This is a genomic window from Aliivibrio salmonicida LFI1238 (assembly GCF_000196495.1).
GTDB classification, from domain to species: domain Bacteria; phylum Pseudomonadota; class Gammaproteobacteria; order Enterobacterales; family Vibrionaceae; genus Aliivibrio; species Aliivibrio salmonicida.
Genome location: NC_011312.1, coordinates 2,995,058 through 3,225,743, shown reverse-complemented (window position 1 = coordinate 3,225,743; position 230,686 = coordinate 2,995,058). Strand labels below are relative to the sequence as shown.

The window sequence follows — 230,686 nt, the reverse complement described above, 5'->3', positions numbered from 1 at the left end:
TCGAACTCCCAACACGCGGATTTGGAATCCGCTGCTCTGCCAGTTGGAGCTACACCCCTGTTATGCGTGCTATTGTAATGACTTAAACAATAAAATCTACCATTTCTGCGCTAAAAATATGAATCTAAATGAAAAACTCTACTTCTATCGCACTATTCCATCCCAAACGAACAGAAATTAGCCTTGTTTAACTTTCTCTACAAATTGATCCACTCGTTGCCAGTTCGTATATTCCACTTCTTTCGTTGGGTCAGTCTCTCCCCCCGTCATTCTCATGATTAATTGAATCATAAATCGATCAAAGAAGTTATAGCGCGGATAAAATAAAGCGCCAGCAAACGTGTCTTGCAAACAAGGGACCCAAGGAGATCTCATTAAAAACTTTTTAAAATACGCACTGGTTTCTGGCGTATCTTTCCCCTCTTTACGAGCCGTCAGATTTACAATGAAAAATGACGCTTTGGCTTGTTCTAATGAAATTTGGTGCTGTTCGATAAACTGATACAGCTTCTTATTTAAATGCCCATAACGAACAGATGCACCAATAACAACGCGGTCATAATCTGAAAATGCAACGCTCAATGGTTGATGCACATCCATTAAGTCACATTGACTATCTGAACCTAACTTCGTTGCTATGTAATTCAAAATTTTAATCGTTTGACCTTCACGGCTCGAATGAAGAAGTAATACTTTTTCCACAATAACCTCTTTTATTAATCTTGAGTGTTAACTACGCCAAAACGTCGGCGTAAATAAAATAAGGAGTGTAAACACTTCCAAACGACCAAATAACATCGAGATGATTAAAATCCATTTCGCTGAATCATTTATATCACCAAAGTGTACAGCAACCTCACCTAAACCAGGCCCTAAATTGTTTAATGTTGCCGCCACCGCTGAGAATGCGGTCAATTCATCAATGCCTGTCGCAATCAATGCCAACATACAAATGACGAACACTAATGTATAAGCAGAGAAAAATCCCCATACAGCATCAACCACTCGTTGTGGTAATGCCTTGCTGCCAATCTTAATCGTATAAATGGCTCTTGGGTGAATCAATCGTTTAAGCTCACGCATTCCTTGTAATGACAGTAACAAAATACGTATCACTTTCATTCCGCCGCCAGTAGACCCCGCACAACCACCAATAAATGAAGAAAACAGCAACAACACAGGTAAAAATAATGGCCACTCAGCAAAACTGGTGGTTGTAAAACCCGCCGTTGTTGAGATAGAAACGGTTTGAAATAACGCCTGATCAACCGCAGTACCAATCGAATCATAAGTACTGTGTTTTAATAACAACAAAAACGTAATTAAAAATAACAACACTTGAATGAAGATAAATGCTCTGAATTCTGGATCTTTCCAATAATACTTGGGATGCACACCACCAGACGCAAAAGCGGCAAAGTGTAGAGAGAAGTTACACGCTGAAATAAGTAAAAACACCACTGTAATGGCATTAATTACGGGGCTATTGAAATACCCCATACTGGCATCATGGGTAGAGAAACCACCAATAGCAATTGTTGAGAAACTATGAGTGATGGCGTCAAACCAATCCATCCCCGCCGCCCAAAATGCCAATGTACAAGCAATGGTTAATGTTAAGTAGATATACCAAAGCACCTTAGCCGTTTCAGCTATTCGCGGAGTCATCTTAGAATCTTTTACCGGCCCAGGGATTTCAGCACGATAAAGCTGCATCCCACCGATACCAAGAACAGGAAGAATCGCAACGGCGAGTACAATGATACCCATACCGCCAAACCACTGAAGCAGTTGTCGATAGAATAAAATCGCTTTTGGTAAGTGGTCTAATCCCGTAAGAACGGTAGCACCTGTTGTCGTCAAACCAGAAAAGGACTCAAAAAAGGCATTGGTTATCGAAATATCAGGTGAACCAGATAATAAAAACGGCAATGCACCCGCACTACCAATTACCATCCAAAATAAGACCACAATGAGAAACCCATCGCGAGATTTTAACTCTTGTTTATGCTGTCTATTGGGGAACCAAAGTAGCCCTCCACCGGCAAGTAACAAGAAAAAAGTAATAACAAAAGGCACACCAGCACCATCACGATAAATAAACGCGACAAGAGCGGGAGCTAACATGAAAAAACTGAACACCGCGAGTAAAATACCCACAATGCGGATTATTGATCGAAACTGCATGATTTATTAAACGCTTCGCGTCACTCACATCCTAATGGTTTATATGAATTGAATTTATTATTGTGTTGGAAATTCAATTTTGGCCCCGCTTTTATTAATCACCGCGGTTTTAAATTCGTTAATAACGCGTTTTTCTAATTCTAAGGTCATGACAACCCTATTACTATAGTCAGCGCTAATTTGTTGCCCTTCAAATTGATGTAGTAATGTTTCGACCAAGCTCACTAAGTTATAGTCACAATGTAAAACAACCGTCGCCGTAATTCGCTTTTCTTCTGTTTCAATCCGCTTTAATGCTTGTTGTACACCGCCGCCATACGCCCTTACTAACCCACCAGTACCAAGCTTGATACCACCTGAGTAACGCGTAACTACCGCGGTAATTTCACCAATACCACAACCACTTAATTGAGCCAGAATTGGTTTACCTGCAGTTCCTGAAGGTTCGCCATCATCACTAAATCCCCACTTCATTGAGTCTTCAGGTCGTCCAGCGACAAAGCCCCAGCAATGATGTCTTGCTCCGGTGTGTTTCGCTTTAATTTCGGCAACAAATTGTTTTGCTGCTTCAACAGAGGAAGTTCTCGCGAGGTAAGTAATAAATACGCTTTTTTTGATCTCTTCTTCAAACACCGCCATTGCTTTAGGTACTTGATATGGTTGATCACTCATAGACTACACTGATAGCAAAAATGGAACCTTAAAGTGTATCACTTCTGATGAAATTTATTCTTTTAAGCTGAGCTTTATTCTTTTCATCACAAAAACAAATTTGTGATCAACCAATACAAACGTAAATAAAATGTTAAATTTAGTTTGCCATCTGTTTAAATTAGCACCACTATTAACTGGTCAAACCAGGCTACTATAATAATGAATACTCAACTCTGGTTCTCATTTCATGGAGATAGAAAATGATTTATCAAGGTGAAAACCTCTCTGTAGATTACATCGAAAACGGCATTGCTCACTTAGTCTTTAATGCGGCTGGCAGTGTTAATAAACTCAATATTGCTACCCTACGCTCACTAGGTGAAGCCATTGATGTTCTCTATAAGCAAAAGGATTTACAAGCACTGTTACTTTCATCAGGTAAAAGTGCTTTCATTGTTGGTGCTGACATTACGGAGTTCTTAGGGTTGTTTGATACACCAGAAGAAGAACTCAGTGATTGGCTGCATCAAGCTAATGTGATTTTTAGCCGACTGGAAGATCTTCCTGTACCGACATTATCTGCAATTACTGGCTTTGCTCTGGGCGGTGGTTGTGAATGTGTACTTGCTACGGATTTTCGATTGGCGGATGACACCGCGTCGATTGGCCTACCAGAAACCCAACTAGGTATAATGCCTGGCTGGGGCGGTTCTGTTCGTTTACCTCGCTTAATTGGTGCCGATCCCGCAATGGAAGTCATCACAACAGGTAAACCAAAACGCGCTAAAGATGCATTAAAAATAGGAATGGTCGACGGTATTGTTTCACGTGAAACATTGATTGATGCCTCAGTATCTATGCTAAAACAAGCGATCGATGGTCAACTAAATTGGCAACAACGTCGTGAACAAAAGAAAGCCCCTATTCAGTTATCCCCTCTAGAAGCGGCTATGTCGTTCAATGTCGCCAAAGGCATGATAATGAAAATGGCTGGGAAACATTATCCTGCACCACTAACTGCCGTTAAATCTATCGAGCAAAGTGCAAACATGCATCGTGATGACGCTTTGGCGATTGAGAACAAACACTTCGTGGCTCTCACTCGTACTGACGTCGCGAAATCATTGGTTGGTATTTTCTTAAATGACCAATTAGTAAAAAGCAAAGCAAAGCAAGCCGTCAAAAACAGCGAGCCAGTTAAAAATGCCGCGGTACTCGGCGCAGGGATCATGGGCGGTGGTATAGCTTATCAATCGGCATCAAAAGGCGTGCCTGTCTTAATGAAAGACATTGCACAAGCGTCATTAGATTTAGGGATGAACGAAGCCTCGAAACTGCTTAATAAGCAATTAGAGCGCGGGCGATTATCTGGACTAAAAATGGCACAAGTACTTTCATCTATCACACCATCACTCAATTATGGTGGCATAGAGACAAAAGACGTTATCGTTGAAGCCGTCGTCGAAAACCCAACCATCAAAGCAGCGGTATTAGCTGAAGTAGAAAATGAAGTTAATGAACACGCCATCTTAGCGTCGAATACCTCAACTATTCCAATTTCACTGCTCGCTAAATCATTAAAACGTCCTGAAAACTTCTGTGGTATGCATTTCTTTAACCCTGTTCATAGAATGCCATTAGTGGAAGTTATTCGTGGCGAGAAAACCTCACAACAAACCATTGATCGCGTAGTGGCTTATGCTTCTCAAATGGGCAAAACACCCATCGTTGTGAATGATTGTCCAGGGTTCTTTGTGAACCGTGTTCTTTTTCCTTATTTTGCTGGCTTTAGTTTATTACTGCGTGATGGCGGGAATTACCAACAAATCGATAAAGTGATGGAAAAAGAATTTGGCTGGCCAATGGGCCCTGCTTATTTGCTAGATGTCGTGGGGATTGATACCGCCCATCATGCACAAGCGGTGATGGCGCAAGGTTTCCCTGAACGCATGGCGAAAAATGGCCGAGATGTTATCGATGCGATGTTTGAAGATGATCGCTATGGCCAAAAAAATGGAATTGGCTTCTATGCTTATGCCCTTGATAAAAAAGGCAAGCCGAAGAAAAACATTGATGAAAAAACCAATGCAATTATCGCAACAATAACCGATTCAACTCAACCTTACACCTCTGAGCAAATTAGCGCTCGTATGATGATCCCAATGATTAACGAAGTCATTCGTTGTTTAGATGAGGGTATTATCGCTTCTCCAGCAGAGGCTGACATGGCCTTAGTGTATGGGTTAGGTTTTCCTCCATTTAAAGGCGGCGTATTCCGCTACCTGGATTCTATCGGTCTAGACACGTATTTAGACATGGCCAAAGAGTTTGAGCAATTAAGTCCGGTTTACCAAGTGCCTGACAGCATCAAACAAAAAGCAGCGGCTGGAGAGTGTTATTACCCAGCCCCGAAATCATCTGTTTCATCACCATCGGTTTAAGGAAGAATTTATCATGAAAAATGTCGTTATTGTTGATTGCATTCGAACACCGATGGGACGCTCTAAAAATGGGGTATTTCGTCATACTCGTGCCGAAGATTTATCCGCGCACCTCATGAAAGGGTTATTAGAAAGAAACCCAAACGTTGACCCAAACCAAATTGAAGATATCTATTGGGGTTGTGTGCAGCAAACCTTAGAACAAGGCTTTAATATTGCTCGTAATGCATCGTTATTAGCAGGATTACCCAAATCCATTGCCGCAACAACAGTTAACCGCTTATGTGGTTCATCGATGCAGGCTCTACATGATGCCTCTCGTGCCATTATGGTTGGAGATGCCGACATCTGCATTATTGGTGGTGTCGAGCACATGGGTCACGTACCAATGAACCATGGTGTTGATTTCCACTCTGGCTTATCAAAAAACGTAGCTAAGGCTTCGGGTATGATGGGGTTAACGGCTGAAATGCTCGGTAAGATGCATGGTATCTCTCGTGAACAACAAGATGCCTTTGCTTTTGCTTCTCATCAAAAAGCACATAGAGCGACGATTGAAGGGCACTTCGATTCTGAGATTCTTCCGATGGAAGGTCACGATGAGAATGGGGCGCTAACGCTAGTGAAACACGATGAAGTCATTCGTCCAGAAACAACCCTTGAAGGTTTGGCTGCTCTGAGACCGGCTTTTGATCCCGCTAACGGTACCGTTACCGCAGGTAGTTCATCTGCATTATCGGATGGTGCTTCCGCCATGCTGATCATGAGCGAAGAAAAAGCAAATGAACTAGGATTAACCATTCGAGCGAAAATTCGTTCAATGGCGGTCTCTGGCTGCGATCCTGCCATTATGGGTTATGGACCTGTTCCTGCAACCAAAAAAGCATTAAAACGTGCCGGCCTATCCATTGATGATATTGACCTGTTTGAGCTGAACGAAGCTTTTGCCGCTCAATCACTGCCTTGCATTAAAGACTTAGGTTTATTTGATGTGATGGAAGAAAAGATAAACTTAAATGGAGGGGCAATTGCGTTAGGTCATCCATTGGGTTGCTCAGGTTCTCGTATTGCCACCACATTAATTAATAATATGGAGCGTACAGGTGCAAAACTGGGCGTAGCCACCATGTGTATTGGTTTAGGGCAAGGTATTGCAACGGTCTTTGAACGACCTTAGGAATAGATTGATACGCTAGAAACTAAAAAAGTCGCCTTCTGGGCGACTTTTTTCGAGTTGATACCTTATTCGGTATCGCTTGTTATCTTATTTTTTTAAGATAACTTTAGTATCACGCGCTTGGTGGAACCAAAAACGCTTTCTGCCTGTTGATTTAGACATGAGATATCCTTCTTAACTTTAGTATAAACATGCATCAATACGATGCGCTTGTTTAGCCTGAGAAGAGATATTTATCTTATGTAATTTATACATAGAGAAGTTGTACGTTCTTTACCTTTTCCATCTATTTACACTTTAAAAAGAGATTCTCTTTAAAAAATAAGTAGGTAGCCTAATAACGATATTAGGTATAAAGCCAACGCATTTCACAACTTCGATAGCACACGGTCATATTACATTATAAATAGATCCAGTTAGGCTTATTCGCTGCTAACGATCTGCTGAAATGTTCAATTATTAATAATTGGAAAAGTGAAATGAAACACGGAGATAATAGCTTTTTCGAAGATATTTTTCTGAGGGTTTGACTTGTACTTATTGCTTGTATTAATAACTCTATACATCAGAGCAAGGGTGCAAAATAACACGATCCAATAAAAAGTAAAGATCTTATTTGCTCTTTTCGAATTTTTTTTCATACAATGATCTATGCATAAAATGCATAGTCACCATGTTTAAGTATCATTTTTTTTCCTAAAAACACTCACCTATACTTAATCCATCAATCAAATGCAGAGTTTGATTCTCTATTTAATATCATTGGAGTTCGTTATGTTTAAAGCACTCATTTTGAATCAAGAAGAAAAAAACACTATTGCCGCAGTTACTGAAATCGATGAATCTCAACTGCCAGAAGGCAATGTGAAAATTGATGTTAGCTACTCTTCTCTTAACTATAAAGACGGTTTAGCGATTACAGGTAAAGGGCGTATTGTTCGTAACTTCCCGATGATCCCTGGTGTTGACTTAGCCGGTGTCGTTTCTCACTCTGATGATGCTCGCTACAAAGCAGGCGATGAAGTCGTTCTTACTGGTTGGGGGGTTGGCGAAGGTCACTGGGGCGGCATGGCTGAAAAAGCAAGCCTAAACGGTGATTGGTTAGTTCCTATGCCAAAAGGCCTAGACGCTAAAAAAGTCATGGCGATTGGTACTGCCGGCTTTACTGCAATGCTATGTGTACAAGCGATTGTTGATGCAGGCATTAACCCAGAAGACGGTGAAATTTTAGTGACAGGATCAAGCGGCGGTGTGGGTAGCCTGTCTATCACATTGTTAAACCAACTTGGTTATAAAGTAGCGGCAGTAACAGGCCGAGCTTCTGAAAATGGCGAGCTACTTAAATCACTAGGAGCAACTCGTATTGTTGAACGTAGTGAATTAGAAGAACCAGCAAAACCACTAGAAAAACAACTGTGGGCTGGCGCGATTGATACCGTTGGCAGTAAAGTACTTGCTAAAGTATTAGCTCAGATAAATTACAACGGTGCCGTAGCGGCGTGTGGCCTTGCGGGTGGATTCGATCTACCAACAACAGTCATGCCATTCATCCTACGTAACGTTCGTTTACAAGGTATCGATTCGGTTATGTGCCCTCGCGAAAAACGCATTAAAGCATGGGAACAACTATCTACGCTTCTTCCTGAGTCATTTTATGCTCAAGCAACAAAAGAAGTATCATTAGATGGTGCTATCCAAGCTGCTGAAGACATTACGAACGGTCAAATTACAGGTCGTGTCGTTATCAAAATCTAGGTTTATAATTAGATAAAAAATTTAACGCTGAGCCCTACCTAGCTTGGTGTTAATGTGAAAACATCAGTAAATTAAAGGCAGCTTAATCGCTGCCTTTTTATGCTTAGTCTCTGCAACACCAATCAAACAAAGCCAATATCTTCAATGCGTTTTTCAATTAACTTCCCACACTCTTCTTTTACAACTCTACGTAACCAACTTTGCGCGGGCGATGTATCACAACGAGAATGCCAAATTAATGAATAATCAAACGGTGTAAATTCAAAAGGTAATGGTTTAATCACTAAGTCATAACGTTCAGCAACTAAATAAGCTAAATCGGCTGGAACCGTAATAATTAATGGCATCCGGTCGACAATCGCTAAAGCCGCTTCTAAATGATAAGCCCTTAATACTTGTTTGCGATCTCGTTGGCCAATCAACGCGGTATCTAACAATGCTTTTACACCATCACTGATCGCAATCATCGCATGTGGATACGATAAATAATCGTCCAATGTCAGTAATGCATGAGACAACGGATGATGCTTTGATAAAAGACATAACACTCCAACCTGCCCTAATACTTCTTGTTTTAATGGAGATACGGACCCGATAGGACGACAAATTGCCATGTCGACTTTCTCTGTACTCAATTGTTTAAACAAGTTTTCATGATTAAGAGACGTAAACTCTAAAGATATATTTGGGGCTTGTTCGTAAATCTTAGGTAATGCATAAGGTAGAATTGTCTGCATTGCATAATCGGTCGTTGCGATCAAAAAATGTTGATCACAATGCATAGGGGTAAAATCGCTGGGCGTAAGCAACTGACGTAACGACTCTAAAGGTTGGTTTATTTGCGCACAAATTTCTAATGCTTTTTCTGTTGGAACCAGATGCTGCCCTTGTCGAGTAAATAAAGGATCGCCCAGTAAATCACGCAGCCGACCCAGCACCCGACTCATCGCTGATTGACTTAAATTCAGGCGAATCGCCGCTTGGCTAACGCTGTTTTCTTCTAACAGAACTTTTAACGCAACCAATAAATTTAAATCACGACGATAAACTTCTTCTAATTCCATAACCTAACCCATCAATAGAGAACGCCTTTATGGCATTACCGACATTTTAACGGTTTTATAGATAAAAAAAATCCCGCTTTTCACCTACCTCTTATTTAATATCAAGAATACGTGATAATACGGGAAACTGGAGTCGATATATTTCAGTTACATTCTGAGGTTAATGATCTTTATCTTCAATAGCCTCTGATTCACTCCATGTTTTTAGTTCAATCGTTAACGCTATCATAACCGAAGCTAAACTAATTAATGGAAAGAGGCTCATGGTGTTAGGTGTGCTGAAAACCAATGAACAGATAGTGACAAAACACAGCACGCAGTAAATAGTAAGGCGATCTATTTGAGTAAGCATAATGGCGATCCTTCTTTTATTACTTTTCTACAGGAGATTTTATAAACCATAGAAACAACAACTTAACTGTTCCATGTTAATTTATTGTTACTTTAAGGTAAGGAATTTGAATGTTGCTGAGTTAGCATTGGCCCGTCTAAAAAAGCCAATTTCACCATCGCTGTTTTTTTAAAAGGTATCGAAAATATAATTATCGGGGATTTTATAACTGTTTTAGCCCTATTTCATGAGTTTTAGATACACTTATCCTACAAACCTTATTATGCTGCCCTCAATTCTGACTGAACTATCGCATGGGTGACTAAATCATTGACCGAATTTCCGACTCGGAAATTCGTAAACACCAGACGACTTTCACATAAAATACATTCGTACGGATCTACTTTTACATATCCTTTTAACATTGCGGCATACCCTGGCATTTTCGGCTCAGCTTCTATTGTCATACCTAAAGCTGCATAAACTCTAGGCAGAGCTTCTCCACGACGACGCATTGATAAAAAACCGTAGTATCGGATCATCTTGAAATGTTTATCAGGATAGTGCTCTACTATCCGTCTTATCATCTCTTCTGGTGATAATGTTAGGCTGTCTGTTGTTCCTGTTCGATGGTCTAAATAATTAAACGTTATCATTCCGCCTTTGGCGTAATGACTTAAACGTGACGCTGAAATCGGGGGCCGTTTTAAATACCGACCAAGATAGTTCATCGTCGGTTTTACATTATTTGTCTTTTTAGCAAAATGAAGCTTCCAACGACGATTATATTGACTGCTTAAAAAGCGTGACCAATCCGTTTTATTACGGATATAGGGGCATTCTTCGCTTGATAAATCAAGCTCATCATAAGCCTTACCCAATAAACTGACGATAGCCGCTCTCCAACAAGGCTCTGTCGTTTTCATTTGGAAGTAAATGGGTTTCCATAAACCGGTACGTTCACAAATTCCCCCACGAGTGACCGATAAATGTAAGTGCGTATTCCAATTCAGTTTTCGACCGTAAGTATGAAGAGCACAAAAGATACCGACATCTATTCCTTTATCTTTTGCCCATCCCAGCAGAATGTTTGCAGCACATTTGAATAATTTATTTAACAGCCAACGGTTATGACGAAAGATAGGCCATAGCGTGTTTGGAAGGGTAAAGGTGATGTGTTGATATTCGCATTCAGGGAAGACATGTTGTTGCTTTTGTATCCATCGCTCTGTGGCTTTCATGCCACAGCTACTGCACGCTCGAGATTTACAGGTTTGGTGAATATATTTGATATGGGTACAGTCAGGGTTGCAACAATGATATTCGCGAGAGCCAAAAGCCGCTGTCCCACAGGACAGCATCTTTGTGACATTTTCAATCACGACCGCTCTTAGGTTAGCTTTGTTATTATGAAGAAATTTAAGCCAGTTATTTTGACTATTAAATAATTGTTTCAGGGGTTTATATGCGTGCATGGCGATAGGATAAACGATTTATTGGCAACAATGGAAGAGGTTGAGTCCTTTTGATTTGCGCCGTAGGCGCCTATTGTTCTCAGTTCTTTGCCAACGCGTATTGATTATTTTTTTTACAGCAGTATGATCTGGCTCGCCTTTAACTGTAAAGAGATATAAACATGACCATCAATTTTGATAATGCGACACTCATACTAGAAGCTGAAGGATTACGCTGTCCTGAACCTGTCATGATGGTTAGGAAAACGATTCGACAGATGGCCGATGGCGATACATTGCTGATTAAAGCCGATGACCCATCCACCACCCGAGATATTCCAAGCTTTTGTCGCTTTATGGATCACGAACTCATTGCAGAAGACACTGAAACACTCCCTTTTCGATTTCTTATCCGTAAAGGGCTTTCTGCGTAAAACAAAAAAGGCAGCCACGAGGCTGCCTTTTCTTAATCTGTTCGAGAATTAATGTCTCTTATTTCTCTTTGAAGTATGTCCATCTGATGTTGCAGATCACGCATTTCTGTTTTCATCGGTAATATATAACGAACTCGAACCCAAGCTTCAACGGATAGCCCCAAAGTAACAAGAGCACCTACAACCATAGGTAACCACATCTCGGTTAGCACCATAGCCAATAAATTCAAAGCAAATGCGGTCGAAAATAAGTAACACTGGCTTTGAGGAGAAATAGCTAAAAAACGTGTCATGATATGCTCCTTTCCTTAAGAAACGTCTACCAATACAACAAATCCTAACCGTAGATTACCACCTTATTTACTTAACCAACGTGGCGATTATCACACTCTACTCCGGTATTTTGTAAAACTTTAATGACAGTAAAAAAACTACTTTTTCTCACCGGTATACACCACCATGACACTGTCTGATTCATTCTTTCGAATAAACGCATAGTAAGGCTCACGCTTGATCACTTGATGCTCACCATTCGCAATTGATGAGTGATTATTTCTAAATTCGATGAGCTTTTTCCAATGAGACTGCAACGACCAACGTTGATCTTTTATCTCATTCCAATTCATCTTACTGTATATCCCTCCCATTTTGGCCGTTTCATCCCCATACCAAATAGAAACCGCATTAGGAGAAAGTAGTAACGCCGTTGCTGCATCACGGTAATCCGCGTAATTATCTGCGTTTACACTGCCCACTGAAGAATCAGATAACGATTTACCATCAAACCAAGTCAATCGAGTCATACTTGGTTTTTCAGCTTGGCTTTGAGTTACGTACTCAGCATTAAGCTTAGTGAGACAGTGCGGTTCATCATTGCTTTTTAAAGACAGCATTTGATCGCTAAAGTAATTCTGTTGCTGTAAATCAATCACACGAAAAGACGCATTTTCTAACGCTTTGTACGCGTTGTCTTTGTTCCACAGGGTAAAAGCGTCTTTCCCTTCTTGCTCGATCTTCTGAGTTAACTCTGGTGTTGAATTAGAAACAACAAAACCATCAATCCCAAACTCTGACACCCATGCACTCATCCATCCAGCTAGGTACTCATTTTTTGTCTTTTCACTGCTTTTTACTTTAGTTGACGGCTTATTCGCAAAAAACGCAGGCAACGTGATCGCGTTTTCATTATTTTCTTCCATCCATGCTTCTGACCACCAATCCGGTATCTCACCATTCTTATTTTTAAAAGCATCTAAATAATGTGTTAAGTTTTGACCTTCTTGTGGTTGCCATTCACTCCAATAGCTTGGTAACGCATCCGGATTATTCGGCTGAATTGAAAATTGCTGTAAATCCGATAAGGTTGGTGTTGGCGGTGCCGTATCCACACTCCACATCACTCGCATACCCAATTGGTGCGCTAGGTCGACAAACGTTCGCATTTCTTGCTCACTGCCCATGTTGGTATCCAGTTGCGTCCAATCGAGAGTCGCACCACCGGCATAAGGGTATTCAGGAGAATTGCCGCTCTTATTGGGTAACCACCCATGCACTTGCTCTAGAGGAGTGGAGATCCATACGACATCAACGCCTAATTCGGCTAAGTAATCGAGTTTTTTTGTTAAGCCAACAATATCTCCGCCCTGAAAACCCTCTTTTGTGCTTTGGCGTCCATAACTGTGATCATTCCAACTGTTCCCATTAAAGAATCTATCCGTTGCGATGTGGTAGAACGTCGCACCATCCCAAGAGAAGCGCGCTTTTTCTTCTTCTGATTCCAACAATAATACCCCACCACTGTGGCGACTTGGTGTTAGCGTTATCTCTCCATTAACCACCTGAGCAATATTCCCAGTATAAGCATCGGTGATCACATCACCATTTGCCCATAAATCAGACACAGAAACAGTCACTGGTTGAATGCCTAATACAGGACAAATAGCGGTGTTATTGTTTGAGCTTGTGGTTGATTCAATTTGATTTGATGAATCAGCTGTTGATATTGAATCAGAACTATCTGTCGAGGTTAATGACGTACTTTGACATCCTACCAATAGCGAAAGGGAGATAAACGTTGCACAAACAGATAATTTCATCGAAATCAGCAGCCTAAATAAAAGAGAAGAGTGCCAATTGTAGTCACTGTTATCGATATAATTAACCTCTAATTTTCGAAAACACGATATTTAGACAAAAAAATACCCCGCCATAGCGAGGTATTTCATCAGATATATGAATTTCTATTTTTGAAGAAGAGAAATATCAGCAATATCTAAGAATAAGTTACGTAGCTTATTCAGCAAAGTTAGACGATTCAGCTTAAGCGCCTCATCGTCAGCCATTACCATTACACCATCAAAGAACGCATCGACAGGCTCACGTAGCTCAGCTAGGCGGCTTAATGCTTCTTGATAATTACCAGCAATAAATACTGGCTCTAGTGCTTCTGCTAGAATTTCAACTTTCTCAGCCAATACTTTCTCAGCGTCTTCTTGAAGAAGAGCTAGATCGATTTCTTGAGCCAGTTCGCCATCGAATTTCGCCAGGATATTACCTACGCGCTTATTCGCTGCCGCTAGAGACTCAGCCGCGTCTAATTCACGGAAGTGAGATACCGCTTTCACACGTTGATCAAAATCAGCAGGCTTGGTTGGACGACGAGCAAGTACCGCTTGGATGATATCTACGCTGAAACCTTCATCTTGATACCATGCACGGAAACGGCCTAACATGAAATCAATCACATCAGTGTCTACGTTTGCATTCGTTAATTTATCGCCAAACAAAGATTGTGCTTTAGCAACAAGGTCAACTAAATCTAAGTTGTACCCTTTTTCAACGATGATACGTAAGATACCTAACGCAGCACGACGAAGTGCAAATGGATCAGACCCCTTAGGAGCTTGACCAATGCCGAAGATACCCACTAGCGTATCTAGCTTATCTGCCATTGCTACTGATGCAGAAACATCGGTACTTGGTAAGTCATCACCCGCGAAACGAGGCATGTATTGCTCGTAAAGCGCTAATGCGACTTGTGCATCTTCACCATCATGAGTTGCGTAGTGCATACCCATAACACCTTGAGTATCTGTAAATTCAAATACCATTGAGGTCATTAAGTCACACTTAGCTAAAAGACCTGCACGTTGCGATTTCTCAACGTCCGCACCAATTTGCTCAGCGATGTAGCCAGCAAGTTCAGTAATACGGTCTGTTTTGTCTTTGATTGTGCCCAATTGCTTCTGGAATATTGCTTGTTCTAGTTCTGGCAGACGATCGATAAGCGGGCGCTTACGGTCTGTATTGAAGAAGAATTCAGCATCAGCAAGACGTGGGCGAACCACTTTCTCATTACCTTCGATAATATGACGAGGTTCTTTAGATTCGATGTTAGTAACAAAGATGAAGTTAGGAAGTAGGTTCTTCTCTTGGTCGTACACAGGGAAGTACTTTTGATCGCCCTTCATTGTGTAAACCAACGCTTCAGAAGGAACATTCAAGAACTCTTGCTCAAACTTAGCGGTCAATACCACTGGCCATTCAACAAGAGACGTAACTTCTTCAACTAATTCGTCTTCTAGATCCGCAATACCGCCAACCGCTTCTGCTGCTTTTTTAGCACCAGCAAGGATGATGGCTTTACGCGCATCGTAGTCAGCCATTACTTTACCGCGTTCTTCTAAGATCGCAGGGTATTGGTCAGCAGAATCAATCGTAAACTCGCTTTCACCCATGAAACGGTGGCCACGGATAGTACGAGTAGAAGCAACACCTAAGATAGTGCCTTCAATCAGTTCGTCACCCAATAGGATTGTCAGTGTTTTCACTGGACGAATAAATTGAATGTCTGAGTTACCCCAACGCATTGCTTTAGGAATTGGTAAACCAGCCAGGGCTTTTGCTGCTAATTCAACAACAAGTCCTTTAACCGGTTGGCCTTTTACTTCTTCTTTATGAAGTAGCCATTCGCCTTTGTCTGTTTTTAGACGCTCAGCCTGCTCAACCGTAATACCGTTACCACGAGCCCAGCCTTGAGCTGCTTTAGTTGGATTACCGTCAGCATCAAATGCAGAAGCGATTGCAGGACCACGCTTTTCAACGATTTTGTCTGCTTGGCCTTCATCTAATTCAGCGATTTTAAGCGCTAAACGACGAGGCGTTGCATACCACTTAATGCCTTGATGAGCTAAACCAGCCGCTTTAAGGCCGGCTTCAAAATTTGCAGCAAACGCTTCAGCTAATGAACGAAGTGCTTTCGGTGGAAGCTCTTCTGTACCTAATTCGATTAGAAAATTCTTCGCCATGATTACTTCTCCTCTGTCGCTGTTGGTTTAGTAGAGCGACACATTGGGAAGCCTAGCGCTTCACGTGATGCGTAATAGGCTTCTGCCACCGATTTAGTTAGGTTGCGAATACGAAGAATGTAACGCTGACGCTCTGTTACAGAGATCGCTTTACGAGCATCTAGCAAGTTAAATGCATGACCGGCTTTTAGAATGCGCTCGTACGCTGGAAGAGGTAGCGGCTTTTCAAGTTCAAGCAATTCTTTACACTCTTTCTCGCACTGATCGAAGAATCCAAATAGGAAATCAACATCGGCGTGTTCAAAGTTGTAAGTCGATTGCTCTACTTCATTTTGGTGGAAAATATCACCATAAGTAACCACACCTTGAGGGCCATAGTTCCAAACAAGATCGTAAACCGAGCCTACTTCTTGAATATACATAGCAAGACGTTCGATACCGTAAGTGATTTCACCAGTTACTGGTTTACACTCAAGACCGCCAACTTGTTGGAAGTAAGTAAATTGCGTTACTTCCATGCCGTTTAGCCAGATTTCCCAGCCTAAACCCCAAGCACCCAATGTTGGGTTTTCCCAGTTGTCTTCTACGAAACGAATATCATGAACAAGAGGATCGATACCAAGCACTTCTAAAGAACCTAAGTACAGTTCTTGAATATTATCTGGAGAAGGCTTTAACGCTACCTGAAATTGATAGTAGTGCTGCAGACGGTTAGGGTTTTCACCATAACGGCCATCCGTAGGACGACGAGATGGTTGAACATAAGCGGTAGCCATTGGCTCTGGGCCAAGCGCTCGCAGACATGTCATTGGGTGAGATGTACCTGCGCCCACTTCCATATCTAATGGCTGTACAATCGTACAACCCTGTTGTGCCCAATAATCCTGCAGCGCGAGGATCATTCCCTGGAAGGTTTTGATATCGTATTTTTGCATAATTTAATTCGCGCGATCGTTGATAAATATAACCAAGAAGTATACCTCGCAGACCTCTTTGGGAGTAGTGAAAATAGACACTTTGTGTAAATTCACCTCACCTTTGTGGCTGAATATATAAAAACACGACTCATCTTGGTGCTTTATCTCTGTTTGGTGTTGAGGTATGTTGTTAAAACAATCAATACATCCACTCTCTAATTATCACGGTAGTCGTAATGAAGTTTACTCAATTTGGCGAAAAATTTACTCGTTACAGCGGGATCACCCAATTAATGGATGATTTAAATGATGGCTTGCGTACCCCTGGTGCAATCATGCTCGGTGGCGGTAACCCTGCGGGTATTCCTGCCATGCTCGACTACTTTAAAAGTGCCTCACAAAAGATGCTCGATTCAGGTGAGCTGATCGCTGCTATGGCAAATTATGACGGCCCACAAGGTAAGGACAGCTTTGTTAAGGCCCTAGCTAAGCTGCTTAAAGAAACCTATGGTTGGGACATCAGTTCTAAAAACATTAGCCTAACCAATGGTTCTCAAAGTGCGTTCTTTAGCTTATTCAATTTATTAGCGGGAACTTATGCTGATGGCTCTAAAAAGAAAATTTTATTGCCCCTCGCGCCTGAATACATTGGTTATGCCGATTCTGAATTAGAAGTTGATAGCTTTATTTCTTACCGTCCAGAAATTGAATTACTCGATAATGGTCAGTTCAAATACCACGTTGATTTTAGCCAATTAAAAGTAGATGACACCATAGGCGCTATTTGTATCTCTCGCCCAACAAACCCAACAGGCAACGTGATCACCGACGATGAAGTGATCAAGCTTGATAAGCTTGCGCGTGAAAATAACATTCCCTTAATTCTCGATAATGCTTATGGCACGCCTTTCCCTAATATTATTTTTGAAGAAGTGACGCCGTTTTGGAATGAAAACACCATTCTTTGCATGAGCCTTTCTAAATTAGGTTTACCAGGCTTACGCTGTGGCATTGTGATTGCCAGCGAAAAGATGACAGCAGCCATGACCAACCTAAATGGCATTATCAGTTTAGCGCCGGGAAGTATGGGACCTGCGATGGGTTTACACATGATTGAGTCTGGTGATTTATTACGTTTAAGTGAAGAGGTAATCCAACCTTTCTATCGCCATAAATCTCAAGCAGCGGTTAAGATGCTACAAACGGCGATTACCGATCCTCGTTTTCGCATTCATAAACCTGAAGGCGCGATTTTCTTGTGGCTATGGTTTGATGAACTGCCAATCACAACCATGGAACTGTACAAACGCTTGAAAGCACGCGGCGTGCTGATCGTCCCGGGCGAGTATTTCTTTATTGGTCAAGACGACAGCTGGGATCACGCTCACCAATGTTTGCGTATGAACTACGTACAAGATGAAGAAATGATGCAAAAAGGCATCGATATCATTGCAGAAGAAGTGCTAAAGGCCTATTCAAAGTAGATAAAAAGCGGTGAGTTGTGGTACTCATGACTCATGGCTTTGGAATCAGCAATTCTGTTTGTCATCATAAAATTAACGGCGCTTACAAATACCATCTATTGATGATGGAAAAGCAATAAGCCATTAATACGATGCTCTAATCAACTCAGATAATGACTTGTCGCTTTGGAATCAACAATTCTGTTTGTCATCGCTAAATTAACCACTCCTACCGATGCCATCTATTGGTGATGGAAAAGCGGTGAGTCATTAATTAATAATTCCATGAATAGCAGACACAAAAAAGGCACTATCACAGCTAATGCCGATCATTTAAGGTAAATATGATCGGTTGACCGATCCTTTTTAGATGTCAAAATCCAAGTGTATTTTATGCACTTGGATTTTTTTATGGATGTTTCTCAAGCTCTAAACATAATCAATGACTGGAAACCTAGCAACGTAGAGACTCTCGCTGATTTACTTCCAATCCATCTGATTGATGAGGCTTATTCTCTCACTGATACGGTGACGATGAGGAAGCGAAAGCTTACTCTTGAATCAATGGTATGGTTACTTGTTGGTATGGCTATCTATAACAATAAATCCATGAAGGATTTAGTTAATCAGCTTGATATTGTAGACCGTACAGGTAAAGCTTTTGTCGCTCCTAGTGCCCTTACTCAGCGCCGAAAAAATCTAGGTGAAGCAGCAATGAAAGCAGTCTTTGAGCGAATGACAAGTTCCTGGCTTAAGAGTGCTAATCTTCCTAAATGGAATGGACTAACTCTCTTAGGCGTTGATGGTGTTGTATGGAGAGCACCTGATAACCAGAAAAATGAAGAGGCTTTTTCTCGCCAAAAAGGAACTCAATATCCACAGGTAAGAATGGTTTGCCAAATGGAGCTAAGCAGTCATCTTATTACAGCGAGCGCTTTCGATAATTACAATACAAATGAAATGATATTGGCAGAGAAGTTAATAGATAGTACACCTGACCATAGCGTAACTATGTTCGATAAGGGGTTCTATTCATTAGGATTACTACATAAATGGCAGATGACAGGCTCAGAGCGTCACTGGCTTATTCCCCTTAAAAAAAATACTCAATATGAAATAATTCGATCGCTAGGTCGTAATGACAAACTTGTTATTCTTCGGAGTAACCCAAGAGCAAGAAAACTGTTTTCTAATTTACCTGAAACGATGACTGCTCGTCTCGTGACTCGAAAAATTAAAGGAAAAGATTATCAAGTTCTGACGTCAATGATTGACCCATTACGTTACCCATTGAAAGATATAGTCGGTCTTTATGAGCATCGTTGGGAAATAGAATTGGGTTACCGAGAGCAGAAACAATACATGTTAGGAAATCGCTTAACACTACGAAGCCGTCTGCCTGAATTAGTGAAACAAGAACTATGGGGTATCTTGTTGACTTATAATTTAATTCGCTACCAAATGGTAGAGCTTTGCTTTAATTTAAAAGGAAATTATCTCCCTTATCAATTGAGTTTTAATGGGACACTTGCTCATGTATCTGCATTATTAGTTGGTTTACCATACTCAACGCCAGGAGCGATCCCTCGACAATTAAAAGGCTTCCACCAGATGGCTGAAAGCTTAATACTTGATAGGCGAAGGGAAAGAACATTCCCTCGAATGGTAAAACCAAGACCTCAACGATATGCCAGAAACAAGAATGCCATTCACCCTTAAGTGAACGGCATTAACTATCACAGTGCCTTCATTTCAAATTCTTACCAAGCTACGATTAACTTTCCAGTAAATTACTGCCGTTAATGGCAATCTTACGTGGTTGCATCGCTTCTGGAATTTCACGCTCTAAATCAACATGAAGTAAACCATTCTCCATGGTTGCGCCCATCACTTTCACGTAATCCGCTAACTGGAATTTACGCTCAAAGTTACGCTCTGCAATACCTTGGTATAAGTAGGTTTTTGTTTCATCGGCGTCAGGACGTTCACCACGCACAATCAGCATATTTTCGTGTTGAGTCAAATCGATTTGTTCTTCAGCAAAACCCGCCACCGCCATGGTGATACGGTAGTTATGTTCTGATTTTTGCTCGATATTGTACGGAGGGTAACCGCCATTTGTTTTTGCCGTGTTATTTTCCATTAGATTGAAAAGACGATCAAAACCAATTGCTGAACGGTACAGTGGAGTGAAATCTACATTGCGCATAATACTATCCTTTACTTTAAGCAATAGTGAGTACAACTACCCCTAACATGGGTCCTTAGTTGACTCTATCAAATTATAAGACTTTCCATTTTGGACAAGTCATTTTCAAAGACCCTTTCGGCATCCTCTTCATAACTAGATATGCGGCTCAGTAATTTTATTTTCAAGAGAATAGCCAAAAATATTTTCCATTTCCGTTCAAAGCCAACACTAACGTAAGCGTGCGGGGAACTACACCTAACAAATAAAATTCATTATGCGTATCTTACGATCTTTCATTTAACGAGAACGTAATTATGCAAAAAGATAAAAAGAGAACACCAGAGCAATGGCACGCTCTATTTGAATCTCAGCAATCTAGCAAGCTTAGTGCCGCTGAATTTTGTCGTAACCATAATATTCTGCCAAAGACATTTAGTGCACGTAAAGCACGATGGAAACAAAAGATTAACGCTTCTACTTTCTTGAAAGTAGAAGCGTTAACATCAACTATCATCGCCACTCCACAATTACCAGATATTCAACTTTCTATCGGAAAATTGCGATTAACATTGCCAGCTAATACTGAACCTCACTGGATAGGACTCTTATTAAAAGGGTATCAATCATGAATGTATTTACTGATGTTTCCACCATTTATCTTCATCGTGATTTTGTCGATTTTCGCAAGGCCATTAATGGCCTTGTCGTGATTGTTGAGCAAGAAATGCAACTATCACCGTTTAGTGATGCTCTATTTATATTTTGCAATAAGCCTCGTGATAAACTCAAAATATTGTATTGGGATAAAACAGGATTCGCTTTATGGTACAAGCGATTAGATGAAGACCGCTTCAAATGGCCACGAAATATAAATAACGATACGTTAGCATTATCAGAGCAGCAACTGACACTGCTATTACAAGGTTTTGATATCTTAGGACATCAACCGGTACATTATCAAACAACCCTTTAAATAGTTGATTCTCAGTCAAGAATAGGAGGCAACCGATTGATTACCTGTATTATCGTTATATAGTCATCTACATGACTGATAAAATAAAACCACTTCCTGATACCATTGACGAGCTGAAAGCACTTGTGCTTCAGCTTGAAAATAAATATAACCGTCTTCTAGAGCAATTTCGGCTGGCTCAACATCAGCGCTTTGGTAAAAGCAGTGAATCTGACTCGACTCAATTTGATTTATTCAATGAAACAGAAGAAGAAATCATCATTGAAAATGATGACACACAAACGATTACCTACACTCGTCAAAAGCCAAAACGCCAACGCTTACCTGAAGACTTACCGCGTACTGTTATTATATCCACGACATAAAAGATAAAACTTGTAAGTGTTGCGGTCTAGAGATGCATGCGATGGGTAAAGACATCAGTGAAAAGTTGGAATTTGTACCAGCTAAAGTGGAAGTTATTCAACATGTTCGTCCTAAATATGCTTGCCGAAATTGTGAAAAAAACAATACTTCAGTAGACATTAAACAAGCCCCAATGCCAGCGTCACCAATCCCTAAAGGGATTGCGACCGCAAGTTTACTTGCTCAAATTATTACGGCTAAATTTCAATACAGTCTTCCACTTTATCGTCAAGAAACGTTATTTCAGCAATGGGGTATCATTATTGGACGGCGAACGATGGCGGATTGGTTAATAAAATGCTCGGTATTATTTACCCCTCTTAATAACGAGTTACATCGTATTTTGCTTGAACAACCCACTCTGCATTGTGATGAAACAACGGTAAATGTGTTGGATGTTGAAAAAGCAAAATGTTATATGTGGGTCTACTGCTCTGGCTATGATTCTCCAGGCTCTGGTGTTTTGCCTGGAATTGTACTTTATGATTATCAATCTAGTAGGCATGGCTACCATCCAGTTAACTTTTTAAAAGGTTATAACGGGTATTTACATACCGATGGTTACCAAGGTTATGAACAAACTGAAGCGATTTTAGTTGGCTGTTGGGCACACGCACGTCGACGATTTATTGAGGCTCAACGTGTTCAAGTAAAAGGGAAAACAGGGAGTGCAGATTGGGTATTGAGTAAAATCCAAAAGCTATACCGGATCGAATCGTTATTAAAAGAGGCTTCCCCTGAAGCCAAGTATGTTGCTAGGCAGACAGAAGCCCGCGATTTACTTAAAGAGCTCCGTGATTGGCTTGATAGCGCAGTTAGTCGAGTATCACCTAAAACAAAATTAGGTGAGGCGATTAGCTATACATTAAATCAATGGGATAAATTAGTTCGTTATATTGATGATGGATTGTTATCTATTGATAACAATCGAGCAGAGCGAGCGGTTAAACCGTTTGTTATCGGCCGGAAAAACTGGTTATTTTCGGGTTCAACGGCTGGTGCAGATTCAAGTGCAATGCTTTACAGCATTGTAGAAACAGCAAAGGCAAACGGATTAATCCCTTACGATTATATTAGGTATTGTCTAGATCGTTTATGTGTTGGATCGCCAGATATCGATTCACTTTTACCTTGGAATGTAAAAGACAAGGTGTAGTTCCCCGCACGCTTACGTTTGATTGCCTCAAAATAGACCGTTCTTTTGTTAAAGGGTTAAACACAGAAAATGCATCGACTTCCATTGCAAACGCGATTGTGAATATTGCGAAAGGGTTTAATGTGTCGATTGTAGCAGAGGGTATTGAAACGGAAGAACAAGCCTTAATTTTAAAAGAAATGGGGTGCGATACCGCCCAAGGGTTTTTATACAGCAAGCCACTACCACTTTCTTCATGGCCAAAAGACTTAACCGATTTTTAAATCACTCTCTCGTGATAATAAAAAAGACAACCACTTAAGTAAGTCATTGCCTTTATGTGAAAAGAAGATCGAATATTGTGCTTATTTAATTAGCTCAATCGCTTCTTTTGCAAGCGTGGTTATTTTTGACCAGTCTTTAGCGGCAATGACGTCTTTTGGTAGCATCCAAGAGCCACCGACCGTCGCCACACACTCTAACGCAGTGTAGTCATTTACATTCTGTGGATTAATCCCACCAGTAGGACAAAACTGCACTTGAGGTAATGGAGCCGCCATCGCTTTCAATACAGATGGTCCACCAAACGCACTTGCTGGAAAGAATTTAAGGTGCGTATAACCTAACTCAATGGCACGAATGACTTCTGACGGCGTAGCAACACCAGGGATCAAAGGAACATCTGCCGATTTTGCATGAGCTAATAAACTGGGAGTAAATCCAGGAGAGATAATAAACTTAGCGCCAGCCTCTACCGCTTGATCATATTGTTGAGTGCTGATCACTGTACCGGCACCAACAAGGGCTTGTGGCATTGCTTTTCGAATCGCCGTAATCGCCTCAAGAGCAACCGCCGTTCTCAATGTAACTTCAAATACATTAATACCGCCCGCCGCTAAAGCTTGAGCCATTGGTACCGCATCTTCTAGTTGTTCAATAACCATAACAGGAACAACGGGTGATGCGCTAAATACGTCTGAAGGCGAAAGATTCCAACTCATATTTTTCTTAGCTCTCTTTACTTATTAAAATAACCCTATTATTTTACGCTAATTTATTATCAATAGCTCTGATAAAGGTGAATTCCAATCTATTTTAGGTGTCCTATGGCATACTGGTTTTTATTCAACTTATCATCGATTTCTGGAGTTTATTATGAAGCTTTCACTACTGACTTTCACCGCTCTTCTGTTTTTATCAGGGTGTAGCCAGCAATCAGCAATAGACACATCCACAGATGATTTTGGTAACAGTCAATCCGCATCAGGGGCTCATACTTTTATACTGCGTGGTACTGTAGTCATTGGCCACGAATCACAAAGTATTCAACCTTGTGGCAGTGACCAACAATATTGGATAAACCTCACTTCAGAGCAATGGAAAGCAGGAACCGACATTCAATCAACACCTTACCAATCAATGTATGGTGAATTAATCGGTCATTTTGAAGCACCACCAAAGGGCGGATTTGCGAATGATTACCCTGCACGTTTTGTCGTTTCTCATATCAACAAATTAGTTGCAGGTGAAGGCGCACGCTGCCAACAACCCGCTCAACCAACAACCGCATCGGGTAATGAACCTTTTTGGAATGTTCAAGTAAATAAAGGGATATTTAGCGTATCGGAAATGGGTAAAAAGGCCCAACAGCAAGCTATTACGGATCAAGCATTATCCATCGAGCAACGCACCTATCAATCCGATGACATTTCTCTTGTGATGGACAGTGCTATCTGCAAAGACACCATGGTTGATACTGTTTATGGTTGGGCATCAGACGTCACGATAAATGATAAAAACTATCAAGGTTGTGCTTCAATCTCACCAAAAGATACCACGCTAAACTGGGTAAACACATACAAAGGAACCAGTACGGCAGGTAACTCAGGTTTAACCATTGGTCTAACCTTGCGTCCTGATCATTCCGCCGTCACTACGTATGATTATCAAAATGGCGAATCTCAGTTAGTTGAAACTGGCGTGTGGCAAGCCATTAATGAAAACCAAGTTCACGTATTAATGAGCCGTCACCAACGACAATACATGATTGCAGAACGAACCTTTACCCGTAAAGGCAATACCATCAACGCAGAGAAAGAAACGGTGAATGGCGTAGTCTTTCCCATCCAATCAGGGCTAACCTTATTCTCACCAGTACAACCGTTGGATAAATAATGTCTTGTTCAATTTGTGGATTTACCTATAACTGTATTTGCTCTCATCAGCCAAATTTAATCTCGCACATTGAATTTGCGCTGCTGTACCATGAGAACGAACAAAAAAAATTAACCAATACCGGTAAGTTGATAACAAACAGCTTACCGAACGCTCGGGCTTATTTATGGCAACGTAAAGAGCTGCCAACCGCACTACTAGAAAAAATAGCGCGAGATGATACTGAGACATGGTTACTTTTTCCAAGTACGGAAAACACACTCAGTACAGAATATGCCAATGCAAAGACCTCATCCAAAAAGCAGTTGTTTATTTTACTTGATGCGACCTGGCAAGAAGCGAAAAAAATGGTCAACAAAAGCCCTTGGTTACAAGAACTTCCTTGTTTGTATTTAGAGAGTGTCGATACCTCAAGCTATCATTTACGTCGAAATCAAAGCGAAGGCAATCTGTGCACTTGTGAAGCGGGAATGGAAATATTAAAGATGGTAAAAGAGCCTGAAAATGCACAGGCTCTTAATCTGTATTACGAGCGATTTTTAACCGTTTTTCAAGCAGAACGCAGTGGTCACCTTTACGTCGAATGACCCACGACATCGCTTATTTCAATGCTTTGGGCTCACCCAAAAAGTAGCCTTGTAAATAATCAACGCCCATTTGCTCCACAATCGAGCAGACTTCTTGATTGTGAACAAACTCAGCCACCACTTTTGCATCAAGCGCATGGCACAATTGCACCATTTGCTGAGAGATAAGCCGTTGACGCTTATCTTGATGAACATTTTTAATCAAAGAGCCATCCAGTTTAATCACCTGAGGCTCTAGTTTCATGACCTCATCAATATTCGAATAACCAGATCCAAAATCATCAATGATGATCCGCGCCCCTAATCGTCTAAAGTGATTACAAACTTCAATCATACGACCGTAATCTTGAATCTGCTCCGTCTCTAACACCTCAAAACCCACTCTAAATGGATTATCTAAACGAATAATAGAGGACTCTAATAAATCAAGGGTTCTGTCACTCATCAAATCTTGAGGCGAAAGATTAATGGAAAAATCCATATGATTCGATTGCATAATATCAAACGTACAAGAGATCATTTCTCGGCTTAATCGAGTATAAAGGTGAGTCCCCTCTACCGCTGGCAAAAATTGCCCAGGAGAAAACACTTGGTCACCTTCACGAATACGCATTAAACACTCTGTAGAGGCTTGCTCGTGGCTATTTGCTTTAAAGATTGGCTGACCATAGACCAACACACTTTTTTTAGAAATGGCGCGATTCACACACGTTAACCAATCCAACGTAAGCGTGCGGGGAACTACACCTTGTCTTTTACATTCCAAGGTAAAAGTGAATCGATATCTGGCGATCCAACACATAAACGATCTAGACAATACCTAATATAATCGTAAGGGATTAATCCGTTTGCCTTTGCTGTTTCTACAATGCTGTAAAGCATTGCACTTGAATCTGCACCAGCCGTTGAACCCGAAAATAACCAGTTTTTCCGGCCGATAACAAACGGTTTAACCGCTCGCTCTGCTCGATTGTTATCAATAGATAACAATCCATCATCAATATAACGAACTAATTTATCCCATTGATTTAATGTATAGCTAATCGCCTCACCTAATTTTGTTTTAGGTGATACTCGACTAACTGCGCTATCAAGCCAATCACGGAGCTCTTTAAGTAAATCGCGGGCTTCTGTCTGCCTAGCAACATACTTGGCTTCAGGGGAAGCCTCTTTTAATAACGATTCGATCCGGTATAGCTTTTGGATTTTACTCAATACCCAATCTGCACTCCCTGTTTTCCCTTTTACTTGAACACGTTGAGCCTCAATAAATCGTCGACGTGCGTGTGCCCAACAGCCAACTAAAATCGCTTCAGTTTGTTCATAACCTTGGTAACCATCGGTATGTAAATACCCGTTATAACCTTTTAAAAAGTTAACTGGATGGTAGCCATGCCTGCTAGATTGATAATCATAAAGTACAATTCCAGGCAAAACACCAGAGCCTGGAGAATCATAGCCAGAGCAGTAGACCCACATATAACATTTTGCTTTTTCAACATCCAACACATTTACCGTTGTTTCATCACAATGCAGAGTGGGTTGTTCAAGCAAAATACGATGTAACTCGTTATTAAGAGGGGTAAATAGTACCGAGCATTTTATTAACCAATCCGCCATCGTTCGCCGTCCAATAATGATACCCCATTGCTGAAATAACGTTTCTTGACGATAAAGTGGAAGACTGTATTGAAATTTAGCCGTAATAATTTGAGCAAGTAAACTTGCGGTCGCAATCCCTTTAGGGATTGGTGACGCTGGCATTGGGGCTTGTTTAATGTCTACTGAAGTATTGTTTTTTTCACAATTTCGGCAAGCATATTTAGGACGAACATGTTGAATAACTTCCACTTTAGCTGGTACAAATTCCAACTTTTCACTGATGTCTTTACCCATCGCATGCATCTCTAGACCGCAACACTTACAAGTTTTATCTTTTATGTCGTGGATAATAACAGTACGCGGTAAGTCTTCAGGTAAGCGTTGGCGTTTTGGCTTTTGACGAGTGTAGGTAATCGTTTGTGTGTCATCATTTTCAATGATGATTTCTTCTTCTGTTTCATTGAATAAATCAAATTGAGTCGAGTCAGATTCACTGCTTTTACCAAAGCGCTGATGTTGAGCCAGTCGAAATTGCTCTAGAAGACGGTTATATTTATTTTCAAGCTGAAGCACAAGTGCTTTCAGCTCGTCAATGGTATCAGGAAGTGGTTTTATTTTATCAGTCATGTAGATGACTATATAACGATAATACAGGTAATCAATCGGTTGCCTCCTATTCTTGACTGAGAATCAACTATTTAAAGGGTTGTTTGATAATGTACCGGTTGATGTCCTAAGATATCAAAACCTTGTAATAGCAGTGTCAGTTGCTGCTCTGATAATGCTAACGTATCGTTATTTATATTTCGTGGCCATTTGAAGCGGTCTTCATCTAATCGCTTGTACCATAAAGCGAATCCTGTTTTATCCCAATACAATATTTTGAGTTTATCACGAGGCTTATTGCAAAATATAAATAGAGCATCACTAAACGGTGATAGTTGCATTTCTTGCTCAACAATCACGACAAGGCCATTAATGGCCTTGCGAAAATCGACAAAATCACGATGAAGATAAATGGTGGAAATATCAGTAAATACATTCATGATTGATACCCTTTTAATAAGAGTCCTATCCAGTGAGGTTCAGTATTAGCTGGCAATGTTAATCGCAATTTTCCGATAGAAAGTTGAATATCTGGTAATTGTGGAGTGGCGATGATAGTTGATGTTAACGCTTCTACTTTCAAGAAAGTAGAAGCGTTAATCTTTTGTTTCCATCGTGCTTTACGTGCACTAAATGTCTTTGGCAGAATATTATGGTTACGACAAAATTCAGCGGCACTAAGCTTGCTAGATTGCTGAGATTCAAATAGAGCGTGCCATTGCTCTGGTGTTCTCTTTTTATCTTTTTGCATAATTACGTTCTCGTTAAATGAAAGATCGTAAGATACGCATAATGAATTTTATTTGTTAGGTGTAGTTCCCCGCACGCTTACAATCCAACTGGCTTTGGCGTAATCGCTCTTCTTTCAATAAATCACGTGCGTTACATAAGTGACGATTTCGACGCATCGCTACTCGACGGGCTTCTACGGTTTTTAAAATAAGTTCTTCGACTGCAATCTGAGGGAAATCACGACGGCTAATTAAACCACCAGAAATAGTCACACTGAGATAATCCACATCATTAAGGCCATAAGGTTCAAAACTTACGTGCTCAATGCCTTCAATAAAGTCCGTAATGTATTTACGTAAAACTTCACTGTTCTTATTGCTGTGAAAAACCACTCCCCATTCAGCAATACCGATACTGTAAAGCTCGACTGCCGCCCCAATCGCGCTAGCAAGTTGATCTTCTAAGTATTTACTGATGTCTTGAAGTAATTTATCCCCGACTTGATAACCATATTTTTCATTCACTTGGCTTAAATTGGTGAGCTTAAAAGACACTAAGTGATCGGTTTCTGCAATATGTTCAAGGCGCTCTTTCAGAACGATCCGATTAAGGAGACCAGTTCGTCGGTCAGTACGATACGTTTGGATAAGGCGCATCGATTGGTCGTGGATTTTCTTTTCCATCTCCGAGGTCATTTGATCAACATCTTGAATCGCATTTTTTATTAATGAAAACAAAGGCGTTAAATTATGCTCTCTTGGTGAGGGAGCAAATCCAGAATCAATCGTTTCTGCAACTGACTCTCTCAGAGCTAAGTAGGTTAAACTATGGTGCAAGATGAGTTGCTTATGAGAACGGAAAAACTCGCCCATTCCATAAATACCTTGGCACGAACCAATATCTGAGAAAGTTTGCAGCTCTGTCGATTCCGAACTGCTTTCAATTCGAGATTCACAATTATAAATAAAAATAGATTCAGGTTGTTTCTTTGCCAGTCTTATTGCGCCTTGATTCACTTGCTCTTGAGTCAATGAAGGATGGTAATAGCATAATCGAACTTCATCCCCCGTTGGGATCGGTGAAGCAAACTGAAGGTACCCTTCTTCTGTAATCGCCTCCACCCCATTGATGTAGCGCACGGTGTCTTCTTTCAACATTAAAGGAAATGCTTGAATTTGGCTTAATGCCGTCAATTTGTTATCAGCAAGGTACTTACAGTAAAAATCATACGTAAGAAGGTGATCTATCGTTTTTACAATATTACCTTCTGAAGAAGTAATTCGAAAACGCTTACCAATTGGGTTCCATTCCACAAACGCTTCTGACCACGCTTGCAGTTGTTCTCCATGCATCGCTACCGCAACAATTTGATCGTAATAAAATCGACCATTTAAAAATACCCATGTTCCTTTTCCGGTATCTGCGGCAACGCCTCCAGACACTGGTATTTGATTTTGGTGTTCTGAAAAGGCATCGAAAAGTTTATAATTACTCGCTGAACCATAACAACCAAAGGCAATGATCGCTTTTGTTGTTTGTCCAATAGAGAGTCGTCTTAATAGATGATGGCCAACGCGAGTTTCATCTTGAGAATGAAACACTGAAGCAGAAGTAAGTTGAGAAGAATCGAGAATAGAAATACTAATTACGGTTGAATCAGTAAAAATTGACGCATCAATACTGGAATGAATAACGCTAAGGCCAATCACTTCCGAGTTAGGGAAAAAATGCTGTAAAGAAGCATAATAATCATCAACAATCTCTGGTTGTTGAGAAGAAAATATTTGAATTAAACACGCGGTTCCAAGCTCTATAGATAGTGAATCACACTCCTCATGGAGTTGTGTAAGTCTCTGAACACTAAACGAGAGAGTTTGCATCGTTAATTAAGCCCTTATTATTTTAATATATTTAGCTCGTCACATATAAAACAGAGGCACCTATGCGCCCCTATTTTTAGAATAAACCAATAATGACTTAATGATTATTAGGTAATCCTATACGTTTATCCCTGCAACATAACCGCTCGACCATGCCCACTGAAAGTTATAGCCGCCAAGCCAACCACTTACATCCATTACTTCCCCGACAAAATACAGACCAGGTACTTTTTTCGATTCCATGGTTTTAGACGACAATTCATTGCTATCAACCCCTCCTAGCGTGACTTCCGCGGTACGATACCCTTCAGTGCCATTAGGAAGAACTTGCCATTTATGGAACAACGAACACAGCTGTTCTTGTTCTTTGTTATTGATTTGCTTAAGAGAACGATCATTAAAAATAGTATTCTTTAATAAGGTTTCAACCACTCTTTTAGGCAATAATTTAGCTAATGAATTTTTAACGCTTTGATTGGGATGATCGATACGCATAGTATCTAATTCTTCGGACAAATCGTCATTTGGTAACAAATCTATCATTACTTTTTGACCTGCGTTCCAATATGAAGAAATTTGTAGGATTGAGGGGCCAGATAAACCACGGTGGGTAAATAAGAGATTTTCTTTAAAGCTATCACCACTTTCTGATTCTACAACCACTGGAATCGCAATGCCTGACAGTTCAGAAAACGCGTCTTTATCTTCTTTATGCAACGTGAACGGAACAAGACCTGCCGTCGTTGGAACCATTGATAAACCAAACTGCTCAGCCAATTGATAACCAAACGGGGTTGCACCTAATTTCGGCATTGATAGTCCACCCGTCGCGATCACCAAAGATTCACATTCGATACGATCAGTATCAAGCATCAGAGAAAAACCGGATTCACTCTTTTTAACATCCTGAATCTCGCAGCGGTAGCGATAATTCACATTAGCCAGTTCACATTCTTTTAGCAGCATATCGACAATTTCTTTTGCCGAATCGACACAGAATAATTGGCCATGATCGCGCTCTTCAAATTCGATGCCGTATTTAGACACTAAAGAGATGAAATCCCAGTTAGTGTATTGAGACAATGCCGATTTCACAAAGTGAGCGTTGTTACAAACAAAGTGAGTTGCTGACACATCGTAATTCGTAAAATTACAACGACCACCACCAGAGATTAAAATTTTACGTCCCGGTTTTTTAGCGTGATCGACAACTAAAACACTGCGGCCTCGTTTGCCGGCTTCAGCTGCACACATTAATCCTGCAGCGCCTGCACCGATAACCACTACGTCTACTTTTTTCATGACACTCTCACCCAAATTCAATTGGGAGGGAGTTTACTATTTTCAGCTCTAGATGCCCAAACTAATTACCAAGAAAAACACCGCGACGGTAACGAAAAGCAAAGCACTCGATAACATGAAGAGATAACGCGCTTTCTCACACTTAAATACAAAAAGTGTATCGTGATGATTTAAATACTCTTCTTGCCATAAATAATGAAATAATTTGCTTTGTTTGCCGATATTGCCATGAGTGGTAAAAAAACCACGGCCATCAACTTGTTGGTACAACAGAGGATGCGCTTCACGCATAATAAAGAGAAGAGTTTTGAGTGTACTGAAATAACGGATCACATTCAGACTTGTAACCGAAAACAACGCCAATAAAATAAGATCGCCACTTACCATAATAACCTCCAGACATACTTGTCATAAGAGCTGGATAAGTGACGACCGGTCATCTACCTGTATTTATACAAATCGTCATAAATACATACTACATTGAGGGGTGCTTTTTCTTACCCAGCAGTGCTATCCATAATAGATGACGAACCAGATTTTGCTAATACAGCTAAATCTTTATCGATAAAGAATAACGCTTTACCGTCTTCACCTACTAGGTCAATTTTATCTAAAATGCCTTTGAATAATTTCTCTTCTTCATGCTGCTCTGCCACGTACCACTGAAGGAAATTAAACGTTGAGTAATCTTGAGAAGTAAAAGCAACATGAGCTAATTTATTGATCTCTTGCGTGATCATTTTCTCATGTTCTAATGTCGTACGGAACACATCGCCCAACCCTGAAAATTCAGATTGTGGTGCTTCAATCGCACCTAAGATAGGCATTGAACCTGTTTCACTCACGTAAGTGAATAAACGTTGCATATGTTCCATTTCTTCCGATGCGTGAGCACGGAAAAACGACGCTGCGCCATCAAACCCTTTATCTTCACACCAAGCACTCATTTGTAAGTATAGGTTAGATGAAAAAAATTCTAGGTTAATTTGCGCATTAAGATGATCGATCATGGTTTTCGCTAACATAGTTGAATTCCTTTATGGCTCATTTTCATTCGAAACTGAGTCTACTATACCATAGGTAATCTGTATTTTAATTAATCAGAAGACATGAGACAGAACGAGACCTAAACGACAAAAAAAGAGAAAGACTGGTGCTAATCTATAGATAATCCATCTTAAATATCGAATTCAAAAGGGATTTAACTTTTGGATTACCTAGGAGATAAATTATGAGCTATAAACATATTCTTGTTGCTGTCGATTTAACAGAAGAGAGTAAGTCACTGGTCACTAAAGCGGTTGGTTTAGCCAAGGCTCTTGATGCGAAAGTCTCTTTTATTCACATTGATGTTAGCTATGCAGAATTATATACCGGATTAATTGATATTAATCTGGCTGAAACACAACACCAAGCAATGGAAGCATCGCACGAAGCCATGAAGCATTTAGTGACCTTTGCAGATTATCCAATTCATAAAACATTGGTAAGTAGTGGGGATCTAAGCAGTGAGTTGTGCGAAGCAATTGAAAACTTAGATGTAAACCTTGTGGTTTGTGGTCATCACCAAGATTTCTGGAGTAAATTATTATCATCAACCAGACAAGTGATCAACACCTGTCCAATTGACGTTCTTGTTGTGCCATTTAAAGATTAAGACTTCATTCCAGCGTTAACATACACATCGAAACGATTCTTCTTCGTTTCAATCGCCATCGAAGGCTTTTGATTATCTAGCCATTCAGCATAATCAGGACGCTTCACAACAACACGTTTCGTGGCCATCAATAATGCCGGTGCTAACAATGCATCGGCATCATTATCTGCACCAACCAACGATTGGAACACTCGCATTTCTTTCTTAACGAGCGCACTTTTCTTTTTATTTTCAGGGTGTGGGTACATAGGATCAAGGTACACAACATCGGGCTGTACAAAATCATCTTGTGCCATTAATTGCTCTAACGCATCATGACTTGATGCATGCAACAGAGACATTCGTTGCGATACCCAGCCACCAATATCGGCATCGTGTTTCGCTCGCGATAAGCCATCATCAAGCAAGGCGGCCACCACTGGATGACGCTCTACCATTTGCACTTTGCATCCTAAAGAAGCCAAAACAAACGCATCTCGCCCTAGCCCTGCCGTTCCATCCAGAACCAATGGGGTTGCGCCTTTATTCAATCCAACCGCTTTCGCTATAGACTGGCCTTTACCACCACCAAACTTACGGCGATGCGCTACGGCACCAGAGACCAAATCAACAAAGATTGCCCCTAGCTTCGGTTCATCTCGTTTACGTAATTCAAGCTGTTGTGTTGTCAGTACCAACGCAAAGACATTATCTTCATCGTGCGTTAATCCCCAACGAGTGGCAATGGCCTCGAGTTCAGATTGACGATTTAGGTCTTCACACAATAACGCTATTTGCACGGGGTACTCCAACACACTTAATAATAAGAACAGTAAGGGGACTATGGTAATAGATATTCTTCAGAACGACTAGATAAAGTACTCGCTGAAAACCCTCCCTTAAGGTAGCTTAGTAAGAATATTGATATATAAATAACCCTGCTTAAGGCTGCCTCATGAACAACACCAGTAAAATCGATGATCTTGACCGAGATATTCTGCAAGCCTTGATGAATGATGCTCGAACCCCTTATGCAGAGCTTGCTAAACGTTTTAATGTTAGTCCTGCAACTATCCATGTTCGTATTGAAAAAATGAAAGCCGCAAAAATCATTGAAGGCACAGAGGTTATCGTTAACCCTAAAACGCTGGGCTACGATGTCTGCTGCTTTATCGGCATTAATTTATACGCGGCCCGTGACTACCACTCTGCCATCGCGAAACTCGACGCATTAGAAGAAGTCGTGGAAGCTTATTACACCACCGGTGCTTACAATATTTTTGTGAAACTGATGTGCAAAAGCATTCAAGAACTACAGCATGTATTGATTGATAAGCTACAAGCGATTGAGGAAGTTCAATCAACGGAAACGCTGATTTCGTTACAGAATCCAATCAGTAGGAATGTGAAGCCGTAAAGACTATACGCTGTGCTAACTAGAACGCTTCGCTCTAGAAGCTATAGAATCAAAAGTACTAACGATTTAATAGATACAATTCACGCCAATCATACTGACTCTTATAGTCCCTAGTTAGTAAGCGTGCGGGGAACTACACCTTGTCTTTTACATTCCAAGGTAAAAGTGAATCGATATCTGGCGATCCAACACATAAACGATCTAGACAATACCTAATATAATCGTAAGGGATTAATCCGTTTGCCTTTGCTGTTTCTACAATGCTGTAAAGCATTGCACTTGAATCTGCACCAGCCGTTGAACCCGAAAATAACCAGTTTTTCCGGCCGATAACAAACGGTTTAACCGCTCGCTCTGCTCGATTGTTATCAATAGATAACAATCCATCATCAATATAACGAACTAATTTATCCCATTGATTTAATGTATAGCTAATCGCCTCACCTAATTTTGTTTTAGGTGATACTCGACTAACTGCGCTATCAAGCCAATCACGGAGCTCTTTAAGTAAATCGCGGGCTTCTGTCTGCCTAGCAACATACTTGGCTTCAGGGGAAGCCTCTTTTAATAACGATTCGATCCGGTATAGCTTTTGGATTTTACTCAATACCCAATCTGCACTCCCTGTTTTCCCTTTTACTTGAACACGTTGAGCCTCAATAAATCGTCGACGTGCGTGTGCCCAACAGCCAACTAAAATCGCTTCAGTTTGTTCATAACCTTGGTAACCATCGGTATGTAAATACCCGTTATAACCTTTTAAAAAGTTAACTGGATGGTAGCCATGCCTGCTAGATTGATAATCATAAAGTACAATTCCAGGCAAAACACCAGAGCCTGGAGAATCATAGCCAGAGCAGTAGACCCACATATAACATTTTGCTTTTTCAACATCCAACACATTTACCGTTGTTTCATCACAATGCAGAGTGGGTTGTTCAAGCAAAATACGATGTAACTCGTTATTAAGAGGGGTAAATAGTACCGAGCATTTTATTAACCAATCCGCCATCGTTCGCCGTCCAATAATGATACCCCATTGCTGAAATAACGTTTCTTGACGATAAAGTGGAAGACTGTATTGAAATTTAGCCGTAATAATTTGAGCAAGTAAACTTGCGGTCGCAATCCCTTTAGGGATTGGTGACGCTGGCATTGGGGCTTGTTTAATGTCTACTGAAGTATTGTTTTTTTCACAATTTCGGCAAGCATATTTAGGACGAACATGTTGAATAACTTCCACTTTAGCTGGTACAAATTCCAACTTTTCACTGATGTCTTTACCCATCGCATGCATCTCTAGACCGCAACACTTACAAGTTTTATCTTTTATGTCGTGGATAATAACAGTACGCGGTAAGTCTTCAGGTAAGCGTTGGCGTTTTGGCTTTTGACGAGTGTAGGTAATCGTTTGTGTGTCATCATTTTCAATGATGATTTCTTCTTCTGTTTCATTGAATAAATCAAATTGAGTCGAGTCAGATTCACTGCTTTTACCAAAGCGCTGATGTTGAGCCAGCCGAAATTGCTCTAGAAGACGGTTATATTTATTTTCAAGCTGAAGCACAAGTGCTTTCAGCTCGTCAATGGTATCAGGAAGTGGTTTTATTTTATCAGTCATGTAGATGACTATATAACGATAATACAGGTAATCAATCGGTTGCCTCCTATTCTTGACTGAGAATCAACTATTTAAAGGGTTGTTTGATAATGTACCGGTTGATGTCCTAAGATATCAAAACCTTGTAATAGCAGTGTCAGTTGCTGCTCTGATAATGCTAACGTATCGTTATTTATATTTCGTGGCCATTTGAAGCGGTCTTCATCTAATCGCTTGTACCATAAAGCGAATCCTGTTTTATCCCAATACAATATTTTGAGTTTATCACGAGGCTTATTGCAAAATATAAATAGAGCATCACTAAACGGTGATAGTTGCATTTCTTGCTCAACAATCACGACAAGGCCATTAATGGCCTTGCGAAAATCGACAAAATCACGATGAAGATAAATGGTGGAAACATCAGTAAATACATTCATGATTGATACCCTTTTAATAAGAGTCCTATCCAGTGAGGTTCAGTATTAGCTGGCAATGTTAATCGCAATTTTCCGATAGAAAGTTGAATATCTGGTAATTGTGGAGTGGCGATGATAGTTGATGTTAACGCTTCTACTTTCAAGAAAGTAGAAGCGTTAATCTTTTGTTTCCATCGTGCTTTACGTGCACTAAATGTCTTTGGCAGAATATTATGGTTACGACAAAATTCAGCGGCACTAAGCTTGCTAGATTGCTGAGATTCAAATAGAGCGTGCCATTGCTCTGGTGTTCTCTTTTTATCTTTTTGCATAATTACGTTCTCGTTAAATGAAAGATCGTAAGATACGCATAATGAATTTTATTTGTTAGGTGTAGTTCCCCGCACGCTTACCTTGCTGGGGGAGTGTCACTGAAATGTCGGACACCCGATTTATCTTCCCATGTGTAAACGGTATTTGCGGTAGAAGGTAGGGAGAATAGGCTAAGAAATAAAAGTACGATGTAGGTATGAGGCATGGTTCCACCATTGATGATGGTTATTATTTGATTTCAATAAGCTACTTCAAAAGTGAAATCTCGTTTAGTTTATGCATAACAATACAATTCGTTAAATGGCGAGTGTTGTAGTGTGTGTAAGGAGTGTTGCGTGTAAATGAGGTTTTGCCAATATAAAAAAGGCTCGCTTGTGAAGCGAGCCTAAAAACATCAGATTGATTTCAATTTGTTACGTCAGAATTAAACTGAGTAATACATTTCAAATTCAAGAGGGTGAACAGCAGTGTTGATAGCGGCAACGTCTTGAGATTTTAGAGTGATGTAAGAATCAATGAAATCACTAGAGAATACGCCACCCGCCGTTAAGAATTCACGATCAGAATCCAGAGCTTGTAGTGCGATATCTAGAGATTCAGCTACTTTTGGAATTTCAGCTGCTTCTTCCGCAGGAAGGTCATACAGATCTTTATCCATTGCTTCACCTGGGTGGATCTTGTTCTTAATTCCGTCAAGACCAGCCATTAGCATTGCTGAGTAGCTTAAGTATGGGTTTGCTGCAGGGTCACCAAAACGAACTTCGATACGACGTGCTTTCGGGCTTGGTACCACTGGGATACGGATAGACGCTGAACGGTTACGAGCAGAATATGCAAGCATTACCGGAGCTTCAAAACCAGGGACAAGACGCTTGTATGAGTTAGTTGTTGGGTTAGCAAATGCGTTGATAGCACGAGCGTGTTTAATGATACCGCCAATAAAGAAGATAGCCATTTCTGATAGGCCGCCGTACTTATCGCCAGCAAATAAGTTTTGTCCATCTTTGTTCAATGACATATGTACGTGCATGCCCGAACCGTTGTCACCAACCAGTGGTTTTGGCATGAAAGTCGCTGTTTTACCGTAAGCGTGAGCTACGTTATGAACAACATACTTATAGATTTGAGTTTCATCTGCCTTGTTTGTTAGCGTATTGAAGCGAGTTGCGATCTCATTTTGACCCGCCGTTGCTACTTCGTGGTGATGTGCTTCAACAACAAGACCCATTTCTTCCATGATTAAACACATAGCAGAACGGATATCTTGAGATGAATCAACAGGAGCGACTGGGAAGTAACCCCCTTTAACGCCAGGACGGTGGCCTTTGTTGCCGCCTTCGTATTCAGTACCTGAGTTCCACGCGGCTTCGATATCATCAATCTTAAAGAAAGAACCTGACATATCAGTGCTAAAGCGAACGTCATCAAATAGGAAGAATTCTGGTTCTGGACCGACTAAAACTGTGTCAGCAAGACCTGTCGAGCGTAAGTAGTCTTCAGAGCGTTTTGCAATTGAGCGAGGGTCACGATCGTAACCTTGCATTGTTGTTGGTTCAAGGATATCACAACGAATATTTAAGGTTGCATCAGCAGTGAATGGGTCAAGTACCGCACTTGCTGCATCTGGCATCATAACCATGTCAGATTCGTTAATGCCTTTCCAGCCAGCAACTGAAGAACCATCAAACATTTTGCCGTCTTCGAAGAAGTCTGCATCAACTTGATGAGAAGGAATTGAGATATGTTGCTCTTTACCTTTTGTATCGGTAAAGCGTAAATCAATAAATTTTACTTCGTTTTCTTGAATTAGAGCGAATACGTTTTCTACTGACATGTAGGATAACCTCCGGTGTTATAATATAAATATTGGCCAGTTAGGCTGTTATTAACTATATAGCCAAAACTGTGCCAAAAGTAATAATCCTTTAATATTAGTGGTTTAGGTTTTTTTATCTTCATTTCAACTTGGGAGTTGCACCAAGTTGATCTTTGTTTGCACCCATTTGGTGCAAGTCGAGCGTCGGAAAATAAAAAATTAAATCATCACTAATTTACTTCTATCTGCTATTCAGCCGTGAAATGCCATATTTGTCAATATAATCCCTTGTTAAAATAATTGGAAAAAGCAAATTAATCGTTTAAGTTATTGATAATGTTTTGTTTTTGTTTTTTGTTGAAAAAAATAAAGTAAGAATATAAATTGATGGGGTTTCTTGCTTTTTGGTTGTTTTTTCATCACTTTTGTGGGCTTGATTAAATTAATTGAAAAAAAATTGTGTCTTCAATCACATATTTCGTGGGTTTTGCTCTAAAATCTGTTAAATTATTGACCGTTTTTAAACCAAAGTAGCGCCAATGGTGGCTCTACACGTTCTGAGTGAATTTGAATCCATGTCTACTCCACAGCTTGATAAACTAAGAAATATCGCAATTATTGCGCACGTCGACCACGGTAAAACAACTTTGGTTGATAAATTGCTCCAGCAATCAGGTACGCTTGAATCTCGTGGTGAAGCTGAAGAGCGCGTCATGGACTCGAACGATATCGAAAAAGAACGTGGTATCACGATCCTTGCTAAGAACACAGCGATTACTTGGAACGGTTACAACATCAACATCGTAGATACTCCAGGACACGCCGATTTCGGTGGTGAAGTTGAGCGTATTATGTCTATGGTTGATTCGGTTCTACTTATTGTAGATGCTGTTGACGGTCCAATGCCTCAAACGCGTTTCGTAACGCAAAAAGCATTTGCTCACGGTCTAAAACCAATCGTTGTAATCAACAAGGTTGACCGTCCAGGCGCTCGTCCTGAGTGGGTTATGGATCAAGTATTTGATTTATTCGATAACCTAGGCGCAACTGATGAGCAACTAGACTTTAAAGTTGTTTATGCTTCTGCACTAAATGGTTGGGCTAACGCTGAATCAGAAGAAGAAACTGAAAACATGGAATCTTTATTCCAAGCGATCGTTGACGGTGTTGATGCACCTGTTGCAGACCGTGACGGTGACTTCCAAATGCAAATTTCTCAACTTGATCACAACGCATACGTTGGTGTTATCGGTGTTGGTCGTATTACACGTGGTAGCGTTAAAGTTAACCAAGCGGTTACTGTTATCGGTGCTGACGGCAAAGAACGTAAAGGCAAAATTGGTCAAGTATTAGGTTACTTAGGTCTTGAGCGTCATGATGTTGAACTTGCAGAAGCGGGTAACATTGTTGCAATCAGTGGTTTAGGCGAGCTTAAAATTTCTGATACAGTTTGTGCGCAAAACAATGTTGAAGCATTGCCGCCACTAACAGTTGATGAACCAACGGTAACAATGACTTTCCAAGTAAACAACTCACCATTCTGTGGTAAAGAAGGTAAATTCGTTACTTCACGTAACATCCTTGAGCGTTTACAAAAAGAGCTAGTACACAACGTTGCACTTAAAGTTGAAGAAACGGGTGATCCGGATAAATTTAAAGTATCTGGTCGTGGTGAACTTCATCTAGGTATCTTAATCGAAAACATGCGTCGTGAAGGTTTCGAGCTAGCAGTATCTCGTCCTGAAGTTATCGAACGTATGGTAGATGGTCAACTAATGGAACCGTTTGAAACGGTAACAATCGATGTAGTTGAAGAGAACCAAGGCGCGGTAATGGAAAGTATCGGTACTCGTAAGGGTGAACTAACTGATATGGCTCCAGATGGTAAAGGCCGTGTACGTATGGACTTTATGATGCCTTCTCGTGGTCTTATCGGTTTCCAAACTGAATTCATGACAATGACTTCTGGTTCTGGTCTTATCTACCACTCGTTCGATCATTACGGCCCTCACAAAGGCGGCACAATTGGTCAACGTAAAAATGGTGTACTAATTTGTAACCAAGCTGGTAAAGCCGTTACTTACTCACTATTCTTCCTACAAGATCGTGGTCGTTTATTCTTAGGTCACGCTACAGAAGTATACGAAGGTCAAATCATCGGTATTCATAACCGTGCAAACGACCTTACCGTTAACTGTATCCGTGGTAAGCAACTGACTAACGTTCGTTCTTCTGGTACTGATGAAGCACAAACGCTTTCTCCTTTCATCGATTTGACTCTTGAGCAAGCTCTTGAATTCATCGACGTTGATGAGCTAGTAGAAGTAACACCACTAAGCATTCGTATCCGTAAGAAACTACTTACAGAGAACGATCGTAAACGTGCTGGTCGTACACCTAAGTAATTATTAATTTTTGATTTAGCGTTATCGTTAAATTGTAAATTGAATAAATATCAAATCCCTTTGTAGGCAACTACGAAGGGATTTTTTTTATCTGTTATGATAAATAAAGGCAATTTTAAAGAGTCAGATATTATGGAAGAGAAGTTTAAATATTCGCTAAGGATTAGCTGGTCATATTTTTTATTTTTAAAGCAACGCATTATTCATGACCGATTAACGGTCAGTGCGGGTTATATGGCCTATATTACGTTGTTATCATTGGTTCCTTTAGTCACTGTCTTACTTTCTGTGTTATCTCAGTTTCCTATTTTTTCAGGAGCTGGAGAGACAGTACAAGAGTTTGTTATTCAGAACTTTGTACCAGCCGCCAGTGATGCGGTTGAAGGAAGTCTGAAAGAATTTATTTCAAATACGGGCAAGATGACTGCCGTCGGGTCTGGGTTCTTATTTGTTGCCTCTGTGATGTTGATATCGGCAATTGACCGTAGCTTGAATTACATTTGGCGAGTGAAGAAAAAGCGTCGTCCAATGTATTCATTTTCATTGTATTGGATGATTTTAACCTTAGGTCCATTATTGGTTTGGGCTAGCTTAGCGGCGACATCGTATGTGACGTCATTAAACATTATGGATGATGAAATCGTCTCCAGTTTTTATCGAACGCTGCTGGGGTGGTTACCTATTATTTTGTCATTCTCAGCATTTTTAGGCTTGTATTTACTGGTTCCAAATAAAAAAATACGAGTAAGACACGCGCTTGTTGGTGCGATGTCAGCAGGGTGCTTGTTTGAAGTCAGCAAGGTGGGTTTTGCACAATACATTACGCAATTTCCATCTTATGAAGTTATTTATGGCGCTTTAGCGGCGGTACCGATTCTATTTGTATGGATTTATCTGTGTTGGATCATTGTGTTAATTGGTGCAGAAATCACTGCAAGTCTGGGTGAATCCGATCAGTGGTTGATAGATAAAATAAATACGCATGTATTTGATGCTGAGAATACGGTATTAACAGAATCAAAAGGATTAACAGAAAGTGATAGCACTGATCCAAAGAGTAAGTGAAGCCTCAGTACGTGTTGATGGCGAGATCACAGGTGAAATTAATCAAGGTTTATTAATATTACTTGGTGTTGAAAGAGAAGACGATGAAGCGAAAGCGAAGCGTTTAGTGGAAAGAGTTCTGACTTATCGTATCTTTGAAGACGATGAAGGGAAAATGAACTTAAATGTGCAACAAGTGAATGGTAGCGTATTGGTTGTTTCTCAGTTTACTTTACCTGCAGATACGAAAAAGGGAACGCGTCCAGGGTTTTCTAAAGGTGCGAACCCTATCGACGCTGAGCGCTTATATGATCACTTCTCTGATTTATGTGACGAAAAATTAACCACGCAAAGAGGCCGTTTTGCGGCTGATATGAAAGTATCGTTAGTGAATGATGGGCCTGTGACATTTTGGTTGCAGGTGTAGAGCAGGGGCGAGAATTAAAGACGCTTCGCTCGAGGGCAAGGAAAAGCCAAAGAGTAGAATTCAGAGGTGTTTACTTTTAGCTCCTTCCCCTTACTAAGGGGGAGGCTGGGAGGGGGTCAAGAACTAACAGCGTATAATCAAGGTAGATTGGTATTCAATTCTACCTGTATCGCAATAACCCCTCCCTAACCCTCCCCTTATTAAGGGGAGGGAACTGTATCTCTCTCGCTGAAATCACAACTATCCCCTTGAGCTCTAGCTCTTTCTCGAGGACGAAGTCCGTACTGGACCCTAGAAGCGTAGCGCCCTCGTCTCTAATCACAATAAAAGGATTTATATGTTTCGATTGATTACCCCAACCACAGAGGCCGAACTAAAAGCCTACTATCATTTTCGTTGGCAAGTACTGCGTGAACCTTGGCGTCAGCCTGAAGGCTCTGAGCGTGATGCGTATGACGACATGAGTCAGCATCGGATGATTGTTGATGGCAGAGGGAAGCCCGTGGCAGTCGGACGTTTATACCTTACTCCTGATAATGATGGCCAAATCCGCTATATGGCGGTTTCTCCACATTATCGCGGTAAAGGCATTGGTGCATTGATAATGGTCGCCCTAGAGTCTTACGCGCGCCAAGAAGGGGCTAAACGTCTTGTATGTAACGCCCGTGAAGAAGCCATTCCGTTTTATGTGCGTAATGGCTTTGCAAATCAAGGGGAACTGAGTGATGAACGTGGGCCTATTCGTCATCAACAAATGTTAAAACCGCTTGATCCATTGTCAGACGTTATTCGTAGGCCTGATTGGTGTGCTGAATTGCAAGATCGTTGGGATAAAGAAATTCCGATTAGCGATAAAATGGGCATTAAAATTACACAATATACTGGTTATCGCTTTGAAGTTAGCGCAGTACTAAATGCAAACCTTAATCCTCATAATACGATGTTTGCAGGCAGTATTTTTACCATGGGCACGTTAACCGCGTGGGGAATTGTGTGGTTGTTGCTTAAAGAACGAGGTTTGGATACCACCAGTATTATGCTCGTTGATAGTCATATTCGTTATCGTCAACCAATCACAGAAAACCCAAAGGGCATTACGTCACTCAATTGCTTGCAAGGGGATTTTGATCGTTTGAAATCAGGTAAACGAGCGCGTGTAAAAGTAACGGTTGCTTTGTGTAATGGTGATAAGTCTGCAGCCGAGTTTTCAGGGACGTTTATGTTGATGAGGGAGTAAGAGCAGGGCGCTTCGCTTCTTAAGGAGGGACTTCGTCCTTAAGGATTCAGGAAGAGAAAAAAGCAGAGGTGTTTGCTTTTAAGCTCCTCCCCCTTAGTAAGGGGGAGGCTGGGAGGGGGTCAAGAACTAACAGCGTGTAATCAAGGTAGATTGGTATTCAATTCTACCTGTATCGCAATAACCCCTCCCTAACCCTCCCCTTATTAAGGGGAGGGAACAGTACTGTGATCGCTGCGGTTACATCGACAAAGAATGGTTCTCCCCCTTTATATCTGCTGTTATGAGATCGATATAGTGAATACAAGGGGGGAGTTAGAGGGGGTTGGTTATGTTGTTTTTATTATGCAGATAAACGAAACTTCTTCATTTATAACCTCTCCTAACCTCCCCTTATTATTGACAATTACTACCAAGTAACATTGATGAAAAAGGGGGAGGAACAGTATTGTGAATGCTGTAATCACAACAATCCCCGTGAACCCTAAGTTTTTACTTTTACTTCGCCTGCATCGCTGCCCACCACGCCTCATCTGCAACAATCTGTCCCGTTCCATCTAATTGAGGGTAAGGCAGTTTCTTACGTTTTGCGACACGAGCAAGTACGGGGTGGCCACGTTCAAACGTAAGCGTGCGGGGAACTACACCTAACAAATAAAATTCATTATGCGTATCTTACGATCTTTCATTTAACGAGAACGTAATTATGCAAAAAGATAAAAAGAGAACACCAGAGCAATGGCACGCTCTATTTGAATCTCAGCAATCTAGCAAGCTTAGTGCCGCTGAATTTTGTCGTAACCATAATATTCTGCCAAAGACATTTAGTGCACGTAAAGCACGATGGAAACAAAAGATTAACGCTTCTACTTTCTTGAAAGTAGAAGCGTTAACATCAACTATCATCGCCACTCCACAATTACCAGATATTCAACTTTCTATCGGAAAATTGCGATTAACATTGCCAGCTAATACTGAACCTCACTGGATAGGACTCTTATTAAAAGGGTATCAATCATGAATGTATTTACTGATGTTTCCACCATTTATCTTCATCGTGATTTTGTCGATTTTCGCAAGGCCATTAATGGCCTTGTCGTGATTGTTGAGCAAGAAATGCAACTATCACCGTTTAGTGATGCTCTATTTATATTTTGCAATAAGCCTCGTGATAAACTCAAAATATTGTATTGGGATAAAACAGGATTCGCTTTATGGTACAAGCGATTAGATGAAGACCGCTTCAAATGGCCACGAAATATAAATAACGATACGTTAGCATTATCAGAGCAGCAACTGACACTGCTATTACAAGGTTTTGATATCTTAGGACATCAACCGGTACATTATCAAACAACCCTTTAAATAGTTGATTCTCAGTCAAGAATAGGAGGCAACCGATTGATTACCTGTATTATCGTTATATAGTCATCTACATGACTGATAAAATAAAACCACTTCCTGATACCATTGACGAGCTGAAAGCACTTGTGCTTCAGCTTGAAAATAAATATAACCGTCTTCTAGAGCAATTTCGGCTGGCTCAACATCAGCGCTTTGGTAAAAGCAGTGAATCTGACTCGACTCAATTTGATTTATTCAATGAAACAGAAGAAGAAATCATCATTGAAAATGATGACACACAAACGATTACCTACACTCGTCAAAAGCCAAAACGCCAACGCTTACCTGAAGACTTACCGCGTACTGTTATTATATCCACGACATAAAAGATAAAACTTGTAAGTGTTGCGGTCTAGAGATGCATGCGATGGGTAAAGACATCAGTGAAAAGTTGGAATTTGTACCAGCTAAAGTGGAAGTTATTCAACATGTTCGTCCTAAATATGCTTGCCGAAATTGTGAAAAAAACAATACTTCAGTAGACATTAAACAAGCCCCAATGCCAGCGTCACCAATCCCTAAAGGGATTGCGACCGCAAGTTTACTTGCTCAAATTATTACGGCTAAATTTCAATACAGTCTTCCACTTTATCGTCAAGAAACGTTATTTCAGCAATGGGGTATCATTATTGGACGGCGAACGATGGCGGATTGGTTAATAAAATGCTCGGTACTATTTACCCCTCTTAATAACGAGTTACATCGTATTTTGCTTGAACAACCCACTCTGCATTGTGATGAAACAACGGTAAATGTGTTGGATGTTGAAAAAGCAAAATGTTATATGTGGGTCTACTGCTCTGGCTATGATTCTCCAGGCTCTGGTGTTTTGCCTGGAATTGTACTTTATGATTATCAATCTAGCAGGCATGGCAACCATCCAGTTAACTTTTTAAAAGGTTATAACGGGTATTTACATACCGATGGTTACCAAGGTTATGAACAAACTGAAGCGATTTTAGTTGGCTGTTGGGCACACGCACGTCGACGATTTATTGAGGCTCAACGTGTTCAAGTAAAAGGGAAAACAGGGAGTGCAGATTGGGTATTGAGTAAAATCCAAAAGCTATACCGGATCGAATCGTTATTAAAAGAGGCTTCCCCTGAAGCCAAGTATGTTGCTAGGCAGACAGAAGCCCGCGATTTACTTAAAGAGCTCCGTGATTGGCTTGATAGCGCAGTTAGTCGAGTATCACCTAAAACAAAATTAGGTGAGGCGATTAGCTATACATTAAATCAATGGGATAAATTAGTTCGTTATATTGATGATGGATTGTTATCTATTGATAACAATCGAGCAGAGCGAGCGGTTAAACCGTTTGTTATCGGCCGGAAAAACTGGTTATTTTCGGGTTCAACGGCTGGTGCAGATTCAAGTGCAATGCTTTACAGCATTGTAGAAACAGCAAAGGCAAACGGATTAATCCCTTACGATTATATTAGGTATTGTCTAGATCGTTTATGTGTTGGATCGCCAGATATCGATTCACTTTTACCTTGGAATGTAAAAGACAAGGTGTAGTTCCCCGCACGCTTACTCTTAATATACTGTTTTTAAATGGTTAATCAGTAGTTGGCCTATGATAGGCCAACTACTTAAAATGCTATTTTAACAATAAATTTTCTAAGTAATGAGCAACGGCTTCGTCAGCGCAAGAACCAATGACTTCATTATTTGGTAAGGCTTTTTTTACTTTTTCATGCGATGTTCCCATCACAATTCCTTTGCCTGCCATGCTCAACATTTCGTAGTCATTCATGCCATCACCAAAGGCGATGCAGTTTTCGAGTGTTTTACCTAATAATTTAGCAACGGCATCGAGTGCTGCACCTTTAGATACTTCTGATGCCATCACTTCTAAGCACCAAGGTGTCGAGAATGCGACCATCAATTGATCACCAAATTTTTCTTTTAATTGGTTTTCATACTGAACTAAATATTCGTGTTCAGGCATGGTGACAAATATTTTAGCAATATTTTCAAGTGGTGGCTTTTCTACATCAAATAAGGTGTAAGTGAAGCCATTGTCATGAAATTCTTTTAATTCTTCGTCTTCTTTATTTAAAAACCATTGGTCATCTGAGTAGATATGTATAGACAACAGGTCATCATTTTTTAAAAGATCGATCACTTGAGGAATTAATGTTTGAGGAACATTTTTACTGTAAATCAGTTGGTCATTTTCATCATGCACACGAGCACCGTTTGAGGTGATCATATAAGCCGGAATACCCACTTCATTACGTAGATTACCAACATCAATGTGATGGCGGCCAGTCGCAAAAATAAAAGTGAGTTCTTGTTGATGAAGTTTATTGAGTGTTTTTTTCGTGAAGTCAGCAAGTTTGTGTTCTGGAGTAAGCAGTGTGCCGTCAAGATCAGACGCAACGATAGTAATCATAAAGCCTCATGGTGAAAATTGGAGTTCAAAGTTAACTGAGGCCAGTTTACGTCACTTTGTAATGAAAAAAGAGGGTAAAGATAGCAATTATGATCTTTCCCCTTTTAGCCTGTCGCGGAGGCATTATTTTTTTGAATGAGCCTCAAAGAAAGCGAATGTTTCCAGTAAGGCTTGATTTCTGCAGGCATCAGATTCAAATAATAATTCATGCTTTGCCTCTTTAATCGTGATGAGCTGGCAATTAGGGGCTTTTTTCTGAAATTTGAGGTGTGATTTGTTATCTACAATTTTATCTTTTTCACCCTGCATTAATAAGGTTGGTATTGTGCAAGCAGGTGCTTGAGCAATACACCGTTTTGCTCCTTTAATACCTTGATTAACCCAGTGATTACTTGGGCCACCAATTTGCAGTTCCGGGAAGGCTTGATATAAATCTCTAAACCATTGGTAACGAATTTCACTGGTGGTTAGTGGATTATCTAAAAACGGTTTTGCTTGATAAGGTGATTGACCTAACGCATAAGAAGGCAGGGCAGACCATTGACTTAAATAATGACTAACAGGGCTTGCGATAGGCTTTAACCACGGTTTCATGTAAATACCGTGCATTGGTGCGCTTAATACAAGGGCAGAGTATGGGTGAGAAAAACATTCAACGTATTGCGTTGCAATAGCACCTCCCATTGAGTGACCAAGAAGGTAGCAGTCTTCATAATTCTCGGGTGTAATCAATGATTGAGTCATGGTGTTGAGATCAAGAATGTAATCATTAAAATCTTCAATGTGGCCAATGTCGATATTGTCTGTTAAACGATCGGATAAGCCTTGCCCACGATGATCAAATGAATAAATGTCATAGCCTTGGCAAAATAAATCATAAAAGAGTTCTTGGTATTTATACACACTCTCAATACGACCATTAACCACCATGATCGCTTTCTTATGACTTGGACTTGTGAAACTTACCCAGTGTAGTTGAGTGGTTTTTTCACCTTGTAGAAATCCATGTTGACGCTTCTCCCAAAATGGAGCTACGTTGTATTTCATGGTATCATGGTATTGTGGTTCTTGAGTAAGTTCAGGTGCTGTCATAAAGGTCACTATTTTAAAATAACTACATCAATGAGGTATTATAAGGATAATTAAGAAAGGAATATCATATTTTAGTAAGTTCTTGTGTGGTTCTTAATCAAACTCATGTTTTTAGGCGACACATTATACTATGATGTGGCGTTTCCAATAGGACTAGGTTTCTTTTAGGTTTTTATCAAGTTTTTTGGTATTCTGCCGTTATAAATACTTAATCTTATTTTGTTTCTCACAGGATACCGCTTTCAAATTATGTATGCATACGTTGCTCGACAACCGATACTTAATCGAAAAAAACAAACGATAGGGTATGAACTCCTTTTTCGTGATGGTGAAAGCAACGCTTTTCCTGATGATATAGAAGCGAATCAAGCGACTTGCCGATTGTTGGTCGAGAACTTTATGTCGGTCGGCTGTAATCCTGCTTTAGAATCTCCTCGTAGTTTTATCAATTTCCCGCAAGAATCATTGATTTCTCTTATACCTACGTCATTTCCGAAACGGAAAATTGTAGTAGAAGTATTAGAGACGTGCATTCCTAATGATGAATTATTCAGTGCGATTAAACATTTACACCGCATGGGCTATATCATTGCATTAGATGATTTTAGTTTAGATGCGGTGTGGGATCGTTTTTTACCTTATGCACATATCGTGAAATTAGACATCATGCAATTGGGTATCAATGTTGCTTGTGACTATGTGAAGAAAAAGAAACGAGAAGGCTGTAAACGTCATTATTTAGCGGAGCGTGTTGAAACAAATGAAGAGTTTCAGCAAGCATTTGATGCCGGTTTTTATTTCTATCAAGGGTATTTCTTTAGTAAACCTGAAATCATAAAAAATCGAGTGGTTAAACCTGAAGAAGTATTAACGATGCAATTGTTTCAAGAAGTGTGTCGTGATGACGTTAATTTCAATCGTATTGAGCAGCTTATTGCTCAAGATGTGTCGTTGTCTTATCAGTTATTAAAATTCGTCAATACGTCAGCCGTTCGTTTAGAAAAACCGATTTCGTCTTTTAAACAAGCGTTAGTGTATTTGGGTGAAGAACAAATCAAAATGTTTGTCACTTTAGTCGCGACAGCTCACGCGGCAATCAATAAGCCCAAAGAATTGTATAAACAATCGCTGATTAAAGGGCGTTTTTGTGAATTAATGATTTGTAAGTGCCAGAATGGGACGCAGGGACAACAGGCGTTTATTGTGGGATTGTTTTCGTTATTAGACGCGTTGTTGGATCGTAATTTTGATGAATTACTGGTTCAATTGTCTTTATCTGAAGATATTGAGCAAGCCTTATTAACACAATCAGGTCTGCTTGGTTCTATGTTAAAGCTGTATGAAAATGTAGATAAAGGAGATTGGACTCATATTGATCAAGTCAGTCGCTCTTTGGGTTTCTCTGCAAAAACGGTTGAAAAAACTTACGAAGAAGCTGAAAAATGGTATCAAGACATCCTTTCTAAATGATCAAAAAGCTCTATTTCTTGAAAGGAATAGAGCTTAATATTGATGGCCTACCGCATTATCACTGACAATAATTGATTAAATCGACTTTATCAGAAAAGAGTCGCTGTACTATTTGATGGCATTCTTGTGTTAATGAGATGACCGTTTCTGCCTTTTCTGGGTTCACTAAATCATACTCCCCTTCCACATTATAATTAAATCCGTCACCGGTAATCATTATTGGATTAATTGAAATTCGGCCCCTGTTTGCCGAAATATGAATTGGCTCAATATTGATTGGGTAGATGGTTTTTTTATCCATTGTATGTTCTTTCTTGCGTTGTGTTTGAGCACTAACGTCTTTTTCTGATTGGCTTTCTTCTGGAATGAGCCCAAGTTTTAGTTGCCACAAATCTTTGGCCGTTTCTGTTGTTGTTGTTTCTCTTGGAATAACGTTTAAATCGCCATCAAAGCTGTAATTAAAACTGTCTTTATTTACCGCTAATCCATTACCTGAAAAAGTAAATTCAGCCATTCCTTCTAAAGGAATTGGGTTGGGAAGCCATTTCGCTAAATCCGAGAGAGGGATACCATCACCATAAGCCTCAAGTTGCCATGGCTGACTGTCTTGTTTGAGGTTAATACTGCCATTTAGTCCAATTAACCCTTCTGTTAATGGGAATAGAGCGCGCTCTATTGTCCACCGTCCATTATTCGTGTTTGTTTCGATCAATAGTTGTTGAGTGAGCAAATAATTTAAGCTGGCATTTGAAGCACTTATTGATAATTTTCCGTCCCATAAAGCCCATTGATAATAACGAAGTAAATCCAGATCATGACCTTCTACGTTTAAACCAGACAACTGGAATGGGTGGGCCGTTTCAAGTTGAATAATCTGAGAATTATTAATGTCTAAGTTGGCGATGTTCACTTGTTCTAATTGAGTGAGATAGTTGCTGATTGAATCGAGTTCTTGAGGACTGATTAACCATTTTATTTGGTTTAAAGTGAGAGACGATAAATTGATCGTGGTAGGCGAAAGCAGTCCTGAAAGTTGAATGTTGCCATTAAAAACATCCAGTGAAAGATTAGAAATAGTCGCTTTTTTATTTGTTAGCGTTAACTCTATTATCGGCTTATTAATAATGGTGTCTTTCCATACCAAGCTATCGGCACTAAAGGAAATATTCGCGTTATTTTGCTGCCAAATCTTATAAGGAAGAAGAATGTTTTCAGCAGAAAGACTGAGATCATTGACAGAGAATTGAGGTAATTCAATATTCACATCGAGTAGATCGATTCGTTCGAATTGATACGTGAAACCTTGTTCTGAAAGCCATTGCAGAGGCTTTCCAATAATGTCGGCATTATCCGATTCTAAATTAAATTTACGCAGTGTAAATTGAGGAATAACCCATAACTTATTTTCTTTTAATTCGGCTTGAGCTGTAATGGTGCTATTGCGCCAAGTTAATGAAATACCCTGTAATGCCGTATAGTTTTCAGTGTAATAACCATCTATTAAGACGTCATCTAGGGCTTCACCTTGCCAGTAAAGTTGTTGAGTAGATAATTGAAACCCCCCTTCAAAAGGCAGTCCTTTTTCATTATGCACATCATAGTTACTTAATTGGATTTGTGCTTCACGTACGACCAATCCATCATCTGCAAAATCTAAATTAGAAATACTGAGTTGAGAGATTGAAAACCAATTGAGTTTTTTAGTATTAGGCAGTCCGTTTTGTAGGCTAATTCCATCAATTTTCACACTATCAAAAGCGAGTTTATTATTTTGAATTGGATGCTTAGAAAGCCATAAATCAATTTGTTGAATGGGTAGCTCTGGCTCAGAATGAATCACGACATCAGAGATGGTGAGGTGCGAAGGATCGTGAATAGAATAGGAGATCCCACCAAAGGAGAGCGTTTGATGAGTCAACTTTTCAACGACTGGATTCAATAATGGCTGTGCGTAAGGCGTATGTAAAAGAGATAAGAATGCCGCCACAAGTAATAAACAAAGAGTGAGCAGCCAACCGAGGCTTTTCAACGTGGTGTACATTGATTAACTCCAATAAGAAAAATAGATGAACAGAAAGAGTGGAGTAAAAAACAGGTTCAATCAAGTTATTGTCGTTGTTTACTCAAGAGTAATCACGATTTCGAGGAAAATAGAATAAAGCTTTATTGTTATTGGCCTATTTATGGGTAAAAAAAGCCCTTCGAATGAAGGGCTTAAATAAAAACGATTTACATGTAAGGCGGATTAATCCAGCTGAGGACCTGCTTTTACAAGCGCTTTCCCTTCGTCATTATCTGTGTATTGAGCAAAGTTTTTGATGAAGCGTTGTGCTAAATCTTCCGCTTTACTGTCCCACTGTAATGGGTCTGTATATGTATCACGAGGGTCAAGAATTGAGGTATCAACACCTGGTAGTGATGTCGGTACTTCAAGGTTAAAGACTGGAATGTTTTTCGTTTCTACATTATCAATAGAACCATCTAAAATTGCATCAATGATGCCACGCGTATCTTGAATTGAGATACGTTTGCCTGTGCCGTTCCAACCTGTGTTTACGATGTAAGCTTCTGCACCAGCGGCTTCCATACGTTTCACCAATACTTCTGCGTATTGTGTTGGGTGTAGTGTTAAGAACGCAGCACCAAAAGCAGCAGAGAATGTTGGTGTTGGTTCTGTAATGCCACGTTCAGTACCGGCTAATTTAGCGGTAAAACCTGATAAGAAATGATATTTCGTTTGTTCTGGCGTTAATTTAGCAACAGGAGGTAGAACACCAAATGCATCAGCGGTTAAGAAAATAACTTTGTTTGCATGACCTGCTTTTGAAATCGGTTTAACGATATTATCAATGTGATAGATAGGGTAAGAAACACGAGTATTTTCTGTTTTAGAACCGTCATCAAAATCAATCGAACCATCATTGCGAACGGTTACGTTTTCTAATAGTGCATCACGACGAATGGCATTAAAAATATCCGGTTCAGCTTCTTTAGATAAACGAATGGTTTTCGCGTAACAGCCACCTTCAAAGTTAAAGATACCATCATCATCCCAACCGTGTTCATCATCCCCAATTAATTGACGTTTTGGATCCGTTGATAGGGTTGTTTTACCTGTACCTGATAAGCCGAAGAATACAGCAACATCGCCTTCTTTACCTACGTTAGCTGAACAGTGCATAGATGCAATGCCTTTTAACGGAAGTAAGTAATTCATCATTGCGAACATGCCTTTTTTCATCTCACCGCCGTACCAAGTACCACCGATGATTTGAACACGCTCTGTTAAGTTGAAGGCAACAAAGTTTTCAGAGTTTAACCCTTGTGCTTCGTAATTTGGATTGGTTGCTTTTGCGCCATTCATGACGACAAAATCAGGTTCAAAACTTTCTAATTCTTCGTCCGTTGGGCGAATAAACATATTTTTCACAAAGTGAGCCTGCCATGCGACTTCCGTGATAACTCGAACACTAAGGCGAGTATCAGGGTTTGCACCACAGAAGCCATCAATAACAAACAAACGTTTGCCTGATAGTTGTTCTGTAACAAGGGCTTTTAAATCATCCCAGACTGCAGGGGTAATGGCTTTGTTGTCATTTTTACCTTGATCAGACCACCACAAGGTATCTTTGGTTGTTTCATCTTTTACGATGTATTTATCTTTTGGCGAACGACCGGTAAAAATACCAGTATCTACCGCAACAGAGCCAAGTTCTGTCATTACACCACGTTCATAACCTTCTAAGTCAGGACGCGTTTCTTCTTCAAAAAGTACGTCATAGCTAGGGTTACGAAGAACTTCCGTCACGTTGCTTAAGCCGTGTTGAGAAAGATCAAGTTGTGCAGCCTTTTTGTGTTCCATTACAGTCATAGGTGCTCCTTAAAGGAATTTTGTAGGGATTTTAATATTCTAATTATTTTAATATTGTTTACTGCTACCCATGCTACCAACGCGGTAAATTGAAAACAGGGAGTCATATCATGAAATAACCATAAAGTGGTACGGGTTATTTAATCACCATCACAAAATAGCAATATGTCTATTCTACTCTTAATGAAATCGATTGCGCTAGATGCAATTGATTATTATTTAATCAAAATTAAGTGTGGATAAGTGGGAGTAAAAATGTGCTTTACATCAAAAAAATCCATAAAAAAAGCCAACCTAATGGCTGGCTTTAAAACAAAATAAAGAACTTATTCTGTATGAAGAATTAATTGTATGAAGAATTAATGAACCGTGTCATTACCTTTCGTGGCTTCTTCAAAAAGATGAGCAACATCAATGCTGTCAAAGTCGTAACTGGTACCACAGTAATCACAATGAAGAGACACTTTGCCTTCAGTTGCAATAATGTCATCCACTTCTGAACGTTCAATCGTAATGATGGCGCCGCCACTGCGTTCACGAGAACACCCACAGAAAAATTCAACGTTTTGAGGTTCAAACAACTGAACTTTATCTTGGTTATACAAACGGTAAAGTACATCTTCCGCTTCTAAGCTGAAGAGTTCTTCGTTTTTAACGGTATCCGTTAGTTGCTCTAAATGCTCAAAATCATCCGAAGAGCCAGTCCCATCAGGCATGACTTGAAGCAGCATACCCGCAGCGTGTGGTTTGCCTTCAAATTCACCAAGACGTAACCATAAACGAGTTTTTAATTGCTCAGAACGCTCAAAGTATCCTTCAAAACATTCGGCTAAATCTTTCCCTTCAAGAGCAACAACACCTTGGTAACGTTCGCCGTCTTTAGGCGAGATAGTAATAACTAAATAACCTTTACCCATTAGTTGATGTAATGTCGCGTCGTCAGCAATTTCGCCTTCAAAGCGAGCAACGCCACGAACTTTTTGATCGTTATCGCCGTTAATAACCACAAGAGAGACAGGACCATTACCTTGAAGTTGAAGCGTAATCGATCCTTCAAATTTCAACGTGGCGGTTAATAATGTGGTTGCAACTAATAGCTCACCCAATAAGTTTTGTACTGGCTTTGGGTATTCCTTGCTAGAAATAATTTGTTGGTAAGCATCATCTAATTGAACTAATTCACCACGAACGGATAAATCTTCAAACAGGTAACGATGCAATGTGTTATTTGCCATGAAATACTCCAGCAATTGTATTAGAGGTTACAGTTATCGCTATTATAGCCGCTATAACCTTGAGAAAAGGTAAATAAAGAAGAAAGTCAGTTATTGTTGCTTAAACTTCATGATATCACGTCGTTGTTTTTTATCTGGACGTTTATCAGGATGCGGGCTCCCAAGGGAGTTTAATTTGCGTAATTTCGCATTTTCTTCACGACGCTCAATACTGCTTTGTGTTTCTTTGTAAAGAGTTTGTGCAACGGGAGCACCACGGCGTTGATCGGAGATGATCTCGACGATCACGGTGATCTCTTCATTATTCCCTTGGCGAAGCTTTACTTCCGCACCAAGATCGATAATTTTACTTGGTTTTGCACGCTGGCCATTATAATGAACTTTACCGCCATCAACCATATTGCGTGCCACTGAGCGTGTTTTGTAAAAACGAGCTGCCCAGAGCCATTTATCAAGTCTTACACCTTCAATAGTGTTGGATTTTGAACTCATGATGGATACCTATGTCTTATCTCAGCTAACTAAGATGGTGGCTGTAAATTATTTTTCAATCTTTTGGCACGAATTAATCAAAATTCATAACCAATTAGAGTCATTAATGAGAAATGATGCTCTAATATGAAAAGTATTCCTTATATTTACGTGATATGGCTTTAAGTCTCTTAATAAAAAGGTAATGCCTACAGTAATTGTGGCTCTTTATTTTATAATTATAAAATGCATCAAATAATTAAAGAAGATCATTTAAGAAAAGGATAATCAAAAGCAGATGGTAACAAATATGAAAATCGATAAATTCCCTCAATATTGGTTAATCTATCAATCGACTATTTCAAAAGGATTAACGGTTATCTTAGTTGCCTGGTTTGCATGGATTTGTGGATCATTATTTTGGGCAATGTTGTCACCGCAGACGTCGGTTTCAAAATGGTCTCCTTCAACGGTTGCAGCGCATTCTTCAAAGCCGAAAACATCGACAGACTCATTATCTGAATTGCTTAATAGCCAAGTCTTTGGGCGTTATAGCGAAGAGGCTAAAAAGTCAGAACAACCTAAGATTACTGAGGTCAAAGATGCGCCTAAAACGCAGTTAAATTTGACGCTAGCAGGCATTGTGGCGAGCAGTAACCCTAAATTTAGTCTTGCTGTTATTGCTAATCGCGGACAGCAAAATACCTATGGAATTGAAGAAACAATTGATGGTACACGAGCAACGGTAAAGGCGATTAGCCCTGATCGTATCATTATTTCAAATAATGGTCGTGATGAAACGCTAATGCTTGAAGGGCTTGAGTACACCAAAATCTCGACAGAAAAAAATCACACCGGTAGCTCAGGCACTGTGATCGGAAATAACCGTCAAAATTCAAATCAAGATGAATTAGAACAAATTCGTAAGGAAATGGCTCAAAACCCACAATCAGTGCTGAAGTACATTCGTCTTTCTCAAGTGAGTAATGATGGAAAAATTGAAGGGTATCGAGTGAATCCAGGTAAAGACAGAAAACTGTTTGATTCTGTTGGTTTAAAGCCTGGAGACATTGCAACCAGTTTAAATGGGATTGATTTAACCGATCCTGCGGCAATGAGTTCATTGTGGAAAAACATGTCAGAAATGACGGAATTAAATTTAACGGTTCAGCGTGATGGACAGTTACATGACATCTTTATCGGTCTATAAAAACTGGTAATTAATGAATTAAGGGTATGTTGTGAAAAAGTGGATGGGCAAGGGAGCCTTATTACTGGCGAGTAGCATGGTGTGGACATCAGCTATCGCCAATGACTTTAGTGCCAGTTTTAAAGGGACGGATATTCAAGAGTTCATCAACATTGTTGGTCGAAATTTGGAAAAAACCATTATTGTTGATCCTTCAGTACGCGGAAAAGTGGATGTTCGTAGCTACGATTTATTGAATGAAGAACAATATTATCAATTCTTTTTAAGTGTCCTTGAAGTCTATGGCTACGCGGTCGTTGAAATGGATTCTGGTATTTTAAAAGTCATTAAAGATAAAGATGCGAAAACGTCGGCAGTTCCTGTTCTGGGAGCAAAAGATAACATAACGGGTGATGCGGTAATTACTCGTGTTATTGCGGTTCGTAATGTCTCTGTACGTGAGCTTTCACCTTTATTACGTCAGCTGAATGATAATGCGGGCGCGGGTAATGTGGTTCATTACGATCCGGCGAACATTATTATGATCACGGGTCGTGCGGCGGTGGTTAATCGCCTTGCTGAGATTATTGAACGAGTCGATCAGGCGGGTGATAAAGAAGTTGAAGTGGTTGAGCTTAAAAATGCATCGGCGGCCGAGATGGTTCGTATTGTTGATGCTTTGAATAAAACAACGGAAGCAAAAAACACTCCGGCTTTCTTACAACCAAAATTGGTTGCCGATGAGCGAACTAACTCAGTATTAATTTCTGGGGATCCTAAAGTTCGCCAACGATTGAAAAAATTAATTAAGCAACTTGATGTAGAAATGGCAACGAAAGGCAATAACCAAGTGGTTTACTTACGCTATGCCAAAGCAGAAGATTTAGTTGATGTGCTTAAAGGGGTTTCTGACAATCTAGAAGCCGGTAAAGGAAGTGGCAAGCAATCGGGTTCAAGTAATCGTGGTAATGTCATGATTTCAGCTCATGCGGATACTAATGCGATCATTATCACTGCACCGCCAGATATTATGCGTGCAGTGAAAGATGTGATTGCTCAATTAGATATCCGTCGTGCTCAAGTATTAATTGAAGCGCTGATAGTCGAAATGGCGGAAGGTGATGGCGTTAATCTTGGTGTGCAATGGGGTAATTTAAAAACCGGTGCAATGATCCAATACAGCAATACGGGGGCCTCAATTGGCGGCACCATGGTGGGCTTAGAAGAAGCTAAAGACAGCACCACGACAACCGCTGTTTATGATAGCGATGATAATTTCCAAAGAAATGAAACCACAACAGAAGAGGGTGATTACGGTGCACTTGCTTCTGCGCTTGGTGGTGTTCAAGGCGCGGCGGTTAGTATTATGATGGGGGATTGGACTGCGTTGATAACGGCGGTATCGACTGATTCGAATTCAAATATTCTGTCATCACCAAGTATTACTGTCATGGATAATGGTGAAGCGTCATTTATTGTCGGTGAAGAAGTTCCTGTATTAACAGGGTCTACCTCTGGTTCAAATAACGAGAACCCATTCCAAACCGTTGAACGTAAAGAAGTGGGTATTAAGCTTAAGGTGGTCCCTCAGATTAATGAAGGGAACTCGGTTCGTTTGGATATTGAACAAGAAGTGTCTAATGTATTGGGTGCGAATGGGGCGGTTGATGTTCGTTTTGCTAAGCGCCAGTTAAGTACGTCGGTCATGGTAGAAGATGGCAAAATGTTAGTACTGGGTGGTTTGATTGATGAACGAGCGATGGAAAGTGAATCAAAAGTTCCATTCCTTGGTGATATTCCGATTTTAGGCTATTTATTCAAATCAACCAGCACTCAAGTTGAAAAGAAAAATTTAATGATATTCATTAAACCAACCATTATTCGTGATGGCATGACATCGGATGGTATTACTCAGCGTAAATACAATTATATTCGTGCAGAGCAACTATATAATGCACAGAAAGGCTTGAAGTTTATGGATGATACGAATATTCCGGTGTTACCAACATTTGATGAAGGCATAAAACACCCCGCTGAAATTCAAGCGTTCTTTGAACAGTTTGATGATGAACATAAGGATAAGGGAAAATAATGGCGGACATGCTGTTTCCTCATTCTGTCGCGGTACTGCGTTTGCCTTTTTCATTTGCAAAAAGGCACTCAGTGGTTATTGAACTCAGACCTGAAGGTTGGGTGTTGTTCTATGTAACAACACCGTCACCGATGGTGTTGTGTGAAATTCGACGTGTATGTAAATCGGAATTTTCATTAAGCCAATTAGAAAAAGAAGAGTTCGATACGAAAGTGACTCAGGTATACCAACGTAATTCATCAGAAGCACAGCAATTGATGGAAGACATTGGGGCTGATAACGATGACTTCTTTTCGTTGGCTGAAGAACTGCCAGACAATGACGATTTATTAGAATCAGAAGATGATGCGCCCATTATTAAATTGATTAACGCCATGTTAGGTGAAGCAATCAAAGAAGGGGCGTCGGATATTCACATTGAAACGTTCGAAAAAGTATTGTCGATTCGTTTTCGTGTCGATGGTATTTTGCGTGATGTCATTAGCCCAAGTCGTAAACTAGCGCCGTTATTGGTCTCTCGTGTGAAAGTGATGTCCAAGTTGGATATCGCCGAAAAACGTGTCCCTCAAGATGGTCGTATTTCATTGCGTATCGGTGGACGAGCCGTCGATGTGCGTGTGTCTACCATGCCGTCGTCTCATGGTGAGCGTGTGGTAATGCGTTTATTGGATAAGAACGCCACTCGCCTTGATTTACACAGCTTAGGTATGACTGCGGATAATCATCAAAAATTCCAACATATCATTAAACGACCTCATGGCATTATTCTTGTTACTGGTCCAACTGGGTCTGGTAAATCGACGACGTTATATGCAGGGTTAGGTGAATTAGACAGCACTCAATCAAACATATTAACGGTTGAAGACCCGATTGAATTTGATATTGATGGCATTGGTCAAACGCAAGTAAACCCAAAGGTTGATATGACGTTTGCTCGTGGTTTACGAGCGATTCTTCGTCAAGATCCTGATGTGGTTATGATTGGTGAAATTCGAGATTTAGAAACCGCAGAAATTGCTGTTCAAGCGTCGTTAACGGGTCACTTGGTGATGTCTACATTGCACACTAACACCGCTGTTGGTGCGATTACTCGTCTTCGAGATATGGGCATTGAGCCTTTTCTTATCTCATCGTCTTTGCTTGGCGTTCTTGCTCAGCGCTTGGTTCGAACTCTATGTAAAGAGTGCAAGGCGCCTTATCAAGCGGATGATGAACAAAAGAAATTATTCTCTTTATTACCAGCGGATGACTTAGTGCTTTATAAGCCGAATGGTTGTGAGCATTGTAATGGCAAAGGGTATCGTGGGCGTACTGGTATTCATGAATTGCTTATTGTTAATGAGAAAGTTCAGGAACTGATTCATAAAGAAGCCGGCGAGCAAGAGATCGAAAAAGAAGTACGTAAAAATACTCGCGGTATTCAACAAGATGGTTTATTGAAAGTACAAAAAGGCATTACGACATTAGAAGAGGTGATGCGAGTCACTCGGGAAGGATAAATGGCAGCCTTTGAATACAAAGCCCTCGAAAAAAATGGCAAACAGAAAAAAGGCGTAATGGAGGGCGATAATGCTCGCCAAGTTCGCCAGCGTTTAAAAGAGCAAGGGTTAATTCCTGTTGAAGTCATTGAAACAAAATCAAAACAGCAAAAATCCGCTTCTCAAGGGTTGAGTTTTAAGCGCGGCATCAGTGTGAATGATCTGTCGTTAATTACTCGTCAACTGGCGACGTTAGTTCAGGCGGGTATGCCATTAGAAGAGTGTTTAAAAGCCGTTGCTGAGCAAGGTGAAAAACCGCATATTCGCAGTATGATGATGGGCGTAAGATCAAAAGTAATTGAAGGTTATCCATTAGCTGAAAGCTTTGGTGGATACCCTCATGTGTTTGATGATTTATTTTGTTCAATGGTGGCTGCGGGTGAAAAATCGGGTCACTTAGATACCGTATTAAATCGCTTAGCGGATTACGCTGAAAATCGTCAAAAAATGCGCAGTAAATTACAACAAGCGATGATTTATCCGATCATGCTAACGTTAATTGCTGTGGCTGTTATCTCATTCTTATTAGCGACCGTTGTGCCTAAAATTGTCGATCAATTTGTGCAAATGGGGCAAGGGCTTCCTGCCGTCACAGAGATACTTATCGCGGCCAGTAATTTTGTTGTTCACTGGGGTGTTGTTGTGGTGGTTGTCATTGTTGCGATTATTTTTGGGATCAAATGGCTATTAACGAAGCCTCATTTACGTTTGGCGTGGGATAAAAAGATCTTACGATTGCCTGTGGTTGGTAAGGTGGTTCGTGGTCTAAATACCTCTCGTTTTGCTCGTACTCTGTCTATTTGTACTTCCAGTGCGATCCCTTTATTAGATGGGATGAAAGTTGCGGCAGACGTAATGAGTAATAAATACTTTAAACAGCAAGTGCTTGAAGCTGCAGATAATGTACGTGAAGGGGCAAGTTTGCGTATTTCTTTAGAGCAAACCAAATTGTTCCCCCCAATGATGTTACATATGATAGCCAGTGGTGAGCAAAGTGGAGAGTTAGAGCAAATGCTAACGCGTTCTGCGGATAACCAAGACCGAGATTTTGAATCTTTAGTGAATATGGCTTTAGGTATTTTTGAGCCATTATTAATTGTCTTTATGGCAGGTATTGTACTTTTCATTGTTGTTGCGACACTTATGCCAATAATCGAATTAAACAATTTAGTTGGATAGTGAATAGACACTATCCTTTTCTTTTTTATTACTATGTTGAATTTTTAACGTCAGGAGTCATTCATGCAAGTCAATTCCGCTCAACGTAAACAAGGTGGCTTTACACTTTTAGAAGTGATGGTCGTTATCGTTATTCTTGGTGTGCTAGCTAGCTTAGTTGTCCCTAATTTATTGGGTAACAAAGAAAAAGCCGATCAACAAAAAGCGATCACAGATATCGTAGCGCTAGAAAACTCATTGGATATGTATAAGTTAGATAACAGTGTATACCCAACGACAGATCAAGGCTTAGAAGCATTGGTATCGAAACCATCAGCAAGTCCAGAGCCTCGTAATTATCGTGCTGACGGTTATATTCGTCGTTTGCCAAATGACCCATGGGGTTATGAATACCAATACCTAAGTCCTGGTGATAATGGCACGATTGATATCTTCTCTTTAGGTGCTGATGGTCAAGAAGGCGGTGAAGGAGCTAATGCAGATATTGGTAACTGGAACATGCAAGACTTTTAATAAGTCATAAGCTTATCGTTAAATAAGAGCGATGAAGATAAAACGTGAGGTTGGGTTTACCCTAATCGAAATAATGTTGGTATTGGTGCTGCTGTCGGTAAGTTCGATGGCGGTCATCATGAGCTTACCTGAAAGTCGAGATGATCATCTTGAAGAGCAGGCCTCACGTTTTTATCAGTTAGTTCAGCTTCTCAATGAAGATGCTTTACTCAACGGGATGGATTACGGCATCTATTTCAATCAAGAGCGACAAGAATATCGCTTTATGACATTGACATCAGATGGCTGGCAGCCTCTTGAGAAAAGTCGCTTTTTTACTGAAGTGAAAATAGAAAAAGACATCGAATTTGAGATGGAGTTAGGCGGTTCCGCATGGGCTGACGACGATCGCTTATTTGAACCGGGTTCTTTGTTTGATGAAGACATGTTCGCGGATGTCGAGAAAGATAAAAAACCGAAACCGCCGCAAGTAATGGTGTTATCAAGTGGTGAAGTGACCCCATTTTTATTTCGCCTTTTTCCTGCGAAGGTAAGTGGAAACCTTGATAATCAAACGTGGTTAATTAAAGCGGATGAATCTGGTGTGATCACGTTGGATAAGCCAGGGGAAGAAGACGATGAAAAGTAGTCATTATGTGCACTCTCGGCACAAAGGCATGACGTTACTTGAAGTCTTAGTTGCCCTTGCTATTTTTGCTACCGCCGCATTAAGTGTATTGAGATCCGTTACTCAACACATCAATACCTTAAGCTATTTAGAAGAGAAAACCTTTGCTTCGATGGTGCTAGATAATCAAATGGCATTAATGTTGTTAGATAAACCACCAACTTCGATTAAAAAAGGGAAAACAGAGCTTGCAGGTCAAACGTGGTATTGGACCATTGCCCCAGTAAAAACGACGTCTAATATTTTAAAATCAGTGGACGTATCTGTAGCAACAACCAAAGACCAAAAATCCCCACTATTAACGGTAAGAACGTATGTTGCGCCGTAGTCATATGAATAAACGATCTCGAGGTTTTACGCTGATCGAGGTGATGGTCGCTATCTCTGTATTTGCCACATTAAGTTTTTCGGCGTATCAAGTGGTGAATCAAGTACAGCGCAGTAATGCTCTCTCTTTGGAAAAAAGTGAACGAATTAAAGAATTACAGCGCAGTTTGGTTTTTCTTGATAATGACTTTCGCCAAATTGTGGCGCGTCAATTCAGAAGCAATGGAGAAAAAGCAGATGGAAAGTTAATTTCAGCCGATGACTATTTATTGGATTCAGAATCTCAAGGTATTTTGTTTGTTCGTTTAGGTTGGAAAAATCCACAGGAAGCCTTCCCGCGAGGTGAGATCACCAAAGTGGGCTATCGCGTCGTTGAAAATAAACTTGAACGTTTATGGTGGCGTTATCCTGATACCCCTGTTGGTCAAAAGCCAGTGGTTACGCCATTAATCGATGGCGTCGAAGAGATTAAATTTGAATTTTATGACGGTAAAACATGGCAAAAGAAATGGCAGAAAAAGAATGAGCTGCCATTTGCTATTAAGCTTCTTATCGTGTTTGAAGATTATGGGGATGTAGATCGAATTTATCTTACGTCAGGTTATCAATTGGATGAAAGCAACAAAAATGACGATGAGTCCAAGGGCGGTTAATGAATAGAGTATTAATGAACCGTTCTCATAAAAATCAAAGCGGAGTTGCGTTGATTGTTGTATTGCTTCTATTAGCGATAATGGTGACGATTGCCGCTCAAATGTCAGAGCGTTTGTTTATTCAGTTCCATCGTGCTGAAAATCAGTTGAATCATCAACAAGCGTATTGGTATTCCATTGGGGTTGAAGCACTAGCCAAGGCGGGTATTGAAGAAGCGTACAAAGACGGAGATACCATTAATTTAAGCCAGATGTGGGCGACAGAAGAAACAACGTACCCATTAGATTACGGCGAAGCGTTTGGTGGAGTGAAAGATAAGCAAGCTTGTTTTAATTTAAATGCATTAAGTAATATAGAACCAAGTGCCGATCCGTCTGTACGTCCATTTTTAGTGACCGTATGGATGAATTTATTGGAATCTGTTGAGGTAGAAAATTATTTAGCGGAAGTGATCGCGGATTCTAGCTGGGAATACATGGATGCTGATGATGTGGTTCGTTCGAGCTCTGGTGTTGAAGACAGTACGTATCAATCCTTTAAGCCTCCTTATTTAGCACCAAATGGATGGATTGCAGATGTGAGTGAGTTACGAGCGATTAATGGTGTCACCGCTGAGGTTTTTAAAGCGGTATCGCCATTAACGTGTGCTATTCCAACGGCGAACTGGTATTTGAATGTGAATACATTACAACCAGAGCAAGCAAACATTTTAGTGGCGTTATTTTCACCGAATTTAAGTGAAAGCGATGCTCAAGAGGTATTAGAAAACCGTCCGTTTGATGGCTGGGCAAGTGTTGAAGATTTTTTATCAGAGTCGGCCATTAATCGAGTGGATGAGAATATAAAAACAAAAGCCAAACCGTATTTATCAATAGATAGTCAGTTTTTTGAGTTAGATACTCAAGTATTAGTAGAAGAATCACGCGTACGTGTGCGTTCTTTATTGCACAGCAGTGATAAGAAAGTGGTGAACGTTATCCGTCGCCAATATGGAGGAATGAGTGAGCGAACATCTGATAATAAGGCTGAATAGTCAACCATCAGATCCCATTCAATGGATCGTCTGGTCACCAGAACAAAAAGAAATCATCGCTTCGGGCGAATTAGTTTCCTCTGAAACGTTATCCTCGTTAACTCAATACGCAGAACAACGCATTGTTTCTGTATTATTGCCGAGCAGTGATGTTTTATTAAGAGAAGTCGCGATTCCAGAAGGGGCGGCTCGACAGTTTTCATCCATGTTACCTTTTATTATTGAAGATGATTTGGCTCAGGATGTAGATGATTTACATATCGTCATAATAAAGAAAAATAATAAAACAGCGCAAATTGCTATTGTTGAACATGAAAAAATGGACACTTGGATTACTCAGTTAAAGGACGCTGAAATTCACGCTAAACAGTGGTTACCAGATGTACTCGCTTTGCCTTATCAAGAGGATGGCTTATCGCTCGTACAATTGAATGATCAATGGTTGATTCGTCATCAGGAGCATCAAGGTGCGGTAGCTGAATCGAGTTGGGTTTCTGTATTGTTAGATGGCATGGTCATCTTCGCGAATGCACAGAAGTTAGAAAGCCAGAGTGACGTCGATGAAGCGGAAAGTGAATCAACGCCTGTTGTTGTGATCCATGCTTATTCTCCTTGTGAAATAGAGATCGATAATGCCGAAGTACATATAGAATCCCCTGAATTGGTGATGCAGCTATTAGCTGAAGGTGCTATCCATTCCAAAGTGAATATATTAACGGGAAGGTATCGTCCTCAATCGTCTTGGCGCAAACACTGGCGGATATGGCAAAAAGTGATTCTGGCGTTTGGTTTAGTGATGGTTGCGTTTGTTGGACAGCATATTTCTGAAGTGCAAAAATTAGAACAACACAGTGTTGCTCTTCGAGCTGAAAGTGAACGTATTTTTCGTGAAATTTTTCCAGCGAAACGAAAAATACCAACCTCAAGTTATCTGAAGTCTCAAATTAAAAATGAAGAGATGCGCTTGCAAGGTGGAGCGGGAGGGAACGATCTTTTAGGCTGGATGGCCGAGCTTCAACCTTATTTAGCAAAGGTGCCTCAAGTTAAACTAAAAAGTTTAAAATTTGATGGAAAGCGTGATGAGTTACGCCTTCAAGCCAGTGCTGCTGATTTTCCTTATTTTGAGCAATTGACGTCAGAATTGGGCACTCAATTTGTGGTCGAACAAGGACAACTTAATAAAAACCAAGGCGAAGTTTTTGGTGCCATTGTCATTAGGAGAAAATAATGAAAGCATTAATGACATGGTGGCAAAGTATTTCACCACGTGAACGTATTTTGGTTGGTGGTGGTAGCATCGCTTTGTTGATCGCTTTGATTTATTGGGGAGGTATAAAACCCCTCAATGAAAGAGCGGAACTGGCTCAAAATCGTATTAACAGTGAACGTAATTTATTGGCTTGGGTACAAAAGAAAGCCGATAACATAACGACATTACGTGGTGGTACTTCTCATAATGCACAAACCAGCATTAAACCGATGAATCAAGTCATACCAAGTAGTACCAATCGTTTTAAGATTGAACTGATCAGAATGCAACCTCGCGGTGACGTTATGCAAGTGTGGGTGAAACCATTGCCATTTAATTCATTGATAAACTGGTTGGCTTATTTAAGAGACGCACAGGGCATTGATGTGCAGTTTTTAGATATTGATAAAGCCGAAGTGGAAGGTATGGTTGAAGTGAATCGTCTGCAGCTAAGTCGAGAGGCATCATGAAGTTTAAATTATTGATTGCGACGGTATTTTCGACGTTTTTTACTTTTAGTGCGTTATTGCATATGCCGATTCAATGGGTGATTGACCAAGCACCAAAAGTAAACGGTTTGGCATTAACTGGGTTATCGGGTACACCATGGAAAGGACAAGTGGATTCATTATCTTGGCAGCGTGTTAATTACGGCCAAGTTCAATGGGAAATTGACCCACTGGCTATCCTAAAGGGCCACGCTGAATTTGCGGTGCGTTTTGGCCGGGGCAGTGAGCTCGGTTTACGTGGTAAGGGAATGGTTGGTTATAGCGTATCAAAAGGCGCTTATGCTGAAAATGTGGTGGCGTCTTTTCCTGTTGCTAATATTTTGAATCGATTACCAATGGCGGTGCCTGTTTCACTGCAAGGGCAAGCGGAAATTACCGTTAAGTCGTTTCAACAAGGTCAACCTTGGTGCAAACACGCAGAGGGTGAGGTTGTTTGGTCTGGTGGTAAAATCGTTTCTCCATTGGGAAATATTGATCCGAAAACCGTGATTGCGGATACAACGTGTATTGAGAGCAAATTAACGGTTGTGAGTAAGCAAAACTCTTCGGATGTCAGTAGTGAATTTAATATTGTGTTGAATCCAAATCGTTCTTACCAAGTGAATGGATGGTTCAAACCAGAGTCGAGCTTCCCATCTAGCTTTAGAAGCCAGCTAAAATGGCTAGGCAAGCCTGATGCAAAAGGGCAATATAGAGTGACTTATTCCGGACGTCTTTAAGGGTATATGATGGCTAAAAAACAATTGCCGACCATCTTAGATAAACGAATTGAAGCGAAATCAAAACTGTTTTGTATTGAATCGGTTGATCTGCGTTTTTCAAATGGTGTGGAACGTACTTATGAACGAATGAAACCAAGTGGTCGTCATGCGGTTATGATGGTTCCTGTTACTGAGCAGGGTGATTTACTCTTAGTTCGTGAATATGCGGTTGGGACTGAACGCTATGAGCTTGGGTTCCCTAAAGGATTAATCGATGAAGGTGAAATGCCAATAGAAGCGGCAAACCGAGAATTGAAAGAAGAGATTGGCTTTGGTGCAGAGAAATTAACAGCATTAAAAGAATTGGTTTTAGCGCCGTCTTATTTCTCGAGTAAAATGACGCTTTTTGTTGCCCAAGGCTTGTACCCTGAGAGATTGGAAGGGGACGAACCTGAGCCATTGGACATTGTTCGCTGGCCATTAAGTCAAGCGTCTGAATTACTTCATCATCTCGATTTTTCAGAAGCAAGGTGCATTAGTGCATTATTGCTTGCTCAACAATTTTTAGAAAAGGAGTGATATTGATGGATTCTACGTTTTCACATCTTCTTCCTGACGTGATCAAAATTGCTCGCGCTTCAGGTCAATTGATTTTAGATATCTATGAAAAAGGCGATTTTGAAGCGTTTATTAAAGCGGATCAAACGCCAGTGACAAGTGCGGATTTAGCTGCTCATAAATTGATCATGGAAAAGCTGTCTCAACTGACGCCTGATATTCCAATTTTATCTGAAGAAGACGCGAATGTGTCTTTAGAACAACGTTCTCAGTGGGAGCGCTATTGGTTAGTTGATCCGCTTGATGGAACTCAAGAGTTTATTGCTCGTAGTGGTGATTTTGCTACCATTATTGCATTGGTTGAAAATAACCGTCCTATTATGGGGGTTGTTTATGCGCCGGTTTCTGGTGTCACTTATTATGCTTATGAAGGTAAAGGTGCATGGAAAATCCCTGATATGGATGAAAGTGTGCGAATTAGCACGCTTAAGCATGAAGAAGAGAAACAGCCAATTGCGGTTGCGATAAGTCGTCGCCAAAACATTAATAACATTACTCGCTGTATGAGTTCTGAATGGAATTATGATTTAGTGCCATTGGGATCCGCCGCCTTAAAAGCCTGTTTGGTTGCAGAAGGTGCTGTCGATTGTTATTTACGTTTGGGGCCAACAGGCGAGTGGGATACCGCAGCAACACAATGTATTGTTCAAGAAGCGGGTGGTCGTATATTATCAACCAAGCTTGAACCACTGTCGTACAATGAACGAGAGTCGTTAGAGAACCCTAATTTTATTGTATTAGGTGACGAGAATCTTCCATGGGATTCTATTTTAACTTGTGAATAATGAGCACCAATCTTGATAAATTGATTATTAAGATTGGTATAATTTCGGTTCGATACTCGAAATTCAGTGTTTTTCAGAGTACAATCCTTAATCATACTAATTTAGTCAGGTATTACTTGTGACTTCAATCAATATTACTGAAAGTGCTCAAGAGCACTTTGCAAAACTTCTGGCACAACAGCCAGAGGGGACAAACATTCGTGTATTCGTGGTTAATCCAGGAACTCAAAATGCAGAGTGTGGCGTATCATATTGCCCACCGGAAGCGATTGAAGCGAACGATACTGAACTGAAATTTGAAAACTTATCTGCGTATGTAGATGAGCTAAGTTTGCCTTTCTTAGAAGATGCAGATATCGATTACGTTACGGATAAAATGGGCTCTCAATTAACATTGAAAGCGCCTAACGCAAAAATGCGTAAAGTAAATGATGATGCACCTTTATTTGAACGTGTTGAATACGCGATTCAAACCCAAGTGAACCCTCAGCTTGCTGGCCATGGTGGTCACGTAAGTCTAATGGAAATCACCGAAGCCGGTATTGCGATTGTTCAATTTGGTGGTGGCTGTAATGGTTGCTCGATGGTTGACGTGACATTAAAAGAAGGCATTGAAAAAGAGCTTTTAGCTCAATTTGAAGGTGAATTAACGGCGGTTAAAGATCTGACAGAGCATGATCGTGGTGAGCACTCTTACTACTAATCAGAACGCTGATGTTGTAAAGGTGAGTATGTACTCACCTTTTTTGTGTCTATGGCATTATTATGAGATTAATTAAGCTTAAGCGTTTGAGTAAATATCTCGTTCGCCAAGCCAGCGCTGAATAATGGCTTTTGCATTACTTGGGTAACTGTCATGAATATAACGTGCAATGCGTTGGACTTCAGGGATTAAGTGTTGATCTCGAACTAAATCGGCAATTTTAAAATCCGCTAATCCTGTTTGTTTTGTTCCTAATAACTCACCGGGCCCACGAATTTCTAAATCTCGTTGTGCGATGACAAAGCCATCATTACTTTCGCGTAGCACACTTAATCGCTTTTGTGCCGTTTTAGATAATGGGGCGTGATAAAGCAGAACGCAGTGACTTGCTACTGTTCCTCGACCAACACGGCCTCGTAATTGATGTAATTGAGCAAGACCTAATCTTTCTGGGTTCTCTATGATCATTAAGCTTGAATTTGGTACATCGACACCGACTTCAATAACGGTAGTGGCTACTAACAAATGTAGCTTACCTTCTTTGAATTCTTGCATGATGCGCTGTTTTTCTTGCGATTTCATTCTGCCATGAACTAAACCAATATTAAGTTCTGGTAGTTGTAAGCGAAGTGATTCTGCTGTGTCTGATGCAGCTTGTGCCTCTAGTACTTCTGAATCATCGATTAACGTACATACCCAGTAGGCTTGACGTCCATCTTCAAGACAGGCTGTTTTTACTTTATCCACGATCTCGCTTCGGCGGGTATCAGGAACCGCGACCGTTTGAATTGGTGTTCTTCCCGGCGGTAATTCATCAATTACAGAGGTTTCAAGATCAGCATACGCTGTCATTGCCAAGGTTCGAGGTATTGGCGTTGCTGTCATGATTAATTGATGTGGATAAGCCCCATTTTTTAGCCCCTTTTCTCGTAGCTCTAGACGTTGGTCAACACCAAAACGATGTTGTTCATCGATAATCACCAACGCGAGATGGTGAAATTGAACATGTTGTTGGAAAAGTGCGTGAGTGCCCACTATCATTTTTGCTTCACCGCTAGCAATACGGGTTAATTCTTTTTCTTTCGCTTTTCCCGTTAGCTTTCCTGCTAGCCACCCAACAGGGATACCCATGCTCTCAAACCACTTGGTAAAGTTAATGGCGTGTTGTTCTGCTAACAGCTCTGTAGGGGCCATTAATGCAACCTGGTAACCATGTTCTATGGCTTGTACTGCGGCTAATGCAGAGACAAGGGTTTTACCTGAGCCAACATCCCCTTGAACTAAGCGCATCATTGGGTGTGGTTTTGCTAAATCGTGTTCTATTTCAGCCACGACTCGCTGTTGTGTATTTGTTGGGGTGAAGGGGAGCTGTGCTAATAATTTTTGCTTTAGATTACTTCTTGTTGTTAGTGGTAACGCATTTTCTTGCTGGCCTTTACTGCGTACCGATAGCATAGATAGGTTCTGTGCTAATAATTCTTCAATAATCAATCGTTGTTGTGCTGGATGCTTTCCTTGATCAAACGCTTCTAAGTTAATTGAAGGATCAGGGCGATGAATAATATGCAACGCTTGATTTAGCGTTATTTGATTATTGTATAACCCTTGTGGTAACAATTCGGTGACCGCGGCTTTGTCTAAGAGTACAAGTGCTTGATCGGTAAGGCTGCGGAGTGTGTTTTGGCGAAGACCATCAGTCGCAGGGTAAACGGGGGTTAATGTTGCTTCAATGTCTAAAGGTTTAGAGGGTGTATGAAATTGATAATCAGGATGAACAATTTCTAAACCTACACCACCTCGTTTTATCTCTCCGTAAGCATGGACTAATTTACCTTCACTAAAATGGTTTTTCATTCCCGCATTAAAATTGAAAAAGCGCAATGTAATCGTTCCGTTGCCATCACTGATTTTTACTAACAGCATTTTTCTTTTGCCAAATTGAAGATCACAAGACATGACATTGCCTTGTACTGCGGCAAATAAGCCGGCATGAACACGTGCTATTGGGTAGACTTTGGTTCGATCTTCATAGCGTAGAGGCAGGTGAAAAAGTAAATCTTGGATAGTAACCAAACCAATTTTAGCCAGCTTTTCGGCTACTTTCGCGCCGACACCAGCCAGAGAGGTTAATGGGGTGGCTGAAAGTAATTGGTTGGTCATATGTGTCCCTGAAATTAGTCTCGCTTTAACGCAAAGTGATGAAACTTACGTCCTTGATAAGTCATTATACCTTTATCGCCAGGGTTTAGAGCATTAAAAAAATGAATGCCTACTTCAAATTCTCTTTTGGGGCCAAAATTTCCTTTCTGTACATAAATCCAAAACTCTTGTCCTTCTTCTCCAGGTTGGGCATCGGTAATCTCAATGATCTGTTTATCAAGAATAGTCACTTCTGTTTTCATCTCAGGGGCATTTTCGCCAAGCATGTATTTACTTTGAAAGCGCTTAAATAATACCGCAGCGATGAGGATGAAAATAAATAGCGTAACGATATAAATAACTGGCATGGTTGTCCTTAAACTTACGAGTGATAAATACGCTTTATTCTACCGTTTCTATAAAGAGGAGATAATGACTATTTGTCGAGAGTGTGGGGGTTTTCTATTTATTTCTTCTATTATTTGTTTATTAATAATGTGACAAATTAGAATTTGAGATCTGACTCGAAGATTAAAAATAAGAAAAGCGTTTTTATAAGTATAAAAATAAAGGTTATCTGTGTGTTTGATTTTCAATTCGAGTACAGTAGAAAGAATAAAGTGAGTCGCTAGGAGAGTGAAATGTCGGATATTGATCTTGTGGTAAAACAAAGCAGGAAAATAGAATCGTTATTAAAAATGCATTATCACGCTGAAGGTAAAGGCTTACATCAACTGATCAGTAGTTGTGAAGAGCGGTTACCACACGATGTAATTAAAAAATTACGCTTTATAGCTACGATAAGAAATAAAGTGGTGCATGAAGATGGGTATAAATTAGAGGATAAAGCAGGTTTTAAGAGTGCTAGCCAAGAATCAATTGATATTTTGACACCTAGAGCGAGCCGCTTTCTTTGGAAACTAGTTTTCTTTATTGTGTTGTTTTCTACGTTAATTTCAGTTGGTATCTATTTGATTCACTGGGATAATATTAAGAATCTATTCTAATATCTTCTTTTCTGGTATAAAAAAACGGACGCAAATGCGTCCGTTTTTTTATATAAACTTATTTGAATGTATATTAGTACATCATTGGCAGAGTCATTAGTCCAACAACTACGGCTATCATCATAAGTCCTTGTTTTTGCGATGAAGTAATCATTATTATGCTCCTTTAATGTCTTCTATCATTGCTTGACAAATAGAATAGCATCATTTTCGTACTTTGATCAACCCCTGAGTGCTCTAAAGCTTGAAAAAATAACTTTTCTATGACAAAAGTGTGCTTTTATCACTGTTTTAAGGTTCTCTTTTGTCTGTTTATATATCGGTTTATTATGTTGTTTTTGTGTTAAGTTGATATAAGCTGCTGATAAATATAGACTAAATGCTATTTTTACTCGTTTGATAATTAATCACTTATTTAGCGTCTTGTTTTGGAGCTTAGCGTGCTCATTTATAGTGATAGTTATCTTTCTCTTTTTATTTTTCCAGTTTATTACTGTAAATCATTGATCATTTGCCTAGTTGCTTACTTCTAACACTAAAATCAGTCTAAAGATCTTGTTTTCATTAAGTGTATTTCGGGTTTTTTCTATACTTAAATTTAATTTTTTATTTTTAAGTTGTTGTTTTTTATTGGTTTAAATTCGTTTTCTTATGGTTTTGAATGTATTTTTATGTCTTGGGTGGGAATTTTTTTAGCATAATAAGGGCGTGCAGATAGGAAGCAGTAAATAATGCCTATTTTTACGTTTTCATTGAGTTTGCAATACTACTGATAGAGATTAAAAACGGTAAGTTTAGATCTACAACAAAAGTATAGACGATGATCTTTGTTATGCTGACGATAAGACCTTATATTTTATTAGGAAGCACAATGAAGCAAGATATCCATGGACACAGTGTATTAAACATTCTACTGAACTCTGAGGTTCCTTTACCTCGTGCTGAGTTAGAATTGATGGTTATTACTGAGTTCGGTTCTGACGTTTGTTTTCATACATGCAGTCAGCAAGAGTTGACGTTAAATGAATTACTGAATTTTTTATTATCTAAGAAGAAAGTGATAGAAACCAATGATGGCTTAATCGCAGACCCTGATCGCATGTGTAATCATTAAATACAAAAAAAGATCGCTAGTAAGCGACCTTTTTTATAATTGCACAAAACTACATGCCGATGGTTGTTGTTGCATATTTAAAGTAACTCATGATGCCATCTAGGAACATTTGAACTGAAATCATTAACAGTAACATACCCATTAAGCGCTCTATTGCAGCGAGTCCTTTTTCTCCTACAACTCGTTGGAATAAATCAGAGAACATTAAAATGACGGTGGTTGCAGCCCAAGCACCTAATAGTGCTAAACTCCAATCAGCCATGCGATTAGGTTCTTGGTGAGCCAATAATAATAATGTGGCCAAGATAGAAGGCCCTGCAATCATAGGTATTGCGAGAGGCACAATTAAAGGTTCGTCACCGGCCCCTAAACTCGCCCCTAATCCCCCTTCTGGTGGGAAAATCATTTTCAAACCGATTAAAAAGAGAATGATGGCGCCTGAAATAGACACGGCTTCTTTTTTAAACTTAAGAAGTTTAGTATTTGCTCTCCCATAAAAAGAAAATCCATCATAATAGACAGAGCAATCAGCAGTTCTCTAATTAAAATAATGCGTCTTCGCTTTTTCTCTACGTGTTTAAGGATAGAGGTAAATACAGGTAAATTACCCATTGGATCCATGATCAAAAAAAGCATGACTGCTGCGGAGAATGTGTCCATAAATGAGTACCGAAATTAGAAACGTAAGAATAAGATGAGATCATAACATACATAGCGAATTGAAAAGTGGCAGAACGAATGACTGATAGGCATAAAAAAAGGAACAATAAATGCTCCTTAATACTATCGTTTGATGAGGGTTATTTTTCCATCATGTGTTTTGTTCTTATATCGAGTAATGCAAAGACACCAAAAATCAGAATGGACCATTTTTCCCATCGGCTCATGGTGATCTTATCGCCGAATGCGCCAATAAAGATAAGCATCTGTAAGCCATGCATCATGAATAAGAAGGCGGTCATGATATAGAGGGCAATGGCTGCTTTTCCTGGGAAAGGCATAAAAATATTTAATAATAAAATTAGCCAAACAAACCCTATGGCTGCTTTGGCAAGAATGATCAGTCCTTTCATCTATTCCTCTCTTTCATATAGTTTAAATGTAACTTGTCCTGCGGTTTTATCTCTATGCAATCGCCAATGAGCAGGCGTTGGCAATGAGCTTAGTTCTTTTTCCGCTTCAATGTAAATCATTGCGTTTTTAGTAAGCCAACCATTTTGTTCTAATTTAGTTAATGTTTCTTCTAGTAGGTCTTTTCTAAAAGGAGGATCAATAAAGACCACATCAAATGGGAATGGCGTGGGAGTTTGGTTTAAATACGCTAATGCATCGATATGATGAAGTTCTATATTATCGGCTTTTAGGCTTTCTGCATTTTGTTTTAATTGGGTATGAGCTTGTTTGTTTAATTCAAGCATCACAACGTGTTCAGCTCCACGAGAGGCCGCTTCAAATCCTAAACCACCGCTACCAGAAAATAGATCCAAACAACGAGAACGAGGAATATCAAGGGCTAACCAATTAAATACGGTTTCTTTTATGCGATCAGTTGTGGGTCTTAATCCTTCTGCATCATGCACTGGAAGTTTACGTCCACGCCAGCGTCCGCTGATGATTCGGATACTTCCAGAGGCTCTATTTGTGTTAGAAGTGCGAGATGAATGTTGTTTACGTTTAAGCATAGATTTTTTGACCGCTAAGAAAGTGATAGTATACGAGAAAATGGTACCAATTTAATTCTAGGATTTCTCAATGACAGGCAAAAAGAAACGCGGATTATTGTCTTGGTTAGGTTTTGGTGATGAAGAAAAAGCCGAACAACCAACAGTAGAGCAACAATCAGTAGAAGAAAGCACTGATGAGAGTGTAATTGAAGATGTTCAAATTGAACAGCTCAAAGAGAATGAAGAGGTTACGACTTCCATTGAAGTGGATGAACCACAGCAATTGGAGGTAATTGACTCTACACTTGAAGAAAATAAAGAAGAAGAGCTGGTTGTTGAGGCTGTAGTCGTTGAAGAAATTGCGACGTCTAATATTGAAGAAGTACAAGAAAAGCCAACAGAAAGTTTTTTTGCTCGATTAAAGCGCAGTTTACAACGCACAAAAGAAAACATTGGTGCGGGATTTTTTGGTTTATTCAGCGGTAAAAAAATAGATGAAGATCTATTTGAAGAATTAGAAGAGCAATTATTGATTGCTGATGTGGGGATGGATACCACTGTTAAAATTATTAATAGCTTAACGGAAAAGGCAAGTAAACGTGATTTGAAAGATGGTGAAGCTTTATATGGCCTGCTAAAAGAAGAAATGGCTGAGATTTTAGTTAAAGTGGAGCAACCTTTAGTCATCGATGAAAAAAACAGCCCTCATGTAATCTTAATGGTTGGTGTTAATGGGGTAGGTAAAACGACGACAATTGGTAAGTTAGCTAAACAATTTCAAAATGATGGTAAGTCCGTCATTTTAGCGGCGGGCGATACATTCCGTGCAGCGGCGGTTGAACAACTTCAAGTATGGGGTCAACGTAATGATGTCCCTGTTATTGCGCAGCACACTGGTGCCGACAGCGCCTCGGTTATTTATGATGCTATTGAAGCCGCAAAAGCTCGAAAAGTAGACGTTGTGATTGCAGATACTGCAGGTCGTCTCCAAAATAAGAGTAACTTGATGGAAGAATTGCGTAAAATTGTACGTGTAATGCAGAAGATAGATCCATCAGCGCCTCATGAAGTGATGCTAACGCTTGATGCGGGTACTGGTCAAAACGCCATTAGCCAAGCCAAACTATTTAGCGATGTTGCACCGGTTACGGGAATTACATTAACAAAATTAGATGGTACTGCAAAAGGTGGCGTAATCTTCTCTATTGCCGATCAATTTCAAATCCCAATCCGTTATATTGGTGTTGGTGAAGGCATTGATGATTTACGTCCGTTTGTGGCGCAAGATTTCATTGATGCGCTATTTAGTCGTGAGGAATAACATGTGATTCGATTTCAGCAAGTTTCAAAAGCCTATCGAGGTGGTCGCCCAGCATTACAAAAAGTAAATTTTCACCTTAATAGAGGCGAAATGGCTTTTTTAAGTGGTCATTCCGGCGCAGGTAAAAGTACCTTGCTGAAATTGATCTGTGCGATTGAACGTCCAAGTGACGGTAAGATTTTATTTAATGGGCATGATATTACGAAGATCTCTAATCAAGACATTCCCTTTTTACGTCGTAATATTGGCATTGTATTTCAAGATCATAAATTATTAATGAATCGCACTGTTTTTGATAATGTTGCATTACCTATGCGTGTTGAATCAGTGAGAGAGAATGACATTAAACGTCGTGTATCTGCAGCATTAGACAAAACGGGCTTATTAGATAAAGCAAAGAGCTATCCGATGCAGTTATCAGGTGGTGAGCAACAACGAGTAGGTATCGCTCGGGCTGTCGTTAATAAGCCGATGTTGTTATTAGCGGATGAACCAACGGGTAACCTTGATCCTCAATTATCTCGCCAAGTGTTTAACTTATTTGCTGAGTTTAATCGTGTGGGTGTGAGTGTATTAATGGCATCGCATGATTTGTCATTAATTGGTGGTAATAAATACCGTCGTTTTGATCTTCACCAAGGGTGTCTACGTGAGGTAGCTGAACATGGCTAAGCGTAAAGCAAAAAATACTCAAGGCGCATCGAATGATGGATTTTGGGCTTCTCATAAAAAACAGGCAAGACTTTCTTTTCAAGAATTATTACGTCGCCCACTAGGTAACTTATTAACACTTGCTGTTATTGCTATGTCGCTAACTCTGCCTTCAACGATGTATTTGGTGGGTAAAAACTTAACGATTGTTGCTTCAAAATGGCAAGCACCTTCGCAAGTGAGCTTGTATTTACAACAAAACGTAGCTGAATCAAAAGTGTTAGAATTAAAAACAGAATTGGATGGGTGGGAAGAGGTTGAAGCGATTCAATACATTTCTCCACAAGAAGGGTTAAAAGAACTCAGTGAGCATTCTGGCTTTGAACAAGCCTTAACATTACTTGATAGTAATCCTTTGCCCGCAGTATTGATTGTTTCACCTAAAACGGAATGGCAAACGACAGAGAAAGTGAATCAGTTAGTGAGTCGTCTAAAACAGCAGTCTTATGTCAACGAAGTTCGCTTGGATGATGACTGGTTAATGCGTTTAGATGCCATTAAGCATGTTGCTGTCGTTGTAGCGACAACGTTAGCTGTTTTAATGTTTATTGCTGTCTTCCTTATTGTTGGTAATACATTGCGGTTTAATGTGTTGGAACAAAAAGATGAAATCCAGGTGATGAAGTTAGTGGGAGCAACAAATACCTTTATATTACGTCCTTATTTATACACTGGGATGTGGTTTGGTTTACTCGGTGGTTTTATTGCTTGGTTCTTAACGGCCATTATTACCGTGACTCTGAATGGTGCGGTCGATAATGTTGCTGTACTTTATGACAGCGTGTTCCGCTTGATCGGGTTAACATGGGATGAAAGTTTATTATTACTGATGCTGTCTTCCTTTTTAGGTTTATTGGCGGCAAGAATCTCGGTGTTACGTCATTTGAAAGAGATAGAGCCAGTATAAGGATTTAAGTACTGTTTTTATCTGTTGTGATCCATTTCTTAAAAAGCCGTTAATTATCTGAATTAGCGGATTTTTTCTTTTTTGTTTATGAAAAACTGAACTTAGTTAACAGAAATTAGTCCATAAAGTGTGGATAATTTTCCGCCTTTCCCTTGCAGTCTGTTTATTTTAAGTACATTATTGCAAGGTTAAGTTGAAGTTAAATCTAGATATAAATGGGGATTTGAATGTCGAAAGAGATGTATTCAATGGCTGTCGTTTCTCAAGATAGCATCGATAGCTATCTACGTTCTGTTAATCGTTACCCGATGTTAACGGTTGAGAAAGAACGCGATCTTGCTGAACGTCTACACTACAAAGAAGAAATAGAGGCGGCAAAAGAGCTGATTTTATCTCATCTACGCTTCGTTGTTCATGTCGCTCGTGGATATTCTGGTTATGGCTTACCTTTGGCGGATCTTATCCAAGAAGGTAATGTTGGTTTGATGAAAGCAGTAAAACGATTTAACCCTGAAGTGGGTGTTCGTTTGGTTTCATTTGCAGTGCATTGGATTAAAGCTGAAATTCATGAATACGTATTAAGAAACTGGCGTATCGTGAAAGTAGCAACAACCAAAGCGCAGCGTAAACTGTTCTTCAATCTTAGAAAGAATAAAAAACGTCTTGGTTGGTTTAATAATGGCGAAGTTGAAGCCGTTGCTAAAGACTTAGGTGTATCGCCTTCTGAAGTTAGAGAGATGGAATCCCGTCTTGCAGCTCAAGATTCAACGTTTGAAGCTCCAACCGAAGATGACGACCGTGATATGGCGTTTACCGCTCCTGTTTATTACTTAGAAGATAAGCAGTCAGATATTGCTCATTCATTAGAAGAAGATAATTGGGAAGATTACACCAATAATCGTTTGGCTAATGCGATAGCAACGTTAGATGACCGCAGTCAACATATTGTTCAATCTCGTTGGTTAACTGATGAGAAGACGACGTTGCAAGAGTTAGCTAACACTTACTCTGTGTCTGCTGAGCGAATTCGTCAGCTTGAAAAGAACGCGATGAAAAAATTAAAAGATGCTGTAGGAGATATATTCTAACTACCGCATTATCATTATACACAGAAGGCTGAATCCGAAAGGGTTCAGCCTTTTTTATTGGTTAAAATATTGTGATTAGGATCATAAGGTGTTTTTAAATCTTGTGTGTAACTAGAAGATTACCTGTGTAGATCTTAACAATTTATTGATGAAGCTAGATGAATCAGTCGGTAAGGAGGGTATTAACTTATCCACACTTTAAGAAGGATTTTTACTACATGTTGTGGATCAATTTTTACAAAACCACTTTATCAACGTAATTCACAGGTTTTTCCACAGGCGGTTAAAAAAAGAACAGTTATTTTTGGTGTGATAATCAATGTGGATAATAACTTTGTGTATAACTTTGCTTAACCCTTACTGTCTCTGTGTTTTTCTTGTGGTTAATCGAGAGTACAATAGTGCTAAATAAATAATAAAGGCTCAATATGGAACAGTTTCAACATATCTCAGTAACGGATGCACAAGAAAAGCTAAATCAAAAAGATCATAATGCAAGAATGGTTGATATTAGGGATCCACAATCTTTTGGGCGAGGCCATGTTGATGGTGCGTTTCATTTGACTAATGACACGATCGTGACGCTAATGAATGAAGTGGAATTTGAACAACCTGTTTTAGTGATGTGTTATCACGGACACAGCAGCCAAGGTGCGGCACAATATTTAATTAACCAAGGCTATGAAGAAGTTTATAGTGTTGATGGTGGTTTTGAAGGCTGGAATAAAGCAGGCTTGCCCGTAGAAAAGTAGAGAATTTATGCATCGATTGATCGCGTTATCAAATCCAAGAGCTGGTCAGGCCTTTATTGATTATATGGCTTCACGTCATATTGATCTTCGTATGATGCCAGAAGGGGAAGGCCAGTTTGCGTTATGGGTAGTGTCTGATGATACTTATCTATTGGAAGTTGAATCGGAACTACAAGCGTTTTTAAAAGATCCTAATGCGACAAAATATCAATCAGCATCATGGGATATGGCGGATACTCGTACTGCTAAATTTTCTTATTCTTCACCCAATATTATGAAGATGGTAAAAGCCAAAGCCGGTGTGTTTACGTTATTCATCATGGTGAGCTGTATTGTTATTTTTGCTTTGCAGCAATTTGGTTGGAATAATTCAGTCTTTCAATTATTGCACTTCCCTGAAAACCAAGGGCAAAGCATTGAGATATGGCGTTGGTTCTCTCATGCGTTACTTCACTTTTCAGCTACTCACATTATTTTTAATTTATTGTGGTGGTGGCAGCTTGGTGGAGACATTGAATTACGTTTAGGTCGAACAAAACTGGTTCAATTGTTCTTGTTTTCTGCTTTATTTTCAGGACTTGGACAGTTTTGGATAGATGGTGCTAACTTTGGTGGTCTATCTGGTGTTGTGTATGCGTTATTAGGCTATTCGTGGTTTATTGGTTGGTTGGCTCCTGAAAGAGGTATCTCAGTGTCTAAACCTATCGTAGGGTTTATGCTGATATGGATCATTCTTGGGTATGTTCAGCCTTTTATGGCGATTGCGAATACTGCACATTTAGTGGGATTGATAACCGGTTGTGCTTTTGCAGCAATTGACAGTCAATTCAAGTTTAAAAAAGCGTAATAAAACGAAATAAAAATAGAGCAAGAAGATTATCTCTTGCCCTATTTTTTTCTTTATTGGTAGATATATTTAGTAAACAATAAATCCACAGCTAATGTTTTTCCTGTCTCAGCAAGCAGCAGTTCATTAATTGCCGTTAAGCATTCTTTTCTGATTTCTTCACGACCAGCCAATGATTTAATTCGGTTCTCAGGTTGTTGTCCAAAGACTTCAACTAATACATTACGGATTTGTGGATTATGATGCTCTAGAAGTGGAACTTCACGATTATCGGCAACCATAATGTCGATGCGAACTTGTATGTATCCGAGCTTTTTCCCTGTAGTAACAAAATTAGTGGTTAGATCGGGTGCTAAGGTGAAGTAACCCATTTTAGGTGTCGTTTCGTCTGCTGCTAAAACAGCAGGAGCAAAAAGTTGGCTAATAATTAGCAGTAGTCCTGCAAATAATGATTTCTTTGTCATTTTCTAATCCATTCATCCGTCAATTTATTTTATTACTTGTTACAATAGTCGGCCGTTGTGAGAAAAAATTAACCGTAATCTCTCAATATTATTGATATATGTGAGAGATGTTATAGAGAATATGTCAGAGATCAATTCTTGGTGTGCTTCTGTGCTTAAAAAAGTGCAGTGGCAAGACGCCGATACGTTTGCGTGTAGCAATGAATGGCAACAGTATTGGCTGTTAGGCTTAGATTCGTTGTCACGCCGTTTAGAACAACATTGCCAAGTGTTGTCTGTATCGGTATTGGATAATACACATGTTGATTCCAGCGCTTTAAGAGCAGATGAAATTGCCCTTATTGGCGATGGAGTGTGCCTAAGACGTAAAGTTGTTTTACGAGGTGATGCTGTCGATTGGATTTACGGGAGAACATTAATACCGTTATCTTCTTTACAAGATCAGCCCCACGATTTAACGAAACAAGGTCATGTACCGTTAGGCATTACTGTTTTTAGTGCTCAAGACGTTTTTAGAGATCAATTACAAGTGGCAAAAATTTTAACCGAGAAGGGGGAGTTGTTTGCTCGTCGTTCTCGTTTGTGGATGAATGGAAAGCCAATGTTGGTGGCGGAATTATTTTTACCTAACGCATCTATTTATTCGGATAATTATTATTTAGAAAAAAACAATTCAAAGGGAAGTGAAGAATGACTCTGTCAAAAGCGAAGGCGTTTTGGCAATTAACGAGAATGAATCGTCCGATTGGCTCGTTGTTATTGTTATGGCCAACATTGTGGGCTTTATTTTTGGCGGCTGATGGAATTCCAGATTGGCACGTACTGATTGTATTTATACTCGGTGTTGTATTTATGCGTTCGGCAGGGTGTGTCATTAATGATTTTGCTGATCGTAAAGTGGATGGTCATGTAAAGCGGACGGCTAATCGCCCATTGCCTTCTGGATTAGTTTCTTCTAAAGAAGCACTTATTCTTTTTTCTGTATTGGTTACGTGTTCATTTATTCTGGTTCTAACCATGAATACATTAACGATTATGTTATCGAGTATTGGGGTTTTGTTAGCGATCGCTTACCCGTTTATGAAACGCATCACGTATTTACCGCAATTTGTACTGGGATTGGCGTTTAGTTGGGCAATCCCGATGGCTTATGCGGCAGAATCAAATCAAGTTCCGCCTGAGGCGTGGTTGTTGTTTGTGATTAATGCGGTATGGACAATTGCTTATGATACCCAATATGCAATGGTAGATAGAGATGATGACCTCAATATCGGTATCAAATCGACCGCGATTCTATTTGGACGTTTCGATAAGCTCATGATAGGCCTACTGCAACTGACCGTACTTACTTTATTGATAGCATTAGGTATACAGCTTTCGCTTCCAAGCCTATATAACTGGGGTGTCTTAGCCGCTGCAGGGTGTTTTGTGTATCAACAATGGTTAATTAAAGGACGTGAAAGAGAGGCTTGTTTCGAAGCGTTTTTAAATAATAACTATGTGGGTGGTTTTATTTTTGTCGCCATAAGTGCGAGCGTACTTATTTAATGACTTCAAAACTTTAAATTAGACGCATAAAAAAACCAGTACGTTTCGTGTACTGGTTTTTTATTATCTTAATATTAAGAGATAGCTGATTTAGTCTTCTTTTGTCATGACTGCTTGAATGGTGAGCTTGATCTCAGGATTAAGTAGTCGAGACATATCTCGAGAAAATGGCTCTACTTTACTTATAACAGCAACGCCATCACTGTTTAAATACCCTTCTGCTTTTAAAGTATTAAATAGAATACCAAACACACCTTTATCGAAAAATTCCGGGGCATTAATACCATGTAAACGACTTAAACGTTGCGCCATAATTTGACTTTGCTCTTCTAAATCATTTTTACCTAACTTAGGAGACGCTTGTAAGTGTGTTAATGCAATAGCGTAACGTTGCAGTGTTTCTGAAATCGTATGAGCAAGTAAATGCACTTTCAGAATATTGGTGGCATTGAGTTGTAAAACATCATTTTCTCTTTCGATCAGCTTTTGACGAACTAATTCGTCGATATGCTGACTCACCACATCGTTTAATTCACTCTCATCATAATGCAGAAATAATTCGGCTTTAAGGAAAGGATAAATCTGTTGAATTTGTGCCTGAACGTTATCGATAGAAATTGAACGGTATTGCACAACTAATTTTGCTATTAAAGACGGTAATGCAAAAAGATGAATAATGTTATTGCGGTAATAGGTCATTAATATTGATTGATTTCGGTCTAATGAAATAATCTCACCTAGCGTATCTTTTTCAATAACAAATTTGTCTAATGCAATCGCGTGCTCTAATAGCGCTTCGGCATCTTGAGTGGGTACTGTTGCCGTATTCGAATAAGGAATGTTTCGTAATAACTGCAGGTAGCAATCCAGTTGCTCAGTTAAATCTTCCTTACTAAGAGCGCGCTGACGAGCCGCAAGTAAAGCGGTCGCACATAGTGTTAATGCATTGGCTGCGACTGCGTCATTAATGTGTGTCATCATTTTATTTGCGATGCCATTAACTACAGGGGACATCCACTCTGGCTTTTGTGGTTCAATTGGGTTGATGGACTCAGACCAATTAGGTGCGTGTTCATTAAGGTAATGGTTTAAAGAAATCGGCTCGCCAAAGTTTACATAGCCTTGACCAAAGTTACGCAGTTTACGAAGCGTGCGTAGTACTTGTCCTGCGTTTTCTTTTTCTTTACGTTTGCCTTGTAACTCTTTTGCGTAAGTCGTTACTTCCATTACGTGTTCATAACCAATATACACAGGCACCAAGGTTACAGGGCGGTTTAAGCCTCGTAACATCGCTTGTACTGTCATGGCTAGCATGCCCGTTTTGGCCTGCAATAGGCGACCGGTACGAGAACGACCCCCTTCACTGAAATATTCGACGGAATAGCCTTTCGCAAACAACTCGGCTAAATATTCACGAAAAATAGTAGAGTAAAGTCGGTTACCTTTAAAGCTACGACGAATAAAGAAAGCACCGCCACGGCGGAATATAGGGCCTGCAGGGAAAAAGTTTAAGTTAATACCAGCAGCAATATGTGGTGGTACTAAGCCCTCATGGTAAAGAACATACGAAAGCAGTAGGTAATCCATGTGGCTGCGGTGACAAGGTACATAAACAATCTCATGGCCTTCTTGTGCTAATTTACGCACGGTCGCGGCGTTGTTGATGTTTAAGCCTTGGTATAGACGGTTCCATAGCCATTTAAGAATTCGATTGCCATTCTTGATCAGCGAATAAGAGAAGTTCGTTGCAATTTCTTCCATGATCCCCATGGCTTCTTTACGTACTTTCTCTACATCAACGTTACGGATCCTCGCTTCTTCTAAAATCACTTTCTCAATAGCTTGAGATTTTAATAACCGATTGAATAACGCTTGGCGATTCGGAAGGTTTGGTCCTGATGCCGCTAATTTCTGACGTGAGAAGTGGATCTTTGCTACACGAGCCAGTTTATGAGCTATTGCATCATCTGCACCGTGATTGTCTGCCATGTAGCGCAACGAAACGACAGGACTGATGCGTACCGTTGAATCACGACCAGCTTTAATTAGAGTCACAAACTTTTGTGGCCCATTTAATGGCATTAAATGAGGCCTACTTGTGCCTTCTTTTCCAGGTCTTCTTCCCCAAAGAATTGACGTCGGGATTAATTGAAAATCAGCATCAGGATTATCTGCATGGTGCTTGAGAACAATTTTAAATAAATCCAGAGACTCTTGTGGTAAATCATCATCAGTATCGAACATCTTTGGTCCGATCGAAGTGAATACATAACGAGGGTAAGACACACCATCAATTTCAATTGGAGAAAGAGGATCTGGTAGCCCTAACTCTTTAGCACTTTTTTGTAATGTGAGCAGATCGACATGAGATCGAAACGGCAGTGCATAAATAATTGGGCGCTCAATATCGATATTGAGATCTTCAATTGGATTCGATGGAATAGGAGTGCTCTTTACCATGACCGATAACGGCAACTTGAGTAAAGAGTGATAAATAGTTTGTCCTGTAGACATAATGACAATAACGCCTTAGTTATGTACCGAATGCTCGGTTATATATAGATGCTTACACTTTATTGGCAAGAATAGCAGAACTGGTCAAACCTTTTAATCAAAATGAACAGAATATCCGCAATAGTCAGACTTATATGACATATAAATGAATAAATTAGGCTTATTTTTAATCAATAGGCCTTTCAAAGCATAGCACAGCTGTATATACTCACAGTTCACTGTATAAACAGACAGGTGATTCATGAAGCCACTAACGGCAAGACAGCAAGAAGTCTTTGAGTTGATCAAAGCAAAAATTGAAGATACTGGAATGCCACCAACACGTGCAGAGATTGCTCGTGAATTAGGGTTTCGTTCTGCGAACGCGGCAGAAGAACACTTAAAAGCATTAGCTCGTAAGCAAGCGATCGAAATTATTCCAGGTGCTTCTCGTGGTATTCGTATCCTATTGCAAGATCCTGTAGAGCCTGAAGATTTAGGTCTTCCTCTTATCGGTCAAGTAGCGGCGGGTGAGCCTATCCTTGCTCAAGAGCACGTAGAAAGTCATTATCAAGTTGATCCTAGTATGTTTAAGCCACAAGCGGATTTTTTATTGCGCGTAAATGGCGAGAGCATGAAAAACATCGGAATTATGGATGGCGACTTATTAGCGGTACATAAAACGCAAGACGTTCATGATGGTCAAGTGGTTGTTGCTCGTGTTGATGATGATGTTACTGTTAAGCGTTTAGAGCGTAAAGGTTCAATGGTATTTCTTCATGCTGAAAACGAAGAGTTTGCTCCAATTCAAGTCGATCTTACGTCTCAACACCTTTCTATTGAAGGTATTGCTGTTGGGGTGATCCGTAGTACGACTTGGATGTAATTTATTTTCACTCTTAATTATCTTCTGTAAGGCAGTAAATAGTGCTTTACAATTGGTAATGATAGTCATTATCATCTCTGTTGTTTATCAATGGAGATGAAGATGAAGATGACAAATCTCGGCCACAAAATACCTTCCCATCTTTTACAGCCTATGTGGTTGAGAAGTAGAGAGAGCTTAATCGATAATGGTCTTATCTATGACCCTATCGCAGCGGCCGCATGTCAACATTGCCACCTTTCTTCTGAATGCCTTTCTGGCGACATTGATCAAAAACAGCTATTGCATGCCACATTGACCGTTCAATGCGATCAGCAAGTTGCTCAATTTTTAAAACGTCATCCTTCGGGGTGGGTTGTTAATGTTGGCGCAGGTTTAGATACCCGTTTTTATCGTTTAGATAATGGTCTTTGTCATTGGTTAGAGTTAGACATTAATGAAAACTTACTGTGGCGACAGAAGCTTTTTCATACTAATGAGCGCTATTATGTTCGTTGTGGTTCTGCGATTGAACATGCATGGATCCATGATTTGCCCGTACCGAGTAATGTGCCTGTCATGATTGTTTGTGAGCAAGCGTTGTTAGAGTGTGATGAACTTCAATTAGCTAAGTTTATTCAATTATTAGGCCGTCGATTTCAACATGCTGAAGCAACGATTGTTATTGCGGCAGATAGGTGTCATACCCGCATGGGGAAAAAACTAGGTTGTGGTGATTATCAACATGGTTTATATCAACCTAAGCTTCACTTTACTGGTTGGCTTCCTTGGATTGACACGATTTCAATTAAATCGCCTTTTGAACACAATTGTTCTCGCTGGAAATTATGGCAGCGCTGGTTAGCGAAATTTCCTCTGTTTAAGCACCGGGTGACTCCATTACTTGTGCATATGAATTGGTAAAACGAAGCTTAAATTTGAAAAATTTTTGTATTGAGTCGAAGTAAGTAATAATGCCGTCACTTTCTTTGTTGAGTACAAATCTATGTGGCAAGTCTTAAAAAACCTTACATTACACCGACGAGTATTAGCTCTGGCTATTCCAATGGTGTTGTCGAATATTACAACGCCACTACTTGGATTAGTTGATGCTGCTGTTATTGGGCATTTAGATCAGGCGTGGTATTTAGGTGGGGTTGCGGTTGGCGGCACGATGATCAGCGTGACTTTTTGGTTACTTGGTTTTTTGCGTATGGCAACCACAGGACTTTCTGCTCAGGCCTATGGTGCTGAAGATAAAAAATTATTAAGCCAAACCTTTTCTCAGGGTATTTTTCTAGCTTTATGTTTTTCATTCATTCTGCTTATTTTTCATCAGCCTCTCTCCTACGCTATTTTTTCTTTCAGCAATGCAACTCCAGAAGTGAAGATGTATGCAGAGCAATATTTCTCTATTCGAATCTGGAGTGCACCAGCGGCATTGAGTAATTTGGTCATCATGGGCTGGTTACTCGGGACTCAGAATGCTCGTTATCCAATGTGGTTAGTGATTATTACAAACAGCATCAATATCGTTCTCGATTTATTATTTGTTGTTGGGTTTAATTGGAAGGTTGAAGGGGCGGCATTTGCTTCTGTATTAGCCGACTATGCCGCTTTGTTACTTGGTTTATTTTTTGTCTTTAAACAAAAAGAAACATTGTATTTACCTCGTTTCTTGATGCCTCTGTCTGAATTGTTACTTGGGTTTAAACGCTTATTTAAATTAAATCGAGATATTTTCTTACGATCATTATGCCTTCAAGCGTGCTTTACTTTCATGACATTTAAGGGGGCGTCATTAGGTGTTGATATTGTGGCAGCAAATGCGGTATTGATGAGTTTTTTGATGATGATATCTTATGGCATGGATGGTTTTGCTTATGCTATGGAAGCCATGGTGGGAAAAGCGATTGGTGCAAAAAGCAAAACTCAGTTATCAGAATCATTGATTGGAATTACCTTTTGGAGCTTTGCCATTAGCTTATTATTAAGTGTGGCTTTTGGTGTGTTTGGTGCTGGTTTAATTGGGATGATTTCTTCAATCACAGAAGTGCAAAATACGGCGTTAATCTATTTACCTTGGCTTATTGCTATGCCGTTGATATCCATGTGGTGTTTTTTACTTGATGGTATTTTTGTTGGTGCGACCAAAGGGTCTGAGATGAGAAATTCCATGTTTATCGCGATGCTGACGTTTTTCGTTGTGTGGTGGCTAATGACGCCTTATGGTAACCATGCGTTATGGGCTGCAATTATCTCGTTTATGGGGATGCGAGGTATAAGTCTTGCGATTACTTTTTATGTTCAATGGAAAAAAGGAGTTTTCCTATCATAGGCCAAATACTCTATCATATTGATTAAAAATAATAAAAAAGGGTTAAGTAAACACTTAACCCTTTTTAGTATTTATTATATTTGAGTGTTTAAAAAAGTCGATTTAAGCCGTTAAGAGCTGCTACGCGATAGGCCTCAGCCATAGTTGGGTAGTTAAATGTAGTATTGACAAAATACTCAATAGTATTAGCGTTGCCTTTTTGTTCCATAATGGCTTGCCCGATATGAATGATTTCAGCCGCTCGCTCTCCAAAGCAGTGGATACCTAAAATTTCTTTTGTTTCTCGATGGAATAGAATTTTCAAACTACCAATATCCATTCCTGCAATCTGGGCTCTTGCTAAGTGTTTGAAAGAAGCTCGCCCTACTTCGTAAGGCACTTTCTCTGCTGTTAGCTCTTGTTCTGTTTTTCCTACTGAACTAATCTCAGGTATGGTGTAAATACCAGTAGGAATATGATCAATCAATTTGGCTTCTGATTTACCTTTTACGATGGCTTGAGCGGTAAATCGGCCTTGGTCATAAGCAGCACTAGCAAGGCTTGGGTAACCGATGACATCACCAACTGCATAAATATGATCGACATCTGTTTGGTAATTACCGTTTACTGTTAACTGTCCTCGAGAATCGGCTTCAAGTCCAACAGAAGAGAGGTTGAGTTTGTCTGTATTTCCTGTTCGACCATTGGCAAGTAAAACACAATCCGCTTTCATTTTTTTGCCAGATTCTAAATGCATAATAATGCCGTCATCAGTGGCTTCGATTTTTTTAAAGGTTTCATCATTGCGTATGACAATACCGCTATTCCAAAAATGATAAGAGAGAGCGTCGGACATTTCATTATCTAAAAATGACAGTAAACGATCTCGAGTGTTTATTAAATCAACCTTAACGCCTAATCCTCTAAATATAGACGCGTATTCACTGCCAATGACACCAGCACCATAAATAATGATATGGCGAGGGTCGTGTTTTAGTGAAAGAATGGAGTCACTATCATAAACACGGCTATGATTGAAATTAACACCGGCGGGGCGGTAAGGGCGAGATCCTGTGGCAATAATAAACTTATCAGCGGTATACGTTTCAATTGAGCCATCTTTTGCTGTCACTGCAATCGTATTTTTTTCTACAAAACTGGCTTCACCAAAGATAAGAGAGCATTGATTACGGTCGTAAAAGCCTTGTCTCATTCTTGTTTGTTTATCGATGACACTTTTTGCATGGCCTAAAATATCAGAAAAAGTAGAATGAAGACTGGTATTATTCTTACAATAAAGCGGATTTGAATTAAATTCTAGAATACGACTTACTGCATGACGAAGTGCTTTCGATGGGATAGTCCCCCAGTGTGTACAACCTCCACCGACACTTGGCTCTCTCTCAATAATTGCGACATTAAGGTTGGCTTTGGTTAGGCCCATTGCAGCACCTTCTCCTCCTGGGCCACTACCAATTACGATGGCATCAAAATGGGTTGAGCGTGTAGTGGTCGAGTTTGTCATCAGTAGCGCCTTATTATTATCAATCTCGCAACATTGCTAGCAAAGTATTTTAACCTTTTCATTCATTTGGTAAATCAAATGAGTGAGATAGAGTGGAGACGATCACGTTGTTTGCGGTAAATCATGTGATAATAGATTTCAGTATTTACAGTGGTAGCCAAAAATCGATAATGTGGACTAGCGAATAGTTTGTGATACCCACTCAATTAACTTATGCAATATATGGTAAATAATATGTATCCTGAATTTGAAGCTGATGATCTTAATGCAGTGTTAGAAGTAAAGCAGCCAGTAAGCACTAAAGGTGTAAGGGCTCAGCAAAAAGAAAGAACACGCAGAACCATTATAGATGCCGCGTTTTGCCTACTATGTGCCGAACGAGGTTTCATGAGCTTGAGTTTACGAGAAGTAACAAGAGAAGCTGGTATCGCGCCTACGTCGTTTTATCGTCATTTTAAAGATATGGATGAGCTAGGGCTGACTTTAGTTGATGAAGGTGGACTTATTTTACGTCAGTTAATGCGTCAAGCTCGTCAGCGTATTGTGGTAGAAGGGAGTGTTATCCGAACATCGGTTGAAACCTTCATGGAATTTATTGAAGGTAGTCCAAACGTATTTCGATTGTTATTACGTGAACGTTCAGGAACTTCATCTGCTTTTAGAGCAGCAGTGGCTCGTGAGATCCAACATTTTGTTGCGGAACTTACTGAATATTTGATTGCCACGACAGGTGTTGCTAGAGAAGAAGCGTCAGTTCAAGCTGAGGCGTCAGTTACCTTAGTATTCAGTTCTGGTGCGGAGGCGCTCGACCTAGATACGCCTCATAGAGATGAATTGTCAAAACGGTTAATTTTCCAATTACGTATGCTATCAAAAGGTGCTTATTGGTATCGAAAAGAAAATAAGATTTAGATGCATTGTTCACCGTGAATCAATGCCTACACGAGGTAAACAACATGACACATGAAAATAGTAGAAATGAACGTAAAACATTAGCGCTATCTGTGGTGACCGGTCTTTGTTTGAATGCCGTTTGGGTTGGATTTACGGTAACAGAAGTTACGTTCTCTATTTTTCCAATTATTGCGTTAATTTTAGCGGCTCAAGGTTTATATCAAGAATATCTACGTGAGCCTAAAGGCGATGATACATCGTTAATCGCTGTGGCTTGTTTCTTTGTCGGTCTGTTTGGTCATTCAGCTTTAGTGAAAGCTCAATACCCAGAAGTGGGTTCAAACTTTTTTTCAATCTTAGTTGCTTTGGCTCTATTACTTTGGATTGGAATTAAAGTTGGAGTATTAAAGAAAAAAGAGGCACCAACAGATTTGTAAATCTTAATTTAACGAAAATAAAAAAAAGGCTCATAATGTGATGAGCCTTTTTTAATTGATTAAATCGAGTGTTTATTTGCGCTCTAAGAATATGCCGGCTTCCATATGGTGGGTATATGGGAACTGATCAAATAAAGCAAAACGAGTAATGTTGTGTGTTTTACTTAAAATAGCAAGGTTCTCTTTTAGAGTGTCAGGATTACAAGAAATGTACATAATACGCTCATAGCCTTGTACCATCTTACAAGTGCCTTCGTCCATGCCAGAACGTGGTGGATCGACAAAGATGGTATTGCAGTTATAGCTTTTTAAATCTACATTTTGATCTTTCAAACGTCGGAATTCACGCTTTCCTTCCATTGCATCTGTAAAGTCTTCTGCCGACATACGAACAATTTGTACATTGTCTATATTATTGGCTGCAATATTATATTGAGCAGATTCTACGGATGGCTTTGCAAGTTCGGTTGCTAATACGCGATCAAAGTTTTTTGCTAATGCTAATGAAAAATTACCATTACCACAATAAAGTTCCAATAAGTCGCCTTGGCTGTCTTGCGTACAATCAACGGCCCATTCCAACATTTTTTGAGCTACAACACCGTTTGGTTGGGTAAAACTATTTTCTACTTGTTTATAAGTCAGGATGTCATCATTTACTTTTAGTTTTTCAATGACAAATTCTTGGTCTAAAACGATTTTCATTTTACGAGCACGGCCGATAAGATTTAGGTTAAAACCTTTCTCGTTTAATTGTTGTTTTAATACTGCGGCTTCTTCTTTCCAAGCATCGTCTAATTGACGGTGATAAAGCATCGAAACTAAGATTTCACCGCTTAATGTTGATAAAAAATCCACTTGGAACATCTTATAACGCAGTGTTTTACTTCCTTTTATTGCTTCTGCAAGTAGTGGCATCAAGTCGTTAATAAGACGAGTGGCGGGTAAGAAGTAATCTACACGGTACTTTTCTTTTGTTTTTTGATCGAACATGACGTAATACATATCGTCACCTTCGTGCCAAATTCGAAACTCTGCACGCATACGGTAGTTTTCAGCAGGAGAAGAAAAGACTTCCAGTTCTGGAACGTCAAATTCAGAAAACATAGCAGACAGTGCTTCTGTTTTCTCATCTAACTGTACTTGATAATTTTCTGGGTTCATGACGGGTTGTGTCATTGTCTTGCCTCACGCTGCTCAAAATAAGAGCGCCGATTTTATTCGATAGAGATCTGTTGTCCAGCATTTGTGTGTGATTGGCCGAAAGTAATTCGATCGACTATGTAACAATAAACACATAACCCTAGACAAATATAGCGTACGCCACTACTATTTCGGCCATGTTGGTGCGCTATTTTTAAATTTAATAATAGCCTGAAAAGGGAATCTGGTGTGAATCCAGAGCTGACGCGCAACGGTAAGAGAGAGCTAGGTAATAGGCATCATCCAAACGGTTGTTTTTCTGTATATAAGGATATAGGAAAAATAATGGGAAGTGACTCCCGCCTAAGTTCATTATTCTCAAGTCCGAAGACCTGCCAACAATAAGCAATACATGATGTATTGCTATATGGACTTAACGCGATGTTAGGAAAACACGGAAATGAAAAAAACTGCCCTTGCGACTGCAATAGTGTCGCTGCTTTCTCACGCCTATACCTCTCCTGCATTTGCAAAAGATTCAGTATCTGAAACAGACGAAGTGATGGTGGTTACTGCCAATCGATTTGAGCAGTCGGCTAAAGATGTGATTGCACCAATGAGTGTCGTTACAAAAGAAGATATTGTTCAGATTCAAGCTAAAACAATTACAGATATTCTCAGACTTCAACCAGGTATTGAGGTCGCGAGTAATGGTGGCATTGGTCAGAATGCATCTATATTCATGAGAGGGACTAACTCTGATCATGTTCTTGTTTTAATCGACGGTTTTAGAATGAACAGTTCCATTAAAAGTGGAATGAATATTAATAAAATACCGGTTAATCAAATTGAGCGAATAGAAATTATTCGAGGCTCAGGCGCTGTTATGTATGGTTCTGATGCGGTAGGTGGTGTAATTAATATTATTACTCGCACCGCTACGAATGATTTGTCAAAATCAGCAACGATTGGTGCAGGGAGTAATAAGTATAAAGAAGGAAACTTTGCGGCTAACACTAATGTTGGAGATAAAGGGCATTTAAAGATTGCTGCTGGCTTCACTCAAACGGAAGGGTATAACGTAAACCCGCAACCGGGATTGAATGATGGTGACAAACATGGTTTTGAAAATAACCAGTTTATGCTGAACTATGAACATCAATTTAGCTCAAACTTAAGTTTATTCACCGGTATTCGTTGGTTCAACAGCACTTCTGAATACAATCATTATACAAACACAAAATCTCAGTCTGAATCCGAATCTATGGCGTACTCAGCAAAAGTCTCTTATAAAAAAGATGCGTTGTTATCTGATTTAAGTTTCAGTTACCAAGATAATGAAACGTTAGAGTACCTTGAGAATGGGTCTTTAGATTCAGAACAAAAAATAGATCAACTTAATGCGCAATGGACAAACCAATATAAGTTAATGGATTCATGGTTTGTGAATGCAGGGATTGATTGGACAAATGAACAAGTAAAAGCTGATATTACTAACTTTTCGCATCAAGTCATTATCGATGAAGGTGAGAGTCGAATGTCGACGGGTGTGTATTTAGGGACCGAGTATCAGCTAGAGAAGTTAACCTTAGAAGCGAACACTCGATTTGATAAACATGATAAACATGATAAATACGATGAGTATGTAACTTGGGGAGTTGGTGCAAGCTATCAGATTAACGAAATTTATCGTATCAGTAGTGCGTATAATACGGCATTTAAAGCCCCATCGTTCTATGATTTATCAACGGCACCTGATTTAGAACCAGAAACATCAGATAATATTGATGTTGGGTTAGCGGCTGAATATGCATTGGTAAGTGTTAATTTGTCATTGTATAAAAACAAAGTAGATAATTTGATTATTTACTATGACGCACCAAACTACATGGGTTATAGCGCTAATGTAGATGCGGATATCAAAGGTGCAGAACTGGAATTGCTATTTGATACTGGTATTGTGTCTCATACCGTGATTGCTGAGTATAAAGATCACGAAGATACACAAGGACAACAGTTAGCACGAAGAGCGAAGCAAAACTATAAATGGATTAGTAACGTGAGTTTCGGTGATTTAGATATGAACTTGTCTTATATATACACGGGGAAACGTTCTGATCTTCCTTCTGCCCCTGGTGTAGCAACGAATTATTTAGATCCTTATTCTTTATGGACATTGGCGGGCGCTTATTGGGTAACTACCGAATTAGCAGTGCGTGGTCGAGTGGAAAATTTGCTTGATGAAGAATATGAAACCGCGGGAGGGTACAAACCTGCAGAGCGTTCTTACTATGTCAGCTTAGATTATCAATTTTAAGCATTATTATTAACCGCCTTTATTGGCGGTTTTTCTTTTCTGAGATTTATATGAAGAAGAAAGTTATTGTTAGTTGGTCATCAGGAAAAGATGCTACGTTAACGCTTATTCGATTATTGAAAAATCCTAACTTCGATGTGGTCGCACTTTATACAACATACGTAGATAATGAAGTTCCATTTCAAGTGACGCCACTATCGGTTGTTCAAATGCAGGCTGATTTAGTTAGATTACCGCTAATTTCAATTGAATTACCTACGGTGTTTCCTGCTAATAACGAATATCAACGTTTAGTGGTGGATGGATTAAAGCTGAGTGGGGTTGAATTTGATGCTGTCGCTTTTGGTGACATGTTTTGTAATGGTATTGTTGAATACCGTAAAAGCTATATAGAGAAAGCGGGATGGGAGTGTGTTTTCCCTCTTGTTGGTGAATCAAGCCGTAAATTAGCGCAAGAAATTATTGATTGTGGTATTGAGACGATTCTAGTCACCATTGACTCCTCTCAATTGAGTCATGAGTTTTGTGGGAGATTGTATGATCATCAATTATTGAATGAGCTTCCTAGAAGTGTTGATGTGTGCGGGGAAAATGGTGAGTTTCATTCCCTCGTTATTAAAGCACCATGTTTTGTGGGTTTTATTCAACTAACAGATAAACGAATAGAGGTAGGGGAGCGATTTACGCATCTACGTTATCAAGCTTCTATTTTACAACTGTAATCCAATCGGTATGATTGTATGTCTATCCCTTTTGTTATTTGAAGAGCTTGTGGTTCCAATATGCCAAAAAACATCTTAATTTTTGACTCAGGTATCGGTGGTTTATCCGTATTTAAAGATATTAGATATCAAATTCCTTTGGCAAAGTATATTTATGCTTTTGATAATGCAGGCTTTCCTTATGGAGAGTTAACAGAAGATATCTTAATAGAAAGAACATCTTATATTATTCAAAAGCTTTGTCATCGACATAAAATAGATATCGTTGTTATTGCCTGTAATACAGCAAGTACAGTGGTGTTACCTACATTAAGAACACTTCTCTCTATTCCAGTTGTTGGGGTTGTTCCTGCTATTAAACCAGCAGCGCTTGTTTCTCAAAAAATAGGATTACTTGCTACTCCTGCAACTATTAAACGAAGTTATACGTTTGACTTAATTAAATCATTTGCATCAATTTCAGATGTGAAGTTATTAGGGTCGACTCGATTAGTTGAAATGGCTGAAGAGAAAATGGTAGGCATACCTGTCAATTTAATTGAACTTGATGAGATTCTAAAGTCTTGGAAAGGTCAGGTTGATTGTATTGTACTTGGTTGTACGCATTTTCCTTTTCTACGTAAAGAAATCAAAGAAATTCTTGGCCGTAACGTATTACTGATAGATTCAGGAGAAGCAATAGCAAGAAGAGTGAAGCAATTATTAGGGAGTGTTGACGCTAATAAAGGAGATCATTTGTTTGGGGAAGTTTATTGTAGTGCCTCAACAAAAAATGAAGAGGCACTAAATAAGACTTTCAAAGAATTAGATTTTAATCCTCTTCAGACTCTAGGCTACCCGAAGTCTTTGGATCGTTAGCAATGCGAACTTTTAAAGTACGTTGATCAAATTCGTTATTGTTTAAGTTTTCAATAACATTATCAGCGTCCTTTGTTGCCACAACAACAAAACCAAATCCTCTACGTTTACCTGTACGTTTGTCTTTCATCAGACGAACAGCAAACACATCACCAAATTCAGAAAATAAATCTTTTACATCTGATTCATTCGCTCGATAAGGAAGGTTACCTACATAAAGGGTAGTACTCGCTTGATCTGAAGTATCAGCACTAGAAATAGTGTCTGTTACTGTTTTAGATTTAGACGGTGCTTTATTAATGAATAAAAGAGTAAAACCTGTAATTACTGCGCCGAAAGCAAAAGCAAATGCAGGAGATACCGATGGAAATACAGAGATTGCACCTGCACCAAGTACAGCAATAGCAATGATAATTATATTTGAGTTAGTAGATTTCATGATAAGTAATGTCTAGTTAAAATAAGTGAAAAAATGATGAATTAACAATAAAATCACATTGATACTACTTATATTATTTATCAATTGCCAACTAATTAAGCCAATGATCATTTGTTGTAGGGCTTTTGTTTGAAAAAAAGTGATCTGTGTAGAAAATAATCACTTAAAAGATAATCGTTAAAAAGTACTTGCCAATAAGTGTGAGGGACTTATAATGCGCCCCGTTCCCAAGGATAAAGCGAAAGCAAAATCTCATGAGAACGTTAAGTTTTTAAGCCTTTTAAATTACTTTTAATTAGGGCTTGACTTAAAATTAAGGCTCTGTATTATACGCAGCCTAAGCAACGAAATGGAAACGTTAAGTTGTTGAAATAAAACGCTCTTTAACAATTTAACCAAATCAATCTGTGTGGGCACTTGTGAGTTGATAATCACTAGTTTGCATTTACTTTTCGAAGTGAATACAAACAAAAATAATCAATGAACTGAGTGACTACACAAAATTACTTTTATGTAAGAAATCAGTATAAATCATTGAGCCGGTTTTGTTTCTGCTGAAACAAACCAAAAAACTTTAATTGAAGAGTTTGATCATGGCTCAGATTGAACGCTGGCGGCAGGCCTAACACATGCAAGTCGAGCGGTAACAGGAATTAGCTTGCTAATTCGCTGACGAGCGGCGGACGGGTGAGTAATGCCTGGGAATATGCCTTGATGTGGGGGATAACTATTGGAAACGATAGCTAATACCGCATAATGTCTTCGGACCAAAGAGGGGGATCTTCGGACCTCTCGCGTCAAGATTAGCCCAGGTGAGATTAGCTAGTTGGTGGGGTAAGAGCTCACCAAGGCGACGATCTCTAGCTGGTCTGAGAGGATGATCAGCCACACTGGAACTGAGACACGGTCCAGACTCCTACGGGAGGCAGCAGTGGGGAATATTGCACAATGGGCGAAAGCCTGATGCAGCCATGCCGCGTGTATGAAGAAGGCCTTCGGGTTGTAAAGTACTTTCAGTCGTGAGGAAGGGTGTGCAGTTAATAGCTGTACATCTTGACGTTAGCGACAGAAGAAGCACCGGCTAACTCCGTGCCAGCAGCCGCGGTAATACGGAGGGTGCGAGCGTTAATCGGAATTACTGGGCGTAAAGCGCATGCAGGTGGTTCATTAAGTCAGATGTGAAAGCCCGGGGCTCAACCTCGGAACCGCATTTGAAACTGGTGAACTAGAGTGCTGTAGAGGGGGGTAGAATTTCAGGTGTAGCGGTGAAATGCGTAGAGATCTGAAGGAATACCAGTGGCGAAGGCGGCCCCCTGGACAGACACTGACACTCAGATGCGAAAGCGTGGGGAGCAAACAGGATTAGATACCCTGGTAGTCCACGCCGTAAACGATGTCTACTTGGAGGTTGTGGCCTTGAGCCGTGGCTTTCGGAGCTAACGCGTTAAGTAGACCGCCTGGGGAGTACGGTCGCAAGATTAAAACTCAAATGAATTGACGGGGGCCCGCACAAGCGGTGGAGCATGTGGTTTAATTCGATGCAACGCGAAGAACCTTACCTACTCTTGACATCTACAGAATTCGCTAGAGATAGCTTAGTGCCTTCGGGAACTGTAAGACAGGTGCTGCATGGCTGTCGTCAGCTCGTGTTGTGAAATGTTGGGTTAAGTCCCGCAACGAGCGCAACCCTTATCCTTGTTTGCCAGCACGTAATGGTGGGAACTCCAGGGAGACTGCCGGTGATAAACCGGAGGAAGGTGGGGACGACGTCAAGTCATCATGGCCCTTACGAGTAGGGCTACACACGTGCTACAATGGCGCATACAGAGGGCTGCAAGCTAGCGATAGTGAGCGAATCCCAAAAAGTGCGTCGTAGTCCGGATCGGAGTCTGCAACTCGACTCCGTGAAGTCGGAATCGCTAGTAATCGTGAATCAGAATGTCACGGTGAATACGTTCCCGGGCCTTGTACACACCGCCCGTCACACCATGGGAGTGGGCTGCAAAAGAAGTGGGTAGTTTAACCTTTCGGGGAGGACGCTCACCACTTTGTGGTTCATGACTGGGGTGAAGTCGTAACAAGGTAGCCCTAGGGGAACCTGGGGCTGGATCACCTCCTTAACGATAGATTGCGATTTATGAGTGTTCACACAGATTGATTAGGTTTTAATAAGTTGAAGTGACAGAGCTTTAATTAATGATTTCGATTATTGATTAAAGCTTTTTGCTTTAAGCTCTTTAACAATTTGGAAAGCTGACTGATTTAACTAACTTACGAGTTAGATAAATCAAAATTTAAAAGTTCTTAATATCTTTTGTTTATCTTTAGATAAACAAATTAAAAACACATTCAAGTGTTCTTGTATTTTGAATCCGGCGAAAAACCAGAACTCTCAATGAAGAGTTCAACCTTGGTTGTTTATGCCATACGAAACCTCTTGGGGTTGTATGGTTAAGTGACTAAGCGTACACGGTGGATGCCTTGGCAGTCAGAGGCGATGAAAGACGTATTAACTTGCGATAAGCCCAGATTAGGTAGTAAAAACCTTTTGAGTCTGGGATTTCTGAATGGGGAAACCCACTAGCATAAGCTAGTATCGCTGCGTGAATACATAGCGCAGCGAAGCAAACCGGGAGAACTGAAACATCTAAGTACCCCGAGGAAGAGAAATCAACCGAGATCCCGAAAGTAGCGGCGAGCGAAATTGGGTTAGCCCTTAAGTTGTTAATGAGACAGGTGAAGCCTCTGGAAAGTGGCGCGATACAAGGTGATAGCCCTGTAACCGACATCTCATCATCAGTGAAAACGAGTAAGGCGGGACACGTGATATCCTGTCTGAATATGGGGGGACCATCCTCCAAGGCTAAATACTACTGACTGACCGATAGTGAACCAGTACCGTGAGGGAAAGGCGAAAAGAACCCCTGTGAGGGGAGTGAAATAGAACCTGAAACCGTGTACGTACAAGCAGTAGGAGCATACTTGTTATGTGACTGCGTACCTTTTGTATAATGGGTCAGCGACTTATATTCAGTGGCAAGGTTAACCGTTTAGGGGAGCCGTAGGGAAACCGAGTCTTAACTGGGCGTTCAGTCTCTGGATATAGACCCGAAACCAAGTGATCTAGCCATGGGCAGGTTGAAGGTTGAGTAACATCAACTGGAGGACCGAACCGACTAATGTTGAAAAATTAGCGGATGACTTGTGGCTAGGGGTGAAAGGCCAATCAAACTTGGAGATAGCTGGTTCTCCCCGAAATCTATTTAGGTAGAGCCTCGGACGAATACTACTGGGGGTAGAGCACTGTTAAGGCTAGGGGGTCATCCCGACTTACCAACCCTTTGCAAACTCCGAATACCAGTAAGTAATATCCGGGAGACACACGGCGGGTGCTAACGTCCGTCGTGGAGAGGGAAACAACCCAGACCGCCAGCTAAGGTCCCAAAGTTATAGCTAAGTGGGAAACGATGTGGGAAGGCTCAGACAGCCAGGATGTTGGCTTAGAAGCAGCCATCATTTAAAGAAAGCGTAATAGCTCACTGGTCGAGTCGGCCTGCGCGGAAGATGTAACGGGGCTAAGCTATACACCGAAGCTGCGGCAGTGCAATTTATTGTGCTGGGTAGGGGAGCGTTCTGTAAGCCGTTGAAGGTGTGCTGTAAGGCATGCTGGAGGTATCAGAAGTGCGAATGCTGACATGAGTAACGATAAAGGGGGTGAAAAACCCCCTCGCCGGAAGACCAAGGGTTCCTGTCCAACGTTAATCGGGGCAGGGTAAGTCGACCCCTAAGGCGAGGCCGAAAGGCGTAGTCGATGGGAAACGGGTTAATATTCCCGTACTTCTTATAATTGCGATGGGGGGACGGAGAAGGCTAGGTAGGCTTGGCGACGGTCGTCCAAGTTCAAGTGCGTAGGCTAAGAGTTTAGGTAAATCCGGACTCTTGTTAGGCTGAGACACGATGTCGAGCACCTACGGGTGTGAAGCTATTGATGCCATGCTTCCAGGAAAAGCCTCTAAGCTTCAGGTTATAAGAAATCGTACCCCAAACCGACACAGGTGGTCGAGTAGAGAATACTAAGGCGCTTGAGAGAACTCGGGTGAAGGAACTAGGCAAAATGGTACCGTAACTTCGGGAGAAGGTACGCTCCTAGCGGTGATGAGACTTGCTCTCTAAGCTGCCGGGAGTCGCAGATACCAGGTGGCTGCAACTGTTTATTAAAAACATAGCACTGTGCTAAATCGTAAGATGACGTATACGGTGTGACGCCTGCCCGGTGCTTGAAGGTTAATTGATGGGGTTAGACTTCGGTCGAAGCTCTTGATCGAAGCCCAAGTAAACGGCGGCCGTAACTATAACGGTCCTAAGGTAGCGAAATTCCTTGTCGGGTAAGTTCCGACCTGCACGAATGGCGTAATGATGGCCACGCTGTCTCCACCCGAGACTCAGTGAAATTGAAATCGCTGTGAAGATGCAGTGTACCCGCGGCTAGACGGAAAGACCCCGTGAACCTTTACTACAGCTTGGCACTGAACATTGACCCTACATGTGTAGGATAGGTGGGAGCCTTTGAAGCAAGTACGCTAGTATTTGTGGAGGCAATCTTGAAATACCACCCTTGTATGCTTGATGTTCTAACGTTGGCCCCTTATCGGGGTTGCGGACAGTGCCTGGTGGGTAGTTTGACTGGGGCGGTCTCCTCCCAAAGAGTAACGGAGGAGCACGAAGGTGGGCTAAACACGGTTGGACATCGTGTGGTTAGTGCAATGGCATAAGCCCGCTTGACTGCGAGAATGACAATTCGAGCAGGTGCGAAAGCAGGTCATAGTGATCCGGTGGTTCTGAATGGAAGGGCCATCGCTCAACGGATAAAAGGTACTCCGGGGATAACAGGCTGATACCGCCCAAGAGTTCATATCGACGGCGGTGTTTGGCACCTCGATGTCGGCTCATCACATCCTGGGGCTGAAGTCGGTCCCAAGGGTATGGCTGTTCGCCATTTAAAGTGGTACGCGAGCTGGGTTTAGAACGTCGTGAGACAGTTCGGTCCCTATCTGCCGTGGGCGTTGGATGATTGAAAGGGGCTGCTCCTAGTACGAGAGGACCGGAGTGGACGAACCTCTGGTGTTCGGGTTGTTACGCCAGTAGCATTGCCCGGTAGCTAAGTTCGGGATCGATAAACGCTGAAAGCATCTAAGCGTGAAGCGAGCCTTGAGATGAGTCATCCCTGATACTTTAAGTATCCTAAAGGGTTGTTGAAGACTACGACGTTGATAGGCAGGGTGTGTAAGTGCTGCGAGGCATTGAGCTAACCTGTACTAATTGCCCGTGAGGCTTAACCATACAACACCCAAGGGGTTTTGAACGGATTTAAGATAGCAAGAAACAGATTGAATGTGATTAAGAACACAATACAGCTTTCCGAATTAAAGAATTTGCTTGGCGACCATAGCGTTATGGACCCACCTGATCCCATGCCGAACTCAGAAGTGAAACGTAATAGCGCCGATGGTAGTGTGGGGTCTCCCCATGTGAGAGTAGGACATCGCCAGGCTTGAATTAAGTTTTTATCTTTTTTAGAAGATGAAGACAAAGAATAAAACGCTGACACGTTTTATTTAAGTAATAGCATAATGCTGAATAGACACTGCGGAGTGGTAGTTCAGTTGGTTAGAATACCGGCCTGTCACGCCGGGGGTCGCGGGTTCGAGTCCCGTCCACTCCGCCACTATTTAAAAAGCCCTAATCTTACGATTAGGGCTTTTTTTCGTCTATATAAAATAAATATTGATTAATCAGTGGGTAAGCGGTAAGCGTGCGGGGAACTACACCTTGTCTTTTACATTCCAAGGTAAAAGTGAATCGATATCTGGCGATCCAACACATAAACGATCTAGACAATACCTAATATAATCGTAAGGGATTAATCCGTTTGCCTTTGCTGTTTCTACAATGCTGTAAAGCATTGCACTTGAATCTGCACCAGCCGTTGAACCCGAAAATAACCAGTTTTTCCGGCCGATAACAAACGGTTTAACCGCTCGCTCTGCTCGATTGTTATCAATAGATAACAATCCATCATCAATATAACGAACTAATTTATCCCATTGATTTAATGTATAGCTAATCGCCTCACCTAATTTTGTTTTAGGTGATACTCGACTAACTGCGCTATCAAGCCAATCACGGAGCTCTTTAAGTAAATCGCGGGCTTCTGTCTGCCTAGCAACATACTTGGCTTCAGGGGAAGCCTCTTTTAATAACGATTCGATCCGGTATAGCTTTTGGATTTTACTCAATACCCAATCTGCACTCCCTGTTTTCCCTTTTACTTGAACACGTTGAGCCTCAATAAATCGTCGACGTGCGTGTGCCCAACAGCCAACTAAAATCGCTTCAGTTTGTTCATAACCTTGGTAACCATCGGTATGTAAATACCCGTTATAACCTTTTAAAAAGTTAACTGGATGGTAGCCATGCCTGCTAGATTGATAATCATAAAGTACAATTCCAGGCAAAACACCAGAGCCTGGAGAATCATAGCCAGAGCAGTAGACCCACATATAACATTTTGCTTTTTCAACATCCAACACATTTACCGTTGTTTCATCACAATGCAGAGTGGGTTGTTCAAGCAAAATACGATGTAACTCGTTATTAAGAGGGGTAAATAGTACCGAGCATTTTATTAACCAATCCGCCATCGTTCGCCGTCCAATAATGATACCCCATTGCTGAAATAACGTTTCTTGACGATAAAGTGGAAGACTGTATTGAAATTTAGCCGTAATAATTTGAGCAAGTAAACTTGCGGTCGCAATCCCTTTAGGGATTGGTGACGCTGGCATTGGGGCTTGTTTAATGTCTACTGAAGTATTGTGTTTTTCACAATTTCGGCAAGCATATTTAGGACGAACATGTTGAATAACTTCCACTTTAGCTGGTACAAATTCCAACTTTTCACTGATGTCTTTACCCATCGCATGCATCTCTAGACCGCAACACTTACAAGTTTTATCTTTTATGTCGTGGATAATAACAGTACGCGGTAAGTCTTCAGGTAAGCGTTGGCGTTTTGGCTTTTGACGAGTGTAGGTAATCGTTTGTGTGTCATCATTTTCAATGATGATTTCTTCTTCTGTTTCATTGAATAAATCAAATTGAGTCGAGTCAGATTCACTGCTTTTACCAAAGCGCTGATGTTGAGCCAGCCGAAATTGCTCTAGAAGACGGTTATATTTATTTTCAAGCTGAAGCACAAGTGCTTTCAGCTCGTCAATGGTATCAGGAAGTGGTTTTATTTTATCAGTCATGTAGATGACTATATAACGATAATACAGGTAATCAATCGGTTGCCTCCTATTCTTGACTGAGAATCAACTATTTAAAGGGTTGTTTGATAATGTACCGGTTGATGTCCTAAGATATCAAAACCTTGTAATAGCAGTGTCAGTTGCTGCTCTGATAATGCTAACGTATCGTTATTTATATTTCGTGGCCATTTGAAGCGGTCTTCATCTAATCGCTTGTACCATAAAGCGAATCCTGTTTTATCCCAATACAATATTTTGAGTTTATCACGAGGCTTATTGCAAAATATAAATAGAGCATCACTAAACGGTGATAGTTGCATTTCTTGCTCAACAATCACGACAAGGCCATTAATGGCCTTGCGAAAATCGACAAAATCACGATGAAGATAAATGGTGGAAACATCAGTAAATACATTCATGATTGATACCCTTTTAATAAGAGTCCTATCCAGTGAGGTTCAGTATTAGCTGGCAATGTTAATCGCAATTTTCCGATAGAAAGTTGAATATCTGGTAATTGTGGAGTGGCGATGATAGTTGATGTTAACGCTTCTACTTTCAAGAAAGTAGAAGCGTTAATCTTTTGTTTCCATCGTGCTTTACGTGCACTAAATGTCTTTGGCAGAATATTATGGTTACGACAAAATTCAGCGGCACTAAGCTTGCTAGATTGCTGAGATTCAAATAGAGCGTGCCATTGCTCTGGTGTTCTCTTTTTATCTTTTTGCATAATTACGTTCTCGTTAAATGAAAGATCGTAAGATACGCATAATGAATTTTATTTGTTAGGTGTAGTTCCCCGCACGCTTACATCAGTGGTGTTTTAGCTATGTTGATGACGTAGATTAATAATGTTTAGATAAAGAAAGAGGCCTTAATAAGCCTCTTTTAATTATAAAATTTGATTTAGTATGTGGTCGGCTTTTATTCGTTTAATGCGTTTTATTAAACGCTTTACAGGGATGGGATAAGATTCTAGTTTATCGACTTGTTTGTAAGAACCGACTAATTGAGTATGTTGAAGTATTACCTTTAGTTCGGATTCTTTTTCGGTGATTAGCAATTTTTCTGGATCTTGTAATAACAACCCATTTTCTAGGTCTAATTTCCAAGCTCTTGGGTTTAAATTACTACCAGTGATTAGGGTGAATTCATTATCAACCCACAAACCTTTTAAGTGAAAACTATTATTCTCATGTTTCCATAAATGGATTGATAGCTGTCGACTTGCAATAGATGTCTCATTTGATTTTGCAAAGTGTCGAAGGTTCATCTCATATAAATAGGGAAGTCCTGCTATCGTTCTAAAATCCTCTTCTGGAGCGATATAGAAGTCGTTAGCTGTTTTGTCACCAACGATAATAGTCACTTTCACTCCTCGACGGAGTGCTTTTTTTAGTTCTTTCGCAATCTGTTTTGGAAAGTTGAAATAAGGAGTACATATTGTTATTTCACTTACCGCAGATGCAAGCAATAATTGTATGTATTTGTTTAAGCGGTTACCTTTGCGACCTAAACCAATTAAAGGTGTAACACCAACTTCACCTACTTTTCTTGTTTGAGGTATAAATTGGTAATTTACAATGCTTAATTGTTGCCTTAGCTCTTTGATTGCAGGCTTTAATGATTTTGTATCTGGTCGATTGGCCTGTGATAAGCAATTTACAGCGTCACTAGCTACAAGTGTTTTGGAGATAAGTGACACCATAGAATTGGCTAAGAATGTATTGTTCAGTATATGGTATCGATCAAAGCGATATTTATCTTTATGAGCAAGATATACATCATTTAAGCTTGCGCCACTATAAACGACGGTATCATCAAAAATAAAGCCTTTAAGGTGTAGGACACCGAAAACTTCTTTATTCCTTACAGGTACACCTAATACATTTATTGGGTACTTGTAAGTTTCGGAAAATTCACGATAGAGAGCAGCATTACCATCGCTTTTTTCGGCACCAATTAAGCCTCTTTGTGCTCTGTGCCAATCAACTAGAACATTCACATCTAATGATGGTTGTTTTTGTTTTGCTTCATATAATGCGGTGAAAATTTCTCTACCTGCATCATCATTTTCAAGATATAGAGCCACAATGTAGATGCGTTTTGTAGCTTTTTTTATTTGGTTTAATAGTTCATACCGAAAATCTTCAGCTGTATGAAGGGTCTTTATATTCTCAGGATGTTGAGACAACATAGGGAGTTTACGTAGCTGCTCTTTACTTTCATGAGTTGTTGAGTTCATAACTAGTCATTAAATTATCAATATAATATTCGATATTTTAGCAAATTTAAGTCAAAATGCCGAGATTAATGTCGAATACTTAATCTTTTTTATATCGTAGAAGATGAAGTTTTTTTCCTGAATTTGAGTATCGTTCAAATTTGGACCTAATAACATTTGGAGTGAACTTTGACTCTGCGATGATAAAGTGGTTTTGAGTATAAAAAGATAAAAGAGAGGGTTCACAAAAACAATAGCAATTTTGAATATTATCTATACGAGTCATGATTTCTTTTAAGAAATAGTTACCTAGTTTTTTTCTTCTTCTATTCTCAATTATCATCATACCGGTTAAGAAATTACAATCTTGATAAGTCTTTATACGGACAGAACCTATGATTTTCTTGTCGTCTTCAAGTATTAATATTTCTTCTTTCCCTTTAGGTTTGCCTGATGGGTAATTCTCTTTATAAATCTTATGAAGAAGAGGTAAGCGCATTTTGTTTAAGTGAGAAACAGTAAGATTCATTCGTTGGATTCTATGTAGATTGTATTCATTGCGTTAGAATGTACTTAATCTAACCTATGAAATAAAGTGATATGAATATTTTATTAAATAAAAATCTTCGCCCTTTTAATAGTTTTTCTATTGACGTTAATGCGGATGTTATTATCGAAGCAAATTCAATAAATGATTTTATTGATATATGGTCAAATGACGATTATCGCTCATCGATTAAGTTACCATTAGGGCGAGGCAGTAACACTTTATTTTGTAATGATTTTTCTGGTGTTATTGTACTTAACCGAATTTTGGGTAAAGAAGTAACGGAAACAGAAACTGATTATTTATTATCTGTTTCAAGCGGCGAAGATTGGCCTAGTTTTGTTAAGTGGTGTGTAGAGCATAATTACAATGGTATTGAAAATCTTGCAATGATCCCTGGTTGTGTAGGATCTGCTCCTATTCAAAATATTGGTGCATACGGTTTAGAGTTTAAAGATGTTTGTGATTATGTTGAGTATTTAGATTTAGAATCATTGAACATTAAACGTTTATCAAAAAGTGAATGTGATTTTGGTTATAGAGATTCAATTTTCAAGAAATCATTAAAAGATAAAGTAATCATTACATCTGTCGGTTTTAAATTATCAAAATCGTGGGCCCCACTTTTGACGTATGGGCCGCTTGCTGATTTAAGTAGTGTGGTAGGAGTAACCGCTGAATCTGTATTTAAAGCTATTTGTGATATTCGCTCTCTTAAATTACCCAATCCTGAAGTGCTTGGGAATGCCGGTAGTTTTTTTAAAAATCCTATCGTATCAGATGAATGTTATTTAAAACTATCGAAAAATTTTCCTACTCTGCCTGCATATACCGTCTCTGATGGAAAGAAAATATCTGCAGGTTGGTTGATAGATCACGCGGGACTTAAAGGTTTCTCGATTAACGATGCCCAAGTGCATAAAGAACAAGCTCTTGTACTAATCAACAATGGAAATGCAACATCGAAAGATATTTTAGAGTTAGCTCGCCATGTTCAAAAAACAATTTTTGATATTTATCATATAGAGTTGGAACATGAAGTTCGATTTTATTTTTCGGGCAAAGAAACGTCACTCTCGGAGTTGTTTGAATGAAGGAACACTTGAAAAAGCTAGAAATATTGAAGGCGCTCAGTGATGGTTCTTTTCATTCAGGTGAGGACTTAGGTGATGACATTGGCGTATCCAGAGCTGCCATAAGCAAGCATATCAAGGGGATTCAGGAGTGGGGATTATCAATATATAGAATTCAGGGTAAAGGTTATGCTTTATCTTCTCCTTTAGAATTACTCTCAGTAGATCAGGTAATATGTAAGGATCTGCCACAAACTTCAATTCTTGGTGTTGTTGATTCTACAAATCAGTTCTTATTGGACCAAATGACTGTGCTTAAAAAAGGGCAATCTTGCTTTGCTGAATATCAAGTGGCAGGGCGAGGAAGGAGAGGTCGAACATGGGTATCTCCATTCGGTAGTAATATCTACTGTTCTATATTCTGGAGATTTGATAATGGACTTGCCGCAACCATGGGATTAAGTTTAGCAATTGGAATTGCTGTTGTTGACGCCCTAGAAGTTATTGGTTGTAAAGGCTTAAAGCTGAAATGGCCGAATGATATTTATTGGAATGAATTAAAGTTAGCAGGTGTTCTTATTGAGCTTTCCGGTCAATCAGGAGGAAGTGCAGATGTGGTTATTGGAATTGGCATCAATATAGAGTTGAATGAAAAATCTGCTTTAGTGATTGATCAACCTTGGGTTGATTTGATGACTATATTAGGTGAAAGGAACATCAGGAATAAGCTTGCGAGTGAATTATTAGTATCCTTAAATAAAACATTACTTGAGTTTGAGCATTCGGGGCTACAGTCTTTCATCAACCGATGGAAAGAACTTGATAATTTTATAGATGAAAGCATCACGCTTACCATGGGTAGCCAATCTATTCATGGTGTTTGTCGAGGTATAAATTCGCAAGGTGCGATATTGCTTGAACGTAACTGTATCGTCGAATCTTATTTCGGTGGTGAGATTTCAGTTAGAAAAGCGTGATTATTTTTTTATCGATACGTATTCAATAGAATGATGTTCACCTTTCGTTAGAATTAAACTGGCTCTTTCTTTGGTAGGTAATATATTTTCAGTTAAATTTAATCCATTGATGGTATTCCAAATATGCTCTGCTTTTTCAATGGATTTTTCAATGGATAATCCTGTGTAGTGTGAGAAGTAAGAATTATCTTTTTTGAATGTACTGATTCTTAATTTAAGAAAACGATCTACATACCACTGTTTTAGTAATATGGGTGCCGCATCGACATAAATCGAAAAATCAAGAAAATCAGAAACGAAAGTATTATGGTTATCGTGAGGGTAATCACTGCCATTTTGAAGTACATTTAAGCCTTCAATTATTAGTATGTCAGGTTTATTAATTACTTTTTTTTCATTTGTCACATCGTAGGTCAAATGCGAATATACTGGTGCTTTTACGTTTGCCTTACCTGATTTTATATCTGAAACAAAGGAAACTAAGGTTTGAATATCATAAGATTCAGGAAATCCCTTCTTATGCATAATATTATGTTCATTTAAATATTTGTTGGGATATAAAAATCCATCAGTGGTTACTAGCTGAGTGCTCAATTCTGGAAGCAATTGAGTTAATAGCGTTTGTAAAATACGAGCTGTCGTACTTTTACCAACAGCAACGCTTCCCGCGATACCAATAATGAATGGAGATTGGAAGCCTTTGTTTAAAAGGAAGTTATCGAGGATAATATTTTTTTGTTGATAGCTTTCTATATGTAATTGGATCAAACGTATCAACGGCAAATATATTTCTGAGACTTCATTTATATTTATATTTTCATTAATCCCTCGTAATGCCATTAATTCGATTTCTGTGAGCGTTAAAGGTATTGAATTACGTAATTCTGCCCAGCTCTTTCGAGTGAAATTTAGGTATGGATTCACAATACTTACCAGATGATTAAATGAATTTGAACAATACAGTAAGGCATAAGAATAAAAAAGTAGCCTAGGTTTGTTTTTAAGAAAGTTTGAGTGAAAAAAGCTTATTTAACCTGAATTCTGGATAAAACATGCTTTAAGCGAGGATTAGTTCAAATTCACATTCTGATAGCTTAATTCGTGGCTTTTGTTTTTTTAAACAATAAGCCACAACGCCTGAAATTACATTTAGCATGAAACCAGTCACGCTACGATGACGGCTATGTTCAATTTGAGAGATATTCTTCAATTGGTCATTTATCGTTTCGATAATGTATCTCTTTGATAACATAGCCTTATCAAAAGCACTTATCTCTTTTGCTTTCATGTTTTTTCGCGAGGTAGTCACTAAATCGACATCAGAGTTCTTTAAGCTCTCACTCAACTTTTTACCTATGTACCCTTTATCAGCGTACAATTTCCCCGAGAGTTCTTTGCATAAATCAGGTACAGGAGTCCTATCATTTACATTGCCAGCTGTGATTTTCAGCGAAATAATTTCTCCAAGATGGTTAATCAATAAATGAAGTTTGAAGCCGAAAAACCATCCCATGGTACCTTTTCCTCTTTTCGCAACACCATCAAAGACTTTATGGCGAGGAATTCGAATGTTATGGCATACTTTAAGACTCGTGGAGTCAACAAAAGCAATGCCAGTCGGCTTACCTTTGATAGATTGAAAATAGGCACACATTGGGGCGATTAGGCTAGGCATTTTGCTCACAAATCGAGTGTAGCTAAGTAAATTTGGAAAGTATCCTTTCCAATATTGATGAACTAACCCGATATAGAAGTTCTTGAAATCTCTATGATTTGATTGATGAAAAGCGATGACAATAGTCATACATTCACTAGTAGACATTACTGACTGACGTTTTCTTTTTCTCTCACTAGCCTCAACAAGGTATTTTTCCCATTGAGATAAGAATTGATAACAAAAATCATCGACATCACAAAATATATCAACTAATTTATTCATCTTGCCCACCTTTTAAAATACGTTCAAATAATTCTTGGTCGAAAGATCTGATCGTTAGGTGGGCAATTAGTTCAGCCTTATCCAGAATTCAGGTTATTTATTCTAGTTAATGTAAAAAAGAACAGATTATTGAAATTTTCGGTTGCATGATATTTCCATATTAACTAGAATGCGCACCAATTGTGCCGACTTAGCTCAGTAGGTAGAGCAACTGACTTGTAATCAGTAGGTCACCAGTTCGACTCCGGTAGTCGGCACCATTTCTTTTTATGTTTAATATAAAGAAATAAAAATGTGGAGGGGTTCCCGAGTGGCCAAAGGGAGCAGACTGTAAATCTGCCGCGAAAGCTTCGATGGTTCGAATCCGTCCCCCTCCACCATATTCAAGGTTAAATAGTTCTGTCGAATGACATGCGTGCATCGTATAATGGCTATTACCTCAGCCTTCCAAGCTGATGATGCGGGTTCGATTCCCGCTGCACGCTCCATCTTCTCTATTTATCCTTTATAACTTCAAATATATTTTTATTGGTTACGTGGCCATATAAAGCCACCAATAGCCGTACCTAGAGGGACTATCCATGTCTAAAGAAAAATTTGAACGTACGAAACCGCACGTAAACGTTGGTACAATCGGCCACGTTGACCACGGTAAAACAACTCTAACTGCTGCTATCTGTACTACACTTGCAAAAATTTACGGTGGCGTAGCTAAAGATTTCGCATCAATCGATAACGCTCCTGAAGAGCGCGAGCGTGGTATCACAATCTCAACTTCTCACGTTGAGTACGATACTCCTGCACGTCACTATGCACACGTTGACTGTCCTGGACACGCCGATTATGTTAAAAACATGATCACTGGTGCTGCTCAAATGGATGGTGGTATCCTAGTTGTTGCTGCAACTGATGGCCCTATGCCACAAACACGTGAGCACATCCTACTTGGTCGTCAAGTTGGTATTCCTTTCATCGTTGTGTTCATGAACAAATGTGACATGGTTGATGATGAAGAACTTCTTGAGCTAGTAGAAATGGAAGTTCGTGAACTTCTTTCTGAATACGATTACCCAGGTGATGATTTACCAGTAATCCAAGGTTCAGCTCTTGGCGCTCTAAACGGCGAAAAACAATGGGAAGATAAAATCATTGAGCTTGCAGAAGCTCTAGATACATATATTCCTCTTCCTGAACGTGCTGTTGACATGCCTTTCCTACTTCCTATTGAAGATGTATTCTCAATTCAAGGTCGTGGTACAGTTGTTACTGGTCGTATCGAACGTGGTATTCTACGTGTAGGCGACGAAGTAGAAATCATTGGTATCAAAGAAACTACAGTTTCTACATGTACTGGTGTTGAAATGTTCCGTAAACTGCTTGACGAAGGTCGTGCTGGTGAGAACGTTGGTGCACTTCTACGTGGTACTAAGCGTGATGACGTTGAACGTGGCCAAGTACTTGCTGCTAAAGGTTCAATCAACCCACACACTAAATTTGAGTCAGAAGTATACGTTCTTTCTAAAGATGAAGGCGGCCGTCATACTCCTTTCTTCAAAGGCTACCGTCCACAGTTCTACTTCCGTACAACGGATGTAACTGGTGATATCACACTTCCTGAAGGTGTTGAAATGGTAATGCCTGGTGATAACGTTCAAATGACGGTTGAGCTAATTGCTCCAATCGCAATGGACGAAGGTCTACGCTTCGCAATCCGTGAAGGTGGCCGTACAGTTGGTGCTGGTGTTGTTGCTAAAATCTTCGCTTAAGATTTGACTAAGTACTAGCAAAAAGGGCATCATTTGATGCCCTTTTTCTGCGTTGTATTGTGTGTTGTTTTATCTGCACCTTGATTTTTTAAGAAAATGCAGAGTACAGCGCAGATAAATTAGCAAATCGCTGGTTTATAGGATGAAGAGAGTAGGGTATATTTACTCTTGTTTTTGAATTTCTGTCTAATGATGGAAAATGATTTTAGTTATGTCACAGGTTGGTTTTATGAAAACAAATACTGAGACGACAGAAACTTCAGGCGCAGTTGATACAATAAAGTGGTTACTAGTTTTAGTTCTACTTTCTGCTGCGGTAATTGGTAATTATTTACTAGCTGATTTGTCTGTTGTTATTCGAGCTGCCGGCGTAGTTGCATTAATTGCTGCTGCTGGTGGTATTGCTGCCTTCACAGCAAAAGGTCAAACTGCAATTGAATTTGCTCGCGAATCAAGAATGGAAGTACGTAAGGTTGTTTGGCCTACACGGCAAGAAACAACACAAACAACTTTCATTGTTCTTGCTGTATGTATCGTAATGGCTCTTATTTTATGGGGTATTGATGGTATTATGGTAAGACTAATTGGCTTAATCACAGGTGTTTGAGGATAAGTGATCATGAGTGAAGCTCCAAAGAAACGTTGGTATGTAGTTCAAGCCTTTTCAGGGTTTGAAGGTCGTGTATCTCAATCGTTACGCGAATATATTAAAATGCATAACATGGAAGAGTTATTTGGCGAAGTACTTGTACCAACTGAAGAAGTGGTAGAAATGCGTGCCGGTCAGCGTCGTAAAAGCGAACGTAAATTTTTCCCTGGTTACGTGTTAGTGCAAATGATCATGAATGATGAATCATGGTACTTGGTACGTAGTATTCCACGTGTTATGGGATTCATTGGTGGTACTTCAGATCGCCCTGCACCAATTACTGATAAAGAAGCTGATGCAATTTTAAATCGTCTTCAACAAGCGAGTGAAGCACCTCGCCCTAAAACGTTATTTGAAGCTGGTGAAGTGGTTCGTGTTACTGAAGGACCATTTGCTGACTTTAACGGTACTGTTGAAAATGTTGATTACGAAAAAAGTCGCATCAAAGTGTCAGTTTCTATCTTTGGCCGTGCAACTCCAGTTGAACTAGAGTTTAGCCAAGTAGAAAAAAACTGATCGAAAAATCAGCAAAGCTATTGTAAAAGGCGCGAATTATTATTATAATCTCGCGCGTTTTTGTTAACGGGGAGCTGCTCCTATTGGACAGCGTATGAACCCAAAAATTAGGAAATATCATGGCTAAGAAAGTTGAAGCTTATATCAAACTGCAAGTTGCAGCAGGTATGGCGAACCCAAGTCCACCAGTTGGTCCTGCTCTAGGTCAACACGGTGTAAATATCATGGAATTCTGTAAAGCGTTTAACGCAAGAACAGAATCTGTTGAGAAAGGTCTACCTACTCCAGTAGTTATCTCTGTATACAGCGACCGTTCTTTTACGTTCATTACTAAGACTCCACCAGCAGCAGTTCTTCTTAAGAAAGCTGCAGGCGTTAAGTCTGGTTCTGGCCGTCCAAACAGTGACAAAGTTGGTACTGTTACAGACTCTCAAATACAAGAGATCGCAGAAACTAAAGCTGCGGACATGACTGGTGCTGACATTGAAGCTATGAAGCGTTCAATTGCTGGTACTGCTCGTTCTATGGGCCTAGTGGTAGAGGGTTAAGATTATGACTAAACTTACTAAGCGTATGCGTAATATCCGCGAAAAAGTGGAAGTTACTAAAGACTACGAAATCAACGAAGCAATTGCTCTTCTTAAAGAATTAGCAACAGCTAACTTTAATGAAAGCGTTGACGTTGCTGTTAACCTTGGCATTGATGCACGTAAATCAGACCAAAACGTACGTGGTGCAACTGTACTACCACACGGTACTGGTCGTAATGTTCGTGTTGCTGTGTTCACTCAAGGTGCAAACGCAGAAGCTGCTAAAGAAGCAGGCGCTGATCTAGTAGGCATGGAAGATCTTGCTGAGCTAGTTAAGAAAGGCGAAATGAACTTTGACGTTGTTGTTGCTTCTCCAGATGCAATGCGCGTTGTTGGTCAACTAGGTACAATCCTAGGTCCTCGCGGTCTTATGCCAAACCCTAAAGTTGGTACTGTAACTCCTAACGTTGCTCAAGCAGTTAAAAATGCTAAAGCTGGTCAGGTTCGTTACCGTAACGACAAAAACGGCATCATCCACACTACTATCGGTAAAGTGGACTTTGATGGCGCTCAACTTAAAGAGAACTTAGAATCTCTTCTAGTTGCACTGAAAAAAGCAAAACCTACTTCAGCTAAAGGTGTTTTCCTGAAGAAGGTAAGCATCTCAACTACAATGGGTGCTGGTGTTTCTCTAGATCAATCTACTTTAGAGACAACAACAAAGTAATTTGCAAAGCCGCAAAATTTGTGTATAATTTTGCGCCTATCAAATTTATGGTTGGGGCTGTTTGATTTTTGATTAAATAGTCTCCGTCCAAGACCGTAGGCGCTCGAAAGGGCTTAATAAAACCTGCGTAGACGGTGCCGAACTAAAGGCTAATTTTTCGAAATTAGTTTTCTGTGAATGCATCGTAATTACTCTCCTACAGTTTTTGTAGTGAGTGGTGTAATCACAACCAGAGGTTAATCCAAATGGCTTTAAATCTTCAAGACAAAAAAGCAATTGTTGCTGAAGTCAACGAAGCAGCCAGTGGTGCACTTTCTGCAGTTGTAGCTGACTCTCGTGGCGTTACTGTTGGCGCAATGACTTCTCTACGTAAACAAGCGCGTGAAGCGGGTGTTTACATGAGAGTTGTTCGTAACACACTAGCACGTCGTGCAGTAGAAGGTACTCAGTATGAGTGTCTACAAGACACATTTACTGGCCCATCTCTACTTGCATTCTCTAACGAGCACCCAGGTGCCGCAGCACGTCTTTTTAAAGACTTTGCTAAAGAGAATAAAAACTTCGAGATTAAAGCTGCTGCATTTGAAGGCGCAGTTACTGATGCTGATGTACTAGCGACACTACCAACTTACGACGAAGCAATTGCACGCTTAATGATGTGCATGAAAGAAGCTTCTGCTGGTAAATTGGTACGTACTATCGCTGCTGTTCGTGATCAAAAAGAAGAAGCTGAGGCATAAGCCCTGCTTTATTTGATTACAAAATAAATTATTGTTGACTTAAAAGAGAATTGTTATGTCTATTACTAACGAGCAAATCCTAGACGCAGTTGCAGAAATGTCTGTAATGCAAGTTGTTGAGCTTATCGAAGCTATGGAAGAAAAATTCGGTGTTACTGCTGCTGCTGCAGTAGTTGCTGGTGGCGCTGCTGCTGAAGCTGCTGAAGAGCAAACTGAATTTGATGTTATCCTAACTGCCATTGGCGGAAACAAAGTTTCTGTAATCAAAGCAGTACGTGGCGCTACAGGTCTTGGCCTGAAAGAAGCGAAGGGTCTAGTTGATTCTGCTCCTGCTGCACTTAAAGAAGGCGTTGACAAAGCTGAAGCTGAAGGCCTTAAAGCACAGCTTGAAGAAGCTGGTGCAACTGTTGAAATCAAGTAATTATTACTTAGTTTCATAGCCTAGCGGCTAATGGCTGGTGGTTTATTAACCACTGGCCTTTTTGCGCTGTAGGGTATAGGGTAATTTCACACTGTTTAAAGTCCCTATATTCGAGCAAAAAACATAGTCTCAATCAGAGATTATGTCCTACATTAAACAGTGCTATTAGTGCTGTCCAAACCTTTCGAAGGCGGACGGTTCGGGTCACTTATCAGCGAGCTGAGGAACCCCATGGTTTACTCTTATACAGAGAAAAAGCGCATCCGTAAGGATTTTGGTAAGCGTCCACAAGTGTTGGACATACCATACTTACTATCGATCCAGCTTGATTCTTTTACTAAATTTATCGAGCAAGATCCTGAAGGGCAATACGGTCTTGAGGCTGCTTTCCGTTCTGTTTTTCCAATTCAGAGCTACAATGGCAACTCTAAGCTAGAATACGTTAGCTATAATCTCCGTGAGCCAGAATTTGATGTTAAAGAATGTCAAATCCGCGGTGTTACCTATTCTGCACCTTTACGCGTTAAATTACGTTTAGTTGTGTACGATAAAGATGCACCTGCAGGCACGGTAAAAGACATTAAAGAACAAGAAGTCTACATGGGCGAAATTCCGCTTATGACTGACAACGGTACTTTTGTAATCAATGGTACTGAAAGGGTTATCGTATCCCAGCTGCACCGCAGCCCAGGTGTCTTCTTCGACAGCGATAAGGGTAAAACCCATTCATCTGGTAAAGTTCTTTATAACGCGCGTGTAATTCCTTACCGTGGTTCATGGTTAGATTTCGAATTTGATCCTAAGGATAACTTATTCGTACGTATCGACCGTCGTCGTAAATTACCAGCAACGATCATCTTACGTGCACTTCGTAAAACAACAGAAGAAATCTTAGATCTATTCTTCGATAAAGTTGTATTTGAAGTGAAAGACCAAACGTTAATGATGGAATTACTTCCTGAACGTTTACGTGGTGAGACTGCAACATTTGATATTGAATCGAACGGCAAAGTTTATGTTGAAGCCGGTCGTCGTATTACTGCGCGTCATATTCGTCAATTGACGAAAGACGAAGTAAATAATATCGAAGTACCAGTAGATTATATCGTAGGTAAAGTGGCTTCTCACGATTATGTGAATGAAGACACTGGTGAGATCATTATCGCGGCTAACCAAGAGTTTAGCTTAGAAGATCTTGCTAATTTATCTCAAGCTGGCCACAAAAAGATTGAAGTGTTATTTACGAATGACCTTGATCATGGTGCATACATCTCTGACACATTACGTGCAGATTCAACTGTTGACCGTTTATCGGCACTTGTTGAAGTTTATCGTATGATGCGCCCAGGCGAGCCACCAACAAAAGAAGCTGCTGAATCATTATTTGAAAGCCTATTCTTCTCTGAAGATCGTTATGACTTATCGACTGTTGGTCGTATGAAGTTCAATAGCTCAATTGGTCGTGATAATGGTGAAGGCGCAGGCATCCTTGATGAAACAGACATCATCGAAGTTATGCGTAAACTGATCGATATTCGTAACGGTAAAGGCGAGGTTGATGATATCGATCACCTTGGTAACCGTCGTATTCGTTCTGTTGGCGAAATGGCAGAAAACCAATTCCGTGTTGGTTTAGTTCGTGTAGAACGTGCTGTTCGTGAACGTCTAAGTCTTGGTGATCTTGATGCAATTATGCCTCAAGATCTTATCAACGCTAAGCCGATTTCAGCTGCAGTTAAAGAATTCTTTGGCTCTTCACAGCTGTCTCAGTTTATGGATCAGAATAACCCATTGTCAGAAGTTACGCACAAACGTCGTATTTCTGCTTTAGGGCCTGGCGGTCTAACTCGTGAGCGTGCTGGTTTCGAAGTTCGTGATGTACACGCGACTCACTACGGTCGCCTATGTCCAATCGAAACTCCTGAAGGACCAAACATCGGTCTAATTAACTCATTATCAGCGTATGCTCGATGTAATGAATATGGTTTCCTAGAGACTCCATATCGTCGTGTTGTTGATAATATCGTGACTGAAGATGTAGATTACCTATCTGCGATTGAAGAAGGTACATTTGTTATTGCACAGGCGAATGCCGTGTTAACAGAAGAAGGTACTTTCGCTGATGAATTAATCATCGCTCGTCAGAAAGGTGAATCAGGCCTACATCCACGTGAACACATCCAATATATGGATGTCGCGACAAACCAAGTTGTATCTGTAGCTGCATCGCTTATCCCGTTCCTAGAACACGATGATGCGAACCGTGCCCTAATGGGTGCGAACATGCAGCGTCAAGCTGTACCTACATTAAGAGCTGATAAGCCTTTAGTTGGTACTGGTATTGAGCGTTGTGTAGCAATCGATTCAGGTGTAACCGCTGTTGCTAAACGTGGCGGTATGGTTCAGTCAGTAGATGCTTCTCGTATCGTTATCAAAGTGAACGAAGAAGAATTGGTACCTGGCGAAGCTGGTATCGATATCTACAACTTAACTAAATACACTCGTTCTAACCAAAATACGTGTATCAACCAACGTCCAACAGTGCTTCCTGGTGAACCTGTTACTCGTGGTGATGTTCTTGCTGATGGTCCGTCAACGGATCTTGGTGAGCTTGCACTTGGTCAGAACATGCGTATCGCATTTATGCCTTGGAATGGTTATAACTTCGAGGATTCAATCCTTGTATCTGAGCGTGTAGTTCAGGAAGACCGTTTCACGACGATTCACATTCAAGAACTATCTTGTGTGGCTCGTGATACTAAACTTGGCTCTGAAGAGATCACTGCAGATATCCCTAACGTAGGCGAAGCTGCTCTGTCTAAACTTGATGAATCAGGTATTGTTTATATCGGTGCTGAAGTTAAGGGTGGAGACATCTTAGTTGGTAAAGTAACACCTAAAGGTGAAACTCAACTGACTCCAGAAGAGAAGCTACTACGAGCTATCTTTGGTGAAAAAGCATCAGATGTTAAAGATTCTTCTCTACGTGTACCAAACTCTGTTTCAGGTACTATCATTGACGTACAAGTATTTACGCGTGATGGTGTTGAAAAAGATAAACGTGCTCTAGAAATCGAACAAATGCAGCTTAAAGAAGCTAAGAAAGACATCACTGAAGAATTCCAGATTCTTGAAGGTGGCTTATTAGCACGTGTTCGCACACTTCTAACGCTTGCAGGTACTTCTGAAGTTAAACTTGATGCGATGGATCGTAAGCAGTGGTTAGAAATCACGCTTGATGATGAATCACAACAAAATCAACTTGAGCAGCTTGCTGAGCAATATGATGAACTTAAAGCTGAGTTCGATAAGAAATTCGAAACTAAACGTCGTAAGATCACTCAAGGTGATGATCTTGCACCAGGCGTACTGAAAATCGTTAAAGTTTACCTAGCGGTAAAACGTCGTATTCAGCCTGGTGATAAGATGGCGGGTCGTCATGGTAACAAGGGTGTAATCTCTAAGATTAACCCTGTTGAAGACATGCCTTATGATGAAAAAGGTCAGCCAGTAGATATCGTTCTGAACCCACTGGGTGTACCTTCTCGTATGAACATCGGTCAAATTCTTGAAGTTCATATGGGTCTTGCTGCGAAAGGTGTTGGTGATAAACTTAACCAAATGCTTAAAGAGCAACAAGAACTGCATAAGTTCCGTAACTTCTTACAAAAAGTATACGATCTTGGTGAAACTCGCCAAGAAGTAGACATCGCTGCACTGTCTGATGACGAAGTTCGTACATTAGTTAAGAACTTACGCGGTGGTTTACCAATCGCAACACCAATCTTTGATGGTGCTCCAGAATCATCAATTAAAGAACTATTAAAACTTGTTGATCTGCCAGAATCTGGTCAGTTGAAATTGTTTGATGGTCGTACTGGTGATGCGTTTGAGCGTCCTGTAACTGTTGGTTACATGTATATGCTAAAACTAAACCACTTAGTCGATGACAAGATGCACGCACGTTCTACCGGCTCTTACAGCCTTGTAACTCAGCAGCCACTTGGTGGTAAAGCTCAGTTCGGTGGTCAGCGTTTCGGTGAGATGGAAGTATGGGCACTTGAAGCATATGGTGCTGCATATACTCTACAAGAAATGCTAACAGTTAAGTCGGATGACGTGAACGGTCGTACTAAGATGTATAAAAACATCGTAGATGGCGATCATCGTATGGAACCAGGTATGCCAGAATCATTCAACGTATTGTTGAAAGAGATCCGCTCACTTGGTATCAACATCGAGTTAGAAGACGAAGAATAATCTCATTGAGATTGTCCGGTAGAATATAAGGCGCTCGCCGAGCGCCTTTTTTCTCCTTACAGGAGCCGAATGTGAAAGACTTATTAAAGTTTCTGAAAGCACAACATAAGACCGAAGAATTTGATGCAATCAAAATCGGTCTTGCTTCACCTGACCAAATTCGTTCATGGTCTTTTGGTGAAGTTAAAAAGCCAGAAACAATCAACTATCGTACCTTTAAGCCAGAACGTGACGGTCTTTTCTGTGCACGTATCTTTGGCCCAGTGAAAGACTACGAGTGCTTATGTGGTAAATATAAGCGCCTGAAGCACCGTGGTGTTATCTGTGAAAAATGTGGCGTAGAAGTAACGCAAACTAAAGTTCGTCGTGACCGTATGGGTCATATTGAACTTGCGTCTCCTGTTGCACACATCTGGTTCCTTAAGTCACTTCCGTCTCGTATTGGTTTGTTAATGGACATCCCTCTGCGTGATATCGAACGTGTACTTTATTTTGAATCATATGTGGTTACAGAGCCAGGTATGACTGACTTAGAGCGCAGCCAACTTCTTTCAGAAGAAGAATATCTTGATAAGCTTGAAGAGTTCGGTGACGAATTCACAGCTAAGATGGGTGCGGAAGCGATTAAAGACTTGCTTGGTTCTATGGACATGCAAGCTGAAATCGAGAACATGCGTGAAGAGTTAGAAACAACTAACTCAGAAACAAAACGTAAGAAGCTGACTAAGCGTTTAAAACTTGTAGAAGCATTTGTTCAATCTGGTAACAACCCAGAATGGATGATCTTAACTGTTCTACCTGTTCTTCCGCCAGATCTTCGTCCTCTAGTTCCACTAGATGGCGGTCGTTTTGCTACGTCTGATCTAAATGATTTATACCGTCGTGTGATTAACCGTAACAACCGTTTGAAGCGTCTTTTAGACTTAGCTGCACCAGACATCATCGTACGTAATGAAAAACGTATGCTGCAAGAGTCTGTTGATGCGCTGCTTGATAACGGTCGTCGTGGTCGTGCGATTACAGGTTCTAACAAGCGTCCTTTGAAATCTCTTGCTGATATGATCAAGGGTAAACAAGGTCGTTTCCGTCAGAACTTGCTTGGTAAACGTGTAGACTACTCTGGTCGTTCTGTTATTACAGTAGGTCCATACCTTCGTCTACATCAGTGTGGTCTTCCTAAGAAGATGGCACTTGAATTATTTAAACCATTTATTTATAGCAAATTAGAAGGTCGTGGTTTTGCTACGACAATCAAAGCTGCTAAGAAAATGGTAGAGCGTGAAGAAGCGATCGTTTGGGATATCCTAGATGACGTTATTCGTGAACACCCAGTACTGCTTAACCGTGCACCAACACTTCACCGTCTTGGTATTCAAGCGTTTGAACCAGTACTAATCGAAGGTAAAGCGATTCAGCTGCACCCATTAGTGTGTGCGGCATATAATGCCGATTTCGATGGTGACCAGATGGCGGTACACGTACCACTAACTCTGGAAGCTCAGCTAGAAGCTCGTACCCTAATGATGTCGACGAATAATATTCTGTCGCCAGCATCAGGTGATCCAATCATCGTTCCTTCTCAGGATGTTGTATTAGGTCTGTACTACATGACGCGTGACAGAATTAACGCGAAAGGCGAAGGCATGTACCTAGAAGGTTTTGCTGAAGCTGAAAAAGCATACCGTACAGGTAATGCTGAGCTACATGCTCGCGTTAAAGTTCGTATCACAGAAGTTCTTCGTGATGAGAACGGTATTGAAACTCGTGAAACTAAACTGGTTGATACGACTGTTGGTCGTGCAATGCTATGGCAGATCGTTCCTGAAGGTCTTCCTTACAGCATCATTAACCAGAAGTTAGGTAAGAAGCAAATCTCTAACCTATTAAACGAGGCATATCGTACTCTTGGTTCTAAAGATACAGTAATCTTTGCAGACCAAATCATGTACACCGGTTTCGCATACGCGGCATTGTCTGGTGCGTCTGTTGGTATCGATGACATGGTTATCCCTGATGCTAAGTATACGAAAGTTGCTGAAGCAGAAGAAGAAGTTAAGCAAATTCAAGAACAATATCAATCTGGTCTTGTAACTGCTGGCGAACGTTACAACAAAGTTATCGATATCTGGGCAGCAACGAATGAACAAGTTGCTAAAGAGATGATGGATAACTTGTCTTCAGAAACTGTGCTTAACCGCGATGGTGAAGAAGAGCAACAAGAATCGTTTAACAGCGTTTACATGATGGCCGATTCAGGTGCTCGTGGTTCTGCAGCTCAGATTCGTCAGCTTGCAGGTATGCGTGGTCTGATGGCGAAACCAGATGGTTCAATCATCGAAACACCGATCACGGCGAACTTCCGTGAAGGTCTAAACGTAAACCAATATTTCATCTCAACGCATGGTGCGCGTAAAGGTCTTGCCGATACTGCACTTAAAACAGCGAACTCAGGTTACCTGACTCGTCGTTTAGTAGACGTTGCTCAAGATGTAGTCGTTCATTTAGATGACTGTGGAACACTTGAAGGTGTTACCATGATGCCTCTAATTGAAGGTGGTGATGTTAAAGAACCTCTACATGAACGTGTTCTAGGTCGTGTCGTTGCTGAAGATGTATTGAAACCAGGTACTGATGAGATCCTTCTTCCACGTAACACGCTTCTTGATGAGAAGCAGTGTCAAATCGTTGAAGAAAACTCAGTTGACCAAATCAAAGTACGTTCAGTTGTAAGTTGTGAAGCTGACTTCGGTTGTTGTGCAAACTGTTATGGCCGTGACCTTGCTCGTGGACACATGGTAAACCAAGGTGAGGCAGTCGGTGTTATTGCGGCTCAGTCTATTGGTGAACCTGGTACACAGCTTACGATGCGTACGTTCCATATCGGTGGTGCGGCATCTACAGCAGCAGCAGACAACAGCATTCAAGTTAAGACGACAGGTTCGATTAAACTTCATAATGCTAAGCACGTAACGAATAACGAAGGCAACCTAGTTATTACTTCTCGTGCATCTCAACTGACGGTTATTGATGGGCATGGTCGTACGAAAGAAAGCTACAAGCTATCTTACGGTACTATTCTTTCTAAGAAAGATGGTGATGTTGTGACTCAAGGCGATAAGATCGCAGCTTGGGACCCGCATACAATGCCAATCATCACAGAAGTAAAAGGTCAAGTTCAATTCGTTGATATGATTGATGGTGTGACTATTACAACTCAAACTGATGAGTTAACTGGTCTATCGTCAATTGTTATCCTTGATACGGCTGAGCGTGCTTCTGCTGGTAAAGACATGCGTCCAACAGTGAAACTTGTTGATGCGAATGGTCGTGACATCATGATCCCTGGCACTGAAATGCCAGCTCAATACTTCCTACCAGGTAAAGCAATTGTTAACTTGGCTGATGGTGGCGATGTAGGTATCGGTGAAACACTGGCTCGTATTCCTCAAGCTTCAAGTGGTACTAAAGATATTACCGGTGGTCTTCCACGCGTTGCGGATTTATTTGAAGCTCGTAAACCTAAAGAGCCAGCAATTCTTGCTGAGCACGCAGGTATCGTTGCTTTTGGTAAAGAAACGAAAGGTAAAGTACGCTTATTGATCACTCGTGATGATACTGGTGAAGTTTATGAAGAAATGATTCATAAACATCGTCAACTTAACATTTTTGATGGTGATAAAGTTGAACGCGGTGACGTTATTTCTGATGGTCCAGAAACACCACATGATATTCTACGTTTACGTGGTATTCATGCCGTTACTGAATACATCACAAACGAAGTTCAAGAAGTTTACCGTTTACAAGGCGTTAAGATTAACGATAAGCACATTGAGACTATCGTTCGTCAAATGCTACGTAAGTGTACTATCACACATTCTGGTGACTCTACTTTCCTTGAAGGTGAGCAACTAGAATTTGCAAACGTAACTATTGCAAACCGTCAGCTTGAAGCTGAAGGAAAGCAACCAGCTCGTTTTGGTCGTGATTTACTAGGTATTACTAAAGCGTCTCTTGCTACTGAGTCGTTCATCTCTGCTGCATCGTTCCAAGAAACGACGCGCGTACTTACTGAGGCTGCGGTTTCTGGTAAGCGTGATGAACTACGTGGTCTGAAAGAAAACGTAATCGTTGGTCGTCTAATTCCAGCGGGTACAGGTTTCTCATACCACCAAGCACGTCAAAAGCAAAAAGCAGCAGCGAAAGTTGCGCCTTCTGCTGAAGAAGCAACAGATAACTTAGCGGCACTATTGAATGCGGGTTTCTCTTCTGAAGAGTAATTAGTTTTAATATTCGCTAAATAAAAAGCCCTACAGAAATGCAGGGCTTTTTTTATATTTAAACGTATGTGTGATTATAACTGTGTGATTAAAACAACGTTATTACTACTATTGTCAGCCATAACAGTCGCTGAATCATTATTAGTTTGATTAATCATCATCCAGTTATTATTTGATCCATTTTCCAAAGTAAGAGTGGCATCAGAATCACTACCCCATTGAGAGACAGTAAGGTAGTTATCATTACTTGCGTCAATTGTTACATCTGCTTCATTAAAGCTACCACCAACAACAACGGCATAAACCGTGTTATCTAGTGAATCATTTTTCATACGTATGTTCGTATCATTGTCTGATGCACCGGCATAGAATGCAGTATAAGTTGTATTGTCATTACCATTAATTTTTGTTAATGCATCATTACCTGAACCACCATAAACATGAATTGTAGAATCGTTATCACGTCCTTTTTGGTGAATTTTAAGAGTTCCATTGTTTGAACCGCCCATAATACTTATATCACCTTCGTTTCGACGGCCTCTTTGTACAATTTTATTATTTGCATTATTGTCTGCATTATCAAAGTTGATATTAGCTTTATTGCTTCGTCCACGTTGATCTATTAATCCATTGTTATCATCACTTCCATAAGCAATAACTTTACCTAGATTATTACGACCATCTTGTTCAATAGAAAAATCATTATCGTCACTACCAAAACGAGCTTTTAATACAGCTCTATTATGACGGCCATCTTGCTCTATCATTAGGTCATTATCATCACTACCATTACGAGCTCGTACTACTGCTTCGTTGTGGCGTCCCATTTGATAGATATCAACGTCATTATCATCCGAATTTCTAATTAACACATCTGCGTCATTACCAACAGCGGGAGATAATTGGAAAATATTAACGTCATTATCATCTGCATTAAACAACTCTACGTCTGCTGTATTTCCTGCATAAACTGTACTAGACAGTAAGATGGTTGAGATTGCGATTGCTAGCTTTTTCATAATAAACTTCCTTGAAATGATTTTAATTTATGATGGATATGAATCTATCCATTCCATTGACTAAGATAATTCCTTGATTGCCAGTCTGACTAATGGAAAAACCTGCACCATTATTTTTATTCACTGCTGCTGCAATATTTGAATCACCCGTTTGATTTACTGCGTTTTGTTTCCCATTACCCGCCTGTCTTAAATAGGCAATATTGTCATTACCATCCTGTAAAATAGACGCTTCATGGTTCACACCCCATTGCTCTAGAGAGGCTGAATTATTTGTGCCATTTTGAACGATTAGCCCTGTGTTATTGCTTCCAAGCTGCAATACTGTCGCTGTATTGTTATAGCCAGCTTGTCTTACTTTTGCTTTATTATTTCCTGCTCCACTTACATTATGCTGCACGATAGTTATTCGAGAATTTGTCGAAGTAGTAAGATCTACTATGGCATTATTATTAAGTAACCTGAATTCTGGATAAGGCTGAACTAATTGCCCACCTAACGATCAGATCTTTCGACCAAGAATTATTTGAACGTATTTTAAAAGGTGGGCAAGATGAATAAATTAGTTGATATATTTTGTGATGTCGATGATTTTTGTTATCAATTCTTATCTCAATGGGAAAAATACCTTGTTGAGGCTAGTGAGAGAAAAAGAAAACGTCAGTCAGTAATGTCTACTAGTGAATGTATGACTATTGTCATCGCTTTTCATCAATCAAATCATAGAGATTTCAAGAACTTCTATATCGGGTTAGTTCATCAATATTGGAAAGGATACTTTCCAAATTTACTTAGCTACACTCGATTTGTGAGCAAAATGCCTAGCCTAATCGCCCCAATGTGTGCCTATTTTCAATCTATCAAAGGTAAGCCGACTGGCATTGCTTTTGTTGACTCCACGAGTCTTAAAGTATGCCATAACATTCGAATTCCTCGCCATAAAGTCTTTGATGGTGTTGCGAAAAGAGGAAAAGGTACCATGGGATGGTTTTTCGGCTTCAAACTTCATTTATTGATTAACCATCTTGGAGAAATTATTTCGCTGAAAATCACAGCTGGCAATGTAAATGATAGGACTCCTGTACCTGATTTATGCAAAGAACTCTCGGGGAAATTGTACGCTGATAAAGGGTACATAGGTAAAAAGTTGAGTGAGAGCTTAAAGAACTCTGATGTCGATTTAGTGACTACCTCGCGAAAAAACATGAAAGCAAAAGAGATAAGTGCTTTTGATAAGGCTATGTTATCAAAGAGATACATTATCGAAACGATAAATGACCAATTGAAGAATATCTCTCAAATTGAACATAGCCGTCATCGTAGCGTGACTGGTTTCATGCTAAATGTAATTTCAGGCGTTGTGGCTTATTGTTTAAAAAAACAAAAGCCACGAATTAAGCTATCAGAATGTGAATTTGAACTAATCCTCGCTTAAAGCATGTTTTATCCAGAATTCAGGTTAGCTACACTCGATTTGTGAGCAAAATGCCTAGCCTAATCGCCCCAATGTGTGCCTATTTTCAATCTATCAAAGGTAAGCCGACTGGCATTGCTTTTGTTGACTCCACGAGTCTTAAAGTATGCCATAACATTCGAATTCCTCGCCATAAAGTCTTTGATGGTGTTGCGAAAAGAGGAAAAGGTACCATGGGATGGTTTTTCGGCTTCAAACTTCATTTATTGATTAACCATCTTGGAGAAATTATTTCGCTGAAAATCACAGCTGGCAATGTAAATGATAGGACTCCTGTACCTGATTTATGCAAAGAACTCTCGGGGAAATTGTACGCTGATAAAGGGTACATAGGTAAAAAGTTGAGTGAGAGCTTAAAGAACTCTGATGTCGATTTAGTGACTACCTCGCGAAAAAACATGAAAGCAAAAGAGATAAGTGCTTTTGATAAGGCTATGTTATCAAAGAGATACATTATCGAAACGATAAATGACCAATTGAAGAATATCTCTCAAATTGAACATAGCCGTCATCGTAGCGTGACTGGTTTCATGCTAAATGTAATTTCAGGCGTTGTGGCTTATTGTTTAAAAAAACAAAAGCCACGAATTAAGCTATCAGAATGTGAATTTGAACTAATCCTCGCTTAAAGCATGTTTTATCCAGAATTCAGGTTAAGTAGTTAATGATAAGTTTTCGAGAATGAAGATTTCGCCTTTACCATATATCCATATATCCATATGGTATTAAAATGAGTATTTTAACGTCAGTGTCTATATCATAATGAAAGCAGTTAATCCTTTAACAGACAATGAAAAAATAACCCTAAAAGAAGCGATCGCTAATCATCCAAAAAATAGAGTAAGAATACGAGCACATGCGATTATTCTCAGTGATAAAGGCTACTCTATTTTAGCGTTAACTGATATTTTAGACGCTAAATTTGAGACCATATCGTCATGGATAGACCATTGGGAAGCCTGTGGAATGCTCGGATTGTATGACGCTGTTCGTATAGGTAGAAAACCTATTTACACAGAAGCAGAAGTATATCGTTTGAAGTCATTGGTTGATGAAGAGCCACATCAACTTAAACGAGCACAAGCAATACTTGAAGAAGAAACAGGTAAAAAATCCAGCTTAGACACTATTAAACGAAATATAAAAAAAGTGATTACAGTTACAAAAGAGCCCGACACTCATTAAAGTTAAAGCGTGACGATATGAAATTCAATAATTTCAGTAATATATTGAATTCATTGATTGAAATGGAACGTACGAATAAATGTGAACTCTTTTATTTTGATGAGTCAGGCTTTAGTCAGAAATCTAATCTTCCTTATTGTTGGGGACCTATCGGTGTTCAATCGCTAAGGCCTGCTCATTCACACAGCAAACGGCTCAATGTTCTTGGCTTCTTAAGTAGACAAGGTAAATTGAGTTTTCAAACAACGGAAGGAAGAGTAACTACCGATACAGTAATTGATGCATTTGAGCACTTTATCAACGCACGAAAAAACGATAAGCCATGCTTTATTATCTTAGATAATGCCTCTTTTCATAGGTCAGCAAAATTTAAACAAAAATTGCATGAGTGGTTGATGAATGATGTATTAGTTTGTTATCTACCACCGTACTCTCCAGAGCTCAATATCATTGAGATATTGTGGAAGAAAGTAAAATATGAATGGTTACCATGTGAAGCGTTCAAAACGTTTGAAGACCTCAGTATTAACATCAAAAACATATTAAATTATTACGGCGAAAAATTCACAATAACTTTTGCGTGACTACTTATGACCCGTATTAAGCTCTGATAATTCAGTTAGCTCACTAGGTGCATTAAACTCGTTGATGCCTAAATCTAAATCTGCGTATGTATAACTACTCACAGCCATTAATAAATAGAGATAATTTACTGATAGTTTTTTCATATCAGTATCCCTCTTTTCAATAGCAAGTTTGCTACATCAAAAGTATGGGATTTACACAGAGAACAACCATGAACTTAATTATGATATTTTTAATTTAAAAAAATAAACTAAAGTATTAGGGGTTTTGTTTTTGTTACTATTATTATATTCTCAATTTTGATACTGGCCTTATATATCTACGGAATACTTAGTTATTTAGTGGATATATAGTCCGTTTGAACTAGTTTTAAATAACAATATTAGTGGAGGTCAGGGATGAACATTTATTATTTATCATCAAGTCCAACCTTGTATTCATCTTTACTCATTGATTTATTAGAAAAATCTTCTGGTAGAAAGATAATGACACTTGATTGTGATGAGTTAGGTATGAAAGGAGAAAAAGAAGATGAAGACATTTTAGTTATTTTGGATTTTAAAAACCAAACAGATAAGAAATATAAACAGTATCTCTCTGTTATAACGAAATATAAATTGAAGGTAAAAGAAATACTCTTTAACGTAACTAATGAAAATATAACAAAAAATATAATGAGATACCCCAGTGTTGTTGGCGTTTTTTATGAAAAAGATAATGTCGACGTAATATCTGAAGGGGTAAAGAAAATAATTGATGGTGAGATGTGGCTTAGCCGGAAAATAACAAATGATCTTATTTCTATTTATCGTTCAAAACAAAATGGAATATTAACATCATCGGTTTCTTTAACGACAAGAGAAAAAGAAATATTAAAGCTTCTTTCTTTAGGGGCATCAAATATAGATATCGCAAATACACTTTTTGTTAGTGAAAATACGGTTAAAACACATTTGCATAATGTATTTAAAAAATTGAATGTAAAGAATCGCTTGCAAGCAATGATATGGACAAAGGGGTATGACTTTGAAGGGATAAGTGAATGAATAAATATATTTTATTTAAAGTACTTATGGCGTTACTTTTTTCTTCTCTATCGAATGCTTCTGAAAGCAAAGCAGCATTAGAAAATTCGACACCATTAGAAAAAGACAAGGTAAATGAGGTTGATGACCTTGTTGAGATTGATGGGTTAATTATTGATCGTACTTTAACTCGATTAGGAAAAGATTTTTATTTTTCTTTTTCCATAAAAATGAACAGTAAATACGATGATCTAGGCGTGAACTTAACTGTAAAAGAGAGACCAACAGCATTATCTGGCAGCATTATCGGGGTTTACCATTTTGATAAGGTGATTTATCGAGGCGCTCTTTCTCCAGGTCAAAGACAAGCAGAAGAGAAAGCAGAGCAAGCAGTAGAAGCGGTTAATCAATATATCGTGAAATGGCAAACAGAAAAATTATTTAAAGATACATATGATCTCGATTTTCCGGAGATCTAAGGATGTAGCATGAACATAAGGATCATACTCTTTATTCTGATCAATATGGTAGCAAGCGTAGGTCAAGCAAGTGAGCTTGTTTATATTCCAGTAAATCCAAATTTTGGGGGAAACCCGCTTAACACAAGCCATTTATTTGCTGGAGCGAATGCCATTAATGATTATAAAGGGCCGCAAGATGACTCATTATTTGAGCAAGAATCGGCGTTAGATCGCTTAACCTCAAGTTTAGAATCTCGTTTGATTAGCCAGCTATTGGCGGATGTGGGCAACGGTAATACAGGCCAATTAGTTACTGATGATTTTATACTTAATATTGTTGATGATTCTGGAGCGTTACTGATTCAAATTGTTGATAAAGAAACAGGTGAAACCTCTGAAATACAAGTCAGTGGTCTTACTCCAGATTAATTTCTAAGCTAAGGAATCAGCAATGAAATATTCAATGTTATTTTTATTACTTTTTATGATATCAGGTTGCTCTAAATCAATTGGAGTTCCTGATGCTTCTGAATCTCCGACATTAATGCAGCGTGGTGCCACGTATTTAGATTTGATCTCTTTGCCTAAACCTCAAGGTAAAATTTATGTTTCTGTTTATGATTTCAGAGATCAGACCGGGCAGTATAAGCCTCAGCCTAATAGTAACTTCTCAACGGCAGTCCCTCAGGGCGGTACGGCTTTACTCACAATGGCATTGTTGGATTCTGAATGGTTTTATCCGTTAGAGCGTCAAGGGCTTCAAAACCTGTTAACGGAAAGAAAGATAATTAGAGCGGCACAAAAAAACAAGAGTCAATCAGTAACCATGGTTCAACATTGCCTTCGCTTTTGTCAGCGAATGTCATGATTGAAGGGGGGATTGTCGCTTATGATTCAAATATTAAAACAGGAGGGGCTGGTGCTCGATATCTAGGTATTGGTGGTTCAGGGCAATATAGAGCAGATCAGGTAACGGTTAACATCAGAGCCGTCGATGTTCGAAGTGGGAAAATTTTAACGAGTGTAACAACAAGTAAAACAATCTTATCCTATGAATTATCAGCAGGGGCATTTCGATTTGTTGATTATAAAGAGTTATTAGAGGTGGAGTTAGGTTACACCAATAATGAGCCCGTAAATATTGCGTTAATGTCAGCAATTGACTCAGCGGTGATTCATCTCATTGTTAAAGGGATTGAAGAGGGCTTATGGCGTCCAGAGAATCCAAATGGCAAAGAAAACCCAATATTCCGCAAGTATTCCTCAGAAACGAATCAAGTTTTATAACGGAAAAAGAGCGTTTAAAATACATAAACGCTCTTTTTTGTTAAGCCCCTGGTGGGTGATTTAAACTAGTCGCAATTTGCTCAATTAGCCCATCTTCCAGTTCAAAACGTTCGCCAATGGTCTCACCTAAGATTGAAAAATCTTTATCAAAGTCAGAGAGCAGTAAGTCTTCATTTTCTTGTGAGTATTTATCGGTAAAATTCAACATTGGATCGGTTGTTTTTGTGATTTTGGCATATAGCTGACTCATCTCTTCTGTTGGAGAAAAACCAGTTGAATCCCACTTCGCCATTACCATGTTATAAATTTTGAAATGTCCTTCAGAAATATAATCAATTAAATGCTGTGTAAACAATTGAATTGATGAGAAAGACGGCAGAGAGGAGTTTGATGAATCAAAAGGAGGTAGGCCTGCCAATTTACAGTATTCAACTAGCAAGTCTTGACGAGTTGATAACCAATGATCAATAACCTCGCTATTCCCACCCCATTCTTCTTGAAATTGATTTAGTTTAGTTAGCATAACGATATCCTTGTAGTTGCAAGTCATAAACCAAAGTTTTATAGCTATACCTAAGTTACACCCAAATACGGTTTCAGCGGAAATGGGTTAGGTATACACTCATTACTATATTGATTAAGATTGCCAGTAAATATTGATGGCTGCAAGAGGGTTGTGAGAAAGATGTTAAACCAACATACAAAAGCGTATTGGTGTGTCGTGAATGATTCCGCAATTTGGTTAGAAGCAGAATCTCTCCCTTATGGTAGCGCCATTGATATGAACTTACCTTTTGAAAGCGCCGTGCGCATTGGAGAATACGAGAACAGACCAGTATTATGGTTGAATGATGAGCATGTAGAACAGACGTTGATTTATACTAATTTAAGGTCACTTTTATTAGTGAAAGAATCACTTTTTTTTATGATCAGTAAATCAATTCAATATGGCTTTATGGCGAGAGAGTTTCGATTTTGTCCTCAGTGTGGTGGACGTAATCAACTCAATATAAGGTAAGGAATTTGAATGTTGCTGAGTTAGCATTGGCCCGTCTAAAAAAGCCAATTTCACCATCGCTGTTTTTTTAAAAGGTATCGAAAATATAATTATCGGGGATTTTATAACTGTTTTAGCCCTATTTCATGAGTTTTAGATACACTTATCCTACAAACCTTATTATGCTGCCCTCAATTCTGACTGAACTATCGCATGGGTGACTAAATCATTGACCGAATTTCCGACTCGGAAATTCGTAAACACCAGACGACTTTCACATAAAATACATTCGTACGGATCTACTTTTACATATCCTTTTAACATTGCGGCATACCCTGGCATTTTCGGCTCAGCTTCTATTGTCATACCTAAAGCTGCATAAACTCTAGGCAGAGCTTCTCCACGACGACGCATTGATAAAAAACCGTAGTATCGGATCATCTTGAAATGTTTATCAGGATAGTGCTCTACTATCCGTCTTATCATCTCTTCTGGTGATAATGTTAGGCTGTCTGTTGTTCCTGTTCGATGGTCTAAATAATTAAACGTTATCATTCCGCCTTTGGCGTAATGACTTAAACGTGACGCTGAAATCGGGGGCCGTTTTAAATACCGACCAAGATAGTTCATCGTCGGTTTTACATTATTTGTCTTTTTAGCAAAATGAAGCTTCCAACGACGATTATATTGACTGCTTAAAAAGCGTGACCAATCCGTTTTATTACGGATATAGGGGCATTCTTCGCTTGATAAATCAAGCTCATCATAAGCCTTACCCAATAAACTGACGATAGCCGCTCTCCAACAAGGCTCTGTCGTTTTCATTTGGAAGTAAATGGGTTTCCATAAACCGGTACGTTCACAAATTCCCCCACGAGTGACCGATAAATGTAAGTGCGTATTCCAATTCAGTTTTCGACCGTAAGTATGAAGAGCACAAAAGATACCGACATCTATTCCTTTATCTTTTGCCCATCCCAGCAGAATGTTTGCAGCACATTTGAATAATTTATTTAACAGCCAACGGTTATGACGAAAGATAGGCCATAGCGTGTTTGGAAGGGTAAAGGTGATGTGTTGATATTCGCATTCAGGGAAGACATGTTGTTGCTTTTGTATCCATCGCTCTGTGGCTTTCATGCCACAGCTACTGCACGCTCGAGATTTACAGGTTTGGTGAATATATTTGATATGGGTACAGTCAGGGTTGCAACAATGATATTCGCGAGAGCCAAAAGCCGCTGTCCCACAGGACAGCATCTTTGTGACATTTTCAATCACGACCGCTCTTAGGTTAGCTTTGTTATTATGAAGAAATTTAAGCCCGTTATTTTGACTATTAAATAATTGTTTCAGGGGTTTATATGCGTGCATGGCGATAGGATAAACGATTTATTGGCAACAATGGAAGAGGTTGAGTCCTTTTGATTTGCGCCGTAGGCGCCTATTGTTCTAATCAAATCGCGATGCAATGTAATGAATGTCGTAAATTACATTACCCTAGAATATTCCCTTCTATCATTGTCGCTGTTCGTCGTGGTGAGCAGATCTTACTTGCACAACATCAAAGGCATAAAGGGGGATTATTTACCGTTTTAGCTGGTTTTGTGGAAGTCGGTGAGACGCTTGAGATGGCCGTTGAGCGTGAAGTGTTTGAAGAAACGGGCATTAAGATAAAAAATATTCGTTATATAGGGAGTCAGCCTTGGGCGTTCCCTTCAAGTTTAATGATGGGGTATATGGCGGATTATGATTCTGGCGACATTCGTATTGATAAAAATGAGTTAATTAAAGCGGATTGGTATTGTGAGGATGATTTGCCCGAATTGGCACCAAAAGGCACGATAGCGAGAACATTAATTGAGACCACATTAGAGAAAATAAAAGCCTAAAATAAGAATAAAATAGTGAATGAAAAAGGGTAACGTTTTAATTTATAATTCTATTATAAATAGGATATCTCACTTCATTTATAAGACAAATTTTTAATTTGTGGTCATTTGGTTTTAAGAGAACATTAAGTAAATATGATCTCGCTAGCAAAGGTAAGCTTCTGTTCAATGAATTGGATGTTACAATAGCGGGATCTAAGTATGGGGAAAGATCATGACAGAATTAAAAAACGACCGTTACCTACGTGCGTTATTAAAACAACCAGTAGATTACACACCAGTTTGGATGATGCGCCAAGCAGGCCGTTACCTACCAGAATATAAAGCCACGCGTGCAGAAGCGGGCGATTTTATGTCTTTGTGTAAGAATGCAGGACTTGCTTCTGAAGTTACGCTTCAGCCTTTGCGCCGTTTCCCTCTAGATGCTGCGATTTTATTTTCAGATATCCTGACGATTCCAGATGCAATGGGTCTAGGTCTGTACTTTGAAGCTGGCGAAGGTCCTAAATTTGAACGTCCAATTACGTGTAAAGCCGACGTCGATAAAATTGGCATTCCTGATCCTGAAGGTGAATTACAATACGTAATGAATGCCGTACGTCAGATCCGTAAAGATCTTAAAGGTGAAGTTCCATTGATTGGCTTCTCTGGTAGCCCGTGGACATTGGCGACTTACATGGTTGAAGGCGGAAGCTCTAAAGCTTTTACTAAAATCAAAAAAATGATGTATGCAGAGCCTGCAATATTACATCTATTACTCGATAAATTGGCAGATACTGTTATTGAGTACCTTAATGCTCAAATTAAAGCCGGTGCACAATCGGTCATGGTATTTGATACATGGGGCGGTGTATTAACCCCTCGTGACTATAACGAGTTCTCATTACGTTATATGCATAAAATTGTCGATGCATTGATTCGTGAAAATGAAGGTCGTCGTGTTCCTGTGACTCTATTCACAAAGAATGGTGGAATGTGGTTAGAGCAAATTGCAGCAACAGGTTGTGATGCCATTGGTCTGGATTGGACAATCAATATTGCTGATGCGAAGAAACGTATTGGTGATAAAGTTGCTCTGCAAGGTAACATGGATCCATCAATCCTTTATGCACAACCTGAGCGTATTCGCCAAGAAGTTAGCACTATTCTTGAAGGGTTTGGTAATGAAGGAACAGGCCACGTATTCAATCTAGGTCATGGTATTCATCTTGATGTACCGCCTGAAAATGCGGGTGTATTTGTTGATGCGGTTCATGAGTTATCAAAACCATATCATAAATAGTAGATAGAATAAGAAAATCAAAGGGGCCTATTAGTAGAGCCTCTTTTTTTATGCTTGATAGTAAGCAGAGGTCAAAAGGAACACGTGAAGATAAGTGTTGTCGTATACTTATTGGCATTCAAAGAATCATTGAGTATTCTTAATTAGTACCTGAATACATTCCATAATATATAGAGATTAAAGTAAGAGGCATAACATGTTTAAACAATTACAGACATTATTCCGTAAAATTATGCATGAAGGCGGTGAGGGTGGTGCGATTGATACCGCGGGTATGAATTTAGCAATGGCATCATTATTGTGTGAAGTTTCTAATGCTGATCATCAAGTGAATGCAAAAGAAGAAGTGGCAAAAATACAATTATTAATTAAGCTGCTTGATCTTAATGAAGAAAGTGCTCAAGAGTTACTTGTTCAAGCTAAAATAAAAAGCAAAGCATCCGTTTCTTTGTATGAATTTACGACTAAATTACGCAGTTTACTGCCAGAAGAGCGCTTTCAATTAATCGAAGGCATGTGGGAAATTGCATACGCGGATGGGATTATTGAACCAATGGAAGAGGCCGTAATACGACAAGTATCAGACCTTATTTATATTGAACATTCAGCATTTATCCGAGCAAAACTAGCAGCCAAAAAAGCGAGTGAATAATATTCGCATAACGATATGTGAATAGAATGAAAGCTTGAGATTAATAGCCTTTATCAAAATCAATTTGATTAAGTAATGAAAAACCATCATGCCAACGTAAATAGTTTTCTGAGAATTGCTGAAATACTTGCTCAGGAAAACTAAGTGCAGCGATATGAGGGGTAATCGTAATGTTTGGGTGGTGCCAATACGGGCACTCCTGTGATAAAGGCTCATTATTAAACACATCAAGAAAAGCATGGGATAACGATCCAGCAGTGAGAGCATTCAACAATCCATAGTTATCCAACACTTCTCCACGACCAACGTTAAATAATATGGCCTGATTGCAATTTTCTAATGTATCTATGTTGAGTAAGTCTATTGTTTGTTCCGTTTTAGGAAGAGTACTTACAATGACATCGGCCGTTTTAAGCGCATTTTTTATTTCTGAGATATGAAATACTTGATTAAATGGCGAGTTTTTCGGTGGGATACCTGAGCGATTAATGCCAGAAACACTAAAACCGAGTGCTTTTGCTGTCTTTGCTAAATAACAACCTATCGATCCCGTACCTAAAATCACCATGCTTTTTTCCGATAAACTAGAATAAGAATGAACTAACCATTCTTTGTTATTTTGTTGTTTAGCATAGTGTTGGAAGTGTTGGAAATACTGAATAGAATAACCTAAAACATACTCTGAAATTTGTTGGCCGAAGATCCCTTTTACATTAGTAAGATCGTAGTCTTGTCTTAAATGTGGTTGTATTAACGTATCAATCCCTGCGAAGGTTGATTGGATCCATTTGACTGATTTAAGTTGACTAAGAAGGTCTTTAATCAATGGTGGATCGGCAAGAATAATGTCAGCTTTTTTCAGATCATGACAAATTTCAAGATCAGGAAGATCTGATTGCTCAAAAAGAGAGATATATTTCTCTTTTTCTTGTGAAATGATAAGTAATTTATTCATAACCTTCCTTTTGTCATTCGTGGTTATCAAGTACACTTAAAGCGTCATTTTTTTATAGTGTAGAATCGTATATGTTACGCAATCCTATCCAAGTTCGTTTAGAAAAATTTGAACCATGGCAACAAATAACTTTTATGGCTTCTTTATGTGAACGTATGTATCCAAACTACGCGCATTATTGTAAGGCGACAGGCTTTGCTGAGCCTCAAACTTATCGAGTTATTCTAGATAGCATTTGGGAGCTATTGACCGTTAAAAATGCCAAAATTAATTTTGAACGTCAATTAGAAAAACTAGAAGAAATGATCCCAGAGGTAAATGATGATTCAATTTATCTAACTTATCCAGCGATTGATGCATGTGTTGCTCTATCTACTTTTTTACATGGGATCTTAGATCGTGATGTTTTAGAGGATGCAATGTTTAAGGTTAGCCAATTATCAGTAACAACAGTTGCTCAGTTGGTTGAAGCTCAAACAGGTGAAGAAGTCACTGATGAAAATCAAAAAGAAATTGAAGTGATTTGTGAAGAGTGGGACGTTCAATGGGCTATCTTTAGACCACTACGTGAAGCTGAAGAGCGTGATATTGATTTGATTAAAGATTTACGCCAAGAATTAAGAGATGAAAATGTAAGTAATATAGGCTTAGAGCTGCAATATTAATTTTTTCTCATATAAAAAAACCGATGATTATTCATCGGTTTTTTTATTTTTATCTAAAGGGGCTTGCTAACACCTTTATACTACGCACTAATCATATTAGTGTTCTTCTGCATCTGTATTATCGATCACGCCATGTTTATTTTTCCAATTAATCCAACGTTGTTGAGCTAATTGTTGCATATCTGTCGTTTTGTCTGCTTCATCAATGATCTCTTCACCAACCATATACTCAAAGATATCTTCTAGAGTCAATAAGCCTTGAACGGTACCGTATTCATCAATAACAAGAGCAAGCTGTGCTCTGTGCTTCATTAGATGCTCAAAAGCTTTTGGCAATGTTGAAGTACTAATGACCACTTGAATTGGACGCATCACAGAGCCTAAAGTTCGTCTGCCTTGACCTTTACGTACTGCAGAGAATAATTCTAATCGATGTGTGAAACCAATGATGTTATCACTGTCTTCGCTGTAAACTAAAGGGCGAGAAAATGGAGTGTCTGCATAATCTTGTAAGAAATCGTCAATACTCATTTCTGAATTTACACGAAACAGTACCGTTCTCGGAGTCATCACTTGAGTCACTGAAATATCTTTAATATTTAAAATATTGGTTAAGATTTTTGATTCACCTTCCGCAAATTCCCCATTTTCTTTTGCAAGCGTAGCCATTGCTGCAATTTCGTCTCTTAATTTAGGAGGCTGATGCCCACGAGCTAAGCGTTTTGTTAATTGCTCTGAAGCCCATACAACAGGCGTTAGTAATAAAACCATCCAATAAAGCATTTTTCCCGCAAGTGGTGCGAGTTGACGCCAATAGGTTGCCCCGATAGTTTTAGGGACGATTTCAGAGAACAGTAAAATAGCGAATGTTAAGAACGCAGAGAATACGCCTAGCCATTCACTGCCAAATACGATGGAAGCTTGAGCACCAGATGCTGCAGCACCTGCGGTATGGGCAATAGTGTTTAGTGTCAAAATGGAAGCTAAAGGGCGATCTACATTGTTTTTTAGTTGCGTTAATCTTTCTGCGGAAGGATGTTTTTCCTGTCGCATTTGGGCTAGATAGCTAGGACTGATACTGAGTAAAATGGCCTCAAGAACAGAACATATAAAAGATACGCTGATAGAAATAGCGATATAGATGGATAAAATTAACATTAGTAATCTCAAAAAAAGTAAGCAAGCCCTTATAAAATGGGTATTGAATGAGCAAATTACAATGACTCATAATTGAAAATTAGTAACAAATTGTGAGACGTTACTCAGTTTATGCCTAAAGAACGCGCATTCTGCAGCAAGAATAGCGACAAACCTTTGCCAGGTAGGGGCTTTATGCATTAGAGTGAAGGTGATTTTAAAAAAAATAGAAGGGAAACCCTAATGAATAAAACCCAGTTAATTGATGCTATTGCTGAAAAAGCAGACCTATCAAAAGCACAAGCAAAAGCAGCTCTTGAAGCGACTCTAGAAGGCGTAACTGGCGCATTGAAAGATGGCGATCAGGTTCAACTTATTGGCTTTGGTACATTTAAAGTTAATCACCGCGCAGCTCGTACTGGTCGCAACCCTAAGACTGGTGAAGAGATTCAAATTAAAGCGGCTAATGTTCCAGCATTTGTTGCCGGTAAAGCACTGAAAGAATCAGTAAACTAAGATATACTTTGCCGAGTTATTCCTTAACTCGGCATTTTTATGAAGCGCATTCTATCCACCTTACTTCTCTCCGCATTTCTTTTTGGCTGTTCATCTAATCCATTAGACGAACAACGCATAAAACCAACGGTCTTGACTGGTGGTCAAATCCAAGGTGACGCAACGAGTTACTATTGGTATACACGTCGTTTACAACAACCTGTTATTGCTTCTGATTACGTCACAATGGGTGATTATGGTTGGTATAAAACAACATATCGTTGGGAAAAAAGCACACTGGTTGAAGCCGTTCGTGAAGGCGAGATGCTTGATGGTAGTGATGGACTCATTCCTTACATGATGCATGTTCGCTATAACAGCAATGGTGAAGCGGTATATCAGCGTTATCGTAAAGATGGAAAAATATTCCCGTTAATGCCAAATCAATTAACTCAGTTTCAAGATCAATCCAAATACTTAATTGCGAAAGTGGAAGAGTTAAATAAGAATGATAACTCGTTATTCCAAGGTGAGTGGGATGGTGAAACATTTTACTCGTGTGATGGTAAGCAATACGATCAATTAGAGTTTAATCAAATATTGCCTAACTTTGTGGTGGCTCGACTTTCAGGGCTAGACAGTTTTATTTCGTTTTTAGGCACCACTGAAAATAAAGATAAAGCAGTATTAAAAATGTCCGAATTATTACTATTAACAGACGACAGTTCTACCTGTATAGAACGCCCTGAACTGATTCAAGAGTAATCTGTTATTAGAAAAAAAGGCGCTATCACAGCTAATGCCGTTCACTTAAGGGTGAATGGCATTCTTGTTTCTGGCATATCGTTGAGGTCTTGGTTTTACCATTCGAGGGAATGTTCTTTCCCTTCGCCTATCAAGTATTAAGCTTTCAGCCATCTGGTGGAAGCCTTTTAATTGTCGAGGGATCGCTCCTGGCGTTGAGTATGGTAAACCAACTAATAATGCAGATACATGAGCAAGTGTCCCATTAAAACTCAATTGATAAGGGAGATAATTTCCTTTTAAATTAAAGCAAAGCTCTACCATTTGGTAGCGAATTAAATTATAAGTCAACAAGATACCCCATAGTTCTTGTTTCACTAATTCAGGCAGACGGCTTCGTAGTGTTAAGCGATTTCCTAACATGTATTGTTTCTGCTCTCGGTAACCCAATTCTATTTCCCAACGATGCTCATAAAGACCGACTATATCTTTCAATGGGTAACGTAATGGGTCAATCATTGACGTCAGAACTTGATAATCTTTTCCTTTAATTTTTCGAGTCACGAGACGAGCAGTCATCGTTTCAGGTAAATTAGAAAACAGTTTTCTTGCTCTTGGGTTACTCCGAAGAATAACAAGTTTGTCATTACGACCTAGCGATCGAATTATTTCATATTGAGTATTTTTTTTAAGGGGAATAAGCCAGTGACGCTCTGAGCCTGTCATCTGCCATTTATGTAGTAATCCTAATGAATAGAACCCCTTATCGAACATAGTTACGCTATGGTCAGGTGTACTATCTATTAACTTCTCTGCCAATATCATTTCATTTGTATTGTAATTATCGAAAGCGCTCGCTGTAATAAGATGACTGCTTAGCTCCATTTGGCAAACCATTCTTACCTGTGGATATTGAGTTCCTTTTTGGCGAGAAAAAGCCTCTTCATTTTTCTGGTTATCAGGTGCTCTCCATACAACACCATCAACGCCTAAGAGAGTTAGTCCATTCCATTTAGGAAGATTAGCACTCTTAAGCCAGGAACTTGTCATTCGCTCAAAGACTGCTTTCATTGCTGCTTCACCTAGATTTTTTCGGCGCTGAGTAAGGGCACTAGGAGCGACAAAAGCTTTACCTGTACGGTCTACAATATCAAGCTGATTAACTAAATCCTTCATGGATTTATTGTTATAGATAGCCATACCAACAAGTAACCATACCATTGATTCAAGAGTAAGCTTTCGCTTCCTCATCGTCACCGTATCAGTGAGAGAATAAGCCTCATCAATCAGATGGATTGGAAGTAAATCAGCGAGAGTCTCTACGTTGCTAGGTTTCCAGTCATTGATTATGTTTAGAGCTTGAGAAACATCCATAAAAAAATCCAAGTGCATAAAATACACTTGGATTTTGACATCTAAAAAGGATCGGTCAACCGATCATATTTACCTTAAATGATCGGCATTAGCTATCACAGCGCCTTTTTTGTTATTTGTAGAAAAGTAATGTTTACTTGCTTTCTAATTCGCGAGCAATGGCGCGGTAACCGATGTCATTGCGATGGAACATTCCATTCCAACTTACTTGTTTAGTTAGCTCATACGCGCGCTCTTGAGCTTCTGAGACGGTATTACCGAGTGCGGTCGCACAAAGTACACGTCCACCATTTGTTGTCACATCACCAGCGGCGTTGTTGGTTGTTCCTGCGTGGAATATTTTCTGACCTTCAAGTTCTGTTGCAGGAAGAGAAATAACATCACCTTTTGCATAATCGGCAGGGTAACCGCCGGCAGCTAGAACAACACCAATAGCAGCACGAGGATCCCATTTAGATTCTGCTTCATCCAGTTTTTCATCGATAGCCATTAAACACAGTTCTACAAGATCTGATTCCATGCGCATCATAATTGGTTGTGTTTCTGGATCACCAAAGCGGCAGTTATATTCGATTACCTTTGGTGTACCATCAGCATCAATCATCAAACCTGCATATAGGAAGCCAGTGTAAGGTGCGCCTTCTGCATCCATGCCGCGAACGGTAGGGTAGATAACTTCTTCTAGAATACGGTTATGGATTTCAGGTGTGACAACAGGCGCTGGAGAATATGCACCCATGCCACCCGTGTTAGGGCCTGTATCTTTATCACCAACACGTTTATGATCTTGGCTTGTTGCCATTGGTAAGACGCTAGCGCCATCAACCATCACGATGAAGCTTGCTTCTTCACCTTCTAAGAACTCTTCTATAACGACACGGCTACCGGCTTCACCAAAAACATTGTCAGAAAGCATGTCTTTGATAGCATCTTCAGCTTCTTTCAGAGTCATCGCAACGATAACGCCTTTACCCGCAGCAAGACCATCGGCTTTAACAACGATAGGTGCGCCTTGCTCACGTACATACGCTAATGCAGGCTCTATCTCTGTGAAGTTAGAGTAGTAGCCTGTCGGAATATCATGACGAGCTAAAAAGTCTTTAGTAAACGCTTTAGATCCTTCTAGTTGTGCTGCCGCTTTCGTTGGACCAAAGATAGGTAATCCTGCTTCACGGAATGCATCAACCACACCAATCACTAATGGGCCTTCTGGACCAACGATAGTCAGTTCAATGGCTTTTTCTTTAGCAAATGCAACAAGGCTAGCGATGTCTTCAACATTAATCGCTACGTTTTCTAATTTTGGTTCAAGCGCTGTACCTGCATTACCTGGAGCGATAAATACCGTTTCAACGTTTGGGTTTTGTGCTGCTTTCCAGCCAAGCGCGTGCTCACGACCGCCGGCACCGATGATTAAAACTCGCATTGTTAAATCCTTACTCTCAAATATCTAAATATTCAAAAAACAAAATGATTAATTTTTTATTCAAAATAGTTGGTGCTGTAACTAGGCAACAATTGAGCCCATCCCGGGAGCATAGCGTGCTATGTGACTGGGGTGGGCGGAAGTAGTTAACGACGCTACAGTATTAAATATGAAGAATAAATTAGTGGCGGAAGTGGCGCATACCAGTAAAGATCATCGCCATACCATGCTCGTCTGCTGCTGCGATAACTTCATCATCACGCATTGAACCACCCGGTTGGATAACACATTTAATGCCAGCTTCTGCCGCTGCATCAATGCCATCACGGAATGGGAAGAACGCATCGGATGCCATTGCGCAACCTTCGACCACTAAACCTTCGTCCGCGGCTTTAATACCTGCAATTTTTGCAGAATACACGCGGCTCATTTGGCCAGCGCCGACACCGATAGTCATGTCACCTTTAGAGTAAACAATGGCGTTAGATTTCACGTATTTCGCTACTTTCCAACAGAACAGTGCGTCTTTTAATTCTTCAGCCGTTGGTTGGCGCTTAGAAACCACTTCAAGCTCATCTTCCGATACCATGCCTTGGTCACGGTCTTGAACCAATAGGCCGCCGTTAACACGCTTAATATCAAATTCCGTGGTTTTTGTTGACCATTCGCCACACTCAAGTAAGCGAAGGTTTTTCTTAGCCGCTATGATTTCAATTGCTTCAGCAGAAACAGAAGGGGCAATAATCACTTCAACAAATTGACGTTCAGTAATCGCTGTTGCAGTCGCAGCATCTAATTCACGGTTGAAAGCAATGATGCCGCCAAATGCTGAGGTAGGATCTGTTTGGTAAGCACGGTGATAAGCTTCAAGAACGTCTTTACCTAATGCAACACCACAAGGGTTTGCGTGCTTAACGATAACACATGCTGGTTCGTTGAACTCTTTCACACACTCAAGAGCGGCGTCAGTATCAGCAATGTTGTTATAAGAAAGGGCTTTACCTTGGATTTGACGAGCCGTTGATACTGACGCTTCTTCAGGATTAGCTTCAACATAGAATGCAGCCGCTTGATGACTGTTCTCACCGTAGCGCATGTCTTGTTTTTTCTCGAACTGTTGGTTGAAGGTACGAGGGAATTTAGATTCGTTATCGCCTTCTTTGTTCTCACCATAGCTAGGAACCATAGTGCCGAAGTAATTAGCGATCATGCCATCGTAAGAAGCGGTGTGCTCAAATGCTGCAATCGCTAAATCAAAACGCGTTGCTTGAGTCAGTGATTTGTCGTTAGTGTCCATTTCAGCAATGACGCGATCGTAATCGTGAGCATTAACGACAATAGTAACGTCTTTGTGGTTTTTAGCCGCAGAGCGAACCATTGTTGGACCACCGATATCGATGTTCTCAACAGCATCAGCTAGCGTACAGCCTTCTTTTGCTACGGTTTCAGCGAATGGATAAAGGTTAACAACAACAATATCGATTGGGTTGATGCCGTGTTGCTCCATGATGCCATCATCTTGACCGCGACGACCAAGAACACCACCATGTACTTTAGGATGAAGAGTTTTAACGCGGCCATCCATCATTTCTGGGAAGCCAGTGTAATCAGATACTTCTGTTACAGGGATATTTTTTTCCGCAAGCAGGCGAGCAGTGCCGCCAGTAGATAGAATATCTACACCACGTTCAGTCAGTGCTTGAGCAAATTCTACAATACCAGTTTTATCAGATACGCTAATTAGCGCACGACGGATCGGACGTGGGTTATTCATTGCTACTTTCTTCCTTTAGAATTAAGTTAGGATTTTTGCCAAAAATGAACTTGTTCTGTTTATCATTCTTAGTAATAAAGAAGGCAAACAGTAATTGGCCAGTTTTGGAAAATACCCTAATAAAGAGTTAAGCACGAAACATCACATCAACGTAATGGCGCATATTCTAACTAAAGTTAAACAAAAAAGCTTCCGCAATCGATTGTATTCTCAAAAAAAGATGCCATTTTTATTAAAAAAGAATGAAAATGGGAGCAGAAAAAGAGGGATTAGAGTTAATGAAAATGTATTTAATTGGTGAATTGGCAAAACACTGTAATGTAACCAGTGATACATTACGTTTTTATGAAAAGAATGGATTACTCATTCCGTCAGGAAGAAGCAATAGTGGCTATCGTCTTTACAATGAAGAAAATCTAGCACAAATCCGTTTTATTTTAAAAGCAAAGCAATTAGGTCTAACTCTTGATGAGATTAAAGAGTTGCTTGCGATTCGCTTGGAGGCAACCAAGCATAGCTGTGCAGAAGTTAAATCGATCACTCAAACCAAGTTAACGATTATAGATGAAAAAATTGCACAGCTAACCGACATTCGTATTGCATTGAAAAGTATTAATGATGCGTGTTGCGGTCATATTGATGATGATGCTTCGCATTGTTCAATACTTTCGGCATTGGCTGATTTAGAAGAGAAGAAAGCGTAATTTATTGTGACTGTTTATTAAAGATTTTGATAAAATGGTCGATAAGTAATGTATAGAAGTTTGAGCGAAAATTTAGGTGAGAGCCCATTAATGGAAAAACAATACGTAATCAAATTGCTTTCTGCTCTGAAAGTTATCGATAGAAAGATCAGTGAGCAAGGCAAAGCGGTAATGGAGCTAGATGCTCGCATTAAGCGTATTGAAGCCCAGAACGCAAAAATCGCTCAAATGGTGGATGCGGGATCTAAAGGCTCTAGTACAGCCGGAGCATCTGCAGATTTAAGTGAGTTAGATGAGCGTTTAAAAGGCATTGAAGAGAAAACAGCAAAAGCTGTCGAACTTCTTCGTTCAGGGGCTGGGACTGGTGGTGCTAAAAAGCGCGCTTGGCCGTAGTCGAGTAAATCAAATAAAAAAGCCGATATTACAGTGATGTAGTATCGGCTTTTTTATATCTAGTAATATGAAGATTATTAGATATAAAAAAAGCAGTGTTAATTGCTTAATACTGCTTTGAATTTTTCATAAGGCGTGATTAGTTCATGCCGTATTTTTTAAGTTTCTTGCGAAGAGTACCACGGTTGATACCCATCATATTTGCTGCTTTTGTTTGGTTGCCGCGAGTATGCTGCATGATCATGTCTAGTAGAGGTTGCTCTACTTCAGCTAATACTAATTCATATAAGTCGTTAACTTCTTGACCGTTTAATTGGCCTAAGTAGTTTTTCAGCGAAGCCTTAACAGAGTCACGTAGTGGCTTCTGAGTAATCTGGTCTTGTGCTGTAACTGTTGTAACTGTTAATGCTTCTGAAGTCATAGATTGATCGAACATATTCTGTTTAGCTCTTCTGTTATTATGATGCAACGTGGTCGAAATAGCTTTCAAGCTGTTGAAGTTGCTGATGGGCATCTTCAATAGCATTAAAGCCGCGGCGGAATTCATTTGCTTGTTCGTGCTCTTTTAAATACCAACCCACATGCTTACGAGCAATGCGAGGGCCTAAAAACTCACCATAAAATAGGTGAAGCGCTTGAACATGACCCAATAAAGTGGCCTTCACTTCTTCAATTGGAAGAGGTGGCATGAATTCGCCCGTTTCTAAATAATGTTGGATTTCTTGAAAAATCCATGGCCTACCTTGTGCAGGTCGGCCGATCATTAAAGCGTCTGCGCCGGTGTAATCAAGCACAAAACGAGCCTTTTCCGGTGAGTCAATATCACCGTTTGCTATAACCGGAATCGAAATCGCTTCTTTTACCGCTTTAATGTTGTCGTACTCAGCATCACCTTTGTACATACAAGCTCTGGTACGCCCATGGAGCGCTAAAGCTTGAATGCCGCATTGTTCTGCCATTTTTGCAACCTGAACACAGTTTCTATTGTCCGGATCCCAGCCTGTACGCGTTTTCAGAGTGACAGGAACATCAACCGCTTTCACAACTGCCAGTAAGATCTCTTCAATCAAATCTGGGCGTTGTAGGAGCGCTGAGCCTGCAAGCTTCTTATTCACTTTCTTAGCAGGGCATCCCATATTGATATCGATGATTTGCGCACCAGTCTCAACACAGTATCGCGCTGCTTCCGCCATTAACTTAGGATCTGCCCCTGCAATTTGTACCGAGCGAATACCAGATTCACCTTCATGTACCATGCGATTTTGGGACTTAGATGTTTTCCACAGTTTTGGATTAGAAGACATCATCTCGCTCACAGCCATGCCTGCGCCGTAACGCATACATAACTCACGAAAAGGTTTATCAGTCACACCAGCCATAGGAGCAACGATAAGATTGTTCTTTAATGTATATTTACCTATCTGCAAAACATCCACGCACGTTTGTGTCAGCAAGGGCGCGCATTTTACGCATTTTTTCCTCGCCTGAAAAGACCAAATTTTGAGCATTTACAAATTGTTTGTGTAATTTGTTTATATTTCAGTCAATTAGATGGTTTTATGCCTCAAATTTAGTATTGAGGCATTGAAGTTTTTTCTAGGAAGAGTAGGTCTTAGAGGCCGTTACTTCTTAATTCCTGAGATTCTGCACCATTCTTGTTGCTCTGCAATCGCATCAAGAGTGAAGTTGTCTGAGTAGTATGAAGCGACATTATTTGCTTGAGTATCGAGTACACCAGACATAGCTAGTGCGCCTCCAGGCTTCACATGAGCGGTAATTATACTTGAAAGTTCACGTAAAGGGGCTGCAAGAATATTAGCAACAACAACGTCAGCGACAAGGTTTTCTGGTTGGTCTTGAGGAAGGAAAAGCGTTAGTTGTTCAGCAACACCATTGCGAGTTGCATTGTCTTTTGATGCTGTGATCGCTTGAGGATCTATATCGATCCCAACCACTTTCGCTGCGCCTAGTTTGATAGCGGCGATCGCTAAGATGCCAGAACCACAACCGAAGTCGATAACTGTTTTACCAGTAAGATCGATGCTTTCTAGCCATTCAAGACAAAGTGCGGTTGTTGCATGCGTTCCTGTGCCAAATGCAAGGCCAGGATCAAGCATGACGTTAATCGCGTCTGGCTCTGGAATTTCACGCCAGCTTGGGCAAATCCACAAGCGCTCACCAAATTTCATTGGGTGGAAGTTATCCATCCATTCGCGTTCCCAGTCTTTATCTTCAAGTTGCTCTATTTTGTAGGCAAAGTTGTCATCAAGTACGGCGCTTGCTTTCAATTGTGTAATGACTAAATCCATGTCGGTTTCTGCATCATAAAGAGCAACAATGTCCGTTTCACCCCATAAGCGAGTCTCTCCAGGAAGAGGTTCAAAGATCGGGGTATCTTTAGCATCTAAAAATGTAACAGAAAGAGCACCGGTCTCTTCTACTAGCATGTCACTGATTAGTTCAGCATTTTCAGATGTTGCATTTAGTTTTACTTGAATCCAAGGCATGGGGATCACTTTATTTAGTTGAAAATATCGGCGAATTTTATCATAGAAAAAGGCCATGAGTATAATCACTCATGGCCTTTATTTATGTCTTTAACTTAAAGAATGAAATTGGTGTCTTATTGAAGACCCAGTTTTTTCTCAAGATAGTGGATATTAGCACCACCATGTTGGAAGTTTTCATCATTCATAATATCTAAGTGTAGAGTGATATTTGTATTGATGCCTTCAATGATCATTTCACTTAATGCATTTTTCATACGTGCGATAGCTACGTCACGGTTTTCACCGTAAGTAATTAGCTTACCAATCATTGAATCGTAGTGTGGCGGTACTGTGTAGCCAGTGTAAATGTGAGATTCCCAACGAACTCCCATACCACCTGGTGCATGGAAACGTTCAATCTTACCTGGAGAAGGTAGGAAACGAACAGGATCTTCAGCATTAATACGACACTCAATTGAGTGACCACGCAATTTGATATCATCTTGAGTGAATGAAAGAGGTTGGCCTGCAGCAATGCGCAGTTGCTCTTTGATTAAGTCGATACCCGTTACCATTTCGGTAATTGTGTGTTCAACTTGAATACGAGTATTCATCTCAATGAAGTAGAATTCACCATTTTCATATAGGAATTCAAACGTACCGGCACCACGATAAGCGATATCAACACAAGCACGCGTACAACGCTCACCAATGTATTTACGCATTTCTTCGGTGATACCAGGAGCTGGAGCTTCTTCAACCACTTTTTGATGACGACGTTGCATAGAACAATCACGTTCGCCAAGATGAATCGCGTTACCTTGACCATCTGCAATGATTTGTACTTCAATGTGACGAGGGTTTTCAAGGAATTTTTCCATGTAAACCGTACCATCACCAAAACACGCTGTTGCTTCTGCACGTGTCATTGCAATCGCTTCAATAAGGTCTTTTTCTGCACGAACAACACGCATACCACGACCACCGCCACCGCTAGAGGCTTTGATGATAATTGGGTAGCCGATACGCTTAGCAAATGATTTGTTTTTTGCTTCATCGTTATCTAACGGGCCGTCAGAACCCGGAACACAAGGTACACCGGCTTTTTTCATTGAACTGATCGCAGACACTTTGTCACCCATCATGCGAATAGTTTCCGCTTTAGGACCAACAAAAATAAAGCCTGAACGTTCAACTTGCTCTGCAAAGTCTGCATTTTCAGCTAAGAAACCGTAACCAGGGTGAACAGCAACTGCACCTGTTACTTCCGCCGCACTAATAATACGTGGGATGTTTAAGTAGCTGTCACTACTGCGAGCAGGACCGATACAAATGGTTTCATCAGCAAGTAATACGTGTTTTAAATCACGGTCAGCAGTAGAGTGCACAGCAACCGTTTTGATGCCAAGCTCTTTACATGCTCGCAAGATACGCAGTGCAATTTCACCACGGTTTGCGATAACTAATTTATCTAACATAGTGACCTCTATTTATTCGATCACAACAAGTGGCTGGTCGAATTCAACCGGTTGGCCGTCTTCAGCTAGGATAGCAGTAACTACACCAGACTTATCTGCTTCGATTTGGTTCATCATTTTCATAGCTTCAACGATACATAATGTATCGCCAGCAGTAACTTGTTGGCCAACTTTAACAAATGGTTTTGCATCAGGGCTTGAAGCACCGTAGAAAGTGCCAACCATTGGAGAACACACTTTATGACCTGCGGCTACGGCTACTGGAGCTTCAACTGCAGCTACCGGAGCGGCTACTGGTGCAGCCATAGGAGCAACTGGCGCTGGGTATGGTTGCATTGGTGTTAGTTGAGCCATAGGAGCTACAGCGCGACTGATACGTACAGATTCTTCACCTTCAGAAATCTCAAGTTCAGCAATGCCAGACTCTTCAACTAGTTCAATCAGTTTCTTAATTTTACGGATATCCATTGTGTAATCTCTTCTGTTTATATTCAGTGATCAATTTGAACGCAGACGTTTTACTGCCGCCTTCAAAGCAAATTCGTAGCCATCTGCGCCTAAACCGCAAATCACACCAACGGCCTTATCTGAAAGATAAGAGTGGTGGCGGAAAGGTTCGCGTGCATGGACATTAGATAAATGTACTTCAATAAAAGGAATATCAACCCCAAGCAGAGCATCACGTAAAGCGACACTGGTATGTGTAAACGCTGCTGGATTGATAATAATGAAATCAATACGTTGATAAGCATTATGGATCGCTTCAATCAACTCATATTCACGGTTAGATTGTAAATGCTCAAGTTCGACATTCAATGCAGTTGCTTGAATGGTCAGAGCGTTAACGATCTGTTCTAAATTTTGACTGCCGTAATGTGCCGGCTCTCGAAGTCCTAATAAATTAAGATTAGGGCCATTTAGTATTAAAATTCGCGATTGAGTAGACATTGTGATGCTAAATTCCTTGTTTTTACGGTTAAAGTAAAAAAAGCACACCTTTTATATTCGATTTGATGAGCTTTTGCAATTTTTGCCTTGCGAATGCTCATAAAAAGCAATTATAGACAATATCACAGCAAATCGCAGCAAAATACTGGTCTTATCAGCTCTAAGTTCTTATTTTATGTATCGAGGCTTGGGTGAATGTCATCTCTATTTATGAGATTAGAGCTTAGGTTAATGAGCTGGTTCAACCATTTTATGATTAGTTAACAAATACTTTCAATGTGTTGAACAATTATACAGTTTTGTATTTTGTTTATTTTGTTGAGCTAAATATCTCTCGTTATCAATATGTAAATTTGAGCTTGAAATCACAAGAAAAAAGTCGCTATTACGAATAATAGCGACTTTTTCATTCGGTTTGAGTTTTTGCTCTAGCCCGTTATGTTGTTAAATCTATTCAGTTAAGCAATTTTTCTTTGTTCTTCAATTAGTTTATTAACCACGCTAGGGTCGGCAAGTGTGGATGTATCGCCTAGATTTGAAGTATCTCCCGTCGCAATTTTACGAAGAATTCGACGCATTATTTTCCCTGAACGTGTTTTTGGTAATGAGTCGGTCCAATGCAAGAAATCAGGTGTTGCGATAGGGCCTATTTCTTTTCTTACCCAATCTTTGACTTCTTTATGGAGCTCAGCACTTGGGTATTCGCCCGAATTTAAGGTGATGTATGCGTAAATCGCTTGGCCTTTAATATCATGAGGAACACCGACAATGGCAGCCTCTGCAATTTTACTGAAAGAAACTAAGGCGGATTCAACTTCAGCGGTACCCATTCGGTGACCAGACACATTGAGCACATCATCAACACGACCTGTTATCCAGTAATAACCATCTTCATCACGTCGAGCACCATCACTGGTAAAATACATGCCTTTAAACGTTGAAAAATAAGTTTGTTCGAAACGGTCGTGATCGCCATAAATGGTGCGCATTTGACCCGGCCATGAATCGGTAATCACGAGGTTTCCATCGGCAGCACCTTCAATAAGGTTACCCATGTTATCAACCAAAGCTGGTTGAACACCAAAGAAAGGACGTGTTGCCGAGCCCGGTTTTAAAGCCGTTGCACCAGGAAGAGGAGAGATTAAAATCCCGCCCGTTTCGGTTTGCCACCACGTATCAACGATTGGGCAGCGAGCGTCACCAATGGTGTTGTAATACCACTCCCATGCTTCAGGGTTGATCGGTTCGCCGACGGATCCCATCACGCGTAATGAGGATCTTGAGGTCCCTTCTACAGCGTCATTACCGTGAGCCATGAGTGCTCGAATGGCTGTTGGCGCAGTATAAAGAATATTTACGTTGTGCTTATCGACCACTTCACTCATGCGGCTAGTGCTTGGGTAGTTTGGTACCCCTTCAAACAGAATGGTTTTTGCGCCATTAGCGAGAGGTCCGTAGATTAAATAAGTATGGCCAGTGATCCAACCTACATCAGCGGTACACCAGAACACCTCACCTTCTTGGTAATCAAAGATGTATTTGAAGGTCATTGCTGCATAAACAAGGTAGCCGCCAGTGGTGTGTAATACGCCTTTTGGTTTACCTGTTGAGCCTGAGGTATAAAGAATGAAAAGAGGATCTTCCGCATTCATGGCTTCTGGTTCACAATGCGCAGAAGCTACAGCGGTTGCTTCATGCCACCATACATCGCGTTCTTCATTCCAATCAATATCATTACCGGTGCGTTGGAATACAACGACTTTTTCAATGGTTGTTACTTCAGGGTTATTTAATGCATCGTCGACGTTTTTCTTTAGAGGTACGGTACGACCGCCACGAACGCCTTCATCGGCGGTAATCACGACTTTCGCATCTGAATCAACGATTCGACCCGCCAATGCTTCTGGTGAGAACCCACCAAAAACAACGGTATGAACCGCACCAATGCGAGTACAAGCAAGCATTGCAATGGCTGCTTCTGCAACCATTGGCATGTAAATACACACAACATCGCCTTTGCGAACGCCTTGACTCTTAAGTGCGTTTGAGAATTTACACACTTGTTCGTGCAGCTCATTGAAGGTAATTGATGCATCATCTTGTGGATCGTCACCTTCCCAGATGATCGCGACTTCATCACCGCGAGCAGCAAGATGGCGATCGATACAGTTTGCAGAGACATTCAATTCACCATCTTCAAACCATTTGATGTCTACGTGACCAGTATCGAACGAGGTGTTTTTCACTTTAGTATAAGGAGTCATCCAGTCGACTATTTGTCCGTGCTCACGCCAAAACCCTTCGGGATTGATGACGGATTGCTGATACATTTCACGGTATTTATCTTCATCGGCATGTGCATTTTTTGCGATGTCTTGATTGACTGGGTATACGTGAATGTCACTCATGTTGATTCTCCTTGTGAATACAGCAAATATCCAATTTATGACTGGATTTTATGGCAGCCCCTTCATTGGTTCTGCGCTTCGTTGATATTACTTTCTGCTAGAAATCGATTTTCAACAATTAGACTTTAGTCAGAGAAAGAGGAAATGACTGAATTTGAGAGGAAAAGAGAAGAGCGTTTTGAGACACAGATCAGTAAGTTGTGAATTAAAGCGCTCTTGGGGTAGGCAGTTCAGGGAAATCACCATAATGAAGACGAACATAAATCAATGCTGCGGCAATGGCATCTTGCAAAGCATCATGACGTTCGGCTTGTGGTAGATCTAAATGGGTAGAGATGGCCTCAATGCTTAAATCGTAATACGCATTAGGTAATAGGCACTCTAATTTATGGTGATAAATATGGCAGACTTCGATTAGCCTATTAGGAAAAGGGTGACCACAGTGACGTAAGCAACTGCGGTCTAAAATCTTTTTGTCGTAGTGAATGTGGTAGCCGACAATCGGTCGATTACCAATAAATTGAAGTAATTGAATGATAGCGTCTTTTTCGGACAGTCCATGAGAGAGATCGTGATGCCTTAGTTGATGTATTTTGACTGATTCTGACGTTAGGTTGTGTGGTGGTCTTAATTTGAGATGAATCGTTTGGCTTGTTAATACTCTGTTCTGTTTTATTTTTATGGCCGCGATCGACACTAATTCCGCATGATTAGGGTCAAGACTTGTTGTTTCGCAATCAATAGAAACCAATTCTTCGCCGTTGTAGCGTTCAAAAAGAAAGTGATTCGAGTGGTTTCGTAGTTTATAGCGCCACCATAGGCGTTGAAGTTGATTCATGTTAATCCCTAATTTGGTAATGATAACCAAGCCATTCTTTGAATTTTTTAACGATGTGTAAACTGTGGCGAAGTAAATCACGTTCACTTCTATCTAATCGTTGAATGTGAATTTGATTACTGGGCATTGGGTTTACTTCTTCTAACTGGTGGCGTAAGCGTAATTTAAAAAATAGCTTTAGAGCTTCACTCAAATTTTCTGCTGTTGTGGATTCAAGGATGTTCTGTTGGCAAAGAAGTTCAATACGAGTAAATGTGTTTGTGTCGGTAATACCATGTTCTAAGCTGAGAGTTCGAATTCCGTGAACGATAGGGAAAATGCCACCTTGTTTAATATCAATGCCTTCTTTTTTGTTTTTTACTTTTCCGAATAGAGTTAATGGCACAATAAATTGCAATGCAGGGCTGGCAAAGATACTGAGTGCGAGCTCATTTTCTTGCATCTTCTGAGTTAATAAATGTTTTAGAGGAGAAAGTAATTGGTGATTTCCCGCAACGGCATGAGCATCCGATAAAATAGCAAGGTGCATCATGTTTTCACCGTTATATTCGGTGCTTAATTTGGTGATGTAATGTTGCCATTCACGTTCAGTTTTTACCCAATGCGCATTGCTGACCATGATATTCCCTTTGCATAATGGATAGCCTAGCTGCAGCAGGGTGTGAGTGAACTTCTTCATCAGTTCATGGCATTGATGCCACTTTAATCCTTCTTTAATGATTAAGGCATTGTCTTGATCGGTTTTAAGAATTTGTTCGCCTCTTCCTTCTGATCCCATCACGATCAAGCAGCAATGATCATGCAGAGCTTTAGGCACGGTGAGATTAAATGCTTTTTCTATAATTTGTTCATTAATGGTAGAAATCAATTCCATAATAAAACGGGTACGAATTCCATTGTTAAGAAGCGTTTCAACTAACTGTGCTTGGCTGTTGGCCGCCAAAGCGAGTTCATCAATGGTTTGTGCTCGAGCAATTCTCAATGTGAGTACATGGTAGTGGGTGGAAAATAAGCTCAATATTTGAGTCATATCTAACATACCGATCAATTTATTTTCTTCAATAACCGCCACTCGTTTCACGTGGTGGCGGGTCATTAGTGTCATGGCATTGAACAAATAATCGTATTTTTTGATACTTACTATCGGGTAAGTGGTTATTGGACCTACCGGATGATTAGGAGAATAGCCTTCGAGCATAAGAGCGTGCAGTAAATCTGTTCGAGTAATTATCCCAATCGGTAAATGCGCAGTATTCGATTTATGGCGAGTATCGTATTGGTTTAGTTCAACAAATAATGCATCCACTGCCTTGTCTTTTAATAATTGAGTGACTTGTTGTAATGAGGTATTCCAATCAACAACTAAACTGGGTTGAATGGTTTCGTTATCTATTTTGGTGAGAATAAACTCCGCTAAGTTTTGCTGTTGATGAGCTTGTGTCATTAACGCTTTTCGTGTGGCCAAACTGCTATTGAAATAAGCGGCGAACTCTGTGTTTTCATGATAAAGAGTAAGGAAAATGGCGGTAGGCAGCAGGTGGCACAAGGTATCTTCAATGGCTTGATAAGTATGTTTTACGGGTTGTTCGAGTTGAGATCGTACGTCAAAAATATCGTCATTCGTATAATGAGCGTAAATTTCTCCATTACTGCTGGATCGTTCTTCAACAATGCCCTTAATGATAATGAAAAGATGTTCAGAAGGCTGACCTTGATAAAGTAACGTGTCGCCATGCCGAAAATACGCAATATCAAGATGATTAATTAACGTCTTTTTCTGTCTGTCGTTTAATTTATTGAAGGGTGCAATGGTGAGATCAATATTGTTTGGCATAACCCATCCTCTGTGCGTTCCTTTTTACTATTTTGGCTAAAAAAAGGCACAGTATGAAGACGACTTTAGTCTACCCATAAAGTTCTAAAATCTCGGGTTTATCACATTTTAAAAGGTGCATTTTTCTTCTGTTCTGTTTTCCCTTTTTATAAATCAATAGGATGCTATAATGACGGCCTCTTTTTTATTCCCTTTGGACATTGTCATGGTACGCGTTTCTCCCTTTGCTTGGATCTCTCAATATTTTGGAGGGTTCTTTTTTGCCTATGGTGTGTATTTGCCTTTTTGGGCGCTGTGGTTTGCCGACCAAGGGGTATCAGCAGGAGATATTGGTGTTTTAATTGGTTTGGGATTTGCGACGCGTTGTGTGGCGAACTTAGTGATCACTCCTCGCTTACATAAAGTTGAATATTTAATTCCGGCCCTGCGTGCATTAACGTTTGCCTCCTTGATTGCACTTGGGTTGTTTCTTATTAATGGCGGCAACTTCTGGTGGATGGCATTTGTCACCGTGTTGTTTAATTTGTCCTGTGGTCCGGCGATTCCTCTCTCCGATGCAATGACGAATTATTATGCGAAAAATAAATTATTAGATTATGGTCGAACTCGTTTATGGGGTTCAGTCAGCTTTATTGCCGGCTCAACGGTCGTGGGTTACCTAGTGTCAGGCTTTGGCACCGACATGATTGTGTACACTGCGATTGCTGGTATTTTAGCGGCATTATTCTTAGTGATGCGTAATCCAAATCCAATGCCAGTGTCAGTCTCGGAAGAAGACCAAACTCACCCTAAACTATTGGCCTTACTTCGTGAAGCTCCGGTATTAAAATTTATTATTTTGGTGTCGTTAATTCAAGGTAGCCATGCCGCGTATTACAGTTTCAGCTCTATTTATTGGAAAGCGTCAGGCTATGAAGAAAGTACCATTGGTTATTTGTGGAGCTTAGGTGTCGTCGCTGAAGTGTTGGTGTTTGCTTTTAGTAGACAATTGTTCGCGGGATGGAAAGTCTCGACTTTATTTAAAGTGGCAGCCGTTGGTGTCATGATCCGCTGGGGATTAACGGCGGCAACGACAGAGTTATCGGCATTAATATTAGTTCAAGCACTGCATGGTGTGACCTTTGCGATGGCACATTTGGCCGCCATTCAATACATTCAAAAATTCCCTCAAAACAAAATGATCCCACTACAAGCCTTATATAATGCGATTCCGCTTGGTGCCTTTATTGCCTTAATGACAACATTAAGTGGTTGGGGTTATGAAGTGTGGGGAGCGCATATTTTCTGGGGTATGGCAGTGATGGGTGCCTTTGCCTTAATGATTAAGCTGGATAAAGTAAAAGATAAATAGGTCCTAATCACATTTGTTGGCTTGGATAAAAGCGAAGTAATAATAAAACGTTAGACTGGTGCGACAGAATATTCGTACCACTCTGGCGTTTTTTATGCTCAGAACTGAGAGTGGTATCACCAAGGATGAGTGATGACACAAGGATGGATCGTCGTGCCAGTTTCGCTGGCTTATTTAGGATTGCTATTTTTAATTGCCTGGTATGGTGATCGTCAAAAAGGGTGGTTATCGCGTTATCGCCCGTGGATTTACAGTCTTTCTATTGCGGTTTACTGCACCTCTTGGACCTTTTATGGCACGGTAGGCCAAGCCACTAGCAACCCGTGGTCTTTTCTTCCTATTTATCTTGCCCCCATTCTTGTGTTTGTTTTTGCATGGCGTTTTTTAGCCCGAATTATTCTGATTGCAAAGCGAGAGCACATTACGTCCATTGCTGATTTTATTGCGGCTCGTTACGGTAAATCTCAAGGTTTAGCCGGTGTGATTACGGTCATTGCGGTGATTGGTATTCTTCCTTATATTGCGTTGCAATTACGAGGGATCACCATGGGGCTCGATCTTGTTGCTCCTAATTTAGCTCAGGATTTAGGTTATCAAGATGGCCACATTTCTTGGTTTGTCAGTGGTGCATTAGCGATTTTTACTATTCTATTTGGTACTCGACATATAGATACCACTGAACATCATCGTGGATTGATGATGGCAGTGGCCTTTGAATCCATTGTTAAGCTTGTTGCCTTTCTTTCGGTTGGTGGGTTCATTTTATATTTGGCGTATTCAGAGCCAACGGTCGATCTGATTACCGTAGCAAAAGACACCTATCAATCGCCTAATCTAATTACCTTATTGTTTCATACGTTATTAACGATGGCGGCGATAATTTGTTTGCCTCGTCAGTTCCACACAACAGTGGTGGAGAATGAACAAGCGCAAGACTTAAGAACTGCACGCTGGGTCTTTCCTCTTTATTTATTATTGATGGGATTATTTGTCTTACCTATCTCATGGGCAGGACAGGGATTGCTCTCTGGTGGCGTTAGTGACTCTTTTGTCATTAGCGTGCCATTGTCTATTGGCGCTGAACACATGGCATTACTTGCTTTTGTTGGAGGGACTTCAGCGGCGAGTGGGATGGTGATCGTCTCGACCATTGCACTTGCGATTATGGTTTCGAATGATTTAGTCTTGCCTTTACTCTTACGTAGAGTAAGAACCACGTCTCGAACCTTTGGGCATTTTTCTAAATTATTAGTGACGATTCGTCGGTTATTGATAGTTCTATTATTAGTTGGCGCATGGGGTTTTTATCAAGCGTTGGATTCAATCGATTCTCTTTCTGTTATTGGGTTATTGGCGTTTGCTGCAATCGCGCAATTTGCACCAGCACTTATTGGTGGTTTGTATTGGCGACAAGGAAATAAAAAAGGAGTCTATGCGGGTTTGGCGATTGGCTTTGTGCTGTGGTTAATCACGCTGATGAGTCAGACGCAAATGTTAGCGGGCAGTGCTGAGAATAATTTTTTATTGTGGATCATTACTCCGCCTAATTGGCTGCAAAATCTGGAAGTTAAAACGTCCGATTGGGGAATGATGTTGAGCTTAAGTTTGAATGCCATGTTGTTCATTTTTGTTTCTTCTGTTACTCGAGCGTCGTTAAGTGAGCGTTTACAAGCCGCGGCTTTTGTTGGTGCTCCCTTGCCTGAAAGTGAGGATGTAAGCGTATACCAAACTCGCGTGACAGTGGCTGAACTTGAAATGTTAGCGTCCCGTTTTGTCGGGCGAAAAAGAGCAAGAAAAGCATTTCGTCAGTTTGCTCAGCAGCATGGTGATGCGTTACTTCCACAGCAACAAGCCAGCTCTCAATTGATTCGTCATACAGAGAGAGTGCTCGCCGGAGTATTTGGTGCCTCTTCTTCTCGCTTGGTACTGACGTCTGCTTTGCAGGGACGAAATATGCAACTTGAAGAGGTCGCAACCATTGTTGATGAGGCTTCTGAACTTTATGATTTTAGTCGTGGGTTATTGCAAGGAGCGATCGAACACATAAGCCAAGGCATTGCTGTGGTTGATAAGCAGATGAAGCTAGTGGCATGGAATCAACGCTATTTAGAGTTATTTACGTTTCCAGCAGGACTTATTCAAGTCGGGCGTCCGATAGCGGATGTTATCCGACATAATGCAGAACAAGGGCTTTGTGGGCCGGGTGATCCTGAAGTGCATGTTAAGCGACGAGTTGAGCATTTAGAGCGAGGCACTCGACACGTTTCTTCTCGAATTCGAGCAGATGGACAGGTTATTGAAGTGCAAGGTAACCCGATGCCAAACGGTGGTTTTGTGATGAGCTTTACCGACATCACGGTATTTAGACAGGCAGAAAAAGCCCTAAAAGAAACCAATGAAAGCCTAGAATTTCGAGTGCATGAACGAACCAAAGAATTAGAAAAATTGAATCAGAGATTGGTGGGCGCTACCCAAAGTGCAGAAAAAGCCTCGCACTCAAAAACACGATTATTAGCGGCGGTGAGTCATGATTTAATGCAGCCCTTGAATGCCGCTCGCTTGTTTGCGTCTTCATTAAGCGAAGTCGCTAAAGACGGTGAGACAAAGAAAATATCAGGGCATATTGAAAGTGCATTAGGGGCGGCAGAAGAGTTAATCGGCGATTTATTGGATATTTCTCGTTTAGAAGCGGGTAAGTTAGAAACCAATGTTCACGGTTTTTCACTCCACCATATGCTCTCTAATTTAGAAGCCGAATTTGGTGCGTTAGCAAAACAACAAGGCATCGATTTTTCAGTGATTCATTCTGATGTGGTGGTGGAATCCGATCCGAAATTATTACGTCGAGTATTACAGAACTTCTTAACCAACGCCTTTCGATATAACCCCGAAGGCAAAGTGGTACTGGGTGCGAGAAGAATCGAAGGTAAAATTCGTCTGGATGTATGGGACAGTGGTATTGGTATTCCAGAAGAAAAACAACAAGCCATTTTTGAAGAGTTTACTCGTGTCGATCAAAGCAGAGCTGATCAAGGATTAGGATTAGGGTTAGCGATTGCGAGAGGGATCTCTCATGTGCTCGGGCATACTATTTCTCTGCGTTCATGGGTGAATAACGGCTCTGTATTTTCTGTCACATTGGATCGTGGTGTGGTGCTTGAAAGCGATGCGCCTACCATAACCCAAAAGCCTGAATTGCCATTAAGTTCGGTTCGTGTGTTGTGTGTGGATAATGAACCCGATATTTTGATTGGTATGGAATCGCTACTTGAACGTTGGGGTTGTGAAGTCAAAACGGCGACGGATTTGATGGGCAGTTTACGTTGCTTAGAAGAGGGTTGGGTACCCGATGTCATCTTCTCAGATTACCGATTGGATAACGACCGAACCGGCTTAGAAGTATTACAACAATGCCGCTTACGTTTAGGAAATAACTTTGAAGGGGTAATGATCAGTGCAGATAAAACTGAGGATTTACTAGAAAGTATTAAAAGTAATGGTTTTGGTTTTATTGCAAAGCCAGTCAAACCGTTAAAATTAAGGTCTGTGTTAAATCGCCATACTACCTCAGCGGTTTAGGACTAATCATAAAAGAAGGGAGCTAGCATAACTAACTCCCTTTTCATATCAGCCAAATTATTTTTCTGACGTTATTAAACTGAACATTATCAGATTAATGATCCTGAGCTTCACCGGCACCTTTAGGATAACGAATCGACTCAACCAGATCTTGAACATCTTGTGGTACTTCAGCGGTGACTTTATTCACAGCAATCGAAACAATAAAGTTTAGACACATACCTAGCGTACCGATCCCTTCAGGGCTGATACCAAACCACCAGTTGTCTGGTGTGCTTGCTGCTGGATTAATGAATTTAAAGTAAACGATATAAGCTGTAGTGAACACCACACCAGAAACCATGCCTGCAATGGCGCCTTCCTTATTCATCTTCTTATAGAAAATACCTAAGATAATGGCAGGGAAGAAAGAAGCTGCTGCTAAACCGAAGGAGAAGGCGACCACCTGTGCGACAAAGCCCGGCGGGTTTATCCCTAAGTAACCAGCACCAATGATGGCAACGATGGCAGCAAGGCGGGCTGCGAGTAGCTCTTGCTTATCGGTCATGTCTGGCTTAAAGCCTTTTTTCAATAAATCATGAGAGATAGAGGTTGAGATAACCAGTAGCAGACCTGCCGCCGTAGATAATGCCGCCGCTAAACCACCGGCTGCTAGCAATGCAACAACCCAGTTTGGTAAGTTTGCCAGTTCAGGAGATGCTAGAACAATAATATCTCGGTTGATGTCCATTTCATTACGCTCATCACCAGAATAGAACATCTTGCCATCGCCATTTTTATCTTCCCAAGCAACTAGACCTGTGTCTTCCCAGTTTTTATACCAACTCGGTGCATCCGCAGCGGCAACCCCTTGGTTGTCGGTTCCATTAATGGTTTCAATCATATTTACACGAGCAAACGCGGCAACCGCAGGTGCAGTGGTGTATAAGAATGAAATAAACAGTAAAGCCCAACCTGCAGAGATACGTGCATCTTTAACACGAGGAACCGTGAAGAAACGAATAATTACGTGAGGAAGCCCTGCTGTACCAACCATTAGTGCAGCACAGATAAAGAACACATCAACCATGCTCTTAGAGCCATCAGTGTATGGTGTAAAACCAAGTTCAGTGGTTAATCCATCCAGTTTATCCAGTAAATAAACTTCAGAGCCGGTAACGGTTGAGCCCATACCAAGTTGAGGGAAAACGTTATCTGTCATCATAATTGAGGTGAAAACAGCAGGAACAAGGAAGGCGAAAATGAGGACACAGAATTGAGCTACCTGCGTATAAGTGATGCCTTTCATACCGCCTAATACCGCATAGAAAAATACGATACCCATACCAATGATGATGCCGACGTTGATATCAACTTCTAGGAACCGAGAGAACACCACACCAACACCACGCATTTGTCCTGCCACATACGTGAAAGAGACAAAGATGGCACAGAACACCGCAACCATACGAGCGGTTCGTGAGTAATAACGTTCGCCAATAAAATCTGGCACCGTAAACTTACCAAATTTACGTAAATAAGGCGCAAGACATAAAGCTAATAAAACATAACCGCCAGTCCAACCCATTAAATAAACAGTCCCATCATAACCAACAAATGAAATGATACCTGCCATTGAGATAAATGATGCAGCCGACATCCAGTCAACGGCGGTTGCCATGCCATTAGCAATAGGGTGAACCCCTCCGCCAGCCACATAGAATTCACTGGTTGATCCTGCTCTTGCCCATATCGCAATACCGATATAAAGGGTGAAAGTGATACCTACTAATATAAACGTCCAAGTTTGGATATCCATGCTAATTCCTCTAGTCTTCTTGTACGTTGTATTTTTTATCCAGTGAGTTCATGCGAACCACATAGATAAAGATCAGGGCAACAAAGGTATAAATTGAACCTTGTTGTGCAAACCAGAAGCCCAATTTAAAGCCCCCAATTTGAATCGTATCCAGAGCATCGACAAATAAAATGCCTGCACCAAATGAGACAGCAAACCAGACGAAGAGTAGTCCACCCATTATCCTTAGATTTTCCTTCCAATAGGCTTGTGCTTGTTCTTTTGTTTCGAACGCCATAGCCGGCTCCTTTTTAATGTTAGTAATATGTAACCAAAAAGAGATTAGCAGCGAGAAGAAAAGAAAACAGTGCAACTTTAGTCGAGCAGATAAAGAAAAACGCCCAATATATGAGTAATGCCGATCATTTAAGGTAAATATGATCGGTTGACCGATCCTTTTTAGATGTCAAAATCCAAGTGTATTTTATGCACTTGGATTTTTTTATGGATGTTTCTCAAGCTCTAAACATAATCAATGACTGGAAACCTAGCAACGTAGAGACTCTCGCTGATTTACTTCCAATCCATCTGATTGATGAGGCTTATTCTCTCACTGATACGGTGACGATGAGGAAGCGAAAGCTTACTCTTGAATCAATGGTATGGTTACTTGTTGGTATGGCTATCTATAACAATAAATCCATGAAGGATTTAGTTAATCAGCTTGATATTGTAGACCGTACAGGTAAAGCTTTTGTCGCTCCTAGTGCCCTTACTCAGCGCCGAAAAAATCTAGGTGAAGCAGCAATGAAAGCAGTCTTTGAGCGAATGACAAGTTCCTGGCTTAAGAGTGCTAATCTTCCTAAATGGAATGGACTAACTCTCTTAGGCGTTGATGGTGTTGTATGGAGAGCACCTGATAACCAGAAAAATGAAGAGGCTTTTTCTCGCCAAAAAGGAACTCAATATCCACAGGTAAGAATGGTTTGCCAAATGGAGCTAAGCAGTCATCTTATTACAGCGAGCGCTTTCGATAATTACAATACAAATGAAATGATATTGGCAGAGAAGTTAATAGATAGTACACCTGACCATAGCGTAACTATGTTCGATAAGGGGTTCTATTCATTAGGATTACTACATAAATGGCAGATGACAGGCTCAGAGCGTCACTGGCTTATTCCCCTTAAAAAAAATACTCAATATGAAATAATTCGATCGCTAGGTCGTAATGACAAACTTGTTATTCTTCGGAGTAACCCAAGAGCAAGAAAACTGTTTTCTAATTTACCTGAAACGATGACTGCTCGTCTCGTGACTCGAAAAATTAAAGGAAAAGATTATCAAGTTCTGACGTCAATGATTGACCCATTACGTTACCCATTGAAAGATATAGTCGGTCTTTATGAGCATCGTTGGGAAATAGAATTGGGTTACCGAGAGCAGAAACAATACATGTTAGGAAATCGCTTAACACTACGAAGCCGTCTGCCTGAATTAGTGAAACAAGAACTATGGGGTATCTTGTTGACTTATAATTTAATTCGCTACCAAATGGTAGAGCTTTGCTTTAATTTAAAAGGAAATTATCTCCCTTATCAATTGAGTTTTAATGGGACACTTGCTCATGTATCTGCATTATTAGTTGGTTTACCATACTCAACGCCAGGAGCGATCCCTCGACAATTAAAAGGCTTCCACCAGATGGCTGAAAGCTTAATACTTGATAGGCGAAGGGAAAGAACATTCCCTCGAATGGTAAAACCAAGACCTCAACGATATGCCAGAAACAAGAATGCCATTCACCCTTAAGTGAACGGCATTACCCAATATATGAGCGTTTTATGTGAGGTGGGCTGTGATTTTATTATGTTGTATTTATGTTAATTGATACCAAGGTCTAAGGCATCGGTATTCATTAAAAGTAGAAATTTTTAATCCCCATAAGAAGATTATTGACCGCCACTGCCGCTAAGATTAACCCCATTACACGGCTAATTATTGCAGCACCAACATTGCCAATAATTTTATGGATAAAGGTCGCACCAAGTAATAAACATAAGGTAATGATCAGCACAACAATCATTACCGCGGCAGTAATTGACTGATCTATAAAAGAATAACGAGAATTGTCAGTTAACATTACGATGGCCATCATGGCGCCAGGAGAGGCGATCGATGGAATAGCTAATGGGTACACTGCCAAATTAGCTAAGTCAGAATGACTGATGTCTTCACTCAATTTTTGTTCTTGTTCTGGTTTGCTTTCACCAAAAATCATCGTTAAGGCAAAGATAAGAAGAACCAATCCACCAGCAACTTGGAACGCGGGCAAAGGGATTTGCATTGCTTCTAATAGTAACTGACCTATAACGAGGAAAAATAACAGCACAGAGGTTGCAATCGCAACGGCTTTTAGTGCGACCGCTTTTCTTTGTTTGGCTGATAAATGTTGAGTTTGTGAAAGATAGACAGGTACTGAACCGATAGGATCGATAACAGCCCAAAGAACAACGAATTGAGTAACGAGGATACTTATCATGAACTCTCCCAGAGTTAAGTTAAACAGAGGGATACAAAAGAGACCTATAGATTACCTTAATTTATAGGCTAGAGTGTTATATCGAGGTTAACTTTCAGTCTGTTGTAGAAAAATAACCGCTTGAGTACGATTTTTTACGCCTAATTTTCGAAAAATTGCGGTCATGTGAGCTTTGATCGTTGCTTCTGATACGTCTAAATCATACGCAATTTGCTTGTTGAGTAGGCCATCTGACAGCATACCAAGCACTTTATATTGCTGAGGAGTAAGACTGCTGATTCTTGTCGCGAGATCATCACACGCCTGGTTGTTTTTAATTGAGCCTTCTGGAAAATAAGAATCCCCTGCCAAAATTTGGTTCAACGCTGAAATTAATGATCGCATGTCACTTGATTTTGGAATAAAGCCAAAAGCCCCATGGCTCTTTGCTTGAGAGACAATGCTGCTTTCTTCGCTGGCAGAGACAACCACAATAGGCAGGTCTGGATATTGAGAGCGAAGGTGAATTAAACCAGACATTCCGTTACTGCCCGGCATTTTAAGATCGAGTAATAATAAGTCGGGATCGGGCTCTTTTTCTAATACGGTTAAGAGTGCATCTAGAGAATCGGCTTCGAGTAGATTGGCTCCGCTGATCGCCATATGAATGGATTGAAAAAGCGCATTGCGAAATAAGGGATGATCGTCCGCGATAATGATGGTGTAGTTGTCGTCCATGGCTACAAAATTCCTCATGAGTAATCTAATAAAATTAACATCTAACCCATTTTCGAGCAATTTTTAGACGCTAAAGTCTGCGCTGTCTCTCTAATCTTATTTCTATTTTTAAAAATGAAATGAAATTTGTGGGATCTTAATATTTAAAACGAATTAATTCTCAACACTAGACAATCGAATGAAACGAAACTAAACTTCTTTCAAATCGAAACTTATTGAGTTTGTCATGTCAAAAAGAAACACTAAACAACGTCGACATATGATCCTTTCTTTATTAATTGAGAAAGGGGAAATTACGGTTGAAGAACTTTCGGAGCTCTTTGATATATCAGAAGTAACCATTCGTAAGGATCTAACGGAGTTAGAGAAGAATGGTTTGCTGATGCGTAAGTATGGCGGGGCGGTGTTAATGCCTTCAAATATCATTCAAGAAGATACGTGCGAAGAAGTTTCGAATCGAAAGTTATCTTTGGCTATTTCAGCGGTAGAACTGATTAAAGATCATAATCGAATCATTATTGATAGTGGCAGTACGACGGCGGCGTTGATTAACCAATTATCAACGAAAAATGGTTTGGTTGTTATGACCAATTCATTACCGGTGGCGAATGCATTGCAAGAAATCGAGAATGAACCCACGTTATTAATGACAGGTGGAACATGGGACAGTCATTCTGATTCATTTCAGGGTCAAGTGGCGGAGTCGGTATTAAGATCCTATGATTTTGATCAGTTGTTCATTGGTGCAGATGGCATTGACTTAGAGCGTGGAACCACGACCTTCAATGAACTGGTGGGTTTAAGTCGAGTGATGTCTGAAGTCGCTCGTGAAGTAATTTTAATGGTTGAATCAGAAAAAATTGGTCGAAAAATTCCGAATGTGGAATTGCCATGGGACAGTATTGATGTGCTGATCACCAATAATGATTTAAGCGAAGAACATCAGAAAAAAATTGAGTCACATAACGTACGAGTCATTAGAGCTCAGTGATTTAATTCCTCAATAAAGAATATCAATAGTGAGCTTTTTGTTGCCGCTCATTATCTAGACCAATCGCATTACCAGGATTGGGCCCACTAAATTTAAAAATAGAATAATGGAGTATTGCCATGTGTGGAATCGTAGGTGCTGTTGCACAAAGAGATGTTGCTGAAATATTAGTTGAAGGATTACGCCGTTTAGAATATCGCGGTTATGACTCGGCTGGTGTTGCCGTTGTTGATGCAGACAGTAATTACACTCGACTGCGTCGCTTAGGTAAAGTTAAGGAATTAGCGGATGCAGTCAATGAATCACACGTGGTCGGCGGTACTGGTATTGCTCATACTCGTTGGGCAACGCATGGTGAGCCGTCTGAAGTGAACGCTCACCCACACGTTTCCGGTGATATTACGATTGTTCACAATGGCATTATTGAAAATCACGAATCATTACGTGCGCTATTAAAAGAACGCGGTTATGTATTTGAATCTCAAACGGATACCGAGGTTATTGCACACTTAGTTGAGTGGGAATTACGAACGTCGGATTCTTTGATTGAAGCGGTACAAAAAACAGCGACTCAACTTGATGGTGCGTACGGTACTGTTGCAATGGATCGTCGTGACCCTGAACGTTTAGTTGTCGCTCGCTCTGGTAGCCCAATCGTTATTGGTCGTGGTGTGGGTGAAAACTTTTTAGCGTCAGATCAACTGGCGTTATTAAACGTAACTCGTCGCTTTATGTACCTTGAAGAAGGGGATGTTGCTGAAATTACTCGTCGTGATGTTCGAGTGTTTGATGCGCATGGCGAACAAGTTGAGCGTGAAGTGACAGAATCGAACGCCGAGCATGATGCGGGAGATAAAGGTCAATATCGTCACTTCATGCAAAAAGAAGTGTTCGAGCAGCCAAAAGCATTAATCAATACCATGGAAGGTCGTATTACTCATGACTCTGTTGTAACAGAAAGCATTGGCGTTAATGCTGTTGAGATCCTAAATAAAGTAGAACACGTACAAATCATCGCATGTGGTACTTCTTACAACGCGGGAATGACGGCTCGTTATTGGTTTGAGTCACTGGCGGGTGTTAGTTGTGATGTCGAAATTGCCTCTGAGTTCCGTTACCGTAAATTTGTAACGCGTCCAAATAGCTTATTAATTACCTTATCTCAATCGGGTGAAACGGCTGATACGTTAGCGGCCCTTCGTCTAGCAAAAGAGCGTGGTTACATGGGCGCAATGACGGTGTGTAATGTTGCTGGTTCATCTCTTGTTCGTGAATCTGATTTTGCCTTTATGACGCGTGCAGGAACAGAGATTGGTGTGGCATCGACGAAAGCCTTTACCACTCAACTTGCGGCGTTATTGATGTTAGTGACGGCGTTAGGTAAACAACAAAATCGTATCTCAAAAGAGAAAGAGAAAGAGATTGTTGAAGCCTTGCACGCTTTGCCCGCTCAAATAGAAAAAGCACTGTCATTTGATAAAGAAATCGAAGCGTTAGCCCCTGACTTTGCTGACAAGCAACACACGCTATTTTTAGGGCGTGGAGAGTTTTATCCAATCGCTATGGAAGCGTCGTTGAAATTAAAAGAGATTTCGTACATTCATGCGGAAGCGTATGCTGCCGGTGAATTAAAGCACGGTCCTTTAGCGTTGATTGATGCGGATATGCCAGTGGTAGTGGTTGCCCCAACCAATGATTTATTAGAAAAATTAAAATCAAACGTAGAAGAAGTGCGTGCTCGTGGTGGGTTGCTGTATGTTTTCGCGGACGAGCAAGCGGGCTTTGAAGGCGATGAAAACATGAAGATCATTACGATGCCTCATGTTAGCGATATAACTGCACCAATCTATTATACGGTTCCAATGCAGTTACTTTCGTATCATGTTGCCCTGATTAAAGGGACGGATGTCGATCAGCCACGTAACTTAGCAAAAGCGGTAACGGTTGAGTAAGTTTTACTCATTGATAACGAAATAAAAAACGGTAGCCTCAGATAGGCTGCCGTTTTTATTTGTATATTTTAGTTATTAAGGTTAGATCCCCGCTGGCTTAAAGAACGCTTAGTAATCATTAAGCGAGAAACGGTAAACATACCCGTTACTGTTCGTTGATGGAGTCTAAAAATAGTATCGTATAAACGACGAATTAATCGTCCCTGCAAAACTAACTTGCCTTCTAAGCGTGTACCAGGAGCAAACGTACCCACGGCAAAGTGATGACCAACAGCAACGACCATTCCACCGTCTTGGAAGGTAAAATCAGTTAACTCTTTCCCACGTAAATGACGACCTAAGCTTTTTGCTAGGTGAACCGCCGCACGATTAGCTGCTTGTGCTTTTGGTGGAACAAAAGACCCGTCAGCTTGTGGGATTGCAGCACAATCACCAATGGCAAAGATACGAGGATCGATGCTTGAACTCAGGTTTTGATTCACATGAATTTGATTCATATGGTTATAACTTAATTCGCCAATGCCATTTAGCCAATCAGGGGCTTTAACTCCCGCAGCCCAGAATTGAATGTCTGCACCCAAGAATTTATCAGTATTAGTTCGCATTCCATTAGTGGTTACTTCACTTATACGAGTTTCAAGTAATACATTAACACCGCTTTTCTCTAGTTCTTTTAATACCTTGTCAGACATTTTTTGTGGGCTATTTGGTAGAACCCGATGCGCGGCTTCAATCAAATTAATATTTAAAGATGAGGCGTTATAGCGTTTTAGTTTTTTACTTACTCTGGCCAATTCAGCTGATAGCTCAACGCCTGTAGCGCCTGCACCAACAATGTTAATCGTGCTGTTTTTACCTTCACGCAGTATTTGACTAATTTGATTCCATGCTTGGCGAGCTTGGCTTGCTGAATCTAAAAATAGGCAATGATCTTGAGCGCCAAGCGTATTGAAGTCATTACTAATTGCACCAATAGCAACAATAAGATAATCGTAATTAATGCCTGATTCAGTGCCGTCAGGTCGACGAATTAATACCGTTTTATTTTCTCTATCTATGCCAGTCATTGCGCCTTGGTAGTGTTGATAACCATGATGAGCGCCGTGAGTGAAATAACAAACAGAATCTAAATCACTATCAAACGTGCCTGCGGCGATTTCATGCAAACGAGGTTTCCAGTAATGATGCGTTTCTGGTTCGACAAGAATGATGTCATCTTCTTTACGAATAGATTTAGTTAATAAGGTAGACAGTTCTAAACCAGCAGCACCACCACCGACAACAACGATTCGGGACATAGGAATTACTCACATAATATACGCTTTACTATTAATTTAAAGCGTTGGCAAAAGGCCAAATTTAATTCGCTAACAGAACATCAAAGGGATACGTTCTGTTTCAATGTGAGTATTATATTTGTTTCTATAATAGTGATAATAGCCTTAAATAGAAAATCACCTTTACTGATATGTAATAGTTATTTTTTATTTTTATAGATTATTTACTGGTGGCTTTTTTTTGATCTTTTTCTTTATACATAGCGGTATCTGTATTAATGAACATGTCTTTAAGTGATAGTACTGAATCATAAGGTTCAAGATGACGACCAATACTAATATTGGTGAGGTTTAAGCCTGGTTGATGCATCGTTTTTTCTTGGTAACGTTGGCGGATTTGTTCTGCGAGTAAGGCAAGTTCATTGTCGTTTTCCTTATTCAGCAAGGCTAAAACAATAAATTCATCCCCGCCAGTACGAGCGGTTAAATCGGATTCTCTGATTGTGCTTTTTAAAATATTGGCCAATAGTTGAATGCATTGATCTCCGAATTCGTGGCCATGGTTGTCATTTACTTGTTTTAAATTATCAATATCAAAATATAGGATGCCAATATTATCTTGGTACCTTTTTGAATCTTTTAATTTCTGCTTACCTAGAATGTCTAATCCACGACGATTAAGTAACCCTGTCATTGAATCGGTAAGTGCCATTTGTCGATGTTGCTCAGCTTCTTCTGCCATTTTCAAATCAGCCGTAATGAGCTTTGACAGGTGATGCAGTAGCTTAACTAATGCACTTTTATAATTAGTATGCTTTGTATCTATCGCACAAATAGTGCCATAAATAGAGCCATCAGGGTGAAAGACAGGAACACCACAATAAGATCTTACTGGGCCATCTTCAACTGCTGGGGCATTAATCCAATATTCGTTCTTTAACGCATCAGGTACATATAACTCTTTGCCTGTTTCTACAATGGCACGACAAAAGCTTTTGCTGTCACTAGGCCATTCAGAACCTTGGCGAAGAAAATTTGTTTTATTATTGCTGCTTATAAGGGTATGGAAAGAATGACCTGTAAATTCGATAACGGCACCACAGTCGGCCCCAAAAATATCAACAATTAAATCTGCAAGTTCTTGCCATTTTGATAGGTCAATAATGTTGTCTTGTGAATCAAAATGAGAAGTGAAAAACGCTGTCATACGCACATCCATGTAGGGCTATAATTATTTGAATTTTGTATAGTTATAAAACTATCATTATTAAATGTTAATTTCATTGTCATTAGGTTCAAAATCAAATCATTTACCTTTTAGTTTTGAGGAGTGATTATTGAACCACTATTTAGGGGGTTATTTTCTTATATGAACCTTTTGTGACTCCGTAGTTTTTTTATTGTTTTTTACACTATAATATATACCATATATGGAAATGCGCATATCCATATTTAAGGTTTACTATGTTACCTCATCAATTTTTTAAACTGCTTTCAGATGAAACTCGAATGCGTTGCTTATTGCTTATCGCGCGTGAAGGCCGTTTATGTGTAAATCAGTTAACCGAAGCGTTAGAAGAAAGCCAACCGAAAGTTTCTCGGCATTTAGCTCAACTACGTCAATCTGGAGTATTGGTCGATACCCGTGAAGGGCAGTGGGTTTATTATCAAGTTAGTGCTCAATTACCTGGTTGGTTAAACAAAATTATTGAGGGGTTGAAGCAATCGAATTGCTTACAGACTGAATATCAAAAAGACACCGATAAATTAAAAGCAATAAAATCATGTTGTTAAATTAAGGATTAAAACGATGACAATTAAAGTAGGTATTAACGGTTTTGGTCGTATTGGACGTTTGGCTTTAAGAGCCGCATTTGATTGGCCAGAGCTTGAATTTGTACAAATTAATGATGTGGCGGGTGATGCCCATACTCTAGCGCATTTACTTGAGTTCGATTCAATTCAAGGACGTTGGAATCATGCAGTGACTACCGATGGCAACACTATGATCATTGGTGACCAAAAGCTAATAACCACACAAGAAAAAGAGATTGATGCTGTTGACTGGTCTGGTTGTGATGTCGTTATTGAAGCAACGGGTGTTCATCGCTCTCGCTCATTTCTCGATAAATATTTAGTGCAGGGTGTAAAGCGTGTCGTTGTGTCTGCGCCAGTAAAAGAAGACGGTGTTGCGAATATCGTTGTTGGCGTGAATGACGATATTTTTGATCCTGTAATTCATCAGATTGTAACTGCGGCTTCTTGTACTACTAATTGCCTCGCACCAATTGTTAAAGTTATCAATAATGAGTTTGGTATCGAAAACGCGGCATTTACGACTATTCATGATTTAACTAATACACAAACTATTTTAGATGCGCCCCATAAAGATTTACGTCGTGCTCGTGCATGTGGAATGAGTTTGATCCCAACGACGACGGGATCGGCAAAAGCAATTGTTGAAATCTTCCCTGAATTAGAAAACAAAATTAATGGTCATGCAGTTCGAGTTCCTTTAGCGAATGCGTCTTTGACGGACATTGTTTTTGAAGTGAAAAGAGACACAACGGTTGAAGAAGTAAATCAGTTATTGAAGGAAGCGGCTTATGGTGATCTAAAAGGTATTTTAGGTTACGAAGATCGCCCATTAGTATCGATTGATTATAAAGGTGATCAACGATCAACCATTGTTGATGCGCTATCTACCATGCTTGTGGGTAAGCGAATGGTAAAAATTTATGCGTGGTATGACAATGAAATGGGGTATGCGACGCGTACTGCTGAACTCGTTCGTACTGTTGGCTTAGCTTAACTTTAAGAGGTTTCATAATGACACATCCAACTTGGGAATTACCTGTTTCTGGTACTGACGGAGCGCTTATTTTAACTCCGTGCCCTGGTACGAAAGGCGTTGATTTGATTGACTCGTTAATGCAATTAAAAGCACAAGGTGTAGAAGCAATTGCCACGGCGTTAAACCAAGATGAACTTACCGAAAAAGGCGTAGGCTCTCTTGGTGAAGAAGCACAACGTCTAGGGATGAAATGGTTTTATCTTCCCATTGAAGATGATTGTGCTCCGGGGGATGAATTTGCAAAACAATGGAAATTAGCAACGCCTGATCTGCAACAAGTGGTAGAAAACAATGGCAAAGTAGCAATGCATTGCATGGGGGGATCTGGTCGTACAGGATTACTTGCTGGGCATTTACTGTTGGATTTAGGCTGGGATTTGGATGTAATTAAACAGCAAGTTCAAGCGTTACGTCCGGGGGCTTTCACTAAGCCTGTGCAAATTGAATACATTGATTTTATTGCTCACAAATAATCTGCATTAACAAAGACCTTAATATTGTTTTTTTTAAGGTCTTTTCATTTTATTAGGTTTTCTATTATGTTTTCTCAATTTAGCCATAACGTTCGACAGTATATGTTGGTGACGTTTAATTATTGGAATTTCACTATTACTGATGGCGCATTGCGTATGTTGGTGGTGCTGTATTTTCATGATTTAGGTTATGGCACCTTAGCCATTGCTTCTCTCTTTTTATTTTATGAATTTTTTGGTGTCGTAACGAATTTACTCGGAGGGTGGTTAGGGGCTCGGTTAGGGCTAAATAAAACCATGAATGTGGGTTTGATAATGCAAGTTTTTGCATTATTGATGCTGGCATTACCGAGTGTTTGGTTAACTATCCCATGGGTGATGGCAGCACAAGCATTATCAGGTATTGCTAAAGATCTGAATAAGATGAGTGCAAAAAGTGCGATTAAAACATTGGTGCCTAGCGATCAAGAAGGGGCGCTCTATAAGTGGATAGCGATTCTTACGGGTTCTAAAAATGCGCTTAAAGGGGCCGGGTTCTTTTTAGGTGGATTACTATTAACGACGGTTGGATTTCAGCTTGCCGTTATTGGGATGGCAGCGGTTCTTTTTGCTGTTTTTCTTGGTAGCGTAATGTTGCTTGATGGTGACATGGGAAAAGCAAAGTCCAAACCTAAATTTACGCAGTTATTTTCAAAATCAGAACAGATTAATCGGTTATCAGCGGCACGTTTATTTTTGTTTGGTGCAAGAGATGTTTGGTTTGTCGTTGCTTTACCGATTTATTTAGGCAGTGTGTTTGGTTGGGATCACTCTTTAGTGGGTGGTTTTTTAGCATTGTGGGTTATTGCTTATGGGTTTGTTCAAGGATTTGCTCCTAAGATAACAGGTAAAAAAGAAGGCCGAACCCCTGATGGCAGAGCGGCATTACATTGGGTTGCGCTGTTAACGATAGTCACGGGGATTATTGCGTATCTAGTGCAAGTTGAGTGGCAAGCTGAATATACGATCGTGATTGGTTTATTGATGTTTGGGGCTGTATTTGCGGTTAATTCGTCATTACATTCGTACTTGATTGTGAGTTACGCCAAAGGCGATGGTGTTTCTGTGGATGTCGGTTTTTATTATATGGCGAATGCGATGGGACGTTTGATCGGAACGATTTTATCTGGACTAGTCTTTCAAGTGGCAGGTTTTGCAGCGTGTTTGTGGGTATCTTTCGGTTTCTTGCTTCTATCTACGCTGATATCAATTAAATTACCTAAAAATACAGAATGACGTTAATAGAGATTAAATCATTAAAATGGACTTTCTTTCTGTAATTCTGCACAAATATCGACAATTGCTAATGACAGACCAGAACGGATCATTTGTTTTTGTCGATCTATTTGCATTTGATAGAACATCAGGTCGGTGTCGTCATTCATTGGGGTGATTTCTAGTTGGAGCATTCCCATTCTTTTAACTAAATGAAGTGAGTTTATCGGTGTGATTACTTGTGGATCGGTAAATTGAAATTCATTCATTTCAGCGTTTAATTTATTACGAAGTTGAATTAAGCCTTCAATATCATGATAGGTATTATTGGGTAATACACCTAAGCCAAAAAGAAGCTTTAACCTTACGTTTAAATCGCCGAGTGGACCTGAATCTTGGAGTAATGGGCCGATCACGGATTGAACTGCGAAGTCATCTTTACGAAAAATACGTTGGATTAACCCGTCGATAGACTCATTAAGAATATCGACAGCAATGATGAAAAAACCACGCACAGAAGGTGCATCGTCTAGTCGTTCAATGATGTTAGATTCGTTTATTACTTCTGTCATAAAATAGCCATAAAAGAGAGAGGCATTACGCCTCTCTAACTGTTTCTTATTAGTTTAATGTCGTAAAGATTGCTTCAATCTTTTTCGCTTCTGAACTGTTTTCATTTAATCCGGTGTAATGCGCTAATGTCGCTTTTAAGCCAGATTCCTGTAAGTGAGTTTGTAGCTCGACTGCTTGTGGATCTGTGTCATTTACGTATTTAAATGCGGCAGCGATGCCTTTTAATAGTGTTTTATTTTCAATTCCGTATTCGATTGTACCTAATAACGGTTTGATTAGGCGATCATTTTCACCTAATTTACGAATTGGCTGACGGGCAACGCGATCAATCTCATCTCGTAAATACGGATTCGCAAATCGGCCTAAGATTTTTTCGATATAGGCAGCATGTAATTCTTTATCAAAACCGTAGCGACGAATGAGCACTTCACCACTTTCTTCCATTGCGGCTTTTACTTCGGTTCTAATTTCAGGGTCTTGAATCGCGTCACGTACGGTCTCATGGCCTTTTAATGCACCAAGATAAGCCGTAATGCAATGACCCGTATTTAAAGTGAAGAGTTTGCGCTCAACAAACGCCATTAGGTTGTCTGTTTTTTCCATTCCAGCAATATTAGGTACGCCACCTTTGAATTGTTTTTCATCAACAATCCATTCACTGAAACTTTCAACGGTAACTTCAAGTAAATCGTCATTGGCCGCTTCTGATGGTGGAACAATACGGTCAACCGCAGAATCAACAAAACCAACTAATTCGTCACAACGTGCATGAAAAGAGTCGTCAAGATGAGAGTACACTTCATTTTTAAGGTGAGTAGTACCTCGAACCATATTTTCACAAGCAATGATATTAAGTGGTGATTCATTGTTGGCTTCAAAACGTTTGGTTAACCCTTTTGCAATGGTTTTTGCAATAATATTTAATACGTTAGGGCCAACGGCGGTTGTCACTAAATCGGTGTGTACAATACGCTCAATAACATCGTCACTGGTTGAGTTTACGGCAGTTACATGAGTAACTGTGTCGATTTGGCATTTAGACCCAACGACTTTTACTTTGTATGATTGGTCATGACAAAGTTGATCAACTAACGGTGCATCAACGTCTGCGAATGTAACAGCGACGTTTGAATCAGAAAGAACTTTACCAATAAAACCACGACCGATATTACCTGCGCCAAAATGTACTGCTTTCATAATAATTACCTTCAATTTTATATTAGGAGGAAGCCAGCCCTATAGGGGTAAAGCTGACTTCTTATTGGTACTAAATACTTATGCTGCTTGTTCGCCTGAAAGAATCTCTAAAACCTCATTAACGCTGTTAGTCGATGTTAGTTTTTCGATGGCACCAGGTTCGTCAAGTGCATTCGTAATTGCAGTAATTACTTGAATGTGTTCATCATTTTTTGCAGCAATACCAATAACCAATTTAGCGATATCATCACCGTCTTCAGTGAATTGAACACCTGATGGGTACTGACAGATAACAATGCCTGTTTTGATTATTCGGTCTTTGGCTTCTATTGTTCCGTGTGGTACGGCAATAGATTCGCCAAGGTAAGTGGAGACAAGTTTTTCACGATCAAACATCGCCGATACATATTCTGGTTCAGCATAACCCAGTGAAACGAGCTGCTCTCCTGCGTATTGAATGGCTTCTTCTTTCGTTTTACATGTTAATCCAAGATGGATGTTTTTTGACTCGATTTGGAAAGGGTGTGCATTTTGTGGTTCAAAGAAATCGTCATTTGCTGCCACTGGAGAAACGTGTGGCATCTCATCATCATTTGCCGCTTTTGGATAAGTAGAGGCCATGATACGAGCGACTAAATCGTTATAGATATGGCTATCTAAGAAATTCGTTAATGAAATATGCTCTGCGTTTTCTGCGTGCTTACGTGCACGGTCCGTTAAATCTTTATGAGTAATCACAATATCGACATCCGTAGGCAAGTTATTGATAGCACAGTTTGTTACGCTGATTTTTAAGCCTGCTGCTTGTACTTTTTTACGAAGCAGACCAGCGCCCATTGCACTTGACCCCATGCCTGCGTCACACGCTACGATGATTTTTTGGATGTTATTGAATTTTGTTGAGTTACTTTTTTCAGCAGTGATACCAGAAGGTTGACCTTTTGAATCAGATTTCATATTACGCATTTTTGATGTCGCATCATCGAGTGATGTTCCGTCATTTTCATCTGATGTCGCTTGAGTTTTCATTAGGATTGCGGCAACAGTAAATGAAACGGCAGTCGCAGATAAAATTGAACAGATAACGCCAAGCGCAGAGGCTTTAGGTGTCAATAGTAAGATGGCAAAGATAGAGCCTGGAGACGCTGGAGCAACCATACCTGCATTAAACAGAGTTAGAACGAATACTCCTGTCATGCCACCAGCAATCGCTGCAAGAATTAAGCGCGGGTTCATAAGAATGTATGGGAAGTAAATTTCGTGAATACCACCAAAGAAGTGAATGATAGATGCACCACCAGCGGTTTGTTTTGCTGTGCCTTTACCAAAGAACATATAAGCAAGAAGAATACCTAAGCCAGGTCCTGGATTTGCTTCAATTAAGAAGAAGATAGATTGGCCAGTTTCGTTTGCCTGTTGGATACCTAGAGGAGAAAAGATACCGTGGTTAATGGCGTTATTCAGGAATAGAATTTTTGCTGGTTCAACAAAAATAGAAGTTAAAGGCAGAAGACCTGCATCGACTAAGAAGTTAACCCCCCCAGCAAGACCTGCAGATAAGACCTTAACAAAAGGACCAATGAAGAAAAAAGCAACAATTGCACACAACATACCAATGATGCCGGCAGAAAAGTTGTTAACTAGCATTTCAAAGCCGTTTTTGATTTTACCATCGACTTTTTGGTCGAACAGTTTAATCGCTAGGCCGCCCATAGGACCCACCATCATTGCGCCCATGAACATTGGGATATCAGTACCAGCAATCACACCCATAGTGGTAATTGCACCAACAATGGCACCACGTTCGCCGCCCACTAATTTCCCACCGGTATAACCGATAAGCAGTGGAAGTAAATAAGTAATCATTGGGCCAACTAGTTTTGCTAACTCTTCGTTAGGGATCCAACCAGTCGGAATAAATAAAGCTGTGATAAAGCCCCATGCGATAAACGCACCAATGTTAGGCATTACCATATTTGATAAAAAACGACCAAAATTTTGTATCTTGATCTTTGCATCTGGTGATATCATGCGTGATTCCCCGTTTGAGGTTTTTATTAAACTGTCTAAAAATGACTCGCCAAAGTCATTGGTTAATTTCTAAGTACAGACATAATTTACCATAGATTTTTTAATTGAACCGATAACGGGAAATTCGTGAATCAAGTCACGTTTTCACTCCATCTGCAATAAATAAAGTAGATCTTCGTTGCATTAACGTATTGAAAATTTACTACAAATAATAAATTTCAATTTTGTCAATTACTATTTGGCGATCAAGTTCTCGTTTGCAGCACTTCTCTTAAGTAAGAAATAGTGATCCTTGTCACGAATGTTGAATTTGAATTTAAATAATTAAACATAAAGGTGATTTGCCTCACATTTTCATCTTTTATTCACGCTCCGAATTAAATCGTTTCATTTCTTTGCTTGTAAACTGAAATTTTATTACGAATAAAACTGCCCCTTAAGTATTATCTTTCATTTGGTTTATTTCCATTTTACGACTCTGTTTTTTTGTTTGTGGGTGCTTTCAATCAGAAGGTATTTTTTGTATGCGTGGAATTTGAAGCGTATTTTGGAGGTAAAAGATCATGAGAATAGAAAAAGAATATGATGTGAGTGGTTAAATGTGGATTAATGGAATGGTGTTGAAATGATAATCCCAAAAATAGACATAAAAAAAGGAGAACATAAGTTCTCCTTTTTGCGATGTATAAAGCAGAAGATTAAACGTGTTTAATATTTTCAGCTTCTAGTTCTTTAAAGTATTTAACTGTTTTCACTTTCAGTTCTTGTTGTGATGCTTCATCACAAACGATCACTGATTTAGGGTGAATTTGAAGTGCTGATACTGTCCACATGTGGTTTACAGAACCTTCAACAGCAGCTTGTAGAGCAAGTGCTTTGTTGTGGCCAGTAATTAGGATCATGATTTCAGCAGAATCAAGCAGAGTACCAACACCGATAGTTAATGCGTACTTAGGTACTTGAGCAATATCGCCGTCGAAGAAGCGAGAGTTAGCAATACGAGTATCTTCAGTTAGTGTTTTGATACGAGTACGAGATGCTAGAGATGAAGCTGGTTCGTTAAATGCGATATGACCGTCGTTACCAACACCACCCATGAACAAGTTAATGCGACCGTAAGACTTAATTTTGTCTTCGTAACGCTGGCATTCTTCTTCGTGGTTGTCAGTGTTACCGTTTAGAAGGTTAATGTTTTCTTCTTGGATATCAACATGGTTGAAAAAGTTTTCAAACATGAAAGTACGGTAAGATTCTGGGTGGTTTGTATCAAGACCGATGTACTCATCCATGTTGAATGTTACTACGTTCTTAAAGCTTACTTTGTCTGCTTTGTACAGTTCAATTAGCTTTTTGTAAGTATTAAGAGGAGTTCCACCAGTAGGAAGACCAAGAACAAATGGACGATCTGCTGTTGGGTTAAACTCATTGATGCGGTTAACAATGTGTTGTGCTGACCATGCACCTACTTGTTCTGCTTGGTTTAATGGAATAAGTCTCATCATATACCTCAAAAAATTAATGTAATTGTTCGCTTAATTGCGTTAATTCGCATTGTAAAATAAGTACCTTCGTAATGCTAATGATTTTGGTCAATAAAGGAGCAAAATTATTCAACCAAGCTCACATTTTGTTGCAAATGCTGAATAAACGGCTCTGCTTTCATGAATCCCGTAAGACGAGAGTCTGATAAATAATCGCCATTTGCATTCCAAAAATCTATGGTAGGCAAACCTAACACCTTAAGTTGTTTTAATAATTCAATATCAACTGGGCTGTTTTTGGTGACATCGGCTTGCAACAAAATAAAGTTGGATAGTAACGGTTCAACGTTTTCATCATGAAAGGTGTATTTTTCAAATTCTTTACAAGCGACACACCAATCTGCATAGAAATCGAGCATCACAGGCTTGCCTTGAATTTTTGCTACCTTAAGCTCTTTGTTTAATTCATCAATAGTAGAGATGCGCTTAAAGGCTACCGCTTGAGTAGTGGCAACTTGGCTCGATGTTTTCCCTGATATGGCATCGATGACAGGAATAGCTGAGCCGACGATACCTAAAATAGCGATGATACCAGCAACACTTGTTTTCCATGATTGGGGCATCGTTGCTTTGACATGATATAACCAACCAAATGCTACGATCCCAAGAGCAGACCAAATAAATGGCGTGATGTTATGAGGAAGAATTCGCTCTAATAAGAAGACTGGAACCGCGAGAAGAATAAAACCAAATAGGGTTTTCACATACGTCATCCATACGCCTGCTTTTGGTAGTAGCTTATTACCAAATACTGCGGCTAAAATTAATGGGATACCCATACCAATCGCTAAGGCATACAACGCAACAGCGCCTGTTAGTAAGTCCCCACTTTTTGCTACATAAAGTAACGCACCAGACAGTGGTGCAGTCGTACATGGTGAGCACACTAAACCAGAGATCGCACCCATCGCAAATACGCCACCTAAGTTACCGCCTTTTTGTTGGTTACTGATGTCGTTTAATTTGGTTTGTAAGCTGCTTGGTAATTGAATGGTGTAAACACCAAACATGGACAGTGCCAACAGCACAAACATCACACTCAAACCAATAAGAACGTAGGGATGTTGTAATGCTGCTTGGAATTGTAGACCGGCAGAAGCAACGACTAACCCAAGTAAGGTGTAAGTAAGAGCCATGCCTTGAACATAGACAAAAGACAGTTTGAAGGCTTTACCGTGAGAAAGTTTACCGCCACCTAAAACAATGCCCGTTAAAATAGGGTACATAGGTAACACACAAGGAGTAAACGCAAGACCAATACCTAACGCTAAGAATAAAAACGGAGTCCACCAAGCATCACCCAGATCGCTTGCAAGCGCTTGCTGTTGAGTTTGATTTTTTGGTTGTTGAATACCAGCGGTATTTAGACTATTTACCGATGGTGATGTCGCTTTTTCTACGCTCACTGGTGCGGTTTCGCTTTTGGCTACCACATGAGTATTTGCCGTTTCGTTTTGGTATGAGCTTGAGCTTGAGGCTGTGAGCATGGATAATGGGATTTTACGGATTTCTGGTGGATAACAGAATCCTGCTTTTGCACACCCTTGATAACGAACGGTTAGCTCTGCATCTTTATCGACTGAGATGAGTGGCACAGTGATGGTCAATGGCTTGGTGTAGATATTAACATCACCAAAAAATTCATCGTTATGAGGCGTGCCTTGTTCCATGACTAAGTCGGCAATGTTAGCATCATGCGCTGAGACTGAAATACGCTGCTGATATAAGTAATAATCAGGTTTTACTTGCCAATCTAAATAGACGCGATCCCCTTGTTGCATGAAGTTGAATGGGAAGGCTTCATTTACGGTCACAAAAGAAGAGTCTTGTTGATTTTGTAGTTTAGTTAAATCAAAAGCCGCAACCGCTTGGGGTGCAAAGGACGCAAATAAAATGAAGAATGATAAAAGGGCGGCTCTAAATCGGAGTAAATTCGTCATGTGGGGGTCTTTATAAAAATAGATACGGATATGACTATCGAAATGGTCAAGAGTTCAGCAAGTATAATATCAATTCGCACTAACATCTATGATCCGTTTTTTGAGATTTTTTCCTCTTTAAATCGATTATTGAGATATAAAAAATGGCAGCTAAATTAGCTGCCATTGAAAGAGATGTTTGAGTCTTCTTAATTAAAGAATAATGCCACCAAATAAGAAACCTAGAGCAACAGAAGTAGAAATCGTTGCAACACCCGGGATGAAGAATGGGTGGTTGAATACAAGGTTACCAATACGTGTTGAGCCGGTGTCATCCATTTCAACCGCCGCCAGAAGCGTTGGATAAGTAGGAAGAACGAACAACGCACTTACCGCAGCAAAAGAAGCAACGGCAGTGATAGGTGCAACACCGATTGCCAATGCAGCAGGCATTAATGCTGTCGTTGTTGCGCCTTGAGAGTAAAGCAACATTGAAGCAAAGAATAAAACAATCGCTAGCATCCACGGGTATTGTGCAAGGATCTCAGCAGAGAACTCTTTGATTTCACCAATGTGAGAAGAAACGAAGGTATCACCAAGCCATGCTACACCAAGCACACACACATGCACTCATGCCTGATTTGAAGGTTGCTGCGTTAGCAATTTTAGAGGCATCAATCTTAGTGAAAGTAACAATAGCAGCCGCTGCTGTTAGCATTAGCGCCATAATTGCTTCATTTCGGCCAATGGTTGGGTGTTCAATAAGACCCACACTGCCACTGATCATCGTTGCATAAGCAACAACGGCTACGATGGCAACACAGAAGATATAAACAGATGTTTTTGCCGTAGGTAAGATTTCACGTTTACCTGTGCCGTTCATTTTGATTAGACCTTTTGCAAGGCGATCTTGATAAACAGGATCATCTTTTAACTCACAACCTAGGAAGTTAGCAACGAATGCACCAACCATACATGCTAGGAATGTAGAAGGAATACATACCGCTAATAGCGTTAAGTAATCCACACCTAATGGCTCAAGGATGCCAGAGAAGAAAACAACTGCCGCTGAGATTGGAGACGCAGTGATTGCAATTTGAGAAGCAACAACAGCGATAGAAAGTGGGCGAGATGGGCGAACACCTTGTTCTTTAGCTACTTCAGCAATTACTGGAAGCGTAGAGAATGCCGTGTGTCCTGTTCCTGCTAGCATTGTCATGAAGTAAGTCACGATTGGTGCGTAGAAAGTAATACGTTTTGGATTTTTGCGTAAGAATTTTTCTGCTAGGTCAACCAACCAATCCATACCGCCAGCCACTTGCATTGCAGCAATAGCCGTGATTACAGACATGATGATTAAAATAACATCAATAGGGATAGAACCTGCATCTAAACCTAAGATCATGGTAAGAACAAGAACGCCCGCACCACCCGCAAATCCAATACCAATACCGCCGATGCGTGCACCTAAATAGATGAACAGCAGTACGACAAGAAGTTGTACAGCAATCATAATGTAACTCCAATGTTTAAAATTAAAATAATCATTTCAGACTTTTATTAGGTGTGTAGTAAGCGTGCGGGGAACTACACCTTGTCTTTTACATTCCAAGGTAAAAGTGAATCGATATCTGGCGATCCAACACATAAACGATCTAGACAATACCTAATATAATCGTAAGGGATTAATCCGTTTGCCTTTGCTGTTTCTACAATGCTGTAAAGCATTGCACTTGAATCTGCACCAGCCGTTGAACCCGAAAATAACCAGTTTTTCCGGCCGATAACAAACGGTTTAACCGCTCGCTCTGCTCGATTGTTATCAATAGATAACAATCCATCATCAATATAACGAACTAATTTATCCCATTGATTTAATGTATAGCTAATCACCTCACCTAATTTTGTTTTAGGTGATACTCGACTAACTGCGCTATCAAGCCAATCACGGAGCTCTTTAAGTAAATCGCGGGCTTCTGTCTGCCTAGCAACATACTTGGCTTCAGGGGAAGCCTCTTTTAATAACGATTCGATCCGGTATAGCTTTTGGATTTTACTCAATACCCAATCTGCACTCCCTGTTTTCCCTTTTACTTGAACACGTTGAGCCTCAATAAATCGTCGACGTGCGTGTGCCCAACAGCCAACTAACATCGCTTCAGTTTGTTCATAACCTTGGTAACCATCGGTATGTAAATACCCGTTATAACCTTTTAAAAAGTTAACTGGATGGTAGCCATGCCTACTAGATTGATAATCATAAAGTACAATTCCAGGCAAAACACCAGAGCCTGGAGAATCATAGCCAGAGCAGTAGACCCACATATAACATTTTGCTTTTTCAACATCCAACACATTTACCGTTGTTTCATCACAATGCAGAGTGGGTTGTTCAAGCAAAATACGATGTAACTCGTTATTAAGAGGGGTAAATAATACCGAGCATTTTATTAACCAATCAGCCATCGTTCGCCGTCCAATAATGATACCCCATTGCTGAAATAACGTTTCTTGACGATAAAGTGGAAGACTGTATTGAAATTTAGCCGTAATAATTTGAGCAAGTAAACTTGCGGTCGCAATCCCTTTAGGGATTGGTGACGCTGGCATTGGGGCTTGTTTAATGTCTACTGAAGTATTGTTTTTTTCACAATTTCGGCAAGCATATTTAGGACGAACATGTTGAATAACTTCCACTTTAGCTGGTACAAATTCCAACTTTTCACTGATGTCTTTACCCATCGCATGCATCTCTAGACCGCAACACTTACAAGTTTTATCTTTTATGTCGTGGATATAATAACAGTACGCGGTAAGTCTTCAGGTAAGCGTTGGCGTTTTGGCTTTTGACGAGTGTAGGTAATCGTTTGTGTGTCATCATTTTCAATGATGATTTCTTCTTCTGTTTCATTGAATAAATCAAATTGAGTCGAGTCAGATTCACTGCTTTTACCAAAGCGCTGATGTTGAGCCAGCCGAAATTGCTCTAGAAGACGGTTATATTTATTTTCAAGCTGAAGCACAAGTGCTTTCAGCTCGTCAATGGTATCAGGAAGTGGTTTTATTTTATCAGTCATGTAGATGACTATATAACGATAATACAGGTAATCAATCGGTTGCCTCCTATTCTTGACTGAGAATCAACTATTTAAAGGGTTGTTTGATAATGTACTGGTTGATGTCCTAAGATATCAAAACCTTGTAATAGCAGTGTCAGTTGCTGCTCTGATAATGCTAACGTATCGTTATTTATATTTCGTGGCCATTTGAAGCGGTCTTCATCTAATCGCTTGTACCATAAAGCGAATCCTGTTTTATCCCAATACAATATTTTGAGTTTATCACGAGGCTTATTGCAAAATATAAATAGAGCATCACTAAACGGTGATAGTTGCATTTCTTGCTCAACAATCACGACAAGGCCATTAATGGCCTTGCGAAAATCGACAAAATCACGATGAAGATAAATGGTGGAAACATCAGTAAATACATTCATGATTGATACCCTTTTAATAAGAGTCCTATCCAGTGAGGTTCAGTATTAGCTGGCAATGTTAATCGCAATTTTCCGATAGAAAGTTGAATATCTGGTAATTGTGGAGTGGCGATGATAGTTGATGTTAACGCTTCTACTTTCAAGAAAGTAGAAGCGTTAATCTTTTGTTTCCATCGTGCTTTACGTGCACTAAATGTCTTTGGCAGAATATTATGGTTACGACAAAATTCAGCGGCACTAAGCTTGCTAGATTGCTGAGATTCAAATAGAGCGTGCCATTGCTCTGGTGTTCTCTTTTTATCTTTTTGCATAATTACGTTCTCGTTAAATGAAAGATCGTAAGATACGCATAATGAATTTTATTTGTTAGGTGTAGTTCCCCGCACGCTTACGGTGTGTATATACCAATGCAATAAAAAGATGAATGAATGTTTAATTGAGTGTTTTGTAAATAAAATATTGAGAAGATAAAAAAAGCGAGCTTCAGTGAGCTCGCTATTTGAGGTGATACGAATTATTCGTAACGTTTTGCTTTGTATTGTGGGTGCATCAGGTTTTCTACTGAGAAGATATCATCTAGTTGCTCTTCTGTTAGAAGACCACGTTCAAGAACTACATCGCGAACGTTTTTACCTGTTTCAGCACAAATCTTACCAACAATGTCACCTTCGTGGTGGCCAATGAATGGGTTTAGGTAAGTAACGATACCGATAGAGTTAAATACATGAGCTTCACATATTTCTTTGTTTACAGTGATACCATCGATACACTTGTCACGTAAGTTTACACATGCATTTTTCAAGATTTCGATAGATTCGAATAGGGCTTGACCAATAACAGGTTCCATTACGTTTAATTGCAGTTGGCCCGCTTCAGCAGCGAAAGTCACTGTTGTATCGTTACCAATTACTTTGAAACATACTTGGTTTACAACTTCTGGAATTACTGGGTTTACTTTTGCAGGCATGATTGAAGAACCCGCTTGAAGCTCAGGTAAGTTCAATTCATTGAAACCAGCACGAGGGCCAGAAGAAAGAAGACGTAAATCGTTACAGATTTTAGATAATTTAACCGCAGTACGTTTTAGTGAACCGTGGATCATTACGTAAGCACCACAGTCAGAAGTCGCTTCGATTAAATCTTCAGCAGCAACACATTCTAGACCCGTTATTTCAGCTAGATGACGAACTGCCGCTTCTTGGTAACCCGTCGCCGCGTTTAAGCCAGTACCGATTGCCGTTGCACCGATGTTTACTTCTAAAAGAAGTTGCGCTGTGTAATTAAGGTTTTTCACTTCTTCTTTAAGCAATACGCCCCAAGCGTGGAATTCTTGACCTACTGTCATTGGAACTGCATCTTGAAGTTGAGTACGACCCATTTTTAGAACGTTACGGAATTCTTGATCTTTAAGATCGAATGCACCTTTTAGGTATTCGATCGCTTCAATCAATTTCATCATGCTGTTGTATACAGCAACGCGGAAACCCGTTGGGTATGCACAGTTAGTTGATTGAGAGCGGTTAACGTGATCGTTAGGGTTAATGATGTCGTATTCGCCTTTCTCTTTGCCCATAAGTTCAAGAGCAACGTTTGCGATAACTTCATTTGCGTTCATGTTTACAGAGGTACCAGCGCCACCTTGATATACATCTGATGGGAACTGATCCATGCATTTGCCAGTTTCAAGAATTAAGTCACATGCTTTGATGATGTATTCACCAACTTGTGAAGGAATAGCACCTAATTCTTTGTTTGCTAAAGCAGCTGCTTTTTTCGTATAGATCATGCCACGAACTAATTCTGGAACATCAGAGATCGTGACGTTTGAAATGTTGAAGTTTTCCATCGCACGAAGAGTATGGATGCCGTAGTAAGCATCAGCGGGAACGTGGCGTTCACCTAGTAAATCTTCTTCAATACGAGTTGCGGTATTTGTTTTTTCTAAATCAAGCATCTGAGTCATAGTAAGCCTTTAAGGTTCTATATTTTAATTATTGGATTCTTTCCAAGTGACCATGCCTGCGAGTAGAGTCCGTTCGTCAGAAGTGATCAATATCGTACCTGATGCCTTGTTTTGAAGTCATCATACACCTCTTTAGGGGTAAAAGTGTTAACTTGATCACTTTTATAGTCTAGTTTTTGCAAAATATTTCAAATTGAGATAATGCTCTCATTAGTTGTTAATATCTTTACTTTATAGGTTATATAACTGCTACTTGAGTTAATGAAATTGATGGCTGTTTACATTCTTTTACAGTCTTTTTTCTTGAAAAGAGAGTTGATGTGCCGCATCTATTATAATAGAGAAAGAAAAAGTGAATAGGTCATAAGGCCTGCTACACTACGACTACTATATTAAACCCTATTGAGGTGAACCGTGTTTCCTATTTTATTAGTGATGTTTATTTTTGTTCCTATCATTGAAATTGCCTTATTTGTGCAAGTAGGAGGCATGATCGGAATGTGGCCGACGATTGCGTTAGTGCTAATCACTGCCTTTGTTGGGGCATCTCTGGTTCGTAGCCAAGGCATTCAAACGTTAATGTCTGTTCAATCAAAAATGCAGCAAGGTGAATTGCCAGCACAGCAAATTGTTGAAGGCGTTATGCTTGCCGTATCTGGTGTTTTATTACTGACTCCCGGCTTTATGACGGATGCGTTAGGAATGTTGATTTTATTACCAGCCCCACGTGCAATGCTTGCAAAACAAATCATGAGTCGTGTAAAAGTGAATGGTCTTGGTAGTTCGCAAGGTGGCTTTCATGCTGGTTTTGGTCAACATGACCCATTTGGTCAAGCGAATCAGCAGGATCAACAGGGCGATGTGTTTGAAGGTGAGTTTCAACGTAAAGAAGACGATCCGAATAAAACATTGAAATAATGAAATAAAAAAAGCCGCGTGATCACTCTCTATAAATAGACGTCGATAACGCGGCTTTTTTAATGGATAAATTTTTTCTATTAGCGTCTTAACCAAGAACGGGGGTTTTGTGCTTTACTGTTACGACGGATTTCAAAGTACAATGAAGGTCTGTCTTGACCACCACTATCACCAACCACCGCAATGGTTTCTCCCGCTTTCACTTTATCGCCTTCTTTCTTCATTAAACTTTGGTTGTAACCATATAGCGTCATGTCACCTTTACCGTGATCAATCAATACCATCAAACCATAGCCACGTAACCAATCAGCAAAGACCACTTTACCAGAGTAGACCGCTTTTACGGGTTGGCCGTAATCACTCGCAAGAACCATTCCTTTCCAGGTTAATTGTCCTGTTTGTTTAGTACCAAAGCTGTGCAATGTTTTTGCACCACTCACAGGCCAAGGTAGACGACCTTTTTGACGGGCTAATCCATCCATCGGTACATTGTTTTGGGCTTTTGCTTTTGCGATGGCAACTTTTAAACGTTTTTCATTTTGTTGAAGCTCATTTAAGTATCCGTTTTCATTTGAAATACGTTTTTTGATACTTGAAACGGTTTGTTGACGTTTATTCTGAGAACCTTGTAGGGTCGATTTCTCTTTTTTATATTGAGCGACTAACTCACTTTGACGCTGCTGCTGCTTAATGAGGGCAGCTTCTTTTTCCTCAAGTTGTACGGTTGTAAATTCAAGTTGAGAAATAGCGCCGACACGAGCTTCTGATAATCGTTGTGCATATTGAGTCATGCGGTCAATTTTTGTCACGTCATCACCACTGAGAACGTTAGACAGTTGATTATTTCGACTGATGAGATAATAGTTAACGAGCAGGTCTTTGAGTACTTCTGTCTGTCCAATCTGTTGTTGAGTCAATTCAGATTGTTGTTGCTTAAGTGTCGTTATCGATTGTTTTAGGCTTGATAATTCACTTTCTGCGTTACGGATTTTAGTCGAGGCACTCGCAATAGAGACTTCGTGTTTTTTAAGACTTCTTTGAAGGCTAGATAACTCTTTTTTCTGTTTGTTTAATACTGTGCTTTGACGAGATATTTCTTGTTTCATTCCTTTTAACTCTGCGTCATTTGCATGAGCTGTCGCAGGGATTGAAATCATCAGGCACAGTAAAGCTGTCGTACAGAATTGACGACAAGAAAAAGGCTTAGTTAAAGAGTATATGTTCATCGTTGCATTATTTCAGATAGAGGGGACTCTGACTAGGCAGAGTTGGTGTTTGGTCTCAATTGTAAAACCAATATCACAGCATTTTCTTTGTATAACGCTGTTTCTTTATCCTTACTAGTCTATGAAGATACGCTAAGGTATACTTTCGCCTTAATTTTAGAGCCCATGGTAATGATGATATCTTATGATACGGAGTTGCCTTAAAAATCAGAGAATAGAATATGGAAACGTCAATCATCGATTTTGTAACCAACAACATGATTTTAGCTGTTGTATGGATTGGTATTGTTGTTGCGTTACTTCAGAACGTAGTTAAACAAAAAACAGCGGGCTACCAAGAAGTTGATTCAGCACAAACAACAACGTTAATGAACCGTGAAAACGCGATCGTTGTTGATGTTCGTTCTAAAGACGAATTCAAATCAGGCCACATTACGGATGCACGTCACATTTTACCAAGCGACATCAAAGCGGGTAACTTAGCCGGTCTTGAAAACTCAAAAACTACCCCAATTATTGTTGTATGTAAGACGGGTCAAACAGCTCAAGCTGCTGCAAATGATTTGCATAAAGCAGGTTTTGAGCAAGTTAAACTGCTTAAAAACGGTTTGATCTCTTGGAATGAAGCTAACTTACCGTTAGTTAAAGGCAAAAAGTAATTGTCGAATTCCTAGGCAACTAATTCATTTTGATGTGATATCTGGCTCATTTTTTGGATATTACGAATGCAGAGTGGCATGACATCGTTATTCTGCGTTCATACTTATTGATATAAAGGACTTTCCCATGGCTGAAGCAGCACAACAAGAACAACAAAACTTTGCAATTCAACGTATCTTCTTAAAAGATGTTTCTTTTGAAGCGCCTAACTCTCCAAACATGTTCCAAAAAGAGTGGAATCCAGACGTTAAACTGGATCTTGATACTCAAAGTCGTGAACTTGGTGAAGGTGTTTACGAAGTAATCTTACGTTTAACTGTAACGGTTAAAAACGAAGAAGAAACTGCATTCTTATGTGAAGTTCAACAAGGTGGTATCTTTACTGCTGGTCAAATGGAAGAAGCTCAGCTAGCACATTGTCTAGGTGCATTCTGCCCGAACATTCTTTTCCCATACGCTCGTGAAACGATCTCTAGCCTAGTGGTTAAAGGTACGTTCCCACAACTTAACCTTGCGCCTGCTAACTTTGACGCATTGTTCATGAATTACCTACAAAACCAAGCTTCAGAAACCGCAGAAGCACCCGCTGAAGCACCCGCTGAAGCGTAATTTTTGAAGAAAACCAGTTAATGATTTTTCACTATTGACTGATTTGTAGAGAATAAATGCACTTTTTTATCTAATATGGTTTCTATATCTACTATAGCTCCTATATTTTGATAACAAGTGCATTTTGTTTTTATTACCCTAGTATCTTTTGATACCAGTTTTTGGATGGTCACAATGACAACACAAAACGATTACTCTGATATTTATATGACCGTACTTGGTGCCGGTTCTTATGGTACATCGCTGGCAATTTCGTTAGCTCGTAATGGCGCAAAAGTCATTTTATGGGGACACGAGAAAGCGCATATGGATCGTTTAGACGCTGATCGTGCGAATGAAGAATTTCTGCCTGGTGTTGTTTTTCCACCGTCATTATTCATGGAAACTGATTTAGAAAAAGCCGTTCAAGCAAGTCGTGATTTATTGGTGGTTGTGCCAAGTCATGTGTTTGGATTAGTGCTAGGTAATGTGAAACCGTTTCTACGTGAAGATTCTCGCGTATGTTGGGCGACAAAAGGGCTTGAGCCTGAAACAGGTCGTTTATTAAAAGAAGTGGCAGTAGAAGCATTGGGTGAATCACACTCTCTGGCTGTCTTATCTGGACCTACTTTTGCTAAAGAACTTGCTTCTGGTATGCCAACCGCGATTGCTGTGGCGTCTCCTGATAAGCAATTTGTGAAAGATCTTCAAGAGAAAATTCACTGTTCAAAAACGTTCCGTGTGTATGCGAATAATGACTTCACTGGAATGCAACTTGGCGGTGCTGTGAAAAATGTGATCGCGATTGGGGCGGGTATGTCTGATGGCATTGGTTTTGGTGCAAATGCACGTACGGCATTAATTACTCGTGGTTTGGCAGAAATGACCCGTTTAGGTGTGGCATTAGGCGCTGAAGCGGAAACCTTTATGGGGATGGCCGGTTTGGGCGATTTAGTGCTTACTTGTACTGATAACCAATCACGCAACCGTCGTTTTGGTCTTGCTTTAGGTCAAGGTGGGGACGTAGAAAGTGCTCAGGTTGAAATCGGACAAGTTGTAGAAGGGTATAGAAACACGAAAGAAGTGTTTTTACTTGCAGAACGAATGGGTGTTGAAATGCCTATAGTTGAGCAAATTTATCAAGTATTGTATCAAGGGAAAGATGCAAGAGTTGCTGCGCAGGATTTATTAGCACGCGACAAAAAATCAGAATCGTAATTCAAGGATGGTATGAAGATGAATGAATGTAAGAAACACAAAGTATGGGAAAAAATTGTTCAGGAAGCGCGCGAGCAATCTGAGCAAGAACCCATACTTGCAAGCTTTTATCATGCCACCATCATTAAACATGAAAATTTAGCGGCGTCGTTAAGTTACATTCTTGCGAATAAATTAGCCACGGCTTCAATGCCTGCGATGGCGGTTCGTGAAGTGGTGGAAGAGGCGTTCGCCTCCGACCCAAGTATTACGGATGCGGCCGCGTGCGATATTTGTGCGACGGTAACTCGAGATCCTGCGGTTTCAATGTACTCAATGCCTTTATTGTACTTAAAAGGGTATCACGCGCTGCAAGGTTATCGTGTTTCAAACTGGCTATGGAAACAAGGACGAATAGCGTTAGCAACCTACTTACAGAATGAAATTTCTGTTGCATGCCAAGTGGATGTTCACCCTGCGGCTACCATTGGTAAAGGGATCATGTTTGACCATGCTACGGGCATTGTTATCGGCGAAACGGCTGTGGTTGAGAACGATGTTTCTATCCTTCAAGACGTAACGCTAGGTGGTACTGGCAAAGAGTGTGGTGATCGTCATCCTAAGATCCGTCAAGGGGTTATGATTGGTGCAGGCGCTAAGATTTTAGGTAATATTGAAGTTGGTGTCGGTGCGAAGATTGGTTCGTGTTCTGTTGTGCTTCAAGCGGTTCCACCTCATACGACAGTGGCAGGGGTTCCGGCCAAAATTGTGGGTCGCCCTAGTTCAGAGATGCCGTCTCTAGATATGGATCAACAATTTAATGGTAAGTCTCAGACGTTTATGTCTGGTGATGGTATTTAATCTTAGAGTAAGTTAATTCATTCTATTGCGTGTTTATACCGACAAAAAAATAGCCACTTAATCGTGGCTATTTTTGTATTTGAACCGTGGGAAGTGAAAAGCTATAGTCCGCCTTCAAAGCCCATTTGACGCCATGCTTCAAACACGATGATGGCCACTGAGTTTGATAAGTTCAAACTGCGACTGTCTGCCATCATAGGTATACGAACACGTTGCTCCATTGGTAAGCCTTCAATTAACTCTGCGGGTAAACCACGCGTCTCAGGACCAAACAATAGAACGTCCCCTTTTTGATAGCTTGGTGTCGTATGGTGACCTGTTGTTTTGGTAGTACAAGCAAAAATACGGTGCTCGCCTTCACTTTCATTTTCTAAGTAATCAAGAAACGCCGCATAATCTTTATGGCGTTTTACATGAGCTAAATCGTGGTAGTCCAATCCTGCTCGGCGTAATTTTTTTTCTTCTAGATCAAAACCTAATGGTTCAATTAAGTGCAAGTTGGCACCGCAGTTCGCAGACAAACGAATAATGTTACCTGTATTTGGTGCAATTTCAGGTTCGTATAGTGCAATTTCAAACATAATGTTGTCTTAATAAAATAGAAAGTGGTGTCAGTATATCCATGGTGTGTTTATCTTTCATCCACTTTTAAGAGAGATAGGCATCTACCTCTAAATTAATGAGATATCGGTAAAGATATTGTCATTCGCAATCCACCTAGAGGACTTTTACTCGCGAGTATTGTCCCGTTGTGCTGGCGAATCGCACTTTCTGTTATTGCGAGTCCCAAACCAGTGCCGCCGCTGCTTCTATCACGGGCGGTAGATACTCGGTAGAAAGGCTTGAAAATGTCTTGTAGCTCATCATCGGGGACCCCTTCGCCATTATCATCCACGTGAATGGTGATGGTTTTTTGGTTTTCCGTTAAATTAATCGTGATGATGTCATTGCCATACTTAATGGCATTTCGAATCACGTTTTCTACCGCACTCATTAACAGGTTTGGATTACCAAAAACGGCGATTTCTTCAAGGCCCGAATAAGTAAGATTTTTGTTTAAGTGTTCCGCTTCAAATTTTGCGTCTTCTAAAATATCAAACCACAGTGAGTACGCGTCTGTTTCTTCTCGTTCTTGATGGCTATTTACTTGAATTCGAGACAACTCTAATAGTTCCGATATCATTTGCTCAAGGCGCTCTGCTTCCATATCGATACGTGATAGTTCTGAGCTTTCCCCTTGTTTTCGAGTGGCAAGCGCGGTTGCCATTCGTAGTCGAGTCAGTGGGGATCTCAGTTCGTGAGAAATATCAGATAATAAGCGCTGTTGTCCAGAGATCATGGTATTTAATGAACCGACCATTTGATTGAAGCTTTGTCCTGTTTTTCTGAATTCTTTAGGCCCTTTTTCTAAACGTTTATCTTGTTCAAATTGACCTTTAGCAACGCGTTCAGCGGCTTTTTGTAATCGTCTTGCTGGTTGGCTTAATGCCCATGCAAGCCAAAGCAGAAAGGGGGTACTAATTAGCATGGTGACAAGCAGTAATTGTATTGGTTTATCAAGAATTCGAAGAATAAAAGGGGGAGGCTTTTTCCAATAGCGTCCGACGTACATATAAACCGTTTCTTTTGCGATAATGATATCAAATGGGCCAGCCATCATGGTTCTTGCATACAATTTCTGTTGTGGAAGTTTGGGATCATCCGATAAGGTTAAGAAATTTAATAAGGCTTTTTTTCTGCCTCGTAATTCTTTGGGTTTATCTAATATCTCGCCTGTTGGGGTAGTGAAAAATAGAGATAAGCTCTCGTCGTGATTGTGTGCTTTGTGACTGATCTCTTTTAATGCGGCTTTAAGATCATCACTCTCTGAGTATTTCCCTGTAATATATGCCGCAATTTGAGTCATTTTACTGAGGTGATCGGCGGCAATATCATGGCGATCACGAGGATCAAAATTGGGTCCAATAACGACGCCGATCAGAACAAGTAACAGTGTCAGCCAAAAAATGGCAAAAATACGGCCATAAAGACTAGAGAGTAGGGGAAAGGTTAGGTACTTTTTCACCTTATTTATTCCTCAACAAATAAGTAGCCACGACCACGGAGTGTTTTAATTCGTGGTTTTCCTTCAGCTAATGGAGGCAATTTTTTTCTGAGATTAGAGACGTGCATGTCAATTGCGCGATCAAAAGGCGCGAGGCGTTTTCCTAATACTTCTAAGCTTAATTCTTCTTTTGAAATAATGGAGCCTGGGTTTTGTATAAATTGAGCCAGTAACCCAAATTCGGTGCCTGTAAGATCAAGCAATTCCCCATGGCTGTAAGCTTCTTGCTTGCCTATAAATATCTCAATACCTTGATATTTAATGCTATTAGTGTGATTTTCTTTTGTTTTACCTTGAGTGCGACGTAAGATTGCTCTAATTCTAGCAAGCAGCTCTCTATCACTGAACGGCTTTGGTAGGTAATCATCGGCGCCTAACTCTAGGCCGATCACTCGATCAATTTCTTCGCCTTTAGCGGTCAGCATCAATACGGGAGTTTCGTTGGTTTCTCTCAGTTTACGTAACATGTCCATGCCGTTCATTTTAGGCATCATGATATCAAGTAAAATAAGGTCAAGATCATCGGTAATGGCGTTTAATCCCTCAATACCATTATTGGCTTCAACAACGGTGTAGCCTTCTAAGTTTAAAATATCTTTTAATAATGCGGTTAGCTCTACATCATCATCAACCAATAAAATCTTTGCCATTACTATTCACCTGAGTTATCTCTTATGGTCTTAGTATCGCCAAATATGACGATGAATACCAATGCTGAAAATCACCTTTACGTTGATTTACGCATCAAGCACACAGCTTTACTTTACGTAAGCTATTATTACTCCATACCAAGCAGCAAGGCGCTGCCATTGACCGTAATACTATCTATCGTGGAGATAACATAATGAATATGATTAAAAAATTAGTTTTAGGTGCTGTTGTTCTGCCTCTTTCTTTAGCGTCGGCTTCTGCATTCGCTGCTGGTGGTAGTCACCATGAAGGCGGAATGAAAGGTAAAGGCATGCATGGCGAAGGTATGCACGGTGGCAAGTGTATGATGAAAGCCAATAAAAAAGCGTTCAAAGAATTAGATTTAACCGATGCGCAAGAAGATAAATTAGATAAAATGCGTGATGATCGTAAAGCAGAACATAAAGCAAAAAAAGGGGAGAAACGTCAACCTACTGCTGAGATGAAAGCTGACCATGAAGCAATGCAAAATCTTATTTTAGCGGACAACTTTGATGAAGCCGCTGTTCGTAATCTAGCCGAGAAAATGTCAGAAAAACAAATTGATCGTCGTGTTAATATGATGAAAAAACGCCACGATATGATGAATGTTTTAACACCAGAACAAAAAACAGAATTCAAAGCGAACCAAGATAAATATACGGCAGATTGCGCTAAATAATTACGCGAAATCTGAAGTAAATAAAAGCGAGTCTTTATGAATAATAAAGGCTCGCTTTTTTATTGCTTTCATTTTGTTAGGTATTTATTAACAAATGGAATAACGGTCAGCGAATTAAATCTTTATACTAGAGGATGATTTGTAAGTAATGGAAGAAACATGACTAAAAAATACGCCTCCTTAGTAACCATGGCCGCTTGGCTTGCAACGATTGTTGCAACCATCTTAATGTTAGTAAAGTTAGGAACATGGTGGGTTACCGGCTCGGTAAGTTTATTGGCGTCTTTGGTTGATTCATTACTTGATATGGCAGCATCTATCACCAATTTATTGGTTGTGCGTTACGCACTTCAGCCACCAGATGAAGAACACAGCTTTGGGCACGGTAAAGCGGAATCACTTGCGGCATTAGCACAAGCGATGTTTATTTCTGGCTCGGCGTGTTTTTTATTGTTAAATGGCGTAGAGCGCTTCTTCCGCCCTCAAGATGTAATAAACCCTGAATTAGGTGTTTATGTGAGTGGTTTTGCCATCATATTGACCTTTGGGCTTGTTATGGTTCAGCAATGGGTCGTTAAGCAAACAGGAAGCCAAGCGATTGCTGCGGATTCGTTGCATTATAAAACCGATCTTTTTATGAACGCGGCCATTATGTTGGCGCTTGCGTTAAGCTGGTATGGTTGGCATGAAGCAGATGCTATTTTTGCTTTGATTATCGGCATTTATATATTGATCAGTGCGTTTAGAATGGCGTATGAAGCGATTCAGTCATTGCTTGATAGACAATTGCCGATTGAAGAGTTAGAGCAGATAAGAGAAGCGTGTTGTCGTGTTGATGGGGTAAAAGGTATTCATGATTTGCGTACGCGTTTAGCCGGACCAACTCGATTTATTCAATTGCATTTAGAGTTGCCAGATCAAATGCCGTTAGTCGAAGCGCATATTATTGCAGATAAAGTGGAAGACGAACTTTTAACAGTATTTCCACATTCTGACATTATAATTCATCAAGACCCACTTTCAGTTGTGCTAGACTCAGGAAAAGATCAAACACAGATCCAGTAAGAATTAGTAGTATTATTAGCAATTATTGTTTTTTCGTAACAGAAAAATGAAATAGTCGTGATTGATTCTGATGTGAATCAACGAACTTTTTCAGTAAAATGGTAATACTCTTACATAAGAAAAAAAATTACAGATTATTAATGGCGAGTTGGTTAGGGAGTCGACTTGCTGTATTAAAAATTGAAATTGTCATTCCCAACCATATTTAGAGGGTAACCATGGTCAAGAAGATTGGTGTTTTAACAAGTGGTGGCGATGCGCCGGGTATGAATGCTGCAGTTCGTGGTGTTGTTCGTACAGCCTTAACGCAAGGTTTAGAAGTATTCGGTATTCATGATGGCTACTTAGGTCTTGTTGAAGATCGTATCGAGAAATTAGAGCGCCATAGCGTATCTGATATGATCAACCGCGGCGGTACATTTTTAGGTTCAGCACGTTTTCCTGAATTTAAAGAAGTGGCTGTTCGTGAAAAAGCGATCGCAAATCTTAAGAAACACGATATTGATGCCTTAATTGTTATCGGTGGTGATGGTTCTTACATGGGCGCTAAGAAGTTAACTGAGATGGGTTACCCATGTATCGGTCTTCCTGGCACTATCGATAATGATATTGCGGGTACTGACTATACAATTGGTTACTTAACGGCATTAAACACCGTTATTGATGCGATTGACCGTTTACGTGATACATCGTCTTCTCACCAACGTATTTCTATTGTAGAAGTTATGGGTCGTCACTGTGGTGATTTGACTTTAATGGCTGCAATTGCCGGTGGTTGTGAATATGTAATTACACCTGAAACGGGGTTAAACAAAGAAGCATTAATTCAAAATATCCAAGATGGTATTGCGAAAGGTAAGAAACACGCAATCATTGCGATTACTGAATTGATGACTGATGTAAACGCATTAGCAAAAGAAATCGAAGCAGAAACAGGTCGTGAGACTCGTGCTACGGTTCTTGGTCACATTCAACGTGGCGGTCAGCCTGGTGCATTCGACCGTATTTTAGCGTCTCGTATGGGTAATTACGGTGTTAAGTTGCTTGTTGAAGGTCATGGCGGTCGCTGTGTTGGTATCCAAAATGAACAACTTGTTCATCACGATATTATCGATGCGATTGAAAATATGCGTCGTCCTGAGAAGCTAGAACTTTATAAAGTAGCGGAAGAGTTATTCTAATTTAGAATACTGTTAAGTTATAAAAGAAAAACCGAAGTATAAGCTTCGGTTTTTTTATATCTGGAAAATAGGTCGATTTATATCGCTCTATTCTAAATATAAGTCGAGTGGTGTTTTGCTTTTTCGGCCACCAATCTCTCTTGCTAGTGTTGGTACAAGATAACCTGATACGTTTTCTATTAGCTCTGCCATTAATTCTTTCGCTTTTTCATCAGAGACAAAGAAATGCGCTGCACCTTGCACTTTGTCTAACACATGAAGGTAGTAAGGTAAGATCCCTGCATCAAATAGCGCTTCACTTAAATTAGTTAAAGCCTTCGATGTGTCGTTAATGCCTTTTAGTAATACGCTTTGGTTTAATAACGTGACGTTTGCTTGTTTTAGTTGTGTCATTTTATCTGTGAAATAGGGACTAATTTCATTGGCATGGTTGATGTGCGTAACCAAAATAACTTGAAGTCGAGTCTCTGCAAATAGACGGCATAATGTATCCGTAATTCGATTCGGAATGACAACAGGCAAACGGCTGTGAATACGAAGACGTTTAATATGCGGTACTTTGTCGAGATGTTGAATTAACCATTCAAGTTCATGGTCTTTTGCCATCAAAGGATCGCCACCAGAAAGAATCACTTCATTGAGCTCAGGGTGCGCTGCAATATAGTTGATGGAATTTTGCCAGACTGATTTTCCGCCTTTATTATCTTCATAAGGAAAATGGCGACGGAAACAATAACGACAATTTACCGCGCAGCCCCCTTTCAAAATTAACAAAACACGGTTTTTATACTTATGAAGTAATCCGGGTTGTTCGTTGTCTTGTTCGTCAAGAGGATCGGTGGAATATCCGTCATGTACTTCGAATTCTTGATCTAAAGGCAATACTTGGCGTAATAAAGGATCAAAAGGGTTGCCAAACTCCATTCGATCGACAAAACTTGTCGGCACACGTAACGCAAATAACTTTTTCGCTTCTAATCCTTTCTCCCAAGGCGAGCTATCAATCCCTAGAGTTGAAAGCAGTTGATGAGGATCTGAGATCGCATTTGAGATCTCTTTGAGCCAGTTTTGCTCAACAGGAGCGTCATTTCGGGTTATTATGTGTGACATTATTTATAACTCAACGATGTTAAGAGGAAATCATGGCGTCAGTAAGTACCAATGAATTCAAAGGCGGTTTGAAATTTATGTTTGATAACGAGCCATGCTCAATTATCGACAATGAATATGTTAAACCTGGTAAAGGCCAAGCATTCAACCGTGTAAAACTTCGCAAATTGCTTTCTGGTAAAACACTAGAAAAAACATTTAAATCAGGTGAAAGCTTTGAGCTTGCTGATGTTGTCGACGTAGAACTTGACTACTTGTACAGCGATGGCGAATTCTTCCATTTCATGAACAGCGTAAGCTTTGAGCAAATCGCTGCTGATGTTAAATCGGTTGGTGACACGGCTAAATGGTTAGTAGAAAACAACACTTGTACTGTGACTCTTTGGAATGATAATCCAATTACAGTGACACCGCCAAACTTTGTTGAGATTGAAGTGACTGAAACAGATCCTGGTCTGAAAGGTGATACTCAAGGTACTGGTGGTAAACCAGCTACATTAGCAACAGGCGCTGTTGTTCGTGTTCCGCTATTCATCGCTATCGGTGAAGTAGTTAAAGTTGATACCCGTACGGGTGAATACGTAGGTCGTGTGAAGTAATATCAAGTAGTCTTGGTATTTATACCAACTTAAATAGGTATGTGATTAACTGCTTATCCAGATTGGTACTACACGTCAGAAAAAGGTCGCTTCGGTGGCCTTTTTTGTTATCTAGTCGATATCATTTAATATTACAGATACAAAAAAGGTTGGCATGATAGCCAACCTTTTTTTATTTATCTAAATTCAGATTAGATCATAAAGATAAACACAATAGAAAGAACGGTTGCTAGTGCTGCCGTTGCATAACAAGCGATTTTACCTGCTGTTCCTGTGTGGAATTTAAGATCGTGCATACCATGGTGTACACGGTGCATTGCATGCCACATTGGCATTGAGATTGAACCAATCACAAATAATGCACCAATGATGCTTGTTACAAAACCAGCAACACGTAGGTAGTTCATTGATTCAGGACCGATCACGCCAAGTGGTACTAAAATACCAAGAACAAGGATTGTTACTGGTGTTAGCATCGCAAACCAAGTGCCGCCAGCACCGAATAAGCCCCACCATACAGGTTCGTCAGAACGCTTTGGATTAAGATTTACCACAATAACTCTCCTTAAACGATAACCAATACAAGTAATGTAATTGCTGCAACTGCAGCCCATTGTGCAAGCACAACCACTTTTTTATCTAGTGTTTTACCACCCAGACGAATCGGCATTACTTGCGGCATCATGCTAAAGAAAGTTTGAGCATGGAATAAGCTACCCGCTAAAGCAACAATGTTCAAAGCAACCACAATAGGGTTTGCCATGAAATCTAACCATGAAGCCCAAGCCAGTGGACCTTTTACTAAACTACCTAAACCAACAAGCAGACAGATAGTAAAGAAAATCAATGGAAGAATGGTTGCTTCACGCACCATGTAAAAACGGTAGAAAGGGTGATCTTTCCACCACGTACGTGTCATTTCGCGAACGTAAGGTTTACGGTTGCTCATCCTTATGCCTCCTGAGGTTTAAGCATTGCGATAAGAAAGTCTTGAGATGATGCGATCTTACCTTGGTTTACTGCCGCAGCAGGGTCAACGTGTTTTGGACATACTTCAGAACAGTAACCCACAAACGTACAACCCCATGCGCCATTGTCGCCATTAATTAATTTCATTCGTTCCGCAGAACCATGGTCACGGCTATCAAGATTATAACGATGCGCCATTGTTAACGCAGCAGGGCCAATGAATTCTGGATTAAGACCAAATTGAGGACAAGCAGCGTAACATAGACCACAGTTGATACAACCAGCGAATTGTTTGTATTTCGCCATTTGCTCTGGAGTCTGGTTATTTGGTCCTTGCTCTGGTGTTAAGTCATTACCAATGATGTAAGGTTTGATTGCTTCTAAACGCTCAATGAATGGCGTCATATCAACAATTAGGTCTTTCTCAATAGCAAAGTTTGCTAATGGCTCGATAGTTAACCCATCTGGGTAATCACGTAAGAACGCTTTACATGCAAGCTTAGGTACGTTGTTTACCATCATGCCGCAAGAACCACAGATCGCCATACGACAAGACCAACGGTAAGACAGGTCTTTATCTAGGTTATCTTTGATGTAGCCTAATGCGTCTAATACTGATGTTGTATCATCACAAGGCACATCAAATGTTTGTAGATGTGGTTCTGAATCTGTCATCGGGTTATAACGCAGAATGTGTACTTTTTGGACTCTCTTGCCAGCTGTCATTATGCTTGCTCCTCTGCGTTTTTCGCCGCGGCAGCTTCTTCTGCTGCTGCTTTTTCTGCTGCTTCACCATATAGGCGAGCTTTTGGTTGAGATTTTGTGATGGTTACGCCACTGTACTTGATTGTTGGCGCTGCATCTTCGTTGTAATACGCTAATGAGTGTTTTAAGTAATTCACATCATCACGTTCTGTACAACCTTCATCTAAACGTTGGTGTGCACCACGAGACTCTTTACGTTGAATGGCAGAGTGAGCCATTGCTTCAGCAACTTCAAGGCCGTAACCCACTTCGATAGCGTATAAAAGGTCAGTATTGAATACTTTTCCTTTGTCTTTGATGCTGATGTTTTTGTAACGTTTTTTCAGCTCAGCCAGTTTATCAACCGTATCTTGCATTTCGTGCTCTTTACGGTAGATACCACAGCCCGCTTCCATTGAGTGACCCATTTCAGTACGGATATCAGCCCAGTTTTCATCGCCTTCTTGTGCTAGTAAAACATCAATGCGAGCTTCAACAGCTTCGATTTGAGTTTGGATAGAAGCATCGTTCCAAGTTGTGAATTCAGCGGCACGTTCAGCGGCTTTTTCACCAGCAAGACGACCAAATACAACAAGCTCAGCTAGAGAGTTTGAACCTAAACGGTTTGCACCGTGAAGACCAACAGATGAACATTCACCAACCGCGAATAGGCCTTTGATGTTTGTTTCGTTGTTCTTATCCGTTTCAATACCACCCATGGTGTAGTGAACAGTAGGGCGAATTGGGATTGGTTCTTTAGCTGGATCAACGTTAACGTAAGCTTTTGATAGCTCACAGATAAACGGAAGACGCTCATTTAGGTATTCTTCACCTAGGTGACGAAGATCCAAATGCACTACATCACCCAGTGGGTGTTTAATAGTGTTGCCTTTTTGAAGTTCATGCCAAAATGCTTGTGAAACTTTGTCACGAGGACCCAGTTCCATGTATTTGTTCTTTGGCTCACCGATAGGTGTTTCTGGACCCATACCGTAATCTTGTAGGTAACGGTAACCATTTTTATTGATCATGATACCGCCTTCACCACGACAACCTTCAGTCATCAAGATACCAGTACCTGGTAAGCCAGTTGGGTGGTATTGAACGAATTCCATATCACGCAGAGGGATACCATGGCGATACGCCATTGCCATACCATCGCCAGTTACGATACCGCCGTTAGTATTACAGTGGTAAACACGACCTGCGCCACCCGTTGCTAAAACAACAGATTTAGCTTTGATACAGATAAGTTCGCCTTCAGCCATGTGAATAGCAATCAAACCTTGAACTTGACCATCTTCAACAAGAAGATCGACAACGAAGTACTCATCATAACGATTGATCTGAGGGTATTTCATTGAAGTTTGGAACAGAGTATGAAGCATGTGGAAGCCCGTTTTATCGGCAGCAAACCACGTACGTTCAACTTTCATACCACCAAAACGACGAACGTTTACTTCGCCATTTTCTTTACGGCTCCAAGGACAACCCCATTGTTCTAATTGAGTCATCTCGCGGTATGCATTTTTTACAAAGTATTCAACAACATCCTGTTCACACAGCCAATCACCACCACCAACGGTATCGTTGAAGTGATTGTCTAGTGTATCTTCTTCCTTGGTCACGGCTGCGGATCCACCTTCAGCGGCAACAGTGTGCGAACGCATTGGGTAAACTTTTGAGATTAGAGCAATGTTTAGCTCTGGGTTCGCTTCTGCTGCTGCTATAGCGGTACGTAGACCTGCACCGCCCGCGCCGATCACTGCAATATCTGTGGTTATAGTTTTCACAGTTATTCTCCGGGATAAAAGATAAAAAATTAAATTAATCATGCAAATATGATCAATTATGTGAATCTAGCCTGCTCATGTGACAAAAAAGAGCAAATAATAACTTAAAAATTCTGATGCCTATTCTAAGTGAGCTTTTAGAATAAAAATTGATATGGATAAAGTTTTGTAGTGCAAGTACCACTAATGGGGTGGTTTCTTGCGAATAATGTGATCTCCGTCAACTAGTTACAGCTGTTAATTTTGGCGTTAAATTGTAGGTAAGTTGTTGTTTTGTAAGTGATAATGATTCTTATCGGACGTGTATCCCCTTGAAGGTTAAGGGTATTTATAAAGTTAAAAAATAGGTAACCTTGAAATCGGTTATCAGGTATCATTTTGGATAAGTTTTTCTAATGTATAAAGTTATGACTAGTCAAAACTGGATGCCTAGCGCATCAATTGAACAATTACAGCAACGTGCTGATATCCTTGCTTTAATCCGTAGATTCTTCTTTGAGCGAAAAGTGATGGAGGTGGATACGCCAGCAATGAGTCACGCAACCGTGACGGATGTGCACCTTCATACGTTTCAAACTGACTTTGTTGGCCCTGGTTACGCAGATGGCGTACATCTGTATTTTATGACCAGTCCAGAATTTCATATGAAGCGCTTACTGTCTGCGGGCAGTGGTGCGATTTATCAAATTAATAAAGCCTTTCGTAACGAAGAAGCTGGGCGTTTTCATAACCCTGAATTTACGATGTTGGAATGGTATCGCCCAACGTTTGATCATCACCAATTGATGGATGAGATGAACGAATTGCTTAAACTTGTTTTAAAATGTGATGATGCTGAGCGAATGACGTATCAGCAAGCTTTCATTAACGTGCTTGGTGTTTGCCCATTAGAAGCGTCGATGGATGAACTTAGAGCTGTAGCGGCACCGTTAGGGTTGTCAGACATTGCTGATGTTGAAGAAGACCGAGATACATTATTACAATTGCTATTTAGTATGGGCGTTGAGGAGAAAATAGGACAAACGGTGCCAGTTTGTGTTTATGATTTCCCGGCTTCTCAAGCAGCTCTTGCTAAAATCAATCCTGAAGATCCTAGAGTCGCTGAGCGATTTGAGGTGTATTTTAAAGGAATTGAATTAGCGAATGGTTTCCATGAACTTGATAATGCGAAGGAACAACTCGCTCGTTTTGAAGAGGACAATGCGAAACGAAAATCAATGGGTTTGATTGAGCAACCGATCGATTATCATTTGATTGCAGCATTAGAAGCAGGATTTCCCGATTGCGCTGGTGTGGCGTTAGGCATTGATCGTTTGATTATGTTAGCAATGGGGGAAAAGCACATCGATCAAGTGATGGCTTTTCCTTTTGATAGAGCGTAATACCAATCCACAGAAGTGAGTGTGCATTGACTTACAGGGATTAGCTAACGATAAGCCCAGTGCCAATTACCGCCAAACAAGCACCCAACCACGCAAAACGGTTAGGTGCTTTTTTTGTGTATAGCCACAACAAAGGCAAAATGATAATCGGTGTGGTGGAAGAAAGTAAGGCAACCATGCCTACATTTCCTTCTTGTAAGGCATATAAGATTAATGTCATGCCGACGGTCATCGCCAGAAAGCCATTTAAGGCAACAATGCCTAATATACGTAGATTAATCGGAGTAATAGGGCGTGAGATAGGTAAGTTAGTCATTCTTAATAGGCTGTGGGCGCCAAAAGCTGAGGCCATTCGAATCGCTGAAGCAGCAATAGGGTCAGCACTGGTTAGCATCACAGGCTTTGCGATCACGCCACCAAGCGCTTGGCAAAAAGCGGCCAGTAAACCCAGTGCGATTGCGATCCAAATATTTCCTTTTACTTCCTCCCATGTATCTTGGTTATTTGTTTTTTTCCCAAAGAAAATAGCAATGGAGACGCCAGAAAATACAGAGATGGCACCGATAAGTTCCCACCCTTGTAAGGTTTCATTGAATAACCAATAGCCGAGAATAGCGGAGAATAAGGCATGGCAAGAAAAGAGTAATCCGGCTTGTCGAGGTCCCATACGATTAAAGCAGGCAAATAAGGCGGTATCGCCGATAAAAATACCGATTAATCCTGAGAGCATCATTGGGTATAGGTGTTCAGATTCAATTGATAGCCAACCACCGGTAAACCACGCAAGGCTCGATAACATGATCGTGACACAACCCATGCGCCAGCGACTATAAGCGAATGCGCCAAGGTGGCGAGCGGGTGCAACGGAGATCATGCTCGATAGTGCCCATAGACAAGCTGCTCCGAGTGCTAGCCATTCATATCCCATTTCCATTCCATCGTGGTTTATCCCAATCTTTAGCTTATCTGAAGTTTGGTTTTGTTCAATAAAAGAATGAATCACTTATTTTCGACATATATTGCCATGAGAGAGGTTACTAGGAAGGGAGATGAATAGATAAAAAAATAGCGAACACAAGGTTCGCTATTTACTGTTTATTTTACAGAAACTGATTATTTTGCAATGTGAGCAAATGGAGTACCTAAACGAGTTGGGACGCCATTTTTCATTGATTCATCAAAGGTAATTGAATTAGGAGCAAATAAGTTAATAACCGTAGAGCCTAATTTAAAGCGACCCATTTCCTCACCTTTCTTAAAGCAAATTACATCATCGCCAGAAAGTGGGTAGTGCCATGTTTTAACTGCGGGGCCAGTCGGTGGTGTAACCGTATCTGCCCATGTCGTTTCAATACTACCAACGATAGTTGCACCGACTAAGACTTGCGCCATCGGACCAAATTCAGTATCAAAAATACAGACAACACGTTCATTACGAGCAAATAAATTAGGAACGTTTTCTGCTGTTAATGGATTCACTGAGAATAAATCGCCAGGAACATAAACCATTTTGCGTAATGTCGCATCGCATGGCATGTGAACACGATGATAATCGCGCGGAGATAAATACAGAGTTGCGAATTCGCCACCTATAAATTCTTCCGCTAATTCAGCGTCGCCACCCAGTAACTCTTGAGCTGAGTAAACGTGACCTTTTGCTTGAACTAATTGACCATCGGTAATTGGGCCAAATTGACTTACGCAAGCATCTGCAGGGTGAGAGATAACATTCTCATCGTCATTAATTGGGCGTGCGCCATCTTCTAATTCACGAACAAAAAAGTTATTGAATGTAGAATATGCTTCAGGATCCGGGTTTTTAGCTTCACTCATTTCAACGTTGTATTGTTTAATGAACCACTTAATTACCGCAGTGGTTAACCAGCCCATTTTTGCTGATGCTAATTTGCCAGCCAAACGAGTAAGTGCATGTTTTGGAGTTAAATATTGTAACCCGATTTTTAAATTATCTGACACGTTGTTTGCCTACTAGTTATCAATTAAGGTAAATGTTACCACATCTTTACTTAGTTTATTAATCGGCTTTTCTGCTACGAGAAAATTGACGGTTCGCTTTATTTTCAGACATGCTTTCAATGATTCGGTGATAGCTATCAAAACGAAGTTTCGCAATTTTACCATTAGAGACGGCTTCTTGAAGAAGACAGCCTGGGTCATCTTTATGCGTACAGTCTCTAAACTTACAGCCACCAATAAAGTCTTTAAACTCGACAAAAGAGGCGGTAACTTCTTCTTTCTCTAAATGCCATAAGCCAAATTCACGAACTCCTGGGGAATCGATAAGATCGCCACCATGTGGGAAGTGATACAGACGAGCAGCAGTCGTAGTATGTTGACCAAGACCTGAGTTTTCAGAGACAGCGCCTTCCATAATTTCAAGTTCAGGCATTAATGCATTTACAACACTTGATTTACCAACACCAGATTGACCAACAAAAATATTAATGTGATCTTTCAGTTCAGCTTCTAGCTCTTGTATGCCATAGCCGGACTCTTTACTAACGAATTTTACTTTATAGCCAATATCTTCATATAAACTCAGAATTTGTCTCACATCAATAAATTCTTGTTCAGAAAGCAAGTCGACTTTGTTTAATACGATTAATGGCTTTATCTGTAGAGTCTCAGAGGCGATAAGATAGCGATCAATAATGTTAAGTGACAACTCAGGAAGAATAGAAGAAACAATCACCATTTGATCAACGTTGGCGGCCACGGGCTTAATACCATCGTAATAATCTGGGCGAGTTAGCATAGAGGTTCGTGGTTTTACCGCTTCAACAACACCTGAAATACCAGCAAGAATCTTAGTACCTGGACGCCAAATAACACGATCGCCAGAAACTAAGCTTTCGATACCTCGACGTAAATTACAACGATGTATTTCTTTGCTGTCTGGATCTTCGATATCTGCATGTTGACCAAAGCGAGTAATAACTAACCCTTCTTTAGCCGCTTCTAATGAAGATTCATCCCACTCGACAGTGGTTTTTATTTTTTCAATACGTTTGCTTTGATTTGAACGTACTCGGCGTACTTGGCCTTTAGTTAGTTTTTTCTTCTTTGCCACGAAATGATTTCACTTGTAGGTTGGCTTTCAGTTTTATGTTGAAAGATAAATCGGCCCGAGTATCATACCCTTTTTAGTTACAAAATAGGCAACTCTCTATGGCAATTAATGATCAAAACCTGATTTGGGTAGATTTGGAGATGACAGGCTTAGATCCTGAAACTCATAAAATCATCGAAATCGCATCCATTGTAACTGATGCTCAGCTAAATATTTTAGCAGAAGGGCCTGTTATTGCTATTCATCAATCAGAAGGTGAGTTGGCTAAGATGGATGACTGGTGTACCAATACACATACTAATAGTGGTTTGGTTGCTAGAGTAAATGCGAGCGAGCATACGGAAGCGTCTGCTATTGAAGAGACAATTGCATTTCTTGAAAAGTGGGTACCAAAAGGCGTATCGCCAATTTGTGGTAACAGCATTGGCCAAGATCGTCGTTTTCTTTATAAGCACATGCCAAAATTGGAAGAATATTTCCATTATCGTTATGTTGATGTGAGCACAATTAAAGAGCTTACTCGCCGTTGGAAACCTGAAGTACTTGATGGCTTTGAAAAAACAGGGACACATTTAGCATTAGATGATATCCGTGAATCTATCGCTGAATTGAAGTATTACCGTAAAAATATCTTCACAATTTAACGAACTAGATCAATTTGATGGTTTGTTGAGCGAATTTTGCGGGTTTTAAAGAAATTTCGTTTTTTTTTCAAAATCCGCTTGCATCATCACGTTTTACTCGTATAATTCGCAGCCTCTGAACGAGGAGCTACTCCTTATCAGAATGCGACACTAGCTCAGCTGGTAGAGCGCAACCTTGCCAAGGTTGAGGTCACGAGTTCGAGCCTCGTGTGTCGCTCCAATTTCTTTTTGAAATTGGCTTAAAGTCTCATTGTACTTAACAATGCATCCGGACGCGGGATGGAGCAGTTTGGTAGCTCGTCGGGCTCATAACCCGAAGGTCGTAGGTTCAAATCCTGCTCCCGTAACCATATTTTGATTTAGTGCTTTTATAGCGTTAATCATGTAATATTCGGTTCGATTGAAAACTTCGCATTAGTTGAGGTTTCCAGAATCTGGTATTACGATATTTTTACTTACTAAGTAAAAATGGCACATAGTTTCATTGTACTTAACAATGCATTCGGACGCGGGATGGAGCAGTTTGGTAGCTCGTCGGGCTCATAACCCGAAGGTCGTAGGTTCAAATCCTGCTCCCGCAACCACATTTAGATTAAATGCTTTTATAGCGTTGATCATGCGACACTAGCTCAGCTGGTAGAGCGCAACCTTGCCAAGGTTGAGGTCACGAGTTCGAGCCTCGTGTGTCGCTCCATTTTCTTCTTAAGAAACGTAAGTTTCTTCTCGAAAGTTGAATTTGGAAATAAAGTTCCCATTGTACTTTGAACAATGGCATCCGGACGCGGGATGGAGCAGTTTGGTAGCTCGTCGGGCTCATAACCCGAAGGTCGTAGGTTCAAATCCTGCTCCCGCAACCACATTTAGATTGAATGCTTTATAGCGTTAGATCATGCGACACTAGCTCAGCTGGTAGAGCGCAACCTTGCCAAGGTTGAGGTCACGAGTTCGAGCCTCGTGTGTCGCTCCATTTTCACTTTTAAGTGTTGATGGTTTATAGTTTCATTGTACTTAACAATGCATTCGGACGCGGGATGGAGCAGTTTGGTAGCTCGTCGGGCTCATAACCCGAAGGTCGTAGGTTCAAATCCTGCTCCCGCAACCACATTTAGATTAAATGCTTTTATAGCGTTAGATCATGCGACACTAGCTCAGCTGGTAGAGCGCAACCTTGCCAAGGTTGAGGTCACGAGTTCGAGCCTCGTGTGTCGCTCCATTTTCACTTTTAAGTGTTGATGGTTTATAGTTTCATTGTGCTTAACAATGCATTCGGACGCGGGATGGAGCAGTTTGGTAGCTCGTCGGGCTCATAACCCGAAGGTCGTAGGTTCAAATCCTGCTCCCGCAACCACATTTAGATTGAATGCTTTATAGCGTTAGATCATGCGACACTAGCTCAGCTGGTAGAGCGCAACCTTGCCAAGGTTGAGGTCACGAGTTCGAGCCTCGTGTGTCGCTCCAAATAAAATAAAGCGCTGAATTATATTCAGCGCTTTTATTTTCTTTAAAATTAATGCTGTGAAGCATTAACCCCACGTAAATTCTGCTCTTTTAGAACATTCTGATTCATATCTAACCATAGAATCAATAAAGTTATCTGCGTTGGCAACATATCCACATGGAATGTTGCTGCAGAGGGTCAGTTATATGTGTCATTACCATATAATCAACAAACTTACCCACAAAAAAAAGATTGTGGATAAGTCTGTTAGTAGTTTTTAAATGAGCATTCAATAAATACACCAAAGAAAGATCTTATCTTAAAATATTGATCGTTAAATTATTTTTCAGATTTTAACTTGTTGATATTTAAAGGTATTTACTTTCTTATTGCATCTTTTTCATTGTTTGTAAAGATCTTTTATCTTGACTTCTTTGATCCTTATCATATTCCTGTCTTGTGTTTAACTTTTTTATTGTTTGTCCTATTTACCGACCAAAATAATGTTTTCCACATTAATTCCGATCGACTTCAAATTTAACTAAGAGGCTAATTTGGATTATGCATCTCTTGGGAGCCCTTTCTCTATAATACGAATTAAGCGTTGTTCTTTTCGTTTTATATTTATTTGTTGTGAATTTTGTTGCTCGATAGCCCAATGGATATGAATATCTAAATTTGTATCGAATCCGAGTCTATTTTGTAGTGAAAGAATGATATCGGGAGAATGTGGTGCATTTCCTAGAGCAATTGAAATATTACGTAACCATTGCGTATGACCAATACGACGAATCGCTGACCCTTCCATATACTTTAAAAACGAATCTTCATCCCAATCAAATAGGGCAAGTAGATCTGAATTATTTAAGGAGTCTCTACGATGAAAATCAGATTGTTGGGTTATTTCTGCTTCTCTGTTCCAAGGGCAAACAAGCTGACAATCATCACATCCATAGATACGGTTCCCCATTAATGAGCGAAACTCTTCTGGAATTACGCCACTATTTTCTATGGTTAAATAAGAGATACAACGTCTTGCATCAATAACACCATTGTCTAAGATGGCGTTAGTTGGGCATGAACTAACACAAGCGGTGCATTTGCCACATTGATTTTCGACAGGAGCATCAATAGGCAGTGGTATATCAACTAACAGCTCTCCTAAGAAGAACCAAGAGCCTGCATCCTTATCTAACAGAAGGGAATGCTTACCTGTCCAGCCAAGCCCGGCTTTTTCAGCCAGAGGCCTTTCTAGGATGGGGGCTGAATCGACAAAAGGGCGATAGCCTAATTGCTCGACTTCAGTTTCAATTTTTTGACCTAATTTTTTCAGCTGATTACGAATAAGTTTGTGATAATCACGTCCTAAAGCATAACGACTAATATAAGCTTGCGTTGGATCGCTTAAATTACTGGCGAAACAGGCTTCAGGTGGAAGGTAATCCATACGGGCACTGATGACGCGAATAGTTCCAGGGTGTAATTCATTAGGTCTTGCTCTCATTAGACCATGACGGGCCATCCAGTCCATGGAACCATGATAACCGGCCTCAAGCCATTGCTCTAAAGCGGCTTCATGTTGAGATAAATCGACGTCACAAATCCCGACTTTTTGAAAGCCGAGTTCTTGTGCCCAAAGTTTGATATTAATAGCGAGTTCTTGATAGTCAATTTTCACGAGAGATTACATTTTTTTATTACAGTATAATGAGTAAAAGTTTATCATATAGAGAAGATAACTCGTAATTTGGTACTGTTCATTAACGTACTGTTGAGTGATATTCATATATAGAAAAGGTAGCTTGCGTATAAACATTTGCCGTATTAAATTGTGAATCTGATACCAAGTCCATCAATTTAGACAATTAAAATAGTGAAATTAGTGAAATTAGTGAATAATGGAACGCTTTGAATTTAATTTAGCTACTGAAGACGACACTGTCGAGTTCGGTAGACAGCTTTCTCAAGCTTGTACTCAACAAACAACGATTTTCTTACATGGTGATCTTGGCGCGGGTAAAACGACGTTTAGCCGAGGATTTATTCGTTCATTAGGTCATGTAGGTAATGTAAAAAGTCCAACATATACTTTGGTTGAACCTTATGAATTGGATAAATGGCAAGTATATCATTTTGATTTATATCGTTTAGCCGATCCTGAAGAATTAGAATTCATGGGTATACGAGACTATTTTACCGATGATGCGATTTGTTTGGTTGAATGGCCTGAGAAAGGGGAAGGGTTATTACCCAATCCTGATATCGATATTGAGCTTCGCTATGATGGTGAGGCTCGTCATGTCGTGATCACGGGTAATAATGAATATGGCTGCAGTTTACTTCAACGGTTGGATTTGTGTTAATCGGTAAATATCTTCGTACAATTGGGTGTGCATTACTTGTATTTATATCTACGAGTGTTTTTTTTGTTTCTGCAAATACATTAGAAGGCGTTCGTGTTTGGCCTTCGCCAGATGAAACTCGTATCGTTATTGATCTGAATTCAGAAGCGAACTATAGCTATTTTACATTGAGTAGCCCTTCTCGTTTAGTTATCGATCTTAAAAATACCGACTTGAAAGCAAAATTACCGCTAACGGTTAGTGATAGCAATGTTTTAAGTAAAATCCGTAAGAGCTCACCTCCTTCAAAGGGGACGACTCGTTTGGTTTTTGAACTTAAGCATTCTGTCGAAGCTAAGTTATTTAAATTAGCCCCTACGCCTGGTGGTCAATATGGTCATCGTTTGGTTATGGACCTACCTCATAACGCAAACAATAAAGCGGAAGTAAATAAACCTATTCCCAATAAGCCATCAACCCCAATTATCAATTCAAATATGAATCATATAATAGGGAATGGAGAAATTGTTGTCGCGATTGATGCGGGACATGGTGGTGAAGATCCTGGCTCTATTGGGCCAACTCGAAAATATGAAAAGCACGCTACTCTCGCGATTTCTAAGAAAGTGGTTGCACGAATTAATGCTCAGCCTGGAATGAGAGCGGTATTAACTCGAAGTGGTGATTATTTCGTTAACTTAAATAAACGAACGGAAATTGCTCGAAAAAATAAATCGCACTTACTTGTTTCTATTCATGCGGACAGCTTTCGCTCACCAAAGCCTCGCGGGGGTTCTGTGTTTGTGCTCAATACACGTCGAGCGAATACAGAAATTGGTCGTTGGGTTGAAAAGCATGAGAAACAATCTGAATTGCTTGGTGGTGCAGGTGATGTATTAGCGAAAAACAGTAATGATAGAAACGTGAGTCAAACATTATTGGATTTGCAATTCAGCCATTCTCAGAAGGAAGGGTATAAGTTAGCCGTTGATGTTCTAGGAGAAATGGGCAAAGTCATTAAGCTTCATAAAAAAGCACCTGTTAATGCGAGTTTGGCTGTTCTTAAATCTCCGGATATTCCTTCAATCTTGATTGAAACTGGATTTATTTCAAATCCAACAGAAGAGAAACAACTATTTCAACGAGGTCATCAAGACAAAATAGCGAGAGCTATTTCAAATGCAATCATTCGTTACCTTAATGAAAATCCACCTCAAGGAAGTCTTTTAGCTGCACAAGAGCAACAGAGTGTACATAAAGTACGTTCGGGTGAGTCGTTATCATTGATTGCTAAAAAGTACGGTACGACAACGGCAAAATTAAAGAGTGTAAATAAACTTAAAAGTACGAGTTTATCGGTTGGTCAACTGCTAACTATCCCAAGTAACAAACCGGTTTATGTTGCGCCAAAAACAAATACATCAAACGTCAGTACATCAACAACGCAATCTCGTAAAATCATTACTCATAAAGTTCGCTCTGGTGAGTACTTAGGCAAGATTGCCGTAAAATATAAGGTATCGACGAGCAGCATTCGCTCATTAAATCGATTAAAGTCAGATACTTTATTTGTTGGGCAAAAATTGAAAGTGAGCATTGTTGCTCCTATTCAAAAGCATACGGTGAAACGTGGTGAATTTTTAGGTAAAATTGCATCTAAATATGGTGTTACTGTATCGAGTATACGAACAGCCAATAAATTACGTTCAGATGAGCTAGCTGTCGGACAGGTGCTTATTATCCCAACCAGTTAATCAAGGATATGGTTATGCCAATTCAAATCTTACCCGCTCGACTGGCCAACCAAATTGCGGCGGGTGAGGTTGTGGAACGCCCCGCTTCGGTTGTCAAAGAATTGGTTGAAAATAGTATCGATGCCGGAGCGACTCGCATCGATATTGATATCGAAAAAGGGGGCAGTAAACTCATTCGCATCCGTGATAATGGGTCTGGTATCCCTAAAGAAGAACTGACATTAGCATTAAGCCGTCACGCGACCTCAAAAATTACGACTCTTGATGATCTTGAAGCGATTGTCAGTTTAGGGTTTCGTGGTGAAGCTTTAGCGTCAATCAGCTCTGTTTCTCGATTAACGCTTACCTCACGCACTGTTGCACAAGAAGAAGCGTGGTCTGCACATGCTGAAGGGCGAGATATGGAGGTTAAATTAAAACCAGCCGCTCACCCTGTTGGGACAACCATCGATGTTGTCGATCTATTCTTCAATACTCCTGCCCGTCGAAAATTTCTTCGTACCGATAAAACTGAATTTACTCATATTGATGAATTGCTTAAGCGTATTGCATTGAGTCGATTAGATATTACGATCAATTTACGTCATAACGGTAAATCGGTTCGTCAATACCGAGCAGCTCAAACGAAAATGCAAGTAGAGAAACGTTTAGCTGCCGTATGTGGAGCGAGTTTCTTACAGCATGCATTAGAAGTTGAGTTGGAGCATGGAGACTTAATCTTTCATGGATGGATTTCATCTCCAGAAGGTGCCCGTGCCCAAGGTGATGTTCAATATTGCTATGTGAATGGTCGTATGATGAAAGATAAGTTGATTAATCATGCAATTCGTCAAGGGTATGAATCAAGCCTTTCTACGAATCAGTATGCGGCTTATATTTTATTTATCGAGATAAATCCACATGACGTAGATGTGAATGTTCATCCAGCAAAGCACGAGGTGAGGTTTCACCAAGCACGGTTAGTGCATGATTTTATATACCAAGCTATTTATGGTGCTTTGCAACAGGCAGCATCTTTACCTGAAGTAACAACGACATCAGATATTGAAATGGATAGGGAATCTTATTTTCCACCAATGAAAGATTATGTTCGTCAGTCTTCTCTGCCACTAACTGATGCTCATATTGAGAACAAATCGAAGCAATTGAAAGAAGCAATCGAAGCAACACCGAGTTACCCAAATAAAGCGTCTTCAGATGAGTGGGTATCTAAAGCAAAACCATCAATGCCTAAAGCGTATCAAAGTGAAAAACCGTCCCAAAGAGAATTGAATAACTACCAACATTTATTAACAACGCGAGATCGTGAAGACAAAACATCTAATTTTGAAGTTAATGAAGTACGGATCCCTAAGATTTCAGAGGCTAAACATAACACTGTTGTTGTGCCTCAATTGAAAAGTGCGGTGTCGACTTCTATGCTATTAGGGAAAGTGTTAAGTGTTGTTGATAAGGTGTTTGGGCTGCTTCAATTAGGTAATCAATTGCAATTGGTTGATCTACGCTATGCTGAATTTATCAAAAGTTATGGCCAATTAAACTCGGCTCATCATGAAGTGTTAAAAGCTCAGCCGTTATTGATTCCATTATCGATAGGGATTGATAAAGATATTTGTAACAAACTCACAGAGTATCAAGGTATATTGAAACAACTTGGTATTGATCTTAAAGTGAAAAATAATGAAAGTTTGATAGTTATGGCGGTTTGTCAGCCTATCAGGCAACAGAATTTACAACAATTGATCCCGAATCTGTTAAGGTATATTTATCAGATTAATCCATCGTTGGATCAAGTGATTAGCTGGCTTTCTCATCAAGTACAACATGATGAAGCGTGCTATAGCTCAGCACAAGCAATACAACTTGTGATGGAATTAGAGCAGTTGTGGGGTAATGAATTATCTCAATTTAATAATAAACTGCTAAAAAACATAGATATTACTCAGGCGATACAAGCATTTAGTCATGAATAAAGCATTACCTCAAGCCATCTTTTTGATGGGACCAACTGCATCAGGGAAAACGGACTTAGCAATTCAATTGCGAAAACGTTTTCCTGTGGAGTTGATAAGCGTAGATTCAGCCCTTATCTATAAAGGTATGGATATTGGTACGGCGAAACCAAATGAAACGGAACTTTTACAGGCTCCTCATCGTCTTATTGATATTCTCGATCCGGCAGAGAGCTATTCAGTTGCTGAATTTCGTCGTGATGCCTTAAAAGAGATGGAAGATATTGTTGCTCAAGGAAAGATACCTTTATTAGTAGGCGGTACAATGTTGTACTACAAAGCACTGCTAGAAGGTCTTTCACCATTACCAGCAGCGGATGCTGACATTAGAGCTCAAATTGAGCAAGAAGCGGAAACATTGGGGTGGGAGGCGATGCATGATCAGTTAAAAGAGATTGATCCTGTATCCGCTGAGAGAATTCATCCTAATGATCCACAACGACTTTCCCGAGCGTTGGAAGTGTTTCGAATTTCGGGTAAAACATTAACAGAATTAACCCAAGTTAAAGGTGATGCTTTGCCTTATCAAGTGCATCAATTTGCGATTGCACCTAAAGAAAGAGCAGAAATTCACCGTCGTATTGAACTGCGTTTTGATAATATGATGAAAGGCGGTTTTGAAGAAGAAGTTCGTTCTCTTTATGAACGAGATGATCTTCATGCCGATTTGCCATCAATTCGTTGCGTAGGTTATCGACAAATGTGGGAGTATTTTGATGGGGAAGGCACATTAGATGACGCGATTTTCCGCGGTATTTGTGCGACTCGTCAATTGGCCAAGAGACAAATCACCTGGCTACGTAGCTGGAAAGACTTAACTTGGCTGGATAGTGACAATATTGATGGTGCCCTACAAACGATTTCTGATCGTTTAGATAAGAAACAAGCACAATAATGTATCAATGTTGTTTAACTTCAGAGCGTTTAGTCATAAGCTAAAGACTAATAGCTAAATAAAATTACAATTACAAACCAAAAAGGAAAAAAAAATGGCTAAAGGGCAATCTTTGCAAGACCCATTTTTGAATGCACTGCGTTGCGAAAGGATTCCAGTGTCTATTTATTTAGTGAATGGGATTAAATTACAGGGACAAATCGAATCATTTGATCAATTTGTTATCCTATTAAAGAACACAGTAAATCAAATGGTATATAAGCATGCGATTTCTACTGTTGTTCCTGCTCGTGCTGTAAGCCATCACACTGCTAGTGATCGACCACAAGGCGAGCGCCCACAAGAAACAACAGAAGAGTAAGACTATTTTATTTTTAAATAGACAATCTGTTAAGGAGTTAGCGCTTGTTTGACCGTTATGAATCCGGTGAACAGGCTATTCTTGTGCACATCAGCTTTACTTATGAAGGGGAGTTGGAAGATCTCAACGAGTGTAAAATGTTGATATCTTCTGCTGGAGCCAACACATTAGGTGTTGTGACGGGGACCCGTCAATCTCCGCTCCCTAAATATTATGTTGGTTTAGGTAAAGCACAAGAAATTGCCAATATGGTTCGAGCTAAGAATGCGGATATTGTGATTTTTAATCATGCGCTTTCTCCTGCTCAAGAACGAAATTTAGAGGCATTATGTGAATGTCGAGTGATAGACCGTAATGGGTTAATACTGGATATTTTTGCTCAACGTGCACGAACCTATGAAGGTAAGTTGCAAGTCGAGCTCGCACAATTACGTCATATATCTACTCGATTGATCCGAGGATGGACACACCTTGAACGCCAAAAAGGCGGGATTGGTTTACGTGGTCCTGGTGAAACTCAGTTGGAAAGCGATAGACGATTATTACGAGATCGTATTAAAGCAATTCAACGTCGATTGGCTAAAGTCGCAAAACAACGCGAACAAGGTCGTCGGGCAAGATATCGTGCAGAAATCCCAACCATTTCTTTAGTTGGTTATACTAACGCAGGTAAATCTACGTTATTTAATCGAATTACAGATGCGGGGGTTTATGCCGCTGACCAGCTGTTTGCTACGCTTGATCCTACATTACGTAAGATAGACGTTACAGATGTTGGTACAGCAATACTTGCTGATACGGTGGGCTTTATACGTCATTTACCTCATGATCTTGTTGCCGCGTTTAAAGCGACACTTCAAGAAACGCAAGAAGCAAATATCTTGTTACATGTTGTTGATGCCAGTGATGAACGCTTTCGTGAGAACATTGAAGCGGTAGATATTGTTCTAGAAGAGATAGATGCCAATGAGGTACCTTATCTTCTCGTAATGAATAAGATTGATGACTTAGAAGATCAACAACCACGAATTGACCGTGATGAAGAGGGCGTTCCTCGATGTGTTTGGGTTTCAGCAATGGAAGGCGAAGGCATTGATTTACTTTTTCAAGCATTAACGGAGCGATTAGCAGGGCAGATGGTAGAGCATACATTGCGGTTACCTCCTGAATTGGTTGGGCGTTTTCGAAGTAAATTCTTTCAAATGCAAAGCATTATAAAAGAAGAATATCAGGATGATGGCAGCTTGCTTATTGATATACGTATGCAGCAAGTTGATTGGTCTAAGTTAGAAAAACGTGAAGAGACTCCGTTAAGTTATTTTTTAATGACTGACGAGAGTACACCGAATTCTTTATCTTCATAATTACTTTGGAGTTTTCTAATGGCGTGGAATGAGCCTGGAAATAACAACAATAACGACAAGAACGGCGGTGGCGATAATAAAGACCCTTGGGGTAATAAAAATCGTGGCGGTCGTGATCAAGGTCCACCAGATCTTGATGAAGTATTTAATAAGCTAAGCCAAAAACTAAGCGGTAAGTTTGGTGGTGGCAATAAAGGAGGAAACAATAAAGGTGGCAGTGGCTTACCTTCATTTGGTAATGGTGGCGCAATTGGCTTAGGTCTAATTGCTGTTGTCGCAATTGCTATCTGGATATTCTCTGGTTTCTATACGATTGGCGAGAGTGAGCGTGGTGTTGTTCTACGTTTAGGCAAGTACGATCGTATGGTTGATCCAGGTCTTAACTGGAAACCAACCTTTATTGACCAAGTAACAGCTGTAAACATTCAATCGATTCGTTCATTAAACTCAAAAGGGTTAATGCTAACAAAAGATGAAAATGTAGTCACAGTTGAAATGGGTGTTCAATATCGAGTTGCTGACGCAAGGAAATATTTATATACCGTAGTTAATGCTGATGACAGTTTACGTCAAGCAACTGATTCTGCACTTCGTGCTGTAATCGGTGATGCTAAAATGGATGATATCTTGACCAGTGGTCGTCAAGTGATTCGTCAACGTACTCAAGAAACACTGAATCGTATTATTGATAAATACGATATGGGGTTAATTGTTGTAGACGTTAACTTCCAATTAGCTCGTCCGCCGGAAGAAGTGAAAGCGTCGTTCGATGATGCTATCGCAGCTCGAGAAGATGAAGAGCGTTTTATTCGTGAAGCAGAAGCGTACAGTAATGATATTCTTCCTAAAGCGACAGGTCGTGCTGAGCGTTTGAAGAAAGAAGCTCAAGGTTATACTGAACGTACCGTCAACGGAGCTATTGGTCAAATTGCTCAGTTTGAAAAGCTGTTACCTGAATACAATAAAGCGCCTGAAGTCACTCGTACTCGTCTGTATCTTGATACGATGGAACGTGTATACAGTAATACAAGTAAGGTTCTGATTGATTCTGAATCTAATGGTAACTTGTTGTATCTTCCATTAGATAAGATGGTAGGCAATCAACAAGGGTCTGCTAAAGTTTCTCCTCAAACATCAACATCATCATCTAAAAATTATGATTTTGAGTTAGAGAAAAATGGACAACCAGATCCAAAAGCGAATACTACAAGCCGTACTTCAACTCGTGAAGGGAGATATTAATCATGCGTAAGTTAATGATCCCAACGCTTATCGTTGTTATCGCTATTTTCTTAATGTCACTATTTGTGATCCCAGAAGGCGAACGCGGAATAGTTACTCGATTTGGCCGTTTGATTAAAGATGATAATCAAGTTACACGTATTTATGAACCTGGTCTGCACTTTAAAATGCCAATGTTCGATCGTGTAAATACATTAGATGCTCGTATTCAAACAATGGATGACCAGTCAGACCGTTTTGTAACATCAGAGAAAAAAGACGTTATTATCGACTCGTATGTTAAATGGAAGATCAAAGACTTTGGTCAATTCTATCTAGCAACAGGTGGTGGTAATATCTTAACGGCAGAGTCATTATTACAACGTCGTGTATCTGATGGTCTACGAGCTGAGATCGGCGGAAAAACAGTGAAAGAGATCGTTTCTGAGAAACGTGAAGAAGTAATGGCAACAGTACTTCTTGACTCTCAAGAAGGAACGGGTGATTTAGGGATTGAAGTGATTGATTTACGAATCAAGAAAATCAACTTACCTGAAGAAATCTCTGAGTCGATTTACCGTCGTATGCGTGCAGAGCGTGAAGCGGTTGCTCGTAAGTTACGTTCTCAAGGTCGTGAAAAAGCCGAAGTTATTCGTGCTCAATCAGAACTTGAAGTGGCTACTATCATTGCAGAAGCAGATAAAACAGCACAAATTACTCGTGGTAATGCGGATGCGAAAGTAGCAAAACTGTACGCTGATACGTTTAACAAAGAGCCTGAGCTCTTTGGTTTCATTCGCTCATTACGTGCGTATGAAAAATCATTCAACAGTAAGAATGACATCTTGGTACTTGATCCTAAGACTGATTTCTTCAAATACATGAATGATCCAATGGGTGGGAAATAAGTCTAGTTCTAGATTTTAATTCACTCTAATTTAAACAAGGTCCTTCGGGACCTTGTTTTGTTTCTGCTCGATAGATAAGGGTACATAATGAGTAATGCAGTGTGGTTAGCGATTGGTGGTGTGCTTATTGTTGAGGGATTAGGTCCATTAATTGCCCCTGATGGATGGCGAAATATGGTCGCTCAATTAAGTGAACAACCGAATAATACGTTGCGTCGTATTGGTGGTTGTTTAGTGGTTTCTGGTCTTGTTATTTGCAGTATGATGCTTTGAGTTTTACCTAAATATAAAATCGTAATCTTGTTTTTGATTTCATTCAAAAAAATAAATAATGATATTGTGTAGATTGACAGCGCTTTATTGTGAAAGTGAGATTTCGCTTAAAAATAACTGAAACATTTTTCTATCAATGCTAGAATCCATTTTTAACTAACAAGCAGACTTTGGAAAGATGGGAAATAACGTAGTCGTTCTGGGCACCCAATGGGGTGACGAAGGTAAAGGTAAAATAGTAGATCTTTTAACTGAAGATGCAAAGTATGTGGTTCGCTATCAAGGCGGTCACAATGCAGGCCATACTCTAGTTATCGACGGTGAGAAAACCGTTCTACACTTAATTCCATCAGGTATTTTACGCAATAATGTTGAATGCATTATCGGTAATGGTGTAGTGCTTTCACCTGATGCCTTACTAAAAGAAATGGCGCCACTTGAAGCGCGTGGCATTCCAGTTCGTGAACGCCTATTCATTTCTGAAGCTTGTCCTCTAATTCTTCCTTACCACATCGCATTAGACCAAGCGCGTGAGCTTGCTCGTGGTAATAAAGCAATTGGCACAACTGGTCGCGGTATCGGTCCAGCGTACGAAGATAAAGTATCTCGTCGTGGTCTACGTGTTGGCGATCTGTTTGATAAAGTGACTTTTGCAGAAAAACTAAAAGAAGTAATGGAATACCATAACTTCCAATTAGTAAATTACTATAAAGTAGAAGAAGTAAACTACGAAGAAGTACTTGAGCAAGTGATGAGCTATGCTGATCTACTTGTATCGATGGTTATTGATGTTACTGATACTCTTGATGCAGCGCGTAAGCGTGGCGACAAAATCATGTTTGAAGGTGCTCAAGGTACGCTTCTAGATATCGACCACGGTACATACCCATATGTAACTTCTTCGAACACAACCGCTGGTGGTGTTGCTGCTGGTTCTGGTTTTGGTCCTCGTCACTTAGGTTACATTCTAGGTATTACCAAAGCATATTGTACTCGTGTAGGTTCAGGTCCATTCCCTACAGAGCTATATGACGGTCTAGATAAACAAGACCCAATTGGTAAGCACTTAGGCGATGTTGGTCATGAGTTTGGTGCAACAACAGGCCGTTTACGCCGTTGTGGTTGGTTCGATGCTGTTGCTATGCGTCGTGCAATTCAAATCAACTCATTATCTGGAATTTGTCTAACTAAACTAGACGTTTTAGATGGCCTAAAAGAGCTAAAAATCTGTACTGGTTACAAGATGAAAGATGGCTCTTTATTAGAAGTTTCTCCAATGGCTGCTGAAGCATTTGAAGAAGCGACGCCAGTATATGAAACTATGCCTGGTTGGTCTGAGAATACATTCGGTGCACAAACAATCGAAGCGCTTCCACAAGCGGCTCTAGATTACATTAAGCGTATCGAAGAACTAACAGGTGTTCCAATTGACATTATCTCTACTGGTCCTGACCGTAATGAGACAATCGTTAAAGTACACCCATTCGAAGTTTAATAACGAACGAATGAATAAAAGCCAGCTCATGTAGTTGGTTTTTTTGTGCCTGAAATTTGAGAATAGATATAGAATTCGATCTAATCGGTAGCGTGATTTTTGTGTTTTTCATCTTTATCAATAACTTATAACTATGGGCAAAAACTTGCCACGAAAGGCAAATTTTGTCTAAAGATATTGCCGCTTACGTCGATATAATAAATACAGTTATAAAGAGTTGATGAATATGAAATTACGACATCTCGTCGTTGCGTGTATGGTGGCTTTAGCGCCAACGCATGCATCGACTAAAGAGATCGGAGAACCGGTCCCGATCTATACCGAAGATCAATTATTTAGATTATTTGATACGAATTCACATTTAACGCGAGTTCAAAAAGTAGATAATTGCCAACTAGTTGAAGATATTGTCGCCCGTGCAACAAAAATAGATTCTCCAGCTTATGAATTCTTGTATGGAGATATGTTGGCGTGGGGGGTTTGTGTTGACCGTGATGTAGAGCTTGGCCTCTATTATATGGAAAACGCAGCCAGACAAGGGTTACCTGCCGCATTAGAGCAAATTGGACGATACTACTCTAAAGGCACCTTAGTTCAGCAAGACAGAGAAAGAGCGATACCTTACTTACGTGAAGCCGCTGCAATGGGAAATCTTAATGCCCGTATTAGTTTAGCTGAGTTGCTTTTGAGTGATTATGGAAGTCCATTAGACTATGAAGATGCGTATCGATGGTTATACAATTCGGTTACGTCAGATGGGCGCAAACACCAACGCATTGCTAATCTTCGTGATGGGTTAGAAATGCGAATGCCAGGAAATATCATTGCTAGAGCAAAGCGTCGAGATACGTTCTGGTAATGTAATTAAAATATTCGCATTAAGTTAATCTTAATGTAAACATCAGCTCTAAAAAAGCAGCATTGATAATATATCAATGCTGCTTTTTGCATTTTTAAGATTATAGAACTTTATGAGGACCAAAACATTCATAGTGAATGCGATCTTCAGAAACCCCAAGCGCGACTAGCTGTTTAGCAACATGCTGCATAAACCCAACAGGGCCACAGAAGTAATAGTGACCATCATCAGAAATGATATCTTCTTTAACTTCAGTTAGGTTAATTAAACCACTGAATTGAAAATCTTGACCGATCTTATCCATTTCTTGTGCTTGGTTATACCAAGTGTAAGCCGAAATATGATCATGCTTTTCAGCTAAAGCAGAAATGTGTTGCTTGAACGCATGTTGAGAGCCATTTTCCGTCGCATGCAACCAAGTTACTTTTTCTTCATGCTTAGTGAGTGTTTCTAACATAGAAAGAGTCGGCGTTAAGCCGACGCCTGCTGAAATAAGCGTAACTGGTGTTGATTTCTCAACGTCTAAGAAAAAATCTCCAGCGGGTGCAGTAAGGTTTACTTTATCACCAATATTAAGTGAAGCGTGTAGGTAGGTAGAGGCTTTACCACCTTCTTCTCGTTTTACGGAGATGCGATATGTTTTTTCTTGAGGTGCAGAAGATAAACTGTATTGGCGCACTTCTTGGTTTTCGAATTCTTCAGGATTTAAATAAATACCAATGTACTGACCAGGTTTATATGAAGAGACGGTTAGATCATCTGTCGGCATAAATGTGAAACTAGTGATGTATTCACTTTCTTTTTCTTTTGCAACTAATTCAAATTCACGCAAGCCACGCCATCCACCCTCAAGTACATCATTTTCTTGGTAGATTTGTTCTTCACGTTGGATAAATACGTTAGCAAGAATGCCATAAGCTTCAGTCCATGCATCGAGAACTTCTTGACCAGGAGAGAACATCTCATCCAATGTTGCAATTAAGTGGCCGCCAACAATATTGTATTGTTCAGCAGTAATTAGAAAACTCGTGTGTTTGTGTGCGATTTTTTCAACTGCTGGAAGAAGGACAGCAAGGTTTTCAATGTTACCAGCGTAAGCACAAATAGCATTGAACAGTGCTTCACGCTGATCGCCATTGCGTTGGTTGCTCATGTTAAAAATATCTTTTAGCTCAGGGTTATGATCAAACATACGATCATAGAAATGAGCCGTTAATGCAGGGCCTGTCTGAGCAAGTAATGGAATGGTAGATTTAATGATATCAATCGTATTTTTGTTAAGCATTTGGCTGACCTATTTAATTTATATTTATAGTATGAATGTAAAGTTGTATTTATAATGTATGTTATAAGTTGTATCTAAAATATATCTTTTAGTCAAGAGAAGAATTACAATGAAAAAACAGGATAGGAGAGCATATGCAACTTACAAACTTTACCGACTTTGGCCTTAGAGCCTTGATATACCTAGCTTCACTACCAAAAGGGGAGCTTACAAGTATTACTGTTGTGACAGAAACTTTTGATGTCTCACGTAACCATATGGTCAAAATAATTAATAAATTAGGCCAAGAAGGGTTCATAAAAACAGTAAGAGGCAAGAATGGAGGGATCTGTTTAGGTCGGCCAGCAGATCAGATTATTATTGGTGAAGTGATACGATCTATCGAGCCTTTTAACATTGTAAATTGCGCGCCCGAATTTTGTCATATTACCCCCGCGTGTCGTTTGAAAACGGCATTAGCTAAAGCAAAACAAGCGTTTTTAGATGAACTTGATCAGCATACAATTCAAGATATGTTGACAGAAAATAATGAATTATTGATTTTGTTAAAACGAGTGTAATTACTGATACTTTCCTATCTGTTGTTTCTATACTCAGGTACAATTACCTTATTATCTCCTCTGACTAAGCAGGTCGCCTATGTCTAAGATTATTCAAAACGATCCTTTCAAAGATCGAGAAGCAGAAAAGTACGAGAATCCAATTCCAAGCCGTGAGTTCATTCTTGAATTTTTCCAAAAAGCAGAAGCGCCTTTAAATCGTAATGACTTATTCGAAGCCCTAGGTTTATCTGGTGAAGATAACTATGAAGGCTTACGTCGTCGTTTAAGAGCAATGGAACGAGATGGGCAATTAGTCTTTACTCGTCGTCAGTGTTACGCGCTACCTGAACGTATTGAAGTATTGAAAGGCCTTGTTCTTGGTCACCGTGATGGCTTCGGTTGGATCCGTCCTGAAGGCAGCATTGGTAAAGATAACGATGTGCTTTTGCCTTTCCACCAAATGAAAAAAGTCATTCATGGTGATGTGGTATTAGTGCAACCAACGGGTACCGATAAACGAGGCCGAAAAGAAGGTCGTGTTATCCGTGTATTAGAGCCTCATAACGATGGCATTGTTGGTCGATTCTTTACGGAAGATGGATTAAGTTTCGTTGTGCCTGACGATTCGCGTATTAACCAAGATATCTTCATTCCTAATGAGCATAAAATGAGTGCTCGTATGGGAAATGTTGTTGTGATTAATATCACTGACCGTGGTGGCCGTGCTCGCGGCATGTCAGGTCATGTTATTGAAGTTCTTGGTGAGAATATGGCACCGGGAATGGAAATTGACATTGCACTTCGTACTCACAATATTCCTCATGTATGGCCAGCAGCGGTTGAAAAACAAGTTGAAGGGCTAGCAGAGGAAGTGCCAGAAGAAGCAAAAGAAGGTCGTGTCGATCTTCGTGAACTGCCATTAGTCACCATTGATGGTGAAGATGCTCGAGATTTCGATGATGCGGTATTCTGTCAAGCAAAAGCCTCAGGTGGCTGGCGCTTATGGGTTGCGATTGCCGATGTTAGTTATTACGTTCGTCCAGAAAACGCATTAGACAAAGAAGCGATTCAGCGTGGTAATTCCGTTTACTTCCCTGCTCAAGTGGTTCCGATGTTACCGGAAATCTTGTCTAACGGTTTATGTTCATTGAATCCTCAAGTTGACCGTTTATGTATGGTGTGTGAGATGACTATCTCTGCATCAGGAAAACTGTCAGGCTTTAAACATTACGAAGCGGTGATGAACTCACACGCGCGTCTTACGTATAATAAAGTAAGCGACATTCTTGATGGTGACGAAGAGCTAACTCAACGTTATGAACCGTTGGTTCCGCACTTGAAAGAACTGCACAACATGTATCAGGTGCTAAAAACAGCACGTGAAGCGCGTGGTGCCATTGAATTTGAAACCATTGAAACTAAATTTATTTTCAATGCTGAACGTAAAATTGATCGCATCGAACCTGTGATCCGTAATGACGCACATAAAATCATCGAAGAATGTATGATTTTGGCGAATATCGCTTCAGCGACTTTTGTAGAAAAAGCAAAAGAGCCAGCGTTGTACCGTGTGCATGAAGCGCCAGGTGAAGAACGCTTAACGGGTTTCCGTGATTTCTTAGGAGAACTGGGTTTAAGCTTATCTGGTGGGTTAACGCCATCTCCAACAGATTACGGTCAATTAGTTCATTTGATTGCCGATCGTCCAGATAAAGAATTGATTCAAACGATGTTACTGCGCTCAATGAAGCAAGCGGTATATAACGCAGATAATCAAGGTCACTTTGGGTTGGCTCTTAAGCGTTATGCACACTTTACATCGCCAATTCGTCGTTACCCTGATTTATTATTGCATCGTGCTATTAAGTATCTTATTGCAAAAGAAAAAGGTCATAACACCGATCGTTGGACACCAACAGGTGGGTATCATTATTCGTTTGATGATATGGATGTGTTTGGTGAGCAATGTTCAATGACAGAGCGTCGTGCAGATGATGCGACACGTGATGTGTCTGATTGGTTGAAGTGTGAATACATGCAAGACCATATTGGCGAAGAACTAGAAGGTGTGATTGCCAATGTCACGGGCTTTGGTTTCTTTGTTCGATTGAATGAGTTGCACATTGATGGTCTGGTACATATTTCATCTTTGGCAAATGACTATTACCAATTTGATGCTGCGGGTCAGCGTTTAACGGGTGAGAGTTCAGGTCAGATCTTCCGATTGGGTGATCAAGTGACGGTGAAAGTACTTGCCGTTAACTTAGATAGTCGCAACATTGACTTTGAATGCACTACCTCAATGCGTAAAGCGCGTGGTCAAGGCAAAACAGCCAAAGACAATGCGAAGACGCGTGATGATAAAAAAGCCCCTCGCCGTGATCCTAATTTTAAAGCGAAAAAAGGCGATAAAGTTGAACCGAAAGGTCGTGGTCAATTAGGTGAGCGTAAATCCAAAGGTAAGGGCAAAGTTAATTCAAAAGCTCAAGCCATGGTTGAACCGACAAAGCGTCCTGACAGTTCTGCTGAAGGTGCTCCGGCGAATAAAAAACCAAGACACAAGAAAAAAGTACGCGCAAGAAAGCCAAAGGCTGAGTAAGTAAACATTCGATGATGAGGCAACGTTGCCTCATTAGCTCCACTAATTTGTAATAGAAAGAAGCGATAACATGAGTAATGAATTTCTTTTTGGTATCCACGCAACCAAAGCTGTATTAGAGCGTGATCCTGCCCGTTTCATTGAAATCTTTGTATTAAAAGGTCGTGAAGACGATCGTTTATTACCGATCATCACTGAACTGGGTGAGCTTGGATTTAAGATCCAAGAACTTCCACGTAAAACGTTAGACGACAAAGCGAAAGGTGCAAATCACCAAGGTATTATTGCTCGTGTTACGCCTGCTAAGCAGTTGAATGAACGTGACTTAGACGACATCATGGATAAAACAGAGAATCCATTATTCTTAGTTCTTGATGGTGTAACCGATCCTCACAATCTTGGTGCTTGTTTGCGTAATGCTGATGGTGCAGGTGTGGCAGCTGTTATTGTTCCTAAAGACAAATCAGCATCAATGACAGCAACAGTAAGTAAAGTTGCTTGTGGTGCGGCTGAAATGGTGCCTCTTGTACGTGTAACTAACTTGGCTCGTACTATGCGTGCACTTCAAGAGAAAGGCGTATGGTTTGTTGGTACTGCTGGTGAAGCGACGAAAGATGTATTCCAATCGAAGTTAACGGGTCCATTAGCTATTGTTATGGGTGCGGAAGGAGATGGCATGCGCCGTCTAACTCGCGAGACTTGTGATGACTTGATTAAAATCCCTATGGCTGGCTCTGTAACCAGTTTAAACGTTTCTGTAGCGTCTGGTGTTTGTTTGTTTGAAGCCGTACGTCAGCGTTCGTTACAAGAGTAAATAGTCTATAAAACAACTAGCTAAGAGTGAGGGTAATGATCATTTCATTGCCTTCTTTTTTTATACTAAATTAACAAAAATATTTTTGTGATTTAGGTATCTTTTTCTTGCTAATAACGCTGTTTTTCTATACTATCCGCCGTTCTTAATTCTCAGTCTTTTTTTTAGTTCCTTGCTTCCCTTGGATGACTGAGCCAATCGTGGAAGCTGAATAATCCGTAAGGAGCAACCAATGCGTCATTATGAAATCGTATTCATGGTGCATCCTGATCAAAGCGAGCAAGTTGCTGGCATGATCGAGCGTTACACAGGTTCAATCACAGAAGCTGGTGGTACTATCCACCGTCTAGAAGATTGGGGTCGTCGTCAAATGGCTTACCCAATCAACAAGCTGCATAAAGCACACTACGTTCTTATGAACGTTGAGTCTGAGCAAGCTGCAATTGATGAACTAGAAACTGCATTCCGTTACAACGATGCTGTTCTACGTAACATGATCATGCGTACTAAAGCTGCGATCACTGAGCCATCAGTAATGATGAAAGCTAAAGAAGAGCGTACTGCTAAGCGTGAAGACGCTGCACCACGCGCTGAAGAAGCTGCTGCTGAGTAATTGATTTGATGACCAATCGATTGGAGTTAAGCGGTCTTATCGCAAAGGCTCCGGTTCGAAGTCTTAGTCCTGCGGGCATACCTCATT

General features: G+C 40.1%; 206 protein-coding genes, 15 tRNA genes, 3 rRNA genes, 11 pseudogenes and 1 riboswitch (2 of these 236 cut by a window edge). Of the genes and pseudogenes, 135 read left to right on the top strand and 100 right to left on the bottom strand.

The features are described 5' to 3' along the window. The 4 genes from VSAL_RS15650 to VSAL_RS15635 form a co-directional block, all read right to left on the bottom strand. Positions 1-59 (bottom strand) — tRNA-Trp (locus VSAL_RS15650); it reaches 18 nt to the left of the window's first position. Between the two features lie 118 nt (positions 60-177). Beyond that, complete coding sequence (gene hemG / locus VSAL_RS15645) at positions 178-702, bottom strand: menaquinone-dependent protoporphyrinogen IX dehydrogenase (protein ID WP_012551378.1); 525 nt, start codon at positions 700-702, stop codon at positions 178-180. Between the two features lie 27 nt (positions 703-729). Continuing rightward, positions 730-2,187: a TrkH family potassium uptake protein gene (locus VSAL_RS15640; protein ID WP_012551377.1), complete on the bottom strand. Its 1,458-nt coding sequence runs from the start codon at positions 2,185-2,187 to the stop codon at positions 730-732. A gap of 57 nt (positions 2,188-2,244) precedes the next feature. Continuing rightward, positions 2,245-2,859, bottom strand: coding sequence for a YigZ family protein (locus tag VSAL_RS15635; protein WP_012551376.1), 615 nt, complete (start codon positions 2,857-2,859; stop codon positions 2,245-2,247). A gap of 242 nt (positions 2,860-3,101) precedes the next feature. Between VSAL_RS15635 and fadB the strand changes: the two genes are divergently transcribed. The 3 genes from fadB (at position 3,102) to acuI (ending at position 8,214) form a co-directional block, all read left to right on the top strand. Next, positions 3,102-5,282, top strand: coding sequence for a fatty acid oxidation complex subunit alpha FadB (gene fadB, locus VSAL_RS15630; RefSeq protein ID WP_012551375.1), 2,181 nt, complete (start codon positions 3,102-3,104; stop codon positions 5,280-5,282). A 13-nt stretch (positions 5,283-5,295) separates the two neighbouring features. Continuing rightward, positions 5,296-6,459 (top strand): acetyl-CoA C-acyltransferase FadA, encoded by a 1,164-nt coding sequence (gene fadA / locus VSAL_RS15625; RefSeq protein ID WP_012551374.1) that lies wholly within the window; start codon positions 5,296-5,298, stop codon positions 6,457-6,459. Positions 6,460-7,233: 774 nt separating this feature from the next. Beyond that, a complete protein-coding gene (gene acuI / locus VSAL_RS15615) occupies positions 7,234-8,214 on the top strand; it encodes an acrylyl-CoA reductase (NADPH) (RefSeq protein WP_012551373.1) in 981 nt (326 codons plus the stop codon). Between the two features lie 122 nt (positions 8,215-8,336). Here acuI and VSAL_RS15610 read toward each other — a convergent pair whose 3' ends face one another. The 3 genes from VSAL_RS15610 to VSAL_RS15600 all read right to left on the bottom strand — a co-directional run bounded on the left by VSAL_RS15610 (position 8,337) and on the right by VSAL_RS15600 (position 11,084). Continuing rightward, complete coding sequence (locus tag VSAL_RS15610) at positions 8,337-9,278, bottom strand: LysR family transcriptional regulator (RefSeq protein WP_012551372.1); 942 nt, start codon at positions 9,276-9,278, stop codon at positions 8,337-8,339. 160 nt (positions 9,279-9,438) lie between these two features. Continuing rightward, a complete protein-coding gene (locus tag VSAL_RS15605) occupies positions 9,439-9,630 on the bottom strand; it encodes a hypothetical protein (RefSeq protein ID WP_012551371.1) in 192 nt (63 codons plus the stop codon). 260 nt (positions 9,631-9,890) lie between these two features. Further along, entirely contained in the window at positions 9,891-11,084 is a 1,194-nt protein-coding gene (locus VSAL_RS15600; protein ID WP_012548931.1) for an IS91-like element ISVsa9 family transposase, read from the bottom strand. 161 nt (positions 11,085-11,245) lie between these two features. Here VSAL_RS15600 and tusA point away from each other — a divergent pair, with 161 nt between their 5' ends. Continuing rightward, positions 11,246-11,497, top strand: coding sequence for a sulfurtransferase TusA (tusA, locus tag VSAL_RS15595; protein WP_012551370.1), 252 nt, complete (start codon positions 11,246-11,248; stop codon positions 11,495-11,497). A gap of 32 nt (positions 11,498-11,529) precedes the next feature. Here the strand turns inward: tusA and VSAL_RS15590 are convergent, their stop codons facing one another. From VSAL_RS15590 to glyQ, 4 genes are all read right to left on the bottom strand, one after another. Next, positions 11,530-11,790, bottom strand: a complete 261-nt coding sequence (locus VSAL_RS15590) for a hypothetical protein (protein WP_012551369.1) — start codon at positions 11,788-11,790, stop codon at positions 11,530-11,532. A 138-nt stretch (positions 11,791-11,928) separates the two neighbouring features. Continuing rightward, positions 11,929-13,593 carry an alpha-amylase gene (locus VSAL_RS15585; RefSeq protein WP_012551368.1) on the bottom strand — a complete coding sequence of 555 codons (1,665 nt, stop codon included), beginning with the start codon at positions 13,591-13,593 and terminating at the stop codon, positions 11,929-11,931. A 144-nt stretch (positions 13,594-13,737) separates the two neighbouring features. Further along, on the bottom strand, positions 13,738-15,804 hold the full coding sequence (glyS, locus tag VSAL_RS15580; RefSeq protein ID WP_012551367.1) for a glycine--tRNA ligase subunit beta: 2,067 nt from the start codon (positions 15,802-15,804) through the stop codon (positions 13,738-13,740). Positions 15,805-15,806: 2 nt separating this feature from the next. Continuing rightward, entirely contained in the window at positions 15,807-16,739 is a 933-nt protein-coding gene (gene glyQ, locus VSAL_RS15575; protein WP_012551366.1) for a glycine--tRNA ligase subunit alpha, read from the bottom strand. Positions 16,740-16,957: 218 nt separating this feature from the next. Here glyQ and VSAL_RS15570 point away from each other — a divergent pair, with 218 nt between their 5' ends. Together VSAL_RS15570 and VSAL_RS15565 are read left to right on the top strand one after the other, a co-directional pair. Then, complete coding sequence (locus VSAL_RS15570; protein WP_012551365.1) at positions 16,958-18,205, top strand: valine--pyruvate transaminase; 1,248 nt, start codon at positions 16,958-16,960, stop codon at positions 18,203-18,205. 390 nt (positions 18,206-18,595) lie between these two features. Next, positions 18,596-19,903, top strand: coding sequence for an IS4 family transposase (locus VSAL_RS15565; protein ID WP_012549425.1), 1,308 nt, complete (start codon positions 18,596-18,598; stop codon positions 19,901-19,903). Between the two features lie 55 nt (positions 19,904-19,958). Here VSAL_RS15565 and ibpA read toward each other — a convergent pair whose 3' ends face one another. Next, the gene (gene ibpA, locus VSAL_RS15560) at positions 19,959-20,393 is read right to left on the bottom strand and encodes a small heat shock chaperone IbpA (RefSeq protein WP_012551364.1); all 435 of its coding nucleotides are present in this window, start codon (positions 20,391-20,393) and stop codon (positions 19,959-19,961) included. Between the two features lie 296 nt (positions 20,394-20,689). Between ibpA and tnpA (VSAL_RS15555) the strand changes: the two genes are divergently transcribed. From tnpA (VSAL_RS15555) to VSAL_RS15540, 4 genes and pseudogenes are all read left to right on the top strand, one after another. After that, positions 20,690-21,004 carry an IS66 family insertion sequence element accessory protein TnpA gene (gene tnpA / locus VSAL_RS15555; protein WP_012548925.1) on the top strand — a complete coding sequence of 105 codons (315 nt, stop codon included), beginning with the start codon at positions 20,690-20,692 and terminating at the stop codon, positions 21,002-21,004. Further along, a complete protein-coding gene (tnpB, locus tag VSAL_RS15550) occupies positions 21,001-21,348 on the top strand; it encodes an IS66 family insertion sequence element accessory protein TnpB (RefSeq protein WP_012548924.1) in 348 nt (115 codons plus the stop codon). Before tnpA (VSAL_RS15555) ends, tnpB (VSAL_RS15550) begins: the two co-directional genes overlap by 4 nt. Positions 21,349-21,419: 71 nt before the next feature. Further along, positions 21,420-22,909: pseudogene (locus VSAL_RS15545) on the top strand (IS66-like element ISVsa2 family transposase). Between the two features lie 11 nt (positions 22,910-22,920). Next, positions 22,921-23,172: pseudogene (locus VSAL_RS15540) on the top strand (EAL domain-containing protein); the annotation flags it as partial. Positions 23,173-23,253: 81 nt separating this feature from the next. On the opposite strand, the gene VSAL_RS15535 reads toward VSAL_RS15540, so the two are convergent. Beyond that, the gene (locus VSAL_RS15535; protein WP_012551363.1) at positions 23,254-23,889 is read right to left on the bottom strand and encodes a bifunctional 4-hydroxy-2-oxoglutarate aldolase/2-dehydro-3-deoxy-phosphogluconate aldolase; all 636 of its coding nucleotides are present in this window, start codon (positions 23,887-23,889) and stop codon (positions 23,254-23,256) included. Between the two features lie 154 nt (positions 23,890-24,043). On the opposite strand from VSAL_RS15535, the gene VSAL_RS15530 reads away from it, so the two are divergent. Both VSAL_RS15530 and VSAL_RS15525 read left to right on the top strand, forming a co-directional pair. Next, positions 24,044-25,063 carry a COG3650 family protein gene (locus VSAL_RS15530; RefSeq protein WP_012551362.1) on the top strand — a complete coding sequence of 340 codons (1,020 nt, stop codon included), beginning with the start codon at positions 24,044-24,046 and terminating at the stop codon, positions 25,061-25,063. After that, entirely contained in the window at positions 25,063-25,650 is a 588-nt protein-coding gene (locus VSAL_RS15525; protein ID WP_012551361.1) for a tRNA-uridine aminocarboxypropyltransferase, read from the top strand. The genes VSAL_RS15530 and VSAL_RS15525 overlap by 1 nt, the downstream gene beginning before the upstream one ends. Before the next feature lie 13 nt (positions 25,651-25,663). On the opposite strand, the pseudogene VSAL_RS15520 reads toward VSAL_RS15525, so the two are convergent. From VSAL_RS15520 to ftnA, 8 genes and pseudogenes are all read right to left on the bottom strand, one after another. Further along, positions 25,664-26,374, bottom strand: a pseudogene (locus tag VSAL_RS15520) (EAL domain-containing protein); the annotation flags it as partial. 17 nt (positions 26,375-26,391) lie between these two features. After that, positions 26,392-27,879, bottom strand: coding sequence for an IS66-like element ISVsa2 family transposase (locus VSAL_RS15515; RefSeq protein WP_012549008.1), 1,488 nt, complete (start codon positions 27,877-27,879; stop codon positions 26,392-26,394). Between the two features lie 71 nt (positions 27,880-27,950). Then, on the bottom strand, positions 27,951-28,298 hold the full coding sequence (gene tnpB / locus VSAL_RS15510; protein WP_012549126.1) for an IS66 family insertion sequence element accessory protein TnpB: 348 nt from the start codon (positions 28,296-28,298) through the stop codon (positions 27,951-27,953). Beyond that, complete coding sequence (tnpA, locus tag VSAL_RS15505) at positions 28,295-28,609, bottom strand: IS66 family insertion sequence element accessory protein TnpA (RefSeq protein ID WP_012548925.1); 315 nt, start codon at positions 28,607-28,609, stop codon at positions 28,295-28,297. The genes tnpB (VSAL_RS15510) and tnpA (VSAL_RS15505) overlap by 4 nt, the downstream gene beginning before the upstream one ends. Before the next feature lie 55 nt (positions 28,610-28,664). Beyond that, positions 28,665-30,470, bottom strand: coding sequence for a sensor domain-containing diguanylate cyclase (locus VSAL_RS15500; RefSeq protein WP_231850860.1), 1,806 nt, complete (start codon positions 30,468-30,470; stop codon positions 28,665-28,667). 117 nt (positions 30,471-30,587) lie between these two features. Further along, positions 30,588-31,772, bottom strand: coding sequence for a BaiN/RdsA family NAD(P)/FAD-dependent oxidoreductase (locus VSAL_RS15495; RefSeq protein ID WP_044583342.1), 1,185 nt, complete (start codon positions 31,770-31,772; stop codon positions 30,588-30,590). A gap of 48 nt (positions 31,773-31,820) precedes the next feature. Next, positions 31,821-32,159, bottom strand: a complete 339-nt coding sequence (gene uspB, locus VSAL_RS15490; RefSeq protein WP_012551359.1) for a universal stress protein UspB — start codon at positions 32,157-32,159, stop codon at positions 31,821-31,823. Between the two features lie 110 nt (positions 32,160-32,269). Beyond that, positions 32,270-32,797, bottom strand: a complete 528-nt coding sequence (ftnA, locus tag VSAL_RS15485; protein ID WP_012551358.1) for a non-heme ferritin — start codon at positions 32,795-32,797, stop codon at positions 32,270-32,272. 206 nt (positions 32,798-33,003) lie between these two features. On the opposite strand from ftnA, the gene VSAL_RS15480 reads away from it, so the two are divergent. After that, positions 33,004-33,429: a universal stress protein gene (locus tag VSAL_RS15480; RefSeq protein WP_012551357.1), complete on the top strand. Its 426-nt coding sequence runs from the start codon at positions 33,004-33,006 to the stop codon at positions 33,427-33,429. Here VSAL_RS15480 and VSAL_RS15475 read toward each other — a convergent pair. Next, complete coding sequence (locus tag VSAL_RS15475) at positions 33,426-34,208, bottom strand: class I SAM-dependent methyltransferase (protein ID WP_012551356.1); 783 nt, start codon at positions 34,206-34,208, stop codon at positions 33,426-33,428. The two genes, VSAL_RS15480 and VSAL_RS15475, sit on opposite strands and share 4 nt — an antisense overlap. A 155-nt stretch (positions 34,209-34,363) precedes the next feature. Between VSAL_RS15475 and asnC the strand changes: the two genes are divergently transcribed. After that, entirely contained in the window at positions 34,364-34,825 is a 462-nt protein-coding gene (gene asnC / locus VSAL_RS15470; protein ID WP_012551355.1) for a transcriptional regulator AsnC, read from the top strand. A 133-nt stretch (positions 34,826-34,958) separates the two neighbouring features. On the opposite strand, the gene VSAL_RS15465 is transcribed toward asnC, so the two are convergent. The 5 genes from VSAL_RS15465 to glnA form a co-directional block, all read right to left on the bottom strand. After that, positions 34,959-36,446: an IS66-like element ISVsa2 family transposase gene (locus tag VSAL_RS15465; RefSeq protein WP_012549008.1), complete on the bottom strand. Its 1,488-nt coding sequence runs from the start codon at positions 36,444-36,446 to the stop codon at positions 34,959-34,961. 71 nt (positions 36,447-36,517) lie between these two features. Further along, the gene (gene tnpB, locus VSAL_RS15460; RefSeq protein WP_012548924.1) at positions 36,518-36,865 is read right to left on the bottom strand and encodes an IS66 family insertion sequence element accessory protein TnpB; all 348 of its coding nucleotides are present in this window, start codon (positions 36,863-36,865) and stop codon (positions 36,518-36,520) included. Then, the gene (gene tnpA, locus VSAL_RS15455) at positions 36,862-37,176 is read right to left on the bottom strand and encodes an IS66 family insertion sequence element accessory protein TnpA (protein WP_012548925.1); all 315 of its coding nucleotides are present in this window, start codon (positions 37,174-37,176) and stop codon (positions 36,862-36,864) included. Before tnpA (VSAL_RS15455) ends, tnpB (VSAL_RS15460) begins: the two co-directional genes overlap by 4 nt. 77 nt (positions 37,177-37,253) lie before the next feature. Continuing rightward, complete coding sequence (locus VSAL_RS22890) at positions 37,254-37,382, bottom strand: DUF4124 domain-containing protein (RefSeq protein ID WP_083799298.1); 129 nt, start codon at positions 37,380-37,382, stop codon at positions 37,254-37,256. 219 nt (positions 37,383-37,601) lie between these two features. Beyond that, positions 37,602-39,011, bottom strand: coding sequence for a glutamate--ammonia ligase (glnA, locus tag VSAL_RS15450; protein ID WP_012551354.1), 1,410 nt, complete (start codon positions 39,009-39,011; stop codon positions 37,602-37,604). 557 nt (positions 39,012-39,568) lie between these two features. On the opposite strand from glnA, the gene typA reads away from it, so the two are divergent. From typA to VSAL_RS15430, 4 genes are all read left to right on the top strand, one after another. Further along, positions 39,569-41,398: a translational GTPase TypA gene (gene typA / locus VSAL_RS15445; RefSeq protein WP_012551353.1), complete on the top strand. Its 1,830-nt coding sequence runs from the start codon at positions 39,569-39,571 to the stop codon at positions 41,396-41,398. A gap of 132 nt (positions 41,399-41,530) precedes the next feature. Next, complete coding sequence (locus VSAL_RS15440; RefSeq protein ID WP_012551352.1) at positions 41,531-42,463, top strand: virulence factor BrkB family protein; 933 nt, start codon at positions 41,531-41,533, stop codon at positions 42,461-42,463. Beyond that, complete coding sequence (dtd, locus tag VSAL_RS15435) at positions 42,435-42,869, top strand: D-aminoacyl-tRNA deacylase (RefSeq protein WP_012551351.1); 435 nt, start codon at positions 42,435-42,437, stop codon at positions 42,867-42,869. Before VSAL_RS15440 ends, dtd begins: the two co-directional genes overlap by 29 nt. 337 nt (positions 42,870-43,206) lie before the next feature. Next, positions 43,207-44,106: a bifunctional GNAT family N-acetyltransferase/hotdog fold thioesterase gene (locus VSAL_RS15430; RefSeq protein ID WP_012551350.1), complete on the top strand. Its 900-nt coding sequence runs from the start codon at positions 43,207-43,209 to the stop codon at positions 44,104-44,106. A gap of 495 nt (positions 44,107-44,601) precedes the next feature. Here the strand turns inward: VSAL_RS15430 and VSAL_RS22885 are convergent. Further along, a pseudogene (locus VSAL_RS22885) lies at positions 44,602-44,733 on the bottom strand (tRNA (guanosine(18)-2'-O)-methyltransferase TrmH); the annotation flags it as partial. Positions 44,734-44,809: 76 nt separating this feature from the next. On the opposite strand from VSAL_RS22885, the gene tnpA (VSAL_RS15425) reads away from it, so the two are divergent. The 3 genes and pseudogenes from tnpA (VSAL_RS15425) to VSAL_RS15415 all read left to right on the top strand — a co-directional run bounded on the left by tnpA (VSAL_RS15425) (position 44,810) and on the right by VSAL_RS15415 (position 47,029). Continuing rightward, positions 44,810-45,124: an IS66 family insertion sequence element accessory protein TnpA gene (tnpA, locus tag VSAL_RS15425; RefSeq protein WP_012548925.1), complete on the top strand. Its 315-nt coding sequence runs from the start codon at positions 44,810-44,812 to the stop codon at positions 45,122-45,124. Then, complete coding sequence (gene tnpB / locus VSAL_RS15420; RefSeq protein WP_012548924.1) at positions 45,121-45,468, top strand: IS66 family insertion sequence element accessory protein TnpB; 348 nt, start codon at positions 45,121-45,123, stop codon at positions 45,466-45,468. The genes tnpA (VSAL_RS15425) and tnpB (VSAL_RS15420) overlap by 4 nt, the downstream gene beginning before the upstream one ends. Before the next feature lie 71 nt (positions 45,469-45,539). Continuing rightward, positions 45,540-47,029, top strand: a pseudogene (locus VSAL_RS15415) (IS66-like element ISVsa2 family transposase). A gap of 82 nt (positions 47,030-47,111) precedes the next feature. On the opposite strand, the gene VSAL_RS15410 reads toward VSAL_RS15415, so the two are convergent. Together VSAL_RS15410 and VSAL_RS15405 are read right to left on the bottom strand one after the other, a co-directional pair. Beyond that, positions 47,112-47,909 carry a Cof-type HAD-IIB family hydrolase gene (locus tag VSAL_RS15410; RefSeq protein ID WP_012551349.1) on the bottom strand — a complete coding sequence of 266 codons (798 nt, stop codon included), beginning with the start codon at positions 47,907-47,909 and terminating at the stop codon, positions 47,112-47,114. A 123-nt stretch (positions 47,910-48,032) separates the two neighbouring features. Further along, positions 48,033-49,001 carry an alpha/beta fold hydrolase gene (locus VSAL_RS15405; protein WP_012551348.1) on the bottom strand — a complete coding sequence of 323 codons (969 nt, stop codon included), beginning with the start codon at positions 48,999-49,001 and terminating at the stop codon, positions 48,033-48,035. A 249-nt stretch (positions 49,002-49,250) separates the two neighbouring features. Here VSAL_RS15405 and VSAL_RS15400 point away from each other — a divergent pair, with 249 nt between their 5' ends. Next, positions 49,251-50,471 carry an EAL and HDOD domain-containing protein gene (locus tag VSAL_RS15400; RefSeq protein WP_012551347.1) on the top strand — a complete coding sequence of 407 codons (1,221 nt, stop codon included), beginning with the start codon at positions 49,251-49,253 and terminating at the stop codon, positions 50,469-50,471. A gap of 58 nt (positions 50,472-50,529) precedes the next feature. Here the strand turns inward: VSAL_RS15400 and VSAL_RS15395 are convergent, their stop codons facing one another. The 4 genes from VSAL_RS15395 to hslR form a co-directional block, all read right to left on the bottom strand. Then, complete coding sequence (locus VSAL_RS15395) at positions 50,530-52,512, bottom strand: AsmA family protein (RefSeq protein WP_012551346.1); 1,983 nt, start codon at positions 52,510-52,512, stop codon at positions 50,530-50,532. A 204-nt stretch (positions 52,513-52,716) separates the two neighbouring features. Continuing rightward, positions 52,717-54,342, bottom strand: a complete 1,626-nt coding sequence (gene pckA, locus VSAL_RS15390; RefSeq protein ID WP_012551345.1) for a phosphoenolpyruvate carboxykinase (ATP) — start codon at positions 54,340-54,342, stop codon at positions 52,717-52,719. Between the two features lie 359 nt (positions 54,343-54,701). Continuing rightward, positions 54,702-55,577 (bottom strand): Hsp33 family molecular chaperone HslO, encoded by an 876-nt coding sequence (hslO, locus tag VSAL_RS15385; RefSeq protein WP_012551344.1) that lies wholly within the window; start codon positions 55,575-55,577, stop codon positions 54,702-54,704. 90 nt (positions 55,578-55,667) lie between these two features. Further along, positions 55,668-56,069, bottom strand: a complete 402-nt coding sequence (gene hslR, locus VSAL_RS15380) for a ribosome-associated heat shock protein Hsp15 (protein WP_012551343.1) — start codon at positions 56,067-56,069, stop codon at positions 55,668-55,670. A 289-nt stretch (positions 56,070-56,358) separates the two neighbouring features. Between hslR and gspC the strand changes: the two genes are divergently transcribed. The 15 genes from gspC (at position 56,359) to nfuA (ending at position 69,805) form a co-directional block, all read left to right on the top strand. Beyond that, entirely contained in the window at positions 56,359-57,258 is a 900-nt protein-coding gene (gene gspC, locus VSAL_RS15375; protein WP_231850859.1) for a type II secretion system protein GspC, read from the top strand. Between the two features lie 31 nt (positions 57,259-57,289). Then, positions 57,290-59,329 (top strand): type II secretion system secretin GspD, encoded by a 2,040-nt coding sequence (gene gspD / locus VSAL_RS15370; RefSeq protein WP_044583341.1) that lies wholly within the window; start codon positions 57,290-57,292, stop codon positions 59,327-59,329. Further along, positions 59,329-60,828 carry a type II secretion system ATPase GspE gene (gene gspE / locus VSAL_RS15365; protein ID WP_012551340.1) on the top strand — a complete coding sequence of 500 codons (1,500 nt, stop codon included), beginning with the start codon at positions 59,329-59,331 and terminating at the stop codon, positions 60,826-60,828. The genes gspD and gspE overlap by 1 nt, the downstream gene beginning before the upstream one ends. Next, positions 60,829-62,046, top strand: a complete 1,218-nt coding sequence (gene gspF / locus VSAL_RS15360; protein ID WP_012551339.1) for a type II secretion system inner membrane protein GspF — start codon at positions 60,829-60,831, stop codon at positions 62,044-62,046. It abuts the gene before it with no gap. A gap of 63 nt (positions 62,047-62,109) precedes the next feature. Next, the gene (gene gspG / locus VSAL_RS15355) at positions 62,110-62,559 is read left to right on the top strand and encodes a type II secretion system major pseudopilin GspG (protein WP_012551338.1); all 450 of its coding nucleotides are present in this window, start codon (positions 62,110-62,112) and stop codon (positions 62,557-62,559) included. Positions 62,560-62,590: 31 nt separating this feature from the next. Further along, positions 62,591-63,187 (top strand): type II secretion system minor pseudopilin GspH, encoded by a 597-nt coding sequence (gene gspH / locus VSAL_RS15350; RefSeq protein ID WP_012551337.1) that lies wholly within the window; start codon positions 62,591-62,593, stop codon positions 63,185-63,187. Further along, the gene (gspI, locus tag VSAL_RS15345; protein WP_012551336.1) at positions 63,177-63,554 is read left to right on the top strand and encodes a type II secretion system minor pseudopilin GspI; all 378 of its coding nucleotides are present in this window, start codon (positions 63,177-63,179) and stop codon (positions 63,552-63,554) included. Before gspH ends, gspI begins: the two co-directional genes overlap by 11 nt. Further along, complete coding sequence (gene gspJ / locus VSAL_RS15340; RefSeq protein ID WP_044583340.1) at positions 63,541-64,206, top strand: type II secretion system minor pseudopilin GspJ; 666 nt, start codon at positions 63,541-63,543, stop codon at positions 64,204-64,206. The genes gspI and gspJ overlap by 14 nt, the downstream gene beginning before the upstream one ends. A 14-nt stretch (positions 64,207-64,220) precedes the next feature. Then, entirely contained in the window at positions 64,221-65,240 is a 1,020-nt protein-coding gene (gspK, locus tag VSAL_RS15335) for a type II secretion system minor pseudopilin GspK (RefSeq protein WP_012551334.1), read from the top strand. Beyond that, on the top strand, positions 65,209-66,468 hold the full coding sequence (gspL, locus tag VSAL_RS15330; protein WP_085941824.1) for a type II secretion system protein GspL: 1,260 nt from the start codon (positions 65,209-65,211) through the stop codon (positions 66,466-66,468). Before gspK ends, gspL begins: the two co-directional genes overlap by 32 nt. After that, a complete protein-coding gene (locus VSAL_RS15325; protein ID WP_012551332.1) occupies positions 66,468-66,959 on the top strand; it encodes a type II secretion system protein M in 492 nt (163 codons plus the stop codon). Before gspL ends, VSAL_RS15325 begins: the two co-directional genes overlap by 1 nt. Continuing rightward, the gene (locus VSAL_RS15320) at positions 66,956-67,717 is read left to right on the top strand and encodes a type II secretion system protein N (protein WP_012551331.1); all 762 of its coding nucleotides are present in this window, start codon (positions 66,956-66,958) and stop codon (positions 67,715-67,717) included. The genes VSAL_RS15325 and VSAL_RS15320 overlap by 4 nt, the downstream gene beginning before the upstream one ends. A gap of 9 nt (positions 67,718-67,726) precedes the next feature. Beyond that, entirely contained in the window at positions 67,727-68,278 is a 552-nt protein-coding gene (nudE, locus tag VSAL_RS15315; protein WP_012551330.1) for an ADP compounds hydrolase NudE, read from the top strand. A 5-nt stretch (positions 68,279-68,283) separates the two neighbouring features. After that, the gene (gene cysQ, locus VSAL_RS15310) at positions 68,284-69,102 is read left to right on the top strand and encodes a 3'(2'),5'-bisphosphate nucleotidase CysQ (protein WP_012551329.1); all 819 of its coding nucleotides are present in this window, start codon (positions 68,284-68,286) and stop codon (positions 69,100-69,102) included. Positions 69,103-69,220: 118 nt separating this feature from the next. Then, positions 69,221-69,805 (top strand): Fe-S biogenesis protein NfuA, encoded by a 585-nt coding sequence (gene nfuA / locus VSAL_RS15305; RefSeq protein ID WP_012551328.1) that lies wholly within the window; start codon positions 69,221-69,223, stop codon positions 69,803-69,805. A 78-nt stretch (positions 69,806-69,883) separates the two neighbouring features. Here the strand turns inward: nfuA and recG are convergent, their stop codons facing one another. Further along, on the bottom strand, positions 69,884-71,965 hold the full coding sequence (recG, locus tag VSAL_RS15300) for an ATP-dependent DNA helicase RecG (protein ID WP_012551327.1): 2,082 nt from the start codon (positions 71,963-71,965) through the stop codon (positions 69,884-69,886). 14 nt (positions 71,966-71,979) lie between these two features. After that, a complete protein-coding gene (locus VSAL_RS15295) occupies positions 71,980-72,312 on the bottom strand; it encodes a DUF2500 domain-containing protein (RefSeq protein ID WP_012551326.1) in 333 nt (110 codons plus the stop codon). Positions 72,313-72,585: 273 nt separating this feature from the next. Between VSAL_RS15295 and VSAL_RS15290 the strand changes: the two genes are divergently transcribed. After that, a complete protein-coding gene (locus VSAL_RS15290) occupies positions 72,586-72,951 on the top strand; it encodes a hypothetical protein (protein ID WP_012551325.1) in 366 nt (121 codons plus the stop codon). A gap of 871 nt (positions 72,952-73,822) precedes the next feature. Beyond that, on the top strand, positions 73,823-74,065 hold the full coding sequence (locus tag VSAL_RS15285) for a YecH family metal-binding protein (protein WP_012551324.1): 243 nt from the start codon (positions 73,823-73,825) through the stop codon (positions 74,063-74,065). Positions 74,066-74,114: 49 nt separating this feature from the next. Here the strand turns inward: VSAL_RS15285 and VSAL_RS15280 are convergent. The 3 genes and pseudogenes from VSAL_RS15280 to rsmD all read right to left on the bottom strand — a co-directional run bounded on the left by VSAL_RS15280 (position 74,115) and on the right by rsmD (position 75,747). Continuing rightward, positions 74,115-74,677, bottom strand: a pseudogene (locus tag VSAL_RS15280) (YhgN family NAAT transporter). A 188-nt stretch (positions 74,678-74,865) separates the two neighbouring features. After that, entirely contained in the window at positions 74,866-75,138 is a 273-nt protein-coding gene (locus VSAL_RS15275) for a DUF1145 domain-containing protein (RefSeq protein WP_012551323.1), read from the bottom strand. Beyond that, positions 75,139-75,747 carry a 16S rRNA (guanine(966)-N(2))-methyltransferase RsmD gene (rsmD, locus tag VSAL_RS15270; RefSeq protein WP_012551322.1) on the bottom strand — a complete coding sequence of 203 codons (609 nt, stop codon included), beginning with the start codon at positions 75,745-75,747 and terminating at the stop codon, positions 75,139-75,141. Positions 75,748-75,817: 70 nt separating this feature from the next. Between rsmD and ftsY the strand changes: the two genes are divergently transcribed. The 6 genes from ftsY to glpG all read left to right on the top strand — a co-directional run bounded on the left by ftsY (position 75,818) and on the right by glpG (position 81,355). Then, on the top strand, positions 75,818-77,050 hold the full coding sequence (ftsY, locus tag VSAL_RS15265; protein WP_012551321.1) for a signal recognition particle-docking protein FtsY: 1,233 nt from the start codon (positions 75,818-75,820) through the stop codon (positions 77,048-77,050). A gap of 3 nt (positions 77,051-77,053) precedes the next feature. Next, a complete protein-coding gene (ftsE, locus tag VSAL_RS15260; RefSeq protein ID WP_012551320.1) occupies positions 77,054-77,722 on the top strand; it encodes a cell division ATP-binding protein FtsE in 669 nt (222 codons plus the stop codon). Beyond that, the gene (gene ftsX, locus VSAL_RS15255) at positions 77,715-78,668 is read left to right on the top strand and encodes a permease-like cell division protein FtsX (RefSeq protein WP_012551319.1); all 954 of its coding nucleotides are present in this window, start codon (positions 77,715-77,717) and stop codon (positions 78,666-78,668) included. Before ftsE ends, ftsX begins: the two co-directional genes overlap by 8 nt. Positions 78,669-78,895: 227 nt before the next feature. Next, on the top strand, positions 78,896-79,756 hold the full coding sequence (gene rpoH / locus VSAL_RS15250; RefSeq protein ID WP_012551318.1) for an RNA polymerase sigma factor RpoH: 861 nt from the start codon (positions 78,896-78,898) through the stop codon (positions 79,754-79,756). Positions 79,757-80,184: 428 nt separating this feature from the next. Then, a complete protein-coding gene (gene glpE / locus VSAL_RS15245; RefSeq protein ID WP_012551317.1) occupies positions 80,185-80,508 on the top strand; it encodes a thiosulfate sulfurtransferase GlpE in 324 nt (107 codons plus the stop codon). 7 nt (positions 80,509-80,515) lie between these two features. Next, entirely contained in the window at positions 80,516-81,355 is an 840-nt protein-coding gene (glpG, locus tag VSAL_RS15240; RefSeq protein ID WP_012551316.1) for a rhomboid family intramembrane serine protease GlpG, read from the top strand. Positions 81,356-81,408: 53 nt separating this feature from the next. Here the strand turns inward: glpG and VSAL_RS15235 are convergent, their stop codons facing one another. After that, positions 81,409-81,819 (bottom strand): flagellar basal body-associated protein FliL, encoded by a 411-nt coding sequence (locus VSAL_RS15235; RefSeq protein WP_012551315.1) that lies wholly within the window; start codon positions 81,817-81,819, stop codon positions 81,409-81,411. A 121-nt stretch (positions 81,820-81,940) separates the two neighbouring features. On the opposite strand from VSAL_RS15235, the gene VSAL_RS15230 reads away from it, so the two are divergent. Both VSAL_RS15230 and ubiA read left to right on the top strand, forming a co-directional pair. After that, positions 81,941-82,513 carry a chorismate--pyruvate lyase family protein gene (locus tag VSAL_RS15230; RefSeq protein ID WP_012551314.1) on the top strand — a complete coding sequence of 191 codons (573 nt, stop codon included), beginning with the start codon at positions 81,941-81,943 and terminating at the stop codon, positions 82,511-82,513. Continuing rightward, positions 82,510-83,367 carry a 4-hydroxybenzoate octaprenyltransferase gene (gene ubiA, locus VSAL_RS15225; RefSeq protein WP_012551313.1) on the top strand — a complete coding sequence of 286 codons (858 nt, stop codon included), beginning with the start codon at positions 82,510-82,512 and terminating at the stop codon, positions 83,365-83,367. The genes VSAL_RS15230 and ubiA overlap by 4 nt, the downstream gene beginning before the upstream one ends. A gap of 90 nt (positions 83,368-83,457) precedes the next feature. On the opposite strand, the gene plsB is transcribed toward ubiA, so the two are convergent. Next, the gene (gene plsB, locus VSAL_RS15220) at positions 83,458-85,881 is read right to left on the bottom strand and encodes a glycerol-3-phosphate 1-O-acyltransferase PlsB (protein ID WP_012551312.1); all 2,424 of its coding nucleotides are present in this window, start codon (positions 85,879-85,881) and stop codon (positions 83,458-83,460) included. Positions 85,882-86,122: 241 nt separating this feature from the next. Between plsB and lexA the strand changes: the two genes are divergently transcribed. The 3 genes from lexA (at position 86,123) to dinF (ending at position 89,063) form a co-directional block, all read left to right on the top strand. Further along, complete coding sequence (lexA, locus tag VSAL_RS15215; RefSeq protein ID WP_012551311.1) at positions 86,123-86,746, top strand: transcriptional repressor LexA; 624 nt, start codon at positions 86,123-86,125, stop codon at positions 86,744-86,746. Positions 86,747-86,854: 108 nt separating this feature from the next. Then, positions 86,855-87,649 carry a class I SAM-dependent methyltransferase gene (locus tag VSAL_RS15210; protein ID WP_044583506.1) on the top strand — a complete coding sequence of 265 codons (795 nt, stop codon included), beginning with the start codon at positions 86,855-86,857 and terminating at the stop codon, positions 87,647-87,649. Between the two features lie 82 nt (positions 87,650-87,731). Beyond that, positions 87,732-89,063: an MATE family efflux transporter DinF gene (gene dinF, locus VSAL_RS15205; RefSeq protein ID WP_012551309.1), complete on the top strand. Its 1,332-nt coding sequence runs from the start codon at positions 87,732-87,734 to the stop codon at positions 89,061-89,063. Between the two features lie 88 nt (positions 89,064-89,151). On the opposite strand, the gene sthA is transcribed toward dinF, so the two are convergent. Further along, positions 89,152-90,567 carry a Si-specific NAD(P)(+) transhydrogenase gene (gene sthA / locus VSAL_RS15200; protein WP_012551308.1) on the bottom strand — a complete coding sequence of 472 codons (1,416 nt, stop codon included), beginning with the start codon at positions 90,565-90,567 and terminating at the stop codon, positions 89,152-89,154. Between the two features lie 234 nt (positions 90,568-90,801). Here sthA and fabR point away from each other — a divergent pair, with 234 nt between their 5' ends. Further along, complete coding sequence (gene fabR, locus VSAL_RS15195) at positions 90,802-91,479, top strand: HTH-type transcriptional repressor FabR (RefSeq protein ID WP_085941823.1); 678 nt, start codon at positions 90,802-90,804, stop codon at positions 91,477-91,479. A 44-nt stretch (positions 91,480-91,523) separates the two neighbouring features. Further along, positions 91,524-91,898 (top strand): YijD family membrane protein, encoded by a 375-nt coding sequence (locus VSAL_RS15190; RefSeq protein ID WP_012551306.1) that lies wholly within the window; start codon positions 91,524-91,526, stop codon positions 91,896-91,898. Between the two features lie 72 nt (positions 91,899-91,970). Here VSAL_RS15190 and trmA read toward each other — a convergent pair whose 3' ends face one another. Then, positions 91,971-93,077, bottom strand: a complete 1,107-nt coding sequence (gene trmA / locus VSAL_RS15185; protein ID WP_012551305.1) for a tRNA (uridine(54)-C5)-methyltransferase TrmA — start codon at positions 93,075-93,077, stop codon at positions 91,971-91,973. Between the two features lie 148 nt (positions 93,078-93,225). Continuing rightward, positions 93,226-93,455: riboswitch (cobalamin riboswitch) on the top strand. 46 nt (positions 93,456-93,501) lie between these two features. On the opposite strand from trmA, the gene VSAL_RS15180 reads away from it, so the two are divergent. Genes VSAL_RS15180 through murI form a run of 3 tightly spaced genes read left to right on the top strand, consistent with a single transcriptional unit; the run spans position 93,502 to position 96,938 of the window. Beyond that, positions 93,502-95,358 (top strand): TonB-dependent receptor domain-containing protein, encoded by a 1,857-nt coding sequence (locus tag VSAL_RS15180; RefSeq protein ID WP_012551304.1) that lies wholly within the window; start codon positions 93,502-93,504, stop codon positions 95,356-95,358. A gap of 50 nt (positions 95,359-95,408) precedes the next feature. Further along, positions 95,409-96,080, top strand: a complete 672-nt coding sequence (locus VSAL_RS15175) for a Dph6-related ATP pyrophosphatase (protein ID WP_012551303.1) — start codon at positions 95,409-95,411, stop codon at positions 96,078-96,080. A 60-nt stretch (positions 96,081-96,140) separates the two neighbouring features. Then, on the top strand, positions 96,141-96,938 hold the full coding sequence (gene murI, locus VSAL_RS15170) for a glutamate racemase (RefSeq protein ID WP_012551302.1): 798 nt from the start codon (positions 96,141-96,143) through the stop codon (positions 96,936-96,938). Here murI and VSAL_RS15165 read toward each other — a convergent pair. Beyond that, the gene (locus VSAL_RS15165; protein WP_012551301.1) at positions 96,892-97,377 is read right to left on the bottom strand and encodes an RNA recognition motif domain-containing protein; all 486 of its coding nucleotides are present in this window, start codon (positions 97,375-97,377) and stop codon (positions 96,892-96,894) included. The two genes, murI and VSAL_RS15165, sit on opposite strands and share 47 nt — an antisense overlap. A 575-nt stretch (positions 97,378-97,952) precedes the next feature. Between VSAL_RS15165 and VSAL_RS15160 the strand changes: the two genes are divergently transcribed. The 4 genes from VSAL_RS15160 (at position 97,953) to VSAL_RS15145 (ending at position 103,102) form a co-directional block, all read left to right on the top strand. After that, a 16S ribosomal RNA gene (locus tag VSAL_RS15160) occupies positions 97,953-99,497 on the top strand. Positions 99,498-99,826: 329 nt separating this feature from the next. Then, positions 99,827-102,717 (top strand): 23S ribosomal RNA (locus VSAL_RS15155). 95 nt (positions 102,718-102,812) lie between these two features. Continuing rightward, positions 102,813-102,928 (top strand): 5S ribosomal RNA (rrf, locus tag VSAL_RS15150). The 16S, 23S and 5S rRNA genes sit together here with 1 tRNA gene alongside, the layout of an rRNA operon. A 97-nt stretch (positions 102,929-103,025) precedes the next feature. Then, positions 103,026-103,102 (top strand) — tRNA-Asp (locus VSAL_RS15145). Between the two features lie 97 nt (positions 103,103-103,199). Here the strand turns inward: VSAL_RS15145 and VSAL_RS15140 are convergent. The 5 genes from VSAL_RS15140 to VSAL_RS15120 all read right to left on the bottom strand — a co-directional run bounded on the left by VSAL_RS15140 (position 103,200) and on the right by VSAL_RS15120 (position 107,440). Next, on the bottom strand, positions 103,200-104,687 hold the full coding sequence (locus VSAL_RS15140; protein ID WP_012551300.1) for an IS66-like element ISVsa2 family transposase: 1,488 nt from the start codon (positions 104,685-104,687) through the stop codon (positions 103,200-103,202). Positions 104,688-104,758: 71 nt separating this feature from the next. Next, positions 104,759-105,106 (bottom strand): IS66 family insertion sequence element accessory protein TnpB, encoded by a 348-nt coding sequence (gene tnpB / locus VSAL_RS15135; protein WP_012548924.1) that lies wholly within the window; start codon positions 105,104-105,106, stop codon positions 104,759-104,761. Further along, complete coding sequence (gene tnpA, locus VSAL_RS15130) at positions 105,103-105,417, bottom strand: IS66 family insertion sequence element accessory protein TnpA (protein ID WP_012548925.1); 315 nt, start codon at positions 105,415-105,417, stop codon at positions 105,103-105,105. Before tnpA (VSAL_RS15130) ends, tnpB (VSAL_RS15135) begins: the two co-directional genes overlap by 4 nt. A gap of 162 nt (positions 105,418-105,579) precedes the next feature. After that, complete coding sequence (pssA, locus tag VSAL_RS15125; RefSeq protein WP_012551299.1) at positions 105,580-106,932, bottom strand: CDP-diacylglycerol--serine O-phosphatidyltransferase; 1,353 nt, start codon at positions 106,930-106,932, stop codon at positions 105,580-105,582. A 79-nt stretch (positions 106,933-107,011) separates the two neighbouring features. Continuing rightward, complete coding sequence (locus VSAL_RS15120; protein WP_012551298.1) at positions 107,012-107,440, bottom strand: GNAT family N-acetyltransferase; 429 nt, start codon at positions 107,438-107,440, stop codon at positions 107,012-107,014. 71 nt (positions 107,441-107,511) lie between these two features. Here VSAL_RS15120 and murB point away from each other — a divergent pair, with 71 nt between their 5' ends. Together murB and birA are read left to right on the top strand one after the other, a co-directional pair. Continuing rightward, the gene (murB, locus tag VSAL_RS15115) at positions 107,512-108,552 is read left to right on the top strand and encodes a UDP-N-acetylmuramate dehydrogenase (RefSeq protein WP_012551297.1); all 1,041 of its coding nucleotides are present in this window, start codon (positions 107,512-107,514) and stop codon (positions 108,550-108,552) included. Beyond that, a complete protein-coding gene (gene birA, locus VSAL_RS15110) occupies positions 108,549-109,508 on the top strand; it encodes a bifunctional biotin--[acetyl-CoA-carboxylase] ligase/biotin operon repressor BirA (RefSeq protein ID WP_012551296.1) in 960 nt (319 codons plus the stop codon). The genes murB and birA overlap by 4 nt, the downstream gene beginning before the upstream one ends. On the opposite strand, the gene coaA is transcribed toward birA, so the two are convergent. Then, complete coding sequence (gene coaA / locus VSAL_RS15105) at positions 109,509-110,432, bottom strand: type I pantothenate kinase (protein ID WP_012551295.1); 924 nt, start codon at positions 110,430-110,432, stop codon at positions 109,509-109,511. A 133-nt stretch (positions 110,433-110,565) separates the two neighbouring features. Further along, positions 110,566-111,447, bottom strand: coding sequence for an IS982-like element ISVsa6 family transposase (locus VSAL_RS15100; protein WP_012548944.1), 882 nt, complete (start codon positions 111,445-111,447; stop codon positions 110,566-110,568). Between the two features lie 184 nt (positions 111,448-111,631). Here VSAL_RS15100 and VSAL_RS15095 point away from each other — a divergent pair. The 12 genes from VSAL_RS15095 (at position 111,632) to rpoC (ending at position 125,333) form a co-directional block, all read left to right on the top strand. Continuing rightward, positions 111,632-111,707, top strand: a tRNA-Thr gene (locus VSAL_RS15095). 36 nt (positions 111,708-111,743) lie between these two features. Then, a tRNA-Tyr gene (locus tag VSAL_RS15090) sits at positions 111,744-111,827 on the top strand. A 33-nt stretch (positions 111,828-111,860) separates the two neighbouring features. Then, positions 111,861-111,935: transfer RNA gene (locus VSAL_RS15085), tRNA-Gly, on the top strand. Positions 111,936-112,028: 93 nt separating this feature from the next. Continuing rightward, positions 112,029-113,213, top strand: a complete 1,185-nt coding sequence (gene tuf, locus VSAL_RS15080; RefSeq protein ID WP_012549148.1) for an elongation factor Tu — start codon at positions 112,029-112,031, stop codon at positions 113,211-113,213. A gap of 229 nt (positions 113,214-113,442) precedes the next feature. Continuing rightward, positions 113,443-113,820, top strand: a complete 378-nt coding sequence (gene secE / locus VSAL_RS15075; protein ID WP_012551294.1) for a preprotein translocase subunit SecE — start codon at positions 113,443-113,445, stop codon at positions 113,818-113,820. Between the two features lie 12 nt (positions 113,821-113,832). Next, a complete protein-coding gene (gene nusG / locus VSAL_RS15070; RefSeq protein WP_012551293.1) occupies positions 113,833-114,378 on the top strand; it encodes a transcription termination/antitermination protein NusG in 546 nt (181 codons plus the stop codon). A 119-nt stretch (positions 114,379-114,497) separates the two neighbouring features. After that, entirely contained in the window at positions 114,498-114,926 is a 429-nt protein-coding gene (rplK, locus tag VSAL_RS15065; RefSeq protein WP_012551292.1) for a 50S ribosomal protein L11, read from the top strand. Positions 114,927-114,930: 4 nt separating this feature from the next. After that, positions 114,931-115,635: a 50S ribosomal protein L1 gene (gene rplA, locus VSAL_RS15060; protein ID WP_012551291.1), complete on the top strand. Its 705-nt coding sequence runs from the start codon at positions 114,931-114,933 to the stop codon at positions 115,633-115,635. A 245-nt stretch (positions 115,636-115,880) separates the two neighbouring features. Next, the gene (gene rplJ, locus VSAL_RS15055; protein ID WP_012551290.1) at positions 115,881-116,375 is read left to right on the top strand and encodes a 50S ribosomal protein L10; all 495 of its coding nucleotides are present in this window, start codon (positions 115,881-115,883) and stop codon (positions 116,373-116,375) included. Between the two features lie 55 nt (positions 116,376-116,430). Further along, entirely contained in the window at positions 116,431-116,796 is a 366-nt protein-coding gene (rplL, locus tag VSAL_RS15050) for a 50S ribosomal protein L7/L12 (protein ID WP_012551289.1), read from the top strand. A 231-nt stretch (positions 116,797-117,027) separates the two neighbouring features. Then, the gene (rpoB, locus tag VSAL_RS15045; protein WP_012551288.1) at positions 117,028-121,056 is read left to right on the top strand and encodes a DNA-directed RNA polymerase subunit beta; all 4,029 of its coding nucleotides are present in this window, start codon (positions 117,028-117,030) and stop codon (positions 121,054-121,056) included. Positions 121,057-121,127: 71 nt separating this feature from the next. Continuing rightward, positions 121,128-125,333 (top strand): DNA-directed RNA polymerase subunit beta', encoded by a 4,206-nt coding sequence (gene rpoC / locus VSAL_RS15040; protein WP_012551287.1) that lies wholly within the window; start codon positions 121,128-121,130, stop codon positions 125,331-125,333. Positions 125,334-125,407: 74 nt separating this feature from the next. Here rpoC and VSAL_RS15035 read toward each other — a convergent pair whose 3' ends face one another. Both VSAL_RS15035 and VSAL_RS15030 read right to left on the bottom strand, forming a co-directional pair. Then, on the bottom strand, positions 125,408-126,352 hold the full coding sequence (locus VSAL_RS15035; RefSeq protein WP_012551286.1) for a curlin associated precursor, CsgA like: 945 nt from the start codon (positions 126,350-126,352) through the stop codon (positions 125,408-125,410). A 22-nt stretch (positions 126,353-126,374) separates the two neighbouring features. Then, positions 126,375-126,752: a hypothetical protein gene (locus VSAL_RS15030; RefSeq protein WP_231850858.1), complete on the bottom strand. Its 378-nt coding sequence runs from the start codon at positions 126,750-126,752 to the stop codon at positions 126,375-126,377. Positions 126,753-126,905: 153 nt separating this feature from the next. Between VSAL_RS15030 and VSAL_RS15025 the strand changes: the two genes are divergently transcribed. The 3 genes and pseudogenes from VSAL_RS15025 to VSAL_RS22880 all read left to right on the top strand — a co-directional run bounded on the left by VSAL_RS15025 (position 126,906) and on the right by VSAL_RS22880 (position 129,595). Further along, on the top strand, positions 126,906-127,787 hold the full coding sequence (locus VSAL_RS15025) for an IS982-like element ISVsa6 family transposase (RefSeq protein WP_012548944.1): 882 nt from the start codon (positions 126,906-126,908) through the stop codon (positions 127,785-127,787). Between the two features lie 23 nt (positions 127,788-127,810). Beyond that, positions 127,811-128,455 (top strand): annotated as a pseudogene (locus tag VSAL_RS15020) (IS982-like element ISVsa6 family transposase); the annotation flags it as partial. A gap of 133 nt (positions 128,456-128,588) precedes the next feature. Beyond that, positions 128,589-129,595, top strand: a protein-coding gene (locus VSAL_RS22880) for an IS630-like element ISVsa8 family transposase (protein WP_085941784.1) whose coding sequence is annotated in 2 segments (ribosomal slippage) — positions 128,589-128,967 and positions 128,967-129,595 — 1,008 coding nt in all. Because the reading frame shifts where the segments join, the coding sequence is not laid out codon by codon here. Here the strand turns inward: VSAL_RS22880 and VSAL_RS23415 are convergent. Then, entirely contained in the window at positions 129,596-129,739 is a 144-nt protein-coding gene (locus VSAL_RS23415) for a hypothetical protein (RefSeq protein ID WP_231850857.1), read from the bottom strand. It abuts the gene before it with no gap. 255 nt (positions 129,740-129,994) lie between these two features. Here VSAL_RS23415 and VSAL_RS15005 point away from each other — a divergent pair, with 255 nt between their 5' ends. The 4 genes and pseudogenes from VSAL_RS15005 (at position 129,995) to VSAL_RS14990 (ending at position 132,369) form a co-directional block, all read left to right on the top strand. Next, positions 129,995-130,642, top strand: coding sequence for a LuxR C-terminal-related transcriptional regulator (locus tag VSAL_RS15005; protein WP_012551285.1), 648 nt, complete (start codon positions 129,995-129,997; stop codon positions 130,640-130,642). Then, the gene (locus tag VSAL_RS15000) at positions 130,639-131,100 is read left to right on the top strand and encodes a curli production assembly/transport protein CsgE (RefSeq protein ID WP_012551284.1); all 462 of its coding nucleotides are present in this window, start codon (positions 130,639-130,641) and stop codon (positions 131,098-131,100) included. The genes VSAL_RS15005 and VSAL_RS15000 overlap by 4 nt, the downstream gene beginning before the upstream one ends. Positions 131,101-131,109: 9 nt before the next feature. After that, positions 131,110-131,511 carry a curli assembly protein CsgF gene (locus tag VSAL_RS14995; protein WP_012551283.1) on the top strand — a complete coding sequence of 134 codons (402 nt, stop codon included), beginning with the start codon at positions 131,110-131,112 and terminating at the stop codon, positions 131,509-131,511. Between the two features lie 22 nt (positions 131,512-131,533). Further along, positions 131,534-132,369, top strand: a pseudogene (locus VSAL_RS14990) (CsgG/HfaB family protein). Positions 132,370-132,409: 40 nt separating this feature from the next. Here VSAL_RS14990 and VSAL_RS14985 read toward each other — a convergent pair. Then, entirely contained in the window at positions 132,410-132,892 is a 483-nt protein-coding gene (locus VSAL_RS14985) for an Rsd/AlgQ family anti-sigma factor (RefSeq protein ID WP_026025616.1), read from the bottom strand. A gap of 162 nt (positions 132,893-133,054) precedes the next feature. Here VSAL_RS14985 and VSAL_RS14980 point away from each other — a divergent pair, with 162 nt between their 5' ends. Further along, the gene (locus VSAL_RS14980; protein WP_231850856.1) at positions 133,055-133,387 is read left to right on the top strand and encodes a hypothetical protein; all 333 of its coding nucleotides are present in this window, start codon (positions 133,055-133,057) and stop codon (positions 133,385-133,387) included. Between the two features lie 159 nt (positions 133,388-133,546). Here VSAL_RS14980 and VSAL_RS14975 read toward each other — a convergent pair whose 3' ends face one another. Continuing rightward, entirely contained in the window at positions 133,547-134,740 is a 1,194-nt protein-coding gene (locus VSAL_RS14975; protein ID WP_012551281.1) for an IS91-like element ISVsa9 family transposase, read from the bottom strand. Positions 134,741-134,820: 80 nt separating this feature from the next. On the opposite strand from VSAL_RS14975, the pseudogene nudC reads away from it, so the two are divergent. The 3 genes and pseudogenes from nudC to VSAL_RS14960 form a co-directional block, all read left to right on the top strand. Next, a pseudogene (nudC, locus tag VSAL_RS14970) lies at positions 134,821-135,258 on the top strand (NAD(+) diphosphatase); the annotation flags it as partial. Positions 135,259-135,472: 214 nt separating this feature from the next. Further along, on the top strand, positions 135,473-136,540 hold the full coding sequence (gene hemE, locus VSAL_RS14965) for a uroporphyrinogen decarboxylase (RefSeq protein WP_012551280.1): 1,068 nt from the start codon (positions 135,473-135,475) through the stop codon (positions 136,538-136,540). A 196-nt stretch (positions 136,541-136,736) separates the two neighbouring features. Beyond that, entirely contained in the window at positions 136,737-137,192 is a 456-nt protein-coding gene (locus VSAL_RS14960; protein ID WP_012551279.1) for a tellurite resistance TerB family protein, read from the top strand. Between the two features lie 40 nt (positions 137,193-137,232). Here the strand turns inward: VSAL_RS14960 and VSAL_RS14955 are convergent, their stop codons facing one another. Beyond that, entirely contained in the window at positions 137,233-138,147 is a 915-nt protein-coding gene (locus VSAL_RS14955) for a D-2-hydroxyacid dehydrogenase (RefSeq protein ID WP_012551278.1), read from the bottom strand. 71 nt (positions 138,148-138,218) lie between these two features. On the opposite strand from VSAL_RS14955, the gene VSAL_RS14950 reads away from it, so the two are divergent. After that, positions 138,219-138,812, top strand: coding sequence for a YjaG family protein (locus tag VSAL_RS14950; RefSeq protein ID WP_012551277.1), 594 nt, complete (start codon positions 138,219-138,221; stop codon positions 138,810-138,812). Positions 138,813-138,908: 96 nt separating this feature from the next. Here VSAL_RS14950 and VSAL_RS14945 read toward each other — a convergent pair whose 3' ends face one another. Continuing rightward, positions 138,909-139,970, bottom strand: coding sequence for a CNNM domain-containing protein (locus VSAL_RS14945; protein WP_012551276.1), 1,062 nt, complete (start codon positions 139,968-139,970; stop codon positions 138,909-138,911). A 222-nt stretch (positions 139,971-140,192) separates the two neighbouring features. On the opposite strand from VSAL_RS14945, the gene VSAL_RS14940 reads away from it, so the two are divergent. Together VSAL_RS14940 and VSAL_RS14935 are read left to right on the top strand one after the other, a co-directional pair. Continuing rightward, entirely contained in the window at positions 140,193-140,465 is a 273-nt protein-coding gene (locus VSAL_RS14940) for an HU family DNA-binding protein (RefSeq protein ID WP_012551275.1), read from the top strand. A 39-nt stretch (positions 140,466-140,504) separates the two neighbouring features. Further along, the gene (locus VSAL_RS14935; RefSeq protein ID WP_012551274.1) at positions 140,505-141,209 is read left to right on the top strand and encodes a DUF1481 domain-containing protein; all 705 of its coding nucleotides are present in this window, start codon (positions 140,505-140,507) and stop codon (positions 141,207-141,209) included. Positions 141,210-141,254: 45 nt separating this feature from the next. Here VSAL_RS14935 and VSAL_RS14930 read toward each other — a convergent pair whose 3' ends face one another. The 3 genes from VSAL_RS14930 to purH all read right to left on the bottom strand — a co-directional run bounded on the left by VSAL_RS14930 (position 141,255) and on the right by purH (position 145,762). Continuing rightward, positions 141,255-142,562 carry an IS4 family transposase gene (locus tag VSAL_RS14930; protein WP_012549425.1) on the bottom strand — a complete coding sequence of 436 codons (1,308 nt, stop codon included), beginning with the start codon at positions 142,560-142,562 and terminating at the stop codon, positions 141,255-141,257. A gap of 133 nt (positions 142,563-142,695) precedes the next feature. Then, positions 142,696-143,988, bottom strand: coding sequence for a phosphoribosylamine--glycine ligase (gene purD, locus VSAL_RS14925; protein ID WP_012551273.1), 1,293 nt, complete (start codon positions 143,986-143,988; stop codon positions 142,696-142,698). Between the two features lie 181 nt (positions 143,989-144,169). Further along, entirely contained in the window at positions 144,170-145,762 is a 1,593-nt protein-coding gene (gene purH, locus VSAL_RS14920) for a bifunctional phosphoribosylaminoimidazolecarboxamide formyltransferase/IMP cyclohydrolase (RefSeq protein WP_012551272.1), read from the bottom strand. A 284-nt stretch (positions 145,763-146,046) separates the two neighbouring features. Here purH and zntR point away from each other — a divergent pair, with 284 nt between their 5' ends. Together zntR and VSAL_RS14910 are read left to right on the top strand one after the other, a co-directional pair. Then, positions 146,047-146,466, top strand: coding sequence for a Zn(2+)-responsive transcriptional regulator (zntR, locus tag VSAL_RS14915; RefSeq protein ID WP_012551271.1), 420 nt, complete (start codon positions 146,047-146,049; stop codon positions 146,464-146,466). A gap of 48 nt (positions 146,467-146,514) precedes the next feature. Further along, positions 146,515-146,859 (top strand): hypothetical protein, encoded by a 345-nt coding sequence (locus tag VSAL_RS14910; protein WP_012551270.1) that lies wholly within the window; start codon positions 146,515-146,517, stop codon positions 146,857-146,859. Between the two features lie 139 nt (positions 146,860-146,998). Here the strand turns inward: VSAL_RS14910 and fis are convergent, their stop codons facing one another. The 9 genes from fis to VSAL_RS14865 all read right to left on the bottom strand — a co-directional run bounded on the left by fis (position 146,999) and on the right by VSAL_RS14865 (position 156,854). Continuing rightward, the gene (gene fis / locus VSAL_RS14905; protein WP_005421285.1) at positions 146,999-147,295 is read right to left on the bottom strand and encodes a DNA-binding transcriptional regulator Fis; all 297 of its coding nucleotides are present in this window, start codon (positions 147,293-147,295) and stop codon (positions 146,999-147,001) included. A gap of 22 nt (positions 147,296-147,317) precedes the next feature. Continuing rightward, positions 147,318-148,286, bottom strand: a complete 969-nt coding sequence (gene dusB / locus VSAL_RS14900) for a tRNA dihydrouridine synthase DusB (RefSeq protein ID WP_012551269.1) — start codon at positions 148,284-148,286, stop codon at positions 147,318-147,320. A 195-nt stretch (positions 148,287-148,481) separates the two neighbouring features. Then, positions 148,482-149,366 carry a 50S ribosomal protein L11 methyltransferase gene (gene prmA / locus VSAL_RS14895; RefSeq protein WP_012551268.1) on the bottom strand — a complete coding sequence of 295 codons (885 nt, stop codon included), beginning with the start codon at positions 149,364-149,366 and terminating at the stop codon, positions 148,482-148,484. 116 nt (positions 149,367-149,482) lie between these two features. Further along, the gene (accC, locus tag VSAL_RS14890; RefSeq protein WP_012551267.1) at positions 149,483-150,826 is read right to left on the bottom strand and encodes an acetyl-CoA carboxylase biotin carboxylase subunit; all 1,344 of its coding nucleotides are present in this window, start codon (positions 150,824-150,826) and stop codon (positions 149,483-149,485) included. Between the two features lie 12 nt (positions 150,827-150,838). After that, positions 150,839-151,294, bottom strand: a complete 456-nt coding sequence (gene accB / locus VSAL_RS14885; RefSeq protein WP_012551266.1) for an acetyl-CoA carboxylase biotin carboxyl carrier protein — start codon at positions 151,292-151,294, stop codon at positions 150,839-150,841. Positions 151,295-151,324: 30 nt separating this feature from the next. After that, positions 151,325-151,774, bottom strand: a complete 450-nt coding sequence (aroQ, locus tag VSAL_RS14880) for a type II 3-dehydroquinate dehydratase (protein WP_012551265.1) — start codon at positions 151,772-151,774, stop codon at positions 151,325-151,327. A 458-nt stretch (positions 151,775-152,232) separates the two neighbouring features. Beyond that, positions 152,233-154,182 carry an acetate--CoA ligase gene (gene acs / locus VSAL_RS14875; RefSeq protein WP_012551264.1) on the bottom strand — a complete coding sequence of 650 codons (1,950 nt, stop codon included), beginning with the start codon at positions 154,180-154,182 and terminating at the stop codon, positions 152,233-152,235. Between the two features lie 205 nt (positions 154,183-154,387). Next, the gene (locus tag VSAL_RS14870; RefSeq protein ID WP_012551263.1) at positions 154,388-155,020 is read right to left on the bottom strand and encodes a 3'-5' exonuclease; all 633 of its coding nucleotides are present in this window, start codon (positions 155,018-155,020) and stop codon (positions 154,388-154,390) included. Position 155,021: 1 nt separating this feature from the next. Continuing rightward, complete coding sequence (locus VSAL_RS14865; RefSeq protein ID WP_012551262.1) at positions 155,022-156,854, bottom strand: DUF294 nucleotidyltransferase-like domain-containing protein; 1,833 nt, start codon at positions 156,852-156,854, stop codon at positions 155,022-155,024. A 205-nt stretch (positions 156,855-157,059) separates the two neighbouring features. On the opposite strand from VSAL_RS14865, the gene VSAL_RS14860 reads away from it, so the two are divergent. Beyond that, complete coding sequence (locus VSAL_RS14860) at positions 157,060-158,205, top strand: 3-phenylpropionate MFS transporter (protein WP_044583500.1); 1,146 nt, start codon at positions 157,060-157,062, stop codon at positions 158,203-158,205. A 132-nt stretch (positions 158,206-158,337) separates the two neighbouring features. Continuing rightward, the gene (locus VSAL_RS14855; protein ID WP_012551260.1) at positions 158,338-161,784 is read left to right on the top strand and encodes a PAS domain-containing hybrid sensor histidine kinase/response regulator; all 3,447 of its coding nucleotides are present in this window, start codon (positions 158,338-158,340) and stop codon (positions 161,782-161,784) included. Between the two features lie 94 nt (positions 161,785-161,878). On the opposite strand, the gene VSAL_RS14850 is transcribed toward VSAL_RS14855, so the two are convergent. Further along, on the bottom strand, positions 161,879-163,582 hold the full coding sequence (locus VSAL_RS14850; RefSeq protein ID WP_012551259.1) for a sodium:solute symporter family protein: 1,704 nt from the start codon (positions 163,580-163,582) through the stop codon (positions 161,879-161,881). 10 nt (positions 163,583-163,592) lie between these two features. Continuing rightward, positions 163,593-163,859 carry a DUF4212 domain-containing protein gene (locus VSAL_RS14845; RefSeq protein ID WP_023604486.1) on the bottom strand — a complete coding sequence of 89 codons (267 nt, stop codon included), beginning with the start codon at positions 163,857-163,859 and terminating at the stop codon, positions 163,593-163,595. Positions 163,860-164,065: 206 nt separating this feature from the next. Between VSAL_RS14845 and VSAL_RS14840 the strand changes: the two genes are divergently transcribed. Beyond that, positions 164,066-165,373, top strand: coding sequence for an IS4 family transposase (locus VSAL_RS14840; protein WP_012549425.1), 1,308 nt, complete (start codon positions 164,066-164,068; stop codon positions 165,371-165,373). Positions 165,374-165,479: 106 nt separating this feature from the next. Here VSAL_RS14840 and VSAL_RS14835 read toward each other — a convergent pair whose 3' ends face one another. Both VSAL_RS14835 and VSAL_RS14830 read right to left on the bottom strand, forming a co-directional pair. Next, positions 165,480-166,103 carry a MarC family protein gene (locus tag VSAL_RS14835; protein ID WP_012551257.1) on the bottom strand — a complete coding sequence of 208 codons (624 nt, stop codon included), beginning with the start codon at positions 166,101-166,103 and terminating at the stop codon, positions 165,480-165,482. A gap of 87 nt (positions 166,104-166,190) precedes the next feature. Then, on the bottom strand, positions 166,191-166,820 hold the full coding sequence (locus VSAL_RS14830) for a response regulator (RefSeq protein ID WP_012551256.1): 630 nt from the start codon (positions 166,818-166,820) through the stop codon (positions 166,191-166,193). A gap of 226 nt (positions 166,821-167,046) precedes the next feature. On the opposite strand from VSAL_RS14830, the gene VSAL_RS14825 reads away from it, so the two are divergent. Further along, complete coding sequence (locus VSAL_RS14825) at positions 167,047-167,811, top strand: DeoR/GlpR family DNA-binding transcription regulator (RefSeq protein WP_012551255.1); 765 nt, start codon at positions 167,047-167,049, stop codon at positions 167,809-167,811. A gap of 119 nt (positions 167,812-167,930) precedes the next feature. Then, on the top strand, positions 167,931-169,763 hold the full coding sequence (glmS, locus tag VSAL_RS14820; RefSeq protein ID WP_012551254.1) for a glutamine--fructose-6-phosphate transaminase (isomerizing): 1,833 nt from the start codon (positions 167,931-167,933) through the stop codon (positions 169,761-169,763). A gap of 68 nt (positions 169,764-169,831) precedes the next feature. On the opposite strand, the gene VSAL_RS14815 is transcribed toward glmS, so the two are convergent. Both VSAL_RS14815 and VSAL_RS14810 read right to left on the bottom strand, forming a co-directional pair. Beyond that, positions 169,832-171,061, bottom strand: a complete 1,230-nt coding sequence (locus VSAL_RS14815) for an NAD(P)/FAD-dependent oxidoreductase (RefSeq protein ID WP_012551253.1) — start codon at positions 171,059-171,061, stop codon at positions 169,832-169,834. A gap of 199 nt (positions 171,062-171,260) precedes the next feature. After that, positions 171,261-172,247 carry a sensor domain-containing diguanylate cyclase gene (locus VSAL_RS14810; protein ID WP_044583338.1) on the bottom strand — a complete coding sequence of 329 codons (987 nt, stop codon included), beginning with the start codon at positions 172,245-172,247 and terminating at the stop codon, positions 171,261-171,263. A gap of 257 nt (positions 172,248-172,504) precedes the next feature. Here VSAL_RS14810 and VSAL_RS14805 point away from each other — a divergent pair, with 257 nt between their 5' ends. The 4 genes from VSAL_RS14805 to arsJ all read left to right on the top strand — a co-directional run bounded on the left by VSAL_RS14805 (position 172,505) and on the right by arsJ (position 175,642). Then, positions 172,505-172,834: a metalloregulator ArsR/SmtB family transcription factor gene (locus VSAL_RS14805; protein ID WP_012551251.1), complete on the top strand. Its 330-nt coding sequence runs from the start codon at positions 172,505-172,507 to the stop codon at positions 172,832-172,834. Between the two features lie 16 nt (positions 172,835-172,850). Continuing rightward, positions 172,851-173,852 carry an ArsJ-associated glyceraldehyde-3-phosphate dehydrogenase gene (locus VSAL_RS14800; protein WP_012551250.1) on the top strand — a complete coding sequence of 334 codons (1,002 nt, stop codon included), beginning with the start codon at positions 172,851-172,853 and terminating at the stop codon, positions 173,850-173,852. 17 nt (positions 173,853-173,869) lie between these two features. Then, positions 173,870-174,367 carry a phosphatase domain-containing putative toxin gene (locus tag VSAL_RS14795; protein ID WP_012551249.1) on the top strand — a complete coding sequence of 166 codons (498 nt, stop codon included), beginning with the start codon at positions 173,870-173,872 and terminating at the stop codon, positions 174,365-174,367. A 66-nt stretch (positions 174,368-174,433) separates the two neighbouring features. Continuing rightward, entirely contained in the window at positions 174,434-175,642 is a 1,209-nt protein-coding gene (arsJ, locus tag VSAL_RS14790; protein ID WP_044583337.1) for an organoarsenical effux MFS transporter ArsJ, read from the top strand. A gap of 20 nt (positions 175,643-175,662) precedes the next feature. Here arsJ and VSAL_RS14785 read toward each other — a convergent pair whose 3' ends face one another. The 10 genes and pseudogenes from VSAL_RS14785 to aspA form a co-directional block, all read right to left on the bottom strand. Next, a complete protein-coding gene (locus VSAL_RS14785; protein ID WP_012551247.1) occupies positions 175,663-176,193 on the bottom strand; it encodes an MltR family transcriptional regulator in 531 nt (176 codons plus the stop codon). Between the two features lie 49 nt (positions 176,194-176,242). Continuing rightward, a complete protein-coding gene (locus VSAL_RS14780; RefSeq protein ID WP_012551246.1) occupies positions 176,243-177,391 on the bottom strand; it encodes a mannitol-1-phosphate 5-dehydrogenase in 1,149 nt (382 codons plus the stop codon). A 78-nt stretch (positions 177,392-177,469) separates the two neighbouring features. Continuing rightward, a complete protein-coding gene (locus VSAL_RS14775) occupies positions 177,470-179,422 on the bottom strand; it encodes a PTS mannitol transporter subunit IICBA (RefSeq protein WP_012551245.1) in 1,953 nt (650 codons plus the stop codon). Positions 179,423-180,120: 698 nt separating this feature from the next. Further along, the gene (gene nagB, locus VSAL_RS14770; protein ID WP_012551244.1) at positions 180,121-180,921 is read right to left on the bottom strand and encodes a glucosamine-6-phosphate deaminase; all 801 of its coding nucleotides are present in this window, start codon (positions 180,919-180,921) and stop codon (positions 180,121-180,123) included. Positions 180,922-181,028: 107 nt separating this feature from the next. Further along, positions 181,029-182,903: a protein-disulfide reductase DsbD gene (locus VSAL_RS14765; protein ID WP_012551243.1), complete on the bottom strand. Its 1,875-nt coding sequence runs from the start codon at positions 182,901-182,903 to the stop codon at positions 181,029-181,031. 192 nt (positions 182,904-183,095) lie between these two features. Then, positions 183,096-184,395 (bottom strand): annotated as a pseudogene (locus tag VSAL_RS14760) (anaerobic C4-dicarboxylate transporter). A 74-nt stretch (positions 184,396-184,469) separates the two neighbouring features. After that, a pseudogene (locus VSAL_RS14755) lies at positions 184,470-185,959 on the bottom strand (IS66-like element ISVsa2 family transposase). Between the two features lie 71 nt (positions 185,960-186,030). Then, the gene (gene tnpB, locus VSAL_RS14750; protein WP_012548924.1) at positions 186,031-186,378 is read right to left on the bottom strand and encodes an IS66 family insertion sequence element accessory protein TnpB; all 348 of its coding nucleotides are present in this window, start codon (positions 186,376-186,378) and stop codon (positions 186,031-186,033) included. Then, positions 186,375-186,689, bottom strand: coding sequence for an IS66 family insertion sequence element accessory protein TnpA (gene tnpA / locus VSAL_RS14745; RefSeq protein WP_012548925.1), 315 nt, complete (start codon positions 186,687-186,689; stop codon positions 186,375-186,377). The genes tnpB (VSAL_RS14750) and tnpA (VSAL_RS14745) overlap by 4 nt, the downstream gene beginning before the upstream one ends. 203 nt (positions 186,690-186,892) lie before the next feature. After that, positions 186,893-188,341 (bottom strand): aspartate ammonia-lyase, encoded by a 1,449-nt coding sequence (aspA, locus tag VSAL_RS14740; protein WP_012551242.1) that lies wholly within the window; start codon positions 188,339-188,341, stop codon positions 186,893-186,895. Positions 188,342-188,755: 414 nt separating this feature from the next. Between aspA and VSAL_RS14735 the strand changes: the two genes are divergently transcribed. Further along, positions 188,756-189,259, top strand: coding sequence for an FxsA family protein (locus VSAL_RS14735; RefSeq protein WP_012551241.1), 504 nt, complete (start codon positions 188,756-188,758; stop codon positions 189,257-189,259). 80 nt (positions 189,260-189,339) lie between these two features. Here VSAL_RS14735 and VSAL_RS14730 read toward each other — a convergent pair whose 3' ends face one another. Further along, the gene (locus VSAL_RS14730; RefSeq protein ID WP_012551240.1) at positions 189,340-190,485 is read right to left on the bottom strand and encodes a murein hydrolase activator EnvC family protein; all 1,146 of its coding nucleotides are present in this window, start codon (positions 190,483-190,485) and stop codon (positions 189,340-189,342) included. Positions 190,486-190,706: 221 nt separating this feature from the next. On the opposite strand from VSAL_RS14730, the gene VSAL_RS14725 reads away from it, so the two are divergent. The 4 genes from VSAL_RS14725 to cysE all read left to right on the top strand — a co-directional run bounded on the left by VSAL_RS14725 (position 190,707) and on the right by cysE (position 193,791). Continuing rightward, complete coding sequence (locus VSAL_RS14725; protein ID WP_012551239.1) at positions 190,707-191,144, top strand: rhodanese-like domain-containing protein; 438 nt, start codon at positions 190,707-190,709, stop codon at positions 191,142-191,144. Between the two features lie 127 nt (positions 191,145-191,271). Further along, positions 191,272-191,754, top strand: a complete 483-nt coding sequence (secB, locus tag VSAL_RS14720) for a protein-export chaperone SecB (protein ID WP_012551238.1) — start codon at positions 191,272-191,274, stop codon at positions 191,752-191,754. A 165-nt stretch (positions 191,755-191,919) separates the two neighbouring features. Beyond that, positions 191,920-192,951, top strand: a complete 1,032-nt coding sequence (gene gpsA, locus VSAL_RS14715; protein WP_012551237.1) for an NAD(P)H-dependent glycerol-3-phosphate dehydrogenase — start codon at positions 191,920-191,922, stop codon at positions 192,949-192,951. Between the two features lie 18 nt (positions 192,952-192,969). Then, the gene (gene cysE / locus VSAL_RS14710; protein ID WP_012551236.1) at positions 192,970-193,791 is read left to right on the top strand and encodes a serine O-acetyltransferase; all 822 of its coding nucleotides are present in this window, start codon (positions 192,970-192,972) and stop codon (positions 193,789-193,791) included. Between the two features lie 101 nt (positions 193,792-193,892). Here the strand turns inward: cysE and VSAL_RS14705 are convergent, their stop codons facing one another. The 3 genes from VSAL_RS14705 to VSAL_RS14695 all read right to left on the bottom strand — a co-directional run bounded on the left by VSAL_RS14705 (position 193,893) and on the right by VSAL_RS14695 (position 196,545). Beyond that, complete coding sequence (locus VSAL_RS14705) at positions 193,893-194,372, bottom strand: tRNA (cytidine(34)-2'-O)-methyltransferase (protein WP_012551235.1); 480 nt, start codon at positions 194,370-194,372, stop codon at positions 193,893-193,895. A 95-nt stretch (positions 194,373-194,467) separates the two neighbouring features. Next, positions 194,468-195,856 carry an envelope stress sensor histidine kinase CpxA gene (cpxA, locus tag VSAL_RS14700; protein WP_012551234.1) on the bottom strand — a complete coding sequence of 463 codons (1,389 nt, stop codon included), beginning with the start codon at positions 195,854-195,856 and terminating at the stop codon, positions 194,468-194,470. Positions 195,857-195,861: 5 nt separating this feature from the next. Then, positions 195,862-196,545 (bottom strand): response regulator, encoded by a 684-nt coding sequence (locus VSAL_RS14695; protein WP_012551233.1) that lies wholly within the window; start codon positions 196,543-196,545, stop codon positions 195,862-195,864. A gap of 194 nt (positions 196,546-196,739) precedes the next feature. Between VSAL_RS14695 and VSAL_RS14690 the strand changes: the two genes are divergently transcribed. From VSAL_RS14690 to pfkA, 3 genes are all read left to right on the top strand, one after another. Further along, positions 196,740-197,246: a CpxP family protein gene (locus VSAL_RS14690; RefSeq protein WP_012551232.1), complete on the top strand. Its 507-nt coding sequence runs from the start codon at positions 196,740-196,742 to the stop codon at positions 197,244-197,246. Between the two features lie 159 nt (positions 197,247-197,405). Next, positions 197,406-198,311 (top strand): CDF family cation-efflux transporter FieF, encoded by a 906-nt coding sequence (gene fieF, locus VSAL_RS14685; protein ID WP_012551231.1) that lies wholly within the window; start codon positions 197,406-197,408, stop codon positions 198,309-198,311. Between the two features lie 218 nt (positions 198,312-198,529). Then, positions 198,530-199,492, top strand: a complete 963-nt coding sequence (pfkA, locus tag VSAL_RS14680) for a 6-phosphofructokinase (protein WP_012551230.1) — start codon at positions 198,530-198,532, stop codon at positions 199,490-199,492. Positions 199,493-199,579: 87 nt separating this feature from the next. On the opposite strand, the gene epmB is transcribed toward pfkA, so the two are convergent. Next, positions 199,580-200,602, bottom strand: a complete 1,023-nt coding sequence (gene epmB / locus VSAL_RS14675; RefSeq protein WP_012551229.1) for an EF-P beta-lysylation protein EpmB — start codon at positions 200,600-200,602, stop codon at positions 199,580-199,582. Positions 200,603-200,634: 32 nt separating this feature from the next. Here epmB and efp point away from each other — a divergent pair, with 32 nt between their 5' ends. Further along, positions 200,635-201,201, top strand: coding sequence for an elongation factor P (efp, locus tag VSAL_RS14670; protein ID WP_012551228.1), 567 nt, complete (start codon positions 200,635-200,637; stop codon positions 201,199-201,201). 191 nt (positions 201,202-201,392) lie between these two features. On the opposite strand, the gene frdD is transcribed toward efp, so the two are convergent. From frdD to frdA, 4 genes are read right to left on the bottom strand one after another with little or no spacing between them, the layout of a single operon-like run. Further along, a complete protein-coding gene (gene frdD / locus VSAL_RS14665) occupies positions 201,393-201,755 on the bottom strand; it encodes a fumarate reductase subunit FrdD (protein ID WP_012551227.1) in 363 nt (120 codons plus the stop codon). Between the two features lie 11 nt (positions 201,756-201,766). Beyond that, entirely contained in the window at positions 201,767-202,150 is a 384-nt protein-coding gene (gene frdC / locus VSAL_RS14660) for a fumarate reductase subunit FrdC (RefSeq protein WP_012551226.1), read from the bottom strand. Positions 202,151-202,152: 2 nt separating this feature from the next. Further along, positions 202,153-202,896 (bottom strand): succinate dehydrogenase/fumarate reductase iron-sulfur subunit, encoded by a 744-nt coding sequence (locus VSAL_RS14655; RefSeq protein ID WP_012551225.1) that lies wholly within the window; start codon positions 202,894-202,896, stop codon positions 202,153-202,155. Beyond that, a complete protein-coding gene (gene frdA, locus VSAL_RS14650; protein ID WP_044583336.1) occupies positions 202,896-204,707 on the bottom strand; it encodes a fumarate reductase (quinol) flavoprotein subunit in 1,812 nt (603 codons plus the stop codon). The genes VSAL_RS14655 and frdA overlap by 1 nt, the downstream gene beginning before the upstream one ends. A gap of 407 nt (positions 204,708-205,114) precedes the next feature. Between frdA and epmA the strand changes: the two genes are divergently transcribed. Next, the gene (gene epmA / locus VSAL_RS14645) at positions 205,115-206,089 is read left to right on the top strand and encodes an elongation factor P--(R)-beta-lysine ligase (RefSeq protein ID WP_173362132.1); all 975 of its coding nucleotides are present in this window, start codon (positions 205,115-205,117) and stop codon (positions 206,087-206,089) included. A gap of 40 nt (positions 206,090-206,129) precedes the next feature. Here the strand turns inward: epmA and VSAL_RS14640 are convergent, their stop codons facing one another. The 3 genes from VSAL_RS14640 to rsgA all read right to left on the bottom strand — a co-directional run bounded on the left by VSAL_RS14640 (position 206,130) and on the right by rsgA (position 209,180). After that, positions 206,130-207,017, bottom strand: a complete 888-nt coding sequence (locus VSAL_RS14640; protein ID WP_023604502.1) for a DMT family transporter — start codon at positions 207,015-207,017, stop codon at positions 206,130-206,132. Positions 207,018-207,202: 185 nt separating this feature from the next. Then, positions 207,203-208,066 carry an archaetidylserine decarboxylase gene (asd, locus tag VSAL_RS14635; protein ID WP_012551221.1) on the bottom strand — a complete coding sequence of 288 codons (864 nt, stop codon included), beginning with the start codon at positions 208,064-208,066 and terminating at the stop codon, positions 207,203-207,205. Positions 208,067-208,124: 58 nt separating this feature from the next. Continuing rightward, positions 208,125-209,180: a small ribosomal subunit biogenesis GTPase RsgA gene (gene rsgA / locus VSAL_RS14630; protein ID WP_012551220.1), complete on the bottom strand. Its 1,056-nt coding sequence runs from the start codon at positions 209,178-209,180 to the stop codon at positions 208,125-208,127. Positions 209,181-209,278: 98 nt separating this feature from the next. On the opposite strand from rsgA, the gene orn reads away from it, so the two are divergent. The 11 genes from orn (at position 209,279) to VSAL_RS14575 (ending at position 211,282) form a co-directional block, all read left to right on the top strand. Beyond that, positions 209,279-209,824, top strand: coding sequence for an oligoribonuclease (gene orn, locus VSAL_RS14625; protein ID WP_012551219.1), 546 nt, complete (start codon positions 209,279-209,281; stop codon positions 209,822-209,824). Positions 209,825-209,968: 144 nt separating this feature from the next. Continuing rightward, positions 209,969-210,044 (top strand) — tRNA-Gly (locus VSAL_RS14620). 53 nt (positions 210,045-210,097) lie between these two features. Next, positions 210,098-210,174 (top strand) — tRNA-Met (locus VSAL_RS14615). Between the two features lie 157 nt (positions 210,175-210,331). Next, positions 210,332-210,408 (top strand) — tRNA-Met (locus VSAL_RS14610). A gap of 34 nt (positions 210,409-210,442) precedes the next feature. Next, a tRNA-Gly gene (locus VSAL_RS14605) sits at positions 210,443-210,518 on the top strand. An 86-nt stretch (positions 210,519-210,604) separates the two neighbouring features. Then, positions 210,605-210,681, top strand: a tRNA-Met gene (locus VSAL_RS14600). A 34-nt stretch (positions 210,682-210,715) separates the two neighbouring features. Continuing rightward, a tRNA-Gly gene (locus tag VSAL_RS14595) sits at positions 210,716-210,791 on the top strand. A 58-nt stretch (positions 210,792-210,849) separates the two neighbouring features. Beyond that, positions 210,850-210,926, top strand: a tRNA-Met gene (locus VSAL_RS14590). A gap of 35 nt (positions 210,927-210,961) precedes the next feature. Then, positions 210,962-211,037, top strand: a tRNA-Gly gene (locus VSAL_RS14585). Positions 211,038-211,095: 58 nt separating this feature from the next. After that, positions 211,096-211,172: transfer RNA gene (locus VSAL_RS14580), tRNA-Met, on the top strand. Positions 211,173-211,206: 34 nt separating this feature from the next. Next, a tRNA-Gly gene (locus VSAL_RS14575) sits at positions 211,207-211,282 on the top strand. 539 nt (positions 211,283-211,821) lie between these two features. Here the strand turns inward: VSAL_RS14575 and queG are convergent. Continuing rightward, a complete protein-coding gene (queG, locus tag VSAL_RS14570; protein WP_023604134.1) occupies positions 211,822-212,934 on the bottom strand; it encodes a tRNA epoxyqueuosine(34) reductase QueG in 1,113 nt (370 codons plus the stop codon). A gap of 226 nt (positions 212,935-213,160) precedes the next feature. Between queG and tsaE the strand changes: the two genes are divergently transcribed. From tsaE to motX, 11 genes are all read left to right on the top strand, one after another. Beyond that, positions 213,161-213,625 (top strand): tRNA (adenosine(37)-N6)-threonylcarbamoyltransferase complex ATPase subunit type 1 TsaE, encoded by a 465-nt coding sequence (gene tsaE / locus VSAL_RS14565; RefSeq protein WP_012551217.1) that lies wholly within the window; start codon positions 213,161-213,163, stop codon positions 213,623-213,625. Then, positions 213,619-215,358: a LysM peptidoglycan-binding domain-containing protein gene (locus tag VSAL_RS14560; RefSeq protein ID WP_012551216.1), complete on the top strand. Its 1,740-nt coding sequence runs from the start codon at positions 213,619-213,621 to the stop codon at positions 215,356-215,358. Before tsaE ends, VSAL_RS14560 begins: the two co-directional genes overlap by 7 nt. A gap of 14 nt (positions 215,359-215,372) precedes the next feature. Beyond that, positions 215,373-217,331: a DNA mismatch repair endonuclease MutL gene (gene mutL, locus VSAL_RS14555; protein WP_012551215.1), complete on the top strand. Its 1,959-nt coding sequence runs from the start codon at positions 215,373-215,375 to the stop codon at positions 217,329-217,331. Then, positions 217,324-218,265, top strand: a complete 942-nt coding sequence (miaA, locus tag VSAL_RS14550; protein WP_012551214.1) for a tRNA (adenosine(37)-N6)-dimethylallyltransferase MiaA — start codon at positions 217,324-217,326, stop codon at positions 218,263-218,265. Before mutL ends, miaA begins: the two co-directional genes overlap by 8 nt. Before the next feature lie 94 nt (positions 218,266-218,359). Further along, complete coding sequence (gene hfq, locus VSAL_RS14545; RefSeq protein WP_012551213.1) at positions 218,360-218,626, top strand: RNA chaperone Hfq; 267 nt, start codon at positions 218,360-218,362, stop codon at positions 218,624-218,626. 44 nt (positions 218,627-218,670) lie between these two features. Continuing rightward, the gene (hflX, locus tag VSAL_RS14540) at positions 218,671-219,990 is read left to right on the top strand and encodes a ribosome rescue GTPase HflX (protein WP_012551212.1); all 1,320 of its coding nucleotides are present in this window, start codon (positions 218,671-218,673) and stop codon (positions 219,988-219,990) included. 18 nt (positions 219,991-220,008) lie between these two features. Continuing rightward, the gene (hflK, locus tag VSAL_RS14535; RefSeq protein ID WP_012551211.1) at positions 220,009-221,232 is read left to right on the top strand and encodes an FtsH protease activity modulator HflK; all 1,224 of its coding nucleotides are present in this window, start codon (positions 220,009-220,011) and stop codon (positions 221,230-221,232) included. A gap of 2 nt (positions 221,233-221,234) precedes the next feature. Beyond that, positions 221,235-222,119 carry a protease modulator HflC gene (gene hflC, locus VSAL_RS14530; protein ID WP_012551210.1) on the top strand — a complete coding sequence of 295 codons (885 nt, stop codon included), beginning with the start codon at positions 221,235-221,237 and terminating at the stop codon, positions 222,117-222,119. 87 nt (positions 222,120-222,206) lie between these two features. Beyond that, positions 222,207-222,392, top strand: a complete 186-nt coding sequence (locus tag VSAL_RS14525; protein WP_012551209.1) for a DUF2065 domain-containing protein — start codon at positions 222,207-222,209, stop codon at positions 222,390-222,392. 178 nt (positions 222,393-222,570) lie between these two features. Then, complete coding sequence (locus tag VSAL_RS14520) at positions 222,571-223,887, top strand: adenylosuccinate synthase (protein WP_012551208.1); 1,317 nt, start codon at positions 222,571-222,573, stop codon at positions 223,885-223,887. A 220-nt stretch (positions 223,888-224,107) separates the two neighbouring features. Then, positions 224,108-224,746, top strand: a complete 639-nt coding sequence (gene motX, locus VSAL_RS14515; protein ID WP_407921269.1) for a flagellar protein MotX — start codon at positions 224,108-224,110, stop codon at positions 224,744-224,746. 100 nt (positions 224,747-224,846) lie between these two features. Here the strand turns inward: motX and hmpA are convergent, their stop codons facing one another. Next, the gene (gene hmpA, locus VSAL_RS14510) at positions 224,847-226,031 is read right to left on the bottom strand and encodes an NO-inducible flavohemoprotein (RefSeq protein WP_012551206.1); all 1,185 of its coding nucleotides are present in this window, start codon (positions 226,029-226,031) and stop codon (positions 224,847-224,849) included. A 134-nt stretch (positions 226,032-226,165) separates the two neighbouring features. Here hmpA and nsrR point away from each other — a divergent pair, with 134 nt between their 5' ends. The 5 genes from nsrR to priB form a co-directional block, all read left to right on the top strand. Beyond that, positions 226,166-226,591 carry a nitric oxide-sensing transcriptional repressor NsrR gene (gene nsrR / locus VSAL_RS14505; RefSeq protein ID WP_012551205.1) on the top strand — a complete coding sequence of 142 codons (426 nt, stop codon included), beginning with the start codon at positions 226,166-226,168 and terminating at the stop codon, positions 226,589-226,591. A gap of 79 nt (positions 226,592-226,670) precedes the next feature. Then, positions 226,671-229,172, top strand: coding sequence for a ribonuclease R (rnr, locus tag VSAL_RS14500; RefSeq protein ID WP_012551204.1), 2,502 nt, complete (start codon positions 226,671-226,673; stop codon positions 229,170-229,172). Positions 229,173-229,242: 70 nt separating this feature from the next. Further along, complete coding sequence (rlmB, locus tag VSAL_RS14495) at positions 229,243-229,986, top strand: 23S rRNA (guanosine(2251)-2'-O)-methyltransferase RlmB (RefSeq protein WP_012551203.1); 744 nt, start codon at positions 229,243-229,245, stop codon at positions 229,984-229,986. Positions 229,987-230,218: 232 nt separating this feature from the next. Further along, positions 230,219-230,599, top strand: a complete 381-nt coding sequence (gene rpsF, locus VSAL_RS14490) for a 30S ribosomal protein S6 (RefSeq protein WP_012551202.1) — start codon at positions 230,219-230,221, stop codon at positions 230,597-230,599. Positions 230,600-230,607: 8 nt separating this feature from the next. Beyond that, a protein-coding gene (gene priB / locus VSAL_RS14485) for a primosomal replication protein N (RefSeq protein ID WP_012551201.1) crosses the window boundary here: on the top strand, positions 230,608-230,686 show its 5' end (the start). Its footprint extends 224 nt past the window's final position; only the first 79 of its 303 coding nucleotides appear in the window; its start codon is at positions 230,608-230,610; the stop codon falls past the right edge of the window.

Coding starts and splice junctions, on each gene's coding strand:
- VSAL_RS15165 (WP_012551301.1), bottom strand. CDS start 97,377: ATGAAATCTACTAACTCAAATATAATTATCATTGCTATTGCTGTACTT.
- lexA (WP_012551311.1), top strand. CDS start 86,123: ATGAAGCCACTAACGGCAAGACAGCAAGAAGTCTTTGAGTTGATCAAA.
- rplJ (WP_012551290.1), top strand. CDS start 115,881: ATGGCTTTAAATCTTCAAGACAAAAAAGCAATTGTTGCTGAAGTCAAC.
- tnpA (WP_012548925.1), bottom strand. CDS start 37,176: ATGCAAAAAGATAAAAAGAGAACACCAGAGCAATGGCACGCTCTATTT.
- VSAL_RS15175 (WP_012551303.1), top strand. CDS start 95,409: ATGAAGAAGAAAGTTATTGTTAGTTGGTCATCAGGAAAAGATGCTACG.
- VSAL_RS14640 (WP_023604502.1), bottom strand. CDS start 207,017: ATGGGATATGAATGGCTAGCACTCGGAGCAGCTTGTCTATGGGCACTA.
- hslO (WP_012551344.1), bottom strand. CDS start 55,577: ATGGCAAATAACACATTGCATCGTTACCTGTTTGAAGATTTATCCGTT.
- uspB (WP_012551359.1), bottom strand. CDS start 32,159: ATGGTAAGTGGCGATCTTATTTTATTGGCGTTGTTTTCGGTTACAAGT.
- VSAL_RS14910 (WP_012551270.1), top strand. CDS start 146,515: ATGTATAGAAGTTTGAGCGAAAATTTAGGTGAGAGCCCATTAATGGAA.
- VSAL_RS14695 (WP_012551233.1), bottom strand. CDS start 196,545: ATGGCAAAGATTTTATTGGTTGATGATGATGTAGAGCTAACCGCATTA.
- glnA (WP_012551354.1), bottom strand. CDS start 39,011: ATGTCAGTAGAAAACGTATTCGCTCTAATTCAAGAAAACGAAGTAAAA.
- VSAL_RS14780 (WP_012551246.1), bottom strand. CDS start 177,391: ATGAAAGCAGTACATTTTGGCGCAGGTAATATCGGTCGTGGTTTTATT.
- gspK (WP_012551334.1), top strand. CDS start 64,221: ATGAACCGTTCTCATAAAAATCAAAGCGGAGTTGCGTTGATTGTTGTA.
- VSAL_RS15395 (WP_012551346.1), bottom strand. CDS start 52,512: ATGTACACCACGTTGAAAAGCCTCGGTTGGCTGCTCACTCTTTGTTTA.
- glyQ (WP_012551366.1), bottom strand. CDS start 16,739: ATGCAAAAATACGATATCAAAACCTTCCAGGGAATGATCCTCGCGCTG.
- VSAL_RS14930 (WP_012549425.1), bottom strand. CDS start 142,562: ATGGATGTTTCTCAAGCTCTAAACATAATCAATGACTGGAAACCTAGC.
- VSAL_RS14980 (WP_231850856.1), top strand. CDS start 133,055: ATGTTAAACCAACATACAAAAGCGTATTGGTGTGTCGTGAATGATTCC.
- VSAL_RS15535 (WP_012551363.1), bottom strand. CDS start 23,889: ATGAGTTGGAATCTTTCGCCTTCAGACGTATTTAGCGCATCACCCGTT.
- VSAL_RS15320 (WP_012551331.1), top strand. CDS start 66,956: ATGAAGTTTAAATTATTGATTGCGACGGTATTTTCGACGTTTTTTACT.
- tsaE (WP_012551217.1), top strand. CDS start 213,161: ATGGAACGCTTTGAATTTAATTTAGCTACTGAAGACGACACTGTCGAG.
- nudE (WP_012551330.1), top strand. CDS start 67,727: ATGGCTAAAAAACAATTGCCGACCATCTTAGATAAACGAATTGAAGCG.
- VSAL_RS15500 (WP_231850860.1), bottom strand. CDS start 30,470: ATGCAAACTCTCTCGTTTAGTGTTCAGAGACTTACACAACTCCATGAG.
- efp (WP_012551228.1), top strand. CDS start 200,635: ATGGCGTCAGTAAGTACCAATGAATTCAAAGGCGGTTTGAAATTTATG.
- motX (WP_407921269.1), top strand. CDS start 224,108: ATGAATATGAAATTACGACATCTCGTCGTTGCGTGTATGGTGGCTTTA.
- VSAL_RS15290 (WP_012551325.1), top strand. CDS start 72,586: ATGTCGGATATTGATCTTGTGGTAAAACAAAGCAGGAAAATAGAATCG.
- VSAL_RS15600 (WP_012548931.1), bottom strand. CDS start 11,084: ATGCACGCATATAAACCCCTGAAACAATTATTTAATAGTCAAAATAAC.
- VSAL_RS14945 (WP_012551276.1), bottom strand. CDS start 139,970: ATGTTAATTTTATCCATCTATATCGCTATTTCTATCAGCGTATCTTTT.
- VSAL_RS14935 (WP_012551274.1), top strand. CDS start 140,505: ATGAAGCGCATTCTATCCACCTTACTTCTCTCCGCATTTCTTTTTGGC.
- hflC (WP_012551210.1), top strand. CDS start 221,235: ATGCGTAAGTTAATGATCCCAACGCTTATCGTTGTTATCGCTATTTTC.
- glpG (WP_012551316.1), top strand. CDS start 80,516: ATGCATCGATTGATCGCGTTATCAAATCCAAGAGCTGGTCAGGCCTTT.
- gpsA (WP_012551237.1), top strand. CDS start 191,920: ATGGTCACAATGACAACACAAAACGATTACTCTGATATTTATATGACC.
- epmA (WP_173362132.1), top strand. CDS start 205,115: ATGACTAGTCAAAACTGGATGCCTAGCGCATCAATTGAACAATTACAG.
- tnpB (WP_012548924.1), top strand. CDS start 21,001: ATGAATGTATTTACTGATGTTTCCACCATTTATCTTCATCGTGATTTT.
- acs (WP_012551264.1), bottom strand. CDS start 154,182: ATGAGTGACATTCACGTATACCCAGTCAATCAAGACATCGCAAAAAAT.
- VSAL_RS23415 (WP_231850857.1), bottom strand. CDS start 129,739: ATGAAAAAACTATCAGTAAATTATCTCTATTTATTAATGGCTGTGAGT.
- purD (WP_012551273.1), bottom strand. CDS start 143,988: ATGCGAGTTTTAATCATCGGTGCCGGCGGTCGTGAGCACGCGCTTGGC.
- rnr (WP_012551204.1), top strand. CDS start 226,671: ATGTCTAAGATTATTCAAAACGATCCTTTCAAAGATCGAGAAGCAGAA.
- VSAL_RS15190 (WP_012551306.1), top strand. CDS start 91,524: ATGACACATGAAAATAGTAGAAATGAACGTAAAACATTAGCGCTATCT.
- VSAL_RS14825 (WP_012551255.1), top strand. CDS start 167,047: ATGTCAAAAAGAAACACTAAACAACGTCGACATATGATCCTTTCTTTA.
- VSAL_RS15410 (WP_012551349.1), bottom strand. CDS start 47,909: ATGATTACTATCGTTGCGTCTGATCTTGACGGCACACTGCTTACTCCA.
- recG (WP_012551327.1), bottom strand. CDS start 71,965: ATGACCAACCAATTACTTTCAGCCACCCCATTAACCTCTCTGGCTGGT.
- hfq (WP_012551213.1), top strand. CDS start 218,360: ATGGCTAAAGGGCAATCTTTGCAAGACCCATTTTTGAATGCACTGCGT.
- aspA (WP_012551242.1), bottom strand. CDS start 188,341: ATGACTCAGATGCTTGATTTAGAAAAAACAAATACCGCAACTCGTATT.
- rplK (WP_012551292.1), top strand. CDS start 114,498: ATGGCTAAGAAAGTTGAAGCTTATATCAAACTGCAAGTTGCAGCAGGT.
- acuI (WP_012551373.1), top strand. CDS start 7,234: ATGTTTAAAGCACTCATTTTGAATCAAGAAGAAAAAAACACTATTGCC.
- tusA (WP_012551370.1), top strand. CDS start 11,246: ATGACCATCAATTTTGATAATGCGACACTCATACTAGAAGCTGAAGGA.
- epmB (WP_012551229.1), bottom strand. CDS start 200,602: ATGTCACACATAATAACCCGAAATGACGCTCCTGTTGAGCAAAACTGG.
- VSAL_RS14840 (WP_012549425.1), top strand. CDS start 164,066: ATGGATGTTTCTCAAGCTCTAAACATAATCAATGACTGGAAACCTAGC.
- hmpA (WP_012551206.1), bottom strand. CDS start 226,031: ATGCTTAACAAAAATACGATTGATATCATTAAATCTACCATTCCATTA.
- murI (WP_012551302.1), top strand. CDS start 96,141: ATGCCAAAAAACATCTTAATTTTTGACTCAGGTATCGGTGGTTTATCC.
- glmS (WP_012551254.1), top strand. CDS start 167,931: ATGTGTGGAATCGTAGGTGCTGTTGCACAAAGAGATGTTGCTGAAATA.
- tnpA (WP_012548925.1), bottom strand. CDS start 105,417: ATGCAAAAAGATAAAAAGAGAACACCAGAGCAATGGCACGCTCTATTT.
- nagB (WP_012551244.1), bottom strand. CDS start 180,921: ATGAGACTTATTCCATTAAACCAAGCAGAACAAGTAGGTGCATGGTCA.
- accB (WP_012551266.1), bottom strand. CDS start 151,294: ATGGATATCCGTAAAATTAAGAAACTGATTGAACTAGTTGAAGAGTCT.
- VSAL_RS15525 (WP_012551361.1), top strand. CDS start 25,063: ATGTCTTGTTCAATTTGTGGATTTACCTATAACTGTATTTGCTCTCAT.
- orn (WP_012551219.1), top strand. CDS start 209,279: ATGGCAATTAATGATCAAAACCTGATTTGGGTAGATTTGGAGATGACA.
- tnpB (WP_012548924.1), bottom strand. CDS start 105,106: ATGAATGTATTTACTGATGTTTCCACCATTTATCTTCATCGTGATTTT.
- typA (WP_012551353.1), top strand. CDS start 39,569: ATGTCTACTCCACAGCTTGATAAACTAAGAAATATCGCAATTATTGCG.
- tnpB (WP_012548924.1), top strand. CDS start 45,121: ATGAATGTATTTACTGATGTTTCCACCATTTATCTTCATCGTGATTTT.
- secB (WP_012551238.1), top strand. CDS start 191,272: ATGGCTGAAGCAGCACAACAAGAACAACAAAACTTTGCAATTCAACGT.
- VSAL_RS15405 (WP_012551348.1), bottom strand. CDS start 49,001: ATGACAGCACCTGAACTTACTCAAGAACCACAATACCATGATACCATG.
- plsB (WP_012551312.1), bottom strand. CDS start 85,881: ATGTCTACAGGACAAACTATTTATCACTCTTTACTCAAGTTGCCGTTA.
- VSAL_RS14815 (WP_012551253.1), bottom strand. CDS start 171,061: ATGTCCCGAATCGTTGTTGTCGGTGGTGGTGCTGCTGGTTTAGAACTG.
- VSAL_RS14975 (WP_012551281.1), bottom strand. CDS start 134,740: ATGCACGCATATAAACCCCTGAAACAATTATTTAATAGTCAAAATAAC.
- VSAL_RS15025 (WP_012548944.1), top strand. CDS start 126,906: ATGAATAAATTAGTTGATATATTTTGTGATGTCGATGATTTTTGTTAT.
- rsmD (WP_012551322.1), bottom strand. CDS start 75,747: ATGCTTAAACGTAAACAACATTCATCTCGCACTTCTAACACAAATAGA.
- rplA (WP_012551291.1), top strand. CDS start 114,931: ATGACTAAACTTACTAAGCGTATGCGTAATATCCGCGAAAAAGTGGAA.
- VSAL_RS15495 (WP_044583342.1), bottom strand. CDS start 31,772: ATGAAAAAAGTAGACGTAGTGGTTATCGGTGCAGGCGCTGCAGGATTA.
- VSAL_RS14995 (WP_012551283.1), top strand. CDS start 131,110: ATGAACATAAGGATCATACTCTTTATTCTGATCAATATGGTAGCAAGC.
- VSAL_RS14860 (WP_044583500.1), top strand. CDS start 157,060: ATGGTACGCGTTTCTCCCTTTGCTTGGATCTCTCAATATTTTGGAGGG.
- rlmB (WP_012551203.1), top strand. CDS start 229,243: ATGAGTAATGAATTTCTTTTTGGTATCCACGCAACCAAAGCTGTATTA.
- VSAL_RS15440 (WP_012551352.1), top strand. CDS start 41,531: ATGGAAGAGAAGTTTAAATATTCGCTAAGGATTAGCTGGTCATATTTT.
- gspH (WP_012551337.1), top strand. CDS start 62,591: ATGAAGATAAAACGTGAGGTTGGGTTTACCCTAATCGAAATAATGTTG.
- frdC (WP_012551226.1), bottom strand. CDS start 202,150: ATGAGCAACCGTAAACCTTACGTTCGCGAAATGACACGTACGTGGTGG.
- VSAL_RS15000 (WP_012551284.1), top strand. CDS start 130,639: ATGAATAAATATATTTTATTTAAAGTACTTATGGCGTTACTTTTTTCT.
- nusG (WP_012551293.1), top strand. CDS start 113,833: ATGAGTGAAGCTCCAAAGAAACGTTGGTATGTAGTTCAAGCCTTTTCA.
- tnpA (WP_012548925.1), top strand. CDS start 44,810: ATGCAAAAAGATAAAAAGAGAACACCAGAGCAATGGCACGCTCTATTT.
- tnpA (WP_012548925.1), top strand. CDS start 20,690: ATGCAAAAAGATAAAAAGAGAACACCAGAGCAATGGCACGCTCTATTT.
- sthA (WP_012551308.1), bottom strand. CDS start 90,567: ATGACAAACTCGACCACTACACGCTCAACCCATTTTGATGCCATCGTA.
- ubiA (WP_012551313.1), top strand. CDS start 82,510: ATGACTCTGTCAAAAGCGAAGGCGTTTTGGCAATTAACGAGAATGAAT.
- zntR (WP_012551271.1), top strand. CDS start 146,047: ATGTATTTAATTGGTGAATTGGCAAAACACTGTAATGTAACCAGTGAT.
- VSAL_RS14520 (WP_012551208.1), top strand. CDS start 222,571: ATGGGAAATAACGTAGTCGTTCTGGGCACCCAATGGGGTGACGAAGGT.
- VSAL_RS14775 (WP_012551245.1), bottom strand. CDS start 179,422: ATGATATCACCAGATGCAAAGATCAAGATACAAAATTTTGGTCGTTTT.
- VSAL_RS14730 (WP_012551240.1), bottom strand. CDS start 190,485: ATGAACATATACTCTTTAACTAAGCCTTTTTCTTGTCGTCAATTCTGT.
- VSAL_RS15180 (WP_012551304.1), top strand. CDS start 93,502: ATGAAAAAAACTGCCCTTGCGACTGCAATAGTGTCGCTGCTTTCTCAC.
- VSAL_RS14955 (WP_012551278.1), bottom strand. CDS start 138,147: ATGAATAAATTACTTATCATTTCACAAGAAAAAGAGAAATATATCTCT.
- tnpA (WP_012548925.1), bottom strand. CDS start 28,609: ATGCAAAAAGATAAAAAGAGAACACCAGAGCAATGGCACGCTCTATTT.
- VSAL_RS15275 (WP_012551323.1), bottom strand. CDS start 75,138: ATGAAAGGACTGATCATTCTTGCCAAAGCAGCCATAGGGTTTGTTTGG.
- VSAL_RS15285 (WP_012551324.1), top strand. CDS start 73,823: ATGAAGCAAGATATCCATGGACACAGTGTATTAAACATTCTACTGAAC.
- VSAL_RS15120 (WP_012551298.1), bottom strand. CDS start 107,440: ATGAATCTTACTGTTTCTCACTTAAACAAAATGCGCTTACCTCTTCTT.
- fieF (WP_012551231.1), top strand. CDS start 197,406: ATGACTAAAAAATACGCCTCCTTAGTAACCATGGCCGCTTGGCTTGCA.
- VSAL_RS14835 (WP_012551257.1), bottom strand. CDS start 166,103: ATGATAAGTATCCTCGTTACTCAATTCGTTGTTCTTTGGGCTGTTATC.
- ibpA (WP_012551364.1), bottom strand. CDS start 20,393: ATGCGCAATGTAGATTTCACTCCACTGTACCGTTCAGCAATTGGTTTT.
- VSAL_RS15565 (WP_012549425.1), top strand. CDS start 18,596: ATGGATGTTTCTCAAGCTCTAAACATAATCAATGACTGGAAACCTAGC.
- VSAL_RS14940 (WP_012551275.1), top strand. CDS start 140,193: ATGAATAAAACCCAGTTAATTGATGCTATTGCTGAAAAAGCAGACCTA.
- mutL (WP_012551215.1), top strand. CDS start 215,373: ATGCCAATTCAAATCTTACCCGCTCGACTGGCCAACCAAATTGCGGCG.
- VSAL_RS15605 (WP_012551371.1), bottom strand. CDS start 9,630: ATGCTTACTCAAATAGATCGCCTTACTATTTACTGCGTGCTGTGTTTT.
- VSAL_RS15230 (WP_012551314.1), top strand. CDS start 81,941: ATGTCAGAGATCAATTCTTGGTGTGCTTCTGTGCTTAAAAAAGTGCAG.
- gspI (WP_012551336.1), top strand. CDS start 63,177: ATGAAAAGTAGTCATTATGTGCACTCTCGGCACAAAGGCATGACGTTA.
- gspE (WP_012551340.1), top strand. CDS start 59,329: ATGGCGGACATGCTGTTTCCTCATTCTGTCGCGGTACTGCGTTTGCCT.
- VSAL_RS14705 (WP_012551235.1), bottom strand. CDS start 194,372: ATGTTTGAAATTGCACTATACGAACCTGAAATTGCACCAAATACAGGT.
- secE (WP_012551294.1), top strand. CDS start 113,443: ATGAAAACAAATACTGAGACGACAGAAACTTCAGGCGCAGTTGATACA.
- VSAL_RS15325 (WP_012551332.1), top strand. CDS start 66,468: ATGAAAGCATTAATGACATGGTGGCAAAGTATTTCACCACGTGAACGT.
- VSAL_RS15530 (WP_012551362.1), top strand. CDS start 24,044: ATGAAGCTTTCACTACTGACTTTCACCGCTCTTCTGTTTTTATCAGGG.
- fis (WP_005421285.1), bottom strand. CDS start 147,295: ATGTTCGATCAATCTATGACTTCAGAAGCATTAACAGTTACAACAGTT.
- accC (WP_012551267.1), bottom strand. CDS start 150,826: ATGTTAGATAAATTAGTTATCGCAAACCGTGGTGAAATTGCACTGCGT.
- VSAL_RS14725 (WP_012551239.1), top strand. CDS start 190,707: ATGGAAACGTCAATCATCGATTTTGTAACCAACAACATGATTTTAGCT.
- purH (WP_012551272.1), bottom strand. CDS start 145,762: ATGAATAACCCACGTCCGATCCGTCGTGCGCTAATTAGCGTATCTGAT.
- rpoH (WP_012551318.1), top strand. CDS start 78,896: ATGTCGAAAGAGATGTATTCAATGGCTGTCGTTTCTCAAGATAGCATC.
- VSAL_RS14525 (WP_012551209.1), top strand. CDS start 222,207: ATGAGTAATGCAGTGTGGTTAGCGATTGGTGGTGTGCTTATTGTTGAG.
- gspG (WP_012551338.1), top strand. CDS start 62,110: ATGCAAGTCAATTCCGCTCAACGTAAACAAGGTGGCTTTACACTTTTA.
- VSAL_RS15295 (WP_012551326.1), bottom strand. CDS start 72,312: ATGCCAGTTATTTATATCGTTACGCTATTTATTTTCATCCTCATCGCT.
- VSAL_RS15235 (WP_012551315.1), bottom strand. CDS start 81,819: ATGACAAAGAAATCATTATTTGCAGGACTACTGCTAATTATTAGCCAA.
- fabR (WP_085941823.1), top strand. CDS start 90,802: ATGTATCCTGAATTTGAAGCTGATGATCTTAATGCAGTGTTAGAAGTA.
- VSAL_RS14810 (WP_044583338.1), bottom strand. CDS start 172,247: ATGACAGCGTTTTTCACTTCTCATTTTGATTCACAAGACAACATTATT.
- VSAL_RS14850 (WP_012551259.1), bottom strand. CDS start 163,582: ATGGATATCCAAACTTGGACGTTTATATTAGTAGGTATCACTTTCACC.
- tnpA (WP_012548925.1), bottom strand. CDS start 186,689: ATGCAAAAAGATAAAAAGAGAACACCAGAGCAATGGCACGCTCTATTT.
- arsJ (WP_044583337.1), top strand. CDS start 174,434: ATGTTTTCTCAATTTAGCCATAACGTTCGACAGTATATGTTGGTGACG.
- VSAL_RS14805 (WP_012551251.1), top strand. CDS start 172,505: ATGTTACCTCATCAATTTTTTAAACTGCTTTCAGATGAAACTCGAATG.
- VSAL_RS15610 (WP_012551372.1), bottom strand. CDS start 9,278: ATGGAATTAGAAGAAGTTTATCGTCGTGATTTAAATTTATTGGTTGCG.
- VSAL_RS15515 (WP_012549008.1), bottom strand. CDS start 27,879: ATGACTGATAAAATAAAACCACTTCCTGATACCATTGACGAGCTGAAA.
- VSAL_RS15210 (WP_044583506.1), top strand. CDS start 86,855: ATGACAAATCTCGGCCACAAAATACCTTCCCATCTTTTACAGCCTATG.
- miaA (WP_012551214.1), top strand. CDS start 217,324: ATGAATAAAGCATTACCTCAAGCCATCTTTTTGATGGGACCAACTGCA.
- asnC (WP_012551355.1), top strand. CDS start 34,364: ATGAACAACACCAGTAAAATCGATGATCTTGACCGAGATATTCTGCAA.
- rpsF (WP_012551202.1), top strand. CDS start 230,219: ATGCGTCATTATGAAATCGTATTCATGGTGCATCCTGATCAAAGCGAG.
- VSAL_RS14830 (WP_012551256.1), bottom strand. CDS start 166,820: ATGGACGACAACTACACCATCATTATCGCGGACGATCATCCCTTATTT.
- VSAL_RS15635 (WP_012551376.1), bottom strand. CDS start 2,859: ATGAGTGATCAACCATATCAAGTACCTAAAGCAATGGCGGTGTTTGAA.
- gspC (WP_231850859.1), top strand. CDS start 56,359: ATGAAAATCGATAAATTCCCTCAATATTGGTTAATCTATCAATCGACT.
- VSAL_RS14785 (WP_012551247.1), bottom strand. CDS start 176,193: ATGACAGAAGTAATAAACGAATCTAACATCATTGAACGACTAGACGAT.
- VSAL_RS14870 (WP_012551263.1), bottom strand. CDS start 155,020: ATGAATCAACTTCAACGCCTATGGTGGCGCTATAAACTACGAAACCAC.
- VSAL_RS15585 (WP_012551368.1), bottom strand. CDS start 13,593: ATGAAATTATCTGTTTGTGCAACGTTTATCTCCCTTTCGCTATTGGTA.
- VSAL_RS14855 (WP_012551260.1), top strand. CDS start 158,338: ATGACACAAGGATGGATCGTCGTGCCAGTTTCGCTGGCTTATTTAGGA.
- VSAL_RS15400 (WP_012551347.1), top strand. CDS start 49,251: ATGTATGCATACGTTGCTCGACAACCGATACTTAATCGAAAAAAACAA.
- VSAL_RS15140 (WP_012551300.1), bottom strand. CDS start 104,687: ATGACTGATAAAATAAAACCACTTCCTGATACCATTGACGAGCTGAAA.
- VSAL_RS15640 (WP_012551377.1), bottom strand. CDS start 2,187: ATGCAGTTTCGATCAATAATCCGCATTGTGGGTATTTTACTCGCGGTG.
- tnpB (WP_012548924.1), bottom strand. CDS start 186,378: ATGAATGTATTTACTGATGTTTCCACCATTTATCTTCATCGTGATTTT.
- gspJ (WP_044583340.1), top strand. CDS start 63,541: ATGTTGCGCCGTAGTCATATGAATAAACGATCTCGAGGTTTTACGCTG.
- VSAL_RS14655 (WP_012551225.1), bottom strand. CDS start 202,896: ATGACAGCTGGCAAGAGAGTCCAAAAAGTACACATTCTGCGTTATAAC.
- VSAL_RS14950 (WP_012551277.1), top strand. CDS start 138,219: ATGTTACGCAATCCTATCCAAGTTCGTTTAGAAAAATTTGAACCATGG.
- VSAL_RS15100 (WP_012548944.1), bottom strand. CDS start 111,447: ATGAATAAATTAGTTGATATATTTTGTGATGTCGATGATTTTTGTTAT.
- dinF (WP_012551309.1), top strand. CDS start 87,732: ATGTGGCAAGTCTTAAAAAACCTTACATTACACCGACGAGTATTAGCT.
- tnpB (WP_012548924.1), bottom strand. CDS start 36,865: ATGAATGTATTTACTGATGTTTCCACCATTTATCTTCATCGTGATTTT.
- fadB (WP_012551375.1), top strand. CDS start 3,102: ATGATTTATCAAGGTGAAAACCTCTCTGTAGATTACATCGAAAACGGC.
- glyS (WP_012551367.1), bottom strand. CDS start 15,804: ATGGCGAAGAATTTTCTAATCGAATTAGGTACAGAAGAGCTTCCACCG.
- rplL (WP_012551289.1), top strand. CDS start 116,431: ATGTCTATTACTAACGAGCAAATCCTAGACGCAGTTGCAGAAATGTCT.
- ftsX (WP_012551319.1), top strand. CDS start 77,715: ATGGCTAAGCGTAAAGCAAAAAATACTCAAGGCGCATCGAATGATGGA.
- VSAL_RS14845 (WP_023604486.1), bottom strand. CDS start 163,859: ATGGCGTTCGAAACAAAAGAACAAGCACAAGCCTATTGGAAGGAAAAT.
- pssA (WP_012551299.1), bottom strand. CDS start 106,932: ATGAACTCAACAACTCATGAAAGTAAAGAGCAGCTACGTAAACTCCCT.
- VSAL_RS15035 (WP_012551286.1), bottom strand. CDS start 126,352: ATGAAAAAGCTAGCAATCGCAATCTCAACCATCTTACTGTCTAGTACA.
- VSAL_RS15005 (WP_012551285.1), top strand. CDS start 129,995: ATGAACATTTATTATTTATCATCAAGTCCAACCTTGTATTCATCTTTA.
- pckA (WP_012551345.1), bottom strand. CDS start 54,342: ATGACTGTAATGGAACACAAAAAGGCTGCACAACTTGATCTTTCTCAA.
- VSAL_RS15570 (WP_012551365.1), top strand. CDS start 16,958: ATGAAGTTTACTCAATTTGGCGAAAAATTTACTCGTTACAGCGGGATC.
- VSAL_RS14800 (WP_012551250.1), top strand. CDS start 172,851: ATGACAATTAAAGTAGGTATTAACGGTTTTGGTCGTATTGGACGTTTG.
- fadA (WP_012551374.1), top strand. CDS start 5,296: ATGAAAAATGTCGTTATTGTTGATTGCATTCGAACACCGATGGGACGC.
- rpoB (WP_012551288.1), top strand. CDS start 117,028: ATGGTTTACTCTTATACAGAGAAAAAGCGCATCCGTAAGGATTTTGGT.
- VSAL_RS15430 (WP_012551350.1), top strand. CDS start 43,207: ATGTTTCGATTGATTACCCCAACCACAGAGGCCGAACTAAAAGCCTAC.
- tuf (WP_012549148.1), top strand. CDS start 112,029: ATGTCTAAAGAAAAATTTGAACGTACGAAACCGCACGTAAACGTTGGT.
- nsrR (WP_012551205.1), top strand. CDS start 226,166: ATGCAACTTACAAACTTTACCGACTTTGGCCTTAGAGCCTTGATATAC.
- VSAL_RS14795 (WP_012551249.1), top strand. CDS start 173,870: ATGACACATCCAACTTGGGAATTACCTGTTTCTGGTACTGACGGAGCG.
- gspF (WP_012551339.1), top strand. CDS start 60,829: ATGGCAGCCTTTGAATACAAAGCCCTCGAAAAAAATGGCAAACAGAAA.
- VSAL_RS15480 (WP_012551357.1), top strand. CDS start 33,004: ATGAGCTATAAACATATTCTTGTTGCTGTCGATTTAACAGAAGAGAGT.
- prmA (WP_012551268.1), bottom strand. CDS start 149,366: ATGCCTTGGATTCAAGTAAAACTAAATGCAACATCTGAAAATGCTGAA.
- VSAL_RS14985 (WP_026025616.1), bottom strand. CDS start 132,892: ATGCTAACTAAACTAAATCAATTTCAAGAAGAATGGGGTGGGAATAGC.
- VSAL_RS14865 (WP_012551262.1), bottom strand. CDS start 156,854: ATGCCAAACAATATTGATCTCACCATTGCACCCTTCAATAAATTAAAC.
- cysQ (WP_012551329.1), top strand. CDS start 68,284: ATGGATTCTACGTTTTCACATCTTCTTCCTGACGTGATCAAAATTGCT.
- trmA (WP_012551305.1), bottom strand. CDS start 93,077: ATGACACAACCCGTCATGAACCCAGAAAATTATCAAGTACAGTTAGAT.
- hflK (WP_012551211.1), top strand. CDS start 220,009: ATGGCGTGGAATGAGCCTGGAAATAACAACAATAACGACAAGAACGGC.
- tnpB (WP_012549126.1), bottom strand. CDS start 28,298: ATGAATGTATTTACTGATATTTCCACCATTTATCTTCATCGTGATTTT.
- glpE (WP_012551317.1), top strand. CDS start 80,185: ATGGAACAGTTTCAACATATCTCAGTAACGGATGCACAAGAAAAGCTA.
- VSAL_RS22890 (WP_083799298.1), bottom strand. CDS start 37,382: ATGCCTCATACCTACATCGTACTTTTATTTCTTAGCCTATTCTCCCTA.
- murB (WP_012551297.1), top strand. CDS start 107,512: ATGAATATTTTATTAAATAAAAATCTTCGCCCTTTTAATAGTTTTTCT.
- ftnA (WP_012551358.1), bottom strand. CDS start 32,797: ATGTTAGCGAAAACCATGATCGATCATCTTAATGCGCAAATTAACCTA.
- hslR (WP_012551343.1), bottom strand. CDS start 56,069: ATGAGTTCAAAATCCAACACTATTGAAGGTGTAAGACTTGATAAATGG.
- hemE (WP_012551280.1), top strand. CDS start 135,473: ATGACAGAATTAAAAAACGACCGTTACCTACGTGCGTTATTAAAACAA.
- VSAL_RS14960 (WP_012551279.1), top strand. CDS start 136,737: ATGTTTAAACAATTACAGACATTATTCCGTAAAATTATGCATGAAGGC.
- aroQ (WP_012551265.1), bottom strand. CDS start 151,774: ATGTCTACTCAATCGCGAATTTTAATACTAAATGGCCCTAATCTTAAT.
- VSAL_RS14765 (WP_012551243.1), bottom strand. CDS start 182,903: ATGACGAATTTACTCCGATTTAGAGCCGCCCTTTTATCATTCTTCATT.
- birA (WP_012551296.1), top strand. CDS start 108,549: ATGAAGGAACACTTGAAAAAGCTAGAAATATTGAAGGCGCTCAGTGAT.
- pfkA (WP_012551230.1), top strand. CDS start 198,530: ATGGTCAAGAAGATTGGTGTTTTAACAAGTGGTGGCGATGCGCCGGGT.
- VSAL_RS15465 (WP_012549008.1), bottom strand. CDS start 36,446: ATGACTGATAAAATAAAACCACTTCCTGATACCATTGACGAGCTGAAA.
- VSAL_RS14690 (WP_012551232.1), top strand. CDS start 196,740: ATGAATATGATTAAAAAATTAGTTTTAGGTGCTGTTGTTCTGCCTCTT.
- VSAL_RS15590 (WP_012551369.1), bottom strand. CDS start 11,790: ATGACACGTTTTTTAGCTATTTCTCCTCAAAGCCAGTGTTACTTATTT.
- ftsY (WP_012551321.1), top strand. CDS start 75,818: ATGACAGGCAAAAAGAAACGCGGATTATTGTCTTGGTTAGGTTTTGGT.
- cysE (WP_012551236.1), top strand. CDS start 192,970: ATGAATGAATGTAAGAAACACAAAGTATGGGAAAAAATTGTTCAGGAA.